Annotated in this window: 202 protein-coding genes and 3 tRNA genes (2 of these 205 running past the window's edge); 92 read left to right on the top strand and 113 right to left on the bottom strand. The window is 68.2% G+C overall.

All coding sequences use genetic code 11. From position 1 onward, the window contains the following. From ACIPQB_RS06125 to ACIPQB_RS06090, 8 genes are all read left to right on the top strand, one after another. On the top strand, positions 1 to 487 hold the end of the coding sequence (locus tag ACIPQB_RS06125; protein ID WP_446484328.1) for an ABC transporter substrate-binding protein. It extends 503 nt beyond the left edge of the window; 487 of the gene's 990 nt are visible here — the last part of the coding sequence; its start codon lies beyond the left edge, outside the window; its stop codon occupies positions 485 to 487. A gap of 285 nt (positions 488 to 772) precedes the next feature. Beyond that, positions 773 to 2,947, top strand: coding sequence for a TonB-dependent receptor (locus ACIPQB_RS06120; protein WP_446484327.1), 2,175 nt, complete (start codon positions 773 to 775; stop codon positions 2,945 to 2,947). A 4-nt stretch (positions 2,948 to 2,951) separates the two neighbouring features. Then, positions 2,952 to 3,566 (top strand): cysteine dioxygenase, encoded by a 615-nt coding sequence (locus ACIPQB_RS06115; protein ID WP_446484326.1) that lies wholly within the window; start codon positions 2,952 to 2,954, stop codon positions 3,564 to 3,566. Next, a complete protein-coding gene (locus ACIPQB_RS06110; protein ID WP_446484325.1) occupies positions 3,563 to 5,140 on the top strand; it encodes a rhodanese-like domain-containing protein in 1,578 nt (525 codons plus the stop codon). The genes ACIPQB_RS06115 and ACIPQB_RS06110 overlap by 4 nt, the downstream gene beginning before the upstream one ends. A gap of 8 nt (positions 5,141 to 5,148) precedes the next feature. Then, on the top strand, positions 5,149 to 5,790 hold the full coding sequence (locus ACIPQB_RS06105) for a glutathione S-transferase family protein (protein WP_446484324.1): 642 nt from the start codon (positions 5,149 to 5,151) through the stop codon (positions 5,788 to 5,790). A 94-nt stretch (positions 5,791 to 5,884) separates the two neighbouring features. Beyond that, positions 5,885 to 6,979 carry an LLM class flavin-dependent oxidoreductase gene (locus ACIPQB_RS06100; RefSeq protein WP_446484323.1) on the top strand — a complete coding sequence of 365 codons (1,095 nt, stop codon included), beginning with the start codon at positions 5,885 to 5,887 and terminating at the stop codon, positions 6,977 to 6,979. A 5-nt stretch (positions 6,980 to 6,984) separates the two neighbouring features. After that, entirely contained in the window at positions 6,985 to 7,599 is a 615-nt protein-coding gene (locus ACIPQB_RS06095) for a flavin reductase family protein (protein WP_446484322.1), read from the top strand. Positions 7,600 to 7,708: 109 nt separating this feature from the next. Beyond that, complete coding sequence (locus ACIPQB_RS06090) at positions 7,709 to 8,347, top strand: hypothetical protein (RefSeq protein WP_446484321.1); 639 nt, start codon at positions 7,709 to 7,711, stop codon at positions 8,345 to 8,347. Between the two features lie 7 nt (positions 8,348 to 8,354). Here the strand turns inward: ACIPQB_RS06090 and ACIPQB_RS06085 are convergent, their stop codons facing one another. Beyond that, complete coding sequence (locus ACIPQB_RS06085) at positions 8,355 to 8,759, bottom strand: rhodanese-like domain-containing protein (protein WP_446484320.1); 405 nt, start codon at positions 8,757 to 8,759, stop codon at positions 8,355 to 8,357. Between the two features lie 87 nt (positions 8,760 to 8,846). On the opposite strand from ACIPQB_RS06085, the gene ftrA reads away from it, so the two are divergent. After that, the gene (ftrA, locus tag ACIPQB_RS06080) at positions 8,847 to 9,836 is read left to right on the top strand and encodes a transcriptional regulator FtrA (RefSeq protein WP_446484319.1); all 990 of its coding nucleotides are present in this window, start codon (positions 8,847 to 8,849) and stop codon (positions 9,834 to 9,836) included. Positions 9,837 to 9,884: 48 nt separating this feature from the next. Then, positions 9,885 to 10,508, top strand: a complete 624-nt coding sequence (locus tag ACIPQB_RS06075; RefSeq protein ID WP_446484318.1) for a TetR/AcrR family transcriptional regulator — start codon at positions 9,885 to 9,887, stop codon at positions 10,506 to 10,508. Here ACIPQB_RS06075 and ACIPQB_RS06070 read toward each other — a convergent pair. Beyond that, complete coding sequence (locus ACIPQB_RS06070; protein ID WP_446484317.1) at positions 10,505 to 10,945, bottom strand: Lrp/AsnC family transcriptional regulator; 441 nt, start codon at positions 10,943 to 10,945, stop codon at positions 10,505 to 10,507. The genes ACIPQB_RS06075 and ACIPQB_RS06070 overlap by 4 nt on opposite strands. A gap of 125 nt (positions 10,946 to 11,070) precedes the next feature. Between ACIPQB_RS06070 and ACIPQB_RS06065 the strand changes: the two genes are divergently transcribed. Then, positions 11,071 to 11,973, top strand: coding sequence for a DMT family transporter (locus ACIPQB_RS06065; protein WP_446484316.1), 903 nt, complete (start codon positions 11,071 to 11,073; stop codon positions 11,971 to 11,973). On the opposite strand, the gene ACIPQB_RS06060 is transcribed toward ACIPQB_RS06065, so the two are convergent. Next, positions 11,964 to 12,371 (bottom strand): hypothetical protein, encoded by a 408-nt coding sequence (locus ACIPQB_RS06060; protein WP_446484315.1) that lies wholly within the window; start codon positions 12,369 to 12,371, stop codon positions 11,964 to 11,966. The two genes, ACIPQB_RS06065 and ACIPQB_RS06060, sit on opposite strands and share 10 nt — an antisense overlap. Positions 12,372 to 12,581: 210 nt before the next feature. Here ACIPQB_RS06060 and ACIPQB_RS06055 point away from each other — a divergent pair, with 210 nt between their 5' ends. Beyond that, the gene (locus ACIPQB_RS06055) at positions 12,582 to 14,042 is read left to right on the top strand and encodes a PAS domain S-box protein (RefSeq protein ID WP_446484314.1); all 1,461 of its coding nucleotides are present in this window, start codon (positions 12,582 to 12,584) and stop codon (positions 14,040 to 14,042) included. Positions 14,043 to 14,230: 188 nt separating this feature from the next. On the opposite strand, the gene ACIPQB_RS06050 is transcribed toward ACIPQB_RS06055, so the two are convergent. From ACIPQB_RS06050 to ACIPQB_RS06005, 10 genes are all read right to left on the bottom strand, one after another. Continuing rightward, on the bottom strand, positions 14,231 to 16,306 hold the full coding sequence (locus tag ACIPQB_RS06050; RefSeq protein ID WP_446484313.1) for an alpha-L-fucosidase: 2,076 nt from the start codon (positions 16,304 to 16,306) through the stop codon (positions 14,231 to 14,233). A gap of 34 nt (positions 16,307 to 16,340) precedes the next feature. Further along, a complete protein-coding gene (locus ACIPQB_RS06045) occupies positions 16,341 to 18,677 on the bottom strand; it encodes a GH92 family glycosyl hydrolase (RefSeq protein ID WP_446484312.1) in 2,337 nt (778 codons plus the stop codon). Next, on the bottom strand, positions 18,674 to 20,134 hold the full coding sequence (locus ACIPQB_RS06040) for a glycoside hydrolase family 125 protein (RefSeq protein ID WP_446484311.1): 1,461 nt from the start codon (positions 20,132 to 20,134) through the stop codon (positions 18,674 to 18,676). The genes ACIPQB_RS06045 and ACIPQB_RS06040 overlap by 4 nt, the downstream gene beginning before the upstream one ends. Further along, positions 20,131 to 22,740, bottom strand: coding sequence for a glycoside hydrolase family 3 C-terminal domain-containing protein (locus tag ACIPQB_RS06035; protein WP_446484310.1), 2,610 nt, complete (start codon positions 22,738 to 22,740; stop codon positions 20,131 to 20,133). The genes ACIPQB_RS06040 and ACIPQB_RS06035 overlap by 4 nt, the downstream gene beginning before the upstream one ends. A gap of 178 nt (positions 22,741 to 22,918) precedes the next feature. Continuing rightward, on the bottom strand, positions 22,919 to 25,558 hold the full coding sequence (locus ACIPQB_RS06030) for a beta-mannosidase (protein ID WP_446484309.1): 2,640 nt from the start codon (positions 25,556 to 25,558) through the stop codon (positions 22,919 to 22,921). Positions 25,559 to 25,572: 14 nt separating this feature from the next. Beyond that, positions 25,573 to 27,891, bottom strand: coding sequence for a beta-N-acetylhexosaminidase (locus ACIPQB_RS06025; protein ID WP_446484308.1), 2,319 nt, complete (start codon positions 27,889 to 27,891; stop codon positions 25,573 to 25,575). A 10-nt stretch (positions 27,892 to 27,901) separates the two neighbouring features. Further along, a complete protein-coding gene (locus tag ACIPQB_RS06020) occupies positions 27,902 to 28,984 on the bottom strand; it encodes a glycosyl hydrolase family 18 protein (RefSeq protein WP_446484307.1) in 1,083 nt (360 codons plus the stop codon). A 23-nt stretch (positions 28,985 to 29,007) separates the two neighbouring features. Further along, positions 29,008 to 30,660 carry an alpha-L-fucosidase gene (locus ACIPQB_RS06015; protein ID WP_446484306.1) on the bottom strand — a complete coding sequence of 551 codons (1,653 nt, stop codon included), beginning with the start codon at positions 30,658 to 30,660 and terminating at the stop codon, positions 29,008 to 29,010. Next, a complete protein-coding gene (locus ACIPQB_RS06010; protein ID WP_446484305.1) occupies positions 30,660 to 32,774 on the bottom strand; it encodes a glycoside hydrolase family 2 protein in 2,115 nt (704 codons plus the stop codon). Before ACIPQB_RS06010 ends, ACIPQB_RS06015 begins: the two co-directional genes overlap by 1 nt. A gap of 204 nt (positions 32,775 to 32,978) precedes the next feature. Then, entirely contained in the window at positions 32,979 to 35,648 is a 2,670-nt protein-coding gene (locus ACIPQB_RS06005; RefSeq protein ID WP_446484304.1) for a TonB-dependent receptor, read from the bottom strand. Positions 35,649 to 36,239: 591 nt separating this feature from the next. On the opposite strand from ACIPQB_RS06005, the gene ACIPQB_RS06000 reads away from it, so the two are divergent. Beyond that, positions 36,240 to 36,980 carry a GntR family transcriptional regulator gene (locus tag ACIPQB_RS06000; RefSeq protein WP_446484303.1) on the top strand — a complete coding sequence of 247 codons (741 nt, stop codon included), beginning with the start codon at positions 36,240 to 36,242 and terminating at the stop codon, positions 36,978 to 36,980. 165 nt (positions 36,981 to 37,145) lie between these two features. On the opposite strand, the gene ACIPQB_RS05995 is transcribed toward ACIPQB_RS06000, so the two are convergent. After that, a complete protein-coding gene (locus tag ACIPQB_RS05995; protein WP_446484302.1) occupies positions 37,146 to 40,154 on the bottom strand; it encodes a glycosyl hydrolase family 28-related protein in 3,009 nt (1,002 codons plus the stop codon). A gap of 259 nt (positions 40,155 to 40,413) precedes the next feature. Here ACIPQB_RS05995 and ACIPQB_RS05990 point away from each other — a divergent pair, with 259 nt between their 5' ends. Continuing rightward, on the top strand, positions 40,414 to 42,444 hold the full coding sequence (locus ACIPQB_RS05990; protein ID WP_446484301.1) for an MGH1-like glycoside hydrolase domain-containing protein: 2,031 nt from the start codon (positions 40,414 to 40,416) through the stop codon (positions 42,442 to 42,444). Between the two features lie 290 nt (positions 42,445 to 42,734). On the opposite strand, the gene ACIPQB_RS05985 is transcribed toward ACIPQB_RS05990, so the two are convergent. Continuing rightward, positions 42,735 to 44,300, bottom strand: a complete 1,566-nt coding sequence (locus ACIPQB_RS05985; protein WP_446484300.1) for an alpha-N-arabinofuranosidase — start codon at positions 44,298 to 44,300, stop codon at positions 42,735 to 42,737. Positions 44,301 to 44,350: 50 nt separating this feature from the next. Beyond that, a complete protein-coding gene (locus ACIPQB_RS05980; RefSeq protein ID WP_446484299.1) occupies positions 44,351 to 46,153 on the bottom strand; it encodes an IlvD/Edd family dehydratase in 1,803 nt (600 codons plus the stop codon). 848 nt (positions 46,154 to 47,001) lie between these two features. Here ACIPQB_RS05980 and ACIPQB_RS05975 point away from each other — a divergent pair. Further along, entirely contained in the window at positions 47,002 to 47,343 is a 342-nt protein-coding gene (locus tag ACIPQB_RS05975; RefSeq protein ID WP_446484298.1) for a hypothetical protein, read from the top strand. Between the two features lie 263 nt (positions 47,344 to 47,606). Here the strand turns inward: ACIPQB_RS05975 and ACIPQB_RS05970 are convergent, their stop codons facing one another. Both ACIPQB_RS05970 and ACIPQB_RS05965 read right to left on the bottom strand, forming a co-directional pair. Beyond that, a complete protein-coding gene (locus ACIPQB_RS05970) occupies positions 47,607 to 49,034 on the bottom strand; it encodes a family 43 glycosylhydrolase (protein ID WP_446484297.1) in 1,428 nt (475 codons plus the stop codon). A gap of 14 nt (positions 49,035 to 49,048) precedes the next feature. Next, the gene (locus ACIPQB_RS05965; protein WP_446484732.1) at positions 49,049 to 49,735 is read right to left on the bottom strand and encodes a FadR/GntR family transcriptional regulator; all 687 of its coding nucleotides are present in this window, start codon (positions 49,733 to 49,735) and stop codon (positions 49,049 to 49,051) included. 384 nt (positions 49,736 to 50,119) lie between these two features. On the opposite strand from ACIPQB_RS05965, the gene araD1 reads away from it, so the two are divergent. From araD1 to ACIPQB_RS05945, 4 genes are all read left to right on the top strand, one after another. Next, positions 50,120 to 51,115, top strand: a complete 996-nt coding sequence (gene araD1 / locus ACIPQB_RS05960) for an AraD1 family protein (RefSeq protein ID WP_446484296.1) — start codon at positions 50,120 to 50,122, stop codon at positions 51,113 to 51,115. Next, positions 51,112 to 52,053, top strand: coding sequence for a Gfo/Idh/MocA family protein (locus ACIPQB_RS05955; RefSeq protein ID WP_446484295.1), 942 nt, complete (start codon positions 51,112 to 51,114; stop codon positions 52,051 to 52,053). Before araD1 ends, ACIPQB_RS05955 begins: the two co-directional genes overlap by 4 nt. A 12-nt stretch (positions 52,054 to 52,065) precedes the next feature. Continuing rightward, positions 52,066 to 53,592, top strand: a complete 1,527-nt coding sequence (locus ACIPQB_RS05950) for an aldehyde dehydrogenase (NADP(+)) (protein ID WP_446484294.1) — start codon at positions 52,066 to 52,068, stop codon at positions 53,590 to 53,592. A gap of 246 nt (positions 53,593 to 53,838) precedes the next feature. Next, entirely contained in the window at positions 53,839 to 54,504 is a 666-nt protein-coding gene (locus ACIPQB_RS05945) for a hypothetical protein (protein WP_446484293.1), read from the top strand. Positions 54,505 to 54,824: 320 nt separating this feature from the next. On the opposite strand, the gene ACIPQB_RS05940 is transcribed toward ACIPQB_RS05945, so the two are convergent. The 6 genes from ACIPQB_RS05940 to tssK are packed head-to-tail and all read right to left on the bottom strand — an operon-like array spanning position 54,825 to position 64,427. Then, complete coding sequence (locus ACIPQB_RS05940) at positions 54,825 to 56,840, bottom strand: protein kinase domain-containing protein (protein ID WP_446484292.1); 2,016 nt, start codon at positions 56,838 to 56,840, stop codon at positions 54,825 to 54,827. Positions 56,841 to 56,856: 16 nt separating this feature from the next. Further along, on the bottom strand, positions 56,857 to 57,627 hold the full coding sequence (locus ACIPQB_RS05935; RefSeq protein ID WP_446484291.1) for a PP2C family protein-serine/threonine phosphatase: 771 nt from the start codon (positions 57,625 to 57,627) through the stop codon (positions 56,857 to 56,859). Continuing rightward, positions 57,602 to 58,198: a type VI secretion system-associated protein TagF gene (gene tagF / locus ACIPQB_RS05930; protein ID WP_446484290.1), complete on the bottom strand. Its 597-nt coding sequence runs from the start codon at positions 58,196 to 58,198 to the stop codon at positions 57,602 to 57,604. The genes ACIPQB_RS05935 and tagF overlap by 26 nt, the downstream gene beginning before the upstream one ends. 2 nt (positions 58,199 to 58,200) lie before the next feature. Continuing rightward, positions 58,201 to 61,671 (bottom strand): type VI secretion system membrane subunit TssM, encoded by a 3,471-nt coding sequence (gene tssM / locus ACIPQB_RS05925; RefSeq protein ID WP_446484289.1) that lies wholly within the window; start codon positions 61,669 to 61,671, stop codon positions 58,201 to 58,203. A gap of 3 nt (positions 61,672 to 61,674) precedes the next feature. Beyond that, positions 61,675 to 63,072, bottom strand: a complete 1,398-nt coding sequence (icmH, locus tag ACIPQB_RS05920; RefSeq protein ID WP_446484288.1) for a type IVB secretion system protein IcmH/DotU — start codon at positions 63,070 to 63,072, stop codon at positions 61,675 to 61,677. Beyond that, positions 63,069 to 64,427 carry a type VI secretion system baseplate subunit TssK gene (tssK, locus tag ACIPQB_RS05915; RefSeq protein ID WP_446484287.1) on the bottom strand — a complete coding sequence of 453 codons (1,359 nt, stop codon included), beginning with the start codon at positions 64,425 to 64,427 and terminating at the stop codon, positions 63,069 to 63,071. The genes icmH and tssK overlap by 4 nt, the downstream gene beginning before the upstream one ends. Before the next feature lie 88 nt (positions 64,428 to 64,515). Here tssK and ACIPQB_RS05910 point away from each other — a divergent pair, with 88 nt between their 5' ends. Then, positions 64,516 to 65,976: a peptidoglycan DD-metalloendopeptidase family protein gene (locus ACIPQB_RS05910; protein ID WP_446484286.1), complete on the top strand. Its 1,461-nt coding sequence runs from the start codon at positions 64,516 to 64,518 to the stop codon at positions 65,974 to 65,976. 128 nt (positions 65,977 to 66,104) lie between these two features. On the opposite strand, the gene ACIPQB_RS05905 is transcribed toward ACIPQB_RS05910, so the two are convergent. Continuing rightward, entirely contained in the window at positions 66,105 to 66,962 is an 858-nt protein-coding gene (locus ACIPQB_RS05905; RefSeq protein WP_446484285.1) for a CPBP family intramembrane glutamic endopeptidase, read from the bottom strand. Between the two features lie 228 nt (positions 66,963 to 67,190). Between ACIPQB_RS05905 and ACIPQB_RS05900 the strand changes: the two genes are divergently transcribed. After that, a complete protein-coding gene (locus tag ACIPQB_RS05900; RefSeq protein ID WP_446484284.1) occupies positions 67,191 to 67,454 on the top strand; it encodes a hypothetical protein in 264 nt (87 codons plus the stop codon). A 350-nt stretch (positions 67,455 to 67,804) separates the two neighbouring features. Here ACIPQB_RS05900 and ACIPQB_RS05895 read toward each other — a convergent pair whose 3' ends face one another. The 3 genes from ACIPQB_RS05895 to ACIPQB_RS05885 all read right to left on the bottom strand — a co-directional run bounded on the left by ACIPQB_RS05895 (position 67,805) and on the right by ACIPQB_RS05885 (position 71,116). Next, on the bottom strand, positions 67,805 to 68,773 hold the full coding sequence (locus ACIPQB_RS05895; protein WP_446484283.1) for an alpha/beta hydrolase: 969 nt from the start codon (positions 68,771 to 68,773) through the stop codon (positions 67,805 to 67,807). 246 nt (positions 68,774 to 69,019) lie between these two features. Further along, positions 69,020 to 69,826, bottom strand: coding sequence for a TrmH family RNA methyltransferase (locus ACIPQB_RS05890; RefSeq protein ID WP_446484282.1), 807 nt, complete (start codon positions 69,824 to 69,826; stop codon positions 69,020 to 69,022). A gap of 18 nt (positions 69,827 to 69,844) precedes the next feature. Beyond that, entirely contained in the window at positions 69,845 to 71,116 is a 1,272-nt protein-coding gene (locus ACIPQB_RS05885) for an MFS transporter (protein ID WP_446484281.1), read from the bottom strand. A gap of 188 nt (positions 71,117 to 71,304) precedes the next feature. On the opposite strand from ACIPQB_RS05885, the gene ACIPQB_RS05880 reads away from it, so the two are divergent. After that, positions 71,305 to 72,354 carry a LacI family DNA-binding transcriptional regulator gene (locus ACIPQB_RS05880; RefSeq protein WP_446484280.1) on the top strand — a complete coding sequence of 350 codons (1,050 nt, stop codon included), beginning with the start codon at positions 71,305 to 71,307 and terminating at the stop codon, positions 72,352 to 72,354. Positions 72,355 to 72,553: 199 nt separating this feature from the next. On the opposite strand, the gene ACIPQB_RS05875 is transcribed toward ACIPQB_RS05880, so the two are convergent. Continuing rightward, positions 72,554 to 74,083 (bottom strand): glucan biosynthesis protein G, encoded by a 1,530-nt coding sequence (locus tag ACIPQB_RS05875; protein ID WP_446484279.1) that lies wholly within the window; start codon positions 74,081 to 74,083, stop codon positions 72,554 to 72,556. Between the two features lie 336 nt (positions 74,084 to 74,419). Here ACIPQB_RS05875 and ACIPQB_RS05870 point away from each other — a divergent pair, with 336 nt between their 5' ends. From ACIPQB_RS05870 to ACIPQB_RS05855, 4 genes are read left to right on the top strand one after another with little or no spacing between them, the layout of a single operon-like run. Beyond that, entirely contained in the window at positions 74,420 to 75,535 is a 1,116-nt protein-coding gene (locus ACIPQB_RS05870; protein ID WP_446484278.1) for an ABC transporter permease, read from the top strand. Then, positions 75,532 to 76,389: an ABC transporter ATP-binding protein gene (locus ACIPQB_RS05865; protein WP_446484277.1), complete on the top strand. Its 858-nt coding sequence runs from the start codon at positions 75,532 to 75,534 to the stop codon at positions 76,387 to 76,389. Before ACIPQB_RS05870 ends, ACIPQB_RS05865 begins: the two co-directional genes overlap by 4 nt. Further along, positions 76,389 to 77,327, top strand: a complete 939-nt coding sequence (locus ACIPQB_RS05860; protein WP_446484276.1) for an MlaD family protein — start codon at positions 76,389 to 76,391, stop codon at positions 77,325 to 77,327. The genes ACIPQB_RS05865 and ACIPQB_RS05860 overlap by 1 nt, the downstream gene beginning before the upstream one ends. After that, positions 77,324 to 77,995 carry an ABC-type transport auxiliary lipoprotein family protein gene (locus ACIPQB_RS05855; RefSeq protein WP_446484275.1) on the top strand — a complete coding sequence of 224 codons (672 nt, stop codon included), beginning with the start codon at positions 77,324 to 77,326 and terminating at the stop codon, positions 77,993 to 77,995. The genes ACIPQB_RS05860 and ACIPQB_RS05855 overlap by 4 nt, the downstream gene beginning before the upstream one ends. A 12-nt stretch (positions 77,996 to 78,007) precedes the next feature. On the opposite strand, the gene ACIPQB_RS05850 is transcribed toward ACIPQB_RS05855, so the two are convergent. Next, positions 78,008 to 78,904, bottom strand: a complete 897-nt coding sequence (locus ACIPQB_RS05850) for a LysR family transcriptional regulator (protein ID WP_446484274.1) — start codon at positions 78,902 to 78,904, stop codon at positions 78,008 to 78,010. 256 nt (positions 78,905 to 79,160) lie between these two features. Between ACIPQB_RS05850 and ACIPQB_RS05845 the strand changes: the two genes are divergently transcribed. Then, positions 79,161 to 79,895 carry an SDR family NAD(P)-dependent oxidoreductase gene (locus ACIPQB_RS05845; RefSeq protein WP_446484731.1) on the top strand — a complete coding sequence of 245 codons (735 nt, stop codon included), beginning with the start codon at positions 79,161 to 79,163 and terminating at the stop codon, positions 79,893 to 79,895. Between the two features lie 85 nt (positions 79,896 to 79,980). Beyond that, positions 79,981 to 80,577 (top strand): NADPH-dependent F420 reductase, encoded by a 597-nt coding sequence (locus ACIPQB_RS05840; RefSeq protein ID WP_446484273.1) that lies wholly within the window; start codon positions 79,981 to 79,983, stop codon positions 80,575 to 80,577. A gap of 26 nt (positions 80,578 to 80,603) precedes the next feature. Here the strand turns inward: ACIPQB_RS05840 and spbR are convergent, their stop codons facing one another. Continuing rightward, the gene (gene spbR, locus ACIPQB_RS05835) at positions 80,604 to 81,737 is read right to left on the bottom strand and encodes a pole-localized protein SpbR (RefSeq protein WP_446484272.1); all 1,134 of its coding nucleotides are present in this window, start codon (positions 81,735 to 81,737) and stop codon (positions 80,604 to 80,606) included. 159 nt (positions 81,738 to 81,896) lie between these two features. Here spbR and ACIPQB_RS05830 point away from each other — a divergent pair, with 159 nt between their 5' ends. Next, positions 81,897 to 83,699, top strand: coding sequence for an ATP-binding protein (locus ACIPQB_RS05830; protein WP_446484271.1), 1,803 nt, complete (start codon positions 81,897 to 81,899; stop codon positions 83,697 to 83,699). Between the two features lie 166 nt (positions 83,700 to 83,865). Here ACIPQB_RS05830 and ACIPQB_RS05825 read toward each other — a convergent pair whose 3' ends face one another. Together ACIPQB_RS05825 and ACIPQB_RS05820 are read right to left on the bottom strand one after the other, a co-directional pair. Continuing rightward, positions 83,866 to 84,417 (bottom strand): hypothetical protein, encoded by a 552-nt coding sequence (locus tag ACIPQB_RS05825; RefSeq protein WP_446484270.1) that lies wholly within the window; start codon positions 84,415 to 84,417, stop codon positions 83,866 to 83,868. Between the two features lie 288 nt (positions 84,418 to 84,705). Continuing rightward, entirely contained in the window at positions 84,706 to 85,578 is an 873-nt protein-coding gene (locus ACIPQB_RS05820; protein WP_446484269.1) for a transglycosylase SLT domain-containing protein, read from the bottom strand. 352 nt (positions 85,579 to 85,930) lie between these two features. On the opposite strand from ACIPQB_RS05820, the gene ACIPQB_RS05815 reads away from it, so the two are divergent. Beyond that, positions 85,931 to 86,650 carry a TonB family protein gene (locus ACIPQB_RS05815; RefSeq protein WP_446484268.1) on the top strand — a complete coding sequence of 240 codons (720 nt, stop codon included), beginning with the start codon at positions 85,931 to 85,933 and terminating at the stop codon, positions 86,648 to 86,650. 45 nt (positions 86,651 to 86,695) lie between these two features. On the opposite strand, the gene ACIPQB_RS05810 is transcribed toward ACIPQB_RS05815, so the two are convergent. Then, complete coding sequence (locus ACIPQB_RS05810; RefSeq protein WP_446484267.1) at positions 86,696 to 87,859, bottom strand: acyl-CoA dehydrogenase family protein; 1,164 nt, start codon at positions 87,857 to 87,859, stop codon at positions 86,696 to 86,698. Positions 87,860 to 87,889: 30 nt separating this feature from the next. Next, positions 87,890 to 88,885 (bottom strand): FAD-dependent oxidoreductase, encoded by a 996-nt coding sequence (locus ACIPQB_RS05805; RefSeq protein ID WP_446484266.1) that lies wholly within the window; start codon positions 88,883 to 88,885, stop codon positions 87,890 to 87,892. Between the two features lie 177 nt (positions 88,886 to 89,062). Here ACIPQB_RS05805 and ACIPQB_RS05800 point away from each other — a divergent pair, with 177 nt between their 5' ends. Both ACIPQB_RS05800 and ACIPQB_RS05795 read left to right on the top strand, forming a co-directional pair. Continuing rightward, entirely contained in the window at positions 89,063 to 89,482 is a 420-nt protein-coding gene (locus ACIPQB_RS05800; RefSeq protein WP_446484265.1) for a helix-turn-helix domain-containing protein, read from the top strand. Positions 89,483 to 89,605: 123 nt separating this feature from the next. After that, the gene (locus ACIPQB_RS05795; protein ID WP_446484264.1) at positions 89,606 to 89,740 is read left to right on the top strand and encodes a hypothetical protein; all 135 of its coding nucleotides are present in this window, start codon (positions 89,606 to 89,608) and stop codon (positions 89,738 to 89,740) included. A 52-nt stretch (positions 89,741 to 89,792) separates the two neighbouring features. Here the strand turns inward: ACIPQB_RS05795 and ACIPQB_RS05790 are convergent. The 4 genes from ACIPQB_RS05790 to ACIPQB_RS05775 form a co-directional block, all read right to left on the bottom strand. Further along, a tRNA-His gene (locus ACIPQB_RS05790) sits at positions 89,793 to 89,869 on the bottom strand. A 129-nt stretch (positions 89,870 to 89,998) separates the two neighbouring features. After that, positions 89,999 to 90,736 carry an energy transducer TonB gene (locus ACIPQB_RS05785; RefSeq protein ID WP_446484263.1) on the bottom strand — a complete coding sequence of 246 codons (738 nt, stop codon included), beginning with the start codon at positions 90,734 to 90,736 and terminating at the stop codon, positions 89,999 to 90,001. Positions 90,737 to 90,745: 9 nt separating this feature from the next. Further along, positions 90,746 to 91,180 carry a biopolymer transporter ExbD gene (locus ACIPQB_RS05780; RefSeq protein ID WP_446484262.1) on the bottom strand — a complete coding sequence of 145 codons (435 nt, stop codon included), beginning with the start codon at positions 91,178 to 91,180 and terminating at the stop codon, positions 90,746 to 90,748. 5 nt (positions 91,181 to 91,185) lie between these two features. Then, positions 91,186 to 92,085: a MotA/TolQ/ExbB proton channel family protein gene (locus tag ACIPQB_RS05775; protein ID WP_446484261.1), complete on the bottom strand. Its 900-nt coding sequence runs from the start codon at positions 92,083 to 92,085 to the stop codon at positions 91,186 to 91,188. A gap of 1,008 nt (positions 92,086 to 93,093) precedes the next feature. Between ACIPQB_RS05775 and ACIPQB_RS05770 the strand changes: the two genes are divergently transcribed. Beyond that, a complete protein-coding gene (locus ACIPQB_RS05770) occupies positions 93,094 to 93,876 on the top strand; it encodes a COG4705 family protein (protein WP_446484260.1) in 783 nt (260 codons plus the stop codon). Positions 93,877 to 93,884: 8 nt separating this feature from the next. Here the strand turns inward: ACIPQB_RS05770 and ACIPQB_RS05765 are convergent. From ACIPQB_RS05765 to ACIPQB_RS05710, 12 genes are all read right to left on the bottom strand, one after another. Next, positions 93,885 to 93,960 (bottom strand) — tRNA-Phe (locus tag ACIPQB_RS05765). Between the two features lie 109 nt (positions 93,961 to 94,069). Further along, positions 94,070 to 94,258, bottom strand: a complete 189-nt coding sequence (gene yacG / locus ACIPQB_RS05760; RefSeq protein ID WP_446484259.1) for a DNA gyrase inhibitor YacG — start codon at positions 94,256 to 94,258, stop codon at positions 94,070 to 94,072. Next, complete coding sequence (locus tag ACIPQB_RS05755) at positions 94,255 to 95,295, bottom strand: ribonuclease E/G (protein ID WP_446484258.1); 1,041 nt, start codon at positions 95,293 to 95,295, stop codon at positions 94,255 to 94,257. Before ACIPQB_RS05755 ends, yacG begins: the two co-directional genes overlap by 4 nt. Next, a complete protein-coding gene (locus ACIPQB_RS05750) occupies positions 95,292 to 95,879 on the bottom strand; it encodes a Maf family protein (protein ID WP_446484257.1) in 588 nt (195 codons plus the stop codon). Before ACIPQB_RS05750 ends, ACIPQB_RS05755 begins: the two co-directional genes overlap by 4 nt. Positions 95,880 to 95,888: 9 nt before the next feature. After that, positions 95,889 to 96,107, bottom strand: coding sequence for a translation initiation factor IF-1 (gene infA, locus ACIPQB_RS05745; protein WP_008261544.1), 219 nt, complete (start codon positions 96,105 to 96,107; stop codon positions 95,889 to 95,891). 96 nt (positions 96,108 to 96,203) lie between these two features. After that, positions 96,204 to 96,659, bottom strand: coding sequence for an arsenate-mycothiol transferase ArsC (locus ACIPQB_RS05740; protein ID WP_446484256.1), 456 nt, complete (start codon positions 96,657 to 96,659; stop codon positions 96,204 to 96,206). 3 nt (positions 96,660 to 96,662) lie between these two features. Beyond that, positions 96,663 to 97,139, bottom strand: coding sequence for a UPF0262 family protein (locus ACIPQB_RS05735; protein ID WP_446484255.1), 477 nt, complete (start codon positions 97,137 to 97,139; stop codon positions 96,663 to 96,665). A gap of 18 nt (positions 97,140 to 97,157) precedes the next feature. Further along, the gene (gene hisD / locus ACIPQB_RS05730) at positions 97,158 to 98,459 is read right to left on the bottom strand and encodes a histidinol dehydrogenase (RefSeq protein ID WP_446484254.1); all 1,302 of its coding nucleotides are present in this window, start codon (positions 98,457 to 98,459) and stop codon (positions 97,158 to 97,160) included. Between the two features lie 137 nt (positions 98,460 to 98,596). Further along, positions 98,597 to 100,084: an NCS1 family nucleobase:cation symporter-1 gene (locus ACIPQB_RS05725; protein WP_446484253.1), complete on the bottom strand. Its 1,488-nt coding sequence runs from the start codon at positions 100,082 to 100,084 to the stop codon at positions 98,597 to 98,599. Positions 100,085 to 100,432: 348 nt separating this feature from the next. Then, positions 100,433 to 100,867 (bottom strand): DUF2948 family protein, encoded by a 435-nt coding sequence (locus ACIPQB_RS05720; protein WP_446484252.1) that lies wholly within the window; start codon positions 100,865 to 100,867, stop codon positions 100,433 to 100,435. 3 nt (positions 100,868 to 100,870) lie between these two features. Then, complete coding sequence (murA, locus tag ACIPQB_RS05715; protein ID WP_446484251.1) at positions 100,871 to 102,166, bottom strand: UDP-N-acetylglucosamine 1-carboxyvinyltransferase; 1,296 nt, start codon at positions 102,164 to 102,166, stop codon at positions 100,871 to 100,873. Positions 102,167 to 102,282: 116 nt separating this feature from the next. Further along, positions 102,283 to 102,450 carry a hypothetical protein gene (locus tag ACIPQB_RS05710; RefSeq protein ID WP_446484250.1) on the bottom strand — a complete coding sequence of 56 codons (168 nt, stop codon included), beginning with the start codon at positions 102,448 to 102,450 and terminating at the stop codon, positions 102,283 to 102,285. 90 nt (positions 102,451 to 102,540) lie between these two features. Here ACIPQB_RS05710 and ACIPQB_RS05705 point away from each other — a divergent pair. Both ACIPQB_RS05705 and ACIPQB_RS05700 read left to right on the top strand, forming a co-directional pair. Then, positions 102,541 to 102,615: transfer RNA gene (locus ACIPQB_RS05705), tRNA-Thr, on the top strand. 542 nt (positions 102,616 to 103,157) lie between these two features. Then, positions 103,158 to 103,628, top strand: coding sequence for a helix-turn-helix domain-containing protein (locus tag ACIPQB_RS05700; RefSeq protein WP_446484249.1), 471 nt, complete (start codon positions 103,158 to 103,160; stop codon positions 103,626 to 103,628). 114 nt (positions 103,629 to 103,742) lie between these two features. Here ACIPQB_RS05700 and ACIPQB_RS05695 read toward each other — a convergent pair whose 3' ends face one another. The 12 genes from ACIPQB_RS05695 to ACIPQB_RS05640 form a co-directional block, all read right to left on the bottom strand. Continuing rightward, the gene (locus ACIPQB_RS05695) at positions 103,743 to 103,967 is read right to left on the bottom strand and encodes a DUF2274 domain-containing protein (protein ID WP_446484248.1); all 225 of its coding nucleotides are present in this window, start codon (positions 103,965 to 103,967) and stop codon (positions 103,743 to 103,745) included. Then, a complete protein-coding gene (locus ACIPQB_RS05690; RefSeq protein WP_446484247.1) occupies positions 103,964 to 105,106 on the bottom strand; it encodes a TrbI/VirB10 family protein in 1,143 nt (380 codons plus the stop codon). Before ACIPQB_RS05690 ends, ACIPQB_RS05695 begins: the two co-directional genes overlap by 4 nt. After that, a complete protein-coding gene (gene trbG, locus ACIPQB_RS05685) occupies positions 105,103 to 105,900 on the bottom strand; it encodes a P-type conjugative transfer protein TrbG (protein ID WP_446484246.1) in 798 nt (265 codons plus the stop codon). Before trbG ends, ACIPQB_RS05690 begins: the two co-directional genes overlap by 4 nt. Beyond that, the gene (gene trbF, locus ACIPQB_RS05680) at positions 105,897 to 106,583 is read right to left on the bottom strand and encodes a conjugal transfer protein TrbF (protein ID WP_446484245.1); all 687 of its coding nucleotides are present in this window, start codon (positions 106,581 to 106,583) and stop codon (positions 105,897 to 105,899) included. The genes trbG and trbF overlap by 4 nt, the downstream gene beginning before the upstream one ends. After that, entirely contained in the window at positions 106,583 to 107,827 is a 1,245-nt protein-coding gene (gene trbL, locus ACIPQB_RS05675) for a P-type conjugative transfer protein TrbL (protein WP_446484244.1), read from the bottom strand. The genes trbF and trbL overlap by 1 nt, the downstream gene beginning before the upstream one ends. After that, the gene (gene trbK-alt / locus ACIPQB_RS05670; protein WP_446484243.1) at positions 107,824 to 108,045 is read right to left on the bottom strand and encodes a putative entry exclusion protein TrbK-alt; all 222 of its coding nucleotides are present in this window, start codon (positions 108,043 to 108,045) and stop codon (positions 107,824 to 107,826) included. Before trbK-alt ends, trbL begins: the two co-directional genes overlap by 4 nt. Continuing rightward, the gene (trbJ, locus tag ACIPQB_RS05665; protein ID WP_446484242.1) at positions 108,042 to 108,776 is read right to left on the bottom strand and encodes a P-type conjugative transfer protein TrbJ; all 735 of its coding nucleotides are present in this window, start codon (positions 108,774 to 108,776) and stop codon (positions 108,042 to 108,044) included. The genes trbK-alt and trbJ overlap by 4 nt, the downstream gene beginning before the upstream one ends. Further along, positions 108,773 to 111,211: a conjugal transfer protein TrbE gene (trbE, locus tag ACIPQB_RS05660; RefSeq protein WP_446484241.1), complete on the bottom strand. Its 2,439-nt coding sequence runs from the start codon at positions 111,209 to 111,211 to the stop codon at positions 108,773 to 108,775. Before trbE ends, trbJ begins: the two co-directional genes overlap by 4 nt. Before the next feature lie 3 nt (positions 111,212 to 111,214). Further along, entirely contained in the window at positions 111,215 to 111,481 is a 267-nt protein-coding gene (locus ACIPQB_RS05655; RefSeq protein WP_446484240.1) for a VirB3 family type IV secretion system protein, read from the bottom strand. Continuing rightward, complete coding sequence (locus tag ACIPQB_RS05650) at positions 111,481 to 111,852, bottom strand: TrbC/VirB2 family protein (protein WP_446484239.1); 372 nt, start codon at positions 111,850 to 111,852, stop codon at positions 111,481 to 111,483. The genes ACIPQB_RS05655 and ACIPQB_RS05650 overlap by 1 nt, the downstream gene beginning before the upstream one ends. Continuing rightward, positions 111,852 to 112,784 carry a P-type conjugative transfer ATPase TrbB gene (trbB, locus tag ACIPQB_RS05645; RefSeq protein ID WP_446484730.1) on the bottom strand — a complete coding sequence of 311 codons (933 nt, stop codon included), beginning with the start codon at positions 112,782 to 112,784 and terminating at the stop codon, positions 111,852 to 111,854. The genes ACIPQB_RS05650 and trbB overlap by 1 nt, the downstream gene beginning before the upstream one ends. A gap of 442 nt (positions 112,785 to 113,226) precedes the next feature. Beyond that, the gene (locus tag ACIPQB_RS05640; protein WP_446484238.1) at positions 113,227 to 114,006 is read right to left on the bottom strand and encodes a TetR/AcrR family transcriptional regulator; all 780 of its coding nucleotides are present in this window, start codon (positions 114,004 to 114,006) and stop codon (positions 113,227 to 113,229) included. A gap of 155 nt (positions 114,007 to 114,161) precedes the next feature. On the opposite strand from ACIPQB_RS05640, the gene ACIPQB_RS05635 reads away from it, so the two are divergent. Together ACIPQB_RS05635 and ACIPQB_RS05630 are read left to right on the top strand one after the other, a co-directional pair. Then, positions 114,162 to 115,712 (top strand): hypothetical protein, encoded by a 1,551-nt coding sequence (locus tag ACIPQB_RS05635; RefSeq protein WP_446484237.1) that lies wholly within the window; start codon positions 114,162 to 114,164, stop codon positions 115,710 to 115,712. Next, positions 115,703 to 116,911 carry an alginate lyase family protein gene (locus ACIPQB_RS05630; protein ID WP_446484236.1) on the top strand — a complete coding sequence of 403 codons (1,209 nt, stop codon included), beginning with the start codon at positions 115,703 to 115,705 and terminating at the stop codon, positions 116,909 to 116,911. The genes ACIPQB_RS05635 and ACIPQB_RS05630 overlap by 10 nt, the downstream gene beginning before the upstream one ends. Before the next feature lie 164 nt (positions 116,912 to 117,075). On the opposite strand, the gene ACIPQB_RS05625 is transcribed toward ACIPQB_RS05630, so the two are convergent. The 3 genes from ACIPQB_RS05625 to ACIPQB_RS05615 are packed head-to-tail and all read right to left on the bottom strand — an operon-like array spanning position 117,076 to position 121,515. Beyond that, the gene (locus tag ACIPQB_RS05625; RefSeq protein ID WP_446484235.1) at positions 117,076 to 118,584 is read right to left on the bottom strand and encodes a GH39 family glycosyl hydrolase; all 1,509 of its coding nucleotides are present in this window, start codon (positions 118,582 to 118,584) and stop codon (positions 117,076 to 117,078) included. Between the two features lie 38 nt (positions 118,585 to 118,622). Further along, a complete protein-coding gene (locus ACIPQB_RS05620; protein ID WP_446484234.1) occupies positions 118,623 to 118,949 on the bottom strand; it encodes a hypothetical protein in 327 nt (108 codons plus the stop codon). Between the two features lie 55 nt (positions 118,950 to 119,004). Further along, positions 119,005 to 121,515 (bottom strand): TonB-dependent receptor, encoded by a 2,511-nt coding sequence (locus tag ACIPQB_RS05615; RefSeq protein WP_446484233.1) that lies wholly within the window; start codon positions 121,513 to 121,515, stop codon positions 119,005 to 119,007. 336 nt (positions 121,516 to 121,851) lie between these two features. On the opposite strand from ACIPQB_RS05615, the gene ACIPQB_RS05610 reads away from it, so the two are divergent. Further along, entirely contained in the window at positions 121,852 to 123,159 is a 1,308-nt protein-coding gene (locus ACIPQB_RS05610; RefSeq protein WP_446484232.1) for a glycoside hydrolase family 1 protein, read from the top strand. Between the two features lie 237 nt (positions 123,160 to 123,396). On the opposite strand, the gene ACIPQB_RS05605 is transcribed toward ACIPQB_RS05610, so the two are convergent. Continuing rightward, a complete protein-coding gene (locus ACIPQB_RS05605) occupies positions 123,397 to 123,768 on the bottom strand; it encodes a hypothetical protein (protein ID WP_446484231.1) in 372 nt (123 codons plus the stop codon). A 6-nt stretch (positions 123,769 to 123,774) separates the two neighbouring features. Here ACIPQB_RS05605 and ACIPQB_RS05600 point away from each other — a divergent pair, with 6 nt between their 5' ends. Continuing rightward, positions 123,775 to 124,089, top strand: coding sequence for a hypothetical protein (locus ACIPQB_RS05600; RefSeq protein WP_446484230.1), 315 nt, complete (start codon positions 123,775 to 123,777; stop codon positions 124,087 to 124,089). A 158-nt stretch (positions 124,090 to 124,247) separates the two neighbouring features. Here the strand turns inward: ACIPQB_RS05600 and ACIPQB_RS05595 are convergent, their stop codons facing one another. Together ACIPQB_RS05595 and ACIPQB_RS05590 are read right to left on the bottom strand one after the other, a co-directional pair. Then, a complete protein-coding gene (locus tag ACIPQB_RS05595) occupies positions 124,248 to 124,448 on the bottom strand; it encodes a hypothetical protein (protein WP_446484229.1) in 201 nt (66 codons plus the stop codon). 176 nt (positions 124,449 to 124,624) lie between these two features. After that, positions 124,625 to 125,164, bottom strand: coding sequence for a hypothetical protein (locus ACIPQB_RS05590; protein ID WP_446484228.1), 540 nt, complete (start codon positions 125,162 to 125,164; stop codon positions 124,625 to 124,627). An 888-nt stretch (positions 125,165 to 126,052) separates the two neighbouring features. Here ACIPQB_RS05590 and ACIPQB_RS05585 point away from each other — a divergent pair. The 6 genes from ACIPQB_RS05585 to ACIPQB_RS05560 all read left to right on the top strand — a co-directional run bounded on the left by ACIPQB_RS05585 (position 126,053) and on the right by ACIPQB_RS05560 (position 130,894). Continuing rightward, the gene (locus ACIPQB_RS05585; RefSeq protein WP_446484227.1) at positions 126,053 to 126,289 is read left to right on the top strand and encodes a hypothetical protein; all 237 of its coding nucleotides are present in this window, start codon (positions 126,053 to 126,055) and stop codon (positions 126,287 to 126,289) included. A 485-nt stretch (positions 126,290 to 126,774) separates the two neighbouring features. Further along, positions 126,775 to 126,966 (top strand): hypothetical protein, encoded by a 192-nt coding sequence (locus ACIPQB_RS05580; protein ID WP_446484226.1) that lies wholly within the window; start codon positions 126,775 to 126,777, stop codon positions 126,964 to 126,966. 141 nt (positions 126,967 to 127,107) lie between these two features. Further along, positions 127,108 to 127,392: a DUF7662 domain-containing protein gene (locus ACIPQB_RS05575; protein ID WP_446484225.1), complete on the top strand. Its 285-nt coding sequence runs from the start codon at positions 127,108 to 127,110 to the stop codon at positions 127,390 to 127,392. A gap of 281 nt (positions 127,393 to 127,673) precedes the next feature. Further along, complete coding sequence (locus ACIPQB_RS05570; RefSeq protein ID WP_446484224.1) at positions 127,674 to 127,886, top strand: hypothetical protein; 213 nt, start codon at positions 127,674 to 127,676, stop codon at positions 127,884 to 127,886. A gap of 756 nt (positions 127,887 to 128,642) precedes the next feature. Then, a complete protein-coding gene (locus tag ACIPQB_RS05565) occupies positions 128,643 to 129,035 on the top strand; it encodes a helix-turn-helix domain-containing protein (protein ID WP_446484223.1) in 393 nt (130 codons plus the stop codon). 191 nt (positions 129,036 to 129,226) lie between these two features. Then, complete coding sequence (locus ACIPQB_RS05560; RefSeq protein WP_446484222.1) at positions 129,227 to 130,894, top strand: MHYT domain-containing protein; 1,668 nt, start codon at positions 129,227 to 129,229, stop codon at positions 130,892 to 130,894. Between the two features lie 193 nt (positions 130,895 to 131,087). Here the strand turns inward: ACIPQB_RS05560 and ACIPQB_RS05555 are convergent, their stop codons facing one another. Beyond that, a complete protein-coding gene (locus ACIPQB_RS05555; protein ID WP_446484221.1) occupies positions 131,088 to 131,288 on the bottom strand; it encodes a hypothetical protein in 201 nt (66 codons plus the stop codon). A 218-nt stretch (positions 131,289 to 131,506) separates the two neighbouring features. Here ACIPQB_RS05555 and ACIPQB_RS05550 point away from each other — a divergent pair, with 218 nt between their 5' ends. Further along, positions 131,507 to 131,875 (top strand): response regulator, encoded by a 369-nt coding sequence (locus ACIPQB_RS05550; RefSeq protein WP_446484220.1) that lies wholly within the window; start codon positions 131,507 to 131,509, stop codon positions 131,873 to 131,875. Here ACIPQB_RS05550 and ACIPQB_RS05545 read toward each other — a convergent pair. Next, positions 131,872 to 133,863, bottom strand: a complete 1,992-nt coding sequence (locus ACIPQB_RS05545) for an ATP-binding protein (RefSeq protein ID WP_446484219.1) — start codon at positions 133,861 to 133,863, stop codon at positions 131,872 to 131,874. The genes ACIPQB_RS05550 and ACIPQB_RS05545 overlap by 4 nt on opposite strands. 206 nt (positions 133,864 to 134,069) lie before the next feature. Between ACIPQB_RS05545 and ACIPQB_RS05540 the strand changes: the two genes are divergently transcribed. Beyond that, a complete protein-coding gene (locus ACIPQB_RS05540; RefSeq protein WP_446484218.1) occupies positions 134,070 to 134,750 on the top strand; it encodes a TorF family putative porin in 681 nt (226 codons plus the stop codon). 342 nt (positions 134,751 to 135,092) lie between these two features. On the opposite strand, the gene ACIPQB_RS05535 is transcribed toward ACIPQB_RS05540, so the two are convergent. Further along, complete coding sequence (locus tag ACIPQB_RS05535; protein ID WP_446484217.1) at positions 135,093 to 135,284, bottom strand: hypothetical protein; 192 nt, start codon at positions 135,282 to 135,284, stop codon at positions 135,093 to 135,095. A 71-nt stretch (positions 135,285 to 135,355) separates the two neighbouring features. Here ACIPQB_RS05535 and ACIPQB_RS05530 point away from each other — a divergent pair, with 71 nt between their 5' ends. From ACIPQB_RS05530 to ACIPQB_RS05515, 4 genes are all read left to right on the top strand, one after another. Beyond that, entirely contained in the window at positions 135,356 to 135,529 is a 174-nt protein-coding gene (locus tag ACIPQB_RS05530) for a hypothetical protein (protein ID WP_446484216.1), read from the top strand. 32 nt (positions 135,530 to 135,561) lie between these two features. After that, complete coding sequence (locus tag ACIPQB_RS05525) at positions 135,562 to 137,376, top strand: ATP-binding protein (protein WP_446484215.1); 1,815 nt, start codon at positions 135,562 to 135,564, stop codon at positions 137,374 to 137,376. A gap of 235 nt (positions 137,377 to 137,611) precedes the next feature. Beyond that, positions 137,612 to 137,917 carry a metalloregulator ArsR/SmtB family transcription factor gene (locus ACIPQB_RS05520; RefSeq protein WP_446484214.1) on the top strand — a complete coding sequence of 102 codons (306 nt, stop codon included), beginning with the start codon at positions 137,612 to 137,614 and terminating at the stop codon, positions 137,915 to 137,917. Further along, positions 137,901 to 138,566, top strand: a complete 666-nt coding sequence (locus tag ACIPQB_RS05515) for an SdpI family protein (protein ID WP_446484213.1) — start codon at positions 137,901 to 137,903, stop codon at positions 138,564 to 138,566. The genes ACIPQB_RS05520 and ACIPQB_RS05515 overlap by 17 nt, the downstream gene beginning before the upstream one ends. A gap of 555 nt (positions 138,567 to 139,121) precedes the next feature. Here ACIPQB_RS05515 and ACIPQB_RS05510 read toward each other — a convergent pair. Together ACIPQB_RS05510 and ACIPQB_RS05505 are read right to left on the bottom strand one after the other, a co-directional pair. Then, positions 139,122 to 139,472, bottom strand: a complete 351-nt coding sequence (locus ACIPQB_RS05510; RefSeq protein WP_446484212.1) for a cupin domain-containing protein — start codon at positions 139,470 to 139,472, stop codon at positions 139,122 to 139,124. 237 nt (positions 139,473 to 139,709) lie between these two features. Continuing rightward, the gene (locus tag ACIPQB_RS05505) at positions 139,710 to 140,195 is read right to left on the bottom strand and encodes an RES domain-containing protein (RefSeq protein ID WP_446484211.1); all 486 of its coding nucleotides are present in this window, start codon (positions 140,193 to 140,195) and stop codon (positions 139,710 to 139,712) included. A 377-nt stretch (positions 140,196 to 140,572) separates the two neighbouring features. On the opposite strand from ACIPQB_RS05505, the gene ACIPQB_RS05500 reads away from it, so the two are divergent. From ACIPQB_RS05500 to ACIPQB_RS05485, 4 genes are all read left to right on the top strand, one after another. Then, on the top strand, positions 140,573 to 141,916 hold the full coding sequence (locus ACIPQB_RS05500; protein ID WP_446484210.1) for an LLM class flavin-dependent oxidoreductase: 1,344 nt from the start codon (positions 140,573 to 140,575) through the stop codon (positions 141,914 to 141,916). Positions 141,917 to 142,103: 187 nt separating this feature from the next. Then, positions 142,104 to 143,348, top strand: a complete 1,245-nt coding sequence (locus ACIPQB_RS05495; RefSeq protein WP_446484209.1) for a dipeptidase — start codon at positions 142,104 to 142,106, stop codon at positions 143,346 to 143,348. Then, a complete protein-coding gene (locus tag ACIPQB_RS05490; RefSeq protein ID WP_446484208.1) occupies positions 143,345 to 145,792 on the top strand; it encodes a TonB-dependent receptor plug domain-containing protein in 2,448 nt (815 codons plus the stop codon). Before ACIPQB_RS05495 ends, ACIPQB_RS05490 begins: the two co-directional genes overlap by 4 nt. 130 nt (positions 145,793 to 145,922) lie before the next feature. Further along, on the top strand, positions 145,923 to 146,681 hold the full coding sequence (locus ACIPQB_RS05485; protein WP_446484207.1) for an SDR family NAD(P)-dependent oxidoreductase: 759 nt from the start codon (positions 145,923 to 145,925) through the stop codon (positions 146,679 to 146,681). Positions 146,682 to 146,865: 184 nt separating this feature from the next. Here ACIPQB_RS05485 and ACIPQB_RS05480 read toward each other — a convergent pair whose 3' ends face one another. The 4 genes from ACIPQB_RS05480 to ACIPQB_RS05465 form a co-directional block, all read right to left on the bottom strand. After that, positions 146,866 to 149,436 (bottom strand): TIR domain-containing protein, encoded by a 2,571-nt coding sequence (locus tag ACIPQB_RS05480; protein WP_446484206.1) that lies wholly within the window; start codon positions 149,434 to 149,436, stop codon positions 146,866 to 146,868. A gap of 120 nt (positions 149,437 to 149,556) precedes the next feature. Next, positions 149,557 to 150,180 (bottom strand): HNH endonuclease, encoded by a 624-nt coding sequence (locus tag ACIPQB_RS05475; RefSeq protein WP_446484205.1) that lies wholly within the window; start codon positions 150,178 to 150,180, stop codon positions 149,557 to 149,559. Continuing rightward, positions 150,170 to 151,624 carry an AAA family ATPase gene (locus tag ACIPQB_RS05470; RefSeq protein ID WP_446484204.1) on the bottom strand — a complete coding sequence of 485 codons (1,455 nt, stop codon included), beginning with the start codon at positions 151,622 to 151,624 and terminating at the stop codon, positions 150,170 to 150,172. The genes ACIPQB_RS05475 and ACIPQB_RS05470 overlap by 11 nt, the downstream gene beginning before the upstream one ends. 125 nt (positions 151,625 to 151,749) lie before the next feature. Then, entirely contained in the window at positions 151,750 to 152,322 is a 573-nt protein-coding gene (locus ACIPQB_RS05465; protein WP_446484203.1) for a hypothetical protein, read from the bottom strand. 298 nt (positions 152,323 to 152,620) lie between these two features. Here ACIPQB_RS05465 and ACIPQB_RS05460 point away from each other — a divergent pair, with 298 nt between their 5' ends. The 4 genes from ACIPQB_RS05460 to ACIPQB_RS05445 are packed head-to-tail and all read left to right on the top strand — an operon-like array spanning position 152,621 to position 157,149. Further along, on the top strand, positions 152,621 to 153,784 hold the full coding sequence (locus ACIPQB_RS05460; RefSeq protein ID WP_446484202.1) for a DNA cytosine methyltransferase: 1,164 nt from the start codon (positions 152,621 to 152,623) through the stop codon (positions 153,782 to 153,784). Continuing rightward, positions 153,732 to 154,625, top strand: coding sequence for a hypothetical protein (locus ACIPQB_RS05455; RefSeq protein ID WP_446484201.1), 894 nt, complete (start codon positions 153,732 to 153,734; stop codon positions 154,623 to 154,625). Before ACIPQB_RS05460 ends, ACIPQB_RS05455 begins: the two co-directional genes overlap by 53 nt. After that, positions 154,618 to 155,355: a GIY-YIG nuclease family protein gene (locus ACIPQB_RS05450; protein ID WP_446484200.1), complete on the top strand. Its 738-nt coding sequence runs from the start codon at positions 154,618 to 154,620 to the stop codon at positions 155,353 to 155,355. The genes ACIPQB_RS05455 and ACIPQB_RS05450 overlap by 8 nt, the downstream gene beginning before the upstream one ends. Before the next feature lie 39 nt (positions 155,356 to 155,394). After that, positions 155,395 to 157,149, top strand: coding sequence for a hypothetical protein (locus ACIPQB_RS05445; protein ID WP_446484199.1), 1,755 nt, complete (start codon positions 155,395 to 155,397; stop codon positions 157,147 to 157,149). A 297-nt stretch (positions 157,150 to 157,446) separates the two neighbouring features. Here the strand turns inward: ACIPQB_RS05445 and ACIPQB_RS05440 are convergent, their stop codons facing one another. The 3 genes from ACIPQB_RS05440 to ACIPQB_RS05430 are packed head-to-tail and all read right to left on the bottom strand — an operon-like array spanning position 157,447 to position 161,092. Continuing rightward, complete coding sequence (locus ACIPQB_RS05440) at positions 157,447 to 157,860, bottom strand: ribbon-helix-helix protein, CopG family (RefSeq protein ID WP_446484198.1); 414 nt, start codon at positions 157,858 to 157,860, stop codon at positions 157,447 to 157,449. Further along, positions 157,857 to 159,824 carry a conjugal transfer protein TraG gene (locus ACIPQB_RS05435; protein ID WP_446484197.1) on the bottom strand — a complete coding sequence of 656 codons (1,968 nt, stop codon included), beginning with the start codon at positions 159,822 to 159,824 and terminating at the stop codon, positions 157,857 to 157,859. Before ACIPQB_RS05435 ends, ACIPQB_RS05440 begins: the two co-directional genes overlap by 4 nt. An 11-nt stretch (positions 159,825 to 159,835) precedes the next feature. Beyond that, positions 159,836 to 161,092 carry a DUF3363 domain-containing protein gene (locus ACIPQB_RS05430; protein ID WP_446484196.1) on the bottom strand — a complete coding sequence of 419 codons (1,257 nt, stop codon included), beginning with the start codon at positions 161,090 to 161,092 and terminating at the stop codon, positions 159,836 to 159,838. A gap of 69 nt (positions 161,093 to 161,161) precedes the next feature. Here ACIPQB_RS05430 and ACIPQB_RS05425 point away from each other — a divergent pair, with 69 nt between their 5' ends. After that, positions 161,162 to 161,602, top strand: a complete 441-nt coding sequence (locus tag ACIPQB_RS05425) for a hypothetical protein (protein WP_446484195.1) — start codon at positions 161,162 to 161,164, stop codon at positions 161,600 to 161,602. 196 nt (positions 161,603 to 161,798) lie between these two features. On the opposite strand, the gene ACIPQB_RS05420 is transcribed toward ACIPQB_RS05425, so the two are convergent. The 6 genes from ACIPQB_RS05420 to ACIPQB_RS05395 all read right to left on the bottom strand — a co-directional run bounded on the left by ACIPQB_RS05420 (position 161,799) and on the right by ACIPQB_RS05395 (position 165,267). Continuing rightward, positions 161,799 to 162,491 (bottom strand): lytic transglycosylase domain-containing protein, encoded by a 693-nt coding sequence (locus ACIPQB_RS05420; protein ID WP_446484194.1) that lies wholly within the window; start codon positions 162,489 to 162,491, stop codon positions 161,799 to 161,801. 128 nt (positions 162,492 to 162,619) lie between these two features. Continuing rightward, a complete protein-coding gene (locus tag ACIPQB_RS05415) occupies positions 162,620 to 163,105 on the bottom strand; it encodes a S26 family signal peptidase (protein WP_446484729.1) in 486 nt (161 codons plus the stop codon). 29 nt (positions 163,106 to 163,134) lie between these two features. After that, entirely contained in the window at positions 163,135 to 163,614 is a 480-nt protein-coding gene (locus ACIPQB_RS05410; RefSeq protein WP_446484193.1) for a DUF2840 domain-containing protein, read from the bottom strand. After that, positions 163,607 to 163,894: a helix-turn-helix transcriptional regulator gene (locus tag ACIPQB_RS05405; RefSeq protein ID WP_446484192.1), complete on the bottom strand. Its 288-nt coding sequence runs from the start codon at positions 163,892 to 163,894 to the stop codon at positions 163,607 to 163,609. Before ACIPQB_RS05405 ends, ACIPQB_RS05410 begins: the two co-directional genes overlap by 8 nt. 120 nt (positions 163,895 to 164,014) lie before the next feature. Then, positions 164,015 to 164,761 carry a DNA -binding domain-containing protein gene (locus ACIPQB_RS05400; RefSeq protein WP_446484191.1) on the bottom strand — a complete coding sequence of 249 codons (747 nt, stop codon included), beginning with the start codon at positions 164,759 to 164,761 and terminating at the stop codon, positions 164,015 to 164,017. 167 nt (positions 164,762 to 164,928) lie between these two features. Then, complete coding sequence (locus ACIPQB_RS05395; protein ID WP_446484190.1) at positions 164,929 to 165,267, bottom strand: helix-turn-helix domain-containing protein; 339 nt, start codon at positions 165,265 to 165,267, stop codon at positions 164,929 to 164,931. A 153-nt stretch (positions 165,268 to 165,420) separates the two neighbouring features. On the opposite strand from ACIPQB_RS05395, the gene ACIPQB_RS05390 reads away from it, so the two are divergent. The 4 genes from ACIPQB_RS05390 (at position 165,421) to ACIPQB_RS05375 (ending at position 172,563) form a co-directional block, all read left to right on the top strand. Next, on the top strand, positions 165,421 to 165,924 hold the full coding sequence (locus tag ACIPQB_RS05390) for an RNA polymerase sigma factor (RefSeq protein ID WP_446484189.1): 504 nt from the start codon (positions 165,421 to 165,423) through the stop codon (positions 165,922 to 165,924). 13 nt (positions 165,925 to 165,937) lie between these two features. Next, positions 165,938 to 166,939: a FecR family protein gene (locus ACIPQB_RS05385; RefSeq protein WP_446484188.1), complete on the top strand. Its 1,002-nt coding sequence runs from the start codon at positions 165,938 to 165,940 to the stop codon at positions 166,937 to 166,939. Between the two features lie 124 nt (positions 166,940 to 167,063). Next, positions 167,064 to 170,090 carry a TonB-dependent receptor gene (locus tag ACIPQB_RS05380; protein ID WP_446484187.1) on the top strand — a complete coding sequence of 1,009 codons (3,027 nt, stop codon included), beginning with the start codon at positions 167,064 to 167,066 and terminating at the stop codon, positions 170,088 to 170,090. A 37-nt stretch (positions 170,091 to 170,127) separates the two neighbouring features. After that, complete coding sequence (locus ACIPQB_RS05375) at positions 170,128 to 172,563, top strand: prolyl oligopeptidase family serine peptidase (RefSeq protein ID WP_446484186.1); 2,436 nt, start codon at positions 170,128 to 170,130, stop codon at positions 172,561 to 172,563. Here the strand turns inward: ACIPQB_RS05375 and ACIPQB_RS05370 are convergent. The 5 genes from ACIPQB_RS05370 to ACIPQB_RS05350 form a co-directional block, all read right to left on the bottom strand. Then, the gene (locus ACIPQB_RS05370) at positions 172,511 to 174,400 is read right to left on the bottom strand and encodes an asparagine synthase-related protein (protein WP_446484185.1); all 1,890 of its coding nucleotides are present in this window, start codon (positions 174,398 to 174,400) and stop codon (positions 172,511 to 172,513) included. The two genes, ACIPQB_RS05375 and ACIPQB_RS05370, sit on opposite strands and share 53 nt — an antisense overlap. A gap of 2 nt (positions 174,401 to 174,402) precedes the next feature. After that, positions 174,403 to 175,044, bottom strand: coding sequence for a lasso peptide biosynthesis B2 protein (locus ACIPQB_RS05365; protein WP_446484184.1), 642 nt, complete (start codon positions 175,042 to 175,044; stop codon positions 174,403 to 174,405). A gap of 55 nt (positions 175,045 to 175,099) precedes the next feature. Continuing rightward, positions 175,100 to 175,222 carry a hypothetical protein gene (locus ACIPQB_RS05360; RefSeq protein WP_446484183.1) on the bottom strand — a complete coding sequence of 41 codons (123 nt, stop codon included), beginning with the start codon at positions 175,220 to 175,222 and terminating at the stop codon, positions 175,100 to 175,102. A gap of 102 nt (positions 175,223 to 175,324) precedes the next feature. Further along, positions 175,325 to 175,450, bottom strand: coding sequence for a hypothetical protein (locus ACIPQB_RS05355; protein ID WP_446484182.1), 126 nt, complete (start codon positions 175,448 to 175,450; stop codon positions 175,325 to 175,327). Between the two features lie 97 nt (positions 175,451 to 175,547). Further along, entirely contained in the window at positions 175,548 to 176,123 is a 576-nt protein-coding gene (locus ACIPQB_RS05350; RefSeq protein ID WP_446484181.1) for a GntR family transcriptional regulator, read from the bottom strand. Positions 176,124 to 176,459: 336 nt separating this feature from the next. Between ACIPQB_RS05350 and ACIPQB_RS05345 the strand changes: the two genes are divergently transcribed. Then, the gene (locus tag ACIPQB_RS05345; RefSeq protein ID WP_446484180.1) at positions 176,460 to 176,996 is read left to right on the top strand and encodes a helix-turn-helix domain-containing protein; all 537 of its coding nucleotides are present in this window, start codon (positions 176,460 to 176,462) and stop codon (positions 176,994 to 176,996) included. Positions 176,997 to 177,026: 30 nt separating this feature from the next. Here ACIPQB_RS05345 and ACIPQB_RS05340 read toward each other — a convergent pair whose 3' ends face one another. Continuing rightward, positions 177,027 to 177,371 carry a DUF736 domain-containing protein gene (locus ACIPQB_RS05340; RefSeq protein ID WP_446484179.1) on the bottom strand — a complete coding sequence of 115 codons (345 nt, stop codon included), beginning with the start codon at positions 177,369 to 177,371 and terminating at the stop codon, positions 177,027 to 177,029. A gap of 372 nt (positions 177,372 to 177,743) precedes the next feature. Between ACIPQB_RS05340 and ACIPQB_RS05335 the strand changes: the two genes are divergently transcribed. Next, entirely contained in the window at positions 177,744 to 178,118 is a 375-nt protein-coding gene (locus ACIPQB_RS05335; protein WP_446484178.1) for a hypothetical protein, read from the top strand. Between the two features lie 64 nt (positions 178,119 to 178,182). Here ACIPQB_RS05335 and ACIPQB_RS05330 read toward each other — a convergent pair whose 3' ends face one another. From ACIPQB_RS05330 to ACIPQB_RS05315, 4 genes are all read right to left on the bottom strand, one after another. After that, positions 178,183 to 179,508: a type II toxin-antitoxin system HipA family toxin gene (locus ACIPQB_RS05330; RefSeq protein WP_446484177.1), complete on the bottom strand. Its 1,326-nt coding sequence runs from the start codon at positions 179,506 to 179,508 to the stop codon at positions 178,183 to 178,185. Then, positions 179,508 to 179,759, bottom strand: a complete 252-nt coding sequence (locus ACIPQB_RS05325; RefSeq protein ID WP_446484176.1) for a helix-turn-helix domain-containing protein — start codon at positions 179,757 to 179,759, stop codon at positions 179,508 to 179,510. The genes ACIPQB_RS05330 and ACIPQB_RS05325 overlap by 1 nt, the downstream gene beginning before the upstream one ends. Positions 179,760 to 180,035: 276 nt before the next feature. Further along, positions 180,036 to 180,362: a DUF736 domain-containing protein gene (locus ACIPQB_RS05320; RefSeq protein ID WP_446484175.1), complete on the bottom strand. Its 327-nt coding sequence runs from the start codon at positions 180,360 to 180,362 to the stop codon at positions 180,036 to 180,038. Positions 180,363 to 181,139: 777 nt separating this feature from the next. Further along, a complete protein-coding gene (locus ACIPQB_RS05315) occupies positions 181,140 to 181,466 on the bottom strand; it encodes a DUF736 family protein (RefSeq protein ID WP_446484174.1) in 327 nt (108 codons plus the stop codon). Between the two features lie 312 nt (positions 181,467 to 181,778). On the opposite strand from ACIPQB_RS05315, the gene ACIPQB_RS05310 reads away from it, so the two are divergent. Further along, positions 181,779 to 182,060 carry a hypothetical protein gene (locus ACIPQB_RS05310; protein ID WP_446484173.1) on the top strand — a complete coding sequence of 94 codons (282 nt, stop codon included), beginning with the start codon at positions 181,779 to 181,781 and terminating at the stop codon, positions 182,058 to 182,060. A gap of 130 nt (positions 182,061 to 182,190) precedes the next feature. Here the strand turns inward: ACIPQB_RS05310 and ACIPQB_RS05305 are convergent, their stop codons facing one another. The 3 genes from ACIPQB_RS05305 to ACIPQB_RS05295 all read right to left on the bottom strand — a co-directional run bounded on the left by ACIPQB_RS05305 (position 182,191) and on the right by ACIPQB_RS05295 (position 185,602). Beyond that, a complete protein-coding gene (locus ACIPQB_RS05305) occupies positions 182,191 to 184,035 on the bottom strand; it encodes a ParB/RepB/Spo0J family partition protein (protein WP_446484172.1) in 1,845 nt (614 codons plus the stop codon). 143 nt (positions 184,036 to 184,178) lie between these two features. Further along, positions 184,179 to 184,568 carry a DUF2958 domain-containing protein gene (locus tag ACIPQB_RS05300; RefSeq protein WP_446484171.1) on the bottom strand — a complete coding sequence of 130 codons (390 nt, stop codon included), beginning with the start codon at positions 184,566 to 184,568 and terminating at the stop codon, positions 184,179 to 184,181. Continuing rightward, positions 184,565 to 185,602, bottom strand: a complete 1,038-nt coding sequence (locus ACIPQB_RS05295; RefSeq protein WP_446484170.1) for an ArdC family protein — start codon at positions 185,600 to 185,602, stop codon at positions 184,565 to 184,567. The genes ACIPQB_RS05300 and ACIPQB_RS05295 overlap by 4 nt, the downstream gene beginning before the upstream one ends. A gap of 546 nt (positions 185,603 to 186,148) precedes the next feature. Here ACIPQB_RS05295 and ACIPQB_RS05290 point away from each other — a divergent pair. The 3 genes from ACIPQB_RS05290 (at position 186,149) to ACIPQB_RS05280 (ending at position 187,683) form a co-directional block, all read left to right on the top strand. Beyond that, entirely contained in the window at positions 186,149 to 186,574 is a 426-nt protein-coding gene (locus ACIPQB_RS05290) for a thermonuclease family protein (RefSeq protein ID WP_446484169.1), read from the top strand. 99 nt (positions 186,575 to 186,673) lie between these two features. Next, entirely contained in the window at positions 186,674 to 187,333 is a 660-nt protein-coding gene (locus ACIPQB_RS05285; RefSeq protein ID WP_446484168.1) for a hypothetical protein, read from the top strand. Between the two features lie 227 nt (positions 187,334 to 187,560). After that, complete coding sequence (locus tag ACIPQB_RS05280) at positions 187,561 to 187,683, top strand: hypothetical protein (protein WP_446484167.1); 123 nt, start codon at positions 187,561 to 187,563, stop codon at positions 187,681 to 187,683. A gap of 97 nt (positions 187,684 to 187,780) precedes the next feature. Here the strand turns inward: ACIPQB_RS05280 and ACIPQB_RS05275 are convergent, their stop codons facing one another. From ACIPQB_RS05275 to ACIPQB_RS05245, 7 genes are all read right to left on the bottom strand, one after another. Next, positions 187,781 to 188,311: an antirestriction protein ArdA gene (locus ACIPQB_RS05275; protein WP_446484166.1), complete on the bottom strand. Its 531-nt coding sequence runs from the start codon at positions 188,309 to 188,311 to the stop codon at positions 187,781 to 187,783. A 469-nt stretch (positions 188,312 to 188,780) separates the two neighbouring features. Further along, positions 188,781 to 189,077, bottom strand: a complete 297-nt coding sequence (locus tag ACIPQB_RS05270; protein WP_446484165.1) for a hypothetical protein — start codon at positions 189,075 to 189,077, stop codon at positions 188,781 to 188,783. Between the two features lie 373 nt (positions 189,078 to 189,450). Beyond that, positions 189,451 to 191,769, bottom strand: coding sequence for an FdhF/YdeP family oxidoreductase (locus tag ACIPQB_RS05265; RefSeq protein ID WP_446484164.1), 2,319 nt, complete (start codon positions 191,767 to 191,769; stop codon positions 189,451 to 189,453). Next, complete coding sequence (gene fdhD / locus ACIPQB_RS05260; protein ID WP_446484163.1) at positions 191,766 to 192,575, bottom strand: formate dehydrogenase accessory sulfurtransferase FdhD; 810 nt, start codon at positions 192,573 to 192,575, stop codon at positions 191,766 to 191,768. Before fdhD ends, ACIPQB_RS05265 begins: the two co-directional genes overlap by 4 nt. A gap of 300 nt (positions 192,576 to 192,875) precedes the next feature. Beyond that, a complete protein-coding gene (locus ACIPQB_RS05255; protein ID WP_446484162.1) occupies positions 192,876 to 193,172 on the bottom strand; it encodes a hypothetical protein in 297 nt (98 codons plus the stop codon). Positions 193,173 to 193,506: 334 nt separating this feature from the next. After that, on the bottom strand, positions 193,507 to 193,653 hold the full coding sequence (locus tag ACIPQB_RS05250; RefSeq protein WP_446484161.1) for a hypothetical protein: 147 nt from the start codon (positions 193,651 to 193,653) through the stop codon (positions 193,507 to 193,509). A gap of 190 nt (positions 193,654 to 193,843) precedes the next feature. Then, positions 193,844 to 194,455 (bottom strand): TetR/AcrR family transcriptional regulator, encoded by a 612-nt coding sequence (locus ACIPQB_RS05245; protein WP_446484160.1) that lies wholly within the window; start codon positions 194,453 to 194,455, stop codon positions 193,844 to 193,846. Between the two features lie 66 nt (positions 194,456 to 194,521). On the opposite strand from ACIPQB_RS05245, the gene ACIPQB_RS05240 reads away from it, so the two are divergent. The 5 genes from ACIPQB_RS05240 (at position 194,522) to ACIPQB_RS05220 (ending at position 199,573) form a co-directional block, all read left to right on the top strand. Further along, complete coding sequence (locus ACIPQB_RS05240; RefSeq protein ID WP_446484159.1) at positions 194,522 to 195,310, top strand: SDR family NAD(P)-dependent oxidoreductase; 789 nt, start codon at positions 194,522 to 194,524, stop codon at positions 195,308 to 195,310. Between the two features lie 63 nt (positions 195,311 to 195,373). Next, positions 195,374 to 196,465, top strand: a complete 1,092-nt coding sequence (locus ACIPQB_RS05235; protein ID WP_446484158.1) for an alkene reductase — start codon at positions 195,374 to 195,376, stop codon at positions 196,463 to 196,465. 105 nt (positions 196,466 to 196,570) lie between these two features. Further along, entirely contained in the window at positions 196,571 to 197,572 is a 1,002-nt protein-coding gene (locus ACIPQB_RS05230; protein ID WP_446484157.1) for an NADP-dependent oxidoreductase, read from the top strand. Between the two features lie 23 nt (positions 197,573 to 197,595). After that, on the top strand, positions 197,596 to 198,462 hold the full coding sequence (locus ACIPQB_RS05225; RefSeq protein ID WP_446484156.1) for an alpha/beta fold hydrolase: 867 nt from the start codon (positions 197,596 to 197,598) through the stop codon (positions 198,460 to 198,462). Positions 198,463 to 198,853: 391 nt separating this feature from the next. Further along, positions 198,854 to 199,573, top strand: a complete 720-nt coding sequence (locus ACIPQB_RS05220; RefSeq protein WP_446484155.1) for a TetR/AcrR family transcriptional regulator — start codon at positions 198,854 to 198,856, stop codon at positions 199,571 to 199,573. Positions 199,574 to 199,654: 81 nt separating this feature from the next. Here ACIPQB_RS05220 and ACIPQB_RS05215 read toward each other — a convergent pair whose 3' ends face one another. Together ACIPQB_RS05215 and ACIPQB_RS05210 are read right to left on the bottom strand one after the other, a co-directional pair. After that, positions 199,655 to 202,147 carry a glycoside hydrolase family 2 TIM barrel-domain containing protein gene (locus ACIPQB_RS05215; RefSeq protein ID WP_446484154.1) on the bottom strand — a complete coding sequence of 831 codons (2,493 nt, stop codon included), beginning with the start codon at positions 202,145 to 202,147 and terminating at the stop codon, positions 199,655 to 199,657. A gap of 10 nt (positions 202,148 to 202,157) precedes the next feature. Beyond that, entirely contained in the window at positions 202,158 to 202,478 is a 321-nt protein-coding gene (locus ACIPQB_RS05210; protein WP_446484153.1) for a hypothetical protein, read from the bottom strand. Between the two features lie 400 nt (positions 202,479 to 202,878). Between ACIPQB_RS05210 and manD the strand changes: the two genes are divergently transcribed. Further along, a complete protein-coding gene (gene manD / locus ACIPQB_RS05205) occupies positions 202,879 to 204,090 on the top strand; it encodes a D-mannonate dehydratase ManD (RefSeq protein WP_446484152.1) in 1,212 nt (403 codons plus the stop codon). 154 nt (positions 204,091 to 204,244) lie between these two features. After that, the gene (locus tag ACIPQB_RS05200) at positions 204,245 to 204,946 is read left to right on the top strand and encodes a TetR/AcrR family transcriptional regulator (RefSeq protein WP_446484151.1); all 702 of its coding nucleotides are present in this window, start codon (positions 204,245 to 204,247) and stop codon (positions 204,944 to 204,946) included. A 193-nt stretch (positions 204,947 to 205,139) separates the two neighbouring features. Here the strand turns inward: ACIPQB_RS05200 and ACIPQB_RS05195 are convergent, their stop codons facing one another. Next, entirely contained in the window at positions 205,140 to 207,527 is a 2,388-nt protein-coding gene (locus ACIPQB_RS05195; RefSeq protein ID WP_446484150.1) for a TonB-dependent receptor, read from the bottom strand. A 745-nt stretch (positions 207,528 to 208,272) separates the two neighbouring features. On the opposite strand from ACIPQB_RS05195, the gene ACIPQB_RS05190 reads away from it, so the two are divergent. The 6 genes from ACIPQB_RS05190 to ACIPQB_RS05165 all read left to right on the top strand — a co-directional run bounded on the left by ACIPQB_RS05190 (position 208,273) and on the right by ACIPQB_RS05165 (position 216,236). Beyond that, positions 208,273 to 208,596, top strand: coding sequence for a hypothetical protein (locus ACIPQB_RS05190; RefSeq protein WP_446484149.1), 324 nt, complete (start codon positions 208,273 to 208,275; stop codon positions 208,594 to 208,596). Between the two features lie 59 nt (positions 208,597 to 208,655). Further along, positions 208,656 to 209,111, top strand: coding sequence for a PaaI family thioesterase (locus ACIPQB_RS05185; protein ID WP_446484148.1), 456 nt, complete (start codon positions 208,656 to 208,658; stop codon positions 209,109 to 209,111). Positions 209,112 to 209,454: 343 nt separating this feature from the next. Then, on the top strand, positions 209,455 to 211,329 hold the full coding sequence (locus tag ACIPQB_RS05180; protein WP_446484147.1) for a tannase/feruloyl esterase family alpha/beta hydrolase: 1,875 nt from the start codon (positions 209,455 to 209,457) through the stop codon (positions 211,327 to 211,329). 88 nt (positions 211,330 to 211,417) lie between these two features. Continuing rightward, positions 211,418 to 213,085 (top strand): AMP-binding protein, encoded by a 1,668-nt coding sequence (locus ACIPQB_RS05175; protein WP_446484146.1) that lies wholly within the window; start codon positions 211,418 to 211,420, stop codon positions 213,083 to 213,085. A 231-nt stretch (positions 213,086 to 213,316) separates the two neighbouring features. Then, on the top strand, positions 213,317 to 215,524 hold the full coding sequence (locus ACIPQB_RS05170; RefSeq protein ID WP_446484145.1) for a beta-glucosidase: 2,208 nt from the start codon (positions 213,317 to 213,319) through the stop codon (positions 215,522 to 215,524). A 49-nt stretch (positions 215,525 to 215,573) separates the two neighbouring features. Beyond that, positions 215,574 to 216,236 carry a glutathione S-transferase family protein gene (locus ACIPQB_RS05165; protein ID WP_446484144.1) on the top strand — a complete coding sequence of 221 codons (663 nt, stop codon included), beginning with the start codon at positions 215,574 to 215,576 and terminating at the stop codon, positions 216,234 to 216,236. A 157-nt stretch (positions 216,237 to 216,393) separates the two neighbouring features. Here the strand turns inward: ACIPQB_RS05165 and ACIPQB_RS05160 are convergent, their stop codons facing one another. The 3 genes from ACIPQB_RS05160 to ACIPQB_RS05150 all read right to left on the bottom strand — a co-directional run bounded on the left by ACIPQB_RS05160 (position 216,394) and on the right by ACIPQB_RS05150 (position 220,104). Then, positions 216,394 to 218,019: an MFS transporter gene (locus ACIPQB_RS05160; RefSeq protein WP_446484143.1), complete on the bottom strand. Its 1,626-nt coding sequence runs from the start codon at positions 218,017 to 218,019 to the stop codon at positions 216,394 to 216,396. A gap of 29 nt (positions 218,020 to 218,048) precedes the next feature. Further along, positions 218,049 to 218,813: an SDR family NAD(P)-dependent oxidoreductase gene (locus ACIPQB_RS05155; protein WP_446484142.1), complete on the bottom strand. Its 765-nt coding sequence runs from the start codon at positions 218,811 to 218,813 to the stop codon at positions 218,049 to 218,051. Positions 218,814 to 219,192: 379 nt separating this feature from the next. Next, positions 219,193 to 220,104 carry a LysR family transcriptional regulator gene (locus ACIPQB_RS05150; RefSeq protein ID WP_446484141.1) on the bottom strand — a complete coding sequence of 304 codons (912 nt, stop codon included), beginning with the start codon at positions 220,102 to 220,104 and terminating at the stop codon, positions 219,193 to 219,195. Positions 220,105 to 220,213: 109 nt separating this feature from the next. Here ACIPQB_RS05150 and ACIPQB_RS05145 point away from each other — a divergent pair, with 109 nt between their 5' ends. From ACIPQB_RS05145 to ACIPQB_RS05105, 9 genes are all read left to right on the top strand, one after another. Further along, positions 220,214 to 221,323, top strand: coding sequence for an S-(hydroxymethyl)glutathione dehydrogenase/class III alcohol dehydrogenase (locus ACIPQB_RS05145; protein WP_446484140.1), 1,110 nt, complete (start codon positions 220,214 to 220,216; stop codon positions 221,321 to 221,323). Between the two features lie 50 nt (positions 221,324 to 221,373). After that, on the top strand, positions 221,374 to 221,748 hold the full coding sequence (locus ACIPQB_RS05140) for a VOC family protein (protein ID WP_446484139.1): 375 nt from the start codon (positions 221,374 to 221,376) through the stop codon (positions 221,746 to 221,748). A gap of 7 nt (positions 221,749 to 221,755) precedes the next feature. Then, positions 221,756 to 222,601: an S-formylglutathione hydrolase gene (gene fghA, locus ACIPQB_RS05135; RefSeq protein ID WP_446484138.1), complete on the top strand. Its 846-nt coding sequence runs from the start codon at positions 221,756 to 221,758 to the stop codon at positions 222,599 to 222,601. A 278-nt stretch (positions 222,602 to 222,879) separates the two neighbouring features. Continuing rightward, a complete protein-coding gene (locus ACIPQB_RS05130; RefSeq protein ID WP_446484137.1) occupies positions 222,880 to 223,920 on the top strand; it encodes an amidohydrolase family protein in 1,041 nt (346 codons plus the stop codon). A 16-nt stretch (positions 223,921 to 223,936) separates the two neighbouring features. Continuing rightward, positions 223,937 to 224,914, top strand: a complete 978-nt coding sequence (locus ACIPQB_RS05125; RefSeq protein WP_446484136.1) for a DODA-type extradiol aromatic ring-opening family dioxygenase — start codon at positions 223,937 to 223,939, stop codon at positions 224,912 to 224,914. A gap of 15 nt (positions 224,915 to 224,929) precedes the next feature. Continuing rightward, the gene (locus tag ACIPQB_RS05120) at positions 224,930 to 225,604 is read left to right on the top strand and encodes an RraA family protein (RefSeq protein WP_446484135.1); all 675 of its coding nucleotides are present in this window, start codon (positions 224,930 to 224,932) and stop codon (positions 225,602 to 225,604) included. After that, complete coding sequence (locus ACIPQB_RS05115) at positions 225,601 to 226,254, top strand: RraA family protein (protein WP_446484134.1); 654 nt, start codon at positions 225,601 to 225,603, stop codon at positions 226,252 to 226,254. The genes ACIPQB_RS05120 and ACIPQB_RS05115 overlap by 4 nt, the downstream gene beginning before the upstream one ends. Further along, entirely contained in the window at positions 226,251 to 226,913 is a 663-nt protein-coding gene (locus tag ACIPQB_RS05110) for a 4-carboxy-4-hydroxy-2-oxoadipate aldolase/oxaloacetate decarboxylase (protein ID WP_446484133.1), read from the top strand. Before ACIPQB_RS05115 ends, ACIPQB_RS05110 begins: the two co-directional genes overlap by 4 nt. 3 nt (positions 226,914 to 226,916) lie before the next feature. Then, a protein-coding gene (locus ACIPQB_RS05105; RefSeq protein WP_446484132.1) for a flavin reductase family protein crosses the window boundary here: on the top strand, positions 226,917 to 227,419 show its 5' portion. Its footprint extends 40 nt past the window's final position; only the first 503 of its 543 coding nucleotides appear in the window; it begins with the start codon at positions 226,917 to 226,919; the stop codon falls past the right edge of the window.

Raw genomic sequence — 227,419 nt, 5'->3', positions numbered from 1 at the left:
GGTCGCCCTGTCGCCGCAGGACGGGCTGGCGGCCTTCTCCAGCGGCGCGGTCGACGCCTGGATCATCTACGGCGTCATCGTCCAGCAGGCCCGCCAGGCCGGGGCGCGGGTGCTGCGCACCGCCAAGGGCATCCTGTCGGGCAATTATCTGATCGCCGCCGCCAAGCCGGCCCTCGACGACCCGCTCAAGCGCCAGGCCCTGGGCGACTATCTGGGCCGCTACGCCAAAATCGCCGACTGGGTCAACGCCGACGGCGCGCGCTGGGCCCAGGTCCGCAGCGCCGCCACCGGCGTGCCGGCGGCCCTGTACCTGCGCGAATTCCAGGAGCGCAGCGGCCCGACCCGGCTGATCAAGGTCAGTGACGCGGCCATCGCTTCGCAGCAGGGCGTCGCCGACGCCTTCGCGGCCGCCGGCCTGCTGCCCGGCAAGGTCGACGTGCGGCCGCTGTGGGACGATCGCCTGAACAGCGCCCTTCGCGATGCCTAGGGTCCATTCCTCGCCGGGGAGGTGGATCCAGCCACCGCCGCCCTCCTGGCGAAGGCCGGGATCCAGATTCATCCTGAGCATCGCGTGGGTTTCACCTGGACCCCGGCCTTCGCCGGGGAGACGGAAGAAAGAACCGAACCTCGAAGAGAAACCTCAGTTTAAGAATATTCATAACTCATATTCACATCATCGATATGAGATGAACTGCAAGTCTACTGATTTTATATGGATTGAGACGCCGCAGATATTCGACCCTTATCCTCGATAACAAGAACGGGGATAATGATGTCGCGTCGCTCTACTTTTATCTACTGGATTTCCGGAACCTCCGCCTTGGCCCTGGCCGGCGTCGCCCAGGCGGCGCCGGCCGAGGTCGACGCCGCCAGCGCCCCCGCCGTCGAGCAGGTGGTGGTCACCGCCGAGCGTCGCGCCACCGACCTGCAGAAAACCGCCATCGCCATCTCGGCCTTCAGCCAGCAGCTGCTCGCCGACCGCAAGATCGACAGCATCCGCGACCTGTCGGGCCAGATCCCCAATTTCAGCATCAGCCGCGTCACCATCAGCCACACCACCCAGACCTACGCCCTGCGCGGCGTGGGCGAGGCCGATCCGATCCAGGAGCCGGTGTTGGCCGTCTATGTCGACGACGTCTACATCCCGCGCCAGATCGGCTCGATGGTCGAGTTCAACGACCTGGAGCGGGTCGAGGTGCTGCGCGGGCCGCAGGGCACCCTCTACGGCCGCAACTCCAGCGCCGGCGCCCTGCGGATCATCACCCGCGACCCCGGCGAGGCCTTCCGGGCCAAGGCCGAGGTCGGCCTGGGCAACTATGGCGCGGTCGACGTGCGCGGCCTGGTCGAGGGCCCGCTGGTCGCCGGCAAGCTGGCCGGCAGCCTGTCCTACATCCACCACGAGCGCGACGGCGTCACCTTCGACCCGACCCTGAACCACGACGTCAACCGCATCGACCTGGACGCCTGGCGCGCCAAGCTGCGCTGGACACCGACCGATCGGCTGGACGTGCTGCTGACGCTCAACGCCCTGAGGGACCGCAGCGACACCCGCAGCTATGTGCCGGTCCGGCAGCCGAACGGCGAGCACCGCACCGACCGCTCCTATTCCGAGGTCGAACCGGTGCAGGACCTGGACCAGATCAGCGGCGCCGTGCGCGTGCAGTACGCCCTGAACGACAACCTGAAACTGAAGTCGGTCACCTCCTATGGCGGCTTTAACCTCAATCCCGTCGCCTATGACAACGACGGCGAGGCGGCGCTGATCCAGAAGAACCTGATCCACTACAACGACCAGTACGTGACCCAGGAAGTCCAGCTGAACGGCGACTACGGCAAGCTGACCTTCACCAGCGGCGCCTTCTATCTGCACGAGCGGTTCTTCGTGCAGCGCGACGGCTACAGCCGCCGCAACGCCCTGCCCACCGACCCGGTCGCGGCGCCCGGAAACTACGGCTTCGCCCGGGCCCACAACATCACCAACACCGACGCCTACGCCCTGTTCGGCGAGGCGACCTATGCGCTCAGCGACCGGCTCAGCCTCACCGGCGGCCTGCGCTGGACCAACGAGAAGAAGGACTTCACCTTCGACAACAAGGTGCTGAACCTGCAAGGCCAGGTGGTCGGCCAATCGATCGCCGGCCAGGCCGACAAGATCTTCTCGTCGATCACCCCCAAGCTGTCGGCCCAGTTCCAGTGGACGCCCGACGTCCTGCAGTATGTGACATGGTCCAGGGGCTTCAAGTCCGGCGGCTTCGACAACCGCGCCACCCGGCTGGACCTGGCCACCCGGCCGTTCGCGCCCGAGAACGTCGACACCTACGAGACCGGCCTGAAGACCGAGCTGTTCGACCGCCGCGCCCGGGTCAATCTCGCGGTGTTCTACAACGACTACAAGGACCTGCAGGTCAGCTACATCGACCCGGCCTATCCGGGCAATTCGGTGCGCGCCAACGCCGGCAAGGCCCACACCTACGGGGTCGAGCTGGAGAGCGACCTGCGGGCCACCGAGCATCTGTCGCTGCAGGCTTCGGCCGGCTACCTGTTCGCGGTCTACGACAAGTACCGGAACGCCGGCGGGATCGGCGTCGACGCCGACGGCCACCGGCTGCTGAACTCGCCGCGCTGGAGCCTGTCGGGCGGCCTGACCTACGACGTGCCGGTGTCGGTTCCGGGTTCGATCCGCATCGGCCTGAACGCCCAGTACCAGACCAAGACCTATTTCAACGCCCTGCAGCGGCCGCAGGACGAGGCCCCGGCCCAGACCTTCGTCAACGGCACGGTGACCTGGCTGACCCCGGACCCGCGCTGGAGCGTGGTGCTGTCGGGCCGCAACCTGCTCGACTCCGACAAGCCGGTCAGCGCCACCTACACCCCGTCGACCGGCGTCTACTACCAGAACTTCCCGGACCCGCGGACGGTCCTGGTCACCCTCAAATACGCGCTGTGATCCGATGACCCAGCCCCGCCCCAACCTGTCCAGGCTGGCCGATTTCGTCGGCGCCCTCGGGACGCTGATCGATCAGGGCCCCGACGAAGGCCTGATCCTCGCCGAGGGCGGGCGGCTGCTGGCGGGGCTGGTCGCCGAGGACGACTGGCTGCCCGACGCCTACGCCCGCCCCGACCCGGCTCGCTACCAGCAGTATCTGCTGCATTGCGACGGCCGCGAGCGGTTCAGCGTGGTCAGCTTCGTCTGGGGCCCCGGCCAGGCGACGCCGGTTCACGACCACACGGTCTGGGGCCTGGTCGGCGTGCTGCACGGGGCCGAGCTGTCGCAACGGTTCGCGCGGCGCGGCGACGCCTTCGCCGCCGTCGGGCCGGTCCACCGGCTGGAGCGCGGCGAGGTCGAGGCGGTCTCGCCCACGGTCGGCGACGTGCACCAGGTGACCAACGCCTTCGACGACCGCGTCTCGATCAGCATCCACGTCTACGGCGCCAACATCGGCGCCGTGCGGCGCTCGACCTACGACGCCGCCGGCCGGCCGAAACCGTTCGTCTCCGGCTACGCCAACACCACCCTGCCCAACCTTTGGGACCGCTCGAAGGTCCTCACCGAGGTCGCCCCATGACCCTGCTCACCGTCACCCCGCGCGAGATCCGCCAGGACTGGATCGCCCGCCGCGAGATCGCCCTGCTCGACCTGCGCGAGGAGGACCCGTTCGCCCGCGCCCACCCGCTGTTCGCCTCGCAGCTGCCGCTCAGCCGGCTGGAGCTGGAGATCCTCGACCGGGTCCCGCGCCGGGACACCAAGATCGTGCTCTATGACGACGGCGAGGGCCTGGTCTCGCCGGCCGGCCGACGCCTGGCGGCCCTGGGCTACAGCCAGGTCCGGGCGCTGGAGGGCGGCCTGCAGGGCTGGCGAAACGCCGGCTACGAGCTGTTCCAGGACGTCAATTCCTACAGCAAGGCGTTCGGCGAGCTGGTCGAGGCCCGCCGCCACACCCCGTCCCTGCCCGCCCCCGACGTCCAGAAGCTGATCGACGCCAAGGCCGACCACGTGATCCTCGACAGCCGCCGGTTCGAGGAATACGCCACCATGAGCATTCCAGGCGGGATCAGCACCCCGGGCGCGGAGCTGGTGCTGCGGGCCCGCGAGATCGCCCCCGACCCGGCCACCACCATCATCGTCAACTGCGCCGGCCGCACCCGCAGCCTGATCGGCGCCCAGTCGCTGATCAACGCCGGCCTGCCCAACCCGGTCTACGCCCTGCGCAACGGCGCCATCGGCTGGACCCTCGCTCAGCAGCGCCTGGAGCACGGCCAGAGCCGCCGCTTCCCCGCGGTCTCCGACCAGACCCTGGCCGAAGCCCGGGCCAAGGCCCGCGACGTCGCCTACCGCGCCGGCGTCCGCCGGATCGACGCCGAGGGCCTGGCCGACCTGGCCGCCGACCGCAAGCGCACCCTCTACCGCTTCGACGTCCGCACGCCCGAGGAATACGCCGCCGGCCACCCGCCCGGCTTCCGTTCGGCCCCCGGCGGCCAGCTGGTGCAGGAGACCGATGTCTTCGCCCCGGTGCGCGGCGGCCGCATCGTCCTGGCCGACGACCTGGGGCCTCGCGCCGACATGAGCGCCTCGTGGCTGGCCCAGCTGGGCTGGGACGTCTACGTCCTCGACGGCGGCTTCGACGGCGAGCTGGAGACCGGACCCTGGCGGGCGACCCTGCCGCCGATCCCGACCGTCGAGACCATCACCCCTGACGACCTGGCCGTGGCGCTGGGCGACGCAGCGGTGGTGGTGCTGGACCTCGCGCCCAGCCCCGTCCACCGCAAGGGCCATGTCCCCGGCGCCTGGTTCGCGATCCGCGCCCGCCTGGCCGAGGCCTTCGAGCGCATTCCCGAGGGCCTGCCGATCGTCCTGACCTCGCCCGACGGTCGGCTGGCGCGGCTGGCGGCGGCCGAGGTCGAGGAGATCTCCGACCGCCCGGTGCGGGTGCTGGACGGCGGCACCGATGCCTGGGCGGCCACCGGCCGCCGGCTGGACGCCGGCCTGGTGCGCGCCGCCTCCGACCCGGAGGACGTCTACAAGCGCCCCTACGAGGGAACCGACCACGCGGCCGAGGCCATGCAGGCCTATCTCGACTGGGAATACGGTCTGGTCGACCAGCTGGCCCGCGACGGCTCCCACGGTTTCTTCGTCATCTGAGGCCGGCCATGACCCTCAAGCTCTATTTCGCGCCGGGCGCCTCGTCCCTGGCCCCGCTGATCGCCCTGGAAGAGATCGGCGTCGCCTATCAGAGCCACCGCCTGGACCTGGCGGCCGGCGACCAGCACAGCCCCGACTATCTGCGGGTCAATCCGCGCGGCCGGGTGCCGACCCTGGCGGTCGACGGCGAGCCGGTCACCGAGGTGCTGGCCGTCCTGACCTATCTGGCCCACGCCTATCCGCACAGCGAGCTGCTGCCCCTGGCCGACCCGCTGAAGCTGGCCCACGCCTATGAGGTGATGAGCTGGTTCGCCAGCACCGTGCATGTGGCCTTCTCGCAGATCGCGCGGCCCGAGCGCTTCGCCGACGACGACGGGGTCAAGGCCGCCCTGGCCACCCCGGGCGAGGCGCGGTTCGCCCGCACCCTGGCCGACATCGAGCGCCTGGCGCGCAACCCCGGCCCCTGGCTGATGGGCGAAAGCTTCAGCGCCGTCGACGCCTACGCCCTGGTGATCTGGCGCTGGGCCGAGCGGCGCAAGATCGACACCGCCGCCTACCCCGCCTGGGGCGCCAAGGCCGCCCGCGCCCTGGCCCGCCCCGCGGTCCGCCGCGCCCTGCTCAAGGAGGCCGCCGCCCAGGTTCCGGCCTGATGAGCCGTCCTGATCAAGCCCTTGAGAAAGCCTCGCTTTTCCCGCCTTCGCCCGCCCCTAGACTTCCCGCCCATACCAAGATCGGAGCCTCCCCATGCCCGTCGAATTCATCGGCTATATCGGCACCCAGCACCAGTCCGAGATCCATCCGGCCAGCGGCCCGGTCATCGACCGCGACTATGTCGACCGCGTCGCCAGCGCCCATGAGGAGGGCGGCTTCGACCGCGCCCTGGTCGCCTTCGGCTCGACCTCGCCGGAAAGCCAGCTGGTGGTGGCCCACGCCGCCTCGGTGACCCAGCGCCTGGGCTTCATGATCGCCCACCGTCCCGGCTTCACCGCCCCGACCGTCGCCGCCCGCCAGCTGGCCACTCTGGACCAGTTCACCGGCGGCCGGGTGGCCGTCCACATCATCACCGGCGGCTCCGACGACGAACTGGCCAAGGACGGCGATCACCTGACCAAGGACGAGCGCTACGCCCGCACCAGCGAATATCTCGACATCGTCCGCCAGGAATGGACCAGCGACCGGCCGTTCGACTACGAGGGCCAGTACTACCGGGTCAAGCAGGCCTTCGGCGGGGTCAAGCCGCTGCAGAAGCCGCACATCCCGGTCTATTTCGGCGGCTCCTCCGACGCCGCCATTCCGGTCGCCGGCAAGCACGCCGACATCTTCGCCCTGTGGGGCGAAACCCAGGCCCAGGTCGCCGAGACCATCGCCCGCGTCCGCCACGCCGCCGCCAAGCACGGCCGCCAAGTGCGGTTCTCGCTGTCGCTGCGCCCGGTGATCGCCGCCACCGAGGAAGCCGCCTGGGCCAAGGCCGACGACATCGTCGCCCAGGCCAAGGCCCTGCGCGAGAAGGCCGGCCTGCCGACCAGCGGCCACACGCCGCCCAACGCGGGCTCGCAACGCCTGCTCGACGCGGCCAACCAGGGCGCGCGCCTGGACAAGCGCCTGTGGACCGGGGTCGCCGCCGTCACCGGCGCCCAGGGCAATTCCACCGGCCTGGTCGGCACGCCCGAACAGGTGGCCGAGGGCCTGCTCGACTATTACGACCTGGGGGTCTCGACCTTCCTGATCCGCGGCTTCGACCCGCTCGACGACGCCGTCGCCTACGGCCGCGACCTGATCCCCCTGGTCCGCGAGCTGGTCGCCCAGCGTGACGCCAGGCCGGCGGCGGCCGCGGGCTGACGGCCATGGCGCTCGACATCGATCCGCGCTGGCTGGGCGACGCCGCCTGGCCGGTCGCCGCGCCGTTCGGCGACGCCTCGTCCGGCGCGGAGCCGCCCTACGCCGTCCACGCCGCGCCCGCCGCGCCGCTTGTGGCGTCGGGAAGCTTCAAGGAGGCGCTGGCGCAGCTGGCCAGCGGCGTGGCGATCGTCTCCTGCTGGGACGGGACGACGCCGCGCGGCCTGCTGGTCAGCTCGATCACCGGCCTGTCGGTCGATCCGCCGCGCTTCCTGTTCTGCGTCCGCAAGGAGGCCTCCAGCCACGACGCCCTGCGCCGCGCGGCCCATTGCGGGGTGGCGGTGCTGGCCGAGGACGACCAAGGCGAGGCGCTGCGGTTCTCGGCGCCCGGCCTCAGCCACGAACGCTTCGATCCCGGTCGCTGGCGGCTGGCGGCCGACGCCCCGCCGGCCTACCAGGGCGGGCTCTCGACCGCCCGTTGCGCGATCAGCCAGGTGATCGACGCCGGCACCCATTCGGTGTTCATCGTCACGGCGACCGCCCTCCGGCTCGCGCCCGGACCGCCCCTGATCGCCCACGCCAGGGCGTTCCAGGGCCTGGGCCGTCCCGCTGCCGACTCGTGAGCCAATGGCGCGGCCGCGGCCCCTCGGCTCAGTCCCAGGCTGTGCTTGCGGACGTTGCAATCACGACGGCCCTGGGGCAAGCTGCCGGCTTGGCTGAGGGGGACGCGCAATGCAGGTCAATCGCAAGGCCTTCGAGGGCGACAACTACATCAAGCCCAGCGGCGAACTCAGCAAGGCAGAATATGTCAGCTGGGTCGGCAATCCGTTCCTGACCAAGCGAACCCGGCAATATATCCGCGACGTCTATGCCGGCCGGGACTCGTTCAACAACGGCAAGAACAACTTCGCCCTGCGCGTGCCGATCACCCGCAAGCGCACCTCGAACAAGTTCTATCGCAAGATGGACCAGGCCGAGCACAACAAGATCGCCGCCGACGGCGTGCTGGGCGCGGCGCTGAAGTACAACAACACCTTGCACTACCGGGTCTGGATGTCGACCTCCCTGCCCATGGTCCGGCAGTTCTACAACGCCAATGCGCCGGGCGGGAACGTCATCGTCGAAATGACCTTCGACGCCGACCTGATCCAGGCCCTGGCCCTGTCCTGCAAGCCGCACCAGAACCCCGGCGTGCAGAGCGATCCGACCGTGATCGCCGTCCACCGCGAGGACTTCGCCCATTACGGCGTGGTTGACGACGCCGAGCTGATCGAGGTCCGCGACAACCTGTTCGACTATAATCTGGGCGTCTGCCTGGAGAAGCGGAAGGCGGTCGAGGACCGGCTGACGGCCTGGCGGGTGGTGGTCTGAGGACCGGCTAGGCCAGGCGGTCCGACGCCTCCAGCGCGAAGCCCTCGTCGAGCCAGCCGGTGACGCCGCCGGCCATGATCTTCACCGGCCGTCCCAGCCGGGCCAGACGCACGGCGGCGCGGGCCGCGCCGTTGCAGTGCGGGCCGGCGCAATAGGTCACGAACAGGGTGTCGGGGGCGTAGGCCGCCAGCTTGCCGGCGATGATCTTGCCATGCGGCAGGCTGACCGCGCCGGGCACGTGCCCCTGGTCGAACAGCGCGTGGCTGCGGGCGTCGATCAGCACGAAGTCCGGGTCGCCGGCCGCCAGGGTGGCCTGGACGTCCGAGCAGTCGGTCTCGAACCGGAACTCGTCCTCGAAATGGGCGAGCGCCTGGTCGGCGGGGGCGGCGGGAACGGCGGTGACATTGGACATGGCGGGCTCCAGAAGTCTGACGGCCTGGGGAATGCGCCCGGCGCGGCGTTGCCGCCAGTGGCGGATTTGCCTATCATCGTCAGGATCATGCCAAAGCCCTTTTCACCGCCTTCGCCAAAGGTCGCCGTGCTGGTCTATGACGGCCTGTGCACCTTCGAATACGGCATCGCCGTCGAGGTGTTCGGCCTGCCGCGGCCGGAGCTCGGGCCCGGCTGGTACCGGCTGGCGACCTGCGCGGTCGAGCCCGGGCCGATGCGGGCCTGCGGCGGCCTGCGGGTCGAGGCCGACCACGGACTGGAGGGCCTGGACGACGCCGGCCTGGTCATCGTCCCCGGCTGGAAAGGCCCCGACGTCCTCCCGCCGGCGCCGCTGGTCGAGGCGCTGCGGCGGGCCCACGCCCGCGGCGCGCGGCTGATGTCGATCTGTTCGGGCGTCTTCGTGCTGGCCGCCGCCGGGCTGCTGGCCGGCCGGCGGGCCACCACCCACTGGCGCTACGCCGAGCGGCTGACGGCCGCCTATCCCGACATCGTCTTCGATCCCGACGTGCTCTATGTCGACGAGGGCCAGGTGCTGACCTCGGCCGGCAGCGCCGCGGGCCTGGACCTGGCCCTGCACCTGGTCCGCCGCGACCATGGGCCGAAGATCGCCAACCATGTCGCCCGCCGGCTGGTCCTGCCGGCCCACCGCAACGGCGGCCAGCGGCAATATGTCGAACGGCCGGTGGCGTCCGAGCGCTCGCGGCTGTCGGAGCTGCTGGACGCCATGCGCGGCCGGCTCGACCATCCCTGGACGATCGGCGAGCTGGCCCGGCGGGCGGCGATGAGCGAGCGGACCTTCAACCGCCGCTTCATCGAGGCGACCGGATCGGCCCCCGGGGCCTGGCTGGCGTCGGTCCGGATCGACCGGGCCCGCGAGTTGCTGGAAGCGGGCGACCTGTCGATCGAGGATGTCGCCCGGCGCAGCGGGTTCGGCAGCCCGGCCACCCTGCGCCACCATTTCCGCCGCCAGCTGGGCGTCAGCCCGACCGACTATCGCGACCGGTTCGGCCTCCAGGCCCGCGCGGCCGGACTGGCCTAGCGCATCTGGAGGCCTATACAGGGCGTACAGCAGACCGCGCGAGGCCCGATGGCGACCCGTCCCTATGTCAGCGCCGTCCGCAGCGCCGCCGCCGACGCCAAGCGCGAGCATGTGGTCGCCACCGCCGTGGAGCTCCTGCGCCGCGAACCGATCGCGGCCTTTTCGCTGGAGACCGTGGCCCGCGCGGCGGGGGTGACCCGGCTGACCCTCTATAACCAGTTCGGCTCGCGCCGCGGGCTGCTGGAGGCGGCTTTCGACCATATCGCCGCGCGGGGCCAGCTGGGGCGCATCCCGGCCGCCCTGGCCGATCCGTCGCCGCGCCAGGGCTTGCAGGCCCTGGTCGGGATCTTCTGCGACTTCTGGGGTGGCGACCTGGCGGTGCAGGGCCTGCATGACGCCATGACCACCGATCCGGAGTTCGCCCAGGCCCTGGGGGCGCGCAACGATCGCCGCCGCCGGACCCTGGCCGCCCTGGTCGAGCGTCTCGCGCCCGGCGACGCGTGGAGCGCCCGGCGGGCCGAAACCGTCGACCTGCTGTTCGCCCTGACCAGCTATCCGATGTTCCGCCTGCTGCGCGACGGCCCCTCGGCGACCGACCCCCGCCGTTTGGTCCAGCAGGCCTGCGACGACGCCCTGGACCGGCTCGAGCGCGAGGCGGCGGGGTCTTCCTAAAGCGGCGGCAGCCGGCGTGCGACCGGGGTGGACTTGATGATGGCGGTGCTGGTCTCGGCCTTGTCGGTGATCCGGTCGAGGATCTGGTCGAGATGCTCGATCGAGCGCAGGCACAGGCGGGCGATGAAGCAGTCGTCGCCGGTGACTTTGTCGCACTCGATGAACTCCGGAATCTCCTCGATCAGCGCCCGCACCACGTGCAGCCGGCCCGGCAGCGGCTTGATCCGCACGATGGCCTGCAGGCTGTAGCCGAGCAGGCGGGGGTCGACCTCGACGGTGAAGGCGCGGATCACGCCGCGCTCCTCCAGCCGCCGCAGCCGCTCGGCGACGCTGGGCGAGGACAGCGACACCTGCTGGGCCAGGGCCTTGAGCGAAAGCCGAGCGTCGCGGGCCAGGGCTTCGATGATCTTATGATCTACGGCGTCGAGGGCTTCCATGGATACATCCCTATCGCGTTCCGCCTAATATATGAAGGCAAATTGGCCGACACGCCTCATCCTATCCATATCATCCAGGCGCCCGGCCGCTATGATCTTCGCCAAGGTTTCGGCAGGAGACGAGCATGACGACGCAGACCCGGGGCGCGATGGAGATGGTGCTCGCCATGACGGTGTCGGGCACCATCGGCTGGTTCGTGGTGATCTCGGGCCAGCCGGTGCTGGACGTGGTGTTCTGGCGCTGCCTGTTTGGCGCGATCACCCTTCTGGCGGTCTGCGGCGCCCGGGGCATGCTGCGGCGCGACGCCCTGACGGGGCGCCAGCTCGGCCTGGCCGCCCTGGGCGGGGCGGCGGTGGTGCTCAACTGGCTGCTGCTGTTCGGGGCCTATTCGCGGGCGACGATCTCGATCGCCACCACCGTCTACAACACCCAGCCGTTCATCCTGGTCGCCCTGGGCGCGGCGTTCCTGGGCGAGCGCCCGGCCGCCAGCAAGCTGGGTTGGCTGGCCATCGCCTTTGTCGGCGTGTTGCTGCTGGTCCAGGCCAGGCCCGGCGGCGCGCCGTCGCCCGGCTATCTGCTCGGGATCGCCATGGCCCTGGGCGCGGCGTTCTTCTACGCCCTGGCCGCCTTCGTCGCCAAGCGGCTGACCGGCGTGCCGCCGATCCTGCTGGTGCTGGTCCAGGTCTGGGTCGGCCTGCTGATGCTGGCCCCGTTCGCCCACCTGCCGCCGCCGCGCTTCGCCAGCGGCGCGACCTGGCCGGCCTTGATCACCCTGGGCGTCGTCCACACCGGCCTGGTGTTCGTGCTGCTCTATGGCGCGATCCAGAAGCTGCCGACGGCCGTGGCCGGAGCCCTGTCGTTCACCTATCCGCTGGTCGCCATCCTGGTCGACATCGTCGCCTTCGGCCACCGGCCCCAGGCCCTGCAGATCCTGGGCGGCGGCGCCGTCCTGCTGGCGGCGGCCGGGACCACCCTGGGCTGGCCGCTGGTCTGGCGGCGGTCTGCGCCGGCTGCGGATCAGGCGTAACGCGCCGTCACCATGCCGATCGCCGTCAGGGCCAGCAGGATCGCCGCCAGCCGGTGGCCCAGGGCCAGCCGCGCGCGGGCCGGGTTGTCGTCGGCTGGGTTCTTCCCCAGCGCCGCCAGCGCCCGTCCGACGATCACCGCCTGCAGGCCCGCGGCCAGCAGGGCGCAGAGCGCCGCGACTTCCAGCACCCGCTCGGCGGGGCCGCCGGCTCCCTCGTGATGCAGGCCGAACCACAGATAGGCGCCCGACAGCACGGCCAGGGCGGCGGCCCCCATCTGCGGCCGGAACAGCGGTCCGGCCAGGCCTCCGCCGGTCCGCGCCAGGGTGAAGGTGGTTCCCGCCCAAAAGATCGCGGCGAGCACATGAATCGACAGGGCCAGGATGATCGCCCACGGCATCGGACAGCTCCCTGATGGCGGCCTCCAGCGGCCGCGGCAATTTGAATATACTGTCTGTTTATCTAAATTCAACAGCGGACCTTCGCCGACGATCGCGGCCGCGAAGGCGCACCTAAATTTCTTCGGATCTGAACCGGCTTTGCTGTTGAGGCGTTAAGATTCAGACCTAGATTGTCGGCTGACCGACATCGCTTTCGGGGCAGCGCTTTCATGGACGACACGGCTGATCGGGCGGCGTTGGACGTGTCTCAGGGCGTGTCTCGACTGGAAAATCCCTTCCGCGCCCTCCGTGACGTCCTGTCCCGCAGCGGACCCAGCGACCGCCAGGTGTTGGACGCCCTGGCCGCCGCCGTCTATGTCACCGACGCCGCGGGCCGGATCACCTATTACAACGAGGCGGCCGCGGCCCTGTGGGGGCATCGGCCGACCCTGGGCCACGACCAGTGGTGCGGGTCGTGGAAGCTGTTCTGGCCCGACGGCCGCCCCCTGCCCCACGACCAGTGCCCGATGGCGATGACCCTGAAGGAAGGCCGGCCGATCCGCGGCGTGGAGGCGATCGCCGAACGCCCGGACGGGACCCGCGCGCCCTTCATTCCCTATCCGACGCCCCTCTACGACTCGGCTGGACGCCTGACCGGGGCCGTCAACATGCTGATCGACATCAGCGACCGTCGCGACACCGAACGCGCCGCCCAGCAGCTCAGCGCCATTGTCGAGTCGGCCGAGGACGCCATCCTGGCCAAGGACCTCAATGGCGTCATCACCAGCTGGAACGCCGGGGCCCAGCGCCTGTTCGGCTACACGGCCGACGAGACCATCGGCAAGCCGGTCACCCTGCTCATTCCCCCCGACCGGCTCGATGAGGAACCAAAGATCCTTGGCCGCATCCGGGCCGGCGAGCGCATGGAGCACTTCGACACCGTGCGCCGTCGCAAGGACGGCAGCCTGGTCGATATCGAGCTGACCATCTCGCCGATCCGCGACCGCATGGGCCGCATCGTCGGCGCCTCCAAGATCGCCCGCGACATCACCGAGCGGCGCCAGGCCCAGGCCCAGCAGCGCCTGCTGCTGCGGGAGATGGACCACCGGGTCAAGAACCTGTTCACCATCGCCAGCAGCGTGGTCGCGCTCAGCGCCCGCTCGGCCAAGAGCGTCGCCGATCTGGGCGCGGCGGTGCAGGAGCGCCTGTCGGCCATGGCCCGCGCCCACGCCCTGACCCTGCCGGCGCTGCTCGACGGCGAGCCGTCGATCGACCGCTCGACGACCCTGCACGCCCTGATCGGCGCCATCGCCGCGCCCTATGACGACGACCGTTCGCAAGGCGCGCGGATCACCGTCTCAGGGGCGGACGCGCCGATCACCGGCCAGGCCATCACCAGCTTCGCCCTGCTGCTGCACGAGTTCGCGACCAACGCCGCCAAATATGGCGCGCTCTCGACCCCCGACGGAAGGGTCGAAATCGCGTGCGCCAAGGACGGCGAGCTGTTCAGCCTGGTCTGGACCGAGCACGGCGGCCCGCTCCTCCATGATCAGACGATCAACGAAGGCTTCGGCAGCCAGCTGGCCCGCCTGACCGTCACCGGCCAACTGGCCGGCCAGTTCTCCCGCCACTGGCGGCCGGAAGGCCTGGTCATCCAGATGTCGGTGCGGCGGGAACGTCTCGCCGGCTAGGAATGCGTTTGCTGGCCGAGTTGATCCATATCCAAAATCCGCTCATCCCGGCGAATGCCGGGACCCAGATGGAATGGCTTTGAGGCCGACGCCAAGAGCGCTGAGCCCTTCCAATCATCCTCACCGCTATAGGATCTGGGTCCCGGCATTCGCCGGGATGAGCGGGAATAGGAGCGCGATCCTGCCCCTCACCGCGCGCCGGTGATCACCCCCAGCTCGGCGAAGGCGACGAAGGCCTCGCCGCCGGCGGCGCGGGTGATCTCCAGCTTCAGATAGCGGCCGTCGCGCGGTTCGAAGCGCACCCGCTGGGGGGCCAGGCTGGCGGCGATGTTGGCGAACTCGCCCTCGCCGGCCGGCGTCCAGGCGCCGTCGTCGCCGCGGGTGGCGACCCGATAGCCGGCCGGCGCGCCCGCCCCCTGCGGCCGGTCCCAGGCCGGCAGCAGTGTGAAGCCGGACAGCCGCCGCACCCGGCCCAGATCGAGCACCACGACGGAGGGGCTCGGCGCCCGCCAGACCGAGCCGCGGTCGTCGTCGATCAGCGCCTCCGCGCCCGGGGCGCTGGCCTCAGCGATCCGCCAGTCGGACTTGCGCACGTCGAACGCGACCTGGGCCGGCCCGCTGGCCACGCCGCTGGCCGGCTCGATGGCCATGGCCCGCACCACCCCGCCCTCGGGCAGCGGGAACGGCGCGGTGAACCGCGTCGAGCCGCGGTTCGGCGCCGTTCCGTCGAGCGTGTAGCGCAGCTCCAGCCCCGGGGCGTCGCCGATGATCGACACCAGCCCCTGCAGGTCGCGCTTGATGGCCGGCGGATCGACCAGCACCGGCTGGCGGAACAGGCTGATCTCGCTGATCGCCGGACCGGCCGGGGCGTCCAGCACCCGCAGCCGCAGCTTGCGGGTCGTCACCGGCGCGGCCAGCCGCACCAGGCGCTGGGAGCCGATGCCCTGGTGCTCGGCGATCTGGCGCCAGCCGCCGTCCCAGACGTCGAGGGCGAAGCGGCCGACCCGCAGGCCCAGCGGCAGGTGCTCGCGCAGGCGCACCACGTCGAAGGTCCGCGCCGCCGGCAGGGTCAGCACCAGCTCCGGCGCGGCGACGCCGTCGTCGCAGGCCCAGTAGGTGTCGCGGACGCCGTCCAGCACCTGGGCGGCGGCATGGCCGGGCCGGGCGTTGCTGGCCTGCGCGTGAGCGCCGGCCGCCAGGTCCTTGGCGAACAGCGCCTGGCGGGCCGCGCCCCAGGCGGCCAGGGCCGCGACGTCGGGGTCGGCGATGCGGCCGCGACGGTCCGGCGGCAGGTTGAGCAGCAGGTTGGTCCCCCGCCCGACCGACTCGAAATAGATCTTCTGCAGCCGGCCCGGCGACTTGACGTCGCCGTCCTCATAGGCGTGCCAGAACCAGCCGGGGCGGATCGAGACGTCGACCTCGGCCGGCCACCAGACCGAACCGCCGCGCACGCCGCTCTGGCCCTTGGCCTCGGTATAGGGCCCCTCGTCCATCGTCGCCCAGCAGGGGTCGCCGGCATAGCCCTCCTCGGTGCCCACCCAGCGCAGGTCCGCGCCCTTGGGGTCGAAGGTCACCGCCATCGGCTGCAGCTCGTGGACGTAGGCGACGATCGACGGCCAGTTGTAGTAGTTGGGGCCGATCTTGCGCACCTCGCGGGCCCCGCCGTAATAGCCGTCGCCGCCATTGGCCCCGTCGAACCACACCTCGAACAACGGGCCGTACTGGGTCAGCAGTTCGCGCAGCTGGTTGCGGTAATAGGTGACGTATTCCGGCCGTCCGTAATCGGCGTGGTTGCGGTCCCAGGGCGACAGGTAGAGGCCGAACTTCAGGCCGCCGCGGGCGCAGGCCTGGGCCATCTCGGCGACGATGTCGCCCTTGCCGTCCTTGTACGGACTGTTCTTGATGCTGTGCTCGGTGAACCGGCTGGGCCACAGGCAGAAGCCGTCGTGGTGCTTGGCGGTCAGGATCAGGGCCTTGAGCCCGCCGGCCTTGGCGGCGGCGACGATCTGGTCGGCGCTGAAGTCGGTGGGATTGAACAGGGCCGGCGACTCGTCGCCATAGCCCCACTCGCGGTCGGTGAAGGTGTTGATCGAGAAGTGCACGAAGCCGTAGGTCTCCAGCCGGTGCCAGGCCAGCTGCCGGGCCGAGGGCGTGGCCCCGAAGGGCGCCGGACCGGCGGCGGCGGCCAGGCTCACCCCCGGCAGGGCGGAGGCGGCGGCGCCGGCGAGGATCAGGCGGCGGGACGGCGACAGGTCGGGACGCATGGGACGGCTCCGGTCAGGGATGGTCAATGGAGGCTCACGCGAACAGCGGCGCCGAGGGCGGCCGGGCCTGGCGGGCCGTGCCAAAGGCCAGGTTGGGCTTGTCGCCCATCTGGAACACCAGCCGTCCGCCCTTGGCCAGTTCGGCATGGGCGATCCAGCTCTGGTCGTGGGGCTTGCCGTTCCAGGTGACCGACTGGATGTAGAACCGGTCCGGCCCGACGCCACGGGCCTCGATCACCAGCTCGCGCCCGCCGCCGACCGCCACCCGGGCCTTGGGAAACAGCGGCGAGCCGAACACATAGGCCCCGCCGACCGGATCGACCGCATAGAGACCCAGCGCGCTGATCACGTACCAGGCGCTCATCTGGCCGCAGTCCTCGTTGCCGGACAGGCCGTCGGGTTTGGCCTGGTACTGGCCCTTGAGCAGCATCCGCACCTGGGCCTGGGTCTTATGGTGGGCGCCGCAATAGGCGTAGAGATAGGCCACGTGGTGGCAGGGCTCGTTGCCGTGGGCGTACTGGCCGACCAGGCCGGCGATGTCGGGCGGCGAGCCGGGCGGCATCTCCGAACTGGCGGTGAACAGCCCGTCGAGCTTGGCCTCGAACGGCTTGTCGCCGCCGAACAGCGCCATGTAGCCGTAGAGGTCGTGCTGGGTCAGGAAGGTGGCCTGCCAGGCGTTGGCCTCGGTGAAGTCGCGCCACTTGTCCATGTGGCTGATGGCGCGCGGCTCGAACGGCGTCACCCAGGACCCGTCGGCGTTGCGCGGCCGCATGAAGGTGGTCGAGGCGTCGAACTGATGGCGATAGTTGCGCGACCGCTCCAGCAGGGCGCGGGCGTCGTCCTTGGCCCCCGCCGCCCAGGCCAGGTGGGCCATGGCCCAGTCGTCATAGGCGTATTCCAGGGTGCGGCTGGCGCCTTCCTCGACCTGGTCGACCGGGATGAAGCCCAGCCGCTTGTACCAGTCCAGGCCCAGCACGTCGTCGTCGAAGGCCCGCTTGCGGAACGCCTTCCAGGTCCGCACCCAGTCGATGCCGGCCACGCCCTTGGCGTGGGCCTCGGCCAGCACCACCGCCGAATGCCAGCCGTTCATGGTGCCGGTCTCGATCCCCTGCAGCGGCCAGACCGACGGGCCGCGCGGGCTCTGCTCGGCCATCGGCACGAGCCCCGCCACCACGTCGGCGGCCCGCTCCGGCTGGGCCAGGGTCAGCAGCGGATGCAGGGCGCGATAGGTGTCCCACAGCGAATAGGTGCTGTAGTTGCGCCGGCCTTCGGCGACCGTATGGACCTGCTGGTCCATGCCGCGATAGCGGCCGTCGACGTCGCTGAACAGGGTCGGCGCCAGGAAGCTGTGATAGAGGCCGGTATAGAAGATCGTCGCATCGGTGTCGGACGCGCCGTCGATGCGGATCGACGACAGCGCCTTCTCCCAGGCCGCCCGGGCCTGGCCGTGCACGGCGTCGAAGTCCCAGCCGGGGACCTCGGCCCGCAGATTGGCCAGGGCGCCGTCGATGTCGACCGCCGACAGCCCGACCTTGACCACCAGCGGCGCGGCGCCGGCGTCGTCATAGTGCAGGGCGCATTTGAGATGCTCGCCCCGGGCCTCCCGCGCGCCCGCGGCCAGCGGCTGGTCGTCGCCGTAGAGCTGGGCGGTCGTGAACGGCCGCGACACCTGCAGGGCGAAGTGGATCACCCGTCCCGGCGCCCACTGGAACACCTGGCGCGAGCCGACCAGGGTGTCGTCGCCGACCAGGCGCAGGACGGCGTTCTTGACCCGCGTCGCCGGGGCCTTTTCCCACCAATCCTTCTGGCCGTGCTGCAGGTCGATCAGCAGGTGGCCGGCCTCGCCCTTGGGAAAACTGTAGCGGTGCACCCCGACCCGGTCGGTCGCCGTCAGCTCGGCGTCGATGCGGGTGTCGGTCAGGCGGACGCGGTAGTAGCCGGGCGAGGCCGTCTCGGTCGCCCGGTCGTAGCGGGAGCGGTAGCCGTCGTCCGGATGGCCCGGCTCGCCCGGGGTCAGCAGCACCGGGCCGGTGGCTGGCGTGACCAGCACGTCCAGCAGGTCGGCGCAGCCGGTGCCGCTGAGATGGGTGTGCGAGAAGCCCATGATCGAGCCGTCCTGCTGGTGATAGCCCGAGCAGGAGTCCCAGCCGTTGTTGCTGGTGTCGGGGCTGAGCTGGACCATGCCGAACGGCGTCGTCGCGCCGGGATAGGTGTGGCCGTGGCCGCCCGTGCCGATGAACGGGTCGACGTGGTCGCACAACGACCGGCGCGGCTTGGCGCCCGCCGGACCGGCGGCGGCTAGGCCGGCCAGGCCGGCGCCGACCAGCAGGCGGCGGCGGTCGATGGGCAGGACGTCGGTACGCTTACTCATGCCTTGGCTCCAAGGGGTCTGGCCAGCAGGGCCGGCCGGCGGGCGGCGATCTCGACGATCAGCTCGCCAAACAGGGTGTTGGCCCAGGCGAACCAGTCGCGGGTGAACCTGGCCGGGTCGTCCTTGTGGAAGGCCTCGTGGATGAAGCCCTTGCCGGCGTGGGTGGCTTTCAGGGTCCGCAGGCAGGCCAGCACCCGGCCGTCGTCGCCGTCGGCCAGGGCGTTGAGCGCCCGCATGATGATCGACATCGGCCAGATCATGTCGAGGCCGGCGTGCGGCCCGCCGATCCCCTCGGCCGCCGAGCCCTGGAAGAAGTACGGATTGCGCCCGCTCCAGGCCAGCTCGACCGTACGGCGGAACACCGGGTCGTCGTGCGGCACGCAGCCCAGATAGGCCAGGCTGCACAGGCCCGGGGCGTTGGCGTCGTCCATGAACAGCGCATTGCCGAAGCCGTCGACCTCGTAGGCCCAGACCGGCTCGTCGTCGAGGTCGCGGGTCTGGCCGTAGGCCTTCAGGGCCGTGGTCAGCTCGTCGGCGAAGGCGGCGCAGTCGGCGGCGAAGGCCGGGTCAGCCATCACTTCGGTGGCCAGTTCCGACAGCTGCCGCAGGCTGGCGGCGGCGAACAGGTTGGACGGCACCAGGAACGGATAGACGCAGGCGTCGTCGGAGGGGCGGAACATCGAGTGGATCAGGCCGACCTTGCGGGTCGGGGCGCCGCGGCCGTCCAGCATCAGGGTCTCGGTCGCCGCGGTGGCCGGGCGCTCGAATCTGTAGGGCCCGGGGCCGGTCTTGCGCTGCTGCTCGCGGAAGGTCCGCACCACCAGGGCCATGGCCGCCCGCCACTCGGCGTCGAACGGGACCGGGTCGCGGGTCGCCCGCCAGTAGCCGTGGGCCAGGCGGATCGGATAGCAGAGGCTGTCGACCTCCCACTTGCGCTCGCCGACGCCGGGCCGCATCTCGGTGACGTCCTCCTGCGACCACTTCAGGTTCGTGCGCGCCTTGGGGTCGCGCATATAGGCGTTGGCGTAGGGGTCGATCAGGATGCAGCGAGCCTGGCGGCCGATCACGCCGCGGAACAGGGCCTGCAGGTCCGGGGCCTGCGCGGCCAGCGGCAGGTAGGGCCAGACCTGGGCCGAGGAGTCCCGCAGCCACATGCAGTCGATGTCGCCGGTGATCACGAAGGCGTCGCGCTTGCCGTCGACCTCGCCCAGCGTGACCGTGGTGTCGAGGGTGTTGGGAAAGCAGTTCTCGAACAGCCAAGCCAGCTCGGGATCGGCGATCTGGGCCTTGACCCGGGTGATCAGGGCCTCGACCGACGGGCTGCTGAAGCGGCGCTCGGCCGCCGGGGGACGGCGCGAGACGAAGGGCGCGGCCTTGGCCGCGGCGACGGCGGGCGCGGCCAGGGCGGCCGCGGCGCCGGCCAGCAGGGCCTGGCGGCGAGACAGGGATCGGCTCATCGCGGCAACTCCTGGGTTCCTTCGATGGTGAAGCTGGCTTCGCGCCCCGGCGCCTGGCCCGGCTGGCCGCCGCCGACGAACAGGGTGTAGCGGCCAGGGACCACGGCCCGGACGCCTGCGCGGTCGACCTGCGACAGGTCGCGCGGCGTCAGGGTGAAGCGGACCTTGCGGCGCTCGCCCGGCTGCAGCGCCACCCGGTCGAAGCCGACCAGGGCGCGCAGCAGGACGCGCTCGCCCGCGCCGCGCGAGACCGGACCCGCCGGCCTGGGCGGGACCAGATAGGCCTGCACCACCTCGTCGCCGGCCCGGTCGCCGACATTGCCGACCTCGGCCTCGACGACCAGGTCCTGGCCGGCCTTCAGCGTCGCCGCCGACAGGCCGGGCGCGCCGTAGTCGAAGCGCGTGTAGCTGAGGCCGTAGCCGAACGGATAGACCGGCTGGCCTTCGAAATAGCGGTAGGTGCGGCCCTTCATGGCGTAGTCGACCAGCGGCGGCAGGTCCTTGGCCGAGCGGTAGAAGGTCACCGGCAGCCGGCCGGCGGGGTTGTTGCGTCCCGCCAGGGTCTCGGCGAGGGCCACGCCGCCCGACTGGCCCGGATACCAGGCCGCCAGGATGGCGTCGGCATGGGTCTTGGCCCAGTCCAGCTCGACCGCGCCGCCGGCGGTCAGCACCACCACCAGCGGCTTGCCGGTGGCGGCCAGGGCCTCCAGCAGGCGGCGCTGCGGGGCCGGCAGGGCGATGTCGGTGCGGTCGCCGCCGTCGAAGCCCGGCACGGCGATCGACAGCGCCTCGCCCTCGACCTCCGGCGACAGCCCGACCACGGCCACGACCACGTCGGCCTGGCGAGCGGCCTTGACGGCCTCGGCGATCTGCGGCGCGGCCGGGGCCCGCCATTGCAGGCGCACGCCCTGGTCCTGCCCGGTGTGCGACAGCTCCAGGCGGATGCGGCGCGGCCGGGTGTCGGCGAAGGTCAGCGCCGCCTCGACCGCCTTGCCCGAGCCGTCGTCATCGACCACCAGTTTGCCGTCGACCCACAGCCGCACCGGGTCGTGGCCCTTACAGTCGAAGCAGCGGGCGACGCCGACGACCAGGGCGTACTGACCGGGGCCGGGCGGGACCAGCACGCCGGTCCAGCGCACGCCGTAGCGGGCCGGATCGAGCCCGGGCACGGGCGCGGCGCGGTCCCAGTCGAAATTGATCACCCGGTCGGTGCGGGTCAGCCGCGGCGCGCCGCTTAAGGCCGGGTCGTCGAAATAGGCCCCGGTCAGGCCCTGGGCCGCGCCGGCGCCGGTCCCGGTGCGCAGGGCGGTCTCCGGCACGGCGATCGGCACCCCCTCGGCGACGGCCGAGCCCTGGGCGTAGCCGACCTTGGCCGCGCTCCACTGGGCCCGCAGGCCCTGCAGCGGCGTGACCGGGTCGAGGGCGGTCCCGTGGTAGTTGGCCTCCAGCACCTCAAGCGCGTCGGCGTCGGGCCCGATCACCGCGATCCTGGCGGTCGGGGCCAGCGGCAGGCGATTGCCCGCGTTCTTCAGCAGCACGATCGACTTGCGCGCCGCCTCCAGGGCCAGGGCCTTGTGGGCGGGCGAATTGACGTCGCCGGCGCCGAGGCCGGCATAGGGATCGGTCGCCGGGTCGGGGGCCAGCAGCGCGCCCAAGGCGGCGCGGGCCTCGAACAATCGCACCAGCGAACGGTCGAGCACGCTTTCCTCGACCTCACCGCGGGCCACGGCGACCGGCAGCTTGGCGTAGGCGTCGCCGCAGTTGAGATCGTCGCCGGCCTTCAGCGCCGCGGCCGAGGAAGCGGCGTTGTCGACGCGGAAGTAGTGGAACTGGGTCATGTCGTCGACGGCGTCGCAGTCGGAGACCACGAAGCCCTTGAACCCCCAGTCGCGGCGCAGGGTCTGGTCCAGCAGCAGCGGCGAGGCGCAGGCCGGGAAGCCGTGGATGGCGTTGTAGGCGCACATCACCGAGCGCGCCCCGCCCTCGACCACCGCCTGGCGGAAGGCCGGCAGGTAGGTGGCTTCCAGGTCCTGCGGCGAGACGTCGACGTCGAAACCGTGGCGGCCGGCCTCGGGTCCGGAATGGACCGCAAAGTGCTTGGGCGTGGCGATGGCGCGGGGATGGGCCGGATCGGGACCCTGGATCCCGCGCACGAAGGCCGCACCCAGGGCGCCGGTCAGGTGCGGGTCCTCGCCATAGGTCTCCTGGCCGCGGCCCCAGCGCGGATCGCGATAGATGTTGATGTTCGGCGACCAGATGGTCAGCCCCTCATAGCGGCCCGGGTCGCGGGCCCCGACGGCGTTGAACTTGGCGCGGGCCTCGACCGACACCGCCTCGCCGACCTGGCCCATCAGGGCCTTGTCCCAGGCGGCGGCCAGGCCGATGGCCTGCGGGAACACCGTAGCGGGACCGTTGCGGGCCAGGCCGTGCAGGCCCTCGCTCCACCACTCGTAGCCGCGGATCCCCAGGCGCGGGATCGGCGGCGCGGCGCTCTGCAGCTGGGCGGCCTTCTCCTCCAGGGTCAGGCGCGAGACCAGCGCCGCCGGGAGCTCGGGCCCGACGGGCTCGGCGGCGTGAGCAGCGGTGGCCAGGGCCAGGACCGCCACTAGTGCATTCGCCGTCCCAATTGCCCCCCACTTCCGCTCATCCCGGCGAATGCCGGGACCCAGGTGAAACCCACGAGCCGCTCTGGATGAATCTGGGTCCCGGCATTCGCCGGGATGAGCGGAGATTTGAGTTCGCGCCAACTCGGCCAGCGATCGCGATCGAACCATCCCCCGGCTCCTAGGGCGTCATCGGCGTGGTGGCGCCGTACAGCGTGCGCAGGGTCAGGGCTCGCTTCAGCTGGTCGAGCGAAGCCTTGGACGTCGCCTTGAGGGTGACGCTGTCGCCGGGCGGCAGGTCGAAGGCGTTGTCCGACAGCCTCACGTCGAGGTCGCCGAAGTCCAGCCAGACGGCCCGCGCCAGCTTGGCGGCCTTGATCGTCACCGCATAGCCGTCGCCGGTCTTCGACCAGGCTGCGGTCAGACCGGGATTCGGCAGGGCCATGGCCTTGGCCGGAACCTGGGTGACCACGCCGCGCGAGATCACCTGGCCGCCTTCGATCAGCTCGACCACCGCCAGGGTCCGGGCCGGGTCGGCGCCCTTGAACAGCTCGGCGTCGCTCAGCCTGGCCACCGGGGTCGCCGCCAGCGGCGCGAGCACCGCGTCGGCCGTGCTGTCGGACAACAGCTTGCCGTCGACGTCCATCACCCGCACCCGCCAGCGGACCGGGGCGGCGGTCGTGCGGTCCGACAGCAGAGTGATCGTCGTCGCGCCCTGGTCATGCACGGCCGCGACCGCCACTGGCGCGTAGAAGCGGCGGGCGTGATAGTGCAGCGCCTTCCAGCGGTTGTAATAGTCGAGGCTGGACCACGAGGCCCCCGGCCAGACGTCGTTGAGCTGCCAGTACATCGAACCCATAGTCTGGGGCCGGGACGAGCGGTGGTGCAGCGCCGCCAGCTCGATGCCCTCGGCCTGCATCACCTGGCTCAGATAGACGAAGTCCGCGAAGCTCTTGGGCTCGCCGTAGTTGCGGCGGATGTAGAACAGGATCCGGCTGTTGCCCTCGCCCTTGGCGTACTTCTGGTGGGCCCGCATCACGGCGGAATCGACCGACAGGTCCTGCGGCTTGGCGAAGGCCTTCAGGGTCCGCATTTCCGGCAGCGATTGCAGGCCGTATTCCGACATGAAGCGCGGGGTGACGTGGAGATATTCCTCGACCGGCAGCGACCCGCCCCAGACGCTCCAGTAGTGGCGGTCGCCGTCAGTCAGCTGGTCGGCCGGACCGTCATAGTCGGTGCTCGGCGACCCCGCCCAGTACGGGGTGTCGGGGTCGTTCTCGGCCACCGCGCCGCGCAGCACCTGGCCGAACAGCGTGGTCATACCGATGACGATCCGTTCGCGCTCGTCGGCCGAGATCGCGGTCTTGAAGGCGACGCGGTCGCTCCAGTTTTCCCAGCCGGTCTGGACCTCGTTGTTGCCGCTCCACAGCACGATGCTGGGATGGTCGCCCAGGCGCTTGACCTGCTCGACGGCCTCGACCCGGGTGTTCTCGCGGAACGCCACGTCATAGGGCGGGATGGCGCCGCCGAACATGAAGTCCTGCCAGATCATCAGGCCCATCTCGTCGGCCATGGCGTAGAAGGCGTCGCTCTGATAGTGGCCGCCGCCCCACATCCGCAGCATGTTCATGTTGGCGTCGCGGGCCGATTGCAGGATCGCCTTCATCTGCGCGTCGGTGACCCGCGGCGAGAAGCTGTCGAAGGGGATCAGGTTGGCCCCCTTGGCGAACACCGGCACGCCGTTGATCACGAAGGCCATGCTCTTGCCCCAGGCGTCGGCCTCGCGGCGCACCTCGACGGTGCGCAGGCCGCTGCGGCGCTCGGCCGTGGCCAGGGTCTGGCCGTCGAGGCTGACCGCGGCGCTGAAGCGATAGAGGTTCTGGGCGCCGTAGCCGGCCGGCCACCACAGCTTGGGCGCGGCGATCGGCACGGCGACCGGGATGCGGTTCAAGCCGGGGGCGAGGGTCACGGTCTGGCTGACCGTCGGCAGGGCCTGGCCGTCCGGCGTGGTCGGGGTGACGCTCAGCACCACGCTGCAGGTCGCGTCGGCCTCGATCTCGAACTCGGCCGACAGCCGGGCGTTGTCGGCGCTCAGCTGGTCCTGGCGGATGCGGAAGCCGTCGAGCCGGGCCTCGTCCCAGGCCTCCAGCCGCACCTCGCGCCAGATCCCCTCGGTGACATAGCGCGGACCCCAGTCCCAGCCGTAGTGATAGGGCGACTTGCGGACATAGGTCGAGGTGTGCTTGGCCGGCGGCTCGTCGCCGAAGGCGGAGTCATAGGCCCCCGGCAGCACATAGGGCCGCTTGAGGATGTCGGGCTGCAGTTTCTTGATCGGCGACTTGAAGTCGATGGTGATCAGGTTGGCGCCCGGCTTCAGCACCGCCTTGACCGGCACGCGCCAGCGGCGGTGCTGGTTGTCGGCCGACAGCAGCTTCGTGCCATTGACCGAGACCTCGGCGAAGGTGTCCAGGCCCTCGAACACCAGGTCGACATGGTCGCGGGCCAGCAGGGCGGCGTCGGCGTCCAGCGTGCGCTGGTACTGCCAGTCGGCCAGGCCGATCCATTGCAGTTGGGCCTCGTTGGCGCCGGCGAACGGGTCGGGGATGCGGCCCGCCGCCAGCAGGTCGGTCTGCACCGTGCCCGGCACGGTGGCCGGTCGCCATGGCAGCTCGGCCGCATGGGTCTTGGCCGCCGCGTCGGCGGGGTCGAGCCGGAAGCTCCAGCCCTGGTCGAGGCCGCGGGTCTCCACCGGACCGGCGACGGCGGCGGTCGCCGAAACCGCCAGGGCGGCGAGGGCGAACAGGACGGAACGGACGGGCATGGCGATCACGTCTCTCATGGGGTCGGCGAGCGGGGCGTCAGGGCCAGGGCCTCGACCGTGTAGAACGGCCCCGACAGCGGCGCTGTGAACAACAGGCAGAGGTCGGAGTCGCCGGTCCCCGGCGGCAGGCTGGCCTGGAACTTCAGGCGGTTGTCGGCCGTGGCCGGGTTGGGCAGGGCGAAGGTCGCGGCCACCGGCCCTTCGCAGCCGCCGGTGCGGACGATCAGCTCGCCGTACTGGGTGGCGTTGTAGTGCCAGCGGACCTTGTCGGTGTCGCCGGCCAGGCCGTAGTGGCGCGCCAGGCGCGCGACCTTGACCTCGAAGCCGCCGGCTTGGTCCAGCGGCGCGGCCGGATAGATCGCGCAGGCGTCGAACAGGTTGATGTTGAAGGCCGGCGCGTCGGCCGTGGCCTCGGAGGTCAGCGGCGCGCGCAGGCCCAGCTCGCCCTGGGGACAGGCGGTCAGTTCGGCGTTGCCGCGGGTCAGCAGGGCCGTGCGGCCCAGGTCGAAGGCGCGCGGCGCGGCTGTCGGCCGGCCGTCGGCGGTGAAGGCGGCGGCGCGGACCGTGGCGCCGACCGGAACCTTCAGCGGCTGGGCGTAGAGCGGCGACCGCGCGGTCGGGGTCTTGCCGTCGAGCGTGTAGCGGATCTGGCCGAAGCCGGCCTGGGTGGACAGGGCGAGGCTGGCCTGGCCCGAGCGCAGGGCCGCGCCGCGGCCGCCGTCGAGGGCGAAATTGACCGCGAAGGCCCCGTCGGCGGCTTCGATCCCCTGGCGGGCGTAGCGCAGGCGCTGGGGATCGAGCCGGGCCAGGAACCCCGTCCAGTCGCGCTTGTCCTTCGGCGACCAGGTGATCTCCGACACCGCGTCCAGGCGCGGGAAGATGGCGTGGCGCAGCTGGGCCGGGGTGACCAGAAGTTCGGTCCAGGCGTTGGCCTGGGCGCCCAGCACATGGCCGGCCTTGTCGGCGGCGATGCCCTTGGGCATCGGCTCGTAAGCGTAGACGTCCTTCAGGGTCATGATCGACATCCGGCCGGGCGGCTCGTCGGCGCGGGTGCTCTGCAGGCTGTCCAGATAGAGGGTCGGGGCCGGCGACAGCACCACGTCATGGCCCTGGTTGGCGGCGTCGATCGCCCCCTGCTCGCCCCGCCACGACATCACCGACGCCGAGGCCGGCAGGCCGCCCTCGAGGATCTCGTCCCAGCCGATCAGCCGGCGGCCGTGGGCGGCCAGGTAGGTGCCCAGATGGTCGATGAACCAGCTCTGCATCTCGTGCTCGTTCTTCAGCCCGAGTTCGCGCATCTTGGCCTGGATGGCCGGCGAGCGCTGCCACTGGTCCTTGATCGCCTCGTCGCCGCCGACATGGATGTAGGTCGAGGGGAACAGGGCCATCACCTCGTCCAGCACCCCTTCGATGAAGGTCAGGCTGGGCTGGTCGACGTCGAACAGATAGGGATTGACCCCCCAGTCGACCGAGACCGGCGGCCGGTCGCCGAACACCCCGACCTCCGGATAGGCGGCGACGGCGGCCTGGGCGTGGCCGGGCATGTCGATCTCCGGCACGACGGTCACCGAACGCTCGCGGGCGTAGGCGACCAGGTCGCGGATCTGGTCCTGGGTGTAGAAGCCGCCGTAGCGCTGGCCGGACGACGGCTCGCCGGCCGTCGGCGGCGTACGCCAGGCCCCGATCTCGGTCAGCTTCGGATAGCGCTTGATCTCCAGCCGCCAGCCCTGGTCGTCGGTCAGGTGCAGGTGCAGCACGTTCATCTTGTGCGCGGCCATGGCGTCGATCAGCGGCTTCAGCGAGTCGGCCGGCTGGAAGTGGCGGGCCACGTCGACCATGATCCCCCGCCAGGCGAAGCGCGGCTGGTCGCGGATGACGAGGGCCGGAACCTTGACCGGCCGGCCGAACGCCGCGTCGGGGCTGAGCAGCTGGGCCAGGGTCATGGCCCCGTAGAGCAGGCCGGCGTCGTCCTTGGCGGCGATGCGCGCGCCCTTCGGCGTCACGGTCAGCACATAGCCCTCGGCCGCCGTCACCGACGGGTCGCGGACCAGGACGATCGCCCCCGCCCCGCCGGCCTGCGCGACGAGGTCCAGGCCCCGGGTCTGCTTGACCTGGCCAGCCAGCAGCCGGGCCGCCGACAGGGCCGCGGCGTCGTCGGCCGGCGTGGCGATCACCGCCCCCGAGCGCACCACCAGCGCGCCCTTGCCGGGGGCCAGCTCGGCCGGGACCGGGATGATCGGCGCCGGCGCGGCGGCCAGGGCGGCCCCGGCGCTGAGGGCCAGGGACAGGACCGCCAGGCTGGCGGCCGCGAGACGGCGGGCGGGTCGCGACATGGATCGATCCTCAGCGCTTGACGACGGGCAGTTCGTTCCAGATCGCCGGATCCTCGGAACCCAGGACCCAGGCGCTGAAACCGTTCAGGCGGTACTGTTTGACCACGTCATAGCGGACCTTGAAGCTGCGGGCGTCGGGCATCGACACCCACTCGTTCATCTGGTCGCGATAGAGCACGTACCAGCTTTCCTTCTGGACATCGTCCCATTGCACCTTGACGCCGTATTCGCGGGCCATCGGCATGGACTCGTCGGCGTCGAAATAGACGCCGGTGATGTTGACGGCCTCGGTCCCGTCGGGCTTGACCGGGCTGTCGGCGAACCAGCGATAGCCGTAGAGGGCGATGCCCAGCGACAGCTTCTGGGGCGGGATGACCTTCAGCGCATAGTCGAGGTTCTCCATCACCCAGGGCATGCCGCCGACCGGGCCCGGCGGGGTCCAGCGGGTGTGCTGGTCATAGGTCATCAGGCTGACCTCGTCGGCGATCTTGCCCAGGGCCTCGATGTCATAGGCGCCGCGCCAGTATTCCCACATCCACTTGGAATAGGCGCCCTTGCCCGGATGGCCGGGAGCGTTGGGCACCACGGCCACGCCCATGGTGAAGCCGTTGGCGTGCAGGGCGTCGGCGGTCTGCTTGGCCATCAGGGTGAAGGCGTCGCGGTCCAGATAGCTGATGTTCTCGAAGTCGAAGTGGAAGCCGACATAGCCGTTGGCCTTGGCCTCGCGGACCAGGGCCTCGTTCATCGCCTTCTTGGCCGCCTCGTCGTGCACCAGCTGGTGCAGGCCGGCCCGCTCGCTCAGCGAGATGATGGGCATCACCGGCAGCCGCGCGGCCTTGGCCTTGGCCAGCACGCCGGGATTGGCCGCGCCGGTGACCAGGCCGTCCTTGGTCACCCCGTACCAGGTGGGGACCAGCAGGCCGATCTTGTCGATGTTCTGCTCGAAGGAGCGCGTCGATTTGGGCGTCTCCATCATGTAGAACAGCGCCACCGGCTGGGCGGGCGCGGCGGCCTTGCTCTGGGCGTGGGCGCCGCCGGCGAGGGCCAGCCCCAGGCTGAGCGCGAGCAGGGTTCGAGTCATGGTGCGGCGCATGGTGGCCCCCTTTGTTCAGCTAACTAGGCGAGGTCGATACGATAGACGTAGGCGGGATGGCCGGCCGGCTGGCCGCCGACCGCCAGGCGCAGCCCTTCGGGCGTCTGGGTGAAGGCCACGGGACGGCCGGTGCTCAGGGCGGTGACGCCGCGGACCGCGTCGGTCGGCTTGATCGCGGCGATCACCGCCTCGGGACCGTCCGGTTCGCTCAGCTGCAGGGCGTAGAGCCGGCCGTCGCGGGTGGTGAAGCGGAAGTCCCGGGCGGTGTAGGGCTTGGTCTTGGTTTCCTGGAACGAGCCGTCGGCGATCTCGGTCGGGCCCTCGCCGAACACCCGCCAGGCCCGCGAGCCGTAGATCGCCTCGCCGTTGCGCTCCAGCCACTGGCCCATGGCCAGCAGGGTGTCGCGGGCGGCCGGCGGGATGCTTCCATCGGCGTGCGGGCCGACATTGAGCAGCAGGTTGCCGTTCTTGGAGACCACGTCGATCAGCAGGTGGATCAGCTGGACGGGGCTCTTGTAGGTGTCGTTCTCGATGAAGCCCCAGGCCTTGTCGCTGATCGAGGTGCAGGTCTGCCACGAGGTCGGCTGGATGTCCGGCGCCTGGCCGCGCTCGATGTCGAGCACCCCCGCCCCGATCGGCATCGCGCCGAGCTTGTAGTTGACCACCGCCTGGCGGCCCTGGGCGGCCTTGCTGTTGTAGTACTGGGCCAGCATGGCCGGCAGGGCGGCGCGGAACTCGGCCTTGCCGATCCACCAGTCGAAATAGATCAGCTCGGGATCATAGAGCTCGACCAGTTCGGCGGTGCGCGCCAGCCAGTCGTCGACCCAGGCCGGATAGACGGCGGTGAAATCGCCGAACAGGTCGGAGTCGTCCTTGCCCATCAGCCGCAGCTGGGCCGGGCCGTAGAGCTCCAGATAGCGCGGATCATTGACGTCGGAGGCGATCTTGCGGCCTTCGTCGAAGAACCAGTTATGCTCGGCCCGGTGGCTGGAGAGGCCGAAATGCAGCCCCTCGGCCCGGGAGGCCTTGGCGAAAGCGCCGATCAGGTCGCGCTTGGGACCGGTCTTGACCGCCGTCCAGTCCGACAGGCGGCTGTCGTACATCGCATAGCCGTCATGGTGCTCGGCCACCGGCACCACATAGCGGGCCCCGGCCTGCTTGAAGAGCCGGGCCCAGGCGGCCGGATCATAGGCCTTGGCGGTGAACTGCGGGATGAAGTCCTTGTAGCCGAAGCGGTCCTGCGGCCCGTAGGTGGCGACGTGGTGCTCGTATTCCTTCGAGCCCTGCTGGTACATCAGCCGCGAGTACCACTCGCCGCCGAACGCCGGCACCGAATAGACCCCCCAATGGATGAAGATCCCGAACTTGGCGTCCTGGTACCAGAGCGGCGGCTGGTAGGTCTGCAGCGACGGCCAGTCGGGGCGGAACGGGCCGGTGGTCGCCATGGTCCGGGCCCGCTTGAGCACCGCGGCGCGCGGGGCGTCGAACTTGGCGGCCGCCTTGCGCCAGGCCTGGTCGATCGCCTCCGGGCTGAGGGTCTTGGCGGTCGGGGCGGTGGGCGAGACCGGCTCGGCGGCCAGGACCGGGGTCGTCGTCGCCGCCGCGCCGACCGCCGCGGCGCCGAGGAAGGCGCGGCGGTCCAGGCCCTTGGAATGGGAGTCTTTGCTGTTGGCCATCAACGCACCGCCGGGCTGGAGGGAAGCTGCGCCGGATCGGGCGGGAACGGCGCCGAACCGAGCTTGAAGGGTCGATAGTCCGCCGTCTGGCCGCCGGCCCGAACGCCGGTGGAGGTCAGCACGTCCAGGGTCAGATGGACAAGGCCGTCGACCGGCTTGTCCCAGGCGCCCGTGACGGTGGTCGGCGCGGCGAGGTCGAGGTCGGCCGGCGCGCCCTGGCCGACCACCGCGCCGTTCTGGTCCAGGGCCGTCCAGCGGACCTTCAGGCCGGTCAGCGGATAGGACGGCAGGGCCCCGGCCGGGCGCGGCGCGAGCTTGGCGGTGAAGCCCTTCAGCCCCCCCTCGCCCACCGTCCAGGCCACCGCCGCGTCGAGGGCGCGGTTGCGCTGCTCCCAGGCCGCATAGGACGGCTTGCGCTGGCGGTATTCGTCGACCACCCCGTGGTCGACATAGCCGTCGACCGACCCGGCATAGAGGTTCCGGTTGGAGTGGTAGTCCTGGTAGGTCCAGAAGATCGCGCCGCCGACGAAGGGGCGCTTCTCGAACGCCGCCATCTGGCCCAGCAGGTTGTCGATCCGGGCCGCGTCGGCGGCCTTGGGATCGGCCGAGAACGGGCCTGGCCAGCCGAACTCCGAGATCACCAGCATCTTGTCGGGATAGGCCTTGGCGAAGAAGTCGAGCCACGGCTCGACCGAGTCCGCCCCGCCGCTCCAGGTGCCGAAATAGGCGTTGGCCATCACGAAGTCGGCCTCGCGCAGGGCCTGGGCCGGCTTCCACGGCGCGATCGAGACGTCGGAATCGGCGAAGGTCACGAAGCGGCCGGGATCGATGGCGTTGATGTGGGCCTTCATGGCCCGGAAGAACGCCAGGCCGCCGGGCTTGGAGGCGTCGCTCTCGTTCATCACGCTCCAGGCCAGCACGCTGGGATGGTTGCCGGCCTCGGCGATCATCTCACCCATCATCTGTTTGGCCAGGGGCAGCAGCCGCGGATCGGCCAACTGGGCCTCGGTCATCTGCCAGATCGGGATCTCGGGGATCAGCAGGATGCCGTCGCGGTCGGCGGCGTCGAGCACGGCCTGCGGCTGGGGATAGTGCACCGGCCGGGTCAGGGTGACGTGCAGCGCCGCCAGGTCGTTCCAGTCCTGGCGGATGGTGCCGGCGCTCTCGGCCTGGCCCTCCCAGGGCGAGTCCTGGTGGCGGGTCATGCCGGTCAGTCGCACGGCCTGGCCGTTGACGTAGAGCCGGCGGTCGCGGATCTCGATCCTGCGGAAGCCGACGGTGTCGGCGCGCTGGTCCAGCAGCCGGCCGTCCTCGCCGCGCAGTTCGACCGACAGCCGGTAGAGCCTGGCCGCGCCGACGTTCCACAGCTGCGGCCGGGCGACCTCCAGGCTCAGGGCCGGCGCCGCCGCGCCGCCCGCCGCCACCCGCAGCGCCTGCTCGGCCCGGGCCACGACGCGGCCGTCGGGATCTTCGAGACTGGCCGCCAGGCGGTAGTCATGGGCCCGGGCGTCGACGTTCTCGACCTGCACCCGGGTCAGGGCCGTGGCGCGGTCGGCCGCCAGCGTCTGGGTGATGGTCTGCCGGCGGATCAGGCCCTGGTCGGCGGCGCTCAGCCAGACGTCGCGCAGGATCCCGCCGTTGCGCCACCAGTCGTACCAGACATTGCCCGAGGCCTGCAGCCGCATGGCGTAGCCGGGGATGGTCGCAAAGCCCGGCCGGTTGTCGATGGCCACGGCGATGCGATTCTCGCCCGGGCGCAGCAGCTTGCCGACGTCCAGGTGATAGGCCGTGAAGCCGCCCTCGTGGCCGCCGGCCTCGACGCCGTTCACGAACACCCGGCTCTTGTAGAAGGTGGCGCCGAAGTTCAGCTCGACGTGCTGGCCCGCTAGGTCGGCGGGCAGGACCACGGTCTTGAAATACCAGCCGACGCCGTCGAAGGCCTGGTCCTGGCCAAGGTTCCAGGTGTGGGGCACGGTGACGGCGCGCGCCCCGTCCGGCGTCCGCCCAGCCCAGCCCTGGGCGAGGCCCTGGCCCTGCGGGTCGGTGCGAAACCGCCAGTCGCCGTCCAGATCGATCCGCACGGCGGCGGCCGCCGCCTGGGCGAAGAAGGCCATGAACAAAATCAGCAGGCGGGAAAGCAGGCCTGTCCTCGTCACGCGCTCACCACCCTCCCAGGCCGCTTCGAGCGGGTCGCCCGGCCAGACCCAGCCTAGACGCGCCCGCAATCATCTTCATCCGCTCGTCCGCTCCCCGGAAGAAAAAGAGGGCGGCCATCGCCTTGCAGTGCGACGGCCGCCCAGGGGGAGGAAGGGGAAGAACTACATCTTGTAGCTGAAGCTCAGGGCCAGCACGCGACCGTTCTTGTAGAAGGCGGTCGGCGCAGCCTTGTCGCCGCTGTACGAATAGTAGGTCTCGTCCAGCAGGTTCTGGGCGTTCAGGGTCAGGGCCATGCGGTCGGTGAACTGATAGGACGCCGACAGGTCGAGCTGGTTGTAGCCGTCCGTGCTGTCCTTGGAATTCAGGCGGCCGATGCCGGTGAAGTAGGACGAACGGTAGTTGTAGCTCAGGCGCGCCTGGAACGGACCCCGCTCGTAGTACGGGATGATGTTGACCGTGTACTTCGACAGGAACGGCATGTTGTAGTCTTTGACCTCGGCCTCGGCGTAGGAGACGTTGGTCTGAATGCCGAAGCCCCAGGCGATGTCGCTCTGGTAGGAGATCAGCAGGCCGGTGACCTTGGCGTCCTGCGCGTTGACGGGCGAGCTGACGCTGTAGGTCTCGTTCTGCTGCGTGTTCGGATTGAACAGGCTCATGTCCGTCGTCTTGGAGACGATGTACGAGCTGATGTCGCGGTGGAAGACTTCCGCCGAGACCAGAGCGCCTGGCCGGAAGTACCACTCGCCCGAGAGCTCGAGATTGAGCGCCTCGTAGGGCTTCAGGTTCGGATTGCCGCCGCTGGCCGTGTGGAAGGTGTCGCTGCGGGAGAACGAGCCGGCCAATTCTCCATAGCGAGGACGGGCGATCACCTTGGCGATGGCCCCACGAACGACGACGTCCGGGGTCACCGAATAGGCGACGTTGAACGACGGCAGGAACTTGTTGTAGTCCGTCGAAGTGGTCGCTGGGTTGAAGGTGTTGCCGTCGTCGGTGCTCAGCCAGTAGTGGGAGTCATCCTTGGTGCTGACGAAGCGGCCGCCGATGTTGCCGCGCCAACCGTTCTGCTCGAAATTGCCCTGCACATAGGCGTTGGCGATCTTCTCGTCGACCTTGAAGCTGGCGCCGTAGTCGGTCGAAAAGAACGAATACTTCCGCGCCATGATCAGGCGGATGACTTCCGCCTTGGGAATGGTGGTGAACTGGGTGGCGTTGCCGCTGGCGCCCAGGCCGTCGAACAGGTTCGAAGGCGTCTTGGCCGTTTCGATATCGGCCAGGCTGAAGGGCGTGTCCGAATAGTCGGAGGTGCCCGACGAGGTTTCCTGGTTGGTGTGGTCGGCGTATTTCAGGCCGAACAGGATCTTGGTGAACGGACCCCATTCCACGTCACGCTTGAAGTCGATCTGGCCGTAGGCTTCCTCGTCCGAGGTCACGCCCTTGTAGACGCCGCCCAGCTGGAAGCCGGTGAAGGTCTGGCCGTTGCGGGTGACCGTGCCGTTCTTGCGGCTGGCGAAGGTGCCGGGGACGCTTGGATCGGCGGTGTAGTTCACCATCGTGTTCTTGCCGTCGAACTCGTAGGTGAAGCCGGCGCTGGTCATCGCCGAGAACAGGTATTCGGGGTCCTTGCCGCCGGTCGCCTTGGTGTAGCCGACGTCGGTGTGGATATCCCACGCGCCCGGCTTCCAGTTCATGGCCAGGTTCAGGCTGTCGTTCTTGATGGTGGTCTTGCGGAAGTTGGTGTCGAGCTGGGCGGTGTCGCCGTTCGACTTGGGACCGAAGACGCCCTTGGTCATCAGGCCGTTGTTGACCGTGGCCGCCTGCAGGGTGGTGGGCGTCCAGACGGCGACCGAATATTCCGCCTGGCTGTAGTTGTCGTACTTGCCGTCGATGTGCAGGCCGGTGGCCAGGAACTCCAGATCGTCGGTCGGCTTGTATTGCAGCGCGCCCGACAGGCCGACCCGCTCGCGGGTCTGCTCGAAATAGTCGAAGTTGATGCAGCACGGCAGGCGCGAAGCCCGCAAGGTGGCCAGGCTGGCGTTGGTCGGGGCCGCGCCGTTGATGGTCGGGCCGCCGGTGACATTGCCGTTGGCGTCATAGGTGAAGGCGCTGTCGAAGCTGTCGCCGCCGCTGTAGCCGAAATATTCGATGCCGGCCCGGGCCAGGTGCTGCTTGTCGTAGGTGGCGCCCAGCAGGACGCCGAAGGTGTCGGTGCTGTCCTTCCAGCTGTAGAGCCCCGAGGCGCGGGCGTTGCCCTTCTCGGAGCGGTCGTTATAGGCGTAGCCGGCCGAGGCCGAGAGGGTGTTGGCGTCCAGGTCCAGCGGCTTGCGCGTATGGACGATGACGGTGCCGCCCAGGCTGCCTTCGTCGATCCGGGCTTCCGGCGACTTGAAGACCTCGGCGCGGGCGACGATCTCGGGGGCCAGCAGCGAATAGTTGAAGCTGCGGCTCGACCGGTCGGATGGGTTGCCGCCCCAGTCGGCCGAGGCGATGCTGTGGCCGTCGATCAGCACGCGGTTCAGGGCCGGGTCGGTGCCGTGGATGGCGACCCGCTCGCCTTCGCCGAACTGGTGGTCGACGCTGACGCCGGGCACGTGAGCCAGGGCTTCGGCGACGTTGCGGTCAGGGAACTTGCCGACGCCGTCGGCGGTGATCACGTCGATGACCGCGTTGGCCTCGCGCTTGACCTGGATGGACTTCTTGAGGCTTTCGCGCAGGCCGGTGACGACGACCTCGTCGACCGTCGTGGCGCCGCTGGCGGCCTGGGCCATCGCTGCGCTGGTCACCGACATCCCCGCCAGCGCCGTGGTCAGCAGAATATATGATCTGAGGCTCATGTTCCGAGTCTCTCCCCTTTGGGCGCCGTAGCCCTCCCTCGCCAGACCGTCAGCGCGACGGCCGCTCAGAGCGTCCCAAGGCCAGGCCCATACCACCTAGGACCATTGAGATACCTGATACGACCAAGAGCCTAGGATTGGGCTTGCCGTGTCGTCAATTAGTAAATCAAATTCCATTTATATTTCACGCGAAGCTGTGCGAAATTGTTACATAGGGCGGCGGCGGCGGCCGACCGAAAGGTGCAGGGATTTTGGGGAGGTAATTATAAAATTCAATGAAAACAGTGATCTATATCGATCTCAATGGCGACCGTCGGCTGGCCACGGCGCCGCTCTTTTCACCAGCTGCGTGCCCAGCGTGGCAATTAAATAAATTTGATGATAGTTCTGGCGCGACCGCGGGTTGTCCTTTGGGTGGTCGCATCCCCTACAGCCTGGTCATGTTTCTTGAGGGCGTCATGAGTCATCGGCCGATCCCCGAACGTCTCGCGGAGCGATCCGCGACCGGTCGGCGCGCCTCGCCCTCCCCTCGCCCTTCGTCCCTGAGCAGCGCCGTCGCGCCCTTCCCCGGAGCCTTTAGGTAAACCGCCCATGTCCTTTTCCGACGTCGTCGGCCGGCTCGAATCCAGCGATTCCATGCCGCTCTACATGCAGCTCCAGCGGGTTCTGCGGAACGCCATCAATCGCCGGGTCCTGACCCAGGACGTGGCGATCCCGCCCGAGCGCGACCTGGCCGAGGAATATGCGGTGTCGCGGATCACCGTGCGCAAGGCGCTCAGCGGCCTGGTCGACGAGGGCCTGCTGAGCCGCCGCCGCGGTGCGGGCACCTTCGTCACCGGCAGGGTCGAGAAGAGCTTCTCCAAGCTGTCGTCGTTCTCCGAGGACATGCTGTCGCGCGGCCGCCGCCCGCACAGCGTCTGGATCAACCGCTCGATCGGCGCGGTCACCCCCGAGGAGTCGCTGTCCCTGGGCCTGTCGCCGGGCGCGGCGGTCTATCGCTTCCACCGCATCCGCTACGCCGACGACGCGCCGATGGCCCTGGAATATTCCACCATCCCGGCCTACTGCCTGCCGTCGCTGAACGCCGTCGAGGACTCGCTCTACGACGCCCTCGACCGGGCCGGCTATCGCCCGGTGCGGGCCCTGCAGCGCCTGCGGGCGGTCAGCTTTTCCGACGACCAGGCCGAAACCCTGGGCGTCTTCCCGCGCGACGCCGGCCTGCTGATCGAGCGGCGCGGCTTCCTGATCGACGGCCGCGCGGCCGAGTTCACCCAGTCCTATTATCGCGGCGACGCCTATGACGTGGTCGCCGAGCTCAACAGCGCCAGCTAGGGCGCCGGGCTAGCGGGATGAGATCGCCCTTCACCCGTCTCCCCGGCGAAGGCCGGGGCCCAGATCATAGGGCTGTGTCTTTCGGATAAGCGTGCGGCGCCACGGCTGAATCTGGACCCCGGCCTTCGCCGGGGAGACGGCTTAGGGTCGGGCCTTGTCCTGCCCCTAGAGCCCCGCCGCATAGAGACTGTGGTGGCTCAGGATGAACAGGGTGCGGCGGTCGGGACCGCCGAAGATCAGCTGTATCGGCCGCTCGGGAACCTGGATCTGGCCCAGTTCGCGGCCGTCGCGGTCGTAGACGAACACCTGGCCGTTGGCGACATAGACTCGGCCGTCCGGCCCCTGGACGACGCTCTCGCCGCCGCGGTTGGCGAAGGGCTTCAGATCGGTGACCGCCCCGCCCGGGCCGACCAGGCCGCTATAGGTGCGGTCCTCCGAGCCGTTGCTGAGGAACACCCGCGCCCCGACCTTGGCGGTGACCAGGCCATAGGCGTCCAGGGTGTCGGAGAACCGCCAGCCCAGGTGGTTGGGCGGTCCCTGCTGGACCACCCGGAAGGCCGGCAGCACCAGCGAGCCGTCCGGCGAGACATATTGCCGGGCCTTGGGCCTGGCCATGTCGCGGGCGAACATCTCGGCCAGGGTCGTGAAGCGGTAGGTGTCGCGATCGATCTGGTCGCGGAACTCGCCATTGTTCCACAGATTGCCCGGCAGGGCGGTCAGCGCCCCGGCATGGTCGGCGACCGGGGTGGGCCGGATCACCTGGACCTGGCCGTCCGGCGCGCCGGGCTTGAAGGCGTAGACCGTCGCCTCTGGACCGTCGGAGGACAGCACCAGCAGGTCGCCTGAACCCTCGAACACCAGGTTGACGGGGTCCAGCACATGATCGCGCTCGGTGACCAGGCCGCGGTCCTTCGACCAGCTCCAGATCCGCTGCCTGGCCCGCTCGACGAAATAGAGCTTGCCGGCCGCGTCGACCGCGGCGCCGGAGATCGAATGGAAGCCGTCCTCCAGCCTTTCCACCTTGGCCAGGCTTGGGGTCGCCGGGGCGGTGGGGGTCATCGGCACGTCGAGCGCGGCGAACTCGCGCTCGCGGACCTCCAGCTTGTGGGTGACATCCTGGATCGCGGTCTCGAACGGGAACTTGCTGGCCCGCAGATAGGTCCCGCAGCCGCCGGCGTCGCAGAAGGCGAAGCCGCTCTCGGCGTTGACGTGGACATTGCGGAAGCGGATGTCGCCGCTGTCGTAGAGCCTCACCGCCGCCGGGGCCGGCTTGACCGAGCGGGTGACGCGATAGGCGTGGTAGTTGGCGAACAGCAGATTGCGCGAATTGCGGATCTCCAGCGACACCGCGTCCTGGCCGTCCAGCCCCGCCTCCTGCTCGGTCTGCGGGGCCAGGAACTCCCAGTTCTCGACCCCGTCGAGCACGATCTCGGCCCGCACATGGTGCTCGGCCGACAGCTCGTAGACATGGCCGGGAGTCCTGGTGTTCGACACATAGAACCCCGCCTGGGCGTAGGTGTTGGGGCTCCACAGGTTGGTGAAGGTCCCGCCGCCGCCGTCGGTGACCCAGATGCTGGGATACTGGCCGTCCCAGCGCTTGCGCGGGTCGGGGTCGGCGGTGTGGGTGGCGTTGTAGGAATCGAAGCGGGAGCCGTCGGCCAGGGTCGTACCGTGGCCGCCTTGGATCTTGACGTCGTCGACCAGGGAGTCCGCGCCGGCCTTCCACAGCAGGGCCGTGGCTCGCGGATTGATGCCGCCGGTGAACAGGCCCAGGCCGGAGACCATGGCGTCGCCGCCCCGGGCGCTCTCGATCAGGGCCTTGGGCCCGCCGCCGCCGGCATAGGCCGGCAGGCCGTCGGGCAGCACGATCTGGGTCAGGCTGGGATGCAGGCCGATCAGCACCGTGTCGGGCTTCAGCCTCAGGGTGTCGCTGACCACATAGCGGCCCATCGGGAAGTACAGCACGCGGTGGCCGTCGATCGCGGCCTGCAGCGCGGCGGTGTCGTCGGTGAGGTTGTCGCCCTTGGCGCCCAGGGCCTGGACATTGGTCCATTCGGCCACCGGCGGCAGGGGGCGGACGGCGCGGGCCGCCGGCTTGGGCCAGGCGGCCAGCGGCGCGGCCTCGAAGCTGGTGGTGAACTTGCCGGTCGCCCCGAGGCCCGGCAGGGCCAGGCCGTAGCTGAACGCCTTGACCTGGTAGCGGCGCCCCGTCCCGGCCACGGCCTTGCCGCTGTCGCGGAAGCGGGCGAAGGTCGGCACGTTGTCGGCCAGGGCGTTGTCGAAGCCGACCTGGGTGTAGGCGTTGTCCTCGTTGCTGACGATCACCGCGGCCTTCGAGACGTTCTCGAAACGGACGTCCTTGCCCCACAGCCAGTCGCCATAGCCCTCGTCGATCTCGATCCCGACCGGCACGTTGCGGATGCGGGTGTTGACCAGGGTCAGTCCGGCCTCGTGCTCGCGGATCGCCGCGTCGCGCTGACCCTCGAAGCTGGAGTCGATCAGGGTGAAGGGCCAGGCCGGCGAGGTCTTCTCCGCCAGAATCCCGTAGCGGCCGCCGAAGAACCGCAGGTCCTCGGCCTCGTTGCCGACCTGGTAGACCCCGGCCAGGCCCGAGCCGATGTGGAAGTCGATGTGGCGCAGATAGGCGTGCTGCGCGGCGTGGAAGCGCACCGCCGTGGCGGCCGGATTGCCGTCCCCGATCTCGAAATCGACATTGCCGAGGGCCGGGTAGAAGGTGCCGGAATTGGCGTCGGCGACCTTGTCGTCGGCGGGAACGAGGTCGGGCAGCGGGACCGGGACCGGCTTGTCGGAACCCGGGCCGGTTCCGGGGAACACCACCATGCTGGCCACGCCCTTCTGGAAGCCGGGGGTGCGATCGGCCAGCACCAGGACCGGGCGCGTGGGCCCGACCCCGATCAGCCGCACGCCGGGCCAGACCAGCAGGGTGCGGGTCAGGGTGTAGCGGCCCGAGGGCAGGAACACGACGCCCCCGCCCCCCTTGGCCGCCGCCGCGTCGAGCGCGGCCTGGATGGCGGCGCCGTCCCCGGCCTTGCCGGGCTTAGCGGCGACCGTGACCGCCCGCGCGTCGACCGGCGCGGAGAGATAGACGGACCCGGCCCAGGCCGGGACCGGCGCGACGCACAGCAGGGCCGCCGCAACTGATTTCCATCCCACGTCGTCGCACCCGATTCTGGCTGTTCGGGAACGCCGGGCCCGCCGGGCTTCCGCCGATCCTGCGATGTGAATAGTCGCCTTCGCGGCGGGCGACGACTACGACCATGGTCGTAACCGCCGAACGCCCTGTCACGCCAGCCCGCGTGGGCGGCGGGGCGCCGCCGGCGGCAAGATTTGCTGGCGACCGTCCGCGGGTCTGGCTAAGTACTCAGACAAATGCCTGGAGGGGAAACGCATGGCGCAAAGGTCTGGAGCGGGCTTGCGGATCGCCGCGGCGGTCTGGGGGACGGCGTGGCTGAGCCTGGCGCCGGCGCTGGCCGCGGCGGCTCCCCCGAATGGCGCCGCGCCGATCGACGCCCATGCCGTCGCCGTCGCCCGATTCGGCCACGACGCCCCCTGGTACGAGGGCAATGTCCCGCTGTTCGAGTCGTCGGACCCCAAGCTGGACGAGATCTACTACTACCGCTGGCGGGTGTTCCGCGCCCACCAGCGCGACCTGGGTCCGCGCGGCTACATCACCACCGAGTTCCTCGACGACGTCGGCTGGCAGCGCGAGCCCTATGCCAGCCTCAACGACGCCTCGGCCTTCCACATCCAGGAGGGCCGCTGGCTGCACGACCGGCGCTATGCCGGCGACTATATCGACTTCCTGCACAGCCAGGGCGGCAACGACCGCCACTTCAGCGAATCGATCGCCGACGCCACCTGGGCCCGGTTCCTGGTCGACGGCGACCAGGCGGCCGCGACCCGGCACCTGGCGGTGATGAAGCACATCTACGCCCTGTGGGACGACCATTATGACTTCGACAAGAAGCTGTACTGGGTCGAGCCGCTGGCCGACGCCACCGAATACACCATCAGCTCGATCGACGCCTCGGGCGGCAAGGACGGCTTCTCCGGCGGCCAGGCCTTCCGGCCCTCGATCAACAGCTACATGTACGCCAACGCCCGGGCGATCAGCCGGCTGGCGGCCCTGACCGGCGACAAGGCCACGGCCGCCGACTACGCCGCCAGGGCCGCCGACCTGAAGGCCCAGGTGCAGAAGAGCCTGTGGAGCCAGGACTTCGCCCACTTCATCGACCGCTACAAGGTCAACAACGAGCATGTGAAGTACTGGGACCCGATCCGCGGCCGCGAGCTGGTCGGCTACCTGCCCTGGACCTTCGGCCTGCCGGACGACACCCCGGCCTATGCGGCGGCCTGGAAGCACGCGATCGATCCGAACGAACTGGCGGGCCCCGCCGGCCTGCGCACGGTCGAGCCGTCCTACGAATATTACATGCGCCAGTACCGCTACATCAAGGAAACCGGCGAGCGCGAGTGCCAGTGGAACGGGCCGGTCTGGCCGTTCCAGACCACCCAGGCCCTGACCGGCCTGGCCAACCTGCTCAACGATTATCATCAGTCGGTGATCACCCGCGCCGACTACGCGCGGATGCTGGCCCAGTACACGGCGCTGCACTTCAAGGACGGCAAGCCCGACCTGGAGGAGGACTATGACCCGGCCACCGGCAAGGCCATCGTCGGCCTGGCCCGCAGCCACCACTACAATCACTCCGGCTATGTCGACCTGGTGATCAGCGGCCTGGTCGGCCTGCGGCCGCGGGCCGACGACGTGCTGGAGGTCAATCCCCTCGCCCCCAGCGACCCGGCCGACCCGCATTTCCTGCGCTATTTCGCCCTGCAGGACGCGCCCTATCACGGCCACCGGATCAGCATCGTCTTCGACGCCGACGGCCGCCGCTATGGCCGCAAGGGGCTGGTGGTGTCGGTGGACGGCAAGGTGGTCGCCAGCGCCCCGACCCTGGCCAGGCTCACGGTCCCGCTGGCCCGCAAGCCGGCCGCGCCGATCGCCCGGCCGATCGACCTGGCGGTCAACCTGGTGCGCTCGGACTATCCCAAGGGTTCGGCCTCGGCCGGCGAGGATCCCAGGACCGTGCACCAGGCCCTGGACGGGCGGGTGTGGTTCTTCCCGGAGATGGCCAACGGCTGGTCGCCGGGCGCCGGCCAGGCCCAGCCGTGGTTCGCGGTCGATTTCGGCAAGCCGGTGTCGGTGCGCGCGGCCGAACTCAGCTTCTTCGCCGACGGCAAGGCCCTGGCGGCCCCCAAGGCCTATCGACTGGAGGCCTGGATCGGTGGGAAGTGGGTGGAAACCGCCAAGGTCGCTACGCCCCTCGACAATGGCGTCGACCGCACGACCTGGAAACCGCTGACGACCTCGAAACTGCGGGCGGTCTTCGACCTGGCCCCCGGCCAGGACATGCGGCTGGTCGAGATGAAGGTGTTCTGAGCCTCACCTTTCAACCGTCATCCCGGGCCTTGTGCCCGGGACCCATGGTTCAGCTGACGGCGAAGCAAAATGGCGCGCCTGCGCGCCAAACCCCTGCCCTTGCGGCGGACAAATGGGTCCCGGGCACAAGGCCCGGGATGACGGTGTGAAGGAAAAGCGGGGGAGCGCCAAGCTCCCCCGCCCGCGCCCTAGAGCCGGCCGCACGATGTAAGAATCGCGCGCCCGGCTCTAGGTTTTTACATTCGCATCGTTTCTGCGGAAAACCGGTGTCCACTTTTCCGCACGATGCTTTAGTTCAGATCCAGCACCACCACCGACTTGCTCGGCAGAGTGGCGGTCAGGACGTCGCCCTTGATCGAGGCCGTCGTGAAGGCCGCCGGCTTGACGGCGTTGGGGGCGTCGAAGGTGTTGTGGGCGGCCATGGTCGAGGCCGTCAGCACTCGGCCCTTGACCGCCTTGCCGGCCGCGCCCGTGAGCTTGACCGTCACCGTCGCCGACTTGTTCGGATCCACATTGACCAGCGCCAGGTGGACCACGCCCGCGGTGTCCCGGGCCGCCGAGGCGCTGACCGCCGGGACGCTGGACTTGCCCAGGGTATAGTTCGGGCTGTTGACCTCCAGCGGCAGCGAGGTCGCGCCCTGGAACGGCTTGTAGAGGTCGTAGACCCAGTAGGTCGGGGTCAGGACCATCTTTTCCTTGTCGGTCAGGATCATCGCCTGCAGCACGTTGACCATCTGGGCGATGGCGGTCAGCCGCACCCGGTCGGCGTGCCGGTGGAAGATGTTGAGGTTCAGGCCGGCCACCACCGCGTCGCGCATGGTGTTCTGCTGGTAGAGGAAGCCGGGGTTGGTGCCCGGCTCGACGTCGTGCCAGATGCCCCATTCATCGACATAGAGCCCGACCTTCTTTTCGGGATCGTACTTGTCCATGATGGCGCTGTGCTTGCTGACCAGCTCTTCCATGCGCTCGGTCTTGACCATGGTGTCGGCCCACAGCTGCTCGTTGAACTCCGTGGCCGAGCCCTTGTTCTTCCAGTCGCCGGTGGGGATGGTGTAGTAGTGCAGGCTCAGCGCGTTCATGTTCCGGGCCGCGCCGGCCATCAGGGTCTCGGTCCAGGCGTAGTCGTCGGCGTTGGGGCCGCTGGCCACCTTCACGGTGTTGGTCCCGCCCGGCACCCGCACGAACTCGGCGAAGTTGCGATAGAGATTGGTGTAGTGGGCCGCGGTCATCTGGCCGCCGCAGCCCCAGTTCTCGTTGCCGACCCCGAAGAAGTCGAGCTTCCAGGGCTTGTCGCGGCCGTTGGCGCGACGCATGTTGGCGATCGTCGACTTGGTCGGCGAGACCATGTACTCGACCCACTCGGCCATTTCCTGCGGCGTGCCGCTGCCGACATTGCCGGCGACATAGGTCTTGGCGCCGATCAGCTCGGCGAAGTCCATGAACTCGTTGGTGCCGAAGCTGTTGGGCTCCTCGACGCCGCCCCACATCACATTGACCTTGGTCGGGCGCTTGTCGCGCGGGCCGATCCCCTCGCGCCAGTGGTAGTCGTCGGCGAAGCAGCCGCCCGGCCAGCGCACGACCGGCACGTGGATCTGCTTCAGGGCCGCGACCACGTCGTTGCGATAGCCCTTGGTGTTGGGGATCTTGCTGTCCTCGCCGACCCAGACGCCCTCATAGATGCCCCGGCCCAGGTGCTCGGCGAACTGGCCGTAGACCTCCGGCTGGATCACGGCGCCGGGCTGGTCGGCGCGCAGGGTGGCGGTGACGGCGGTCTGGGCGACGGCGGCCCCGGCCGTGGCCAGGGCGGCGACGGCGAGGCCTGCGACGAGCGCGTGCTTCAGCGTGGTGAGCTTCACGATATTCTCCCTAGGTCGCCGTTCTCGGCGTTTGTCTTCGGTGGATTGGATCAGTGGTTGTCGCGCGGCAGGCCCTTGGTCTGGGCGATGCGCTGGTACTTGACGGCCGGCTCCAGGGCCGCCCCGGTCTCCATCTGGCCGACGATGGCCCGCTGGATCTCCTGCCAGGGCGTCTGGCTTTCCGGATAGGCGAAGCCGCCGGCCGCTTCGAGCGCGGCCCGACGGGCGACGATCTCCTTGGGGTCGATCAGCACGTCGACCCGCGACTTGCGCAGGTCGACCCGCACCCGGTCGCCGCTCTTCAGCAGGGCCAGGCCGCCGCCGGCCGCCGCTTCGGGCGAGGCGTTGAGGATCGAAGGCGAGCCGGAGGTGCCCGATTGGCGCCCGTCGCCGATGCACGGCAGCTGGTGGATCCCCTGCTTGATCAGGTAGTCGGGGGCCCGCATGTTGACCACCTCGGCCGCGCCGGGATAGCCGACCGGCCCCGCCCCGCGCATGAACAGCACGCTGCGCTCGGTGATGCCCACCGCCGGATCGTCGATCCGGTGGTGATAGTCCTCGGGCCCGTCGAACACCACCGCCTCGCCTTCGAAGGCGTCGGGGTCGGCGGGGTCGGACAGGTAGCGGTCGCGGAACTCCTTGGTGATCACGCTGGTCTTCATGATCGCCGAATTGAACAGGTTGCCGCGCATGACCACGAAGCCGGCGCGCTCGACCAGCGGCTTGTCGAACGGGCGGATCACCGCCTCGTCCTCGATCAGCGCGCCGCGATACTGCTCGCCGATGGTCTGGCCCGACACCGCCCGGGCGCCCTCGTGGATCAGGCCCTGGCCGATCAGCTGGCCGAACACCGCCGGCACGCCGCCGGCCCGGTAATAGTCCTCGCCCAGATATTCGCCGGCCGGCTGCAGGTTGACCAGCAGCGGCACCTCTTCGCCATGGGTCTGCCAATCGTCGACGCTCAGTTCGACGCCGATGTGGCGGGCCAGGGCGTTGAGGTGAATCGGGGCGTTGGTCGAGCCGCCGATCGCCGAATTGACGACGATGGCGTTGAGGAAGGCCTCGCGGCTGAGGATGTCGGACGGCTTGAGGTCCTCGCGCACCATCTCGACGATGCGCAGGCCGGTCTCGTAGGCGTTCTGCTGCCGGTCTCTATAGGGGGCGGGAATGGCGGCCGAGCCGGGCAGCGACATGCCCAGGGCCTCGGTCAGCGAGTTCATGGTCGTGGCCGTGCCCATGGTGTTGCAGTAGCCGGTCGACGGGGCCGAGCTGGCCACCAGCTTGATGAAGCCGGCATGGTCGATCTCGCCGGCCGCCAGCAGCTCGCGGGCCTTCCAGACGATGGTGCCCGAGCCGGTGCGCTGGCCCTTGTGCCAGCCGTTCAGCATCGGGCCGACCGACAGGGCGATGGCCGGGATGTTGACCGTGGCCGCGGCCATCAGGCAGGCGGGGGTGGTCTTGTCGCAGCCGATGGTCAGGACGACGCCGTCGATCGGATAGCCGTACAGGGTCTCGACCAGGCCCAGATAGGCCAGGTTGCGATCCAGGCCCGCGGTGGGCCGCTTGCCGGTCTCCTGGATCGGGTGGACCGGGAATTCCAGGGCGATGCCGCCGGCGGTGCGGATGCCTTCGCGCACCCGCTCGGCCAGCACCAGGTGGTGGCGGTTGCAGGGCGACAGGTCGCTGCCGGTCTGGGCGATGCCGATGATCGGCTTGCCCGACTGCAGCTCTTCCAGCGACAAGCCGAAGTTCAGGTAGCGCTCGAGATACAGCGCCGTCATGTCGACATTGTCGGGGTTGTCGAACCAGGCGCGCGAACGCAGGGCGCGGGGCGGAACGGCGGCAGAGCTCATGACGGTCCTTGATAGGGCGGCCCTTGATCGAAGAGGGGGCCTTGGGTCGGCGACAACGGCGGAGGCTGGCGGGAGGCCTGGAAGCTCGTTCCGCGGTCCCGCGAAACCTGCGACGCCCCGTTCGCTTCGCCCTTGTTCATTTGTCTGACTATACCGCTGACGCCGCGCCGTCAATCTGGCGGCGGCTCGGCTCGACAACGGTTGTGAGCCGCGCTTTCCAATTGAAGAAACTGACGATTCGCCGCCGCTAGTTGTCGGATGATAGCGCCGGCCAAGAGCGCCCTGGGCTCGAAAGATCCGGCCGCGGCGGGGCCATTCCGCCCGATTCGTCGCCCTGCCCCCCCGTGGCGGGGTCCGGTCGCCTGGGCCGCTAGGCTCACCGGGAACCCGGCGCCGGACACGCCCCGGGCCGTGGCCGCGTCCTCTTGCCGCACGGCGGCGCCGTCGACGTGAAAGTTATCCACAGGCCTTCTCCCTTCCCCCTGGAGGGGGGAAGGGCCGGGGATGGGGGTGGAAGCGGTTCAGGATGGACGTTGGCGCAGAAGCTTCCGCGACGGCTTCGGACGCGGAAGTTATCCACAGGGCTTCCTCTTTCACCGTCTCCCCGGCGAAGGCCGGGGCCCAGATCGAACCCAGAGCGCCGGTCGTGCGGCCACCGTCCGCGGGCGCGTCATCCCCAAACGCTCAGGCTGAATCTGGACCCCGGCCTTCGCCGGGGAGACGGGAAAAGTGGAGGAGGCCGCGCTCTATCCCCGCTGTTCGCGAAACAGACTTGCGTAAAATCAACCCCTTACAGGAAAACGCAGGTTTCCGATCCCCACCCTCCAGGACGGCCGCACACTAGCGGCATGACCCAACCTTCCTTCCCCGCCTGGTGCGAAACCCAGCAAACCAAGCTCATGGCCGCCCTCGATGCGGTCTGGGCGATCCTGGAGACCAGCGACGATCCCGCTGAGATCCGTAAAGCCCGCGACAAGGCCAAGGCCTGCGGCGAGCTGGCCGCCGTGGTCCGCAAGGTCGCGACCATGACCGGTCCGGGCCGCAGCAAGCCAGCTGTTGAAGCGCCGGAGCCGGCCCTTGCGGTCCCGGCGATGGCCCCCGCCGCGGCCGTGGCCCAGGTCTCGGCCCAGGTCGAGCACGCCGTCCGGGCGCTGGAGAAGCTCAAGGGCCGGCGACGGGGGCGGTTTTAGAGCATTGGTCGGCTGAGTTGGCCTGGAAATCTCCGCTCATCCCGGCGAAATGCCCATAGGCGGCAAGTTACGATGTTCCTCATCCTGAGGCGCCCGCGCAGCGGGCCTCGAAGGACGCAGGGCCGGCCCGCTTCGTGCGTCCTTCGAGGCTCGCCAGTGGCGAGCACCTCAGGATGAGGAAGATCAAGCCAGGCCCAAGGCCCAACTTATCGCCTACGGACCTTCGTCGGGATGAGCCGCGGTGTGATTGCGAATGCGGACCCTCAGCTCACCTCAAACGTCGCCCCGGCCCGCCCCGCGGTGTCCTCGGCCGGGCCGACCACCACGGCGCCGTCGCGGTGGCGCAGATAGCCGCGGCCCGGCTCGACGGCGGCGAACGACACTCCGTGGCCGGCCAGGCCGCGCACCCGGCGAAAGCCGCTCCGGGCCGGATCGTCGGCCGCGGCGGCCAGCACCACCGCCCCGTCGGGCGACGCGGCCAGCACTCGGCCGGGGCGCAGGATCGGCTCCAGCGACACCAGGCCGGCCGGCCCGAGCTTCTGGCGAAACTGGGTGGTCGCCAGGGGCCCCTCGCCGACCGCCAGTCGGTCCCCATCGAGGCGCAGATAGGCGCCGGGCCGATCCAGCGGCGCCAGGCGGTCGGGGATCTCGCCAGCCCCGACCGGCACGCCGAAGTCGGGCGTTCCGTCGGGATGGTAATAGAGCCGCTGCACCCGGGTGTGGCGGTTGGGGTCGAACAGCGGATCGCCCTGGATGGTCTTGTAGTCGCGGCCGTGGAAGACCAGCAGGTCGCGGCCCCGCTCGTCGACGGTGAAGGAATTGTGGCCCGGCCCATAGACGCCGGTCTCGTCCGACGACACCAGCACGGGGTTCGGCGACTTGCGCCAGGCGCCCGGCGACATCAGGTCGGCGTCGGCGTCGGCGGTCAGCAGGCCCAGGCAGTAGCGGGCGTCGGTGGCGCTGGCCGAATAGGCCAGGAACAGCCGGCCATTGCGGGCCAGCACGGCCGGCGCCTCGTTGACCTTGAAGCCCTCGGTCTCCCACGCCAGGGTCGGCACGCTGAGGCGGACCGGCGGGCGGGCCAGGGTCAGCGGCGTGGCCAGCGGCCCCAGATAGAGGTTGCTGTTGGTGTCGATCCCCGGCTCGTGCTGCGCCCAGCACAGGTAGCGGACGCCGCGATGGCTGAAGACGGTGGAGTCGAGCGTGAAGCTGTCCCACGGCGTCTGCAGCTGGCCCAGCACCGCCCAGCGGCCGGTCAGGGCGTCGCGGTCCTGGCAGCGCAGCACATAGGTGCGGATATGGAACGGCTCGCCCGCGTCGCCGGCCGCGAAATACATGTGCCAGCGGCCGTCGATCCAGTGCAGCTCCGGGGCCCAGATGTAGCCGCCCAGCTGGCCCTGGCTGGGCCGTCGCCAGATCACCGCCTCCTGCGCCGTCGCCAGGCCGGCCAGGGTCGGCGCGCGGCGCAGGACCAGCCGGTCATATTCTGGGACCGAGGCGGTCATGTAGTAGTCGCCGTCGTCGTGGCGGAACACCTGGGCGTCGGCCCTCTGCCGCACCAGCGGGTTGCGCACGGCTTCGCCGGGGCCTTCGGCCGAGCTCGCGAACGGCGCGGACGCGCAGCCGCCCAGCACGGTCGCGCCGGCCCCGGCCATCACGGCGCGCCGCGACGGCGGAACATCGAAACTCATGGCGGTCTCCGAACTCAGTCCTTCGGGTCGATCGCCGCCCGGGTGTCTTCCAGGGCCAGGCCGACCAGCTTCTCCATCGCCTGGCGCGCCTGGTCGGGACGGCTGGCGGCGATGGCGTCGAACACCTTCCAGTGGTCGGGCATCGGGTCGCGGGGCAGCTCGCGCTTGCGCTGCTTGAAGATCGTCGTCCAGCGCACGGCCGCGCCGATGCTGCTGGAGAGGGTGAACAGCGGCGCGTTGCCGGTGGCCTCCAGCACGGTGTCGTGGAAGTCGCGGTCGGCGGCCTGGCCGGCCTCGGTGGCCAGGGTCTGGCTCTCCATCTGGATCAGCGCCTTGCGCATGCGCTCCAGCTGGCCGTCGTCGCGGCGCTCGGCGGCCAGGGCGGCGGCGGCCGGCTCGACGATCATCCGCAGTTCGTACAGGCCCTTGAGGAACTCCTCGCTGGGCTCGGACTCGAAGAACCAGGCCAGCACCTCGGGATCGAGCAGGCTCCAGCGGTTGCGCTCGGTGACCCGGGTGCCGGTCTTGGGGCGGCTCTCGACCAGGCCCTTGGCGGCCAGGATGCGGATCGCCTCGCGATAGGCGCTGCGCGAGACCTGCAGCTGCTCGCTGGAATCGATCTCGTTGTTGAGGATGTCGCCGGGCGCATACTGGCCCGAGACGATGGCCACGCCGAGGGTGCGGGCGATCGAGCCGTGGATCCGGCTGGGATAGAGGCCCTCTCGCCCCCGGTCGCCTTCGTGGCCCCTGTCGTTCTTCTTCCGCACCTGCGCTCGGTCTCCGGCCCAGCCGGCGGCCGAGGCCCGCCAGTCTTGACGTGCGACGACACTAGCGAGACAGCTTGTCCGACGACAAGGGATTTCGAAATCCATGGTGAAGGTTGGATCCGCTTTCGCCGTCGCCTCGAAAAGTACGACGATTGTGGTAGAGGTCGCCCCGGGCCTGTCCCAGGGCCGATTCCCCGCCGTCGCGAGCGCCCTGCGGCGGCTTGGGCGAGGCCTGACGGGACGATCCGGGTTTGACAGCGCCCCCTAGATCGCTATTTGTCCGACTAAATAGCCAAGGGTTTGGAGACGGTGACGGCCATGGTGCTGCGGTTCGTGCAACTGAAGGAACAGGGCGGGACGCGAATCCTCGCGGCGGTCAATGACGCGGGCCTGGCCCGGCGGGTCGAGGGGGTCGACACCCTGCACGCCCTGGCCCAGGCCGCCGTGGCGGCCGGCGCCACCCTGGCCGAGACCGCCCAGGCGCGTCCGCTTGGCGCCGAGATCGACCTCGCCGCGGCCCTGGCCGAGGGCCGGGTCCTGGCCCCCATCGACCATCCCGATCCGGCCCACCTGGTGCTGACCGGCACCGGCCTGACCCACCTCGGCTCGGCCGAGGGTCGGGACAAGATGCACAAGGCCGCCCAGTCTGGGGAACAGCTGACCGACTCGATGCGGATGTTCCTGATGGGCGTCGAGGGCGGCAAGCCCGCAGCCGGCGCGGTCGGGGCCCAGCCGGAATGGTTCTACAAGGGCGATGGCTCGCACGTGGTCGGTCCCGGCGCGCCCCTGACCTCGCCGGCCTTCGCCCAGGACGGCGGCGAGGAGCCCGAGATCGCCGGCGTCTACCTGATCGGACCGGACGGCACGCCGCATCGCCTCGGCTTCTGCCTGGCCAACGAGTTCTCCGACCACGTGATCGAGCGCGGCAACTATCTGTGGCTGGCCCACTCCAAGCTGCGCCAGGCGGCCCTGGGCCCGGAACTGCTGACCGGCGAGCTGCCGGCCGACGTGCGCGGCGCCAGCCGCATCCTGCGCGGCGGTCAGGTGGTGTGGGAAAAGCCGTTCCTGTCGGGCGAGGCCAACATGTCCCACACCATCGCCAATCTCGAGCACCACCACTTCAAGTACGACCTGTTCCGGCGGCCGGGCGACCTGCACGTCCATTTCTTCGGCACCGCCACCCTGTCGTTCTCCGAAGGCTTCCAGACCCAGCTGGGCGACGAGTTCGAGATCGGCGCCGCGCCGTTCCTCTATCCGGTCCGCAATCCCCTGGCCCAGGCTGAGGCCAAGCCGGTGACGGTGCGCAGCCTGTGAGCAAGATCCGCCTCGCCCCCATTCGCTTGGCCCTCGTCGGCCTGGGCAAGATCGCCCGCGACCAGCACCTGCCCGCCATCGCCGCCGACGACCGCTTCGAACTGGTCGCCATCGTCAGCCGCAACGCCGACCTCGAGGGCGTCGCCCACTTCACGACCCTGGCCGAGCTGCTGGCCAGCGACGTGGCGGTCGACGCGGTGTCGCTGTGCACCCCGCCGCAGCCGCGCCACGCCATGGCCCACCTGGCCCTGGCGGCCGGCAAGCACGTGATGCTGGAAAAGCCGCCCGGCGCGACGCTCAGCGAGGTCGAGGACCTGCGCCTGACCGCCGCCGCCCGCGGCCTGACCCTGCAGACCACCTGGCACTCGCGCTACGCGCCCGGCGTCGCCCCCGCCCGCGAATGGCTGGCCGACAAGGCCGTCCAGGCCGTCCGCATCAATTGGCGCGAGGACGTCCGCGTCTGGCATCCGGGCCAGGACTGGATCTGGGAGGCCGGCGGCCTGGGCGTCTTCGACCCGGGCATCAACGCCCTGTCGATCGCCACCGCCATCCTGCCGCGGCCGTTCTTCCTGACCGGCGCGGTGCTGCACGTGCCCGAGAACCGCCAGTCGCCGATCCAGGCCGAGCTCGACTTCGTCGACGCGGCCGGGGCGCCGATCCGGGCCGAGTTCGACTTCCTGCAGACCGGTCCCCAGAGCTGGGACATCGAGGTCGACACCGCCGAGGGCCGGCTGAAGCTGTCGCACGGCGGCGCCAAGCTTTGGGTCGACGGCGCCTTGACCCTCGAGGCCCCGGACGCTGAATATCCCGGCCTCTACGACGCCTTCGCCCGCCTGGTCGCCGACCGCGCCAGCGACGTCGACGTCAGTCCCCTGCGCCATGTCGCCGACGCCTTCCTGCTGGGCCGGCGCGTGGTCGCCCCAGCCTTCGTGGAATAAGCGAGACCTCCGATGTCCAACGCCGCCCTGCGGGCCCTCAACCCCGCCACCAACGAACAGTTCGGCCCCAGCTTTCCCGAACCCGATGCGGCGACGATCGAGGCCGCCTGCGCCGCCGCCGCGGCCGCCTTCGACGTCTATCGCGAGACCGACCTGGAGACCCGCGCGGCCTTCCTGGAATCGATCGCCGCCGAGATCGAGGCTCTGGGCGACGAGCTGATCCAGACCGCCATGGCCGAGACCGGCCTGCCCCAGGCCCGGATCACCGGCGAGCGCGGCCGCACCTGCGGCCAGCTGCGGCTGTTCGCCCAGGTCGTGCGGCGCGGCGACTGGATCGGCGCCCGGATCGACCCGGCCATGCCCGAGCGCACGCCCCTGCCGCGCGCCGACCTGCGCCAGCGCTTCATTCCGGTCGGACCGGTGGCGGTGTTCGGGGCCAGCAACTTCCCCCTGGCCTTCTCGACCGGCGGCGGCGACACCGCCTCGGCCCTGGCGGCCGGCTGCCCGGTGATCGTCAAGGGCCACTCGGCCCATCCCAACACCGGCGCGATGATCGGCGGCGCGATCAGCCGGGCGGTCAAGGCCGCCGGCCTGCCCGCCGGGGTGTTCGCCATGCTGATCGGTCAGCAGCGCACCCTGGGCGCGGGCCTGGTCGCCGATCCGCGCATCAAGGCCGTGGGCTTCACCGGCTCGCGGGCCGGGGGCGTGGCCTTCATGCAGATCGCCGCCGCCCGTCCCGAGCCGATCCCGGTCTTCGCCGAGATGAGCAGCGTCAATCCGGTGGTCCTGGGCCCCGTCGCCCTGGCCGCCCGGGCCGAGGCCCTGGGCGCCGCCTTCGTCGGCTCGCTGACCATGGGCGCGGGCCAGTTCTGCACCAATCCCGGCCTGATCCTGGCCCTGGACGGCCCGGACCTCGACCGCTTCGAGGCCGCCGCCGCCGCCGCCCTGTCCGCCGCCCCGCCGCAGGTCATGCTGACGCCGGGCATCTTCAGCGCCTACCAGCAGGGCGTGAGCCAGCTGATCGACCGCGACGGCGTCCGGCTGCTGGCCCGCGGCCAGGTCGGCGACGGCGTCAACCAGGCGGTCGGCGCCCTGTTCTCGGTCGACGCCGAGACCTTCCAGCGCGACGCCGTGCTCGGCCACGAGATCTTCGGCTCGTCGTCGCTGATCGTCCGGGTCAAGGACGTCGCCCAGCTCAAGGCCGTGCTGGAGGGGCTGGAAGGCCAGCTGACGGCCACCGTGCACATGGACCCCGCCGACGCCGAACTGGTTCGCGGCCTGCTGCCGATCCTGGAGCGCAAGGCCGGCCGGATCCTGGCCAACGGCTGGCCGACCGGGGTCGAGGTCTGCAACGCCATGGTCCACGGCGGCCCCTTCCCCGCCACCTCCGATCCCCGCAGCACCTCGGTCGGCACCCGCGCCATCGAGCGCTTCCTGCGCCCGGTCTGCTACCAGGACATCCCCGACGCCCTGCTGCCGCCGGCCCTGCAGGCCGACAACCCGCTGGGCGTGCGGCGAGCGGTGGACGGGGTTCTGTAGAGTCCCATCATCCCGGGCCTTGTGCCCGGAACCCATGGTTCAGCCGACGGCTGCGCTGCCTTAGTGCGCCTGCGCGCCGCAACCACGTCTCCCTAGATCTTCGCCGCCCGCGCAAGCTTTGCTGAATGCTGGCCAAGGCCTCGTTGTGGTCTATGGTCAGGCCTCACATTGGAGTGTGGTGCTGGAGTGGTTCGCGGCCCACTGAGGCGGTCGGACAGGCGGTTAGCTGGGCTCGATGGGGGAGCGATGGACAAGGCATTACAAAGCCTGGGCTACTTCTTCGCTTGGCTGGACCCCAAAGACGGATGGCTGCCATGGTTCGAGCACAACCAGGGGATGTTGTCGGTCATGGCACTGGCTCTGACGGCGTCGGCTCTCTGGTGGGAATTTCGACAGGCCCGGCGGGCTGAACGCGATGCGGCCAAGGCAAGGTCCGAGACCGAGACCAAGGACAGGCAAGCTCTGCTGACTTCCCGGAAGAAGGAGCGCGAGGACCGGGTCGCCAGGGAGCGCGACGAAATCACCGGCTATTGTTTCACAGTCAAACAGACCTTCGAGGCGCTCCAGCGCGCTGCTCGAGTCGAGCTTGCGGCGCTGGCGGTCGTCCAGCCTGGCGGACACGTAACCAGCGCTGCGTTCATCGCTGAGGGTTGGCGCGTAAAGCGCGCTGTGGAGGCCCTGATGCTGCGCCCGCCTTCAGACAAGGACGCGATCCTGGCCACCTGCGAGGGCCTGGATATCTTCGCGAACTGGTCGAACCTCGAAGTGCTTTTTGAACCCGACAACATGATCACGGCGATCAGGTCGAACATGGATAAGCTGGCTGTGGCGCAGGCAAAACTAGACGAAGCGCACCAGTCGGCCGTGAACTGGGCGAACGAGCAAATCATCCGGATCTATGAAGAGGACTGACTGGCTGCGCCCTGCCCAATGCGCGGCACTATTCTGGCCAGATCATCATCTCGGCCTCGTTGTGGCGAAAAAGCTCGCCACCTAGAGCATATTGATTTTAGATCGAAGCGCTCTCCCTTCTTCCGTCTTCCCGGCGAAGGCCGGGACCCAGATTCATCCTGAGCGGCTCGTGGGTTTCACCTGGGCCCCGGCCTTCGCCGGGGAGACGGGGATTTGAGAAGCGCGATTCAGCTTGAAGCAAACGTGCTCTGTACTCGCGGAATACGGTGACGGCGAGCTAATTGGCACCGATCGGGCCGGCCGAACCCAAAGCGCCGCCTTCACCCCGGCGTGTCGTTGACCACCCGGTACCAGACCATCTCGGTCTTCCAGCCGTTCGCCCGGGCCATGTCGCCGAAGCGTTGCAGCCAGGCGGCGTCGACCAGCTTGCCTTCGTTGGTCGTCTGGGCGTCCGGCAGGGCCAGGTCGAAGGGCTTGCGGCCGGTGACCAGCAGCTGGCCGACCAGGCCGGTGCGGTTGTTGCACACCGTCGAGCGGTACTGGTCCGCCCCCGTCGGCGTCATGAAGGCCGGGAAGTCCTTGGCGAAGGCCTCGGTGGCGGCGCGGTCCTTGAACAGCTGCTGCAGCTGCCCGGTGCCCTCCATCCCCACCAGGGTGAAGTCGGAACCGGCCGGGACCTTGATATTGACCACGGCCTTGGCGTTGGGCGAGCCGGGACAGGGGTCGTTGACGTCCTGCATTTCCCAGTTGGCCTGCTCGGAGACGAAGTCGCGCCCGAGTTCCGAGGTCGGGCGGCGCAGGGCTCGGAAGGTGTCGAGCGGCGCGCAGGTCTGCGGCCCGACCGGGAAGACGTTGCTGGCGTCGACCAGGTCGATCCGCTGGCCGGTGGCCTCGGCGGCCTTGGTCAGGGCCTGCTGGGCCTGGCTGGGCTGGCCGGCGACGCCCGACAGCCGCAGGCTGACCCCGGAGGGACCGTCCGAGACCTGGTCGACGTCGATCCAGGTGCAGGCGACGCCGGGGAGCGCCGCCTCGACGGCGCGGCGCACCTGCTCGGAGCCGCGCTGGCTGGCGTCGGCGACGACCGGCGGCGGGGCCTCGGGGGTCTTGTGGGAGGTCATCAGGATCACCCCGACGACGATGGCGACCAGCACGGCGGCGGCGCCCGCCCCACCCAGGATCAGGCCCAGCGGCGGCCCCTTGCCCGCCGGCTTTGACGCAGGCTTGGCCGATCGGCCGGCCGGCGGCGGCGAACGGGTCGAGGACGGCTGGGCCGCGCCGGAACCCGCGCCCGGCGACTGGCCGTCGAGGGCTTCGAGCACCTCGGCCATCGAGCGGTAGCGATCGGCGGGATTGGGCGCCAGCATCTTGGCCAGCACCGGCCGCAGGCGGTCGGGGATGGCCGCCAGGTCGGGTCCGGAGCGGCGCTTGTCGATGGCGTCGACCAGGGTCGCGCCCATGTCGATGGTCTTGCCGGCGGCGACCGACAGGATCACCAGGGCCAGGCTGTAGACGTCGGTCCACGGCCCGACCTCGCGGTCGTAGTCGCCGAACTGCTCGGGCGCGACGAAGCCCAGCTTGCCGGCGAAGCCGTCGCCGACGATGGTCTTGTTGCTGGGGTCGAGGTCCTTGGCGATGCCGAAGTCGATGATCTTGGCCTGGCTGAGCCGGCCTTCCGGCAGCAGCACGTTGTCGGGCGACATGTCGCGGTGGATCGCGCCCAGCTCGTGGGCGGCGGCCAGGCCGGCGGCCAGCCGGCGGGTCAGCTGCTCCAGCTCCTCGGCGGTCGGAATGATCTGGCCGATCACCTCGGCCAGCTGCGCGCCGTCGATATATTCGGTGACGATGTAGAAGGCGTGCAGCGACGGCTCCTGGGCCAGCACCCGGTACTGCACCAGGGCCGGGTGGGACAGCCGCGTCAGGGTCCGGGCCTCGCGGCGGAACATCGCCTGGACATTGGGATCGTCGGCCAGGTGGCTGAGCATCACCTTGATGGCCACCCGCTCGTCGGTGTGGGTGTTGACGCCTTCATAGACCTCGCCCATGCCGCCGCGGGCGATGAACCGGCGCACCTCGTAGATGTTGTTGAGCAGCGAGCCGACGGCGATGCGGCCGGCGGCGCGGGGCGGCGGCGGCGGGGTCCAGGCCGGCGGCTCCGGCGCGCCCGGCGGCGGCTGAGGCGGCGGCTGAGGCGTGGGAGCCGCGGTCGTGGCCCAGCTGTCGGCCGGATCGGCCGGCGGCGGCGCGACAGGTTCCGGCGCGCCCGCGGCCGGACCGCTGGCGGGAATGAACACCGTCCGCTCTTCTCCCGGAGCGTCTTCGTCGTGGCTGTCGCCCATGCCCGCTGTTAACCCCTCAGACCGGCGCGCTCGTAAACGCCTGACCCAGCACCAGCTGGGTCATCTCCTCGCACGCGACGGCCACCACCGTGACATTGTCGGGAGCCCCGCGTGATAACACCAGTTCGACCAATCGCCGACAGGCCGCGTCGACCGGCGACTGCGACAGGCGCTCGGCGATCTCCGGATCGCTGACCACCCCGGTCAGGCCGTCGCTGCACAGCAGGAACACGTCGCGCGGCCGTACCTGGTCGCTGACCGCGTCCAGGGTGACCTCGGCCTGCACGCCCACGGCCCGGGCCAGGATGTGGCCCATCGGATGGCGGACGGCCTCCTCCGGGCTCAGCAGGCCGCGATCGACCATCTCCTGCACCTGGGTGTGGTCGACGGTCAGCCGGTGCAGGGCGCCGTCACGCATCAGATAGGCGCGGCTGTCGCCGGCCCAGGCGCAGGCGAAACGGTCGCCGGCCAGGCGCAGGATGGCGACCGTCGAGCCCATCTGCACCCCCGCCTCCTGGGCGGTGTTGAAGATCGTGGCGTTGGCGGCCTGGACGGCGGCGCCGATCGCCGCGACATCGCTGGCGATGTCGGCCCCGTCCAGCTCCAGGGCAGCGAGAGCGGCGACCACGGTCTGCGACGCCCACTGGCCGTTCTGGTGCCCGCCCATGCCGTCGGCGACGGACCAGACGCCGGCCGCCTCCCGCTCCAGCAGCGAGTCCTCGTTGACCTTGCGCACGCCGCCCGTATGGGTGGCCGAGGCGCTACGAATCCGAAAGCGGGGGGTCATCGGCTCTCCAGACGGCTGTATCGGACCAGCTCAGGATCAGAAGGTCGGCGGGCGGCTCGGCCCCGCGGCGCGCCAGGGCCACGGCCCCGCTCATGTCGAGCGTCCACCAGGCGCCGTCGTCGGCCAGCGGCGCGGCTGCGGCGTCCTCGGTTTCGGCCAGGTCGCCCAGCCGCGCCATGACCTCGTCGGCGGTCAGGCCCTGGCCGATCGCGTCATAGGCCAGGGCTTCCATGGCCTGGCCGCAGGCGCCGGCCAGGCGGTGGGCCTCCTCCACCGGCAGGCCGTCCCAGCCGAGGGCCAGCACGAACCGGCGGCCGGCCGAGTCGACGGAGGGGGCCAAGACTCCCGCCCGCCAGTCCGGCCCCAGGGGACCGGGACCGCAGACGAACCGCCAGGGCGGCGCCTGGCCATGGGCCTCCGCGAAGTCCGCGCCCAGGCGGCTCTGGGCGGTGTCGAGCAGGCGCGAGGCGGCAACGTCCCAGGCGTCCCGCCCGGCCCCGTCCAGGCCCCGCGACACGAAGTCACCGTGGGCCGGAAGCTTGCCGAACAGGAAGGGCGCGCTCACCGCCATGGCTAGAGCCGCGGCGGGCAGCGGAACGACCACAGGCCGCCGCGGCTGAACGGGTTCTTGTCGGAGGGCAGCACCACCCGGAAGGTGACGTAGGAGGCCCCGTCGCCGAAGGTGGCGCGCAGGGCGGTGGGGCCGGCGTTCTCCTTGCGCGCCGCGTCCATCAGCCGGAACAGCGCCCAGGGCCCCTCGAAGCTGAAGGTCTTGACCGCCTGGGTCCCGCTGAACAGGGTCACATGGGCCTCGGGCAGGGCCGAGGGCGACCACTGCACGGCGCGCTGGCCGGCCTGGCCGGGCTCGAAGCGGTAGGTCTGGCCGCCGGCCGCCAGTTCGGCGCTGGTCACCGCGCCGCCGAAGCCGGCGCTTTCGACCTTCACCGCCAGGCCGGAGATCAGCAGGTCGCGCAGGTCCTGGGCCTTCTGGAACTCGCCGGCGCTGGTCGGGTCGAAGCCGGCCGCGACCGGGTCGTCGGCCCGCCAGCGCCAGATCGGGCCGGAGGTGTCGAGGAACGACATCAGCCGCGTCGAGATGAAGCTGTCCATCTGGCCATTCATGCCGAACACCCGCAGCAGGTCGCCGACCGGCGCGTCATTGGCCGAGGCGGTGACGAACGGATAGCGCTGCTCGGAGGCGCTGCGGCAGGCGGGGCTGATGTTGTCGGCATAGACCGTGCCGACCGCCCCGGCCGCCGACGAGATCTGCGCCTGGTCGCCGGCCTTGGACGACTGGCCGGCGAACGGCTGGACCAGGGCCGGGGCGGTCGCCGAGACCGCCGCCAGCTCGCTCATCGCCTTGGCCAGCTCGGCCTGGGCCGCGTCCCCGCCGCCCATCTGGGTGGCGCGGTCGGCCGTGCCCTTGGCCGTGACCGCCGCCCTCAGCTTGGCCACGAAGTCGTCGACCGGAGCCGGGGCCTTGCCGTCGCCGACGAAGGCCTGCAGCGGCTTGAAGGCGTCGGTGATGGTCTGGGCCGCGTTGACGCCGGTCTCCGGCTGCGGGGCCAGTCCGGCCGCGCCGGCCGGCAGGTTGACCTTCTTCATCGCCGCGGCCTGCAGCCCGCCGGTCTTGGCCTTGGCGAAGGTGGTGTTGCGCACCACCTCCTGCAGGATCAGCTTGAACGGCGGCGGCGAGCCGGTGGCCGCGCCGAAGGCGGCCGCGTCGCTGAAATAGTCGGCCGGCCGCAGCGCCCCCACCACCTGCTCCCAGGCGTGGATGTAGTCGCGGGCGTAGAGGGCGGCGACGCCGGGGCGCACCTGGGCCATCTGGGCGCTGATCGACTGGGTCGACTGGTCCTCGCCCAGCACCCACAGATCGGCCTCCAGGGCCTTCTGCACGTCGGCCATGCCGTCGCGATAGGCCTTGTCGAAGCCCTCGCGGGTGTAGAAGTACGGCACGGTTAGCGAACGGACCGCCTCGCCGTCGGCGAAGGCGCGGGCGTCGCCGGCGCTCAGCACCGTGCGCGCCGTCCAGTCGGCCTGGCCGGAGGCGGCGGCCTGCTGCTTGAGCACGGCGTAGGCGCGATCGGCCATCGACAGGGTCTGGACCTGCGAGCGGGCCGCGGTGATCACCGCCCCGTCCAGCGGCGCGCGGCGCTCCGGCCACACCTGGCCCAGCTGCGGATCGGCCAGCAAGGCGTCCAGGTGGCCCGACAGCTCCTTGCGCAGGTCCTCGCGGTCGGCGCCGGGGAAGAGCTGGGTTTCCCAGTCGTTCTCGACATAGGCCTTGACCGCCTTGCGATCGAGCTTGGGGGCCTGGCCGCCGAGCATCAGATAGCTCTTCAGCGGCTCATAGAGGGTCAGGGCGTCGCTGCTGTTGTCGCGCAGCACCCGCTCCAGCCGCAGCAGGATGCGCGGCAGCATCACCCTTTGCAGCGCCTCCAGATAGGCCTGTTCCGCCGCCCGGCTTTCGCCGCGCTGGTAGAGGCCGAAGCCCATCGACAGCGGCGCGCCGCCCTTCTGGCGGTCGCCATAGCCGCGCGGCAGGTCGCGCAGGCCGCGCAGCACGGCCAGGGCCGATTCCAGGTCCGGGTCGCTCTCGCGGGTCTCGACCAGGTCGATCCCGGCGGTGCGCATGGCCTGGGCGCTGTCGGTGGCGCTGGCCAGCAGCTGGGTCTGCAGGCGGCGATTGGCCGAGAAGCTGACCGCCCAGGCGACCAGCAGCAGCAGCGAGATCACCCCGATCGTCGCGAAGCCGGCCATCATCATCATGCGGCGACGACGCGTGGCGGCCGGCGAGCTCTGCACCAGCCCAGCCTCGGCGAACACCACGTCGTCGAGCAGCTTGTTGATGAAATAGGCGCGACCGCCCTGCCCCGGCGCCCCGGGCCGCGGCTGGGCCGGCGCGTCATAGACGTCGGCCATGCCCGACAGCAGGCGGTCCAGCGGCGCGCCTTCCTGCACGCCGCTGGTGAAGTAGAAGCCCCGCAGCGGCGCGGCGGCGTCGCGGCCCTCGACCGGGAAGGCCCCGTCGAGGAACCGCAGCACCCGCGAGCGCAGCGCCGCCACCTGGCTGGGGAAGCCGACGATCAGGCCGCGGCGGCGCACGTCCAGCTCGTCCTGCAGGCGGCGCGACATCCGGTCGGCGACGGCCTGGGCCACGACGTCGAATTCGCGCGCGACCAAGCTCGGATCGGCCGGCTCGCCCGGCGTCCACGGCAGGGTCGCGCCCAGCACGGCCCGGCGGCCCTCGGCGTCGAGATCGTCGTAGAACTCGCTGAAGCCGGCGATCAGGTCGGCCTTGGTGAAGATCACATAGACCGGGGTCGACTGCTCCAGTCCGGCCTGCAGCTCGTGCAGGCGGCGGCGCACGGCGATGGCGTGGGCGTCGATGCGGGCGACATCGCCGCCGACGATCTCGTCCAGGCCGATGGCCACGAACACGCCGTTGATCGGCTGCAGCGGCCGGTTCTTGCGCAGCAGGGCCAGGAAGGCGTTCCAGGCCCCCTGGTCGCGGGCGCTGTCGGAGTCCTGGGTGGTGTAGCGGCCGGCGGTGTCGACCAGCACGGCCTTGTCGGCGAACCAGAAGTCGAGGTTGCGCGTGCCGCCGACCCCCTTCATCGCCGTGTTGGAGAACGGAAAGCGCAGGCCCGAATTGACCAGGGCCGTGGTCTTGCCGGCCCCCGGCGGGCCGATGATCACGTACCAGGGCCGCTCGTAGAGATAGTCGCGATTGGCGCCGCCGGCCGATTTCAGCCCCGCCAGCGCCTCGCGCATCCGGGTCGCCAGCACGCCGGCCTCGGCGTCGGCGGGGTCGGGCTTGATCAGTTCCTCGGCCAGGCGCTGAGAGGCCTTGCGGGCCGACAGCAGCCGCCACAGCGTCAGGCCGCTCCAGATCGCCGCGACGACCAGGACGACGATCAGCCGCATCCACCACGGCCGCAGGAAGCCCACGAACAGGGGCAGCAGCACCGCGAGCACCAGGACGGCCAGGACGGCCGCGCAGATGGAAAGGAACCACCAGCCGCCGAAGAACTTCTTCACGCCTTAACCCCCACGCTGGACGACGATTTCGACGCGACGATTGCTGGCCTTGCCCGCGGCCGAGGTGTTCGGCGCGATCGCCTGGTCATCGCCATAGCCGATGGCCGTGACCCGGCCCGGATCGCTGAGCCGTCCGCGGACGATCGCCGCCACGGCGTCGGCCCGGGCCTGGCTGAGGGCGATGTTGTCGGGGAAGGCGATGGTGCTGACGCGGTCGCTGTCGGTATAGCCCTCGATCCGCACCGGCCCCGGTTCGCCCTCCACCGCCTGGGCGATGCGGTCCATCAGCGGGCGCTGGCCGGGCTCCAGCTGGTCGGAGCCCGAGCGGAACAGCTGGCCCACCGTGGTGCGCACGCGGGCGGTGGACGCATCCTCGACCACCGTCACCAGGCCCTGCGAGATTTCCGGCGCCAGGAAGGTGCGCAGGCGCTGGGCCTGGAGGCCGGCCGGGGGGGCCGGCGGCGCGGGGGCGGTGCGCGAGAGCCGCAGGGGCTGGTCGGGATTGATCGCCTTCAGCGCCGCCAGGGTCGGGGCGCCGGTCTGGGCGAGGATCACCCGCAGGACGATGTAGATCACCACCAGCAGGGTCGCCGCGATCGCCGCGGCCAGGGCCATCGGGGCCCAGAAGCTGACCTTGGCCAGCGGCGTCGGCTCGCCCCGCCAGTGCGGCGCCAGTTCGCTGCGCGCAGCCTGCGGGGGATGCGGCAGGGCCAGGAAGACCCTCTGCATCATCTGCTGGTGGGCGTGGCGGCCGTCGGCCATCACCCGGTAGCGGCCCTCGAACCCGGCCGCCATGCAGGCGTGATAGAGCTCCAGCACGGCGGAGAACTCGGCCGGGCGGGCGATCATCTCTTCCAGCAAGCGCCAGAACCGGTCGCCGCCGACGTTCTCGCCGAAATAGCGCACCATCATGCTGCGGCGCGCCCATTCGGCCGCGTCGTTCTCGTGGCCCGGCAGGTTGAGGGCGACGTCGTCGGCCACCGAGCACAGGGCGTACTTGCCGCGCTGGACGTGATCCTCCGAGGCCTTGCCGCGCAGGCCCTGCTCGAAACCGTCGATGGCGGCGACGACGCGGCCATGCAGGTCGGGCAGGCTCAACCGCACCCGTCCGGCCCGGATCGACGACAGCAGGGCCAGCAGCGGCCCCGCCTGCGTCATCATCGGATTGCGGGCGGCGACCGGCGGCTGGCCGGCCGGCGGCACGTCGTCCTGGCTCAGCCTGGCGCCCGGACGGGCCGGCGCCAGCGGGGCGGGCGCGGGCGCGGCGGCAAAGCCCGCCGGTGGGAGCGGGGCCGGGGCGGCCGGCGGCGCGGCCGGATCGGGCCCGCGGTTGCTGCTTTGCAGCGGCGACGGGCGGAAGACCGTGCGGTTCGGCCCCTGCGGCCCTTCGGCGTCACTCATCGAGCGGCCCTTTTCACCCACCAGAGTTCAAGCTTCAGTTCCGGCCAGTCGCCGGCGACGTGCAGCCCCATGGCCGGCGCATTGGCGAAGTCGCGCCAGTCGGGAGCCGAACGGTCGAGTTCGAAATAGACATAGCCGGGCAGCACGCGGATCTGCGGCGGCGGGCTGGGCGTGGGGCTGATGCCGACGCCGGCCGCCAGGGACGAGCTGACGATCTGGCGCATCTTGGTCACCGAGCCGATCTTGACCACCCCGGCGAAGCGGGCCCGCAGCTCTTCCAGCGGCACCTTGGCGCTGACCGCCAGGTAGAAGTTGGCGGTCTGGAACAGGGCGTGGTTGGTGATGGTGGCCGTGTAGGCGCCGGGGCCGGCTTGGTCCAGGCGCATCTGCTCGGCCGAGCGGTCGAACATCGCCGACAGCTCCTGCTGCAGCAGTTCGTAGACCGGTTCGAAGGTCTCCTGCAGGTTCTCGTGGTCGTAGGGCGCGAAGGCCGGCGGTCGGCGGTAGTCGGGCCGGGTCAGGGTCGCCAGCTCGCCGGCCATCGACACGAACACCTCGTACAGGCGCTCGGGATGCACCCCGGGCAGCGACCGCAGGTGGACCAGCACCGGGGTCCACTTGTTGAGCGCCTGCAGCAGCAGGAAGCTGGCGAAGGTCTCGGCCCCGCCGTCGGTGGACTCCACCGCCCGCTGGGCCAGTTCGTTCACCCGCTGCTCGGCCCGGCCGATGATGTCGTTGAGGAAGCCGGCCAGGCGGCCCCCGGCCCGGATGTCGGTGACCGGCGGGATATAGCGCTCGTCGAGCATCACCGCGCCGTTCAGCACCTCGCGCACCCGGGCCACGCCCAGGCACAGCCGGCCGTCGGTCTGCTCGCGGCTGACGCCCAGGCGGATGTTCGGCCGCGCCACCTCGATCGACTCGGCGATCCGCTCGGACGCGAAGGCGTCATAGACCTCGACCTCGTCGACGATCTGGCGGGCCACGGCCAGGACCGAGGCCCGCGCCTCGTCGCTCTGGGCGAATTCGACCGCCCCGACCTGCCGCACCGGCAGGGTCAGGTAGATGACGGCGTCGCGGGTGTCGGGCGGCACGTCCAGCGGCTCCGGCGGGGCCTGGTCGGCGGGCACGGCGAAGATCGAACCGTCGGAAAATGCGCCCGAACAGGCCTCCAGCCCGAACTTGCCCAGGGAGAACAGCGAGGCGTTGATCTCGAGCGCCGAACACCCCCAGCCGTACGGCCGAAGCGCCGCGGTCCTGGCCCGAACCAGGGCCTCCAGATACCGATCCTGCTGCTGGAAGTGCTGCGGGCGAAGAAACAGCCCTTCGCGCCAAGCCACGCGGCTCTCGCCCGCCATTCACTCTCTCCCCCAAGCCGCGACTTGACAATATAAGGTTTAGCGAACGTCGTCATCCAGCAAAAGGCGATCATCGGGGGAACGATCGGTGGACAACGAGACGGGCGACAAGAACCTCGCCGAGGGCCCGGACCCGCAGCCGTCCCTCGATCCCCGCAGCTGGGTCAAGCCGCCGGCGGACAAGGCTCCTGCGCCGCAAACCCCGCCTCCGCCAGGGCCGGCCGGGCCCGAGCAGACCAGCTTCGACATCCGCTCCTGGGGCGCGCGCCCGGCCGCGCCGGCCGCCGAACCGGTCGCCAAGGCGGGGCCCGACCGGCGGGCGCTGATCCTGGGATCCGGCGCAGCGCTGGCGGTCTGCGCCGGGGCGGGCGCAGTGTTCCTGCTCGGCAGAAAGAAGAAGCCCGCGCCCCAGGCCGCGGCGGGTCCGGTCCCGGCCTCGGCACAGGACGCCAGCGCGGCGACGGCGGAACGGCGGGTGCTGCGCCTGGCCTCCGGCGGCGACCTCGAAGGCGCCCTCGCCGCCCAGGGCGTCGCGGCCGACCAGGCGGCGGCGGCCAGCGCGGCGGCCAAGCCCTCGCTGCGCCCCGGCGACAGCGAGCTGCGGCTGGAGATCAAGCTGGGCCGCACGGGCGCCGGCCTGGTCCTGATCGGCTTCCAGCTGCAAAGGCCCGACGGCTCCGGCGTCGCGGTGGCGGGCGCCGACGGCCGCTTCACCGCCCAGGCGCTCACCGCCGACACCCATCCGGTGATCCGCGTAGCCCGCGGCCAGATGGACAACGAGAACTTCTACTCCTCGGCGGTCGCCGCCGGCGTCAATGACAGCCTGATCCCGGAATTCGCCCAGGCCTTCGCCTTCGACTTCGACTTCCAGCGCGAGATCAAGCCCGGCGACGTGTTCGAGACCGCCTATGAGGAGCAGGTCAACGGCCAGGGCCAGGCGGTCGGCTCCAAGCGCCTGCTCTATGCGGCGCTGTCGACTCCGGCCAAGTCCAGCGCCCTCTACCGCTTCACCCCGCCCGGCGGGGTCGAGGAGGACTGGTACGACGGGGCCGGGCGCAGCAACAAGCGCGGCCTGATGCGCACCCCGGTCGAGGGCGCGCGGATCTCGTCGGGCTTCGGCATGCGCAACCACCCGATCCTCGGCTTCCAGAAGCTGCACAAGGGCACCGACTTCGCCGCGCCGACCGGCACGCCGATCTACGCCTCGGGCGACGGGGTGGTGACCTGGGCGGCGATGAAGGGGCCCAACGGCAACCTGGTGATCCTGCAGCACGACAACGGCTGGCAGACCTACTACCTGCACATGAACGCCTTCGCCCCCGGCATCGCCCCGCAGGTGCGGGTGCGCCAGGGCCAGGAGATCGGCCAGGTCGGCACCACCGGGCGCTCCACCGGTCCTCACCTGCACTACGAGCTGCACATCAACGGCGAGGCCGTCGACGCCATGGCCGTGCAGATGGACGAGGGCCGCCGGCTGGAAGGCCCGGCGCTGGAGGCCTTCAAGGCCGAGCGGGACCGCATCGACGCCCTGCGCCGGGCGAGCGTCTAGGGCGCGTTTGCTTCATGTTGAATCGCACGTCTCAAAATCCGTCTCCCCGGCGAAGGCCGGGGAGACGGAGTGAAGGGGAAACGACGCGCGAACTCAAGAGCCGCCGGTCTAGGGCTTTTGCTTTCGCCTCACGACCGCGGCAAGCCAGCCGCCGCCTTTCCGCGCGACGTCGTGGACCGCAGCGCCGCGCAGAGCACGATCGCGGCGACCAGCACCGCCGTGGCGGTGATCGAGCCGTTCAGCTCGTCGGGGCCTCCCCCCAGCCAGGGCGGGCCGCCGAGGTCGAGGTCCCAGACCGAGCCCAGGGGGTCGAGGCCGGGATTGGGCGTCAGGCCCAGGCCCGACATCTCGGCGGCGTTCCAGGCCCAGTGGGCCGCGACCGGCGCCCAGAGGCCGCCGGTGCGCAGCGCCAGCACGCCGAACAGCACGCCCGCCAGGAAGACGTTGAGGAAGGCCAGCGGACCAGGGACCACGACCACGGCGTGAGCGACGGCGAACAGGACCGAGGCCAGGGCCAGGCCGATCCACGGCCCGCAGCGCGCCGCCAGCAGCGGCTGCAGCCAGCCGCGGAAGAACAGCTCCTCGCCGAACACCTGGAACAGGGTCAGCAGGCAGGCGGCCACCAGGCCCAGCGGGCCCAGCGGCGTCGCCCCCGGGTGGTTGGCGCTCAGACCGCCGGCCAGCCCGGCCGTGACGGCGGCCAGGCCGAAGGCGACGAGGCCGGTCCAGAAGCCGAGGTTCGTCGCCGCCAGACGCGGCATCCGCTCGACCGAGGCCGGCCGGCCCTCCCAGGCCCCGGCCAGCACGGCGCACAGGATCAGCGGCGACATGATGGCGGCGAACTGGACCAGGCGCTCGCCCAGGGGATTGGACATCGCCGGCAGCAGGCCCAGCACCCGCGGCGCGCCGAACATCGCCGCCGCCACCGCGACGGCCGCCAGCAGCAGGCCGAGAACCAGCGAAGTCGGCCGACGCGCGGCGTCCACCGACCGAACCCAAGGGTTTTCAAAAGTAATTGGAAACAAGGCGCCCCCCGACCTTTGGCCGCGAGGATAGGACAACTGCGTCAGGTCCGCCATCTGGAAACCGGACGTTTCATTTCGCGCAGGCCCGCCAATGCTTCATCGAACCGTTGGTTTATGAAGTTTAACTGTCTTTGTTTTCATTTTCTTGTTCGACGAGGTGCAGTGTCTCCGCGCAAAGGAGAAACCGTCATGCGACGCAACCGTTTTGCCTCAGTACTTGCAGTTCTTGCACTGGTCCCGGCGGCGTCTTCTCTGACGGCCTGCCAAACCGCCGCGCCTGCACCTGCGCTGTCCTTGGCCAAGCCCGCCAAGATCGCGACTGCAGCCCCGACGACCCGCGACAGCGCGGACGACTCGGCCGGCGCCGTGATCTATATCGCCCGCGACGCCGCCTATGCCCGGGTCGAGCGGCCGGAAAAGATCGCCGCGGCGTGGTCGAACAGCGCGCAGTAGCCGCTTCCCGGACCGACCGGTCCGAGCGTACTGATTTTAGATCGACGCGCCCTCCCTTCCTCCGTCTTCCCGGCGAAGGCCGGGACCCAGATTCATCCTGGGCGGCTCGTGGGCTTCACCTGGGCCCCGGCCTTCGCCGGGGAGACGGGGTTTTGAGAAGCGCGATTCAGCACGAAGCAAACGTTCGCTAGGCGCTGTGAATGGCTAGGCGTTTAGCGCGGAGGGGCCGCCCTCGTCCTTCGACAGGCTCAGGATGAGGGCTACTTGTAGGGCGGTTCAGTAGAATTCCTCATCCTGAGCCTGTCGAAGGACGAAGAATTCGGCCCAAGATCGTCAACTGTCCGCGGCGCCTAGACCCCGTGCTTGCGCGCAAAGGCCTCGACCAGGGTCGGCCAGGCGGCGGTCGTCAGTCCGGCGATCGACCGCAGGCCAAAGCCGTGGCCGCCCAGTTCGAAGACGTGCATCTCGGCCGGGATCGCCTTGGCTCTCAGGGCCGTGAACATCATCAGCGTGTTGGCCACCGGCACCGCGCCGTCGTCGGCGGCGTGGACCAGGATGGTCGGCGGCGCGCGGTCGGGCACGCCCTGGTCGGGCGAGTAGCGGACGATCTGCTCGGCGCTCGGGGTCGGGCCCAGCAGTTGCCTGCGCGAGCCGGCGTGGACCGGGCCGTCGACCATCGAGATCACCGGATAGATCAGGGCCGAGACGTCCGGCCGGGCCGACAGGTCGTCGGCGGCGTCGACCCGGGCGTAGACCGGGGCCTCGAAGCGGGTGGTCAGGCTGGCGGCCAGGTGACCGCCGGCCGAAAAGCCGATGATCGCGATGCGGCCGGCCCCGAAGCCCATGGCCCCGGCCTGGGCGCGGACCAGGCGCATGGCGCGCTGGGCGTCCTGCAGCGGCGCGTCGGGCCCCGCCGCCCAGCCGTCGCGGGGCAGGCGGTAGGTCAGCACGAAACAGGCGTAGCCGCGGTCGGCCAGCCAGCGGGCGGTCTCGAAGCCTTCCTTGTCGACCACCACCCGCTCATAGCCGCCGCCGGGCATCAGGATCACCGCCGCGCCGTTCGGCTGGGCCGGCCGGAACACCGTCAGGACGGGCCGGCGGGTGTGGATCACGGCGCGGTCGCGCAGGCCCCGAGGGTCCTTGCGCTCGATGATCGTCTCGACGACGGTGACGCCGCTCGCGCCGGGCGGATCGCCGGGCCACAGGGGCAGGACCTCGGTCGGGTCGGCCAGCGGCGCCTGGGCCCGCGCGTCGGCGGCCACGGCCGCGGCCAGCAGGCCGCCGGTCAGGCTGGCCAGGGTTCCCCGACGGTTCAACATGCGACCTCCCAAAGCGATGCGGGGCGGACGGTATGGCGGGTCTCGGGCCGCCGCAAGCTACCGGTGTCACATCCGCGCCGTGATCCCCCCCGTCATCCTCGGACTTGTTCCGAGGACCCCGGCTTCGGCTGTGAAGGAGGACGATCCGTGGGGTGGTGAGGTCGCGGTCAAGCCCCACCGGCAGCGCGGCGGATCAAGGGGTCCTCGGAACAAGTCCGAGGATGACGGGTGTAAAACTGGACCAGGTTACGAACCCGCGAACCGCAGGTGGTGCAGCACCACGCCGCTGGTGGTGGCGACGTTCAGCGAGTCGAAGCCGCCGGCCATGGGGATGCCGATCGTCCGGGTCCGGCTCATCACCGCCGGCGACAGGCCCGGCCCCTCGGCCCCCAGCAGCACCGCCGCCCGGGCCGGCGGCCGCAGCCGGGCCAGGATCTCGTCGGCCGCCGGGCTGAGGGCCAGGGGCTGGAAGCCGTGCCGCTCCAGCAGGGCGACGACGTCCTCGCCCGGGGCCAGCCAGGCGGTCGGCACGCCCAGGGTCGCGCCGATCGAAACGCGGATGGCCTTGCGGTAGAAGGGGTCGCAGCAGTCGGCGTCGAGGATCACCCCGTCGACCCCGAAGGCCGCGGCGTTGCGGAAGACGCCGCCCAGATTGTCGTGGTTGGCCACGCCCATCAGCACCAGCACCACGGCCCGCGCCCCGGTCGCGGCCAGCAGGGCCTCGGCGCTGGGCGGCGTCGGCTTGCGCCCGACCGCCAGCACTCCGCGATGCAGGTGGAAGCCGGTGATGGCGTCCAGCACCGCCTGGCCGACGACATGGACCGGGACCCCGTCGGGCAGCGCGTCCAGCACCGGCGCCAGCTTGCCGGCCCGCTTGCCGTCGATCAGCAGCGACAGCAGCCGCTCGGGCGCGTCGCGGACCAGGGCCCGCAGCACGGTCTCGCCCTCGGCCATGAACAGCCCCTGTCGGCCGACCAGGTCGCGCTCCTTGACGTCGCGATAGGCGGCGACTCGGGGGTCGTCGGGGTCGTCGATGGGGATCAGCTCGGCCACGGCGGTTCGAAATCCAGTCTACCGCACGCCCCGTATCGGAAGGATCGCCAGGGCGCCAGCCGCCGCCAGGCCGGCGGCGACCAGGAACAGGGCGTGGTAGTTGACGTGGGCCGGTCCCAGGAACCACAGGGCCAGCATCGGCGCCAGGGCCTGGGGCAGGGTATTGGCCAGGTTGATCACCCCCAGGTCCTTGCCGGCGTCGTTCTGCGACGGCAGCACCTGGCTGACCAGGGCGATGTCGACGGCGTAGTAGCAGCCCGACCCGCAGCCGAAGATCACGAAGCCGGTCACCACCACCGGCCAGCCCGGGACCAGCGAGAAGGCCAGCATCGCCGCCGCCAGGATCAGGGCGGCGCCGGCCGCGAACAGCTTGCGGCGGCGCAGGCGGTCCGACAGCATGCCGCCGATCATCGCGCAGGCGACATTGGCGCCGGTGGCCACGGCGGTCAGCAGGGCCAGGCCCTGTTCGGCCCGGCGGCCCGGGAACAGCTGTTCGTAGCCCAGCGCGTCCTGCAGGTAGTAGAGCATGTAGCTCTGGGTCAGGGTGATGGCGACCAGCACCATGAACCGGCTGATCCAGGCCAGGCCGAAGTCGGGATGGGCCAGGGGATTGATCCATAGCCCGGCCACGAAGGCGCCCAGGCTGAGCGGCGGCCGCTGGCCGGCCCGCAGCGGCGGATCGTTGAGGCGGAAGGCGAACGGGGCCATGGCCGCCAGCAGCACCACCGCGATGGTCAGGTAGCGCGACCACTCGCTGACCAGCAACCCGCCGACCAGCACCGCCCCGGCCATAGCCCCGATCGGGTGGCCCAGGCTGAGGAAGGCCGCCACCCTGCCCTTCTGGCGGTCGGGCACCTGGTCGGGCAGCACCGCCAGCAGGGCCGCGAACATCATGTTGAAGGCCAGCTGGAAGCAGATCACGCCCAGCAGCAGCCCGACCAGGCTGTCGGCCGCCATGATCATCCCATAGGAGCCGACCGAACCCAGGGCCCCGACGACGATCCACGGGCGCCGGCGGCCGAATCGCGAGGTGGTGCGGTCGCTGATCGCCCCGGCCAGCAGGTTGGCGACGCTGGCGATCAGCGCGCCATAGATCGCCACCTGGCTCAGCAGCACCGCCTTGCCGACCGGGTCGATGGCGGCGGCCTTCAGCGGCAGCAGCACCTGGATCAGCGGCATGAAACTGACGAAGGCCCCGATCTGGGCCAGGGTGAAGGCGGCGATGAAGCCCGACTTCACCGGCAGGGTCGGCTTGGCCGTCTGGATCGCCTCGAGCCCCACCGCCGTCATCACGCCCCTCGACCTCGCGCGGTCTGCGCCGCGATTTGGTCGGACACTGGCCCCGCCGGTCGGCCGACACAAGCCGGGGATTTAGGCGCCGTTCGGGTTTTTTGGCCAGGAGCGTCGCCTTATGCCCCGCAGTTGCTCTAGGCTGGCGGCATGGAGATGAGTCCCAGCAACCCAGACCTGGCGGGCCCATGGCGTCGGTGACGATCTATGACGTGGCGGCGCGCGCCCAGGTGTCGATCAAGACCGTCTCCCGCGTGATGAACAACGAGCCCAATGTGCGGCCGGCCATGCGCGAGCGGGTGCTCGACGCGGCCGGGGCGCTGGGCTACGCCCCCAATCTGTCGGCCCGCAGCCTGGCCGGGTCGCGCTCGTTCGTGATCGCGGTGTTCGTCGACGCCCCCCTGACCATCGACCACTGGCGCAGCGAGCGCGGCTCCGACTACCTGTCGCGCATCCAGCTGGGGGCGACGCTGGAATGTCGCGGGGCCGGCTATCACCTGCTGGTCGAGCTGATCGACCATGACGGCCCGGAAGTGCGGCGGGAGGTCGCCGCCCTGCTGGGGGCGCTGAAGCCCGACGGGGTGATCCTCACCCCGCCCAGTTGCGACAACGCCGTGGTGCTGGAGCTGCTCGACAAGGCCGGCACGCCCTATGTGCGGCTGGGCCCGGAGAAGCCCGAGGGCCTGGGCGCCCGGGTGCACATGGACGACGTCGCCGCCGCCCGCGAGATGACCGAGCACCTGGCCGACCTCGGCCACCGGCGGATCGGCTTCATCACCGGCGACAAGCGCCTGGGCGCCAGCCAGGCCCGGCGCGAGGGCTATGTCGCCGCCATGCAGGCCCGCGGTCTGCCGGTGTCGCCGGACTGGATCCGCGAGGGCGACTTCAACTTCGAGTCCGGCCACGAGGGCGGCAAGGCCCTGCTGGCCCTGGCCGACCGGCCGACGGCGATCTTCGCCAGCTCCGACGAAATGGCCGTGGGGGCGCTGACGGCGGTGGCCGAGGCCGGTCTGACCGCGCCCGCCGACATCTCGGTGGCCGGCTTCGACGACAGCCCTGTCGCCCGGCTCAGCCGACCGCAATTGACCACCATCCGCCAGCCCCTGGTCGAGATGTCGACCCTGGCCACCCGCATGCTGATCAAGGGCGTGGCCCGCAACGGCGGAGCCCAGCCGCGGGACGAACTGCTGCCCTTCACCCTGATCCAGCGCGCCTCGACCGCGGCGCCGAGGGGTTAGGCTTCGGGACACTGGTCACGGGACACTAAACCATCTTTCATCCGTCTCCCCGGCGAAGGCCGGGGTCCAGATTCAGCCGTCGTATTGGACGCTTATCCGAAACACACAGCCCTATGATCTGGGCCCCGGCCTTCGCCGGGGAGACGGGATAGGGTGGACGTCTCTATCGAGCCATTCCGCCTCGACAAGGCTCCACCCCTCACGCGCTCCAGAGATAACGCCAGGTCTCGGAGATCGGCGCGCCGCCGCGCAGCAGGCGCAGGGACAGGTTGACGCTCGTCCCGACAGGCTTCAGGCCGAACGCCGCGCGGGCCGCGGCCGCGCCGGGATAGGGCGACAGGTCGCGCCAGGCGATCTCGCCGCCGTCGGCCTGGACGTCCAGTTCCACCCCGTCCAGCCCCTCGGCCAGGGCTCCGCCCTCGAAATCGACCGTGAACAGCCGCAGGGCCGCCCGGGCGTCGGCCCCGGTCCGGGTGCGGAACACCCGGGCGCCCGGGCTGGCGAAGCGTTCCTGGCCCCAGTGCAGGCGATAGCGCAGGTCGACCCGCGTCCCGGCCGCCCACGGCGCCTCGGGGCGCCAGAACAGGGCGATGTTGTCGTCGGTCTCCTTGGTGGTCGCCAGCTCGGCCAGCACCACCGCGCCCTTGCCCCACGAGTCCAAGGGTTCGACCCACAAGCTGGGTCGCAGGTCGTAGCGGGCCTGCAGGTCGCCATAGTCCTCCAGCCCCCGCGCCCGCTGGACCAGGCCGAAGCCGCGCGGGTTGTCGTCGGGGAAGCTGCTGAGCCGGTGGGCCTTGGGGTTCTGCAGCGGCCGCCACAGGTGCTCGCCGGCCCCCGTCCAGATCGCCAGGCCGTCGGAATCGTGAACGGCGGTGCGGAAGTCGTCGACCGGCGAGGCGTCGCCGACATTGAACAGGTACATGCTGCTCATCGCCGCGACGCCGCCCTTGGCCATCGCCACCCGCGGGAAGACGGCGGCCGTCACGTCGAACACCACGTCCTCGCCCGGCCGGATGGTGAAGCTGTAGGCCCCCGCGCAGCTGGGGCTGTTCATCAGGGCGTGGACCACCACCGCCGCGCCGTCGGCGGGGCGCTCCAGCCAGAAGGCGGTGAAGTCGGGGAACTCCTCGTTCGGCTCGCCCGCCCCGATCGCCAGGCCGCGCGCCGACAGGCCGTAGCGCTGGCCGCGGCCCAGCGAGCGGAAATAGCTGGCGCCCTGGAAGACGGCGACCTCGTCCAGCTTGTCCGGCGCATTGAGCGGCCACAGCAGGCGGAAGCCGGAAAAGCCGCCCCAGGCCTTGGCCACGTCGGCGTGCTCGCCGGGGATGTCGAACATCGCCGGATCGAAGGCGATCGGCCGGGCCAGGCCGTCGGCGACCTCGAACAGCGGCAGCGGCCGCGGATAGAGATAGGCCGGCGGGAAGAACTCGGCCCGGAAGGTCAGCGGCGGATTGTTCCACAGCGCGTATTGCGACCGAAAGCGGATGCGGAAATAGTCGTCATAGGTCAGGCCGGTCATGGCCGGCAGCGGCGGCGGCGGGCTGTAGGGCGCGGCGGCCAGGGCCTGGGCCCGGGCCTGCAGGATCTGGACGGAGAAGGGTTCGCCCACGGCCGCCCCCTGAGGAGTCGCGGCAGTCTGCGCGGCCGCCAGCCGGGGCGCCAGGGCCAGGAGCGCCGACAGCGAAAATCCGCCGAGCGCCCTCCGCCGGTTCACGGAACTGGTTAACATTCACGCCTTCTAGAACAACCGCCCGCCCAGGCGCTAGACAACGCAGCTTTGGCGACATTGGTTCGCGGTTTTCGCCTCGCCCGCGGTCATCGCCGCCCTCAAGGGCGTCAAATCCGCGGAAAGCCGCGATGATTCCGCGACAGAATCAGGGTCCGGTCGCGGCGTCGTTCAAGCGCCGAACGCCCGCGGCGGAACCAGGCGGCTCGCCGGGACTTGAAGCTGTGCTGGTGTCGCCGCGCGCCGCCGACTATGTCTGGCGCGGGGGGCCGCGCCTTGATGCGTCGGGGCATGGCCTTTCGCGAGGCGGGACGTCGGGAAGAGGACCTGCAGGCTTTCATGGGCGCTCCGGCTGACTTCACCTTCGAGACCGTCGACGGCCAGCGCGCCGTCGTGCTCACGGGGGACTGGACCGCCCGCGGCATGGTCGACGCCGGCGAGCGGCTGATCGCGGCCCTGGACGGCTCCGACGTCGTCGACCTGGACCTGAGCAACCTCACCCGCTGCGACACCGCCGGGGCCTACGCCATCCTCCGGGCCGCCAACGGCCGGGCGGCCGACGGCCACATCCGCGCCCGGCCCCAGACCCAGCGCCTGCTGCAGCTGGTCGGCGACGCCATCAAGGTCGAGCCCGACATCGCCCCGCCGGTCGGCGCCTTTCGGGCCATGCTGGAGCGCATCGGGCGCGGCGTCATCGGCCTGTTCGACGACGGCTACGGCACCCTGGCCTTCCTGGGCCACCTGCTGGTCGCCATCGGCCGCTGCATCGTTAAGCCCAGCCGGATCCGCTGGGCCCCGGTCGTGTCGCTGTCGGAGCGGGCGGGCCTGGACGCCATCCCGATCGTCGCCACCACCACCTTCTTCATCGGCGCGGTGGTGGCCCTGCTGGGCGCCAACCTGCTGACCCAGTTCGGGGCCCAGGTCTTCGCCGTCGAGCTGATCGGCGTTTCGGTGCTGCGCGAGTTCAACATCCTGATCACCGCCATCCTGCTGGCCGGCCGCTCGGCCTCCAGCTTCGCGGCCGAGATCGGCTCGATGAAGATGAACCAGGAGATCGACGCCATGCAGGTGATGGGGGTCGACCCCTACGAGGCCCTGGTGCTGCCGCGCTTCGCCGCCATGCTGATCACCATCCCGCTGCTGACCTTCGTGGCCACCCTGGCGGGCCTGGCCGGCGGCCTGCTGGTCACCTGGATCGTGCTGGACCTGTCGCCGTCCTTCTTCCTGCAGCGGATGGTCGACTCGGTGGGGGTGCAGCACTTCTGGATCGGCCTGTCCAAGGCCCCGGTGATGGCCATGGTCATCGCCGCCATCGGCTGCCGCCAGGGCATGGAGGTCGGCAACGACGTGGAGTCCCTGGGCCGCCGGGTCACCGCCGCCGTGGTCCACGCCATCTTCGCGATCATCGCCATCGATGCGGTCTTCGCCCTGATCTATATGGAGCTGAACCTGTGAGCGCGGCCCAGACGCCCGCCGTCGAGGAGGACGCGCCCTCGACCGCCGAGGCCCCGCCGATCCGGGTCACGGGCCTGGTCTCGCGGTTCGGCGACAATGTCATCCATGACGGCCTCGACCTCAGCGTCAACCGCGGCGAGATCTTCGGCGTGGTCGGCGGCTCGGGCGCGGGCAAGTCGGTGCTGCTCAACACCATCATCGGCCTGAAGGTCCCCGACGGCGGGTCGGTCAAGCTGTTCGGCCAGGACATGGCCGACGCCTCGCGCCATCGCTGGAACATCATCGAGCGCCGCTGGGGCGTGCTGTTCCAACAGGGCGCCCTGTTCTCCAACCTGACGGTGCGCGAGAACGTCGCCGCGCCGCTGCACGAGCACACCCGCCTGCCCCGACAGGAGATCGACCACTTGGCCGACCTGAAGATCGCCCTGGTCGGCCTGCCCGCCTCGGCCGGCAATCTCAAGCCGGCCGAGCTGTCGGGCGGCATGCGCAAGCGCGCCGGCCTGGCCCGGGCCTTGGCCATGGACCCCGAGCTGCTGTTCCTCGACGAGCCGACCGCGGGGCTCGATCCGATCAGCGCCGGGGCCTTCGACGAACTGATCAAGGACCTCTCCGACAGCCTGGACCTGACGGTGTTCATGATCACCCACGACCTGGACACCCTCTACGCCATCACCGACCGCATCGCCGTGATCGCCGACAAGAAGGTCGTCGCCGACGGATCGGTGGACGAACTGGAAAAGTCCGATCATCCCTGGATCAAAGAATACTTCCTGGGACCACGCGGTCGCGCGGCCGCCGGCAAGTCGACGCCACCCCAGTCGACATCCCCCAAGTCGACCTCGAGGACGAGCTGATGGAAAGAAACGCCAACTACGCCCTGGTCGGCGCGGCCACCCTGGTGCTGTTCATGGGGCTGGTGATCTTCGCGGTCTGGCTGGCCAAGCTCAGCTTCAGCCAGGAATACGACATCTACGACGTGCTGTTCGTCGGCCCGGTGCGCGGCCTGTCGGACGGCGGCGAGGTGCATTTCAACGGCATCAAGGTCGGCGAGGTCACCAAGATCGCCCTGGACAAGCGCGACCCCAACCGGGTGATCGCCCGGGTCCGGGTCACCTCGGACGTGCCGATCAAGACCGACAGCTACGCCACCCTCGAGCCCCAGGGCATCACCGGCGTCAACTACATCCAGATCACCGCCGGCGACCCGGCCAAGCCGCTGCTGAAGACCACCGTCAAGGACGGCGAGGCGCCGGTGATCCGCAGCCAGCGCAGCGCCCTGTCCGACCTGCTGGAGGGCGGCGGCACCGTGCTGACCCGCACCATCGAGGCCCTGGACCGCATCAACCGGGTGCTGTCGGACGACAACGTCAAGACCTTCAGCGCTTCGCTCAACGACCTCCAGGCGGTCACGGGCGAGCTGCGCGAGCGCAAGGCGATCATCGCCGACGCCCAGGCCGCCCTGCAGAGCCTGGAGGCGACCTCGACCAAGATCGGCGAGCTGTCGGACTCCTCCAAGGGCCTGGTCGACGGCGACGCCAAGCGCACCCTGAAGAACCTCGGCGACGCCGCCGACGAACTGCGGTCCACCGCCAAGGAGGTGCACGGCATGGTCGGCAAGCTGGACGGCCCGACCAGCGATTTCGCCACCACCAGCCTGCCGCAGCTGTCGGCGGCCGTCGTCACCCTGCAGTCGGCCGCCGAGTCCCTGGACCGGCTGGTCGGCGAAGTCGAACAGAACCCGCGCGGCCTGGTGTCCAAGGCGCCGGCCAAGGAAGTGGAGGTCAAGCCGTGAGCATTCCCCCCGTGCGCGCCTTGGGCCCCGCCCTGCGGTCGCTGGGCCGCGCCGTCCCCGCCCTCGCCCTGTGCCTGGCCCTGGGCGGCTGCATCAGCCTGTTCCCCAAGGCCGAGCCGTCGGGCCTGTACCGGTTCGGCCACGATCCGCTCGGCGGCGCCGCCCCGGCCCCGGCCGCCGCCCGGACCTTCGGGGTGCTCAAGACCCCGACCGTCTTCACCCGCGCCGCGGCCGCCGACCGGATCCTGACCGTCACCAACGGCGAGGCCGCCTATATCGCCGGGGCCCGCTGGGTGTCGCCGGCCTCGGTGCTGTTCGACGAGGCGGTGTCGCGGGCCTTCGAGTCCGACGCCAGCCGCGCCCGCCTGGTCACCCGCGGCGAGACGGCCAGGGCCGCCCTGGCCCTGCGCCTGGAGGTCCGCTCGTTCGAGGCCGACTATGTCGACGGGCCCAAGGCCGCGCCGGAGGTGCTGGTCGAGATCCGCGCCGTCGCCACCCGCGCCGCCGACCGCACCCTGGTCGGCGACCAGGTGTTCGTGGCCAAGGTCAAGGCGACCGACAACCGGGTCGGGGCCATCGTCCAGGCCTATGACCAGGCCAACAGCCAGGCCCTGGCCCAGATCGTCGCCTGGGTCAGCGCCGCGGGGGCGAGCTTGCCGCAGAGCTGACGGCGGGGCGCATCAGTCGCCCGATAGGGACAGCCCCGCGAGCAGCGGCGCGTAGGCGGCGAGCCTGGCGGAGATGAACTCCGTGAAAAGCCGCACGCGCTTGGTCTTGCGGGTCTCGCCCTGGGTGAGCAGCCATAGCGTTCCGTACAGGTGCAGGTCGACGCCCGGCGCCCTGGCCAGCAGCGGGTCGGCGTCGCCGACGAAGCACGGCAGCGTCGTGATCCCCAGCCCTTGCCGTACGGCGGCGATCTGCGCGCCGGCGTCCGTGACCCTGAACGGAACCCCCGCGGCGGCGACCTCGCCCGCGCTGGCCCAGTCCGGAACGCCATGGGCGCTGATGACGATCCACCGCGGGGGATCGGGCGCGCCCGCCTGCCGCGCGGCCAGTCGATCGCGGGAGATGTAGACGCCGCCGAACACCTCCGGTCCCTTCAGGCCGTGAAGATTGAGCGGCAGGGTCTTGCGCTCATAGACGACGCGGATCGCCACGTCGGCCTCGCGGTTGGTCAGGTTCGCCAGCTCGCCGGATGAGATGATGTCCATCTCGATATCCGGATGCAGGCGCGCGAAATCGGCGAAGTCCGACATCAGCAGGTGGGTCGCCAGGGGCGGCGCCAGGGTCACCCGCAGACGCCCGCGCACGCTCTGGTCGCGCCCGAAGACGCGGGTCTCCAGCTGGTGCGACGAGGCCTCCATCTGGTTGGCGAGCTCGAGCACCTCCTCACCCGCGGTCGTCAGGCGGTAGCCCGACGGCAGCTTTTCGAACATCTGCGCCCCGAGGCGTTGCTCGAGCTGGGCGATGCGCCGGAGCACCGTCGCGTGGTTGACGCCCAGGCGCTCGGCGGCGGCCCGCACCGAGCCCGCCCGCGCGACGGCGAGGAAATAGCGAACGTCATCCCAGTCGATCATGGTGCATTCCCGCGCCGCGCCGTGCGCCGTCCGAAGTCCGTATCCAGCACGTCGAACGGCCGTACGGCGGCCGCCATGGCCCATGTCGACGAGCGTGGCCCGATCTTGCATGGCGGACGCCGATCGTCGAGCCGGATCGTTTTCGCACCACCGATGTGCGCGCTTCCGCACTCAACCCCTGACCCAGGCCGACCCATCTGGAGCGTCTCGGGATCTGCCCGAACAGCCAAACACAGAACCCCGAAGGAGAGACATCATGGGAAAGCTTGAAGGCAAGGTCGCCGTCGTCACCGGCGGATCGAGCGGCATGGCGCTGGCGAGCGCCAAACGGTTCGTCGAGGAAGGCGCCTATGTCTTCATCACGGGCCGCAGACAGGAGACGCTGGACGCGGCCGTCAAGCTGATCGGCCGGAACGTCACCGGCGTGCATGGCGACGCCTCCAACCTCGCCGACCTCGACCGCCTGTTCGACACCGTCAAGCGGGAGAAGGGCAGGATCGACGTCCTCTACGCCAGCGCCGGCGTCGGCGAAGCCGCCCTGCTGGGCGAGATCACCGAGCAGCATTTCGATACGGCCTTCAACCTGAATGCGCGCGGCACGCTGTTTACGGTCCAGAAGGCGCTGCCGCTGTTCAACGACGGCGGATCGATCTTCATGACCGGGTCGGTGGCTTCGATCAAAGGCTTTCCCGGCTACAGCGTCTATGCGGCCAGCAAGGCGGCGCTGCACGCATTCGCCCGCGGGTGGCTCAACGAGCTCAAGGGCCGGAACATCCGGGTCAACGTGCTGCACCCGGGGCCGATCGCCACGCCGATGCAGGACGAGGTTCTCACCGAAGAAGCAAAGCAGATGTTCGAATCCCTGATTCCCCGGGGAAAGATGGGTCGTCCCGAGGAAATCGCCGCGGTCGCGCTGTTTCTGGCCTCGGACGATTCGAGCTTCGTGAACGGGATGGCGCTGTCCGTCGACGGCGGCTTCTCGGCCATCTGAACGGACCGCCGGACCGGGAACCGGCGCGCGCGCCGGCGCCGTCGAAGGCCGGGACATCAAGATCGACACGGATCGGAAAACCATCATGACTTATGCAATCATCGGCTTCGGCAAGATCGGCCAGGTCCTCGCCAAGGCGTTCGCCCGCAAGGGCGTCGAAGTCTTCGTCGCCACCACGCGCGACCCGGAAAGCTTCGCCGCCGATGCGGCCGCGATCGGACCCACGGTCCTTCCCAGGACACTGGCGGAAGCGGTCAAGGCGGACACCGTCTTCCTGGCGGTCCGTTTCGAGGCGCACCCCAAGGTCGCCAAGGCGCTGCCCAGCTGGAAGGGCAAGACCATCGTCGACGCGACGAACCTGTTTCCGGTCCCCGAGGGGCTGGAGGTTCCGTCCTCCGCCGTCGTCGCCAAGGCGTTCACCGGCGCCAAGCTCGTCAAGGGGTTCAATCACTTGCTCGCGGCCACCCTGGCGGCCGATCCGGTCGTCGAGGGCGGCCACCGGGTCGTCTTCCTGTCGAGCGACGACGAGGATGCGATCGGGCCCGTGGCGGCCCTGGCCAGACAGCTCGGGTTCGCGCCCGTCGAACTGGGCAAACTCGACGCGGGCGGCGCCCTGGTCCACGCCCACGGCCGCACCTGGGGCCCGCTGATCTTCCAGGACCTGTTCAAGAAACAGCCGTAGCGGAGCCGACGGCCGGAGGCCGAAACTCAGCCCACCGCGGCCTGGACCTGATCCGCCAGGCGGTCGACGCGGTCGAGCAGGTAGTCGGCGTCCTCGCGCGACACCGTGGTCGACGAGGTCAGGAAGCGCTGGATCATGTGCGCCTGGAAGCGTTCGCGATCGCCCGGACCGCCGTCATATTCCAGGTCGTGGAAGGCGTCGACGCCCGCCCGCAGGGCGGCAAACAACCGCGGCGGCAGGCCGGCCCGCTCGCAGATCGCCTTCAGGCCCAGGGGGCCGGCGTCGTGGATCATCAGCCAGGTGCGGTGATGCGGCACGCCCGCCAGCTCGGCCACCCCCCACTCGAAGAAGGTCATGTGGCCATGGGCCAAGGCCCGTAGCAGCAGGGACGGCGTCAGGCGCTCGACGCTGTTGAGATGGGCCACGAAGCCCTTGGCGTCGGCGGTGCGGCCGGCCTGGTCGACGAGATCGAGGGTCGCGCGCTCCTTGGCGCCGACGATCAGGTCCAGCACCCGTTCGGCCGACAGGGCGTGGTGGGTCAGGATATGGTCGCGAAGCTGGTCGCCGACCATGTCGATCAGGCGCTCGGTCACCGACAGCGGCAGCACCGAGCGGTAGGCGACGGCGGCCAGCACCTGTTCGGACTTGGCGAAGCGATCCAGGGCCTTCTGCAGGGCCAGGTCGGTCAGCCGGGCGTTGTCGTTGGCGCAGACGGCGGCGACCACCTCCTCGTCGCCCTGCTCGACCAGCAGCGCGCCGATCCGGCTGGACAGCTTGGGGCGCTTGGCCACGGCCAATTGCCGCACCGGCCCGCCCAGGCGGATGATCTCGGCCAGGTCGTGGTCGCTGAACACCGGCGAGAAGCTGATGACCGGCAGGGCCACGCTCTCGACGTCGCGAGCCAGGCGGTTGGCGACGTCGGACGGCAGGGTCGGCGAATTGCGCAGGGTCACCGCCATGGCCCGGCGGACCAGTTCGGCGGCGTCGGCGGCCATCACCCGCAGGATGTCGGCGGCCAGGGCCCGCTGGGCCTCGTCCATCTCGGCCCGGTCGATGGTCCGGCACAGCTTGTGGGCGGCCAGGGCGCGCTCGTCGGGCGTGGCGCCCTTCACCAGCATGCGGATGTCGTGGTCGGTCAGAGCGGCGCGGGTGGTGGCCATGGGGTCTCCCCTATCCTCGGGGGATAGCTGAATCGGATCATCGCTCGTTAGGCTTAACGATTGTTTGCCCGCATTCGCCTGTGGATTAACGATAAGCCGTAACCGGCCGCAAACCGCGATCTCCTACGGTCCTGGCTCACCAGCCGGGGAATCAGACTGTTGTTCGTCGAGCGCCGATCCGAAGACCTCGCCGCCCCCGGCGCCGACACGCGGCTGGCGCTGGACGCCCAGACGGCGCTGCTGCCCTACGCCCTGGCGGTGTTCGCGGTCAGCCTGCCGATCTATGTCTGGGCCGGTTCGTTCGCCGCCAACGCCGGCTGGCTGTCGGCCAGCTTCGCGGTGTTCGCGATCAACTGGGGCGCTTTCTACGGCGTCGCCGGCTGGCTGCGGACGCCGCAGGCCGAGGACATTCCACGCCGCGCGCGGGTGCACCTGCTGTCGGGCCTGCTCTGGGCCTCGGCCGTGGCCCAGATGGCCGCCTTCGCCGAAGGGGCCGGGCCGGCGCGCGAGACCCTGCTGCTGCTGGCGGCCGGGGCGGCGGTGATCTGCATCTTCTTTTCGGCCCCCTATCTGCTGGCCCTGCTGATCACCGCCCCGGTGGCGGCCGCCGCGCCGCTGGTGTTGCTGTTCTCGCGCCCCGACAGTCATCGGTCCGGGACCCTGGCCTGGGGAGCGATCGCCCTCGCCATGGCCCTGTCGCTGGTGCTGAACCGCATGCTGCGCCGCCAGCACGCCCTGGCCCTGGCCCACGAGGCCCTGCTGGAGGAGCGGCTGCGGGTGGTGGAGGCCGCCGAGCGGACGGCGCGCTCGAAGTCCGACATCGTCGCCACCCTGAGCCACGAGATCCGCAACGGCCTGACCGGGGTGACCCACGTCCTGGCCGCCGCCGCCGGCAAGGGCGGCCGGGCGGCCCCGTCGCGCGAGCAGCTCAACGCCGCCCTCGACGCCGCCCAGGACCTGGTCGCCGTGCTCAACGCCACCTTGGACTCCGAGACCGCCGAGTCGGGTCGGCTGGCGGTCGACAGCGTCGCCTTCGAGCCGGTGCGGCTGATCCGCGACCTGGTCCTGCTCGACCGGCCCCACGCCGTCGCCAAGGGCCTGGAGCTGTCGGTCCATGTCGAGGCCGACCTGGAGCATCGGCAGGCCGGCGCCGCGATCGGCGATCCCCTGCGCACCCGCCAGATCATCGCCAACATCGTCGGCAACGCCGTCAAATATACGGTGCGCGGCCGCATCGAGGTGCGGGTCGAGCGGCGCGGCGACCAGATCGCCATCGAGGTGGCCGACACCGGTCCGGGCCTGTCGATCGACGAGATGGAGCAGGCCTTCGAGGCCTTCCGCCGGATCGAGCGCACCGGGGCCGGGGTCAATGGCGCCGGCCTGGGCCTGTCGCTGTCGCGCCAGCTGGCCCGGCTGATGGGCGGCGCCCTGGAGGCCCGCAGCGCCGTCGGCGTCGGCAGCTGCTTCACCCTGACCCTGCCCTATGACGAGCACGCCGCCTGCGCCGTCGACCTGGTCGGCGACACACCCCAGGTCACCGAGCCGGCCGGCGCCCCGCCGCGCAACCTGCGGATCCTGATCGCCGAGGACGACGCCCTCAACGCCGCCATGCTGCGGGCCATTCTCGAGCAGCTCGGCCACCAGGTGGTCCACGCCCAGAACGGCCGCCGGGCCCTGGACCTGGCCCGGACCTGCGACTTCGACCTGGTGATGCTGGACGGCCGCATGCCGATCCTCGACGGCCCCCAGACCGCCGCGGCCCTGCGCGCCCTGGACGGCGGCAACCGCGACGTGGCGATCATCGCGGTGATCGGCGGCGACGCCGACGAGGCCCGCGACTGCCTGGACGCCGGGGCCGACACCGTTCTGCGCAAGCCGGTCAGCGTCGCCGCCGTGGCCCGCGCCGTGGCCGACGCGGCGACCCTGGACCGCCGGGGCCTCGGCCAGGCGGCGGTGGCCTAAGGGATTTTAGATCGGCACGCTCTCCCCAACCACCGTCTTCCCGGCGAAGGCCGGGACCCAGATCCATCCTGAGCGGCTCGTGGGCTTCACCTGGGCCCCGGCCTTCGCCGGGGAGACGGGGATTTCAGATGCGTGTTCGACTTGAAGAAACGTGCTCTGGACCAGTCTACTGGACCTTGAACGTCACCTTGTAGTGTCCGTCGCCGCCGCTCTCCTTGAACTCAAGCAGCGTGGTCTTGCCGGGGGCGACGACGAGCCGCCTGGGCAAACCAATGCGATCATCGGGATCTTTCGGGGCCCTGATCGTGGCGCTGGCAGCGCCCAGGAAGGCGTTGACGACGCCTGCCGCCGCGGCCGCTCTCTGCGGTTCCTGACCCGTGCCCAGGCCGGCGACGGTCTGGCTGACCATCATCGCCTTCCAGGCGACATCGGTCATGGTCTTCCATAGCCCCAAGGCTTCCGCGTCGATGTCGCGGCCGCTGTCCTGATCGACGAGCATGACGACATAGACAGCGTCCGAACGGAACTGCGCGATGGGGATGTCCTGCTTTCGGACTTCGGCGGCGTCGAAGTCATCCCAGAAATTTCCCGGTCCCTGAACGCCGACATTGCTGGCGAAGGGCGCGGTCGTATTACCGCGGAACGTCATCAAATAAATATCGTCGGCTGAATCCGACGAGTCCACGCAACGCATTTCATCAACCAAGACTGCGGCCATGGTGTCTTTCCTCCGTCTTCATCCAGGCGCGTGTCGCCCATTGTTTTTACGCGCACTGTCATGAGGCGAAACGACATCGGCCGCGCCGCTCGCACACTGGTAGAAGGGAGGCGATGGAAATGCAACCAACTATATAGATCGCTTTAAAACTCTCCCAAAGAGAGCGTTCATGCTGAACGGATCGTGAGCTGGCGCTGCGCCCTTGGACCGTCGGGGCCTCAGCCAGATGGCGGCCTATTTTTGAAGCTTGGCCGGGATGAGCGGAAGTGTGGTTTGGCGGCGAACGCCTTAGCGCCCCGCCTTGTCGCTGGCGTCCGACAGCACCCGCAGCATTTCCGACGAGAACATCGAACTGGTCATCCGCTGGGCCGACGAGCCGCCGGCGTTCGAGGCCAGGCCGAAGCCGCCGCTGTCGACGCCCTGCGAGCCGCGCAGGATCAGCTCGACCAGGGCCTGCTGCTGCTGGATGCGCTCCAGCCGCCGGCCGGAGGCGTATTGCACGAAGCCCTGGTCGGCGTCGGGTGCAACGCGCGCGGCGTCGGGGACAGCGGCCTCCTCCGCCCCGCCGGTCCGGGTCAGGTTGGCGTAGACCTCGCCGACCGTGGCGGCGCGGCCGTCGCGGTAGAAGATCGACCGGTTGGCGGCCGCCGCGTCGGGGAACATCGCCGCGGCGCTGGCCCCGGGGGCGGCGTTGGCCGCCTCGATCAGCCGGGCCGAGCCCTGGGGTCCGAGGAAGTGGGCGGCGTACAGCTCGCCGGCCGTGGGCGAGCGCCCGACCCGGCCGCGCAGGTAGGAGGCGTGGTCGGAGGCCAGCTCGCCGGCCATCAGCGAGGCGGCGTGCGGGTCGAGCTTCAGGCCCAGCACGGCCTTGCGGGCCTCGTCGCCGGCCACCCGGTACTTGCCGTCCGGCCCCTGCTGGATCAGGTCGGCGTAGCGGGCGTAGCCGTACTTGGCGCCATGCTTCTTGAGGGTCGACAGCCAGGTCTGGTCGACGAACTGGAACAGGCCCGAGGCCGAGGAGGTGCGGGCCTGGGCGTTGGGGTTGTAGCCGCTCTCGCGCTTGGCCGCGCCCATCAGGAACGTGAAGTCCACCCCCGTCGCGCTGGAGGCGCGCTGGATCGCCGACTCGACGACGCTGCGAATGGAGGTGACGTTCGCCATGCGCTCCTGTCTGGACCCGCGTGGTTAATACGCGATTAACCATGACCGGGCGCGGGGCCGCGAGGCCTGCGTCAGGGTGTCTCGGCAGGTTCACGCGTCGTTTTGAGCGCTGCTCTCCCATCGCCGTCTTCCCGGCGAAGGCCGGGATCCAGATTCATCCGGAGCGCTCGTGGGCTTCACCTGGGCTCCGGCCTTCGCCGGGGAGACGGAGTTTGGGCGACCTCCCGAGAGCGAAAGCCATGCTCGCGCTTACGGTCGTAAAAATTCTACGGTCGTAATATTTACATCAGTAAATTTCCATGCTTGGCTATCGTCGTCGGCTCGTCAGAGGCCGGCGCCCAAGGAGGTCGCCATGGTCGCCCAACACGCTGTGATCGGTTCCTACATCCCCGGCCTGGACGCGCCGCGCGGCAAGCCGTCCAAGGCGCTGGTGGCGGCGCTGGTCGTCGTCTCCGCCGCCCACGCGGGGCTGTTCGCCTATCTGGCCTACCAGAAGTTCGTCGTGCCGCCGGCGATCGACGATGGCCCGCCGGTGACCAGGATCGAGAAATGGATCCCGATCGAACAGCCCAAGCCGCAGCCGGACAGGCCCAAGCCGGTCCAGTCCAATCCCATCCAGCCGCACGCGCCGGCCGAGCCGCCGCCCCTGGCCAGCACCGAGAAGCTGGTCGTGCCCATGCCGCCGGCGAGCGACGTCAAGGGTTCGGGTCCGCCGGTGTTCACCGCCGATCCGCCGGTGATCGCCGATCCGCCGGCCCAGCCCCTGCCCCGGGTCGTCACCCGCCCCAACTGGCTGAAAAGGCCGGGGGCCTCGGAGTTCAGCCGCTTCTATCCCGAAAGCGCCATGCGCCGGAGCGTCGGCGGCCTGGCCGTCCTGAACTGCACGGTGGCGGCCAACGGCTCGATCCAGACCTGCACCGTCGTCGACGAGACCCCGGCCGAGGAGGGCTTCGGCAAGGCCGCCCTGAAGCTGTCGCGGTTCTTCAGGATGAGCCCGCAGATGGAGAACGGCCAGGCCGTCGACGGCGCCAGCGTCCGCATCCCGATCCGCTTCGACGCCGCCGAGGGCTAGCGATCGGAGGGGGGGCGGGGCGGGGCCGGGGGCCTCCCCGCCTCCTCAATAGCTCTTCGGCAGACCCAGCACCCGCTCGGCGATGTAGTTGAGGATCATCTCGCGGCTGACCGGGGCGATGCGGGCGATCATGGCTTCGCGGAAATAGCGCTCGACGTCATATTCCCGGGCGTAGCCCATGCCGCCATGGGCCAGGACCGAGGCCTCGCAGGCGGAGAAGCCGGCCTCGGCCCCCAGGTACTTGGCGGCGTTGGCCTCGGCCCCGCAGTCCTGGCCGGCGTCGTAGAGCGCCGCGGCTTTGAAGGCCATCAGATTGGCCGCCTCCAGCTCGGCCCAGGACCGGGCCAGCGGATGCTGCACGCCCTGGTTCTGGCCGATCGGCCGGCCGAACACCACCCGCTCCTTGGCGTAGGCCGCCGCCTTGGCCAGGGCCGCCCGCCCCAGGCCGATAGCCTCGGCCGCGAACAGCACCCGCTCGGGATTGAGACCGTGCAGCAGGTAGGAAAAGCCCCTGCCCTCCTCCCCCACCAGATCCTCGGCCGGCACGTGCAGGTCCTCGATGAACAGCAGATTGCACTCGACCGCCTTGCGGCCCATTTTCGGGATCGGCTTGGCCTCGATGCGGTCGCTGTCGGTATAGAACAGCGACAGGCCCTGGGTGGGCTTGGCGCACTGGTCCTTGGGCGTGGTGCGGGCGATGATCAGGATCTTGTTGGCCCGCTGGGCCCCGGTCGTCCAGATCTTGCGGCCGTTGAGCACATAGCCGTCGGCGGTGCGCTCGGCCCTCGTCTCCAGGCTGGCGGTGTCGAGGCCGGAATTGGGCTCGGTGACCGCAAAGCACATCTTGTCCTGGCCGCTGATCAGCCGCGGCAGGTGCCGCTGGCGCTGGTCGTCGCTGCCGAACTTCACGATCGGCATCGGGCCGAAGATGTTCAGGTGGATGGCCGAGGCCCCGGTGAAGCCGGCCCCGGACTGGGCCACCGCCTGCATCATCACCGCCGCCTCGGTCAGGCCCAGGCCGGCCCCGCCGACGCTCTCGGGCATGGCCACGCCCAGCCAGCCGCCGGCGGCGATGGCGGCGACGAAGTCCTCGGGAAAGACGCCGGTCTCGTCGGTGCGGCGCCAGTAGTCGTCGTCGAACTCGGCGCACAGCCGGGCGACGCCGTCATGAATGGCTTGCTGCTCCTCGGTCAACCAGAACCCGGCCATCCGCCCCCGCCCCGCTGTTGTCGCTGTCGTTCAGGCCTTCTCGAACCGCCGAGCGTCGAAGCGCGCGGCGTCGGGACCCGGGTCCTGCCCCGTCAGATACGCCGCGACCAGATCGGCGACAAGCGGGGCCAGCAGCCAGCCGTTGCGCCGCGCCCCGACCGCCAGCATCACCCCGGGCGCGGCGCTCCAGCCGACCAACGGCAGGCCGTCGGGGGTGGCGGCCCGCACCCCGACCTCGGTGGCCAGGACCGCCTGGGCCAGTTCGGGGCGCAGGCGGAGCGCGGCCTGGCGCAGGGCCTCGGTCGCGGCCGGATCGACCTGCAGGTCGTCGCGGCCGGTCTCCATGGTCGCGCCGATCGCCGGGCGGGGGCCGGGGCACAGATAGACCCCCTCGCCGCGCAGGACCGGTCCGGCGGCCGGGCCGCGGTCGGCGCGCAGGATCTGGCCCTTGATCGGGGTCAGGACGGCCAGCTCCGGCGCCAGGCCGAGGTCGCGCGCCGCGCCGGTGGCCAGCACCACGGTCGGGAAGGCCTCAAGGTCGTCCGGCGTGAAGGCTCGGGCCTCGATCTGTGCGCCCAGGGCCAGGGCGGCGTCGCGCAAGGTCGCCAGGGCGGGGCGGGCCTCGATCCGCCAATCTTCGCGGCTGAGGAGAGCCTTGCCGCCCTCCAGGCGCTCCACGGGCGCGCCCAGGGCCGTGAACCGGGCGGCGATGGTCGCCAGCCATGCCGCCTCGCCCTCGACCCTCAGGCCGTCGCGCAGGATCGGCAGGGCCAGGCCCTCGGCGAAGGCCGGCCAGAGGTCGCGGGCCCGGCGCAGCAGGTCCAGGTGGGCGCCCGATATGGGATCGAAAACGGCCTCGGCCGCCGGGGCCAGCATGCCCGCCGCCACGCCCGAGGCGTTGTCGGCCCAGGGGCGCGGCTCGAACAGCGTCACCGCCAATCCGGCGCGCGCCAGGCTCAGCGCCGCCGCCGATCCGATCGCGCCGCCGCCGGCCACCGCCACGCGCGCGCCCTGCCTCGTCTTCATCAGCGGCAGACACTCTGGCCGAGGCAAAAGGTCAACCCCGCCGCGCGAATATCAGGCAAAAGATGAGATATGTCAGAGGCGTGACTAAGCAGGCCACCTGGGTCTATTCTGCACCGATCAAGCTGGGCCGCGCGGCCGCGTCGATCGAGACGCCGGCCGCTATAGGACGTTAGGCAGATGACCGAAAAATCTATGGCCGACATGGCTCACCCGGTCGATCTCTATGTCGGGGCGCGCCTGCGGATTCGCCGCAAGGTGCTGGGATTGAGCCAGACTCAACTGGCCGACGCCCTGGGCATCACCTTCCAGCAGGTGCAGAAATACGAGCGCGGCGCCAACCGGATCAGCGCCTCCAAGCTGTACGAGGCTGCGCGGCTGCTGCAGTCGCCGGTGTCCTACTTCTTCGAGGGGCTGGACGAAACCGCCCAGGGCGGCGACGACGGCCTGGCCCACCGAATGACCCAGTTCGTGGCCACGCCCGAGGGCCTGGAGCTGGCCGGCCTGTTCCCGCGCCTGGGCGACCGGCGGCTGCGCCGCCGCGTGGTCGACCTGGTCCGGGCCATGGTCGACGACGAACCGGTCGCCGCGGTTCGCTGAGGCGCGCGGCGGCCAGCGGCGCCGTGCCGCAGGCCGCCGCCCTATCGAAAAGCCGCGCTTCGGCGCAGTCTCCTGGACAGGGAGCAGCGCGGCAACGTCCGCGCGTCAGTTCAGGAGCGTGGCGTGAAAACGGCTTCAGGCATGGTGTTGGGCAGGGTTCGCTACTGGTGGCAGACCCGCCCCATGGCCGGCCTGACCGTCGGCTGGATCGCGATCGCCCTGGTCGCCTGGCGCGTCTGGGCCGTCCTCGTCGGCTAGGCCCCAATGAAAATGGCCCGGCTTGCGGGCCGGGCCATTTCAGCGCTTGCGATGGTACCACCTCTCGGGCTCGAACCGAGGACCTCTAGATCCACAATCTAGCGCTCTAACCAACTGAGCTAAGGCGGCGTATCGCGAGGCCGTGTGTTTAGTCGGAGGCGAGGACCGGATCAAGCACCGAAACGCCCCTGTCATACGAAAACGCCCCGGAGCGATGAAGCTCCGGGGCGCCCGTTTCCTGGCCTGTCGCGAAGGTCCCTAGCGGGGGACGTTCATGACCACCGGCACCGTGACCTGGCCGCCTTCCACCGGAGCGCCGTCAAGCGTCTTCGGCTTCATGCGGAACAGCTTCGACATCTGCAGAGCCGCCTTGCCGAACTCGTAGTCAGGCGGGGTTTCCGAGACGACCGAGCAGTTCTCCAACGTACCCTTGGCAGTGACGGTACATTGGATCGTCGCACGGCCGGAGACTTCCATCCGCGACGCCCTCTCCGGGAAGTACCGGGCCAGATCGTCGCCGCTCGGCTTGCGCAGCCAATCGGGTCGGGTCACGACCGAAGCACGGACCGGCGGGTTCGTGGGAACCGGCGGCACGTTCGAGATCACCGGCGGCGCCGTTTGCTCGACCCGTTCCTTGACAGGCGGGATCGGCAGCGGCGGCGGCGGAGTCACGTCCGGCGGCGGCGCGATCGGCGGCCTCGGCTGCACCACCGCCGGCGGCGGGGGCGGAGCGTTGGTCGGCGGCGGCGGCGGGGGCGGAGGAGGCGGCGGCGGCGGCGGGGGCGGCGGAGGCAGCTCCACGTCCACGGCGTCGTCGTGATACTCCTTCATCACCGCTTCGAACTTCTGCTTCGCCAAGTAAGCGAACAAAGCAGCGTGGAAGCCGACGACGACGATCAGCGCGATCCCGAAAGCGCCGAGCCCCTTCTTGCGGCGCGGACCATCCGAAGTGAGCGGGTCGTAGTGGCGATGCTCAGGCGCTTGTTGTTCAGCCATGCATCACCCCTAGCTGTTCTGATCCTTGCCGATTAGAGCCACGCTATAGAAGCCATTGTCCTGGAGAGTGTTCATCACCTCCATGAAATTGCCGTAGCGCGTCTTTTCGTCGGCGCGGATGAAGATGCGCTCCTTGGTAGGGTCGCGTCTGCCGATGTCCTTCGTCAGGTCTTCACCCAGCGTGTCGATCGTGGTGCGATCGTCGCCAATGTAGACCTCGCCCGATTTCTTAATCGAGATGTAGACCGGTTTCGGCGGATTGGGCGATGCCTTCGCGACCGCCGGCGGCAAGTTCACTTCGATCGACACGGAGGCGAGCGGCGCCGCCACCATGAAGATGATCAGGAGCACCAGCATGACGTCCACGAAGGGCGTGACGTTGATGTCGCTGTTCTGTTCGACGTTGAACCTGTCGCCCCCACCGCCTGAGAGTTTGGCGGCCATCGGTCTTAGGCTCCTTTGTCGAGCTGACGCGAAATGGCGTTCATCAGTTCAGCGACGAAACCTTCCGAGCGGGTGCCGTAACCCGAGATGCGGGTCTGGAAGTAGTTGTAGAAGATAACCGCCGGGATAGCGGCGAACAGACCGATACCGGTGGCCAGCAGCGCCTCGGCGATGCCGGGGGCGACGACGGCCAGGTTGGTCGTGTTGGTGTTCGCGATGCCGATGAACGAGGTCATGATCCCGTAAACCGTACCGAACAGACCGATGAACGGACCGGCCGAACCGACCGAGGCCAGGAACACCATGCCGCCCGACAGGCGCTTGACCAGCGAGGCTTGCACCGCGTTGATCGCGTAGGTGGCGCGAGCCAGGGTGGAGTCGCGATGCTCGCCGCCGACGGCCAGACCGGCCTGACGCGACAGTTCGACTTCCTGGGCGGCCGCGGCGGCCATGTCGGCCATCGGGTTGCCTTCGAACTCTTCCGACGACCCGATGCGGGCGATGTCGGCGATCGAACGGGCGCCGCGGAAGGCTTCCAGGAACTTGTCCGATTGCTTGTTCAGGGCGCCGAACTCGAAGATCTTGGTGATCAGCAGGACCCACGAGAAGATCGAGGCCAGGATCAGGCCGATCATCACGACCTTAACGACCGCGCCGGCGGCGAGGAACATGCCGACCGGGGTCAGGCCATGCGACTTCATCTTTTCAGTCGCGGCCTCGCCGGCGTTGGTCGAGGGCGCGTCAGCGGCGGGAGCCGGAGTCGGAGCAGCGGCGGCCGGAGCGGCGGCCTCGGTGGTGGCCGGCGCAGGAGCCGCAGCGTCCTGGGCGAAGGCCGGGGCGCTCACCATCAGCGCCATGGCGCCGACGAGAGCGATGAGGGGGGTCTTCCGTTTAATGTCGAGCATCTGTCGCCAGTTCCTGATTGGTCTAGCACGTTTGGACCGAGGGTCGTCGCGCGAGAGCGTCTCCACCCTAACTTGAATAGCCCGCGCGGTGGCCGATCGCTCGGACGCCTCGCGAACCCGCTTCGCTGCGCTCGACCCGTTACGCCCCCCTTGCCGGGCTCATGCCCCTCAGAAGGATCGTTTCGAAGCGCGAGTGATCACCGCCCCCTGCGAGGCACTGACCTTACCGCAATGTTAGAATTGCGGCAGGGGTCCTTTGGCAACCCCTTTTCGCACCGTCAAGGGGTGAGGGGGGGCATAAATTTTCCATCCCTTCCGCGCACCACCTATCGTTGCCGCGGCGCACAAAAGGGAAATCAGGATTTGAGGACGGTTTTTCCCTGCCAAAGAGAATGGCCGCGCTGCACTGCAACATGGCCACAAAACAATGATCTCGCGGACCGGACCAGGACGGGCGCCGGGACAAAGCACAATCCTTCGTAGAGCAGGTTGATCGCCGCCCCGCGCTTTCGGCCTAACTGTCCCTTTGAGCGGGCGGCGCGCAAACGGGAGAGGTTTTTCCGCCCTGGCCCGCGGAAGCGCTGTTCTTGGGCCTGATATGTCCCGGCCGCGATCGGAATCGCCCTCTTCTGCCTAGTGCATCCGGTTCGACTTCCCCGCGCCCGGACCGCGACGCGCCCATCGGGGCGGCGCTCTATGGCGGAGCTGTATCGGGCGCCGCCCGGCCCCTTGTCGCGGCGAATTTCCGCTCCCAGAGCATGACCGCCGGGCCTGCCGGAGCCGCCCCAAGGCGGCGCTGTTGGAAACACCAAGCGGAGCCGGTAAAATTTCACACCTGCACAAAGCGGCGGACGCCGGTGATGAAAGTGACGGCAGCCGCTTGCGGTCAGAGATGGAAGCGACAGCGGAAAAATGCCGCCTCGCCTGCGTCCCGGTCCCGGGCCCCAGGGATTCTTGACGCCCGCCGTCCGGCATCCCAAAAGCGCGGATCGCCGGAGCGCCTCGAACATGACCGCCACGCCTCGTCATGACGCTTCCCGGTCGGCCAACAAGGTGGCGACGGTCACCCTGGCCTTCTGGGTCATGAAGATCTGCGCCACCACCGTGGGCGAGACCGGCGGCGACCTGCTGTCGATGACGCTGAACGTCGGCTACGCCGCCAGCTCGCTGATTCTGATCGGCCTGTTCGTCGTCACCTTGCTTGCGCAGTTGAAGGCCGACCGCTTCCATCCGGCGCTCTACTGGGCGGTGATCCTGTCGACCAGCACGGCGGGGACCACCCTGTCCGACTACATGGACCGGACCCTGGGTCTTGGCTATGCGACGGGGGCCGCGCTGCTGGTCAGCCTGCTGATCGCCGTCCTGGCCGCCTGGCGGCTGACCCTGGGCTCGCTCAAGGTCGACCATATCGGCGAGCCCCGGGCCGAGGCCTTCTACTGGGGCGCCATCCTGGTCTCCAACACCCTGGGCACGGCGCTGGGCGACTATCTGGCCGACAGCTCGGGACTTGGCTATCTGGCGGCCAACCTGCTGATCTCGGCCGCCATTCTGCTGACGGTCATCGGATACCGCTTCACCAGGATCTCGCGCACCGCGCTGTTCTGGGCCGCCTTCGTCCTGACCCGGCCGTTCGGCGCCACCATGGGCGACCTGCTGACCAAGCCCCACGTCAAGGGCGGGCTCGCCCTCGGAACGGTCGGCTCGACCCTGGTCCTGCTGGTGGTGCTGGGCGCGTTGGTCGCGCTTTCGACCTGGCGAGGCCGGCGGGACCTTGAGGCGACCTGGTCCTGAAAGGAAAGTGGTGCCTGGGGCCGGAATCGAACCAGCGACACGCGGATTTTCAATCCGCTGCTCTACCAACTGAGCTACCCAGGCCCTAGGCCTAGAGGGCGGCGAAAGCCGCCCCGGCGCCCGCCCGACGGCGGGGAGCCGCGTCTATAGGTGAGCCGAAAAACGAAGTCCAGCCCCCTTCAGCATTGGCGGCTCAATCGCGGTCGAAGTCTGTGGACGGCGGGTTTTCCTCGTCCTCGTCGGCGCCGGGCACGACATAGCGGTCCGAGAGCCAGCGGTTGAGGTCGACGTCGGCGCAGCGCTTGGAGCAGAACGGCCGGGCTTCGGGAATGGCGGGCTTGCCGCAGATCGGGCATTTGCCGGCGGCGGGAGCGATGCTCATGACGCGGAGACCTCCAGGCGGTCGTTGGGCCAGTCGGCGACGACTTCGAGCGTGAAGCGGCGGCCGATGCGTTCGGCCAGGGCGGCGTCCAGGGCCTCGAAGGCCTGCGCCACCGCCGGTCCGCAGCGGCCGGCCAAGCGGCCGCCCGGATCGGCCCGGCCTTCCCGTTCGAACGCCCGGACCAGGCGCAGGGCTCCCGTCCGGGCCGACAGCCCGCCCGATTCGTCGAGCAGCCGGTCGAGAATCGGCCGGGCCCGGCGCGGCACGGTCATTTCCAGCGCCCCGAACCGGCTGATCGCCCCCAGAGCGACGCCGGGATTGTCGATGGCGAAGGCGTTGCGGGCCGCCGTGGTCATGGCCTGGCCGTCATGGCCGCGGCCGACCAGGTCGAAGACCACCAGCCCGCCCAGACCCTTCAGCCGCAGCACCCGGGCCGCGACGTTGAAGGCGGCCAGATTGGCGGCGCGGGCGGCCTTCTTGGAATCGCCGTCGCGATTGCCCAGGTCGACGTCGACGGCCACCAGGGCCCGGGTCGCCTCGATCGCGATGTCGCCGCCGCCCGGCAGGGCGAACACGGTCATCAGCGCCTCGGCCTCGGCCGCCTCGACCGCCTCCAGGGCGGCCAGGCCCTGGGTCGGCGAGCCGGACTTGACCCACAGGCGCAGCAGCTCCTCGATGCTCGGGGCGGCCTCCAGGATCCGAGGCTCGCCGTCGGTCTCGGCCACGAAGCGGGCCACCGCCAGCTTGTCGCGGCGCGAGGGGGTGCGGATCTCGATCTCGACCAGCTGGCCCTCGACCAGCTTGGGCATGTCGGGGCGCAGCGGCAGCAGCACGTCGGCCCCGCCCGGCAGGGCGACGAAGGCCGAGGCGAAGGCCCGCTCGATCTTGCGGACCCGGGCCACGCCGCGCACGCCCTCGGCGTCGAGCGGATCGTCGCCCTCCCAGTGGGCGACCAGGCGCTCGGGGCGGCCGTCGAGGGTGACGACCCCGACGGTCTCGCCGATGCCCTTGTAGAGGTAGGCGCGGCGCTCGCTCATGACGGCTTCCAGCCCAGGCCCTGCAGCAGGTTCAGGGTCTCGTAGAGCGGCAGGCCGACCACGGACGTATAGGAGCCATGCAGGTCGATGATGAAGCCGCCGGCCACGCCCTGGACGCCATAGCCCCCGGCCTTGCCGCGCCATTCGCCGCCGGCCAGGTAGTCGGCCTGCTCCTGGGCCAAGAGGTGCTTGAACTGCACGCGGGTCTCGACCAGCCGCGAGGCCTCGCGGCCGTCCGGGGCGATCACGGCGACGCCGGTCAGGACCTTGTGGTTGCGGCCCGACAGCAGCTTCAGGCAGGCGGCCGCCTGCTCCGGCGTCTCGGCCTTGGGCAGGATGCGGCGGCCGACCGCGACGACGGTGTCGGCGGCCAGGACCAGGGCGTCGGGCGAGCGCGGCGCCACCGCCCTGGCCTTCTCGACGGCCAGGCGCAGGGCATGGCGCCGCGGGGTTTCGTCCCGCAGCGGCGTCTCGTCGATGTCGGCGGGATCGACCCGGTCCGGGGCGACGCCGACCTGCGCCAGCAGGTCCAGGCGCCGGGGGCTCGCGCTGGCCAGGACCAGCGGCGTCCGCTGGACGACCATTCGCCAGCCCTACTTGAAGCGGTAGGTGATGCGGCCCTTGGTCAGGTCGTAGGGCGTCATTTCCACGAGCACCTTGTCGCCGGCCAGCACGCGGATGCGGTTCTTGCGCATCTTGCCGGCGGTGTGGGCGATGATCTCGTGATCGTTCTCCAGCGTCACGCGAAAGGTCGCGTTGGGCAGCAGTTCGCTGACCGTACCGGGAAACTCGAGCAGTTCTTCCTTAGCCATCAGGCCTCTCAAAACGGGTGACGCCACGGCGACAAAGCCCCGCGACGGTTGAGTCGGGGAGCGCGTCGCGGCTGCGAGGCGCGGTGTATAGCGCATTCACCCCCCGAACGTCGATGGCGCGCCGAAACGTTGTCGAATCGCCGCAGCCAGGGCGTCGCGGACCTCGCGATAGGCGGCCAGCATGGCCTCGCGCGAGCCATAGGCCAGGGTCGGGTCGTGGGTCGGCCAGTATTCGATGTCGGTGGCCCGGTCGCGGGCCAGCTCGACCGCCCGGTGCTGGGCCTCGGGGGTCAGGGAGACGACCACGTCGAAGCTGTCGTCCTCCAGCTCGGCGAAGCTCTTGGGCTGGTGGCCGCTGACGTCCAGGCCCATCTCGTCCATGACCACGGCCACGAACGGGTCGACGCCCTCGTCGGCCGGGTCGGGCTTGAGCCCGCACGAATCGACGAAGGCCCGGGCCCCGTAGAAATGACGGAACAGCGCCTCGGCCATCGGCGAGCGCACGCGGTTGTAGTTGCAGGCGAACAGCACCGCGTCCGGAAGCCCGCCCACCGCTCAGCCCCGCCAGTGCAGCGCGCAGATCAGGGTGAACAGCCGCCGGGCGGTGTCGAGGTCGGTCTTGACCTTGCCCTCCAGCCGCTCGCGCAGCAGCGACGAGCCCTCGTTGTGCAGGCCGCGCCGGCCCATGTCCAAGGCCTCGATCTGCTGCGGCGTCGAATTGCGGATCGCCGAATAGTAGCTGTCGCAGATCATGAAATAGTCCTTGATCACCCCGCGGAAGGGCGACAGGGACAGCAGGTGCCGGCGCTCGTAATCGGCCCCGGCGATGTCGAAGGCCAGGCGGTTCTCGACCAGCGACAGCTTCAGGTCATAGGGCCCCTGCCCCGCCTCGGCCGGCTCGAAATAGTTGCCGTCCAGCAGGTCGAAGATCGCCACCTGCCGCTCCTGCTCCTGGTCGCGCGAGACGGCCGCCAGGCTGTCCTCGTCGATGAGGATGGATTTCAGGAACTGGCTGGCCTTGGCGTCGGACATCGCAGGGAGACTGGCCTCTCAGGGCTTGGAGGACAACGGGTCGGCGGGCAGGCGAATCGACGCCGACAGGGCGTGGGCCGGCAGGCCCTCGGCCCGGGCCAGGGCGGCGGTGTGCGGCCCCAGGATCGCGAAGGCGGCCGCGTCGCACTGGACGATCGAGGTGCGCTTGAGGAAGTCGTAGATCGACAGGCCCGACTGGAAGCGAGCCGCGCGGCTGGTCGGCAGCACGTGGTTGGAGCCGGCCACATAGTCGCCGATCGCCTCGGGGGTCAGCCGGCCCAGGAAGATCGCCCCGGCGTGGCGCACCCGGTCGGCCAGGCGCTCGGGATCGTCGACCGCGAACTCGACGTGCTCGGGGGCCAGCAGGTCGACCAGCCGCGGGCTGTCATCCAGGTGGCACAGGATGATCGCCCCGTGATCGCGCCACGATTCGGCGGCGTCGGCCCCGGTGGCCAGGGTCTTCAGCAGGGCGTCGACGGCGTCCGACACCGCCTGGGCGAAGTCCTCGTCGTCGGTGATCAGGATCGCCTGGGCGGCCGGGTCGTGCTCGGCCTGGCTGAGCAGGTCGGCGGCGATCCAGTCGGGATCGTTGTTGGCGTCGGCGACCACGACGATCTCGGACGGCCCGGCCAGGGCGTCGATGCCGACCACGCCGTAGAGCCGGCGCTTGGCGGCGGTGACATAGGCGTTGCCGGGGCCGACGATCTTGTCGACCGGCAGGATGGGACCGGCCCCATAGGCCAGGGCGGCGACGGCCTGGGCCCCGCCGATCCGCCAGATCTCGGTGACCCCGGCCGCCTGGGCGGCGGCCAGCACCGCCGGCTCCAGCTTGCCCGGCGGGGTGACCATGGCGATGCGGTCGACCCCGGCCACCTGGGCCGGCACGGCGTTCATCAGCACGGTCGAGGGATAGGCCGCGCGGCCGCCGGGCACATAGACGCCGACGGCCTCCAGCGGCGTCCAGCGCCAGCCCAGCCGCACGCCGGCCTCGTCGGTCCAGGCCTGGTCGGCCGGGCGCTGGCGCTCGTGGAAGGCGCGGATGCGGGCGGCGGCGAAGGCGATGGCCGCGCGCACCTCGTCCGAGGCCTGGGCCGCGCCGGCCGCGATCTCCTCGGCGGTGACCCGGATGGTCTGTTCGGTCAGTTCGACGCCGTCGAAGCGCTGGGTGAAGCTCAGCACCGCCTTCAGCCCGTCGGCCTGGACGGCGTCCAGCACGTTGCGGGCGGCCGCATCGACATTCTCGGGCGCGCCCCGGCGCTCGTCGAGGAAGGCCTTGAAGGCGGCGGCGAAGGCGGGATCGGCGGAATTGAAGCGGCGCATTTGGCCTAGATGCGGGTTTTTGGGTGGGATGCAAGTTTTGATGCGCCGCTGGGCGCCTTCCCTCCTGTCCCGGGGAGGGCGGCCCTGGCGGAGCCGGGGTCGGGTGGGGCCTGCTGAACCCGCCGACGGACCCGAACTCAGGGCTCGAACGCCGCTACCGGACGTCCGCTCCCCCGGCGCTCGCCAACCCGCATCGCCGCCCAGTAGGCGCCCGCCGCCAGTCCCGCCCCGGCGAACCAGGCGTAGTCGTACAGCCCCGTCCACGGCGCCCCCAGCCCCGCCGCCGCCGGCAGGCCGGCCGTCTTCAGGAAGCCGGGCAGGCTGGGCGCGACGCCGATGGCGAAGGCCGCCACCGCGGCCGGGTTCCAGCCCTTGGCGTAGGTGTAGCGGCCGGTCCGGTCGTAGAGGGCGTCGACATCCAGCTGCGTCCCGCGCAGCAGCCAGTAGTCGGCGATCAGGATGCCGGCCACCGGCCCCAGCAGGGCGCCGTAGCCGGTCAGCCAGACGAAGATGTAGCCCTGCGTGCTCTCCAGCAGCTTCCACGGCATGATCAGCGCGCCCAGGGCGGCGGTGATGTAGCCGCCGGTGCGATAGCTGATCCGGCTGGGCCACAGGGTCGAAAAGTCGTAGGCCGGCCCGACCAGGTTGGCGGCGATGTTGCAGGAGACGGTGTCGAGGCTGATGATCAGCAGGCCGACCAGCACGCCGAGGCCGCCGATGTTTCCGGCCAGGGCCACCGGATCCCAGATCGCCTTGCCGAAGATTAGCACCGTCGCCGAGGTGGTGATCACGCTCAGGGTCGCCATCAGGGCCATCGGGCCCGGCAGGCCGGCGACCTGGCCGACGATCTGGTCCTTCTGGCTGCGGGCGAAGCGGGTGAAGTCGGGGATGTTCAGGGCCAGGGTGCCCCAGTAGCCGCTCATGGCGGTGACGATCGGCCCGAAGTCCCGCCAGAACCGGCCGGCCTTGGCGCCGCCGGGGTCGTAGGCGCTGGGGGCGTGCAGGATCGGCCCCAGGCCGCCGGCCTTGCTCAGCGCCCACCAGACCAGCAGGCCGCAGACCACGACCTTGACCGGCGCGGTCCAGGTCTCGAGCTTGCGCACCGCCTCCAGGCCCTTGGTGACGAACAGCAGCTGCATCGCCCAGAAGGCGGCGAAGGCCAGCAGCTGGCCGACGCCGATGCCCAGCCCCGGGACCATCGGCCCGACCAGGCTCCTGCCGGCCATCACCCCCAGCAGGGTCAGCAGGGCCCCGCCGCCGATCCAGGTCTGGATGCCGTACCAGCCGCAGGCGACCACCGCCCGGGCCAGGGCCGGCAGCCGGGCTCCGCGCCAGCCGAACGCGGCCCGGGCCAGCACCGCATAGGGCACGCCCCAGCGCGCCCCGGCGTGGCCGATCAGCAGCATCGGGGCCAGGACGACCAGGTTGCCCAGCAGCACGGCCCCCACCGCCTGTCCGGCCGACAGCCCCTGGTCGATCAGCCCGCCGGCCAGCATGTAGCCCGGCACGGCGATGACCATGCCCAGCCACAGGGCCGCGAAGTGCCAGGCCCGCCAGGTCCGCTGGGCCGGGGTGGTCGGCGCCAGGTCCGGATTCCACAGCCCGTTGTCGCTCGTCTGGTTCAAGGCCGCCCCCACAATCGTATCGAGGGCCGAACTTGGGCCAGGCCGCCGGGGGCGTCACGCGCTAAGTGGCCGCTTGGGGTCTGGACGATCCGATCGGCCCTGCCCAGGTCACCGACTGCGACGCGACCGGACAATCGACGGCAGCCTTGAGCTCATACCCGCGACCCACGATTTCGGCCGTTCTCACCGCACGCCGTCATCCCGGGCCTTGTGCCCGGGACCCATGGTTCAACCCGCAAGCGAAATGCAATGGCGCGCCTGCGCCCCTTGCGGCGGACGGATGGGTCCCGGGCACGAGGCCCGGGATGACGGTGTACAAAGGGGGCGAGCGGCTCGGAGCCCTTGCTATCAATCCGCGTGGCCCGGCTTGCGCGGGGTCGACCAGGGCTCGGAGACGTCGACCAGGATCACGTCCAGGCAGTCGACGCTGACCCGCAGGTCGCCGCCGCCGGCGAAGGTCAACAGGATCGTCCCGCCGGGGGCCTCGCCCGGCTCGAAGGCCACCGCCAGCAGCTCGACCACGGCCGACTTGGCCTCGCGGCGCAGCTTGCGGGCCCGGACGCCGGCGACGTCGCCCAGCTGCAGGGCCGAGCGCACCCGCTCTCCCTTGCGGCCGCCCGACTCCCAGCGGAAGCGGTTGCAGGCCAGGGTCAGGGTGCGGGCCTGGGCGTCCCAGCGGATGTCGCCGATCTTGGCGACCGCGTCCTGCAGGGCGGCGGAGATCACCGCCAGGTCCTCCGGCTCCTGGGCCAGCAGGCGAAGGGGCGTGGCGACGTCGGCCATGGATCAGTCCTCGCTCAAAGCGTCGCCGTCACCCTTGATGCGACGCACCTGGGCCCCGCAGGCGCCCAGCTTTTCTTCCAACCGTTCGAAGCCGCGGTCCAGGTGGTAGATGCGGCTGACCGTGGTTTCGCCGCGGGCGACCAGGCCGGCGATCACCAGGCTGACCGAGGCCCGCAGGTCGGTGGCCATCACCTCGGCCCCCTCCAGCCGCTCGACGCCGCGCACCCGCGCCTCGCCGCCCGACGCCGAGATGTCGGCCCCCAGCCGCCGCAGCTCCGGAGCGTGCATGAAGCGGTTCTCGAAGATGGTCTCGCGGATGTGGCTCTCGCCCTTGGCCGTGGTCATCAGGGCCATGAACTGGGCCTGCAGGTCGGTGGCGAAGCCGGGATAGGGCTGGGTCTCGACGCTGACGGCGTTGAGGCGCGACCCGTCGCGCTTGATGATCACCCCGTCCTCGGTGCGGACCACGCCGGCCCCGGCCTCCTCCAGCTTGACCAGCAGGCTGTCGATCAGGTCCGGACGGGCCTTGGTCAGGCGGACCTCGCCGCCGGCCATGGCCGCGGCCACGGCGTAGGTGCCCATCTCGATGCGGTCGGGGATCACCGCGTGGGTGGCGCCGTGCAGCTTGGCGACGCCGGTGATGGTGATGGTCGGGGTTCCCGCCCCCTCGACCTTGGCGCCCATGGCGTTGAGGCAGAGCTGCAGGTCCAGCAGCTCGGGCTCGCAGGCGGCGTTGCGGATCGTCGTCACCCCGTCGGCCAGCACGGCGGCCAGCATGGCGTGCTCGGTGGCGCCCACCGACACGAACGGGAAGGCGATCTCCGCCCCCTTCAGGCCGCGCGGGGCCTGGGCGTAGACATAGCCCTCGTGCAGGTCGATCTTGGCCCCCAGGGCCTCCAGGGCCTGCAGGTGCAGGTCGACCGGCCGGGCCCCGATCGTGCAGCCGCCGGGCAGGCTGACCTTGGCCTGGCCGGTGCGGGCGACCAGCGGGCCCAGCACGTTGAACGAGGCCCGCATCTGCCGCACCAGCTCATAGGGCGCGATGCCGCTGGTGATCTCCGGCGCGTGCAGCAGCGTCTCCGAGCCGTCCGGCCCCTCGCGCTCGTCGACCTGGACGCCCAGGCGGGCCAGCAGCTTGCCCAGGAACTTGGTGTCGGCCAGGCGCGGCATGTTGGTCAGGCGCAGCGGCTGGTCGGTCAGCAGGCTGGCCGCCATCAGCTTGATGGCCGAGTTCTTGGCGCCGCTCACCGGGATGGTCCCGTTCAGCTGCGCGCCGCCGGTGATGACGATACGATCCAATGAAAGTCCCTCGTGGCGCGGCCGAGGGAAACGCCGCGCGGTCGCATGTGAAGGGGCGGTTCTACTGGTTGCAAGAGCCCGCGCAAGGGCCTGCACCGATTCCTCAAGGCTCCTCCTCAGCTGGAGGGGGTCTCGTCGTCCGACGCGGACGATTCCGGCTTGGCCGCGCTCTTGTCGGCGGCGGGAGGCGCGGCCTTCCTGCGGCGGAGATTGGTCCGCAGCGCCTGGGCCAGCCGCGCTTCGCGCTCGGCTTTTTCGTTATGGGGCTTGGGGTTCCGGCTCATCTTTCCACAGGTGAAAGCCATGCGACGATCGGTCAAGACGATTTTGGCTTTGCCAACCGCGTTTGGTTCGCTATACGCCCCCTCCTCTTCGCCGCCGTAGCTCAGTGGTAGAGCGCATCCTTGGTAAGGCTGAGGTCGGCAGTTCAATCCTGCCCGGCGGCACCATCGGGACCCAAAGCAATTCAAGGCTTTGGGTCCCGACCAGTTCACAGACATCATCATCGAAGAGGCTCCGGTAAGCACGGGGTAAGCGCGGGTTCGTTTGGCGACGCCCTTAACGCTGGGCTGCGGCCTCCAGCGTCGCTCAGTCACCGAGGCAAGATTTTGCGTTTTTGGGTCTGGCTGCGTGACCAGGACCTGGTCAGTCTCGTCTTCCACAGGTCCGCAACGAAGAACGCGGCGACGCTTCGGATTTGGGGGCCGTTGGACATGGCTGTTCGTTTTTGATCGCGTGCGCCCAGCGTCAAATCGGACAGATCCGGCGCCGCTAGAAAGCCCGTCTCGACCGATCCCAAATCTCCCGTCTCGTCGGCGAGACGCCTAGGGCCGCATCAGACGACGATATCCTGGCGCACGTGGCGACGCCGATGCGAAATCGCCTTTTCTGTGGTCCCGGCAACCGCCCCCGGGGGGAGCGAGTCCAGAATCGTGGCTGTTTCAAGTGAACTTCGCCCGCCCGTGTGAGCGTTAAAAAAATCGCGCGCGCCGTGCCCGAAGCCGCCTTCTGGTTCGTCTACCAGGGATCAGCCGCTTGGAGCGCACAGACCTTGCCCCATCCCTCACCCGATCCCGTCGATCTGCATGTTGGCGCGCGCGTGCGCCTTCGGCGCAAAATGGTTGGCGTCAGCCAGAGCCAACTGGGTCAGGCGCTTGGCCTGACCTTCCAGCAGTTGCAGAAGTACGAGCGCGGAACCAACCGGATCAGCGCCTCCAAGCTGCATGCCCTGGCACACCACCTGAAGACGCCGATCGCCTGGTTTTTCGAGGGGCTGCCAGACCCCGCCCAACCCGCAGCGGAAGACGACCGACGCGCGTCCGACCAGCAGGCCTTCCTCGCCATTCGCGAGGGTGTGGCCCTGGCGGCGGTCTTCCCTCGCCTGCCCGTGCGCCAGCGTCGAAAGCTGCTGGGTCTGATGCAGAGCCTGACAGAACCTGACGGTCTGACGAACGCCGTCTGATCCGTTGATGCCTTCGACCGCCGGGCTGAACTCGGCGTCTTCGCCACCTTCGAGATGCACCTCCTGAACGGCGCGAAAGAGTCCGATGTCTCGACCATCCCCCTTGAGCGACTGCTAGACCGCCGATCGCTTTCGGCCGCGTACGAAGCCTCGATCGGAGGCCATGAACCGCGCTAACATCGGGGCGATCAGCTTGAACGGTTCGGCCGGCTTGGCGCCGGTTTCGGCCGCCAGGGCCTTGGCGTAGTCGACCAGATCGCGATGCACCGCCGCGGGCAGATCCACCGTGACCTTTACTGGCGCATCGTCCTCCAGCGGCCCAAGCTTGAGCTTGCTCATGGGATCGTCTCCTCCTCGTAGGGCTCCAGCACCAGATCGCGGGACAGCAGGACCCTGAGCGGCGCGCCGGGCCGGATGGTCAGGGTCGGCGTCAACGAAAGGCCGCGTCCCACCGCCTGCTGGCCGATATCGCTGACCGACTGGCTGGCGCCTCGGCGGATCGCCCGCTCCAGGTCGCTTCCATCGCTCGATTGTCCGGCCTGGGCCCCGATCGCCAACACCGTGCTCAAGGCCGCGGCGGCCAGCACCGCCTTGCCGTGCCGGTCCACGCTGTCCTGCAGTCCCGCCATGCCTTGCGCGTCCGCGGCCGGCAGCTTGTCCAGAACGATCGAACGCCCCGAGGGCAGGATCAGGCGGGTCCAGGCCACCGACAGCCGGCTCTGGCCGGCATGGGTGGTGGTCTCATATTCCCCGATCAGTCGCGCGCCCGCCGGGATCAACCGGTGATGGCCGCCCAGGCTGTCATAGACGTCCTGGCTGACCTGGGCGAGCGCCAGACCAGCGACGTCGGACCTCAGGCCTGTGACCAAGGCGGCGGGGATGATCGATCCGGCCTGCAGGACGTAGGGCGAGACCGGAGCCTGCAAGCGCTCGGGACTGGTAATGCGCTCGTCGGGGCCGGGGGGGCGCGATCGGCTCGCCACGACCGCTTGCCCATTCGAGCGGCCCGGTTCGTCCGGCGTGAACAGGCCGCTGACGCGCGCAGCCTGCCCAGCCTCGATCCGAGGATTGGGCCGGGCTGGGACCGGCCCTGACGCTGACGAGGCCGTCTCCGGCGCCGGAAGGGAAACCTCCGCCGACGGCGCGGCGGCTCGCGCCCGCTCGGCGCTGAGGATCGGCCGTCCAAGGTCTCCGGGCAGCGGCGGCCCCAGGATCGGCGCCGGACCACGATGCAGATAGTCCCTGGGCAAACCTGAGATCTGTTCGGGCGGCGGCGCAGCGGGCTGGAAGGCGGGTTGGGACGCAGCGCGGTCACGCTCGCGCAGCGACCAGGCCAGGGCCGCGCAAACGCCGATCGCCACCACCCCGCCAGTCAGGATCAGCGCCTTGCGCGAGACGCGGGCCACGGGCCTGGAAACGCCGCGCAGGCGCAGGTCCTTGGCGATGGCCTTCTGCTCTTGCTCGATCGTCTCAGTCACTGGCCAATCTCCCGATCGCTCGACTGTCGGTCGATCCGAACGCGGCGCTCCCAGCGCTTGAGCCCGAACCGCAACTGGGCGTGGTCGAACAGGCGATCGACGACCAGCCGGCGGCCGACCACGCGGTAGTTGACCAGTTCGGAGGTCCTCCCGTCCGGTCCGGCGATGAACAACGGCGGCAGGTCGCTGAGAGCGACTGTCGGCCCGAACTCGACATAGGTCCGCGCCCCGTCGTCGAAGACGCGCGCGGGCCGCCAGGGCGCCGCCCCCTTCAGCCGATAGCCGAAGTTCAGGCGCGCCGGATCGGGGGCTGGGGGCGCGACGACGATCACCGGCGCCGTCGCAGGCGAAGCAACAGTGGGCGTCGACGGCATGGCCGGCGCCGGATAGCGCCAGGCGACCTGGGACAGGAAGGCGCGGCGGGAGGCCCGAAGTTGCAGATGGTAGGTGCGGCGGCTGGTGTTGATGATCAGGTTGGTCGACAGGTCGCCTTGGACCGGCTTGACCAGGATGTGGACACGGCGGCCCGCGCCCTCTCCGCTGGTGGTGTCGCCGATCACCCAGCGCACGGTGTCGCCGGCCGCGATCGGATGGGCTTCCACCAGGGTTTCGCCGGGCTCCAGCACAATATCGGTGATCCGCCCCGGCGCGGCCACCACGTCATAGAGGCCACGCTCGGTGAACTGGAACTCCGTGAAGGCCACGCCCTGGGGCGCCTCGGCGACGGCCGCCGCCAGAGCCGGCTGCGCCGCGCCGAGGACAGCCACCAGCGCAATCGACATCAACCGGATCATGCGCCGTACTCCCGAGACCACGACACGGCCCGCACGAAGATCCCGAACGGGTTCTTGACGAAGGCGTCGGGCGAGGTCGGGGCGGCGATGACCAGGGTCAGGATGGCGCTCCAGCGCTGGGTCGAGACCAATTGCCCGTCGACATAGCGCCGCTCGATCCAGGCCAGGCGAAAGCTGTCGGGCGAAGCGCGCACGACGTTGCTGATATCGACTGAGACCTGCGCCTTGCCGATCTCCCCGAAGGGATCAGCGCCCCTGGCATAGTCCGACAGCGCCGCCGCACCGCTGGCGTCGGTGAAGTCGTAGGCCCGCCGCCAGTTTTGCCCCAGCACCACCGCGTCGGCCGGCACGGCGCGGGTGTTTTCGATGAAGCGCGACAGCGTCCAGGCGATCACCGGATCGGGCGGCCGGTATCCACGCTGGGCCGGACCGACTGCCAGGGTCTGGCCCAGGCGATCGACCTCCACCACCCACGGCGTGACCGAACCGCGGGCGGCCTGCCAGATCATGCCGCCCGACTGGACGATGTTGCTGGCCAGCAGGCCCAGGGCGATCAGCCGCCAGTTGGCGGCCTGGACGCGGGCGCTTCCGATGCGCTCGTCCCAGGCCTGGCCGGCCCGCTGGTAGGGGGTTTCGGGGACGGGGGTCGCGCCCAGGCGCGAGGCTCCCCTGAACGAGTTCATCAGCTTTGCTCCGAGAGTGAGGGACTGGCGCCGCCGCTATGGTCGTCGCCGCTGGCCAGGCCGTGGGCGGCCAGGCTCGCGCCATGGGCCAGGGCCTGCTGTTGCTTGAGCTCGCGCGCCCAGGACGGCGCCTCGGCGGGCTCGGCCGATCCGTCCGATGGCGTCCCCGAACCGGGTTCGCCGCCGCCCGAACCGGTCGCCGGCTTGGTCTGCGCGCCGCCCGAAACTGCTCCGCCGCCCGACGCGGGGCCAGAGGGGCCGCCGCCGCTCGGTCCGTCAGGCATCGGCGCGCCAGGGCCAGGCCGCGGGCCGCCCGCGCCGCCCGCGCCCGCGGCGGCCGACGCCAAGCTCGCGCCGCCGCCGGCGGCCATCTGCACAGCGCTGGCGCCGACCATGGCCATGCCCGCCACCGTGAGACCGGTTCCGACCGCCGCGCCCACGCCCAGCTGCGGCGCGCCCGACACCAGGCCCGAGGCGATGCTGGGTCCAAAGATCGACAGGCCCAGCAAGGTCAGAGCGGCCAAGGCGATCGCCAGGACCTCTTCGAAGGTCGGCTGGCCTGAGGCCGCGCTGGTGAACTCCGAAAACAGGCTCGAACCGATCCCGACGATCACCGCCAGGACCATGACCTTGACGCCCGAGGCGATGACATTGCCCAGCACGCGCTCGGCCAGGAAGGCGGTGCGGCCAAACAGGGCGAAGGGGACGAGGACGAAGCCGGCCAAGGTGGTCAGCTTGAACTCGATCAGCACCACGAAGATCTGCACCGCGATCACGAAGAAGGCGACAATCACCAGCAGGGCGACAGCCAGCAGGATGACGATCTGGACGATGTTCTCGAAGAAACCGGGAAAGCCGCTCAACTGCTTGGCCGCCTCAAGCATCGGCTTGCATGACGACACGCCCAACGCCGCCACCTTGCCCGGACGCAGGAAGTCCTCAGTAGACATTCCCGCTCCGGACGCCTTCAGGCCCAGACCCGAGAAGCTCTTCAGGACGATCAGGCTGAGGGCGTGGAAATTGCCGATCAGGAAGGCGAAGAACCCGACATAGAGGGTCTTCTTGACCAGGCGCGCGGTCACATCGTCCTGGGCCCAAGCCCAGAACAGCGCCGCCAGGGTCATGTCGATGGCCACCAGGGTCGTGGAGAGATAGCCGACCTCGCCGCCCAGCAAGCCAAAGCCGCTGTCGATATGCTGGGTGTAGACGTCCAGCATCCGGTCGATAACACCGGTGTCGCTCATGACGCCGGCTGCCCGAAGAACCGGTCCCACGCGGCCGCCCAGGCGGCCCGACAAGCCAGATCATCCTGGCTCGCCGTTCGGCACCGCGCCAGTTCGGCGTCGACCAAAGCAGGCGGCGCTGGTTTTGCCGGAGCTGGGGCCTGGGACGCCCTGCCCGCCAAGACAGCGGCCCCAAGCAGCATTAAAAGTGCGATCCCCCAGACGAGGGAACGGTTCATGGCTGAGGCGAGGCCCCCATGAACTTGGCGAAACGAGCCTTGGCGTCGGCTCGCGCCGCGGCGCGATCGGCGGCTTCCAGTGCTTGCGCGCGGCCGTTGGCGACGATCACCGCCGTCAGGGCCGACAATTGCTGCGCCTGCAAAGCCAGAAGCTGATTGCCGGCCTGAGCAGCTTGGAGCGCCCCGTCGGCGCCCTGACTGGCCGACACCAGGCTCTGCATCTCGCCCCGGCTCGTCTCCAGGCCCTGGACGACGCCGGCCTGCACCGTCAGCGCGTCCTCCAAACTCGCTACCGAGGTCGTCCAGCGTACTTCAGCGCGGGAGGTCAGCTCTGCGTCACTGGCCGCCAAGTCCGCCAGTCCATAGCGCCGATGAAAGGCGTCCTGGATGTCCTGAACGTTGTAGGCCAGGGCGCGAGCCTGACCGAGCAGCGCTTGCGTGGCGACAACCTGCTCCTGCAGCGCCGACAACGACGAGTACGGCAAACTGGCGAGATTGCGCGCCTGGCCGATCAGCATCTGGGCCTGGTTCTGCAGGCCGGCGATCTGATTGTTGATCTGCTGCAGGGCCCGGGCCGCCTGCAGGACGTTCTGGGCGTAGTTGCTGGGGTCATAGACCGCGACCTGCGCCATGGCCGGTGGCGCCAGGGCGGCCGCTGCGGCGATCGCGGCCGCACAGCCCAGCAGCGCCGTCATCTGGCGACGGGTGGAGCGAGATCGAGACAGGTTCATTGGGAGGCCTCCGGAAGGGCGATGGACGTCAGGAGATCGGCGGCCCAGGGCAGCCGACGATGGCGCAACCAGGCGGCGGCGAAGCCCTCCGGCCCGTGGCCTTGGAGAACCGCGGCGATATCGGCCTGATCGGACTTGGAGGAGGTCGCGCAGAACGCCAGGGCGATCGGCCCCAGACCCAGATCAATGAGGCGCTCGCCAGCCCGCGATTGGACATAGTAGTCGCGCTTGGGCGAGGCTCGGCTGAGGATCTCGACCTGGCGGGCGCTGAGCCCAAAACGGCCATAGATCGCCGCGCTCTGCGGTTCCAGGGCCCGCGGGTTGGGCAGGAAGATTCGCGTCGGGCAGCTTTCGACGATCACCGGGGCGATCGGGCTGGTGTCAATGTCGCTCAGGGACTGGGTGGCGAAGACGACCGACGCATTCTTCTTGCGCAGGGTCTTGAGCCATTCGCGCAGCTGGGCGCCGAAGGCTGGATCATCGAGCGCCAGCCAGCCCTCGTCGATCAGGATCAGGGTCGGCCGACCATCGAGCCCCTGGGCGATGCGGTGGAAGAGATAGGCCAGCACCGCCGGCGCGGCCGGCGTGCCCAAGAGCCCTTCGGTCTCGAAGGTCTGGACCGCGCCGCCGGCCAGGACCTCATGCTCGGCGTCGAGCAGTCGCCCCCAGGGTCCGGCCAGGGTGTAGGGCGCCAGCGCGCTCTTGAGGTCCAGGGTCGGCAGCAGAGCGGTCAGGCCCGTCAGGGTGCGCTCCTCGATGGGGGCCGAGGCCAGACTCGCCAGGGCCGACCAGACATGGTCCCGGACCATCGGCGTCAGGACGACGCCTTCGGCGACCAGCAGCGCGCCAATCCAGTCGGCCGCCCAGACCCGCTGCGCCGGATCATCAAGTCGGGCCAGAGGCTGCAAGGCGACGGCCGGACGCTCTGCGTCCAGCAGAACCCCGCCCAGATCATGGAAGGCTCCGCCCATGGCCAGGGTCGCAGCCCGGATCGAGCCGCCAAAATCAAAGGCGACGATCCGCGCGCCCTCATAGCGGCGAAACTGCAGGGCCAGCAGCGCCAAAAGGACGCTCTTGCCGGCGCCCGTCGGGCCCACCACCAGCGCGTGGCCGACATCGCCAACATGCAGCGACAGACGAAACGGCGTCGAGCCTTCGGTCCTGGCCATCAGCAGCGGCGGCCCGCCCAGATGCGAATTGGCTTGCGGCCCCGCCCACACCGCCGATAGCGGGGCGATGTGGGCCAGGTTGAGGGTCGACAGCGGCGGCTGGCGGACATTGGCGTAGGTCTGGCCCGGCAAGGTCCCCAGCCAGGCTTCGACCGCGTTTATTCGCTCCTTGATGATCGAAAAATCGCGACCGGTGATGACCTTCTCGGCCAGGCCCAGCTTGGCGTCGGCGCGGTCTGGATCGACATCCCAGACCACCAGGCTGGCGGTGACAAAGGCGTAGGCGACCGCATCGCCGCCCAGGTCCTGCAAGGCCTGGTCGGCCTCGCCGGCCTTGTTGGCCGCGTCGTTGTCGACCAGGGCCGAGGGCTGCTGGGTCAGGGCCTCTTGCAAGAGGACGCCGATCGACTTGCGCTTGGCGAACCACTGGCGCCGGATCTTGCCGATCAGGCGATTGGCCTCGACCTTGTCCAGACACAGGGCGCGGGTCGACCACCGATAGGAAAAGGCCAGGCGATTGAGCTCGTCCAGCAGACCCGGCAGGGTATGGCTGGGGAAACCGACGATGGTCAGGGTCCTCAGGTGAGCCTCGCCCAACCTTGGCTCCAGGCCGCCGTCCAATGGCTGGGTGGCCAGCAGGGCGTCCAACTGCATCGGGGTTTCGGGAACACGAACGCCCTGGCGGCTGGTGGTCACCGCCCCGTGCAGGAAGCCCAGGGTCTGCGTATCGTCCAGCCAGTCGGCCTGGCGGGTCAGGCCTTGGACCAGGGCCAGCAGGCGGTTGGAGCGATCGATGAAATCGGCCAGTTGGGCGCGCCAATCGACCCCGTCCAGTCCGCGGCCTTCGACGAACAGGCCCTCCAGGCGCCCAGTCCGTTCGGCCGGCGGCAGGAAGACCAGGGTCAGGAAATAGCGGCTCTCGAAGTGGGCCCCCTCTTCCAGGAAGGCCTGGCGCCGCTCGATGTCGACCAGGGCCGAGACCGGATCGGGAAAGACGCTGCCCGGATAGGCCATGGCCGGGTCGCGGCGGGCCTCGATGAAGATCGCCCAGCCCGAGCCCAGCCGGCGCAGGGCGTTGTTCAGCCGCGCGGCGACGGCGGCGACCTCGGCGTCGCCCACCGAGTCCAGGTCAGGCCCCCGGAAACTGGCGGTGCGCTGGAACGCTCCGTCCTTGTTGAGCACCACGCCGGGGGCGACCAGGGCCGCCCAAGGCAGGTAATCGCAAAGCAACTTGGGGCGGCGGGCATATTCGCGAAGGTCCAGCATCGCTCAGACCTCCAGTCGTGCTGGGATCCGCACGTGGCGGCGGCCGACCTCGAAGACCAGCGGGTCATGGCGCGCGGCCCAGACGGCCAGGCCATGGCCGACAATCCAGACCAGGAGGCCGACCAGCCACAGGCGCAGACCCAGACCCAGGGCCGCGGCCAGGGTGCCGTTGACCAGGGCGATCGCGCGGGGCGCGCCGGCCAGTAGCATCGGTTGCGTCAGAGCCCGATGGACAGGCGCGGCGAAGCCATGGTCGCGATCGCCCGACATCAGATCAGCGCTCCGCCGCCGAACGAGAAGAACGACAGGAAGAAGCTGGAGGCGGCAAACGCGATCGACAGGCCAAAGACGATCTGGATCATCTTGCGCGAGCCGCCGGAGGTGTCGCCAAAGGCCAGGGTCAGGCCGGTGACGATGATGATGATCACCGCGATGATCTTGGCGACCGGCCCCTCGATCGACTCCAGTATCCGCTGCAGCGGCTCTTCCCACGGCATGGACGAGCCGGCGGCCTGAGCCGACCGACTGGTCAACAGCGCGGCGAGCGTCAGCGGCGCCAGCCGGGCGATGTGGCCCAAGGGATCGAGCGTCGATCCGGACATCAGGCGCGCACGCAGGGAACGCGAGGATTGGACAGGCATCAGGCAATCTCCTCTTCTGGGGGGCAGGCGGGGCTGAGCTGGTAGGCGCCGTCGGAGCCAAGGCCCCACAGGCGAACGAGATCGACCAGGCGGCGCTGAGCGCCGCGGCCGGCGATGACGGCGACAAGGTCGATGGTTTGCGCGATCAGGGCGCGTGGCACGGTGACCACCGCCTCCTGGATCAATTGTTCCAGGCGCAGCAGCGCGCCCACCGCCGAGCCGGCGTGCAGGGTGGCCACCCCGCCCGGATGGCCGGTGCCCCAGGCCTTGATCAGGTCGAGCGCCTCGGCGCCGCGGACCTCGCCGATGATGATCCGATCGGGGCGAAGGCGCAGGGACGAGCGGACCAGATCGGCCAGGCTCGCCACGCCGTCCCGGGTGCGCAGGGCCACCAGATTGCGGGCCGGGCACTGCAGCTCGCGTACGTCCTCGATCAGGACGACGCGTTCGTCCAGCGCCGCGACCTGCGCCAACAGGGCGTTGACCAGAGTTGTCTTGCCGCTGGAGGTTGGCCCAGCGACCAGGATGTTGCGGCGCTCAAGCACGGCATCGGCAAGCGCCTTGGCCTCCCGCGCGCTCATCACCCCCTGCTCGACATAGGCGCCGAGCGGAAAGACCATGCTGGCCGGCTTGCGCAGCGAGAAGGTCGGACCCGAGACCAAAGGCGGCAGCAGACCCTCGAAACGCTCGCCGCCGCCCGGTAATTCGGCGGCCAGGCGCGGCCGGCCCGTATGGACCTCGACCCCGACATGATGGGCGGCCAGGCGGATGATCCGCTCGCCGTCGGCCGCGCTCAGCGACAGGCCAGCGGACCTCAGCCCGACATCGAACCGGTCGATCCACACCGCGCCGTCGGGATTGAGCATGACCTCGGCGACGCCGGGATCTTCCATCTGGGCCAGCAGCAGAGGACCCAAGGCCGTGCGCAGCATGCGGTGGCTGCGCGACATCTCCAGATCGGACTTGGAAGGCTCCACGGCGCATCCCCTTTGCTCACGGGGACGAGTAAGAAGACCGCGTTCACGGCGGTCTCAACAGCCAAATCGGCCAAGAAAGCAGCGGCTACGAAAGAGAACCGAATGGCAGCATCGATACGCTAATTGGACGAGCGGCCGCTGCTGGTCGTGGTGCTGAAACCCGACGCCGAGGCCAGCAAGGCCGACCTGGTGACGCACCTGGACGGCAAGATCGCTCGTGATGGATGCCCGACGACGCGGTCGTCACTCAGGACGTCTCGCTGGGAGCGACGGGCAAGATCGACAACCGCGCGCTAAGGCAGCGCCTGGCCGGGCTACCGACTGCCGGGCGCCGTTTGACACCCTCGCCCGCCTGCCGGTTCGGGCGGCGCGAAGGGAAGCACCTCCAGGCTGAGCTTCACTTTGCATCGGGCCCATCCTTCACGCTCCAGGCGCATCGCCCGTGCATCAGAATATCGACGGCCTTGTCGGCGCAGGAGGCGATCGCCGCCTCATCGCCAGGCGCAGGCGGCGGGAAGGCCGTGAGCATGGCCATGAGCACCGCGGCCAGCTGCCTCGGCTCCTTGACGACGAAATGCTCCTTGGCGCTGAACTCGACGATGTCGGCCTCGATCACCGCCAGCATTCGCCCGAACCGGATCGCCTCCATTTCCTCGGCGACGGCCGGCGCGGAGCCCCAGCATCCCCGGATCAGATCGGCGAAAGCCCGGATCTCCGGGTCGGAACTCCATCGCAACATCGAGCGCGCATAGTGGCGCAGGCGCTGGTCCAGCGTGTCGCCGTGCGAGACGATCCGCTGCCGCGAGATCACCGACCAGGTCGCGATGCGCTCGTGCATGACGGCGCGCATCAGCGCCTCCTTGTCGGCGTGGCGCTGGTAGAGGGTGACCTTGGACACGCCCGCATGTTCGGCGATCGCATCCATCGTCGTGCCGTTGAAGCCGCTGGCCAGGAAACAGAGGCGCGCCGACTCCAGCACGCGCTGGTCGATGGCCTGGGCCTGCTGGCGGGAAGGCCGGCCGCGGCCCTGGCGCGGCGCCTTGGCCTCTGCGGGCGAACCACCCGGGTCGCGCCCCGTCGCGCTCATCGTCGTCTCCCCTGCCGGCGCCAGACTCACTTCCTCATGTCTATGCCGGCGCATCGCAAGTCCCAATACCAAAATGTACTTGTAGTACATTTTATTGACAACGGGCCCGAGACGATCACAATTAGGGCTGGCGGCGACCTGGCGGCAAAAGAGCCGGCGGGCGCCGCGCAAACGGGAGGTTTCAGATCGTGGCGAGATTTCGGATGCGCGCCGGCGGCTCGCGGCCTGGGACAATGCAGGCGACGTTGGCGCGGCGCGCTGCGGCCTTCGCGATCTCCTGCCTGGCGAGCGCGACGGGCCCGGTCGCCACGGCGCAGGACGTCCCCCTCGCGCCGCGAAGCTTTCCGCGGGTCGGGCAGGTCGACCCGCGCTTCCAGGCCTATAATCTGGACCTGATCGCCATCACCGGCATGCCGCCGCCCAAGCCTGCGTCCGCCGCCCCGTCGGACGAGCAGTCGCACGCCGACGCGCAGGTCCAGACGGTGATGAGCGGGGTCAAGCTGGAAAAGCCGCTGGACCTGTCGAACCCTCGCCTGCGCAAGTTGGCGGCCGCCCTGGGACCGGCCTATCTGCGCACCAGCGGCACCTCGGCCAATTCCGTCTACTTCCAGAACGACGACAGGTCGGCGCCGGAGCAGCCACCGGCGGGCTACGGCTCGGTGCTGACCCGCGCTCAATGGAAGGGCGTGATCGACTTCGCACGCGCGGTCGACGCCAAGCTGCTGATGTCCTTCACGGTCAATACCGCGGTGCGCGACCCGTCCGGGCGCTGGACCCCGCTGCAGGCCCAGCCGCTGGTGGACTACACCCATGCGATCGGCGGGGAGATCTACGCCGCCGAGCTGTTCAACGAGCCCAACCTGCCCAACTATGGCGGCGCGCCGAAGGGCTATGACGGCGCGTGGTTCGCGCGCGATCAGGTCGCCTTTCGGGCCTTTGCGACCAAATCCCTTCCGAACATGAAGATCGTCGGGCCAGGCGACGTGGTCATGAACAACATGCCGCTGCCGGGCAATCTGACGGGGGCTTCGTTGATGACGGGCGAGCCGACGCCGCGCTTCGACATCATCTCCTACCACTTCTACCCGGCGGTTGCGCCGCGCTGCGCGCCCGCCAGTTCGCCGGTCGGAACCAGCCCCGACAAGGCCCTGACCGAAGAATGGCTCGGCCGGACCGACCCGTCCCTGCTCGATCACAAGGCGCTGCGGGACCGCTATGCGCCCGGCGCGCCGATCTGGAACACCGAGACGGCCGGCGCGGCGTGCAGCGGCGCGCCCTGGAGCGCGACCTTCATCGACTCCTTCCGCTATGTCGATCAGCTGGGCCGCCTGGCGAAGCTGGGCGCCAGCGCGGTCTTCCACCAGACGCTGGTCGGCGGCAATTACGGCCTGCTCGATCCGGAAACCTTCGCGCCCCGCCCCAACTACTGGGCGGCGTTGCTGTGGCGCCGGACGGTGGGAACGACGGTGCTCGACGCCGGTCCTTTGCGGCCCGACTTGCACCTCTACGCGCACTGCCAGGCGCGGGTGAAGGGTGGCGTGACCGTCATTGCGATCAATACCGGCACCGAGCCGCAAGTCCTCGACCTTGGCGGCAAGGCCCGACTCTATGCGCTGACGGCGACCGAGCTGCAGAGCGCGACGGCATCGCTCAATGGCCGTCCCCTGGCGCTGGGCCACAAGGACGCCCTCCCCGGCTTGACGCCGCAGTCGATCACCGGCGGCAAGGTCACCCTGGCGGCGACGAGCATCAACTTCATCGCGCTGCCGGACGCCAGGAACCCGGCATGCCGATGACCCCGGCGCGGACAGGAAAACGCGCCTTCGCGCCTGGCCTCAGCGGCCTGCTGATCCTGGCCGCGGCGGCCTCGATCTTGCCGCTGAACACGACCTTGGCGGCGCCCTTGGCCGCTGCGCACGCAGCCAAGGGCGTCGACTATGCGATCCTTGGTCCCCGCTTCGCCCGCAGCAGGGCCGCCCACCAGGACGGCGCGGCGATCGTCGCCCGCGCCCGCACCTTCCTGAACCGCCCGCCGGCCCCGCGACAGGTCCGCATCGAAGGCGTGAGTTCCGGCCAGGCGCGCGCGCCGGGCGTCGCCGGCCCCGCCACGGCCGACCCAAGCGACATCGCCGCCTCATGGACGAGCCTGCAGGACATGGACGTCATGCTCGACCTGGCCCTGGCCTGGCGGCTGACCGGCGAAAAAGCGTTCCTCAGCCAGAGCGAACGCTATATCGACGCCTGGGTCTCGACCTACCAGATCACCTTCAACCCCATTGATGAGGGGAGGTTCGAGGGCCTGATCCTGGCCTACGACCTGACCGAAGCCGACCTGGCCCCCGCGACGCGCGTCAGGGTCGACGCCTTCCTGCGTCGGTTGGCGACGGGCTACACCGTGGCGATGGAAACCGGCGACGTTCCCATCAAACCGACCCTGACCAACAACTGGCAGAGCCATCGGATCAAGCTGGCGACGCTGGCGGCCTTCCAGATCGGCGATGCGGCGCTGATCGATCGGGCTCACGCCCTGTTCGACCAGCATCTGGAAGCCAATCTGCGCGACGATGGATCGACGCTGGATTTCGCGCAGCGCGACGCGCTGCACTACGTGACCTTCAGTCTCAATTCCCAGCTGATCGCGGCGCTGGCGGCTCAAAGCCATGGCCAGGACTGGTATCGGGATCGCAGCGCGACGGGCAAGACCCTGCCCAGCACGCTGGCTTGGCTCAGCCCCTACGCCAAGGGCGAGAAAATCCACGTCGAATTCCTGAAATCGGTCGTGCCCTACGACCGTCAACGCGCCGCAGCCGGCGGCGCGATGTTCCAGAACAAGCCCTGGAATCCGGCCACTTCGGCCAGAACCTATCTACTTGCGTCGCGGCTCGATCCGCGCTGGACGGATTTGAGCCGAAGCCTCTCCGACCAGGCTGGACGATCCACCGAAGAGATCGAGTCCGGAGAACGCCTCGATTGGCTGAGCCTGCTGGCCCGGTGACAGGTCGGCCTCGGCGCTGTGGACAGTTGGGCCGAATTCCTCATCCTTCGACAGGCTCAGGATGAGGAATTCTACTGAATCGCCCGACCAGTAGCCCTCATCCTGAGTCTGTCGAAGGACGAGGGCGGCGCCGGCCACGCTGAACGCCTAACAGTCCACAGCGCCTAGCCCAGTTCGATCAGCGCCACCCCCTCCGGCGGCAGGTCCAGGCTGAGGCGCGAGCGGTCATCCAATCGCATCGCCTGCGGCGGCGGGATCTCGGCGCTGCGCCTCAGCGTCTCCAGGTCAGCCGGCTTGATGTATTGGGGCGATCCGAGCCTGCGCCAGGCCGGCAGCGGCGAGCCGCGCTCCTGATCGACATAGCTGACGCGCACCCGCCGCCCCGGTCGTGCGCCGGCGAACTCGACCTCGAGGCGTTTAGGCTCGCCCACGACGGTGCGTTCGTAGTTCTGCCAGGGCAGGCCGTTCGACTGCTTGACGTCCGCCAGGTTCCAGACCAGCACGGCGAGGCCCCCGTTCGCGCGCCTGGAGGCCAGGGCCGGCCCCGAGGCCTGCAAGCGCGCCGCCCCGAGGCGGTGAAGCAGCTTGTAGGTGTTGAACGAAGGCCGCGCGATCCCTTGGACGATCATGCCCCATGAGGTGTCGTTCTCCCTCAGCAGAGAGTCGGATACTCCCAGCTCCTCGTAGGTGGAGCTGAGCACCCACTGGGACATGACCTGGCAATGGGGAAGGCAGGCCGCCACGATATGGGCGATCATGGCCGGGCTGTCGGAGGACCATTCGGTCAGCCACAGCGGCCGGCCGGCGAAGGGCGAGCCGTCGATCTGCTGGCGGGCGCGGCGAACCGCTTCTGGAATTATGTCGGCGACCTGCAGGGTGGAGCCCGGACCAAAGATCTTGGTCGGGTCGCCGCCCGCGTACATGTGGGTGCTGATGAAATCGACCGGCGCGTTGTTCTGCGCGCACCAGCCGGTGAATTCCGGCAGCCAGTGGGATCCTGAAGTCGCCGGGCCGCCGACCTGCAGGTCCTTGTCGATCGATTTGAGCGTGACGGCGGTGGCCTTGTAGAGCTCGAAATACTGCTGCTGGGTTCCGGCCCAGAACGGGGCGAGATCCGGCTCGTTCCAGACCTCGAACGGCCAGGTCTTCACCGTCGCCAGCCCGTAGCGATCGACCAGATGGACGGCGAAGGTCCTGATGAAATCGGACCAGGCTTCGAGCGAGGTCGGCGGCGTGACATTGGCCTTGTAGAAGCCGAAGGTCCTGTCGCCGGACGCTAGGCTCCTGGGCATGAAGCTGATCTCGACGAAGGGACTGACGCCTCGGGCGACCAGCCCGTCATAGACCTGGTCGACGTTCTGGAAGTTGGGGGCCACCTTGTTGCGGTTCAGGATCGTCGGGGCGTAGACGCCCAGCTCATCATTCAGCACGCCATGGAACCGGACCCGCTTGACGCCGGCCTCCTGCGCCCAGCGCTCCAGGTCCTTGCGCCAGCTTTCCCGCAGGGTGATGGCGGCCCGGTCGGAGCCCACGCATTCCTCCCAGATGTGCGGAAGCTGGCCGACCGCTTCCCGCGTCTCGACGCGAACCGATACGGGCGTCGCCGCATCGACGCTGGAGGCCGCCAGCGCGGCGGCCCCCGTGGAGAGGAAAGTCCGCCGGTCGACTGTCACTGTCGTGCTCCTTGCTCGCGACCACCAGGGGAGACGGCCTATTTCTTGGCCGGCAGCTTGGCCAGGTCGGCGTCGATCTTGGCGAGCACCTCGTCGGTCAGGTCGGGCGAATACTGCTGGACCTGCTTGAGCGTCATGCTCCGCGCCTGGTCGATCCCCGGATTGGCGACCACGTTGGGAATGTGCTTGGCCAGGACGGCCTTGGCGGCCGGATCGTCGAGCAGCGCGCCGATCTCGGTGTTTTCGGTCGTGTAGGCCGCGGGCGCGGCGGCGGCCGGCGCTTGCTGGGCGTTGGCGGCGGCGGGGCTCACGGCCGCGGCGGCCATGGCGAGCGCGAGGGCGGCGAAGGTCGAAACAAAACGCATCTTAGGACTCCTGATGGCTGACGAAGGCTTGTGAACTGAGGTGGGTCTTCGGCGCTCAGCGCGAGCCGAGCGCCACGCGCAGGCTGACGCCGAACTCGCGCTCCGGCGTGACGGTGACGGGCACGTATTCCGACATGAAGGTCGAGGACGACGAGCCGATGACCTGGCCGCTGCCGCTGAACCGCAGGGTCGTCAGCGCGTTGCTGAGCGGCGCGCCGCTGGTGGAGATCACCTTGCGCTTGTCCAGGACGTTCTTGGCGAACAGGGTGATCTCCCAGCGCCCATCGGACGCGCGCACGCCGCCATAGAGATTGAGCAGCCCCAGCGCCGAGACGTTGTCGTAATCGTTGTTCGGATCCGCCGCATTCTTGCCCGACAGCACGTAGAGGCCGCGAACGAAGCCCGACAGTTCGCTGGTGAGATCGAAGCCGTATTCGGACTGGACGGTGGCGTTGAACTTGGGCGAGGTCGATGCGCGGCTGTTGAAGCCGGAGCATTGCGCCAGGTTGTTGGCGCCGACGGCGGCCTGGAGCTGGGTCAGGGTCGGCGCGCCCGGGTTCGCGTCCGGCTTGCCGTCGCCGTTCAGGTCGTTGCAGGCCACGACGCCGTCCTTGATCTGGCCGTCGGCGTAGCTGGCGTTGACCACCAGGCTCCAGCGCGGGCGGATCTGGAAGGATCCCGTCGCCTCGATCCCCTTCACCCGCACCGGAACCGCGGCGAGGAAGTTGAAGCTGGAGACTCCCGGCGTGGGCGCGCCGCCGACGCTCGAAGAGTTCACGAAATAGACCGGCTGGCCGCGATAGGCGTAGTTGTCGAAATCCTGGAGATAGGCGCTGAGGTTGAAGACCCCGCGGCCCTCAAGGAACGAGGTCCTGGCGCCGGCTTCGTAGGAGGTCGATTTTTCCGCCGGCAGGTCGAGAAAGCTGGTCTCCCGGGCCGACCGGTTGAGCGAGAAGTCGCCGACGGCGTGCGGACCGGCGCGCCAGGAGGAGCCGACGGTGGCGTAGGCCATGACCGCGTCGTTGAAGCGGTACTTGGCCGAGGCGGAATAGATCGTCGCGTGGAGCTTGTCGGTGATGTCGGGGGTCGGCCGCCGGTTGCTGACCAGGATCGACGAAAAGCCGGAATAGTCGATGTAGCGCAGGCCGCCGGACAGTTCGAGCGCCTCGCCGATGTGGGCGGTCAGGTTGCCGAACACCGACTTTTCAGTCGATTCCCCGCCGCGAACGATCGGCGTCAGGTTCACCGAAACGAGTCGGGTCGGAGACGCCAGGAGCGGCGTTTCCGAGGTCAGGCGCGTCGGCGTTTCATTGTGGTCGTAGAGCGCGCCGACCACGTAGTCGAACATGCCGGCCAGGCGCTCCTGGGAGGCCAGCCGGACCTCGTGCGACTCGCGCTTGATGACGCCGTGCGTGCATTGGTAGAAATTGTTGTTGGTCGGGCTCAGCCCGTCGCGGGCCGACTGCTCGGTGCAGACCGCTTCGTTGTTGGCCGGATCGGCGAAGGTTCGGGCCACGGTCGGAAAGCGCGGCGGCGCAAAGTAGTCGCCGGTGTCCTGTGTCCCGAGCGAGTTGTAGTCCTGCTTGTTGTAGGAGCCGACATAGCTCAGCGTCTGGCCCGCCAGGTCGATGTCGATATTGGCGACGAGGGCTTTCTGCCGCTGAAAGTTATATGATCCCTGGTCGTCGATCGACAGCCGGTCGAACGGCCGGATGATCGGGGTGGTCGCCGCCGCGCCCGTCACCAGTGAGAGCGATTGGACCTGGCTGTAGGCCTGGCTCCTGGACTTGAGGTCCTGGTACATGAGCCGCGCAGTCGCCCAATCGGTCGGCGCGAAGAGCACGGTCGCGCGCACCGCTTGGGTGCGCCGCATCGGATCGGGATTGCGGTCCGGGTCGGCCGCCTGTTTGAGGCTGTGGACGCGGGTTCCGTCGTTGTCGTCATAGACGCCGGCGATGCGGAGGCCCAACTTGTCGCGGATGATCGGAATATTGACGGCGCCGTCGATCTTGCGCGCATCCAGGTCGGTGGCGGTGGCGTTCAGCACCGCGCCCACCCTGTAGAGATCCGGACGCTTGGTGCTGAACACCATCGAGCCCGAGGGCGAGGCGCGGCCGCGCAGCGTGCCCTGCGGCCCGCGCTGAAGTTCGAACTGGCCGACGTCGAACATCGACTGAAACAGGAAATTCGACGAGATCGGCGCGTCATTGAGATAGAATTCGATGCTGGGATTGTTGCCGCTGGCCGCCGGGTCGAAGGCGACGCCGCGCACCGTCGCGGCGCTGTTGAAGCTCGACTGCTGGATCAGCGTCAGCCCGGGAATGATCGACTGCAGGTCGGTGAAGCTGCGCAGGTTGAGCTTCTCGATTTCCGCGGTGGTCACGACATTGACCGTTTGCGGCACGTCCTGAAGCGACTCCTCGCGACGCCGGGCCGTGACCACCACCTCTTCGATCTGGGCCAGGGGCTCGGCCTGAGCATCCTTGCCGGCTTTTTCGACATTCTGCGCAAACGCCGGCGCGGAGATGGAAAGCACGCTGGCCCCCGCCAGCATGGAAAGCATCATATTTTTCACGGTTCCACCCTCCCAATATTTGTTCTTATTTTTCTGATCTCAAATAACGCCGTCTCGATACTGATGACCGCACCGCACCTCAATCATCGGTGCGCCCGCTCTTCCACCTGTGCTGTGCGGGAACGCCCGTCGGCGGAGACACGCGAAGTGGCCTGGCCAATTATTTGTACTGGAAGTATATTTATGTGACAACGTCTCCCTTCAGGCTAAAATATCTGGGCGGACACATATCGCCCCGGCGTTGGGCGTCGCTGGCGAACACCGTCACGCTAGCGGCCGTGCGGACGAACACCCCGGAAGGGACAATCGGGTGGGAGGAACAACGGGGTGAATCGCAGGCAGATCATGGGAGCCGCGGCCCTCGCCGCGACCGGCCTTGGCGCGCGGGCGCAGGCCCGCCCGAGCGCCCAACGCCTGCCGCGCGGCTTCCTCTGGGGAGCCGCCACGGCGGGTCACCAGGTCGAGGGCAACAACGTCAATTCCGACGTCTGGCTGGTCGAAAACATCAAGCCGACCACCTTCCCGATCCGATCCGGCGACGCCTGCAACAGCTATCACCTCTATGAGGAGGACATCCGGCTTCTGAAGTCGTTCGGCCTGGACACCTATCGCTTCTCGATCGAATGGGCGCGGATCGAGCCCTCGCCAGGCCAGTTCTCCAACGCCGAGCTCGATCACTACAGGCGGATGATCGAGACCTGCCATCGCCACGGCGTGCGCGCCGCCGTGACGTTCAACCATTTCACTTGCCCGCTATGGTTCTCCGTGCGCGGAGGCTGGGGAGAACCCGACTCTCCCGACCTGTTCGCGCGGTACTGCGACACCGCCGCCCGCCATCTGGCCGACGGCCTGCACATGGCCTTCACGCTCAACGAGCCGCAGGTCAATCGGGTGCTCCGCTGGATCCCCGTCCTGGCGACCCCCGCGCGCGCCAAGTGGAAGGAGGCGGTGAAGGCCGCCGCCAGGCGCGCCACCGCCTCCGACAGGTTCATGAGCTTCCATCTGGGCGACGACGAACTGATGCAGCCCAACCTGATCGCCGCGCACAAGGCCGGCTATCAGGCGATCAAGGCCGTGCGAGCCGAGCTTCCCGTCGGCGTCACCCTGGCGATCAACGACTACCAGGCGGCGGGGCCGGAAAGCCGTGTCGACGAGGTCCGCACCTATGTGGACCAGGCCTGGCTGGAGGCCGTCAAGGCGACGGGCGACTTCGTGGGCGTCCAGAACTACGGACGCACCCTGATCGACGCCACGGGCGATGCGGGAACGCCGAAGGGCGCCGAGCGCAACAGCCTGAACCAGGAATACTATCCGGCGGGGCTCGGAAACGCCGTGCGCTATGTCTACGCGGCGACCGGCAAGCCGATCCTGGTCAGCGAGAACGGGATTTCCACCAATAACGACGACCAGAGAATTCGCTATATCGACGACGCCCTGGTCGGCCTCAGATCGGCGATGGCCGACGGCGTTCCGGTCCTCGGCTACATCCAGTGGTCCCTGCTCGACAATTTCGAATGGTCGATCGGATATATGGCGAAGTTCGGACTGGTCGCGGTGGATCGCAAGACCTTCGTGCGGACCCCCAAACCCAGCGCCTGGCATCTGGGAAAGATCGCCCGCAGCCTGCGGAGTTGATGAGCCATGAAGAGTTCGCCCGACCTTTCGTCGCGGACGCCGACGAGGAAAATCCAGCATTCCTATTGGGGTGGCCGAGCGCCTTCGCCCAGGCCGCCATGCCCGCGTTGCTGGGGTGATAGGGCGGTTGTCCGAGCGCCGCCGGGACGAAGGCCAACGAAACCTTCAGAGCCGATCTCACGATCCGGGTCAACGAGTTCGCCGAGGGCGTTTGCCTGGCGACCAACCGGACGCCAATCAACACACGGGCCGAACTGGATCTCTATCTGGACATTCTGCGAGGTGTCCAGCGCCGCTGGCGATGAACTGGTGCGGGCCGCCGCCGACCTGAGCCGCTGACGCTTCCCTGCCCCAGCCAGGCTTGAAGGTCTTCAGGCCGGGGGCTCTGGCGACTTCAATGCCGGGGGCCTGGCCCGCCACTTCAATCCGTTTCAAGGGCGTGGCGCCGATCGCCAGCGCCTTTTCGATCACGAGATCGCCACCGGCCTGCGCCAAGTCAGCCTTCAGGGCGGCGACGTCGCCACACCACAGCGTCTCCGCATCGCGGTCGCGCGCTAGGCTTGCCGCCGTCTGGGCCGAACGTCGCCGGCTTTGCCCGACACCGATCATCCTGGCTTGATCGCTATTCTCGAACGCCGGCAGACAACGGACGAAGACTACATTCTGCTACTCAGCGCCGACGTCGGTCAGTTCCGCTCGGCTGAGACTATCCTGGCCGAGGCCGCCGATATCGCTGCGCTTGCCGGCGCGCCCGACTTCGATCCCGACCAGGCGCGCGCTTGGCTTGAGGAGTCGCGGCGGGCGATCTATGCCGAGATCGAGCATCGACTCGAAGGGTTTCGGAACGCACCCCTGTGGCGCGCCGGACGCAAGCGGGTCCGCCCGCAAAGCCGGCGCTGGCTAGGCCGGGCCAAAGGCCCCGCCGCGTAGCGGGGCGGAGGAAGCAAGCCGCCTTGCGGGCGTCGGCGCCGCCGGCCAGGGACCAGCCTCCGGCGCGCCGCAGGGGCGCGCGCTGCGCGCACGCCCCGTCGAAATCCTCGCGATCCGCCCTTGGCCAGATCGATCGCCAGTTCGTCCTGGACCGTTCGCTAGACCGGCTTGGCGCCCGGCGTGCCGCACTTGGCGAACTTGCCCTTGGCGTCCTTGCATTTGGTCGACTTGGCCGGAGCGCTGGTGGCCGGGCACTTGATGAACTTGCCCTTGGCGTCGCGACACTGTGCGGCGAACGATGGGCTGGAAACGGCCAGGGTCAGCAAGGCAGCGGCGGCCAGGGCAAGGGTGCGGCGCATCGATCAATCTCCAGTCGGCAAATCCGACAGCCAAGCTGACGCAGGTTCGGCGCCGCTTTCAAGGCGCCACTCGCTGCATCCGCGTATTTTCGGATCAAGGCTCGTCAGCGTCGGACTTGCCCCGAACGGCTATCCCGTTTTGAGGGCGTGAAACTCAGCGACCGCAAATAGGCCGATTATGGCTGATACCGCTGCTGACGAATGACGGCTTCATCACTGGCCAGGGCGTGCAGAAACCTAAAGCGCCCTTCCGATCCCTTCTTGTGCCTGTCCAGATCCGCCGCTTGGGCGGGGGTCAGGGTGAACCGGACATAGCCCTTCTGCGCCAGACAGGTTTCCACGTTCTGTTCGAGGAAGTTCTGCAAGGCCTTTACCTTCGGTTCCGGCCGGCTCTTGGCGCTGTTCAGCGCATAGTCGCGAGCCAGTTTCTGGGCCGGATCCTCCAGGGTCGCGGACGGCGGCAAGGATCTTCCGATATCTATGTCGGCATCCTGTCGGTTCAGCCCCAACATCACCGCATCGAACTCGCTCCGCCCCTTCATCGATGTGGTCGCGCCCCGCTTTCCGCACTCGATCGAGTCCCTCCGGTAGTCGTCGAACGACACCTCGGGTTTACCCCAGGACAGGACCGGCGCCTTTTGCGATTTGGCGATGCTCGGGAGGCCAAACGCTGTGATGGATATCGCGATCGCTAAGCCGATGGCCCCGTTTCTCATGACTACACACTTCATGCAAAGCTGGCCAAAGCAGGCGAGTGATCCGGCTTGATGACGGCCTGTCGCTCGCCCGCCCACATCAAGACGCCTATCCGTAGCGGTTGGCGCAATCGGCCCATGCGCGTTGATATTGAGACTGGGCGTCTTGCTGGCACGAATAGCCAAGCCCTCTTTGATCGCAGAGGGCGATGGCATGATGGAGGTCGGCTTGAGCCGAGGCCTGGCAAGCCGCCAAGCCCGCCGGATCGGACGCTCTGACCGGCGACGACAGAGCCGCGGACACGGCCAAGGCAAGCACCAGCACCTTAGTACTTGATCATGTCTCTCTCCCTGACCCAGGCCTGTCGTTGATCGGCGAATTCTGGGACTTATACGATAAATCGATACAACGTGCAGATGCAACCCGCAAGATCCTCCGTGTGAGGTGCACTCCTCTGATCGGCGGGATATCAGGCGTCCGATCCATCCAGGTTCCGCACGCAAAGCCCAACATCACCTGTCTGGTGCATCGACTTGGAAAATTCGCGGGGACTGCTAGATTCTTCCCCCGTCCACTGGGTTCGTGGTGACGGAGCAAGTTTTCGCGCGTCGGATCGAGATCGAAAACGCCGTCTTCAACAATGTTTGGAGCGAATTATCCCACCGCTTGTCTTCACCCCTGCCCTGCCGATTTGAAGGTAGGGCCGTCGGCCAAGCGCCAACGAACGACTCAGAACAGATGATCAAAGCGTCAGCTCCGGCACCCAGCCGCTCGGCGCTGACTGACCAGCCATACTAGCGCCGGATGTCCCGCGGGGGAGCTTTCTCAACACCCCCCTGCCGGATAGGCCGAAAATGGTTGTTGTCGGGAATGGGCTCCCCCAGGATTTGCCTGGAGAGGAGCTTGGCATGGCGAACAACTGGCCAGACGGCGGCGAGAAGCCCTTGGGTCCGATCGAAGCGAGGATCTTGCCCTGGGCGGCGTGGCTGGTGAGCACGGTGTTCGCCTCTTGGGCAGCGCTTGGCGTAATTGGCCTGTTGCCGGGTGACCCGCCCCGTTCGATCGTGGCCGGTGTGGTCCTGATCATCGGTGGTATGGCGGCCTGGGCTCTGCGGCCCTGGAACATTGATGGTCCCAAGCGCTAGGCCAGGAGGGCGGGTGGAAAGTCCCTGACCACGTTCAATGTGCCGGCGGGAGAAGGGGCCAGCATATCGGCCTGTGGCCGAGAAAGATCCAGCCAGTCCCGCCCCTGATCGGCCGAAAGCCCTTGCGAACGCCGGGTCGAGCGTGGCGGCCTTGCGCCGATCGTTGTCGCTAAGTTCGGGCATGAGGCGGCGGCTCCACCTGCCGGACGGCGCGCCAGTACGGCCATGGTGCCCCTCGACCAGTTCCATCTCGAACCAAGCGCCCTCGCCCTCGAATTTGGGGACATGCTCGACGGCCACGAAGTACCAGAAGCAGACTCTCGGACCCGGCCGGAAACGCGACATTCGATCCCCTAGGTCACTCGATCTCAGCCGCACGCGATCAAGCTTGACCGAAGGCTGAGGGTAGCTCCGGGGTGATCGCGGCTACCGCTATTATGGCACGCAACGGTTGTGTAAGGTGGGGTGGCGCGAGGAGACGGATCATGGCGATCATGCAGGTGACGCGAATGGACGGTCAGTCACTCACCGCCAATGTTAGCTTTTGGGGTATGGCGGGCGATAAGGTGTGGGTCGAGGTTACGTCCGGCAGCGGCGTCGTCGAGCGCGTACCCGTGGCCGAAACGATCGATGAGATCGAGTGCATGTTTCTCGGACTCACCAAGGACGGCGGGTAGCGCCGTAGGCGTGGAGTCTAAGCGCCAGCTCCGTTAGTTTCTGCTGGAAGACAAGGCAGTCCTAAAGCGGCAGCTTCGCTGGAAGAACGGCTTGCACCGCAACTTCCAATCGATTTCCGACGAAGCTGACTTGGAGAGCGATTGGACGAGTCCGGATCATTCCATCATCTTGCTACGATGGCCAAATACGACCCTTTGTGCGGACATCTGCGCCGTCAGCGGCACGCCGAGTTCGAGCTGACCTTCGCCGAGATCGAACTCATCCTCGGCGCTATGCTCCCCAAGAGCGCGGGCCGGCCGCAATGGTGGGCGAACGTGACCGACGCTGGCGCAGCCCATGTCCAACGGAAAGCCTGGATCGACGCCGGCTATGACGCCTTTCTTCTCGTCGGCAAGGAGCGCGTGCGCTTCAGACGATCGGGTTAGGGCCGGCCGTCGGCGGCTGCGGCACGGCAGCGCGGCGGTCAGATTATCAGTGTCGCGGACTTGGCGCGCCGCTGGTCGACGCCAATGGGCGATGCAGAGGCGCCTTTAACGGCCCAGGAGAGAGTCCATGCTCTCCACCTGTGGTCGCAAGCCGTTGTTACGCGAACATCGCTCTCTATAGTGGCGGCGACGACAGCCGCTTACCGTCGAGATTAGCTTCAGTTTATCGCAGCCTGATGAGGTGGGCCGTCCCCGAATAGCTGCGGCGCCGAGGAGACGCCATGACATTTCGCGCTGTCGTCTATGACCCGCCGCTGCCGACCTTTCCGTTCTTGGCCGTGGCCTTCATGCCGGACGGTGAAATCCTGAGCTGGGCGTTCGAGACGGCTGAAGCGGCAGAAAACGATCTGCGAGCCGTGGCGGCTAGGCTCGAGATTGGGGACATCGAAGCGGAAGCTCCGCCTCTTCGCTTGGTCCCAAGCGCCAAGAACTGAGCGCGCCCGGCGCGCCGTCCGGTGAGCTTCGGAGCCCTGACTGAAGATCAGCTGACTTGGCGGAGCGTCTTAAGTTCGTCGACCTTGGTGTTTTGCCTGGCCGCCTTCGACTCCGCGGCCCTGGAGATCCTATTGGCTGTCTTGCAGGCGCTCCGGCCCGCGCCGCAGGTTCCCACGTAGCCACAGCGGCGGCGCCGATACAGCAGGCGAACGCCGCGCCGGTCCGACGCCAAGCCTTGGGTGCGGCCGACGCACAGGATCCACGGCGCCTCAAGGCCTGGGCCGACACGCACCGGCTTCCTGGGCGGCGATCATCGACGCCACGCGGTCCCAGCTGGAATCTATTAGAAGACAGAGCGCCCTGACCTGGCCTTGCCTCACGCCGAAGGCCGCGCCAGGCGTAGGCATGCCAGGACTAGGCGGCTCGCCGCGCCGACGCTCCCTGCCGGCCGGTTCGCTAATAAGTTGATCACCTCAGGCTTGAGGCGCCTGCGCTGCAAGGTCGCAGGGGCCTTGATGTCGCGACCGGTCCTGCAAAGCCGGCGCCGGCTCGACGGCGTTCTTAGAACGGGGACGAACATGCGGCCGCGGCCAGAAGCGCGGCGCAACGCCGGCTCGCCTCTTCGGTCGGCTGGCTCCCAGGACTCCCGCATGCGGCGATCTGTCTTGCAACCTGGTCCTGGAATTGTGCTTAAGCTCGGGGGCGGCCGCTGACATGTGAGCCGTTGGTCGACGTCACTTCGAGGAGCCGGTGCCGTGAGTTCAGCGCGCATTTCCGAACCGCATCGCGTCGATCGCCATGTCGGCGCTCTGATCCGCGCCAAACGAAAAGCCATGGGGGTCTCGCAATCTGAGCTGGCCGACGCCCTCGGCCTGACCTTTCAGCAGGTTCAAAAATACGAGCGGGGGACCAATCGCATCAGTTCCTCCAAGCTCTACGAGATCGCCCAAAAGCTCGACACTCCGCTGTCGTCGTTCTTCGAGGGGCTGGATCATCCGGCGGACGGCGAGAGCGCCGCGGGCGAACTGATCGACTTCCTGGGCGAGAGCGGCTCGCACGATTTGGTCACCGCCTTCAAGGCCCTGAAGCCACAATTGCGCAAGCGTCTCGTCTCCCTGGCGAGGGCCATGGCCGAAGGCGACGAATAGGCGAGATAGTGAGTACGCATCCGCTCGACGCGATGACGAGCGGCAAATGCCGCCGACCTAGCATCAGCCGATACGGCGACGAACGTGAATCAGGCTTGCCTTGACCTTCGCCCTGTCGCCCTCTGTGCGTTGAAAAACGCATAGCCCCGGGCTCGGCCATTCCGCACCACCATCATCATAACTGGATGTTTGTGGCTCTATCCCTGGCCGTGGCGGTCCTGGGGTCATGGACCGCGCTTGATCTGGCCAGCCGCGTCCAGGCCCACATCGGCCGTGCGCGGCTGGTTTGGATCAGCACCGCGGCGATCGCCATGGGCCTGTCGATCTGGTCGATGCACTTCATCGCCATGCTGGGCTTCGACCCCGGATCGCCGGTGGCCTATGCGCCCGGCCTGACGGTCCTGTCGCTGGCCCTGGCGATCGGCTCTACCTGGGGCGCATTCCTGGCGGCGACCCGACCCGGAGCGAGGCTGGCGGGCGTCCTCGTCGCCGGCGCGGTCATGGGCCTTGGCATTTGCGCCATGCACTATGTGGGCATGGCCGCGCTTCGAACCGCCGTGGCGCTCGACTACCGGCCCAGCCTCGTTGCCCTATCGCTGGCGATCGCCATCGTCGCGTCCTCGGTCGGCCTCATGGTCGCGCGTCGTCCGCGGGCGGCGGCGTCTCGCCTGCTGGCGGCGGGCCTGCTGGGCGTGGCGATCGCGGGCATGCACTACACGGCCATGGCCGCCCTTGACCTGACGCCGATCGCGGGCGCATCGGTCGTGGCGCCGCTGGGCGTTCCGCCGTTCCTGCTCGGCGTCGGCGTCGCGGCGGGCACGCTGCTGATCTTGTTTCTGGCGACCATGGCCTCCCTCTACGACCAGCGGGGCAACATCCTGCAGGCCCTGGACGCGGGCGGGGTCGGCTACTGGGAATATGACCTTCGCAGCCAGGCGCTCCAGGCCTCAAGCCAGGTCAAGACGCTGTTCGGCTTGCGCGGTGATGATGATTTCACCTTGAACGACTGGCTGGGAAACCTCTCGCCGGAGGACCGCACCCGCCGAGACCGGGCCGTCGAAAGCGCCCAGCGAACCGGCGCTGACTACGACGTGGAGTATCGCCTCGCCGGGCAAGATCGCTGGATCAATGTGCGCGGCCAGGTGATTTACGATCAGCGCGGTCGCCCGGCTCGGATGATCGGGGTGGTTCTGGACGTTACCGATCGCCACCAGGCTTTCGTGGCGGTCACCGCCAGCGAACAGCGCCATCGCCTGCTGACCAACGAACTCAATCACCGGGTCAAGAACACGCTTGCCAGCATCCAGTCGATCGCGCGGGCCACGGCGCGGCGCGCCACGTCGGTCGGAGAGTTCCGGGAGACCTTCGAGGATCGCTTGTTGGCCTTGTCGGCGACCCACAACATCTTGACCCAGGCCAGTTGGGAAGCGGCCGAGATCGGCGACCTCTTGGCCCAGGAAACCGCGCCTTATCCGGGCGAGCAGGTCAGCGTCGCCGGCCCTTCGATCCGGCTCGCCCCGCGTCAGGCTTTGGCCCTGGGCATGGTCTTTCATGAGCTGACGACGAACGCCGCCAAGTACGGCGCGCTTTCAACTGCCGCCGGTCGCCTGAACGTGCGATGGGCGATCCTCGACGTCGGCGGCGGAACGCCGCTGCTGACCCTCGAATGGCGCGAGACCGGCGGTCCGGTTGTCTCCCCGCCGGCGCAGACGGGTTTTGGCTCGCGCCTTGTGAAGACCAGCGTCGCGCAGGACATGGCAGGCACGGTGGCGTTTGAATTCAACCCGGCAGGCCTTGTGTGCCGGATCGAAGCGCCGCTGCAGTCGATTCCCGAGCGCGAAACCATGTTGGGTTTTTAGCGGACGCACGCCGCCGATCTGGGGGCTCTTCTTCGTTTGCAGACGCTCAGTCGACCAAACGCCGTTCCGAAGCGCCGCTCCTGGAGATCGCGTCCAAGTCCGCCGGCGTCGCTGCGCCAAAGCACCCGAGCAGATCGGTGATGGGTTTGCGTTGATCTCCAGCCGTCTCAGACCATCCGGGCAGGCTCGTCGGTCACCGATTGGAGTTCTCGCCCGTACGATCGATCGTCTCCAACACCTCGTCCTCGCGCCACACTTCGACGGCCGCCGCACTGACGTGCTCGCGCAACAACCCGAAGGCATGTTGGCGATAGCCGCCGCCGGGCAAGTCCTGGATGTCGATCGTGCCGGCGACTTGATTCCGACCTAAACAAACGAACGTGTAGACAGCCATCCCACCTCTCGACGGACACGAGCCTACCAGCCCCGTGGCGTAGGCGTAACTCCCGCGCCACGCGTGCAGGCGCCTAAGTCCTGCGGACCGGCCGCGTGATCGCAAAAGCACATCCCACCCGCCTCAATCTCCACCGTCGGAACCAGACACGCGATCAGCCGCTAGGGATGCGACGACGAAGGATTCCGCGAAGGAATGATCAGGTGCAGGGCGGGGCGGTGCTGGTCGTCGAGGACGATGTCTTCACGCGGTTCGCCGTCGGCGACCACCTGCGCGATTGCGGCTATGAGGTTCTGGAAGCCGAGACCGGGCAGGAGGCGATCGACCTCCTGACCAACGGCGCCGCCGTCGACGTCGTCTTCACCGATATGCGTATGCCGGGCAAGGTCGACGGCTTTGGTGTCGTTCGCTGGCTTCGCGAACACCGGCCCGAGCTCCCGGTGCTGGTCGCTTCAGGTCACATCTTGGCGCTCGAACTGGCCGCCCAGCTTTGCGACGTGCGATCAACCTTCGCCAAGCCCTATGACGAAATGCATGTCGCCATGGCGGTGGCCGAAGTGCTCGACGGCCGGACTGCCACCGCCTAGACGGCTTCGTCCTGCGCGCCGACAAGCGACTGAAAGACCGCTCGCAGCAGAATCTCGGCCCGGTAGGGCTTGGCGACGTGAAGATCGCCGCCGGCGGCAAGGCAGGCCTGGGCTTCGGCCTGGCTGGTATTAGCGGTCAGGCAGATGATCGGCGTCCGCACGCCGCCGTGCTGTTCAGCCCGCCGGATCTGGGCCGTCGCTTCCAGGCCGTCCATGACCGGCATCTGGATGTCCATCAGGATCAGGTCGAAGGTCCCCGCCCGCGCGGCCTCCACCGCCGCCTGGCCATTGTCGACGATCGTCAGGTCCGCGCCGATCGGCTCCAGGATCATCGCCACCACTTTCTGGTTGGTGGGATGGTCCTCGGCCAGCAGGATCCGCGGCGCTCGCTCAGGTTCGGTGACCTGGAAAGCGGGCCCGGCGACAGCGCCCGGGCACGCTTCGCCCGAGGGCGTCAACGGCACGAAGACCGCGAAGGCGGAGCCCCGGCCAATCCTGGACCGCACCGAGATCCGGCCGCCCATCAGCTCGACGAGCGACTGGCAGATCGCCAGGCCAAGGCCGGTCCCACCATGCCGACGGGTCGTGGAGGCGTCCGCCTGTTCGAAGGGTTGAAACAGCCGCTGCGCGTCCTGCTCGTCGAAACCCGCACCGGTGTCGCAAACCACGAACCGCACGCCGTCCTTCGCCGATCGGGCGCTGAGGCGCACCTGGCCCCGCGCCGTGAACTTCACCGCATTGCTCAGCAGGTTCGACAGCACCTGGGTCAGGCGCATCTGATCGCCGAGATAGACGGCGGCCGCCGCGGGACTGACCCGCCAGCTCAAGGCGATGTCCTTGGCCGCGGCCGCCGCGGCGTGCAGCTCGGCGACGTCGCGAACCAGGTCGCGCAAGGCGAAGGGCTCGGCCTCCAAGCGCATGTGGCCAGCCTCGATCTTGGCGGTGTCGAGCACGTCATTGACGAGGCGCTCCAGAACGCGGGCCGAGGACACGATCAACTCGGCCATCTCGCGGCTCTGGTCAGTCGCCTGGCGGTCGCGCAGCACCTCGCCGACGGCGATGACGCCGTTCAGCGGCGTGCGCAGTTCATGGCTCATATTGGCCAGGAACCGGGCCTTGGCGGCGGCGGCTTCTTCAGCGCTGGCCAGAGCCTCGTCGCGCGCCGCCTCATTGCGGTCGAGCTGGCCGAGCAGGCTGAGGATACGCCAATAGCCGAACACGCACACGGCTGTCAGCATGCCGCCGATCAGCAATAGCAGAGGCGCGGCGTTGGCAAGGACGGTCCAACCAGGCTTGGCGGGCGACCAAGTGATCGCCGCCAGCGGCCGGCCATCAGGCCCGTTCAGCACGACGCGCGGCCCTGCCCCGCTTCGCGCCGGGACGAGGCGTGGGTCGGAAATCAGCAGGTCACGCCCAAGCTCGTCCACCACGCCGGCGAGCTTTCGGCCGGAGACCACGACCGGATCGAAGCGTCCCGGCGTGATGTACGCGACATCATCGGGGACGATGGTGGAGGCTGAAACGGCATAGAGAACGCCCCCGGCCTCGACGACGGCTTGGCGGGTCGCGAGCGCTTCCAAGCCGAGTGGCGGCTTGGCGTGCGCCGTCTTGATCGCCGCGCCGCGCGTGCGGACGTCCGCGACCAAGGGCGCGACCGCCTCGGCGAAGGCGCGCTCGCTCTCGAGCGGCGCCCGCTCGCTGCTGCGCGACGCATAGGCCAGGACGCCGTCGGCGCCATAGGCCAGCGTGACGTCATGCTTCATGTAGTCGGCGTAGTAATCACCGAAATTGATCTGGGTCCAGGCCCAGTCCTTGTTGGCCATGGCCACACAGGCGGCGTTCCAGGCGCTCGCCGAGATCACATTCTCGCGCAGGAGCTCCAAGGTGTGTTCAACGCGGCGCGTCACCAGGCCGGTCTCGGTGTCCTGATGGGCTGCGTCGATAGCACGCACCGCATAGGCCGCCAGGGCCCCAACGCCCGTCAGCACGACAAGCGCCGCCAGAAAACCCGCGGCGACGATTCTCCTCAGTTGCGCGCGATTATGGACTGAACTTGGTCCCATAGTACCCCCGAGGCCAATCGAGCACGGAGTGTCTAACAAGGCTATAAGACCTCAAGATCGATCGACATTGGCGACCGTCCCAACGTTACTTTAAGAAGCGCCCCCTAAGGTCCGGTCGGGGGACCTTCTGCATGACGCTTAAGCTATTTGCCACTACCACGGCCGTTCTTTTGGCCGCGATTAGCGCCGACCTGGCGCACGCCGCGTCCCTCACCGCCGAAGGCGGCGTCGTGGCTGTGTCCGACTATCGGTTCCGGGGCCTGTCGCTGTCCGATCGAAAGCCCGCCCTGCAGGCTGACCTGACCGTGAGCCACAAGAGCGGCGCCTATGCGTCGGTCTTCGCCTCGACGATCATTGAATATGGCCAGGATGCTGGCGGCAAGGGCGCGACCGTCGAGCTGGACTACGCGGCGGGCTGGGCGTTCACCGGGGCGGGCCTGGATTTCGACGTCGCCGCCTCGGCCTATACCTATCCCGGCGGCGTGGGCGTCGACTATGTCGAGCTGCCGGTGCAAGGCTCCAAGACCCTCGGCCCCTGGACCGGCTCGGTCGGGTTCGCCTACGCCCCTGAGCAGCACGCGCTGAACCGAGACAATCGCTATCAGTGGACGGGTCTCGATTACAACGGAGCCGCCCTGCCCGTGGCCCTGTCGGCCCGGATCGGACGAGAGGATGGCGCCTTCGCCAACCAAAAGACCGACTGGTCGCTTTCGGCGAGCCGGACGTGGGGTCATCTGCAGGCCTCGGCGTCCTATGTCGACAGCGATCAAGGCGGCGGCGGCCTGGTGCTGTCGCTGGCGGCTCGATTCTAAGCGAGGGCCAGAGCGGTCCCAGTAAGTCGAAGCGGCGCCAGCCACAGACTGCGACAGCTCCGCGAAGGCGACATTCGCGCAGGTCTCGAACGGCCGAGATCGACGCGCCTGAAAGCCAGAGTGTCAGGGCGGTCCGACCTCATCGGCTATAGACCGCCGGGCGCCTCCGCCGGTTGGGCCGACTTGGGAGGCCCCAATTGCTTTCTGAGCTCGCGACTTCGGTGCACCGCGCGCCTCACACGTTCCAATAGCGCCTGCCAGCGAGCCTCGTCGCCGACGAACCTCAGCGGGGAGGAGGGCTGTTGATCATCGCTGACCATGTCATGGCTCCCCAGGAAGATCCTAGGCGCGACGCCAATTGGCTTGGCGGACCAGTTGCACCAGAAGCGAGCGCGCCAACTCGGCTGGCTCTCGACCGTCCACATAGGCGTAGGTCGAACCATAGGGGCTGTCGACGATCAGCCTGTCATAGTCGGACAACTTCCAGGTCGCCCTGTACTTGTGACCGTCGATCTCATGTTCGAAGCTTCGCATACGCCGTCTCCATCAGATAAAGCGGCGATCTCATCGATACGCTCCAGGTTGCGTCGTTTGTTAAAGCCGCGTTGAGCGAGCGCGCGCGGCGCGAAGGCTGGCGGGGCAAACTCGTCGATCTGCTCAAGGACTCCTCCATCGGGATCGGGCAGGCTGAGCTTGACGATCTCGCCGGATGGGAAGCGCTGTTTTTGGGGGAATGGCTGCGGCGCCATGCCGCAACCGGCGGAGCGATCCGCCAATAACGCGTAAAGGGTCGCCCGCCCAAGCTGGCGGCATGCAAACCGGAGCACACAGGTCCTATTCGCAGCAGGCGTTCGAGAAATATTACGCGCGCACCTACTCCGGTCACGTCGTCATGCGGATCGGCAGCATCGCCGTCGTTGCGGTGTTGCTGCTCTTTCTGAAGGTGATCGGCGCCGGGATCGCCTTGGGCTGGATCGCCGCCTTCGCGCTCTCGGAGATCTTCGCCATGGCCTGGTGGCGCACAGTCGTCCCGCGCCTTCCTGAAGCGGGGCCCGAGCAGATCCTCGCCTTTCGAAACCAGTTGATCGCGATCACGTCTCTGCTCTCGGCGACCGGCGCGGGCCCGGTTCTTCTGGCGCAGCCGACGAGCAGCGCCGGGGTCGCCGCCATGATGATCGTCAGCGCCGGCGTCCTGATGACCATCGCCGCCCAGCACACCCTGACGCGCGGGATGTTCTTCTGGACGGCGCCGGTCCCGGCCGCGGCGCTGCTGTACAGCATCAGCCGGCTGCAATCGGGATTCGAGGCCTGGGTCCTTGTGGCGCTGGGCCTATGCTTTCTGGTCAATGCTCGGGGACTGCAGGTCGCCAACGCCGATTCTTACGCCGAGGTCATCAGCGGGCAACACAGCGCTGAACAGGCCAACCAAGCCAAGAGCGCCTTCCTCGCGACGGTCTCCCATGAAATCCGCACCCCGCTCAACGGCGTTTTGGGCATGGCTCAGGCGATGGCCCGTGAACCGATGTCGGTCGATCAGGCCGACCGTCTCAAGGTGCTGCAGCAGTCTGGCGCGACGCTGCTGATCCTGCTCAACGATCTACTGGACATGGCCAAGATCGAGGCGGGCAAGATCCAGCTCGAACCTCTGGACTTCGATCCGGAGACCCTCGCGCGGGACGCCTGTCGCGCCTTCGCTGGCATTGCGGAGGAGAAGGGGCTTGGCCTTCACTTCGAAAAACAAGGCCAGGCCGCTCTCTATCATGGCGACCCCACCCGGGTCCGGCAGATCCTCTACAATTTGATCGGCAACGCGGTGAAATTCACGGATCGCGGCCAAGTCATGATCCGCCTCGCCTGCGGGGCGGAGGGTCTGGAACTGGTTGTCGAGGATACCGGTATCGGTTTTTCCGAGCAGGCCAGGACCAGCCTGTTCGAGAAGTTCGGCCAAGCCGACGCCACGACAACCCGGCGCTTCGGGGGTTCGGGCCTTGGCCTGCCGATCTCGCGGGAGCTGGCCAACCTGATGGGCGGCGACATCGCTGTCGAAAGCCGGATCGGGAAAGGATCCACCTTCCGGGTCATCCTCCCCTTGCCGCCGGCAACCAACTCCGTCGGCGTGATGGAGCCGCCGATCACGTCGACCACGGAAGAACTAGCCGCGATCGCCAACGAGCCGCTCAGCATTCTGGTGGCCGAGGACAATCCGACCAACCAGCTGGTGCTGCGCAGTCTTCTGGGTTGCGCCGCCTTCACCGTCGAAGTGGTCGAGGACGGCCGGCTGGCGGTCGAGGCCTGGCGCAAGGGCGCGTTTGACCTGATCTTGATGGACATCAACATGCCGATCATGGACGGCGTCAGCGCCGCGCGGGCGATCAGGGCGCAGGAGCAGGCCGATGGACGCGCCCGCACGCCCATCATCGCCCTGACGGCCAACGCCATGGACCATCAGAAACACGACTACCTGACGGCAGGTCTCGACGCTCATGTCAGCAAACCCATCGAGGTGACCGCCCTGTTCTCGGCCATCACCGATGTTCTGGCGGCGGTGACCGGCGATCCGCCCGAAACCGTCGGAGCGTTCCTGGTCTCCAGCTCCGAGCCAGATCTGGTCGACGCGTCGCTTTAGCTAGCCGTGCCAACGTCCGCTTGCCACCCTCCCCCCCGCCTTCCTGGTGGTCCGCTCCAGCGGCGAGGTCGCGCCCAGTTGCCGACGTTGGCTTGCCTCCGGATTCCGGACCTTCGGCCGGAGGCATAAATGCCGGGTCCGCCCCTGAGCAGACTCGCCCTGTTGTCTCTCGGCCTCCGCCATAGGCCAAGGTTTTGACTTGAAATTAGCGAAACCCCTAATTAGGGATATTCCTATGAACGAAACTTTCAAGGCATTGGCCCATCCGGCCCGCAGACAGATCATCGCAATGCTTCGCGATGGGCCGATGCTGTCGGGCGAGATCGCGGCCGCGTTCGACATGAGCTGGCCAACCGTGACGGGCCACCTGACATCGTTGAAGGACGCTGGTCTCGTGCAAGCCGAGCGCGAAGGCACATCGATCCGATATCGCCTGCGGATTTCCGCGATCGAGGAAGCGGTCGCCGTGCTCTTGAATCTTGTGGATTCAACCTCGAAAACGGAAGCGATTGGGGAACTTGACCATGGCCGATCAAACTAAGCGGGTCGAAGCGGCGTGCTGGGGTCTTACGCTGGGTCAGTTCGGCCTGGCGTTCGCCATCAATCGGTTAGGACCTGAGCATCCCCTGCCGATGCACTTCGATCTGCAGGGGCAGGTGGACCGTTGGGGTGACAAGTCTGAACTCGTAGGCATCGTGCTGACGGTGGCGATTATATCGGGCCTGACCTCGATCCTTCGACCGATCTGGGCGCGAAACGGAGAGTCTTCCGTGAGATGGGGGCTTCTTCTTTGCCAATTGGCCCTCGCTTGGATCATGTCCCTCATAGCGCTCCTAGCTGCGTGCCTGACCTGGGGCTGGGTCGATGAACCGGGACCCAAGCTCGCGATGGCTGTGATCAGCAGCGCCATCGCGCTCATCGGCGCGGCGCTAGGCAAAGTCAGCCCGAACGCCATGGTCGGGGTGCGGACGCCTTGGACGTATTCCAGCAGGCTCGCTTGGGACAAGTCCAACCGCCTCGCTGGTCGCCTCTTTTTCTGGGGCGGGCTTGTCGGCTTGATCGCTATCCCATTCGCGCCCCAGCCGAATGGATTCCGCGCGATGATCCTTTGCGTGTTGGCTATTGCCGGACTTACGGTCTTCGAAAGCTGGCGAGTGTGGCGGAACGACCCCCAGCGCCAGCCTTTGTGAGCGAAGGACCGCCATTCACCCTTCACAGACCTCGGTGCGTCTAGATTGGGGCTTGTGGAAAACAATCAGCGCCTCCGGAAGCCACCATGAGCGCCTGCCCATCATCAGACCTCGGTTCGGCCGGAGTCTAGTGCGTGCGTCGCGTTCGGCTTCGATTCATAACGGCGTTTCGGAGTCTCAAGTCAGCGCCGTTTGAAACTTGCAATAACATCGCTATTTAGGGGCCAGGTTCGAGAGGTTTTAAGATGCTCAAAGCTTATCTGAAGCTGCAGCGCCTGAACGTCGCTTTGGGGGTCTTCCTGCTCGGCATCGCCGTCGGTTGCGCGGCCATGATGGGTTTCCGGTAGGTCTGACAAACACCCTCCCCTGCCTTCCGGATGGTCTGCTCCAGCGGCTAGGTCGCGCCACTACGAGACGTTGGCGCACCTCCAGAAACCAGACGTAAAGCAGCTTAATCGACCAGCCCCGCCCACTTGCGACGTAAGTTGGTCGCTTAGTAAGGCCGTGCTTCACGCCCCAACGGCCCTGTTCGCGCCAATCGCTCAGCCAAAACCCTCAGGATACAGCCACGCGCCAATGCGGATAGGTGACGTAAGCCGTTACCGCGCCCTCCGCATGCGCAAGGATCGTGACGCTATTGCCCTTAGGCATGTAGACAATGTCACCCGGTCCAGCCGTATGGTCGCCAGCTTCCGAAGTCACCGTCAGCCTCCCCTCTAGGACAATCATCACGTCATCGACGACGATGTCAGCCTCCAGCCTAGAGTCAGGCCCGTAGCGCCCGTACCCCACTGTGATCGGGCCGCCGTGCCGCTCATCGGCCAGGTTGCCGGTGAAGATGTCGCCGTCTTGGCCGGGCGAGCGCTCGAAAGCCGCCTCGGCCATCGTGAACTTGGTTACCTTCATCGGTGGCCTCTGTAACGATGGCGCCGCCCAGGACTCGCCGCCTCGACCACCAAACGCCAAAGCATGTTTTCCGTTCAGATGCGAACCAGTCCTGCGTTGCCGCCCCCCAGGCGTTAATTCTGGGTCACGGAGGCGCAAGATGCGGACCTTGGCGCCGCTCCAGGAACACGACCTTCCGATCGGCGCCATGCTAGCAATGACTGTCCCTGAGCGGACTTCAGTCTATATCGGCAACGGCTATAGCGGGTCCAGCAACGTTGATTGTAGGCCCGCCCAACGCGTTCCAGCGAAACAACACCAAGTGCCATCGATCGGGCGCTGACCGCCTGTGTAGATCATGCCATCCGCGTTGCTGGACCTGACGATATCAGCCGGCCTCCAACTGTCCGCCGGTTGCCCTCTGTGGCGTTGAGGCCGCCACGGAACGGCTGCGTCAATGCCCTGGATAGACAAGTCCTCACAATGATCGGCCTTACGCAAATCAACGATCTTGGCTCGCTCAACATGGAGGGGAACCGCCACGCGGCACGGATCGCCAGGACGGCGATAGGTATCGATCGCCTTGGCTGCCCAATCGGCCCTGGAGGACAGATATAGGGCCGGAAGACCGCCGTGATGAAACCGACCTTCCGGGCTCTTTGCGCCGGTAAGCCCCAGATGTTGGTCTGCTTCGAACAGGATGCGGTAGAAAGTCCCGGAGAGTTCATCCCATCTCGTCGCCACGTCCGCGCGCTCCCAATCCGTCACGGGGAATAGCTTAACGCCGCGCCGTCCGTGCGCCACCCTGCCTCGCCGATCCTCACGCCTGCGTAGCTGGTTGGGCCGCGCCAGGACCAGACCTTGGGTTACCTCCAAAACAGCGACATTCGACCTTTCAGAACCACCACGCTCTGCTGATGTCTTCGTCGATCGAAAGCGATGACGCGCCTACTACGCGGACAAATTTTCTAAACATGTCGAGAGATAAGCGCGCGCGGGACAGCAAAAATGCCAACGTCGGCTATTAGTCCAACAGCGCCAATACTATCCATCAGAAGAGCTCATTATTCCCGCACGGGTGCGGGACGCTAAGCGTCGATGACCTTTTCGAGGACTCGACCATGACGCAGCAACCCAAACGGCAACTGAAGCTCGGCGCGATCCTGGGCGGCGTCGGCATGGATCACACCAGTTGGCGCGACCCCGAACTGCCCGGCGACGCCAGCATCGACATCAACTGGTACATCGACAACGCCCGCCTGGCCGAGGCCGCCAAGTTCGACCTGGTGTTCATCGTCGACAGCCCGTTCATCACCCCCGACACCGCGCCGCACTTCCTCAACCGCCTGGAGCCCCTCACCCTGCTGTCGGCCCTGGCGGTTTCGACCTCGAAGATCGGCCTGGTCGGCACCCTGACCACCTCGTACTGGGAGCCCTACAATGTCGCCCGGCAGTTCGGCTCGCTGGACCACATCAGCAAAGGCCGCGCCGGCTGGAACGTGGTGACCACCGGCCTGGAAGGCGCCTCGAAGAACTACGGCCGCGACGAGCATTTCGAGCACGGCGAACGCTACGAGCGGGCCGGCGAGTTCGTCGAGGTGGTCCAGGGCCTGTGGGACAGCTACGAGGACGACGCCTTCCCGCGCGACAAGGCCGCCGGCGTCTTCCTCGACAAGACCAAGCAGCATGCGCTGAACCACAAGGGCAAGCACTTCTCGGTGGCCGGTCCGCTGGCCCTGTCCCGCTCGCCGCAAGGCCAGCCGGTGATCTTCCAGGCCGGGGTCAGCGGCGCGGGCCGGGACCTGGGCGCCAAGATCGCCGAGGGCGTGTTCGCCGGCGTCGAGACCTTCGAGGAGGCGGTGGAATACTATGCCGACCTCAAGGCCCGCGCCGCCGCCCTGGGCCGAAACCCGGACCACATCAGCGTCCTGCCGGGCCTGGCCCCGATCATCGCCGACACCGACGAGGAGGCCCGCGCCATAGCCGAGGCCCAGGCCGGCGCCCGCGAGATCGACAAGGCGCTGGTCGAGCTGGGTCGGGCGTTCAACTACCACGACTTCCGCAAGTATCCGCTCGACGGCCCGTTCCCGGACGTCAGCGAGCTGAGCCTCAACAGCTACAAGGGCCGGGCCGAGCGGATCGTGGCCGTCGCCCAGGCCGAGGCCCTGACCCTGCGCCAGACGGCCGAACGGTTCGGGCGCTGGCGTTCGGACTTTGTCGGCTCGCCCCAGACCATCGCCGACGAGATCGAGCGCTGGTTCGTCGGCCGCGCGGTGGACGGCTTCATCCTGCGCGTCGACCGGCCCGGCGTCTTCGCCCAGTTCCGAGACAAGGTTCTGCCGCTCCTTCAGACCAAGGGCCTGTTCCGCACCGAATACGAGCACGACACGTTGCGCGGCCACCTGGGCCTGCCGGTTCCCGAGCATCGCTGGGCTAGGTCGCCCGACCAGATCGCGGCGGAATAGGCGCGGACGTCGAGGACGCCTTGCTGCTGGCCCAACGGACCATCGTCGTCAGCGACCGGTAGGCCAGCATCGTCCGCGCGCTAGACGCGCCGCCCACCTCCGCCGTGGCGCCGGCCCAACACTGGTGACCGCGCGTCGCCAGATCCTGGTCTCGCGCGGCCACAACCCCGATCTCTAGGAAACGAAAATGCCCACGCTTCGTCACGCCGCGGCCGCGAGCCTGCTCGGCCTGGTTCTGGCCGGGCCAGCGCTCGCCGCCGGTCAGGCCGCCCGCCCCCTACACGACCGCGTCCTGGTCCTCGACAGTCATGTCGACGTGCCGCTCGATCTGGGCGTTGGCCCGCACGAGATCGCCATCGATGGCGACGGGCAGGTCGACCTGCCCAAGCTGGAGCGCGGCCAGGTCGATGCGGCTGTGCTGGCGGTGTTCGTCCCGCAAGGACCCCGCACGCCCGAAGGCTATGCCAAGGCCAGGGCCGACGCCGACACCAAGCTGGCGGCCATTCGCGCCATTGCCGAACGCCATCCGGACCGCGCGTTGCTGGCGCGTTCGGCCGCCGACGTCGAGGCGGCCGCCAAGGCCGGCAAGCGGGCGATCATCGCCGGCTTCCTCAACGCGTACCCCTTCGGCGAAAGCCTCGAGCCGATCGACGCTTATTACCAGGCCGGCGTGCGCAGCTTCGGCTTCGTCCATGCCGGGAACAACGCCTATGCCGACTCCTCGCGCCCCAGCGGCGAGCCCAAGGTCGAATGGGGCGGGTTGTCGCCGCTGGGCAAGGCCGCGGTGGCCAAGCTCAACGACCTTGGCGTGATCATCGATGTCTCGCAGCTGACGCCCGAAGGCGTTTTCCAGACGCTGAAACTGAGCCGCGCGCCCGTCATCGCCAGCCATTCGGGGGTCCAGGGCGTGGTCGACGCGCCGCGCAACCTCTCAGATAACGAACTCTACGCCATCAAAGCCAATGGCGGCGTCGTCCAGGTCGTCGCCTTCGGCCCCTATCTCGTCAAGCCCGGCCCGGATTTCGCCGCCAGGGTCACGCCGATCCGCGCCCAATTTGGCCTGCCCGCCGCCTATGCCAAGGCCGCCGACGGAACCGAGATCCTGCCGCCCGACAAACGCGCCGACTACAGCCACGCGATCAACGCGCTGCTGCCCAAGGCCACGGTCAAGGACTTAGTCGATTCCGTCGACTACGCGGTTAAGCGCATCGGGATCGACCATGTCGGCCTGTCGTCCGACTTCAACCACGGCGGCGGCGTGGTCGGCTGGGCCAACGAGGGCGAAGCCGCCAACGTCACGGCCGAGCTGGTCCGTCATGGCTACAGCGAGGCCGACATCGGCAAGCTGTGGGGCGGCAACTACCTGCGCGTCTTCAAGGCCGTCGAGACCCAGGCCCAGTACATCAAAAAAACCAACGGGGATAGACGATGAACCACAAGCTTTGGGGCGCCTCGGCGCTCGCCCTTTCGGCCGCGCTCTTGGCGGCCCACGCTCAGGCCGCCGAGACGCCGGCCGACGCGCCCGCCGCCGACGCCACCACCATCGACGCGGTGATCGTCACCGGCACGCGCCAGACCGGCGTGCGGGCCGTCGACAGCGCCGCGCCCGTGCAGGTGGTCGACAGCGGGGCCCTGACCCGGACCGGTCAGTCGGACCTGCGCCTGGCGCTGAGCAACCTGACGCCGTCGTTCACCGCCCAAGCCTTCGGCGGCGACGCGGCCAACCTGACCCTGTCGGCCCGCCTGCGCGGGACCAGCGCCAACCAGACCCTGGTGCTGGTCAACGGCAAGCGCCGCCACACCACCGCCAACTTGGCGGTGCTGGCCGGCGCCTATCAGGGCTCAGCGGCAGCCGATCTCAACTTCATCCCGGTGGCGGCCATCTCCCGTGTCGAGGTGCTGACCGACGGCGCGGCGGCCCAGTACGGCACCGACGCCATAGCCGGGGTGATCAACATCATCCTCAAGAGCGACGACCACGGTGGCGAGCTGTCCGGAACCGGCGGAGCCTACTACGAGCGCGACGGCGAGACCTCCAGCCTGTCGGCCAATATCGGTTTCGCGCCCAGCGCCAACAGCTACGTCAATCTGACCTTTGAAAACCGCTTCCATGACTTCAGCTTCCGGGGCGGGCCAGACGCGCGGATAATCACCAGCGCGGCCGTCGCCGCCAACCCCACCTGGCCGACGATCATCCAGGACTATCCCTATGTGAACCGGATCGCCGGAGACGCCCGCGTCCAGCTGAACGCCGGTTCGTTCTCGGCAGGGCTCAAGCCGAGCGAAAACATCGAGATCTACAGCTTCGGGACCTACGGCCAGAAGAAGGCCACAGCTTACGAGAACTACCGCCTGCCTAACCGCTTGCCGTCGATCTATCCGGCCGGCTTCAGCCCGCGCCTGGAGACTCTGGAGAAGGACTACGCCCTGACCGGCGGGATCAAGGGCCAGGCGCCCGGCGGCTGGAACTTCGACCTGTCGTCCACCTATGGCAAGGACGACCACGAGATCCGGGTGCGCAACTCGGCCAACCTGCAGCTGTTCGCCGACACCGGCGCCACCCCGACCCAGTTCCACGCCGGCGACTTCATCTCCACCCAATGGACCAACAACCTGGATGTCAGCCGCGAGTTAGCGGTTGGCTGGGCCTCGCCGCTGAACGTCGCCTTCGGCCTGGAGCAGCGTAACGAAAGCTACGAGATCAAGGCCGGAGACGCGGCATCGCGCTACAAGTCCGGCTCGCAGTCCTATCCGGGCTTCGCCCTGACTGATGCGGGCAAGCACAAGCGCGATAGCTGGGCGGCCTATGTGGATCTCGCCGCCTCGCCGATCGAGAACCTGCAGCTGGATCTGGCCGCCCGCCACGAGCATTTCAGCGACTTCGGCTCCACCGACATCGTCAAGCTGACCGGCCGCTACGACTTCACGCCCGCCTTCGCCCTGCGCGGCACCGCCAGCACGGGGTTCCGCGCCCCCACCTTGGCCGAGCTAAACTACTCGGCCACCAACGTCTCGCCGACCACCGCCTTCGTGCAGCTGCCGCCCAACTCGGCCGGCGCACGGCTGCTGGGCTTGGACGGGCTTGATCCGGAGAAGTCCAAAAACCTCAGCATCGGGATCGTCGCCAAGCCGATCGAGCGGGTGACGCTGACGATCGACGCCTATCAGATCAAGATCGAAGACCGCATCGTCGGCAGCGGCGCGCTGTACGGCAAGATCGGCGGCGCGGTGGTCAACCCCGCCATCACCAACGCCATCGCCGCCAACGGCAACGTCCTGGATCCCAGTGTCGGCACCACCGGCATCAACCTGTTCACCAACGGCCTGGACACCCGCACCCGCGGGATCGAAGTCCTGGCCTCGACCTGGACCGACCTGGGCGAGCACGGCAAGATCGACTGGACCCTGGGGGCCAATTTCAACCAGACCAAGGTCGCCCGTATCGCCGCGCCGCCGGCCGGCCTGGGCGGTTCGGTGCTGTTCGACCAGACCGCCATCGCCAATCTCGAGCATGCCTCGCCGCGCTACAAGGTGAACCTCACCAGCCTCTATTCCATGGGCCAGTGGACGGTGAACCTGGTCAACACCGTCTACGGCCCGGCCTGGAGCTATTCCAACGTCAACGGGGCCTTCTTCAAGGACGGGATCGGGACCAGCCTGATCACCGACCTGGAGCTGGCCTACAAGATCACCCCGTCGCTTCGAGGGGCCTTGGGCGCCAACAACCTGTTCGACGTCTATCCCGACAAGCTGAACCCCACCGGCGCCGCCGCCTCGATCGCCGCCGGCAATCCGGGCGTGGCGCTCTATCCCAGCTTCTCGCCGTTCGGGATCAACGGCGGCTACTACTACGGCCGGCTGACCTACAGCTTCTAGCCGCGCCTCTCGAACGCGCCGGCTTGGAATTGTTCCCCTTTCCCAAGGCCGGCGCCGAGGCGGTCCCCTGCCAGGGGCCGCCTCGTCACTTTCCCGGCGATCGGCCGATCGCCCAGCCTGGAGACATCCCATGGATCTGCAATTGGACGGCAAGCGCGCCCTGATCACCGGCGCCAGCCGCGGCATCGGCAAGGCGATCGCCGTGGCCCTCGCCCAAGAGGGCGTCGACGTGGTGGTCGCGGCCCGAAACCTGGAGCCCCTGACCGCCACGGCCTTGGAACTGGCCGCCGCCACCGGTCGCCGCATCGTGCCGCTGGTCGTCGACACCGGTGACGACGCCTCGGTCAAGGCCCTGGTCGAGACGGCGATCCATGAGCTGGGCGGCATCGACATCCTGGTCAACAACGCCGCCACGCCCGGTGGGGCCGCACCGGCCGCGACCATCGCCCAGGCCAGCGGCGCAGCGGTGCTCGACGACGTCAACGTCAAGGTCGCCGGCTACCTGCGCACCGCCCAAGCGCTGGCCCCGCATCTCACCACCGCCCGTTGGGGCCGCATCATCAACATCGGCGGCCTGGCGGCCCGCAGCACCGGCCACTACGTCGCCTCGATCCGTAATGTCGCCGTCTCGGCCCTGACCAAGAACCTGGCCGACGAACTGGGTCCGCACGGCGTCACCGCCAACGTCATCCATCCGGGCGGCACGCGCACGGAGAAGACCACGTCCGAGGCCGAGGCCCGGATCGCGGCCTCCAACACCATCGGCCGCATCGTCGACGCTTCGGAGATCGCCTGGCTGGTCGCCGTCCTGGCCTCGCCGCTCAGCGGGGCGATCAACGGCGAGACGATCGCGGCGGGCGGCGGCACGCCCAAGGTCATTGGCTACTGACCCGAACCGTCCGAAAGGACAGGATGCCCAGCCAGAAACGTGATGTTCCGCTGGGCGCCAAAAGCTGCCGTTCGCTTGTCTCCAAGAACTAGACATTCAGCAAGCTGGCGATCGTTCAGCCGGCCGATCCAGGCGACCTGATCCTTCCGATCTCCGCCGCCGCAAAGCAAAGAGATCAACGCGATCAGACGTCGAGAAAATACTCGTCCGCGAGCCGATATTGCGCTCGCAGACGCGCAGCTTCATCTCTGAGGAGCTTAGCCTGGGCCAATGGCGTTGCCACGTCGTTGGCCTGCGTCTCTAGGATGCGGGCGCGCAGCAGATGGTCCTGCACCGTCGATATTTTGACCTCGGCGAGCCGCTTGTGCGCCAGCTCGTACGCCCCTTTCGAAAGAGCGATGTGACTTTCAATGCGAAGAGCCGTATCCGCGCCGCCAGGTCGCCCTTTGAGAAAATCCACATCGCGCCGCGCCGTATCTTCGTCGCCCGCTTGGGCCGCCGCGATGGCACGTAGCCGCCTCAAGGAAAGTTGACCACTACCGCCGCTCTGCAAGGTGCGCGTCAGAAGGCGCTGGGCATCGCCTGCACGTCCGTCGCGTTGCATCCAAATCCGCGCTGTGCGCGCATCAGCCCGACCGCCCTCACGGGGCAGCCCACGAAGCGTTTCGATGGCTCGCTCGGCCGCACGAAAGTCACCCTGTGAGATCAGCATGCCAATCTTCAGATCGAGCAACTGCGGGTCGCCTTCAACACGGCGATCCTCCTCTTTCAGGAGATCCGCCAGCTCCCGCCAACGCCCAAGCCGCTGATAACAAAGCGCGAGGTCAGCGATGACGCGATCCATGTACTTCTTGGCCTTGCGAGCCTCATTCAGGAGAGCGATTGCCTGCTCAAGGTCGCCGCCAGAGTGGCGCACGTAGAAACTTCTCAAATAATAGCGCGAACGGTAGCCCCGAGAATCGATGAATTTAAGAGTTTCGAGCGCATCTTGATCTCCTAGTCGTGTCTGTGCTCGTACGTAGTACGACAAAATCTCCTCGCGCGTGGTTTCGTCCATGCGCATAGTCTTAGCTAGGGCACCCCAACTCACAGCTTGCCTGAATGCCGCTTCGTCTTCATGCCCACGATTGTAGGTGTCGCGAACGACCTCTTGCAGCGTTGATGCGAGGAGCAGGCCCCTAAATTCGGGGGCCAGCGTGCCTCCCTCAAGTGCAGCCATGTAGACAATAGCGTCGAACAATTCAGTTCGCAGTTTCTGATTTTGAACAGCCTCGTCCCAGCGAGACCTCAACTCAGCCGCGAAACTCTTCTGAATTTGACTCGATCCGTACCCGTGTTTCCGCCGGAACAGTCCGCGCATTGGTTCGGATATCGCATAATTCTCACCAAGGTTCATAACCAGACAACCGCGCATGAGATTATCAAGCGTGTCAGCGAAACCTTGATTAGTTGCGCCACCCTGCTTTGCAATGATATCTTTCAGTAAGTTGCCGTTTATTTGCGGAATCCAACTCAGAATCGACAGTATATCTTTTTCAAATTCCGTGAGCGCGTCGTACGTCAGGCTATCAGCTAGAATCTCTTCTTGTAGCTTGTAGAGACCTTGAAGATCATTGTTTACGACCGCTGGGCCTTTTCGAGCTAGAGTGCTAGCCACCGTCTTCGCAATGCCCGGATGGCCGCCGATCGCCTTGATAACCGTATCGTTCGGCAACTGGGCTTCTGCACCAAACTCGCCGGCCGTCGCAATCATGAGAGCACGGATGTCGCGTTCCTGAACCGAGGGGACCGAAACCTGCAGCACATTGGGATGGTCACGGAGTTCATTGTCGTGAATCGTCCGGTTGGAAACAAACGCAAGCTTCACACGACGATCAGTTTCCAGCGCGCGGAAAAGATGGGGCACCCAAGCCTTCAGGGTACCACGATCCTCATAAATGCCGTTGCCGGTCACGAAGGTTATACTTTGTCCAAGCTTGGCGAAGTAGCTGAGGTTTCGAACGACCTCGGCCGCTTGCTGCTCAATGCTCATGTCACTGAAAATCACCAGATCATGAGTGAATTGATCCGGCGTAAAGCCGACATCCAACTCTTGCCTCAGGGCGCGGTATAGATCGGCGAGGTCGGCGAATTGTGCCAACGGGAAGCTCGGGCCGAAATTGATCAGCGGGAGAGTGCTGAACGTTTGGCGGAAATATTCGCGCTCGACAGTCCGACGGCCGATCCCAGCGTTCCCGGCGAACACGAAGACGTTCGGACTTTCGCCGACCTTGTAGACGATATCCTCGTGATCACGGGAAATCGCGTCTAGCAATGCGCCGCGCCCATAAGTCTTACCATGGCGCTGGGAGAAAGGCGGCTCAGAGATCACGCTCCGGATGAATCGAGCGACGTCGCGCGGTGATAGCCCGGCGCTGTCGGCCCAGAATTCTCTCATCCATTCCGGCAGATCGCTCGCCGACACCTCAGGGTCGGTGATGAAAACGAGGATTTTAAAGTTTGGATTCTTGATCTTCGCTAGTCGCGCACGGTCGATCTCGAACCCGACCCAAACTGAGTCGAGAGATTTACGAGAAGCGAACAACACGAAGACTTCGCTGTCCGCGACACGGGCCTCCATGGCGGCGACGAGATTTTCGCCGTTGGAGAAAGTTTTGGGATAAAAATGCGCGATACCGTCGGGAAGAAATTCCTCCACGGACTTTACAAAGTCCGCGTCGACGCCGGACAACGATAGAAATACGTTAGGAAGCATCGGAACGTCCGTAGAATTGATCGCGGACTTATACCGTACTAGGCCGCCATCCGCGATGGTGAAGCTGCCACATGCCTTTGAACGTGCATAGCTGTCGTCGCCCCACCTACGATGACTAAACTAACCACCTTCTTTTGCGTCCTGAATTAGGGCACGCATTGCGAGGACTGACGGTTCCGCCTCTACCGGCGTCTTGGCGAAAAGCACTCGCTCCGCCAATTCGACATATCGCGGATCGGTCGCGAGAAGCGATTCCTGCCCTATCATTTCGTAAAATCGCCAGAGCTTGCACACCCTAAGGGTTTCAGCACCCTTGGCCGTTTTGGGCGCATAGACGACCTGACCAAGTACGAAGTGATCAGCCCAATCGTCAAAGTGGGGGTGGACGATCGTGTAGGCGTCTGAGTTTCGTGGGAATGTCTGCTTTGGCCTAGCCAGGATGTTGGCATCCCGTTTGGCGAGATTGCAATCGATACAGGAGACGGCCAAGTTTTCCGGCTCGAACATGAAGGTGGCGTTGAGTGAACGGGAGATCACGTGCTCGATGTCCCAGGCCCGGCCATGTTGCACCGGGTTGGGCTTTTGGCAGTAACAGCAGCGGAAGGCCTGGCCCTTGAGGTAGAATTGCTTGATCCGCGATCGCAGAGGGTTGTACTCGGCGCAATCCCAGGCCTCGCCTCGCTCGGTCAGAGTTCGAATAAGCCCTAGCTCCTCATTGGTGAACGCGATCGGCTCAATTGCCATCGGGAGCCAACTCCGCTTGGGCGGCCTGAAGATCCTGCACGATCTGCTTGACCTGTTCGCCGCCTTCCATATTCGCGGCCAACCGGACGAGCTCGGCGAGCTGGGCTTTGAACTCATCGCTGTTGATCTGACGCTCGCCCACAAGACGCAACGCGTCGGCGAGCACGTCGCGTAGATAGTAGTTGGTCGGGCCAACCACATCGAACGCGTTCGCCATGACAAAGTCTGGTGAGCGACCTAGCAGGGCTTCGCTCGAAACACTTGTGGCCCGGTCCATGGAATAGATCCACGAGCCTTGGGGGATGTCGGCGACGATGTGAGGACTGTGCGTGCTGAAGATGAAGTGGCACCCTGAGTAGTCGGCGAACGCCTCCCGCATAAGGTGGATATACTTGCTTTGCCATTCCGGGTGGAGGCTGGTTTCAGGCTCGTCGATCAGCACTAGACTCCCGTCTCGAAGATGCGCCGCGATCGACAGAAATACCGTGAGAATTCCGATCTGGCCGGAGCTGGCGTCGCGAAGATCGTGACGCACGCCGTCTGCCCGCCAGACGTCCACGGACGAGAGGCTCAGCGCACCCAGGCGGCGAAGCAATCGGAGCGTTTCGACATCGAAGGACGGCGGGGGGCCGTCGCCGCTGAAGTCCAACTCCAGCTCCAGCTTGGTCTTCGTGCCCCAAGCCTCGATGAACTGGCCAAGCTTCGCGCGAAGCTCTTCTTCCCGGTAGCCGCCGCTCGCCGCGACGGCGCGAATGCGCTGCATCAGGCGTGCGTCAGCGTCGTCGCCTTCGATACCTCGACGCCCTTGCAGAAAATCTTGAACGTCTTGGCCCAGGGACAGCTTGAGCCTGGTGGTGATCCGAGGCTCGTAGCCGAGCATTTCAAATACGCTACGAAGACGCGCTGCGTTCTCCAAGCTTTGTCGCCGACCAAGGCCTTCGACCGCGCGGTAGATCAATGCGGAAATGGATGCGCGGTTGGTTCGGTCGCGCATGCCGACGTAGTGATAGAACGAGGCATCGTCGCGCAGATCGGCGATTTCGCCGCGTGGAAAGCCGTCGCCGTCCCCGGATGGCTCCAGAGGAAACTTGTCCACGGGTGTAAGGGCGACGGCGATCACGCGTGACGGCAATCTAGCGCTTGGGCTGAGACCCGAGCTTAGGTCTCCGTCAACAGTGGAGTCGAGAACCCCCAACCGAGAGGGGCGCCGGCCACGACCAGTTGCGTCGCTTTGGTGGATTCCGGCAAACTCGCTGGCGATGGCGCCGAGAAGCCGGCTCTTGCCCGTCCCGTTGTTGCCGATGATCACCGAATAGAAGCTATCAGCGCCCGCGGAGTCGATAAGATCTGAGAACGTCACCATCGGCGCGTGCGGAACCTGCCGTGACAAACGCTTTGCCGGCGGGGTCCCACCGGCTTTCAGCAGTCGAAAAGTCTTGGCCATCGGTCGGGTTCTGAATCAGCTTCGCAGACCATGTTAGAATGGCAAAGCTTAGACGCGCAACTTTCGGGTGATGATGACTGCCCTCTCGCGCCAAGCCAGCATTCACCTTCGGAGGCCGTCCACGGCTAAGGAACGGCATGACGAGCGAACAGAAGCGTCGCGAACCGGTGCAGATCGTAATCGGTTTCGCCATATAGCCGAACCAGTCCTCCCGCAGTCTGCGCAAGACCCACATTCGCAGCCTCGGCGACCTCCAAAACTTCTACGGCCAGTGCGCGCGGCAGGTAAAATTCGACGACCGGGACCGAACGCAGGTGTCGCCCCCCAAACCCGCCAGCATTGCAGCTGCTAAACGTCAGCGCGCCCAGGGCCGAAAGCGCAAGGACGGCGGAAATGACTCCAACGTCGAGCCCCAAGAAGTCTTCCTCTGGACTGTCGGCCGCGGCAATCTCCGCTGCGTAACGCTCAGCTTCGTCCTCAACGCTCTCGGCTGCCTCAAACCGTGCGAAGAGCACCTCCTCACGATCAATCGCTTGGGCGACAAGATCCCATCCAACCCAACGCAGATCGCTGTAGAGCTGGTTTCCCTCAAGCCCGATCTCTTCGCCAGCCTCAGCGTCTTCGTCGCTGATCTCGGCAAGGCTCTCGATGTCGAGAAGGCGGACAATCGGTTCAGGATAGCGGAACTGACCTGGCATTAGGCTCAAACAATCCGGATTGGACTCCGCCCACCAAACGAGAACAAAAAGGAAACACTCGACGCGGCGCCGTGATGGCGTCACTGTGGCGCCATGCCCAACGATTCGCGAACCAACAATATTCGGGAGCTCGATAGAGCCACCCTGCGCGTACCGAGCAAGACGCTCGCCGCCATCGATAAGGCCCGCGCGGCTCGCCCTGGGGTGGTCTCACGCAACACTTGGTTAACCGAAGCGATTGCAGAAAAGCTTGCTCGCGAGCATGACGCGAGCGCCCCTATGGGAGGGCAGCTTCGACATGCCTAGCTTCTACGAGTTCTTCGCCGGCGGGGGAATGGTCCGAGCCGGCCTGGGCGACGAGTGGACCTGCCTGTTCGCCAACGACTTCGATGCCAAGAAGGGCATGACCTATCAGCGCAACTGGGGCGCCGATGGCGAGCTCCATATTGGCGACGTCAAGCAGGTAAAGACCAAGCAGCTGCGCGGCGAACCTGATCTCGTCTGGGGATCATTCCCGTGCCAAGATCTCTCTCTTGCCGGCGCGGGAGCAGGCCTAAAGGGCGAGCGCTCCGGGACCTTCTATCCCTTTTGGGACGTGGTGAAGGCGTTGATCGCCGAAGGCCGAGGACCCAAAATCGTCGCTCTGGAGAACGTCTGCGGCGCGCTTACCTCACACGAGGGCCGCGACTTCGAGGCAATCTGCAAGACTTTCGCCGACGCCGACTACCGGTACGGCGCCCTGGTCATCAACGCTTCGCTGTTCGTGCCACAATCGCGGCCGCGTCTGTTTGTGATAGGCGTGCGCGCCGACGTTGAGATCGATCCGGCCCTACTCTCCAGCGGCCCCATCGCGCCGTTTCATACCGCAGCGCTGCAACGCGCTTTTGCCGGTGTCCAGGGCAAAGCGCTTGAGAAGATGTTGTGGTGGAACATTCCAACGCCACCGCGCCGTAGCAAGACCTTCGCCGATTTGATCGAGGAAAACCCCACCAGCGTGGTTTGGCACACGCCGGCCGAGACTGAACATCTCCTAAAGATGATGTCTCCGGTGAACCGTGATAAGGTCAATGTTGCCAAGCGCGCTCAGCGGCGGATGGTGGGCGGCGTCTACAAGCGTACGCGCTTAGACGAGAAGGGTCGCAAGGTTCAGCGCGCCGAGGTCCGCTTCGACGAAATCGCCGGCTGCCTACGCACGCCCGCTGGCGGATCGAGCCGCCAAGTCATCGTGGTCGTCGATGGAGACAAAGTTCGTAGCCGCTTGGTGTCGGCGCGCGAGACCGCCCGCCTCATGGGACTCGACGAAAACTATGTCCTGCCGAAAAACTACAACGAGGCTTATCACTTGACCGGCGACGGGGTTGCGGTCGACGTTGTTCGCCACCTTGCCGCGCATATCTTCGAGCCACTCCTTGGCGCTGATCGGCAGAAGGAGTTGCCTCGGCGTGAGCGTCATTCCATGTGAGCAGGATCCGCAACTGCGAAGCCAGATTGAGAACTTCGCAGAAGTTCTCAAGACCCAAGCCCACACGCTTGGCAACCATGGATTGGACGAGGCGGATTTCTACCAGTCGCCAATCTTCCGCGGTGCGGTCGAAAAGCTTCGTGGTGAATACTCCGCCACCATGCGAGGCAAACGCGAGTTCGTTCAGCATGTCCTCAACCACATGGAAGACGGCGGCCATATCGCCAGCTGGGATCGAACCCAAGGTAAGGCCCGCAACGATTATTATGTGCGGCTCAATAGCGGACGCTCGGCGGTCATTGATCTTAAGGGCTGTCTGGACGGCGAGAACACCAACAAGTTCGAGCGGCCCGCTGACGCTGACGAATTCATCACCTGGAGCCTTTGCACCAACCCCGGCGCCGATCCACGCCGAAATGCTTGGTCGGGCATCCACACACGTCTCAGCGCGGAAATGATCGCCCGCAACAAGCGGGTCGATGGTGTGGTGATCTGGGACATGATCTGCGGCACGCTCGGTAGGCCTTGCCCAAAGCTGGCGGAACTGGACGGAAGCGTTCGGCGAACCAACGTCGGGCCGTTCCTCACCCCGCCGCCCTGCATCTACGTTTTTCCCTCCGTCATCCCTTCGCGATCGAACCCAAAGGCGACAGCTCAAAGCCTTGATGAGGTCGAACTCCTTGTCGCTTTCCAAGCCGCCTTCGCCTGCAAGCCCGACGAGGTCAACTATGTCGACTTCGAGATCGATGACCAAGCGTACGAACTCTCACGGCGGACGGTCATTCGTCGTGCCGGCGTTGTGCAACACGCCTCCGACCTTACGGTCATCCAGCGTGTCTGACCCAGGCCCGCTCTTTGGCCGCAACCCCGACGCGGTGAATTTTCCCCCTTTCGAGACCGAGGATCTACGGGATAACCTTACTCGTTTTCTCGACAGTCCTTTTGCGTGGGAAGGCGGCGGGCCTATCCCGGTGGGGAACTTCCGGTGGGGGATCTACGCATTCTTCGACTACGACGGCGAGCCGATCTATGTCGGCCAGACCAATGAACGTCTACGCTCCCGGATCCGTCGTCACCTGACCAACCAGAGGACCGACGCGGTGGCGATGTCCGTGCTGGATCCCTTCGAGGTCTTCGAAATCGAGGTGTGGCCCCTGCCCCACCTGCAGGATGCGTCGCGCTCGGACGGCGATGCGCGGCAACATCTCGACGCCTTGGAACGGCTGATCACCGAGCAGGCGGTCGATAAATCTGAGTTCAAGGCCATTTTGAACGAGAAGGACCCGCCGCCAGGACGTACGGCAGTCAATGCACCACCTTCGTTTCGAGGCAGGATCGTCTCGGAACGAGTTTTTGAGCTACGCTCCCACCCCGATTTCCGCATTGCTCGGCGGGCATTGATTCTTTCACGCCTCGCGCAGGTTATCTCCGAGCGAAAAGTCCAAGGGGGCTTGCGTCGCGTACTCTTGATCCAAGCCAAGCGGCTGCAATGGCTCGCGGCAAGACGATATAACGCGCTGGGCGGCGCCGCCTCCGTTGCGCGCGAAGGCGAAAACGACGACGAAGGTTGATCTACCGGATCTGAAAAGAGAGGCGGAAGGTGAGTTGAGGTGGATCAGCCAACGACACCTGCACCAGAGCTTGCCGATCATTTAGCCGCATTAGGCCAAGCCGAGCTCGCGGACTTGAAGACCTTTCTGGACACCAATTCGAGCTTCGAATGTGGCGGCATCCTGGTTGAGGTCTGCCGTTGCCTTGACCACGCCCACGTCATTCAGTTGATGACACCGCACAAGCATGCGTGGCTCCCGCCCCACGACTTCGACATCATCGTCCGCGGTTGGAACGTCCTTCTGTCGCTGCTGTTGGAACGGATCGGCGGCTACACCGGTGTGCCGATGGCCGAGAGTACGCCCGAATTGCGCCAGGTCGGCATGAGTTTATTGCATGCGGCCGGCCGCTACGTTCTTTTCCATCGAACCGCCGAGATGGTCCGCCATGGCATGGTCACTGGTGTGGCCAACGAAACCGCGATTGAGGTTTGGGCAACCGAACGCGCAACCTCCGACCACTTCCATGACCATCTCGATCAAAGCCGTCTAGCTCAGCTTCAAGCCAAGGCTAACCTCGCTAATCGGCCCGATCCGCGAGGTCCCGAAGGTCGCCACATAGTAGGCCAGATGGCGGCCTTAACGTTTCCCTGGGAAACCTCAAAGGGCCTCATGGTCGGCTACACGACCACGCCAGAAATCGACGACTTCTTCCTCCGCTCGGCCGCCGACTCTACCGTCCTTTGGAGCGGAGAGGCGGGCATCTCGCCCGGTGCACAGCTTGGCGGGTGTAGCGGCGAGGACCTGACGATCGTCGTGCACCTGCTACTCAGCTTCTACATCAAGCACGTGATGTTCGTGGAAGAAGCGATAAAACGCCACCCGGGCGTCAACCAGCACATGAGCCTCACGATCTGGAAGCAGCGGACCGAACTTGTCGACGTGCTTGTCAGTGCCGGCGCAGCGGTTGACGTCGCTGAAGCGGCGCTCGACCTCATTACTGTACGGCCGGCGGACGCCCAGTTCTTCATGAACGAGCACACGCCCGGCGTTCCGTTGGCGATCGAAATCGCCGACGGTTACCTACTTACTCCGATCAGCGGCATCTTTAGAAATCCGCTCCATCACATCCGCATGCTGCGAGAATCCACATCGACTCGGCTGCAAAACGCGTTTCGCGAACCCCGTGAAGATTGGATGGCTGAGGACCTTTATCGGCTCTTCCAAGGGAACCGTTATCAGCGTGTCGAGGGTCAAACGCGTTTGAGCCGAAATGGACAGACGGTGACCGACATCGACGCGGCGATTTTCGACAATGTAACCGAGGAGTTGGTTGTATTTCAGCTTAAGTGGCAAGATTTTAGAACCAGCAGTGTGCGCGCACAGAGAAGCAAAGCAAAGAATTTTACTGAACAAGTCGAGCGCTGGGGGAAGAAGACGACACTGTGGATTGATCAGTTCGGTGTCGCTGCGCTTTGCATGGCGCTGAAGGTCAAGTTGCCAGGCGGCCGGCTTCCGACGCTTATCCGTCTCTGGGCGATCGGGCGGTCTAACGCACGTTTTCAGAGCTATGGCTATACGGTGGGGCCGCAAGTCCTTGTGTTGGCTTGGCCACAGCTTGTACGGCTTCGCCTTGAACTTGGCCTTGGAGCTGACGTATTCGAGGATATCACACGGATCTCCGCCAATGAAGCGACAACCATTACGCCCAGAACGGCGATGCCATATGAAATAACAAATCGCGGAATTCGCGTGCTGTTTAAAGATGTTTGGACGCACGGTGTGGAGGAAGAGGAGGATGGAGAAGAAGGGTGACCCCAGAATATTCCCAAAAGTTCTCAACAATACTTCTGCGACAGTTGATCTATGAACGGCTCACGGGCGGCGCGGCCTTTCGCGAGCTAGTAGCTAGGCGCTCCGCCGGTGCGGCTAATTTGGAGAGCGAGCGACTTGGTCCAAATAGGCCACCGCAGCTGGCGAGATCATCGGCCGCAGTGTGAGGCGTGCAGTGGTCGGATTTTTCTTAGGTCCGAGAATAGCCGTTGCCCAAGCCTGCGCCAGCGGCGCCATGGCCATTGCCCTGAAGCGGACCCTATCAAGGTCAGAGAAGAGTCACGTATGGTCGATTCCGATATCGGCGAGCACCTCGCCCCTCAGTAGACGTCCTTCAGAAATACGCCGCGCCAGCAGGTCGACAAACGCGGCATAGCGCTCCTGCCCCTTCGCGCTGGCCGCCCGATCCTCCACCGCCGACATGGCCGGGGTGACCTTCAGCCAAGTCTTCACGAACAGCCCGATCGCCTCGTTGGAAATCGTGACGTCCCGCTCGAGCCGATCAAGCTGGCGCGACATCCGATCCAGCCGCCGAGACAGCGCCGCCTCCCCCGCCTCGGCGCTATCGGGCGACAGATAGGCTTCGACAGCGGCCCGGACGATCTCCGACTTCTGGCGCCGCGTCCGCCGCGCGCGCTCGTCGAGGACCCGGATCGTGTCGCTGGTCAGGAAGACCTTGGTCGGGATCTTCATGCGTCACCTGAGAGCGGGATGCCATCGTCGCGATCCATGGCCGCCTGACGGGCTGCGCCCGTGAACCGGCGTTGAAGTTCCTGCCTCTGCTGGACCTCATCGCCCTCCTCTTCCGGCTGCCGTTCGAGGTCTTCGTCGAGGGGTTCTGGCGTTGGGTCCTCGTGACCATCGAGTTCGGGCTCGCGCTTGAGCCCGCCGTCGTCGAACGCCGCTGCTCCTTTGCGAACCACCGCGGTGCCCGTGAGGACGCCATCCCAATCGACCGCCACAGATGATCGCGGCACGCCTGCCGGTCGGCCCAGCGCGCATACCCGCCCCGCCAAACGAGGGTCCGCATAATAACGGATCTTCGTCGCCCGGATCGGCGGCGCGCCCGCGACCAGAACGACAGCCTCGTGCGACGGCAGCTGCATCACCTCGCCAGGCGTCAGCAGCGGACGCGCCGTTTCTTGGCGCGAGACCATCAGGTGGCCCAGCCACGGCGCCAGGCGATGGCCCGCATAGTTCGCCATCGACCGCATCTCCGTCGCGGTGCCAAGCGTGTCGCTGATCCGGCGCGCTGTGCGCTCGTCGTTGGTCGCGAACGCGACGCGGACGTGGCAGTTGTCGAGGATCGAGTGATTGGCGCCGTAGGCCCGTTCAATCTGATTCAAACTCTGCGCTATCAAAAATGCCTTGATGCGGTACCCCGCCATGAAGGCCAGCGCCGCTTCGAAGAAATCCAGCCGGCCAAGCGCCGGAAACTCGTCGAGCATCAAGAGCAGCGGTCGTCGGGTCCGCGAGGCCTCAAGACCCTCGGTCAGACGGCGGCCGATCTGGTTGAGCACCAGGCGGATCAGCGGCTTGGTTCGGCTGATGTCGGAGGGCGGCACCACCAGGTAGAGGCTGACAGGTGCGTCCGACTCCACCAGGTCGGCGATGCGCCAGTCGCAACGCGAGGTCACAGCGGCGACGACCGGATCTCTATAGAGCCCCAGAAAGCTCATCGCGGTGGAGAGCACCCCGCTTCGTTCGTTGTCGCTCTTGTTGAGGAGCTCGCGGGCCGCGCTGGCCACCACGGGATGGACGCTGTTTCCGAGGTGACGCGTCGTCATCATGGCGCGCAGCGTGGTCTCGATCGGCCGCGACGGATCGGCCAGGAAATTGGCGACCCCGGCCAAGGTCTTGTCGGCCTCAGCGTAGAGGACATGGAGAATGACCCCGACCAGCAGGCTGTGGGAGGTCTTTTCCCAGTGGCTGCGACGCTCGAGAGCGCCTTCCGGATCGACCAAAATATCGGCGATGTTCTGAACGTCTCGGACCTCGCTGGACCCACGCCTGACCTCCAGCAGAGGATTGTAGGCGCTGCTATCTGCGTCGGTCGGATCGAACCGCAGGACGTGACCAAACTTCGCCCGGGCCCCGGCGGTGAGTTGCCAGTTCTCGCCCTTGATGTCGTGGATAACCGCCGAGCCTGGCCAGACGAGCAGGCTGGGCACCACAAGGCCGACGCCCTTGCCGCTACGGGTGGGGGCAAAGCACAACACATGCTCAGGACCATCGTGCCGCAGATAGTGATCTCCGATCCGGCCCAGCATTACCCCGTCGTCGCCGAGCAGGCCGGCGATCTTGACGTCGTCGAGGTTGGCCCACCGGGCCGAACCGTAGGTCGTCACGTTCTTGGTCTCACGGGCGCGCCAGATCGACATGGCGACGGCCATCACCACGCCAAGCAGCGCGCCTGAGACCGCGATGAACGCGCCGCGCAGAAACACCGTCGGCGCATAGGCGTCGTAGATGAACCACCATACGAAGAAGGCCGGCGGCGGATAGAGCGGCCATCCCCCAAGCCGTAGCCAGGGCGGTCCCAGGCCCGACTGGTAGTCCAGCTGCCAGGCCGTCCACTGGGTCGCGGCCCAGATCCCGCCGAGCGCCATGGCCCCGATCAGCAGGATCTGACCCCAAAGGATTTTCGTACCGTTCATCGCTTGCACCTCTAAAGTCCAAGCCCGCGCCTTTTCCCCAGCGACCAGTCCATGCCGCCGCTCGGCGTCACGGTTCCCCTCACCTCTTGTCCGAACTGGGCGTCGAGCGACCGCGTCCACGGGACCAGCTGGAAACCAAGGCCATCCTCGATCATGGCGAACCGACCTGAGGCCAGATCGATCCGACGGCTGTAGACGCCAGCGACCAGGTCCCCCTTCCCCGCCTCGATGAAGGTGGACCCGGTCTCCGCCAGCATGTTCGCCGCGACCCGCGAGAGCTCTTGCCCCCGCAGCGTCGCGAGAAGGTTGCGCACGGGTGTCAGCCCGCCAGCTTGGCGGTTCGTCAAACCCAGGGCTTCCAGGTGGCCGCGCCGCTGTTCAAGCGCCTCCCGAGCCTCGCGACCGAACCCCGACTGGGCCAGAACGAGCGGTTCGCGCGATACCATCTGTCGGTCCAGCCAGGTGGCCCCCGACGCCTTGATCTGGGCGGTCAGGTCAAGGTCAGAGCGATGCACCAGCTCCAGCCAACTGCCCCCGCCCTCCAAGGCCCGCGATCGAACCTCGACCAGCCCGCCGATCGGCGTGTCGCCGGTCTGGGCCAGATCGTGAAACCTGAAATGATGGGTCCGGCCATCGACCGCATCGACGACGACATAGGCCTGACCTGTCAGCTCATCGTGCAGACCCCGGTCGGCCAGCCTTCCGAACACCGGCCCCTCCAGGTCGCGCCCCTGGATCACCACCGCGTTCAGATCCCGCTGCTGGCCGTGCAGCGCGTCCTGCAGGGTCTTGATGATCTCCCCGCGCTCGGCCAGGCCCCGCAACCGCGGCTCCAGATCGCCGACCAGGCGCCATTGGCCCGGCCCATCCGCTTGCGCCAGGCCCAGACGTTCGAGGTATTCGGCCCGGCCGATCAACCGTGTCTGGCCGGGCGCCTGTCGCGTGCCATCCGGACGCAGATCCAGGCGCCCCGCTTCGTCGGCGACCTCGCGCAACCGCCGATCCAGAGGAGTCCAACGGTCGGCGGTGACCTCCCGATCGAGGCTGGCGGCGATCTCCGCCTCGGTTCGTGGCCCCAGCTCCAACGACACCAGGGCCTGGGCCATCTCCCGAAAGCCGTGCTTGATGAAGTCGGGATTGATGACCAGGTCGCGGCCGTCGTCGGCGACGCCGCGCACCAGGACATGGACGTGCGGATTGTCGGTGTTCCAATGGTCGATCGCCACCCAGTCCAGCCGTGTTCCCAGCTCCCGCTCCGCGCGCGCCATCAATTCGCGGGTCGTGGTCCGCAGGTCGGTCAGCTTGGCCGCGTCCTCCGGCGAGACGATGAAGCGAAAATGGTGGCGGTCGTCTTCTATGCGGTTGGCGAAGGCGTCGTGATCGGCGGGGCCGTCGCGATCGAACATTTCGGCGCGCTCGCCGTCGCGCGTGGCGCCCTGCCGACGAAGATAGCTCAGGTGCATCTTCATCGGCGCGGCGCGGTACCGCGCGCCCTTGTGCTGGACGATGCGGGTCTTGATGATCACCCGTCGCGACGCCAGTCGTCCGCCGCCCAGGCTCCGGCCGCCGCGGCCGAACCGACCGGCCTTTCCCCGCGTCCCAAGGTCCAGCGTTCCCAGGCCCGAACGTTTGGCCGCGCCCAGGACCTCGCCGGCAAATCCGCGGACCCGCCCCGCGGTCCCCGCGCCGCGATCTCGCAGGCGTCCCAGCCGGGGACGAAAGTCGTTTTCCCGTTTCATGAAGAGGCCAGAGACGAAAGGTCCCTGCCAAACACTTGAAATTCCAAGCCAATTGGCGCGCGGCGGAACCCGCCGCGCGGGGTAGGTTCCTGAAATTCCTCAACACCATCAATGACATGGACCCGCAGGGTCCCTGTCCTTTTATCTAGCACTAGGCCTAAGGCTGCCCTGCGCCCACCCATGCCCCCTTCAGCGCGCTTCACAATCTCTACCAAGACCTTCCTGGACACTCTGCTCATGGCCAAAGCGCCTCTCGATGGATCGACCTCACTAGCGCGTCGTCCGTGGCCTCATCCGACCCGCTCTGCCCCACGAACAGGCCTGCCGTTCGAGGGCTTGCGGGATGGCTTTGGAAATCTGCTTCTCTGATCAATGGCGCGAGGCTGCGCACATAGGCTTGGGTCTCCGGCGGCAGAGACTGCGCACCCGTCAGATGTTTCGCATAGCGTTCGGGCCCGGCATTGTAGGCGGCCAGGAAGCCGGGCGCACCGAACCGATCGTACAGGCGTCGCAGGTAGGCCGAGCCCGCCAGAACATTGGCGCGCGCATCGTAGGGATCATCGCCCAGGTGCAATTCGCGCGTCAGTTCACGCCAGGTCGCCGGCATCAGCTGAAGCAGGCCCATGGCCCCTTTGAGCGACACCGCGTCAACGCGGCCACCGCTTTCCTGGCGCATCACCGCATAGATCCACGCCTCGGGCAGGCCAAAGCGCCGCGCCGCTTCCGACACCGCTTGCGTGATCGGCGAAGTCCGCTCCGCTCTCGCCGCGGGGGGGAAATCGGCCTGTCGCGCCGTGGCGGACGGGGCCGAGGTGAGGAGGCTCAAGGCCGCAATCGAAGCGACCGACACGCGCGTCGCGTGGGGGATTTTTCCTGTCGTGCGGCTCGCAACAAACCCGTGGCCGGGCTCGCCGGCGTCAAGGACCAAGCACGAAACGCGCCGGCCTGACGGCCGTCCTTGACCCCGGCTTGGCGCGACCACCGACGCGATCTGGATCGGGACGACGAAAGGACCGGCAAACCGACCAAGCCAGGAAAGGACATGGGACGCGCTCATCACCGGGCGTCCCACGTCCACAGGGGACGAGCGCGGCCGACAAGACCGCGGACTGGAAGGGGGCCAAAGTAGCGGCTGTCGAGACTGTCTGGAGCCCGGCGGTTGACGAGCAGGACCTCGGCGTCCGACAGGCGATGGCAGCCGACGAAGGGCCCAAGCGCCCTGCCCCATCGATCATGGGGCCGCATGCGCGCGATCGGCGCCCCATCAACCGAAAGGACGCCGTCACGCCCGCACACCCGCTGGCCAGGCGCCGCGGCGACCTGCTTCAAGAGCGGCACGTTCGCCGGCAGATAGCGTCGATAGGCCATCCAATGGGCCAAGTCGCGCGGCGGCAGGATGGCCACCCATTCGCCGACAACCGGTCGCCCGGGAGCCAGGACATAGAACCCCACCGGCGCGCTGGCCGTGGTGTTGAACAGAACCCTGGGCGCCAAACGATCGCGATCGCCCAGGCCAAGGAGCAGGCAACTGGCGGCGGCCACACCGGCCAAGGACAGCTTTCTGGCGGTGCTCATGACAGGAATGACCGGCGCAGAAGCCAGGCGCGATGGCGGCGGCGCAAATAGGGGCGTGGTTGCAGGCCAACGCCCACGCGCGCGCCGACATGGCGCCAATAGTCCGGCGCGGCGAGTTCTGGCCGCACGCCGATCCGTTCGACGCCGTCGATCGCCTCGAAGACGGCCTGAACCTTGGTCGAGCCGGCGACATCGAGCAGGATCTCAGCGCCGGGCGACACCTCCGGATAGGTCGTGAACGGCATTCCAGCTCCGACGGCGCGCAGCACGGCGATGCGGGAGTCGACCGTACCGAAGTCCCCGGCCCGCCAGCGGACGAAGGCGAAGACCGCACCCGGCGCGAACATCACCGTGCGCCGCCGCCGATCCTGGACCTGTTCGGCGATCGGCCGTCCAAACCGGATCGAACGCTCGATCCGTTCGTTCAGGAACAGCAGTTCGACGCGGGTAAGGCCGCCGTCTTCCCGCTCAGACATCGCCCTGCCGCCGCAGGTAGGCCGGCGCGAGGGCGGCATGCTGCTTGGCCGGCGGCGTCACCACCGCGCTCTCGTCGCTGGTGGAGCGACGCTCGCCCCGGCGCGACCAGGCCTCCAGGTCGGGCAAGGTGTAGACGATCCGGCCGCCGTTCTTTCGGTAGACGGGGCCTGTACCGTAGCAGCGGTGCTTGGCCAGGGTTCGCTCGGAAATGCGCAGATGTTTGGCCGCCTCGGGCGCCAGCAACAGGCGCTCGGAGGCCGACAGGTCGTTTGGCGACATGCTCTGATCCTCGAAAGCCGCCGGAAAGCTCCCGACATCGGGCGGCGGCCGAGGAAAAGCCTGGCGCCTGATCGGCAGGGTCAGGGATGGCGAAGACAGCCCTGAGCGGACGTCGCCACCCTAGAACCCGGCCTTCAGCAGCTTCAGATAGCCGCCCGCCATCAGGCTGCGGCCCCGGCGCACCAGGCGAATGGTGACGTCGCGCAGCGAAGAGGTCTTGAAACCGGAGGCGTCGATCTCGTCCTCGCCAAACAGGCCAGCGGCGATCTCGCGGTAGCTCTGCGACTCCTGGGCGGCGTCGAGCGCGAACAGGCTGCGGGCCAGGCGCGCTTTTTGCTCAGCGCTCAGGCGGGATCTCGGCGGCTCATCGGTCAACGCCGCGCGCCGCAGCGCGTCGACCGCGCGCACACGAAGATTGAAGTCGGCGTCATAGGCGAGAACGACAACGAGCGGTCCGGCCGGCGTGGCTTCGCCACGCAACTGCACCTGCAGCCCGCTCGGGAAACGAATGTGGAGCCCGTCTTCGCCGACGACCGGTTCCAACATCGTAGGCGGCAGAGCCTTCGGTCGGCCGAACGCGCGGCGCTCCATCGCTACGACAAGACCCGGCGCGACGTCGGCGCGCCATACGACACGGGCTCCGTCGGCCGACAGGTCTGGATCGGCCGGCACGCTGAGGCCCCACCGATGGTCCAGGACATCCATGCCGCGCGCCAGATCCCCGAAGTGCTCGCGGTAGGCTGGATTGCGGCGCAGAAACTCCCAGCACAGGCCCGGCGTCGTGAAGCCAAGAAATGCGCGCCAGCCGCCGCCGCTGCTGTCGCGCGGCGGCCGATCCGAGCCCGTAGTGGCGTGCGGGGCGGCCATGCTGCGATGGCGGCAGAGGAGTTCTTGCAACGCATCAAGAAGTGCGAAGCAGCATACTTTTCCCGCGCATTACGCGGCGAACCGTGGGGTTAGCGGCAACCAATTCAACGCCGATACGCAACACATCGGCCCGACGGGTCAGAACCATTGCGCGATTACGTGCAACGTTATCTTCGCATCTTCAGAGCTACCGCGATCAGCTCCTGCAGGTTCTGGAGATCAATCTCCTTGAGCCCGACAAGTTGTTTGAAGATCGAAGCTAGCGGGTCACTTCGCCCGCCTCTTGCCGCATAGCCACCGCTATTGAATAGCTCCCAGACATCAACGTCCAACGCTTGCGCCAAGCGCACGACGGTATCGAACGTAGGGGCGGTCTCGCCGTTCTCCAGCCGTTGTACCGCATTGGGTTGACGATCGATGCGCTCAGCCAGTTGAGCTTGGCTCAAGCCGGTGCGCTTTCGATGATAACGGACCAACGCACCGAACTGCTCTTCCAGTGTCGACATGCGCCCCTGAAGCCTGACTACGCAACAGTGGGAGATGATCCGCGAGCGCCATCGCGGCGACAGGCCATGAAAAGGTGTCTTTTATTTTCAATGCACCTTTTCAAGGTGGATTCCATGTAGGACTCTGTGGGGCAATCTCTGGTGGATCGTCCAATGGATGGCTTCTTCTCCCCCGCGCCCGTGCGCCCCGACCTCAGCCTCGCCGTCGAGTCGCTGTTTCGGCGCTACGACACCTGGTTTCGCCGGGTGCTGCGCAAGCGTTATGGCGACATGGCCGACGACCTGGCGCAGGAAGCCTATCTGCGCACGGCGATGCACGACGCCGCAGGCGAAGTGCGCCATCCCAAGGCCTTCCTGATGCAGGTGGCCAACAACCTGGCGATCGATCGGCTGCGACGGCAAAGGCGCGAGGAGGATCAACTCATCGACGGCGAAGCGTTCCAGTCGTCCTCGACCGCCGCGTCGCAAGAGTATGAGCTGACCCTCAAGCAGATCGTGCTGGCACTGCCGCCAGAGTTGCGCGATGTTTTCGTGCTGAGCCACATCAACGGCCTGACGCATCGGGAGAGCGCGTTGCAGCTGGGACTCACCGAGCGCACTGTGAAGGACCGGATGCGCCGAGCCTCGATCAGGGTGGCGGCGGCCATGCGGGACTGAGGCGGCGCGCGTCATGATCAAAGACCGTAAGAGTTCCGCACGGATCACGCGCGAGGCGGCGGACTGGTTGGACAGGCTGGGCACGCCCCCGCATGAGACCGAGGAGCTTGAGGCGTTCTCGGCCTGGCGCGCGGACCCTGACAATTGGGCCGAATATGAGCGGCTGGACGACATCAAGCGCGCCATGGCGATGATGCGGGACGATCCTGACCTGCGCCAAGCCGCGGACCAGGCGCTGGCGCGCGGCGCCGCGCGACGCGCGCGCCAAATCGCGCCCCGCAGCCGGTCCCGACTGATGATCGGCGCGCTCGCCGCCGCCGGTCTCGTGGCGGCCGTGGCGGTGGGCCTGACGCTGCGCCTGCCGACCTATTCGACCGGCGTCGGCCAGACCTTCAGCGCGACGCTCGAGGACGGCTCGCGCGTCCAGCTCAACACCGACAGCGCCGTGCGGGTCCGCTACGGGGCCGGCGAGCGGCGCATCGAGCTGCTGCGGGGCCAGGCGCTGTTCGAAGTGGCGCATAACCCGCAGCGGCCGTTCATCGTCACGGCCGGCGCCGCCCAGGTGCGCGCGCTCGGGACGCGTTTCGACGTGCGGCGGCTGGGCTCGGAGGTGCGGGTCGTGCTCGCCCACGGCAGCGTCGAGATCACCGATCACGCGGTGCGCAGCGCGCCCTGGCGCCTCAAGCCGGGCCAGATCCTGGCCCTGGCGCCGGCCACCCCGGCCAGCGCCGCGCCCGCGCCCATCGATGTCTCGACGGCCACCAGCTGGACCTCCGGCAAGGTGACGTTCGAGGACGTCACGCTGGCCGACGCGGTCGCCGAGCTCAACCGCTACAGCCGCGACAAGATCATCCTGGGCGAGCGTGCGCCCGCCGCACGCCGGGTCTCCGGCGTGTTCACCGCCGGCGACAACGCCGATTTCATCGCGGCGGTCTCGTCGCTCTACGGCCTCAAATCCGTCCCGCGCGCGAGCGGCGACATCGAATTGCGGCCGCAAAACCCGGCCGCGTCTTGACGTCATAAATTTTTCACGAGGACGCTGTCCCTCGACGTCGGCCCGGACGTCTCACCCCCGACCACCGACGGCCCAGGCGCGGATCATCTCGATCCTGCCCCGCCGGTGGCGGGGGAAGTGAAAGATGACGCGCGTATCCATGGGACTGTTGAGCGGCGTATCGCTGAGCGTTCTGGCGGTGGCCGGGCTGTCGCCCGCCAGCGCCCGAGCGGCCGAGCCGATGGTGGCCATCACCCTGCCGCCCGGGCCGATGCACCAGTCCCTGGTCAGCCTGGCCAGCCAGGCCGACGTCAAGATCCTGTTCGAAACCGCGCTGGTCGCCAACCTGCAGGCCCCGGCGCTGCAGGGCCGGTTCACAGCCCGCCAGGCGCTTGAGCGCCTGCTGGCCGGCAGCCATGTCGCCATCGACCAGGTGCGGCCCGGCGTGCTGGTGCTGCGGCCGGCCAGGATCGCGGTGAGCACGGGCGGCGCCGAGGGCCTGGCCGCGCCGCCGACCGACCTGCCGGCCCAGGCCTCGCCGCAGCCGGCCGATCCGGTGATGGTCTCGGAGGTCGTCGTGGGCACCCACATCCGCGGCGTCAAGGACGGCGCCTCGCCGGTGGTCGTCCTGGGCCGCGAGGACATCGACCGGGCCGGCTACACCAGCGTCGCCGAGGCGCTCACCGCCCTGCCCCAGGCGTTCGGCGGCACCGACAGCGAAGACAGCGTCGCCACGGGCGCCGATCCCAACGGCACCAACATGACCCGCGGCAGCGGGCTGGACCTGCGCGGGCTTGGGGCCGACGCCACCCTGGTGCTGGTCAACGGTCGGCGCATGGCCGGGGCGGGAACCTATGGCGACTTCGCCGACATCGCCGCCATCCCCTATGCCGCGGTCGGCCGGGTCGAGGTCCTGCTGGACGGCGCCTCGGCCCTCTATGGCGCCGACGCGGTGGGCGGGGTGGTCAATATCCGCCTGCGCACCGACCTTGAGGGCGGCGACACCCGGGCCCTGGCCTCGACCGCGACGCGGGGCGGCTATAGCCGCTACCAGTTTGGCCAGGCCTTGGGCCATGGCTGGGACGGCGGCCATGTGCTGGCGGCTTACGAATACACCCACAACCAGCGGCTCCATGGCCTTGATCGGGACTATGCCGGCAACGCCGACCTGCGCGGCCTGGGCGGCACGGACCGGCGGCGGACCACCTTCAGCCAGCCGGCCAATATCCTGCGCCTGAACGCGGCGGGCGCCTTCGTCGCCGCCTACGCCGTGCCGGCCGGCCAGGACGGAACCCATCTTGCGCCTGGCGACTTCGTGGCCGGAACGTTCAACGCCGAGAACCAGCGCGCGGCCTACGACATCCTGCCGCGTTCCACCCGTCACAGCGCCCTGATCGCCGCCGACCAGCGGCTGGGCGCGGTCGATCTGTCGGCGGACCTGCGCTATTCGCGCCGCGACCTGTCGGCGCGCAACGCCGCGGCCGTGACCAACCTGACGGTGACGCGGGCCAATCCCTACTATGTGTCGCCGACCGGCCAGGCCTCCGAGCGCGTCGCCTATTCGTTCCTCAACGAGCGCGGCGGCACGCTCAACGCCGTCCGCTCCGAGAGCCTCGGCGCCAGTCTGGGCGCGGACATCGCCCTGCCGGCCGGCTGGAACGCCAACCTCTATGGCGCCTTCGCCCAGGAGCTGGGGACCAGCCTGGGGTCTGGCCTGCTCAACGCCACCAAGCTGAGCGAGGCTGCGGGCCTGTCGCCCGACAGCCCGCTGTCGAGCTTCAGCGCAGCCCGCGACGGCTATTTCAATCCGTTCATCGGCGTCGGGTCCAACCGGGCCGCGGTGCTGGACTTCGTGCTGTCGGGCCTGGACGTCTCCAAGACCCGCAGCGAGACCCGCTCGGCCAACCTGGCCTTCGACGGCCCCTTGCTGTCTCTGCCGGGCGGCGCCCTGCGCCTGGCGGTGGGCGGCCAGGTGCGCGACGAGCGCCTGCGCACCAACGGGATCAGCTATCTGAGCGGCTACGCCCCCACGGCCAAGACCCGGCGGGTGTTCGACCGCCAGGTGCGCAGCGTCTATGCCGAACTGAACGCGCCGCTCGTCAGCAGCGACAACGCGCGCCCGCTGGTCGAACGCCTGGAGGTGTCGCTGGCAGGGCGCATCGAGAACTATGACGATGTCGGCTCGACCCGCGATCCCAAGATCGGGGTGATCTGGGCGCCCAGCCGCAGCCTGACCTTCAAGGCCAGCTACGGCACCTCGTTCCGGGCCCCGGCCCTGCCCGAGCTCAATTCGCCGTTCGTCATCGCCCCGACCATCCTGCCCTATAACGGCGGCCAGACGCCGGTCCTGCTGCTGCAGGGCGGCAATCCCGACCTCAAGCCGGAGACGGCGCGGTCCTGGACGGCCGGCCTGACCTACAGCCCCGTCGACCATCCGGGGCTCACGGTCGGGCTGTCGGTCTACCGCACCCTGTTCAAGGGCCGCATCGGCTCGCCGGTGCTCAGTTCCTTGGCCCTGGCCCTGACCTCGCCGGAGTTCGCGCCGTTCCGGACCTTCGTGGCCCCCGCCACCAATCCCAGCGACCGCGCCCAGGTGCTGGCTCTGGTCAATGATCCGCGCGCCCTGGGCACGGGGCTCTATGGCGTCGACACCTATGGGGCGATCGTCGAGGCCCGCAACGTCAACACCGGCAGCCTGGACGTGCGCGGCGTGGATCTGACCGGCGCCTATGCGACCACGCTGCGGGGCGACCCGCTGACCTTGAACGCCTCGCTGTCCTGGCTGACCCGCTATGAACGCAAGGTCACCCCGACGGCCGCGGCGACCCAGCTGGCCGACCAGGCCGGCTACCCGGCCGACCTGCGGGCGCGGGTCTCGGCGACCTGGACCCACGGCCCCGCCTCGGTGACCACGGGCCTCAGCCACGTCGGCGACAGCTACGCCGAGACCGGCCGGCGCGTGGCCCCCTGGAACACGGTGGACCTGCAGCTTCGCCTGCAGCCGCGGTCCCGGGTGCTGGGCGTGGAGGGCCTGGCCTGGACGCTCAATGTCCAGAACCTCTTCGACAGCGCCCCGCCCTTCTACGACAACCCGCTGGCCATCGGCTACGACCCGGCCAACGCCGATCCGCTGGGGCGGATGGTCACCCTGCAGCTGACCAAGGCCTGGTAGCGGCCCGAGCCCTCCATCTCACACAGGAGCTTGAACCATGCGACGCTTCGCGGCGCTGGCGGTCGGCTGCGCGCTGATCTGCCCTTTGGCAGCGTCTCCCACGGCGGCGACCGCCGCCCCCTTCACCGTCGAGCGGCTGCTGGCCCTGGAGCAGCTGGGCGAGGTGCGCCTGGACCCGACCCGGCGCTGGCTGGTGGTCCAGCGCTATGAGCGCTGGGACCGCGCGCCGCGCTATGACCTGGACGTCCATACGCGACTGGGCCTGGGCCGGATCCAGGTCTTCGACCTGGCCGCCGGCGCGCGCGAGCAACGCCTCGACCTGCCGTCTGGTCCTGGCTATGTCAGCCTCGGCGTCTCACCTGGCGGGCGGCGCCTGGCGGTCGGCCGGCTGAGCGGCCATGCCTTCGAGCTGGGGGTGGTGGAGCTGGAGACCGGGCGGGCCCGCTGGCTGGGCGTCAGCCCGCGCCAGCCGATCTGGGGCCCCAGCATCGCCTGGCGCGGCGAGGACGAACTCTTGGCGGCCGCGCGCCCGCCCGACTGGCCAGACTTCCAGTTCGCCGTCGGCTTTCAGGCGCAGGAGCGGCTGGCCCAGCTGTGGGCGGCCAGCGCCCGGGGCGAACTGGCCGCCACGGTGCTGGGCAGCGGCCGGTTTGCCGATCAGACGCCGCGCGCACCGTCGGTCGGCCTGGTCAGGATCGATCTGGCGACCGGCCGTCAGACCCTGCTGGCGGCCGGCGACGTCTCCGACTTCGCCCTGGCGCCGGACGCGCGCACGGTCGCCGCGGTGATCGACGGCGAGCCGCTGCAGCTGACGGGGCCTGAGCCGACCACCAGCGGCTCGGACATGCGGGTCCATCGCCTGCGCCTGGTCGACCTGGCCAGCGGCCGATCGTCGGACCCCTGCCCGGACGCCGACCTGGCGCCGCGTTTCCTGGCCTGGTCGCCCGACAGCCGCGCGCTGCTGGTCTATGCGCGCCAGGGCGACCGGGCGCTCGCCCAAGGCGGCTTCTGGCGGGTCGGGATCGACGGCCAAGCCGGCCCGCTGGACCTTGGCCCCCTGCAACCGGTGCTGGAGGAGACCTTCGACAAGGCCGGGGTGGTACGCGGCGGCTGGCTACGCGGGGCGCCGGTCGTGCTGGCCCGGCCCGCCGACGGCGGACGGGCGGACTATTACCGCCAGGACCAGGGGCGTTGGCGCAATCTGACCGGCCCGCTTGCCGCCGTCCCGACGGTCCTGGGCGCGTCCGACAGCGCCTGGGCGGCAGCGATGGGGGGCCAGGTCTGGCGGCTGGACCCAGGCGGCGCGCGCCCCTGGGGCGTCAGCGCCGACCGGGTGGTGTCCACGGCCCAGCGGCCGCCGGGCTTCCGCGGCGTCTTCAGCTTCGTCCCGGCCCTGGAGGACCTGGCGCTGGTCGGCCGCGGCCCCCGCCCGGCAAGGCCCTGGGCGGGTCCGGTGACGCCCGCCCTGCCCGCGGCGCCGCAAGGCGTGCAGGCCCGCCTGTTGGCGCGCGGCGCGGTGATCGAGGTGCGGACCGACCCGCATGGCGTGACGCGCGTGGAGCTATCTCGGCCCAGCCATGCCCGAAAGGTCCTGGTGAGCGTCAATGCGGCGCTGGCGAGCGTGGATTTCGCGGCGCCGATCGCGGTTCGCCATGCCGGCGTCGACGGCGAGCCCCTGGTCAGCTGGCTCTACCTGCCGCCCCATCCGCCGATCGGCGCAACGGGCGCGCGACCGCCGGTCGTCGTCCTGCCCTATCCCGGCGAGGCCCCGCAAGCCGCGCCCGCCAGCCAGGCCCCCGGCGCCCTGCGCCTGACCGGCAACGCCCAGATCCTGGCGGCGGCGGGCTACGCCGCCCTGGTCCCGGCCATGCCCTATCGGACCGGCAAGGAGCCGATCGAGGGCCTGGCCGACCAGATGCTGGCGGCGGTCGACGCCGCCGACGCCCAGGGCCTGGTCGACGGCCGGCGGGTGGCGATCTGGGGTCACAGCTACGGCGGCTACGCGGCCGTGGCGGCGGCCGCGCAAAGCCCGCGGTTCAAGGCGGTGATCACCGGCGCGCCGACCGTCAACCTGATCAGCGCCTATGGCCGCATCGGCCCGTTCCTCAATGTCGTGCCCGAGGGCGGCCTGCCGATCGCCGCCTCCACCGGCTGGCACGAAAGCGGCCAGGCCCGGATGGGCGTGCCGCCCTGGAAGGACCCGCAGCTCTATCTGCGCAACAGCCCGATCATCCACGCCGACAAGATCGTCGCCCCCGTGCTCATCCTCTATGGCGACAACGACAAGGAGCTGAGCCAGCCCCAATCGCTGTTCTTCGCCCTCTACCGGCAAGACAAGGACGCGGTGTTGGTGACCTATCGCAACGAGGGCCACGTGATCCAATCGCCGGCCAATGTCCGCGACGAGCACCAGCGGATTTTCAAGCTGCTGGACCAGACCATCGGCCCGGCTCAGGCGGCGGGCTCGCCATAGTCGGGATCGGAGCCGGGGTCGGGTCCAGGACCGGGCCAGAGACAGGATCAGAGACCGGGCCAGGGTCAGGATCGGCGAAGCCCTGGTCGATGCGCTCGGACCAGACCCGCGTCCAGGCCTCCAGGGCCAGCAGGATGAAGATCTCCGAAGCCAGGTTGGTCCAGATCAGCTGCTCGGGCGCGAGGATGGCGTCCAGCCGGTCGCGGTCCAGCAGCCCCGCCCCCGCCAGCCGGCCATCAAGCAGGTAGGGCCGCAAGGTCTCCAAACTGGCGGCCAGGCTGCGCGCGAAGAAGGTCGACAGATTGCCCTTGTCGCTGCGCGCCAGGATGGCCGGCGGCAGCCGATCGGCGAAGGCGGCGCGGGCGAACGGCCGATCCCGCGGGCCGATCGCCAGGCGCGCGGTCGGAACGCTCAGGCACAGCTCCACCACCGGCTGGCTGAGCAACGGGTCGATGACGTCCCCGGCCCGATGACGCCGGCTTTCGCGAAAGGCGCTGAGATTGTTGACCAGCCCCAGGATCTGGGCCTGGCGGGCGGGGCGAAGACCGCGCGCCGCCTCCAGCCACGGGTGCTGGAGGATCGGCGCCGCCAGGGCCTGGGGCGACAGGAGCTCGGCCACGCCGGCCCCGACCGTCAGGTCCTGTCGCGCCAGGCCTCGCGCCAGCAGGGACCAGACGGTGGAATGGTTGCGGCGGGCCAGGGTCAGCAGGCCCTCGATCCGGCCCACCCCGCCGGTCCCCAGCCGCAGGAGCTCGCGGGCCAGGGCCGGGGTCGGGCTTTGGTAGAGCACCGCGTCGCCGCCGCGGCCGGTGAACATCGCCGCCAGGTCGTCCCCGGCCAGCCGCGCGGCCAGGTCGGCGTCATGATCGGGGTCGCCGCCGACGAAATTGGGACGCGGTCCGCCGGCCCCGGCCGCCAGCTTGTCCGGCGTCAGGACCAGGGTCTGGCGCTGGACCACCACCAAGGGCGCGCCGGCCGCCGCGGCGACCCGCTGCGCATAGGCGCGCTCATCGGCCTCGGCCTGGGGGAAGCTGTGGTTGAGGCCATAGGCGATCGGCGCGCCGCAACGGGCCAGACTCGTGGCGACGATCGCCGAGTCCAGGCCGCCGGAGATCTCGCAAAAGACGCCCTGGCGGCCATAGGCCCAGGCGGCGATCACCGCATCGACCACGCAGCGCAACGCCTGCGGGTCAGGCGGCGGCCAGGCGCGGCGGTCGGCCCGGGCGGCCAGCTCGGCCGGCGACCACAGCCGCGGCCCGCCGCCCTCGGGGTCGGACAACACCCCCGGCTCGAAACCGACCACGCCGACCAACGGGCACAGGTGGCTGGCCAGGTTCTTCTGGCGCAGAATGGCGGCGATCTTGGTCCAGTCGATGGCCAGGTCCGCGGGCCACAGGGCGCGCAGGTCCGGCAGGCGCGAGCCGACAAAGCGCAAGCCCCCGCGCCGCCAGCCGATCGCCTCCATCACGCCCAACGGATCGCGCAGCACCCTGGCCTGGCCGCCGGGGTCCGACAGGATGGCGACATAGCGGCCATGGGCCTGGGCCACCAGCCGCTCGGCGATGAACTCCGGGTCGGTCCCAAAGCCCGTCAGCTCCAGGTCGCGACCGATCCCCTCGCGCGCGGCCTGGGCGTCGAACACATCGCCGATCAGCGCCCCGGCCACGCCCGGCAGGTGCCGGTAGGCCGGCGGACGGTCTGTCTCCAGATAGACCGAGAAGGCGGCGCGCTCTGCGACCTTGCGCCATTGGCCGGTTTGCAAGAGGCGCGTCTCGGCAGCGACCCGCTCGGCGGGTCCGTCGCCCGGCCGGCTTTCGATCACCAGGTAGTCGCGCATGGTCACACCACCAGGATCGGCGAGAAGCCGCGGGCGTGAGCCAGGCTGTCGTCGAGCACCAGGTCGCCGGCCTGCAGCCAGCAGTGGGCCTGGAACGGCCAGGTGCGCACGCCAAACACCCAGGCGACCGCCGCGCCGCGCGCGGCCAGGAACAATCGCTGCTGCAGGCTGCGCATCAGGCAAAGACCGTCCCTGGGAAGCCAGGGCGCCAGGCGCCCGAACCCGGCGGCCTGGGCCAGGACCTGGTCGGACGGCGGTTCCAGCGCCGCGGCCTGGCCCGGTCCAGCCAGGGCGAGGATCTGGGCCAGCGGCAGGTCCGCGACCGCCCGGGCCGCACGCTGGTTGGCGGCCAGGGCGGTCAGCAGGCCGCCCCGCGCCGGGCGGGCCGACACCGCGTCCAGATCCCGCGCCAGCGGCGGGACGCGGCGGCGAAAAACCTTCGGGTCGGCGGCGACCAGGACCCCGGCCGCCAGCAGGTCGCGGGTGGCGGCCGGGTGGCTGGCGCTCACCCCGCCGCCCTCCTCCAGCGCCAGGTGGCGGGCCGCCTGGACCAGGCAGAAATAGGCGTCGGCGGCGACGTCGAGGAAGACGATCTCGTCCTCGATGGCCACGGCGTGGATGTGGGGGGCGAGCCAAAGCCGCATGGACGAGTCTTTCGGGGCAGGCAAGTCGCCGGCGGCGTGCGCCGCCGGCGAGCGCTCAGGGGTTCCAGCGATCGGTGGGGTCCTGCGGCTCCAGATCACCAAACGGCATGGCCGCCTGGGTCAGGACCTTGGCCGATCCCAAACGGATCAACCGCGGCGCAAGGGTGGTAAGGCTCATGGCGGGTCTCCTGGTTTGGAGGGTTTGAGGGTCTTGAGGATCAAGGCGGGGTCGAACGCGACGCCGGCGCGCCGGCGCGTCGGCGTCGCGCCGCGAGCGCCTTCAGCCGGCGGGCGTGTAGCGGTCGCTGGGATCGACCGATTCCTGCAGGCCGCTGATCTGCGAAGCCTGGGTCAGGCGCTTGGCCGAGCCGAAGCGGATCAGCGTCAGGGTGGTGGTGCGGTTCATGATGACCTCCTGTGGTCGTTGACAGCCGCAAATTGCGGCCCATCAAGGAGGCGACCCCAGGGTCGTATATTCAAATCTATATTCGCGCCGATCCGGCTCAGGCCAGACCCAGGGCCCGGGCCAGGATATCGCCCGCCCGCCGCGCGCGGCGGCGAAAATAGCGGCGGGCCTGGGCGGCCAGGACCGCCGGCCCGGCCCCGCGGGCGGCGGCGGCGTTGAACGCCGTCCGATCCTGGTCGCCCAACACCAGCCGCTCGGCCTGGCCGAACGGCGCCAGTTGGGCCCGCGCCCGGTCCAGGGCCGCGGCGACGGCGCGGTTGGCGCCCGACGCCAGGGCCTGGTCGAAGGCGTCCAGGTCCGACCGGGCCCCCGCCGAAGCCAGGGCCGGCGACGCGCCCGCCACCGCCGCCCCGGCCAGGATCTCGGCCAGGCCATAGAGGTCGGCCAGGCTCTCGCGCCCGTGGGTGACGCCCGCATAGCCGGCCAGGGTATGGACGATCAGCCCCTCGCCGGCCAGGCGGGCCAGGACCTCGCGCACCGGCGTCTGGCTGACCCCGAACTCGGCGGCCAGCCCATTGACCGCCAGCGGCGCGCCCTGCAGGGGGCCGCTCCTGGCCAGGCGCTCGCGCAAGGTCTGCAAGGTGCGGTCGAAAGGGTCGCGGTCTCGGCCCACGTCAGGTCTCCCCCGATGAAGCCAGGACTGTCCCGCGCGCGGACGCAGGCCGTCGATGGCGCGGCGGAATCGCGGCGCAGGCGCTGGTCAATGGCTGTGGATAACCGATCCGACCGGCAACCAATCACTCCGCGCCCCCCGGATCGTTGCCGGTCAAATCCCCGATCGTTGCGGCTTAGCGCGCAGGCGCCGGGCAGTTTGCGCCCGAACGCCGTCATCAGAGGCTTCGCGGGCGCGATCTGTCCGGCTCCGCAGACCGGGTCTTCCAAAACCGTTTGCGAGGGCGAGCGGGCGCTGGCCTATTGTACCTGCAGTTGTTTCGGTTCGGAGCGTCGCATGGCCGCCTCACCCAAAGCGCCCTTGGCGCGCCAGGCCAGACTGCTCTCCCAGATCGTCAAGATGATCCGCAAGGAACGCAACATGACCGCCGCGCAGATCGCCGCCGGCATGGGCGTGGCCTTGCGGACCTACCAGGATTTCGAAGCGGGGCGGCGCGCCTTCGATTTCGACAAGGTGCGATTGTTCGCCAAGGCCACGCGGTCGGACGCGGTGGCCATCCTGCTGGCCATTCATTTTGGCTGGCCGGAATTGCCCGTGCTGCTGATGGACAACAAGATGGCCACGGCGTTCTTCATCGTGATGCGCGACCTCTACACCGACGTTGGGCCGCGCCTGTCGCGGGTGCCTGCGGCCCTGCTGGTCTCGGGCTTTCGGTTCATCCGCGACGAGGTTCTCAAGCTCTTCGCCCGGCAGGACGCCAACAGCGAGGACTATATGGAGCGGGCCATCATCGAGAGCTATGAGGCGCCGCCCGACCCGCCCGACCCGGCCGACGCGGAGAATCCTGACGACGGCGGCAGGACCCGTGGCTAGTCCGCGTCCTGCCGCTCGCATGGGCCGCGCCTAGTCCGGCGCCGGGGCGGGGGGCTTTTCGGGGGGATCACTCTTGCGGATCCAGGTCAGCGGCAGGACGCCGTTTTCGGCCGCCATCAGCCGGACATTGATCGGCTCGGGCCAGGAGGGATCATCCAGCTTGATGTTGAGCAGGGCGCCGCTGGCGTCGCCGGCCCGCCAGGCGCCCCCGACCTCGCTCTCCCCGTCGCCGTCGCCGACCAGGACGATGTAGTCAGGCCCCTTGGCCGAGACGCGGGCCGCGGGCGCCAGCCGCAACAGCGCGCTCAGACCCAGGGTCGCAATGCGCCCGGTGAACCCGTCGCCCTCGCGGCGGAAATGACCGATGACCGACATGATGCAAGCTCCGGCCCGCCGCGTGGGTGGGAAGCGCCAGAACGGCGGTCCGGGCGAGGGCGGGGGGAACCGTCGCGCCGGACCGCCGCGGCCGACCTCGCCGGGGGGAGCGGCGATGGGCGGCCTGGCTTTGCGCGGACTGCGACGAAGACGCCTGGCGGGCGATGGGGGCGTCTGTCCGGATCGCGCCAAAGGGTTGTGCGGCAAGGATTTTGACCGCTCAACCCACCCGGAAAGCCGATCGACGGGAAACACCCTGCGGCAAACAACCGGCGCCCGCCCCTGCCCTCGCCCGCGAACGGATTCGACTCGGGTGTGGAAAGCGTTCTATTTTTGTTCTTGGTTGAGGATCAAGGGCGCGGGAGGCGGGTGATGGCGGACGACAGCGTGGTGATCGACGGGGTCCGGTTCATGAGCCTCTACCACCATGACGGCCGGTTCGTGCGCGGCGGCGGCCTGTTCGCCTTCGCCCGCCGCGATCCGGACGGCGGGCGGACGCTGTTTTGCCTGGAGTTGGCGCAGGACATCAGCCGCCAGGCCGATTGCGGCCATAGGGCCTGGACCTATGCGGTGTCGCAGGGGATGAACGAGCTGCTGGTGCATCTGGCCGGCTCCCAGCAGGCGCCAGGCGAGCTGGAACCGGGCGCGAGCTACCCGCCCCTGCGCTACGCCCTGTTCGACGACGGCGACGAGGGGCTTGGCGACCCACTCCCCGCCGGCGCTTTCTCCTCACCTGGGGCCGCCTGACCTGAGGGCGCCTGACCTGAGGGCGCCTGACCTGGGGGCCGCCCCGGCCCTGCCGATCATCGCTTCACGTCTCGAAGGCCGAGGCCAGCCGCGGCAGGCGCTGGTCGATCGCGGCCTTGATGCTGGCATGGATCTCTTCGTGGAATCCGGCCGGCATCAGGGCCAGGGCCCGCTGCGGCGCGGTGGCCGCCAGGGCCGCCACCTCGTCGATCACCGCCTTGAGCAGCGCGCCGCGCAGCCCTGCTTCTCGCGCGGTCTGGGCGAAGTGGCGGCCGTGGATGTCGAGGATCTTGTAGTGGCGGCGCGCGCCGGCCGACATGGCCAGGGTGTATTTGTTGTGCGGAATGGCCTTGGCGTCGAAGGCCGGCTGGGCGCTGAGGACGTCGTACAAGGGCGTCAGCTTGAACCGCCCGCCCGGGCGCAGGAACAGGCTGAAGTTCTTGGCGTGGCCGTCGGTGGCGCCGATCAGCCAAAAGACGATCTGGCTCTTGAGGAAGGCGGCCTGGTCGGCCTGGGGCTCGTCGGAGGCCTTGAGCAGGTCCAGGATGTCGAGCGCGCCCGGACCGCCCTGGTTCTGGTACTTGCGGCTGGGCGGCGCGGACAGGGCCTGGCAAAGGTCCTCCTGCGGCAGGCGCAGCAGCCGTCCATCCTCGCGCCAATGGCGGTCGAAGCGCTCGACCACCAGCACCGTTCGCGCCCCGAACTGCTCGATGCGGGTGTTGGCCACCGGCAAGCCAAAGCCCTCGATAAGCTTGAGGCAATAGTGCTCGTTCTGGACGCTGTTGGAGAGATCGACCATCCCGAACGGGGTGGGGATCTGGCCCAGCTGGGGTTTGAGGATGTGGGTGGTGGGGGTAGCGCCGGTCGGACGCTTCCAGCGGCCGTCATGCCACAGCAAGGCGGTCTTTTCCTGGGCTCCGGCCACGGAGATCCGAAATTCCTGCTCAAGATCCAGGCCCAGGGGCGCGCGGGCCAGATTGGCCAGGATGGTCTCGATCTGTGCGTCGCTGAGCGGCTCACCGGCGACGGGGGCGGCGGCGTCCAGCTCCAGGCCCTCGGGCAGGAACTGCAAAGCCCCCACGCAGTCGCGGCCGATCTGCTCGAGCAGGCTGTAGGCGTCGGTCCCGGCCGCGCCGGTGCGCTCGGCGACGATGCGACGCACCGCCAGATCGTCGGGCAGCAGGTTGTCGAACACGGTCGAGACGCGCTCGCCGCGATAGGGCGCGGGCCGCAAGGGCAAGGACAGCGACACCGGAAAGGTGTGCTCCCAATCAAGCCAGGCCTCGTCGTATTGGAAGAAGACCGCCCCGCTGGCCTCCTTCTCCAGCCGGCCCAGCCGTCGGTTGTTCAGCAGCACCTGCAGCGGGGCGTGGGTCTTGCGGCGCGCCATCAGAAGATGTCCGCGACCTCGGTGGCCGCCGCCTTGGAGCGCGGCTGCAGGCTCAGCTCCAGGTCCAGCGCGGCCAAGAGGTCGAAGATCAAGGAGAGCTTGGCGCCGGGATGACCGCGCTCGATGATCGAGACCATCTCCTGACGCGCGCCAGCCAGCTGCGCCAGCTGGCCCTGGGTCAGGCCCCGGCGCTGGCGCAGGTTCTGGATGATCGAGCCGATCTGCTTGGGGGAACGTGCGATCAGGGACATGACGGGACCTCCGCCTCGTCTTATGCCCGAAAGCGCATAAAGATGGAATATGCGAATTCTCGCATAGAATGGGCATATGCCCAAAATCGCATACACCCCCCCTATGCGATGATGACGACCACCGGGCGCCCGGCGTCGACCGAGGCCGCAAGGCGGGGCGCAAGCTGTCGCAAGAGGTCTGTTCGGCGCGGGCCGCGGATCGGCGGAACGGGTCCTGGACCTTGATCTCCTTCGCGCCAAAGCCCCCGCGCCTTGCGGCGCGGGGGCGGCGGGACCTTAGTCCTCCGGGTTCCAGATCAGGGCGAAGACATCGTCGTCGTCCTGTCCGGCGGCGCGCCCCAGCTTGAGCTTGAGAGCGCGCGGGCCAAGGTCGGGATGGGCCAGGGTCAGGCCGATATATTCGTTGCCCGAGATCTGGCCGATGTTGAGCCAGCCCCCGCCCAGGTCCACGCCGCCCGACAGCACGCGGTAGTCGGGATGGGCGGGCGAGGCCTTGTCCGGCACGGGCACGATCTCGATGTCGCAACGGACATGGAGGGTGCGCAGATTGCCTTTGAAGGCGCCGGTTTCAGGGCTGCGGGTGACATTGCCGAGAGAAGCCATGGTGGTGGTCCTTGTCTGTGATCCGTCGGGGCCGATCCCCGGCGACAGGCGCCCCGTGATGGGCGGCCGCCCCGCCCCCAACCCGAAGGGCCGCAGCGCCAGCGAAGGACCCGAGCGGCCGGTCTTTTTTGCAGCGCAGCGCCGCGAGGAGCCGTCCCCGCTCCTTCAGGAAAAGGGGCGGCGGGGAAAAAAGCCGGACGCGACGGTTTGTGGGGCGGGGTGGACGCCCATAGGGGTCAAGCCATCGTCCGGGGATCGAGACCTGACGGTTCGCAGACAAGGACCGCCGCCAGGCTTGTCTTGGCAATGTCACCCGCAGCCCTGAGACCTGCGCTTTCAAGGGCTGTCTGCCCGCCCTCCATGTGCGCTGCGGCATCCAGATCGCCCTGTGCCGGGCAAGGCCTGGTCCGTCCATCCCGACTCCCGCGTGCTGTCGAGCGGCGTGGATCTGGATGGGGGCTGGCTCAACATCGGCCAGATCTCGGGCGACGAATAGATCGGCCTGACCCTGGCCATCTCGATCATGTCGCGCGGCCTCAAGCTCAAGCGAGGTCGCGCCGCCGGACAGGACGACGACGATGTCTTCGTCCTGATCTGGAACCCGGAGGACTAAGGTCCCGCCGCCCTCGCGCCGCAAGGCGCGGGGCTTGGCGCGAAGGAGACCAAATTCCAGGACCCGTTCCACCGATCCGCGGCCCGCGCCGAACAGACCGCTTGGCCGGCGGCCTGGTCGGCGGCGCTCTCGCGCCGACGGGCGACCGGCGCCAGCCGATCGCCCTAGTCGGGCGGGACCTCGATCAGGGCGAGGGTGTAGTCCTCGGGACCGGCATCGGCGATCGGCGTCAGCCGAACCACCACGGTCCAGGGCGCCAGGTCGGGGTAGTCGAGCGCCAGATGAACGACCTCGTCCTGGTCTTGCGCCTGGACCGTCGTCCAGCCGCGTCCGATCTCCTGCCCGTCGCAGAAGACCACATAGTCGGGACGGTCCAGGTCGGCGCTGCCCAGGGCGAGCAGGATGTTGATGTCGGGCCACCCCTCGGGGGTGATGAGGTGACCAAAGAAGCCGCCGTAGATATTGTAGGAGAGATAGCCGATCGGGGTCATGGGGTGCTGCCTTGCTGCGCGCCGGGGAGGATTCCCCGGATGGCTGCCCGCATGGGCGGATTTCGAGGCCCGGACCCGCAGGGCCAGAGCAAAGCGGCGGACCCGAGCGGCGGTGTTTTTTGAGCGCGCAGCGCCCGCGAGGAGCCGCCCTCCTGGGAAGGGGCGGCGGGGAAAAAACAGCGTCCGCGACGGTTCCGGGCGGCGGGGTCCGCCCATAGGGTCAGTCTGTCCGGGAGGCCTCCCCGGCGCGCAGCAAGGCAGCGCCCCATGACGTCGAGAGGTTAGGTCGCCTGCAATGTCTACGGCGGCTCCTTGGGCCGCCTCGTCACCCCCCAGGGGTGGCCTGACATCAACATCCTGTCCGTCCTGGGCAGCGCTGAGCTGGATCGGCCCGACCCTGTGGCCTTCTGCGAGGGGCGGCAGATCGGACGCGGCTGGACGACGGTCCAGGCGCAAGACCAGGACGAGGTCGTTCATCTGGCGCTCGACTACCCCGACCTGGCGCCCTGGACCGTGGTGGTTCGGCTGACGCCGATCGCCGACGCCGGTCCCGAGGACGACAGCTTCGCCCTGATCGAGGTCCCGCCCGACTAGGGCGATCGGCTCTAAGCGCGGGCGCGGAGCGGGACAACGCCCCCGTCCGCAAGCCCGGCGCCGGCCCGCCGCGCAAAAAAGACCCCCGCGCAGGACGGGGGCCGCAAGGTTGGTGACTTCGATGCCGACTCTATTGGGCGGCGACGGCCTCGGCGCCGCAGGTCGGTTCAGGCTCGGCCGGGACCGCGCCCGGTGTGGACGGCCCCTCCACCGGCGGGCGCACCCGACGCAGCAGAGGCGCGACGACCTTGGACCGCGCCGCCGTGGCGAACGGGCGACGGGTGTAGGCCTGGGCCGGGAAGGTCAGCCACCTGGGCGTCCAGCGCTCGACCTTGGGCCGGTCGTTGGTTCCGGCCAGGAGGTCGCGCAGGATGGTCTTTTGGGTCCGGACCTTCTCGCTGACATTGCCGTCCGCCACCCTCCTGCCGCCCACCTCCTTGAGCATGGCGTTGATGGTCTCGCGGTCCTTGATGCCGTCGAAGAACGCCTCGTCGGGGCTCCAGAACTCGCCCATGTCGACCTGCAGATAGGTTCCAGCCGCCTCGACCTCGGCCCCGCCGGCCGCCAGGGTCTCGCCCAGGACCACCGCCGCCACGGCCAGGACCTGGGCGTCGGTGAGGCAAAGCAGGCGCGCGAACACCGCCGCCGCCCCGCCTGTGTAATCCCGTTCGACCAGCGCGCCCCCGGCCACCAGACCCAGCAGGCCGATGGCTTCTGACTGTCTGGCCGCGAAGATCGTCTCGCCGGGGCTGACCGCGAGGCTGTCGGCGGCGGCTTGCGATCCGGCGCCCAGAGGGTCGGCCTCCAGACGCCAATAGCGCGACCCGGCCACCGCGTGGGCGACCAGCAGTCGCAAGGCGACGTCGAGATGGTCGGTCAGGACGGCGCGAACGGCGGCCCGGCGGTGCAGGTCGATATAGGCCTGCTGGGCGGCGGTGACCTCCGAACGCTCGGCCTTACCCCCAAGGTCGGGCTCGGACTTGCCGTCCGCGCCGACCACAGCCTTGCGCGCGGCGGCTTCGGCGCGCCGGGCTTCCTTGGCGGTCAGCCAGCCTTCGTTGATCGTCACCTCGCCCCGGCGGCTGACACCGATGATCACCTTGCCGCCCTTGGCCTTGGGGGTCTTGACGTAGTGATAGCTGTAGAAGGTCTGGCCGACCTCCAGCACCTCGACCTCAGCCCAGCCCTCGGCGCGCAGGGCCTGCGCCTTGGCGGCCACGGCGCTGTTCTGGTGGGTCCAGAACAGGGCCGCGTCGGTGAAGTAGGCCTCTTCCCCGAACAGGTCGGCGATGATGGCGCCGGGATAGTCGTCCAGGGCGAAGATCGCCAGACGGGTCGGGATCGCTTCGCCGCCGAACAGCCAGGCCTTCAGCTGAGCGCCGCGCGGCTCGCGCTGGGCCGGGTCGTCGTAGAGCTTGAGCCAGTCCTTTTGCTGGCCCTTGCTGGCCAAGGTCAGCTGGCGGACCGTGGCCACGTCGATCTCTTCGCGGCGATAGAGCTTGCGGATACGCGGCAAGAGATTGCCCAACGCCAAAATGCGATGGATGACCGCCTCGGTCTTGCCGAAGGTGGCGGCCAGTTGCTCGGGCGTGCGGCCCTGGCGGATCAGGCGCACGAAGGTCTCCCAGCAGGCCACCTCGCCGGGCGGCAGGCGGCCCATGTTCTCGATCAGGGAGATTTCCAGGGCGGCGGCGTCGTCGCCGGGCTCCAGGATGCCGATCGGCACGGGATCGATCTCGATCCCCTCGGCCCCGGCGGCCAGGGCGGCGACCCAGCGGCGACGTCCGGCCACGACCTCGAAATGCTCGGGCACGACGGCGCCGTCCTGCAACGTCTCTCGAACCAGCAGGGTTTCCAGCACGCCGTGCTTTCGCACCGAGCCGATGATGTCGCAGATGTCGGGCTCGGGTTCGTCATAGTGCATGTTCAGGCGCGAAAGGGTCATCTTGCGCGGATCGGCGTGGGAGAGTCTCATGGGGGTTGCTCCTGGTCTCCAGGGGTGAACCGGTCCCGTCCCGCTTGCTGCCTGGGCTTGGGACGGGACCGGGATGCGCCGGGATTGGCGCGGGTCGTCCGGCGCCGGGCCTTGAGCCCGGCGCACGGAAGGGCGAAAAAGACTCAGGTTGGGCCGTCCTTGGCCTGGATGCGCATCAGGCGCACGCGACCTTCGGCGGCGGAGATCGAACCCAGCCGCTGGGCCAGCCGCGCCCATATCGACAGAGGCACGTGACCGACGAAGTGACGGTCCCGCTCGATTCGAAGGCCGTGCGGCAGGGCGATGGCCTCGATCTCGTCCAGGCTCACAGAACCAAGCTCGGGAAAGCCCATGTCCAGGTCGCAGAGCCCAAACAGGGTGTCGCCATCGGGCATGATCTCGGTGATCAGCCAGCGGCCGGGCCCCACGGGGTTGAAGAGCTTCAGCGGCGGGACCGGATCGCCTTCCACCTCGGCCGCGCCGTTGGCGATCAACTGGCTCATGATCGGATCGGGGATCAGGGGCGGGCTCATGCGGCGACCTCCGCCGCCGCGTCCAGGCGTTCGATCTGGATCCGCCCAAAGGTCGCCGCATCGGCTTGGACCACGCAAGTCGATCCTGAAACGACCCCAGAGGCGCTCCCGGAGGCGAGCGCCACGCTCGCCGCCTGATCCGGTCCGAAGGCCAGCAGGTAGTCGGCCGCCTTGCTGGCCTTGGAGGCGGCGCGGAAGATGGCGCGGTTGTCCTCGCGCAGGATTTCCAGCCAGGCGCCCAGATAGTCGGCGTGACGCACCGTGGGGACCACCCCCAGGGCGGCGCAGGTAAAGGCGGCCGACAGCTCGGCGACCAGTTCCTCAAACCCGTAGGGCTTGGAGCCGAAGCGGCCGGTCTGGTCGCGGTTCAGCCGGGAAGAATGGCCCGTCCAGTGCGACAGCTCGTGCAGGGCGGTGCGATAATAGTCGATCTGGTGGCGGAAGGCCGGTTGCGGCGGCACGCGGACATAGTCCAGGGCCGGGGCGTAATAGGCCTTGTCGCCGCCGATCCGAAAATCGGCGCGGGTCGCGGCGATCAAGGCCTCGACGTGCGGAACGATCTGGCGCTCGGGCAAGGGGACGGGCGCCGCCGCCAGAGCCTCCAGCCCCTCGCACTGCTCGACATTGAAGACCGTGAAGCGCTTGAGGAAAGGCACGGCGCCGGGCGCGTCGCCGTCGCGGGCCGCCCTTTCCTGCTCGGCCTTGGGCGTGAACTTGTCGGCGAAGACCACGCTCGTGCCGCGCTCGCCCCGCCGCACCTGCCCGCCCGCCTTCTGGGCTTGGCGGAAGGTCAGCCAGTCCTGCGCGCCATAGCCGTGCTCGATGACCGCCCCCCACAAAAGCAGGATGTTGACGCCCGAATAGGTCCGCCCGGTGGTGGCGTTGCGCGGAAGACCCGGCCCGGTTCCCCCGACCCGCCCCCAGGGCTTGACCCAGGGCGCATGCCCGGCCGCCAGCTCGGCGATGATCCGGCCGGTGACCTCGTCATAGAGGCTGACCCGCGCGCGCTCCGGGTCGGGCCCAGCCCCGACCACTACAACGGAGGCCGGGGCAGCGCCCCCCGGCCGAGCCGCCGGCGCAGCGGCGGGGGTCCTTGACCCAAGCTTGACCGCTGACCTGCGGCCTGAACGGGAAGAGCGCATGAGGTGGCCTCCATCCCCGCCCCAAAACCCCGCGTCCTTTCGCCGGAAAGGGGGGTGGGCGGCGATGAGCGACCGGAGAGGCCCGCCATGGACGGAGGCACCCGAAGGGCCGAAACGCAGTGGAGGACCGGCCGCAGGCCGGTTGCCGCCGTCCATGGCGGGCCTAGAAGGGCGCGTCGCCCACCCCCCTTTTTGGAGAAAGGATTTTTCAAAAGAGTCATCGCGCGCAGCGCGATGGCCTTATGCGGGCCAAAGGCCCGCCTCTGCGCCAGAGAGATCATGACCCGCACGGGGCGACGCCTTCGAGGCTTGGCGGCTTCCCGACATAAGCGGAATCGCGCAGCGGCCGCCGCGCCGAAAGGCTGACTTGATGACGGCGATGCTCGCGGGCTCGATCGATACGCCGCCGGCGCGAGGGCGACAGGCCGCGTCCAAGTCTTGACTCGCCAAGACCTGGCCGCCTACCGCGGCGCGATGAGCCTTGCCCTGATCTCCGCCCTCATCATCGCCTGCACGGCGCCCAACGTGCATGACGGCGACACCCTGCGCTGTGGTTCCGAGCGCGTGCGCCTGTTTGGCGTGGATGCGCCCGAGGTGCGGCGCGGGGCCCAGCCGGCCGAGCCCTTCGCTTACCAAGCGCGTGACGAACTCATCCGGCTGACGCGGGGGCGGGTCGGATGCCGCTTCGTCGCCCGCGATCGCTATCGCCGCTTTGTCGGGCGCTGCTGGTCCGACACCAGCCCCGACGTCAACGCCGCCCTGATCCGCTCCGGCTTGACCACGGAATATCGCCGCTACAGCAAGGGGGCCTACGCCAAGGCCGAGGACGAGGCGCGCCGCGCCGGCCGGGGACAATGGAAATAGCCGACCCTCGCGCCCTGTAGGATCGGGCTGGCCCCAGGCTGCGGGCTTGGCGCGCGCCGCCGGGCGGGCGATGATGGCGAAAGGCCTGGATCCGACCGCATGCCCGACGAGCCCCAATTGACCGAAGAGGCCTTGCGCGCCGGCCTGGCCCTGGCCCTTGCCGAGACGGCCGTGCGCAATTCCCAACTGGAGGAGCTGCACGCGGGGGTGTTCCCAGGCAGCGCCGCCGGCGACTATGGCGACGTTGCGGTCGTCACGCCGTTTGGCCAGATCGCCTGGGCCGACGTCTCGCGCATCTCCCAGGAGGAGATGAAGGGCCTGATGATGCAGATCGTCGATCGGCTCTACACGATGCTGCTGCATCCAGAGCCGTTCCTGCGATTGCAGGCCGCGGCCGGATGGAAGGCGCCGGCGCTCGATCCGCAGTTGATGGACCAGGTCCAACGCCATGCGGCCCGAGCCCAGGGCGTGGACGAAGCCAAGATCTGGGAAACCTGGCCGATCGACCGCTCCAAGGACCGCCCGCCCCTTCGCCTGGAACACCGCGCGTCCGCTTTCGCCGCCTCCCCGCCCCAGGCCCCGCCCCCGCTTGCGCCCGACGTCACGCCCGATGGCCTGCGCGCCCTGGCCCAGGAACCGCTCGCCGACCCAACTTGGATCGCCAAGGCCCGCCTGGCCCTGGCGGCGGCGGCGGACGAATGGCAGAGGGCTCAGTGGGAGGTGCTCGATGCGGGCACCTGCATTCCCGACGACGATTGATCGCCCAGCCGGGCGGAGCCTGTGAAGCGAACGCGGCCGATCCCAAAGGATCGGCCGCGCGGGCGCGGCTGGAAAGGCGCGCAGGATCGCCTGTCGCCTGGCGCGCCCAAGCTCTGGAGCAAGCCGTGCGATGTTGGAATCGCCCGGCCTGCTCTGGATTTTGCTGCCGCATCGCTTTTGCAGAAAACCGGCGTCCACTTTTCCGCGCGATGCTCTAGATTGCCGTCATGCCCCCTCGCCATCGACCGACCGCGCGTCTGCTCACCCCCGCCGGGTGGGCCGGACTGCTGACCCTGGCCGTGCTCGCGGCCAGCCTCGCCCTGGCGCTGGTCCTGGGGCGTCCAGGCTAGAGCAGGCCGCGCGATGTCGGAATCGCCCGGCTTGCTCTAGTTTTTGCTGTCGCATCGCTTTTGCGGAAAACCGGCGGCCACTTTTCCGCGCGATGCTCTAGCGTGCCCCAAACACGTGGATTTCATCGCGGGCGGTCTGGATGGTGAAGATGTCTCCGCTCATCTCCGCATCGCGGGCCATCGCTTCATAGTCGATGTAGTATTGCAGGACCTGCGGAACGGCGACGGTCTCCTCGGTAAGCTCCTGGCAGTAGTCGAACAGCCGTTCGAAGACGCCATGGTACTGCTCGTCCAAGGCGCGCTCGGCCGCCCCGACGTCCCCGTCGAGGTGATTGAGCACAAGGCCGCCCAGCTTGCCCCGTTCGCGCAGGAACACGGCGATCTCAACCACGCGATCGATGCTGGCGTATTCGGCGATCTCCACGGCCCCGAAATCCTCCTCATCGTGAATGGCGTATTCCTCCGCCCCCGCCACGGGCGAGGCCGCGAGCATGGCGCTGATCGCCTCGCGCACGGCGTCGGCGTCATCATCGACATCGATCCAGGCGCCATGCAGCTCACCCTGATTATAGGCCGCCAGGCAGGCGACATAGATGCGAGGGTTCAGCGGGTCCTTGTCTCGTTCCATCTTTCAAGCCTTCAAACAGGGGTTCAGCATGAACCCTTGCCCGTCGGCGAGACCGGAGGTGCAAACGGAGGGGCGGCTTCGCGGGGACCCGGCTGCAGGGCGTCGACTGGCCTTCTGGCCGATCTGTCGCGTCCCGCCCGAAGCTGGGCGGAAGCCGATCCGAAGTGCGCCAGGGGCGGAGCCCCAAGCCACGCGGCCAAGGGCCGCCCTTTCGCAAAATGAAGCCTGCACAGGAGCCCCGCGCATGCGCGGGGCGGGAGGCGGCGTCGAGCGGCCGGCGGCAGGCCAAGGCCTGCCCGCAGGCGTCGCGCCCGAGGGAGCGGCGAAAGCCGCGGGACCGAGCGTGACCGCCGGCCGGTCTCCCTATGCCGAAGGCGCGAGAGGCCCGCCGGAAGGCGGGCCGGAGCATCTTCTCCGGATCAACGACGCCGTCCCTACAAGCCGCTCGCTGGCCCGTGATCTCCTGCGGCTACTCGCCGGCCGCGGCGGCCTTGGCCTCGAGGGGCTCGAAGGCGCCGGGCGCATAGGCCAAGGCTTCCCTGCGGCTAAGGACCTTGTCCTCGAACTTGCTGCTGATGAACACCCGGATGGCGCGGTAGCGAATGCCCCGGATGATGTTGGTGGTCACGTGGCCAAGCTTGAATCCCGGCCGACACCAGGTGTCCGATGACAGCAAGATCAGTCCGGGCCCATCGTCTTCATTCCCCAACGCGCCCGCCTGTTCGGCGAGCAATTTCAGGTCATGGTCGATCTCATCAACGGTCATGGCGGCGACCTATCGCGATTCATGATCGCGCTCGGCGCCCGTTCGGGCTTACCCACAGCGATAAGCGCGCGCCTGGAGGATCTCGGCTCGAAACGCCACTCACTAGCTTGTTGGCTTGCAGGACCGCGCGCCTTTCGGCGGGTATTGAGCGGCTGAGTCCCTGATCCGAAGTGAGCACGCGCAAGAGTAAGTCACCCAATGCGCCAGGCCGGCGTGCACGCGCCGGCAAGTCGGTATTCGGAATCCGCAGCTCGTCTGGACGAGCCGCCGCGTATCGCGGCGTCCAGGTGCTGATCAGCAGCCAGCGCGAGGACAAGGCCCTGAACCGGGCCGAAGACGGCGGCGCGGGCCAGCCGTACACAGAGCTGGAGCCCTAGATCGCCGCTCGAGGGGGTCCCGCAGCGCTCGCGGCAAGGCGGACTGGTGCGGACTTATAGGCCGGCGTGCCGCTGCGCGCATCGCGGTCCTCCAGCCTGACCAGGCTGTTGGTCTCGGGGTAATAGGCGGCCACGCACCCGCGCGGCAGATCCATGGCCACGGCCACGAAGCCCCGCACGGCGCGTTCGCCCTCTTGCTGGCTGTCGAAGGCCGCGCTCAAGTCGACGACGTCGCCGGCCTGGAGCCCCCTGGCCGCCAAGTCCAGGGGATTGACGAACACCACGTCGCGCCGGCCAAACACGCCGCGATAGCGGTCGTTGAGACCGTAGATGGTGGTGTTGTACTGGTCGTGACTGCGCAGCGTCGTCAGCAACAACACGTCGGGCTGGCCAGCGCGCGGGTCGGCGCTGTGCACCAAGGGCAGGAAGTGGGCCTTGCCGCTGGCGGTTTTCCAGACCCGTTGGGCATGCGCCAACGGCAAACGGAAGCCGCCCGGGACGCGGATTTTGTCGTTATAGCCGCTGAACAGTTCGGGCAGGACCGCTTCGATCAAGGTTCGGATGCGATCATAGTCGGCCACCAGCGCTTCCCACGCCACTGGGTCCTCCGCGCCGAAGACGGCGCGCGCCAGCCCCGCAACGATCGCGGGTTCGGAGCGCAGCATGTCGGAGGCGGGCGCATTGAGGCCGCGGGAGGCGTGCACCATCGACATGGAGTCCTCGACCGTCACGGCTTGGCGGCCGCCGGCCTGAACATCGATTTCGGTGCGTCCCAGACACGGCAGCAGAAGGCTCGCGCGCCCGACAACCAGGTGGGTGCGGTTCAGCTTGGTCGCGACATGAACGCCGAGGGTCAACTTGCGCATGGCCGCGCATGTCCGGACAGGATCAGGCGCGGCGATCGCGAAATTGCCGCCAAGGCCGAGGAACACCTTGGCGCGCCCCTGCTCCATGGCTTCGATCGCCTCGACCACGGTATGGCCGTGATGACGCGGGCACGACATGTCGAAGACGCGGTCCATGGCCGCCAGGAACGGCTCGGAGGGCTTTTCCCAGAGGCCGACGGTGCGGTCGCCCTGGACGTTGGAGTGACCGCGCAGCGGACAGATGCCGGCTCCCTGGCGCCCGATGTTGCCGCGCAGCAGCAACAGATTGGCCAGTTGATGGATCGCCGACGAGGCGTTCCGATGCTGCGTCAGGCCCATGCCGTAACAGAGGATCGTGGCGTGCGCCTGACTGTAGATCCTGGCGATCTCCTCGATGCGCGCCTGCGACAGCCCGCAACGCGACTCGATCGAGGGCCAGTCCAAGGCCGCCAGATGGTCGCTCAGCTCCGGCAAGCCCAGGGTGTGGGCGGCGATGAAGTCATGGTCGAGAATCGCCGCGGCGCCGGCCTGGCGGGCTTGCCCGTCCCATTGGATCAGGCACTTCATCACGCCTTCGATCAGCGCCGCGTCGCCGCCGATCGAAACCTGATAGTAGGCCGACGCGATCGCCGTGGCGCCCAGGGTGGCCATCTCCCTGGGATCTTGCGGCGAGGCGAAGCGCTCCAGCGCGCGCTCCTTGATCGGGTTGAACACCAGGATGGTCGCGCCCCGGCGCGCGGCTTCCCGCAAGGTCGCCATCATCCGCGGGTGGTTGGTGCCTGGATTGTGGCCAAAGCAGAGGATCAGGTCGGCGTGATCGAAGTCCTCCAGGGTCACCGACCCCTTGCCAAGACCGATCGAGTCCGGGAGCGCCACGCTGGTGGGCTCATGGCACATGTTGGAGCAATCGGGGAAATTGTTGGTGCCGAGCTTTCGGCCCAGCAGCTGATAGAGAAACGCCGCCTCGTTGGACGCCCGGCCGGAGGCGTAGAACTCGGCCTGGTCTGGATCGTCCAGATCCCGCAGAACCGCGCCGGCCTGGGCGAAGGCCTGCTCCCAACTGATCTCCAGATAACGGTCGCTGCCCGGGTCATAGGCCAGTGGATGGGTCAGGCGGCCCACGTCCTCCAGGGCATGGTCGCTCCAGGTCAACAACTCCGTGACTGTATGGTCCGCGAAGAACGCGGGCGTGGCGCGCTTGCTGGTGGCCTCCCAGGCGACGGCCTTGGCGCCGTTCTCACAGAACTCGAACGAAGCGGTGTGTTTGGGATCGGGCCAGGCGCATCCGGGACAATCGAAGCCGTCTGGCTTGTTGGCGTGCAGCAAGCTTCGCCCGCCCTCGAGCAGGGTCTTCTGATCGGCCAGGGCTTGCCCTACCGCCTTGAGCGCGCCCCACCCGCCCGCCGGGCCATGATAGGGCCGAACCCCTGGGATGGCGCCATCGCTCATGCTCGGCCCTCAAGAGGGAGTGACGCTCGACCGAAGCGCTCGGCGCCGCTGAAGACGGTGTGTCCATCGGCCCGGGCCAGAGCGACCAGGGTGACGCCCGCCTCCTGGGCCTTCTGGATCGCCAGATCGGTCGGCGCCGAGATCGCGACGATCATCGGACAGTCGAGCCGCGCCACCTTCTCGACCATTTCAAAGGAGCATCGGCTGGTGACCAGGACGAAGCCGTCGCGCGTCGCCACGCCCGCGCGCGCCAGTGCGCCCCCCAGCTTGTCGAGCGCGTTGTGGCGTCCGACATCCTCGCGAACCAGGACGATCCGGCCATCCGCCGAGGCGAAGGCCGCAGCGTGCGTGGCGCGGGTCAGGCTGCCCAGAGGCTGGAGCCCCTCCAGGGCGATCAAGGCGCGCTGGAGGGCTTCATGGGTGAAGATTTGCCCTTCAGAAACCTTGGGAAGCGGACGCACGGCGTCGGCCAGGCGCTGGACCCCGCAGAGGCCGCAGCTGGAGCGTCCTTCCAGACTGCGCGGCCGCGGACGCCCTCGCGTCGCGCCCTCGACCAGGCGAATATCGACCACGAGACCGCCAGGCTGAACACGGATCTCGACGCCGGCGATGGCCTCGAGCCGGGCCACGCCCTCGGTGAGAGTGAACCCGAGCGCCAGGTCCTCCACGTCCCCGGGCGAAGCCATCAGGACGGTGTGGGGCCGGCCATCGAAGGACAGGGCGATCGGCGTTTCTCGCGGCGTGATCCGATCGACACCGGCCGGCTCGCCGGCCGCGCGCCAGACTTGCCCCAATCGCTTGCGCACCAGTTCCGATCCTGGAAGATCGAAATCCCAACCGTGACGGTGCTCGCCCGTTAGCGCATCAGACATAGTCCCCCTTTCGGGCCGATTAGTTGGCAAATCAACAAAAGTCAGTGCCACGGGCGCGCGGTCACGTCCATACCCTTTGGGAGCGCCTTAGCCGGCTGAGCCTCATTGGAGGCGATCGACGGCTAGGCCCGCCGCGCCAACGGTGGCGATCCTGCGCAGATGGCGATCCGCGAGAGTTCGGCCAAGTATCTATGGCGAACGCGATCTGCGAAGCTTCCAGACGCCGGACGGACGCTAGGCATAGTCGGCGACCGGCCCGCCGGCCTGGGTCCAGGCGGCCTTCAGGACCGGCGCCAGGCGATCTGCGTCCAAGGCCGCAAGCCGCACCCGGGTCACGCCGCGCCTACCGCGCCCGCCCGGTTCGGGCGAGAGGCCCTCGCACAAGCCCAGGAACCGCGTCTGATCGGCTGGCGCGAGCTTGATCACCGCCCAGCCGGCCTCCGGCCATCCCAAGGTGGCGAAGACCTTGTCCTTGATACGAAACTCCTGCGAGCCGAGGACAGGCCGCTCCTGGGTGCGGGGAAGGCTCAAGGCAAGGGCGCGGAAGGCTTCAGGCGTCATAGTCGTCAAAGGAGCACGAATGAGCGTCACGACCGCCATTGAAGGCACGAGTCGGTGCGTCTCGAAACCGCCGAACGCCTGTCTTTCCTCCCCCGGAGCCCACCACGATCTTATAGGCGCTTGTCCGACGCCGACGCCGACGCCTTAGACAACCGGGGCAAAGGAGCTTCCCATGCACCGCAAACTGTCCGCGCTTTGCTGTATCGGCGGCGCCCCGCCCACCGCGACGCAAAGACCGAGGCGCCGAATGGACTGCTCGACCTGCGCCGTGGCCATGTACGGCTTCAGCGTTCGACGAAAGCTCTTATTCAATTGCAGCCTGACTTAATCCAGGAGGCGATGACGCCGTCCACCAGAAATCGTAGCCAATCATGTAGACGACAGGGGAATACTCGCCGTAGCGACCTGAAAGGGTGAACAACTCCACCAGCCGTCCCCAGAACGTCATCATTAGCGCCCTCCCCGCTGATCTGAGCCAGTTCATGGCGAGGGTATCGCGTCACGCCCAGGCGGACCAGCTAATAGTTGCCATGCCAACCATATCCCAAGCCCGGCCGTCCACGCGCCGCACTAGGAAGCGAGCCGGGCAGATCCGACGCCGCGATCGCATCAAGCAACACTGTCACGGCCCAAGCCACATACTAGCGCGCGGACGATTGGCTGAGGCCAGCGTCAATCCAGGAACGCGTCTGCTCCAGGACTTCATCGGAAAGCGCAGGATCGTCGATCGCCCGGGCGAGGATCACCGCCCCCACCATCGCCGCCCAGCTTCCGACCGCCGCACGGCGTCTGTCGGCGGCGTCCAGCTGCGGCAGCGCCTTGTCGATTCGGTCGATCTGCGACCGGAGGCCTTCGGTCATGGCCGAGCGCACGGCGGGCGCCTGGTGGCGGATGGCTGCGACAAGGGCCGCTGTCGGACAACCGCCGGCGGTGTTGTCGCGATGACGGGTTGAAAGATAGTCTTCCACATAGCCGCGAAAATCGCCCCCTCCTCCGCTGCTTGCGGCGAGGGCATGGGCAAGGGTCTGCGCGATCAGATCGTCCTTCGAACTGAAATGACCATAGAAGCCGCCGTGCGTGAGCCCGGCGGCTTTCATCACCTCCGCGACGCTGACGCCTTCGAACCCTTTATCGCGAAACAACCGGCTGGCGACCTCCAGGATCCGGAGACGGTTCTCGGCCATCTTTTCTCGACTGACCTTCATCTCAAAATTCTCCGCCGGCGCTGTTGACATTTTCATGATGGTCATCATATTTGGACGGCAATCATGATATTCGTCATGATTATATAGATCTCGTCAGCAAAAAGAGCAAACGCCATGACCACCCTGCCATCCGTCCTCGTCACCGGCGCCTCCACCGGCATCGGCGCCGCCTATGCCGAGCGGTTCGCCCGCCGAGGCCACGATCTCGTGCTGGTCGCCCGGGACGTGGCGCGCATGGAGGCTCTGAGCGCCCGCCTGCGTCAGGAAACCGGCGTGGCGATCGACATCATCCAGGCCGATCTGACCCAGCTTGCCGATCTCGCCACGGTCGAGGCGCGGCTGCGCGACGACGCCCGGATCGGGATCCTCGTCAACAACGCCGGAACGGCCCTGGGCGGCAGCTTCATCGAACAGAGCATCGACGACGTCACGCGGCTCGTCGCGCTCAACACCACCGCCCTGCTGCGGCTGGCCAGCGCCATCGCCCCGCGCCTGGTGAAGGCCGGCGAAGGTGCGATCGTCAACATCGGCTCGGTGGTCGGCCTGGCGCCGGAGTTCGGCATGACGGTGTACGGCGCGACCAAGGCCTTCGTGCAGTTTCTATCGCAGGGGCTCAGCCTCGAGCTGGGGCCCAAGGGGGTCTACGTCCAGGCTGTCCTTCCCGCCACGACGCGAACGGAAATCTGGGAACACGTCGGGGCCGACGTCAACACGCTCTCCAACGTCATGGAGGTTGGCGACCTGGTCGACGCGGCGCTGGTCGGCTTCGACCGCCGCGAGCCGGTGACCATCCCGCCGCTTCCCGACGCCGGACAGTGGGACGCGCTGCAGGCCGCGCGCCAAGCCATGCTCCCGAACTACGGCAATGCCCAGCCCGCCGAGCGGTACCGCCCGGCCGCCTGAGCCCCAAACCCGCCCTTTTGGCAGACGCCCCCGCCGCGGCGGGGGCAGACAAGGTGACCTCCTATGACCAAGACGCTTTTTGAGCCCTATACGCTGGGCTCGCTGACCCTCTCCAACCGGATCGTCATGGCGCCTCTGACGCGCAACCGCGCCGGTCCGGGCTTCGTTCCAGGCGATCTGGCCGCGGAGTATTACGGCCAGCGCGCATCGGCTGGCCTGCTAATCACCGAGGCCACGCAGGTCTCGCAGCAGGGACAGGGCTACCAGGACACGCCCGGCATCTACGCCCAGGCTCAGGTCGATGGCTGGCGCAAGGTCACCAGCGCCGTGCATGCCAAGGGCGGGCGGATCTTCCTGCAGCTCTGGCATGTCGGGCGCGTCTCACACGTCGACCTGCAGGAGAACGGCGCCGCGCCGGTTGCGCCGTCGGCGATCCGGGCCGAAACCAAGACGTTCGTCAACAATGGCTTCTTCGATGTCTCGGCGCCGCGCGCGCTCGAACTGAAGGAACTGCCCGGCATCGTCGACGACTTCCGCAAGGCGGCTGCGAACGCCATCGCGGCGGGATTTGATGGCGTGGAAGTCCACGGCGCCAACGGCTATCTGCTCGACCAGTTCGCCAAGGACGGCGCCAACGTCCGCACCGACGCCTACGGTGGATCGATCGAAAACCGGGCCCGGTTGATGCTGGAAGTCACCGCCGCGGTGGTCGAGGAGATCGGCGCCGAACGCACCGGCATTCGGATTTCCCCGGTATCGCCCGCCAACGGCGTTTCGAGCAGCGACGCTCAGGGGCAGTTCGATTACATCGTCGATCAACTCGACGCCCTGGGCGTCGTCTACATCCATGTCGTCGAGGGCGCGACCGGCGGCCCGCGTGACGTCGCGCCTTTCGACTTCGGCTCGCTTCGTCGCCGCTTCCGCAACACCTACATCGCCAACAACGGCTACACGCTCGACCTTGCAACGTCGCACCTGGCCGAAGGCAAGGCGGACCTGTTCGCCTTCGGGCGGCCCTTCATCGCCAATCCCGACCTTGTGGAGCGACTGAAAATCGGCGGGCCTTTGGCGCAGATCAATCCGGCCACGATCTATGGCGGAGGCGCGGCGGGCTATACCGACTATCCTGCCCTGGCCGCCACAGTCGACGCTTAGTCCTTTCGGGGCCGCGCCCGGGCGCGGCTCCACCCCTCGCGCCCAGTCTGCAAGGGCCGTGCTCTCGGCGGCCGGCGTCGGCGCGAGACTGGAGAACAGACCACCATGAAGGCCTTCATTCTCGACCAATACAAGAAAGGCGCCGCCCTGCGCCTTGGCGACATGCCCGAGCCCACCTTGGGCGATGACGATGTCCTGATCGAGATCCACGCGGCGGGGATCAATCTTCTGGATTCCAAGATCCGGGATGGCGAGTTCAAGCTCATCCTGCCCTATCGCCTCCCCGTGATCCTCGGGCACGACCTGGCGGGCACCGTCAGCCGGATCGGGTCGAAGGTCCGGCGCTTCAAGCCCGGTGACGAGGTCTATTCCCGGCCGCGCGACGGCCGGATCGGGACGTTCGCGCAGTCCATCGCCGTCAACCAAGCCGACGTGGCGCTGAAACCAAGGAACCTCACCCTGGAGGAAGCCGCGTCCATCCCCCTGGTGGGACTGACCGCCTGGCAGGCGCTGGTCGAGCGGGCCGAGCTGAAGGCGGGTCAGAAGATTCTGATCCATGCCGGATCGGGCGGCGTGGGCGCCTTCGCCATCCAACTGGCCAAGCACCTGGGCGCGACGGTCGCGACGACGACGAGCACGACGAACGTCGAGCTGGTCAGGAGCCTCGGCGCCGATGTCATCGTCGATTACAAGAAGCAGGACTTCGAGAAGGCGCTGTCGGGCTACGACGTGGTCTTGAACAGCCTGGACGGCGACACGCTCGAAAAATCCCTGGACGTACTGAAGCCAGGCGGCAAGCTGATCTCGATCTCCGGTCCCCCGGACCCCGTCTTCGCCAGCCAACAGGGGCTGAACTGGGTCCTCAAGCAGGCGACGCGCCTTCTGAGCTTCGGCATCCGAAGCAAGGCCAAGCGCCGTGGCGTCGGCTATTCGTTCCTGTTGATGCGCGCGGATGGCGGACAACTGAGCCAGATTGGGTCGCTGATCGAAGCCGGGATCATTCGGCCGGTCATCGACCGCAGCTTCCCCTTCGCAGCGACCAACGAGGCCATGGCGTTCGTCGAAGCCGGACGCTCCAGGGGCAAGGTCGTCGTCAAGATCCGTTAGACCAGAAGAAGAAGAAGAAGAATATGACCCCGTCCCATTCCCAAAAAGCCGCCCCCGCAACCGCGTGGAAACATGCGCCGACCCAAAGCATCGAGGTCGCGGGCGCGACCTTCGTCTACCGGCGCCTGGGACCCGAGGCCGGCGTTCCGGTCGTGCTGCTGAACCATTGGGGCGCGGTGCTGGACAACTTCGATCCGCGTATCGTCGACGGCCTCGCTGCAATCGGCCCCGTCATCGCTCTCAGCTATCGGGGCGTCGGCGCCTCAAGCGGCAAGGCGCCGCTCACCGTGGCGGAAATGGCCGATGACGCGATCGCCGTCATCGGCGCGCTGGGCCTCAAGCAGGTCGATCTGCTCGGCTTCTCGCTTGGCGGATTCGTGGCGCAGGACATCGTGCGCAAGGCGCCCCACCTTGTCCGCAAGATCATCCTGACAGGCACGGGCCCGGCCGGCGGCGAGGGTATCAAAAGGGTCGGAGCTGTGTCCTGGCCGCTTATCCTCAAGGGCATGGCGACCTTCCGGGACCCGAAATTCTACCTCTTCTTCACCTCCACCGCCAATGGCCGGCGCGCGGCGACAGCCTTCCTGGAACGGTTGAAGGAGCGCCAGGCCGATCGCGACAAGCCGGTCACGGTGGCGGCGTTCCTGAGACAGCTCAAGGCGATCAAGGCGTGGGGCGAGCAGACGCGGCAGGACTTGGGCGCAATCCATAATCCTGTTCTGGTCGCCAATGGCGATCAGGACAAAATGGTGCCCAGCAGCAACTCGATCGACCTGGCCCGCCGCCTGCCCAATGCCGAACTCGTCCTCTATGAGGACGCCGGACATGGGGGCATCTTTCAGTATCACGAGGCCTTTGTGGAGAAGGCCCGGGAGTTCCTCGCCCGCTGACGCCGGCGAAACCCGGCGGCCGCAACGGCTGGATAGGCAGGTCGCCGGCTGGTCCGCGCCGACCGCGTCCGGCCCCTGGGCGTCGCCGGAGCGGCGGACCGCGCCGCCTCCCTGGCGCGAAGGGTTAGCGCCTGCCACGGCATGCCCCGAGTCAGGCCAATGCGGCGGCAGCGAGGAAGCTCCGCTTGCGGACCATCATCCGATCGAGACCCGATGGATCGACGTTGGCATGTTTCCCCCTGGTGACGATATATTACACGGTACCGAGCGATTTTTTCGAGTCGATGCGCCGAGGCGTCCTGCCACCGACGCACGGAAACGCGCTTGGTCGATAACCGCTGGACCGCCGAGGCACGGTGCGGTCTCCGCGCCGAAGATATTGGAGTTCGCCTTGCCCAAACGGCCCACCGCCCTCGCCGACAGTTCGGACAAGAAAGCCAGGGCTGCGGTCACGCCCGCGCCCGAAGTCGCGGCCGACGACGGCGCGATGTTGCGCCGCGGCGGTCGCCCGACGCTGGAGCAAGCACGGGAGATCGAACAGGCCATCTTGGCCGCGGCGCGCGACCAGTTCCTCACCCTGGGCGTCGAGGCCGCCGCCCTCGAGGTCATCGCCGCCAATGCAAAGGTGTCCAAAAGCACGATCTACTCGCGCTACGGCACCAAGGAAGCCTTGTTGCGGGCGGTGGTGGAAGACCGGATCAAGGCGTGGGGCGTGGCCGGCGCCGCCCGGCGCGGCCCGATGCCCGACGATTTCAAGGATCGGCTTCGCTATCTGGCGCGGTCGGTGGTGGAAGACCTCGGTTCGGAAGAACTGCGCGCCTTCCAGCGGGTGATCTCCACCAGCACTGCAGCCGGCGGCGAGATCGCGCGCACGCTCCATGAGGTTGGCCACAAGCTGGCGATCAACGCCTTTTCAGAGGAAATCAGGCTTGGGACACGCGATCACCTGGTTCCCCCACGCAGCCCGACGCGCGTCGCCGAAATGCTGATGGCCTCGCTCGCAGGCTGGTACGACGCCCACAGTCGGGTGCGAGATATTCCCGCGGAAGAAGCCCACACCTACGCAGACCACGTCGTCGACGTCCTGTTTGCGGGACGCTCGGCCTGGTGATTGGCTCATACGCCGCCAGGCCTGGTCCTCGGCGCTCAATCATGCCTGGGGTGCATCGGACGGACCGCCGGGCGGGCGGCCCTAGGTCAGCCGAAGGGCGAGCTTCGCCGTCGGCAGACCATCGGCCCGGGCGGTCAGCGTGACCGAGCCGGCGCGGCCGCGGCCGCGCAGAACCGCCAGGGCGCGCGCATTGAACGTCAAGGCCGACGGCGACTGGTAACCGCCCCTGGCCTGCGGGTCACCGCCGCCAAAGCCGATCAGGTCGGCGGGCCCGGTCACCGACAGCCGCACCGCACGGGCCAGTTCCGGGATCGCGCGTCCCTCGGCGTCGACGATTTCCACCTTGACGAAGCTGACCTCGCCACGTCCGGCCTGGCCGCCGTCCTCGGCGCGCAGACGGATCATCTTCGGCGCGCCGACTGTGGCCAGACGCTTGCGGGCGAGCTCGCGACCCTGGCGATAGCACACCGCCTCCAGGACCCCCGGCGCATAGGGTGTTGTGAACGCCACTTGCCACTGATCTTCGTCGCCAACGGCCTTGGTTTCGACGAGCCGCCCATTGAGGCGCAAGTCGACCCGGTCACCTCGGGTATAGACCCGGATCGTCATGGGCGCGCCGTCGGCCCCGGGCCATGTCCAGCTCTGCAGCTCGTCCGACCAGCCCCACAGCCGGAGCACCTCGTCCTTGCCTTCGGGTAGCGGGCGCTGAACGGCCATTTCCAGTTCGCTGACGCCCCAGACCACGTCCCGGGCGTGCGAGGGCGCCTTCTGGTCGCCGATCAGGTCGATGTCGCCACAATTGTTGGAAATCCACGGCCAAGCCAGGTTCGGCGCCATGCGGAACTTGGCGTCCTTGGCCAGCAGGGCCGAACCGCCGATGCCGACCTCGCCCAGGTGATCCATGGCCGTCCACACGAAGTCGCCGATCAGCCAGGGCGAGCGATTGGTGAGCGCCCAGGTCTCGAAGACGTCCTTGGGGTAGCTCTCGGTGCCGTAAAGAACCCGATCCGGATAGGCTTGGTGATCGGCCTCGTAGTCGCGGAGCTTGTAGTTGTAACCGACCACATCGAGGAAGACGGTGCTGGTCTGGTCGGGCGCGACGGGTTTGCCTCGCCGCGCGGTCGCCGCCGACGGCGTCACGGGGCGTCCCAGGAATTCGTGCAGGCCGGCGGTCACCGGACGGGTCGGGTCGAGCTCGTGAACGGCGTTGGCCAGGCGCCACTGGATCTCCACGCCCTGAGGCGTGTTGCGATCGGGGATCTCGTTGCCAATGCTCCACATCACGATGCTGGGGTGGTTGCGCGCGCTTCGCACGATGGCGTCCAGGTCCGACCGCCAAAGGGCGTCGAACTGGACCGCATAGTCCTGGGCCTTCTTGCCGCGGCGCCAGACGTCGAAAGTCTCGCAGACCACCAGCATCCCATGTCGGTCGCACGCTTCCAGGAAGGCTGGGGAGAACAGATTGTGCGAGGGGCGCACGGCGTTGTAGCCGCGCGCCTTGAGAAGGCGCACCTTGCGATCCTCGGCCCGGTCGAAGGCCGCCGCGCCCAGCACCCCGTGGTCGTGATGGATGCAGCCTCCGCGCAGCTTGTAGGGCGCGCCGTTGATCAGCATGCCGTCCTGGGTGTCGAAGCTGATCACCCGCACGCCAAATCGGGTGACGTCGCGATCGAGCACGACGTCGCCGCGCCGAAGTTCGGTCTCCAGCGTGTAGAGCACGGGCGTATCGGGCGACCAAGCCCTGGGCGCCTTCAACGTCAGGGCGTGGCGCAAATCCGCCGAGGCTACGGCGTGGGCCTGGGCCTGGGCCGCCACTCGGCCTTGAGGGTCCCTCACCCGCCAGTTCACCGAACATCCGGCGTCGATCGCCTCAAGGCGAACGCCAAGGTCCAGTTCAGCCGTCGCCGAGGTCAGCCGGCGCGTGGAGACGCTCACACCCCAACGGGCGATCCGGGCCTGCTCAGGCAGAACGTCGAGCCAGACGTGTCGATAGATTCCCGAGCCTGAATACCAGCGACTGTTGAGGCCCAGGTTGCGCACGCGCACGGCCAGCACGTTCTCGCCGTCCGCCGACAGATACGGGGTCAGATCGAGGGCGAACGGGGTGTAGCCGTTGAAATGGGCGCCCACAGGCTCGCCGTTGAGCCAAACCTGACTGTCCATATAGACGCCGTCAAACGTCAGCTCGACCCGGCCGGTGGTGGGCCTGGCCAGGCGAAAGTGCTTGCGATACCACCCCTCGCCGCCGACGGTGAAGCCCGTGGAGGTTCCCCCCTCGGCCTTGGGATCGAACGGCCCGATCGCGCCCCTGGCCTCACCAGCGCGCGCGGGAAGGTCCTCAATGCTCCAGTCGTGCGGCAGATCAAGCGCGCGCCAGTCTCGATCATCAAGCCGCGGCGCTTCTTGGCCTTCGCCCACGCCGCGGCGGAACAGCCATCCACCGTCGAAAGGCTGGCGCCGCCCCTCGGCCGAGGTTTGAACCTGGGCGGCCAAGGCTCGCGGCGCGGCCAGTAGCGCCGTGGCGACGCACGAGGTGAGCAGCATCTGCCGCCGATCGATCCGCACTCCAGTCATGGCCATCCCCTCACAGGCTCTTGGGCAGTTGGGCCAGTTCGGCGTCGATGGCGGCGTAGGTGGTCGGGGTGAGGGGCAGGTAGAGCGCAAAGCTGCTGAGGGTCATGTTGCCAAGGTGGGGCTTGGCTTGCTGCGCGGCCACGACCAGCCTGACGCTCGGAACATGCTTGAGGACGATGGCCCAGGCCTGGGGAACGCGCATCAACTCCTCGATGGAGAAGGATTCCACGCTCAGGATCGCGGGCGCGCCGACCGGCTGTTCGAAGGCGGGAGCGGAAACATAGGTCGGGGCGTCCAAGGTCTTCCTCCCAGGCGTCTTCAGTCGCGCCATGCAAGGCTTCGCCAGCTCGGCGCCGTGATCGACCACGCGCCAGGGCCCGCAACGCCCCTTGGTCAGGGTTGATCCGGCCCGGAAACCCGGCGCCCTTACCCATAACCATACGACATCGTTCTTTTATGGAAGTCGCGCACCGTGGGTCTTATGTCAAGAGTTTAGAGAGATTCTCGCGCCACCTGCTCCCGCACCCAGCCCCTTCAGGGCGAGAAGGCGCTATTTAACCGATCGATAGCGTACATTTATTGACAGCCCAAGCTAACCGCTGATATCTGACCAGGGACCACGCCGTTGTAATCGGGCTGCACAGGGCGCTCCGCCCGAAGTCCAACCTCGGTCGTCTTCTGTTGAAATCACGGCGCCGATTGCTGGCGCCCTTGTCGCTCGGAGTTTGCTGGTGCTGAAGATCATCGACGCCAAGGTCATCGTCACCTGCCCTGGCCGCAACTTCGTCACCCTGAAGATCACCACCTCGGACGGGGTCACCGGGATCGGCGACGCCACGCTCAACGGGCGCGAACTGGCTGTGGTCAGCTATCTGCGCGACCACATGATCCCCTGCCTGATCGGCCGGGACGCCCATCGGATCGAGGACATCTGGCAGTTCTTCTATCGCGGCTCATACTGGCGCGGCGGCCCGGTGGCCATGAGCGCCCTGGCGGCCGTCGACATGGCGCTGTGGGACATCAAGGGCAAGGTGGCCGGCCTGCCGGTCTACCAACTGCTGGGCGGCGCCTGCCGCGAGGGCGTCACGGTCTATGGCCATGCCAACGGCGAAACCATCGAGGACACCATCGCCGAGGCGGTGAAGTACAAGGGCCTCGGCTACAAGGCCATCCGCCTGCAGACCGGCGTGCCAGGCCTGGCCAGCACCTACGGCGTCTCGGGCGACAAGATGTTCTACGAGCCGGCCGACGCCGACCTGCCCACCGAAAACGTCTGGTCGACGGCCAAGTATCTCAGCCACGCGCCCAAGCTGTTCGAGAAGGCGCGCGAGGTGCTGGGCTGGGACGTGCACCTGTTGCACGACGTCCATCACCGCCTGACGCCGATCCAGGCCGCTCGCCTGGGCAAGGACCTGGAGCCCTACCGCCTGTTCTGGCTGGAGGACGCCGTGCCCGCCGAGAACCAGGCCGGCTTTCGCCTGATACGCCAGCACACTACCACCCCCCTGGCGGTCGGCGAGATCTTCAGCCACGTCTGGGACGCCAACATTCTGATCCAGGAACAGCTGATCGATTATCTGCGGGCGACGGTGCTGCACGCCGGCGGCATCACCAACCTGAAGAAGATCGCCGCCTTCGCCGACCTGCACCACGTCAAGACCGGCTGTCACGGCGCCACGGACCTGTCGCCGGTGACCATGGCCGCGGCCCTGCATTTCGACATGTCGATCCCCAACTTCGGCCTGCAGGAATATATGCGCCACACCCCCGAGACCGACGCGGTCTTCCCGCACGGCTACACCTTCAAGGACGGCATGCTGCATCCGGGCGAGCGGCCAGGCCTGGGCGTCGAGATCGACGAGGTCCTGGCGCAGCAATATCCCTACAAGCGCGCCTACCTGCCGGTGAACCGGCTGGAAGACGGGACCATGTTCAACTGGTGAGGCTTCGCGCGCCGTAGAACAACGGCGCGCTATCGGTCAATTTCATCCCTCCCCAGCAAACCTGGACTGTGTGGGACCTGGCAGGAGCCATCAGCAAGTCGCTCAAGGTTCGCCGATGAAATCGTCGGGACTGTTTCGCCGATGGAGCAAACGAGTGCGCGACAAATCCACCTTAGGCCGATCGCCGCCGCCTGTTCCGGCGCAGGAGGAGCTGGCCAAGGCCGCCAAACCCGCCAGGCCGCGGATTGGACGCCCAACCGTCGCCCGCAGCGAGGTCATCCAACAAGCCCTTCTCGACGCGGCGCGGGAGCTGTTCCTGACCGTGGGCTTCGACGCCACGCCCATGGAGACCGTCGCCGCGGAAGCGGGTGTTTCGAAAAGCACCCTCTACGCACGCTATCCGACCAAGGAAGCCCTCATGAAGGCCGTGGTCGACGACAGGATCTCGATTTGGGCAAGCCAGGCGGGTTTGGTCGTCAGTCCCATGCCGCAGGATTTCAAGGATCGCCTCCGTCATATCGCCCGCGTGATCCTGACTTCGATCACGTCGGAGGAGATTCAGGATTTCAATCGCATCCTTCTCAACAACGTCGACAGCGCCAAGGACCTGGCGCGGGCGCTGTTCGAGGCGGGCCACCAGCTTGCCGTCGCGCGCCTGGCCGTCGAGATCCAGGCAGGAACACACGACTTTCCCGCGCCGCCGCGCAGCGCTCTCCGCGTCGCGGAGATGATGATGGCCATGCTTACCGGCTGGCACGAATCCCACCGCCATATGCGCCGCGTTACGCCGCAGGAGGCGGCGATCTACGCCGACCACGTCGTCGATGTGCTGTTCGCCGCCCGCACGGCCTGGTGACGTCGTATCCCAAGTCGCCGGACGTCCCACTGTTGATGGAGCCGGCTGCAATCATGCCTTGCCCGCCAGCCGTCCAGCGTGCGGCGCCGTTCCGGCTAAATGGCGTAGCCCTCCGCGCGCAAGCCGCTCTGGAGATGATCCAGAGCGGCTTGCTTGTCGCCTCGGCCCGATCGACGGCGCAGGCTGACGGGGCTTAGCGGGAACCGAACGCGTAGCGCAGGCTGATCCCGACCTCGCGCGGCGCGGTGTAGCGAGTGCTGACATAGGTGCTGTTGAATTGCGCCGCCGCCGTGGTGCGGAAGGTCGGCGGCCGCAGGGCCTGATAGGTGGTCGCCAGCACCGACGGGCCGTTGTTGAGCGCCTGTCCGGTATTGGTCACGTTCTTGGCGAAGAACGACAGCTCCCAGGCGCCCCGGTCGTCGCGCAGACCGGCGTAGAGATTGACCATGCCGTAGGCGTCGACGGCGTCGTTCAGATTGAACACGTCCTGCTGGTTCTTCGGATAGTAGGTCAGCAGACCGCGGACGAAGGCGTTCATGCCATCGCGCACCGGCAGGGAGTATTCCGGCACGACCGTGAAGCTCCAGTTGGGCGAGGTCGAGAGCCTGCCGCTGAGCTTGCACTCGGCCACCGCCTCCCCACCGGTCGAAGCCTGGAGTTCGGCCAAGGTCGGGGTGGTCGAGACCGCATCGACCTGACCGTTGTGGTCGAGATCCTGGCAAGCAACGGTGCTGTTCTTGATCTTGCCCTTGGCGTAGCTGAACCCGCCGCTGATGCTCAAACGGTGAGACGCCTGGATGGCATAGTCGATGTCCACGCCATTGATTTCGGCGTCAACGTTGGACGCGAAATTGAACAGGCCCACATTCTGGCCCGCGTTCGTCTGTTGAACGTAGGGGGTCAGGCTGCCACGATAGATGAAACCGTCGAACTTCTGGTGGAAGGCGGCGACGTTCAGGCGCAGACGGCGATCAAACAGCTCGGTCTTGACGCCTCCTTCGTAGGACTGCGACTTCTCCGGCTTCAGGTCCATGTACTTCTGAAGGCGCGGGCTCAGCGGCTGGAAGATGCCGACCAGGAACGGCCCTGCCCGCCATGAGCTGCCCGTGTTGGCGTAGACGGTGATGTCGTCGGTCAACCGATGGGAGATCGAGAGGTTATAGACGGTCGGGCTGTAGGAGCGGTTGGTCTTCAGGCTCGAGAGGCCGTTGATCTGCAGATCGCTGCTCGACTCGTAGTCGATGCGCCGCAGGCCGCCGGCCAATTCGGTCTTATCGCCCAGGTGGGCGGTGATGTTGCCGAAGACCGAGGTTTCCTTGGCCGCGCCGAGCGAGACGATCGGGGTCTCGGCCACCGTGACAAGACTGCCGAACAATGTGACCGGCGTGCGCGCAACGAGCGCGGACCTCCCGTCGTTGTCGGTGTGGAACACCCCGACGGTATAGTCGATCATGCCCCAGAGCTTGTCCTGGTTGGACAGGCGCAGTTCATGCACCTCGGCCGAGGCCGGCGCGTCCAGCGTTTGGTAGTATTCCAGGTTGGCGAAGAAGTTGGCCTGGTCGCTCGGCGTTTGGGTGTCGATCTTGGTCTCGTTGTAGGAACCCACATAGTTGAGCACCTGGCCGCCGAACTTCAGGCTGGCCTGGCCGATGACCATGTCCTGCTTGACCCGCGAGCGGCGCGCGCCATCGGTGATGCCAAGACGGTCGCTGGCCCGGATCAGGCGCGGGCTCGCCGCGGCCGCGGGGTTGATCAACGAATAGGACTGCACCTGGTCGAAGGACTGAAGCTTGCGGTCGATCCGCTGGTAGACAATGCTGGCGTTGAAGGTGTCCGACGGCTCGAACCTCAGGCTCGCACGTCCGCTTTTGGTGCGCGAATACGGGTTGAGGCTGCTGTTGATGCTGTGAACCTGGTCGTAGTCGTTGTCGTCATAGAGACCCGCGATCCGCAGCGACAACTGGTCACGAACGATCGGAATATTGACCGCGCCGTTGATGTTGCGGCTGCGCTGGTCGGAGTCGGAGGCGCTGACATAACCGCCAAACGACTCCATGTCCGGCTTGCGGGTCGTCACCGTTATCGAGCCCGAGGGCGAGGCGCGGCCACGCAAGGTGCCCTGAGGGCCGCGTAGGACTTCGATCTGACCGATGTCGTAGGTCGACTGGAACAGGAAGAGAGACGAAGCCAGGGTGTCGTTCAGGTAGAACTCGACGGTCGGGTTGGCTCCGGTTTCCGCCTGGAAAGGCGCGCCGCGGATAGCCGCCACCGTCGTATAGCCGGTGTTGGCCGTGCTCAGGGTCAGACCCGGCACCACCGAGGCGACATCCTCGAATTTTTGGATGTTGAGCTTTTCCAGATCCGCGCCGGTGACGGCGTTGACGGTCTGGGGAACGTCTTGCAGCGATTCCGACCTGCGCCGAGCGGTCACGACCACTTCCTCGATGACCAGGCCGTCGCTGGCTTGGGCCTGAGGGCTCGACGGCTTGGCTTGGTCCTGGGCTTGCTGCGCCTGCGCCGCCGAGGCGATCACCATCAGGCTCGCACCAGCCACCCACGTGAGCGTTCGCGTCTTTTTCATTCTATCCTCCCCTTGGCCTTGTCGCCGGTTCTGGGCCAGCGCGGCGCATTCGAACTTTGGTCTGGCCGCCCCGCCGTGATCGGCGGTGATTGGCGGTTTTGGAAATCTGCCCTTTGGACGCGCGCCTCAGGCGCACACCGGGACGCAGGCCTCATGGCGACTTGCTCGGCCCTTAGGGGGAGCGCGCCTCCTTGTTTCCGCTCCCTCGCCGTCCGCTGCGGTGCGATGCTTCGCATCCAAGAACCATACGGTAACGTATAGTTATGGGCGCTTTTGGCGAACTGTCAAGACGCTTCGGACCAACCATGCGACACTCGGCAAGAGCCTTGGGCCAATGCCACGCCGCCAACCGCCAACCGAAGGCGAGCTTTGCGTCCCGTGGAGCCAGAGCGCCAAGATCAGGCCGACAGATTAAGAAGGCCGGCGCGGCAGGCGCGACAAACAAGCGCACCGCGCCCTCTCGGCAAAGGATCAGCCTAACGGGCGATGCGAACGCCGACCCCGCAAGAGGAACGCTCGCCATCCCGATGTCGCCGGGACCGGGCGCTGGACTCTCGCTCCGGCGGCCGCCGTTCGCCATGACGACGCACGGCCAGCATAACCACTCGATACCGTCTGGTAATTTGACAGACGCCGTCCAGACCGATAGTGCGAACGCGTTCGCGGTTCACGACGGGCGGAGGAAACATGAGAGGCGTCTTGCTTCGGCAAGCATGTCTGGCTTCAGTTCGACCCGGCGGGTCGCATGGCCAAGGCCTGGCTCAACGGGACCGATCTTGGCCAGCACGAGGGCGGACGACGATACGTCGATCGCGCCTGTCCGGTGACCGACGTTCGCGTCTACAGCAACGCCGCCTCGACCGAACTCTTCGCCAACAGCCAGGGCTTCGGCGCGCGGCCAGATTGTCCGGACAAGATACGCGTCTGGCCGGCCATGCGGCTTCGAGCCGGCGACAACACCGTCAGCGCCCAGGGCGTCTTGAGCGCGCGGACTTTCCCCGTGGTCTTGACGGGCGGCGACGGGCTACGGTGGCCTTCAAGCCCAAGGCTGGCCAGGCCATTGTCTTGACGATCGAAATAACGCGCTAGCCGCCGCGCCTGCGGGCTCTGGCTGAACAGGACATCGCGATGAACATCACCAAGGACCGGCCGGATCTCGATGGCTTTGGCCAGCTTGAGGCCATGCTGAAGGGAAAGATTCAGGCGCCCATCGGGGAGACCTTGGACTTTCACCTGGTCGAGTTGGAGCGCGGCCGTGTGGTGTTCGAAGGCCATCCGACCCGGGCCGCCTACAACCCAATCGGGACGGTGCATGGGGGTTACGTCGCCACCCTGCTCGACAGCGCCTGCGGCTGCGCCGTCCATTCGCGTCTGGCCCCTGGCCAGGGTTACACGACGCTCGAACTGAAGGTCGCCTATCATCGGGCCCTGACCGACGCGAGCGGGCCGGTGCGGGCCGAAGGAACAATCGTGAACCTGGGCCGGCGCGTGGCCTTCTCCGAGGCCAAGCTCGTCGACGCCGAAGGACGACTGTGCGCGACGGCGACGTCCACGCTGCTCCTCCTTCAACTTCCTGGCGGCTGACCCGCCCGCCAATCGTCCGGCCGCCCGAGTGTCGGCTGCGACCAGCCAGGCATGCGCCAGCGGCGAGCCGCGGATCAGGGCGACGCAAGACTGAAAACCGCCCCTGCCGCCACACTTCCAGTCGATCCTGTGCGCGCAGGTTCGCGCCGCGTCGTCGCCCCGCCGGCCTGGCCACGGATTGGCGTCGCTCCGCTTCAGAGCGGCTTGATAAACTATACGCTACCGTGTAATAAATTCTCGGACAGAATGGGTGGTCGGCGCCCTCGCGTCGCGCCGGGCCGGTCGGTCCGGCCTGCGCAAGGACAGCCGCTCAACACCATCCCCAACGGGAAGAGGAAACCAAATGGACAAGGGCCCCCAGAATTCGCGACCTGCGCGCGCCCTGCCGTGGCGGCCGGGCGCCGCGATCGTAGCGGGTGTGGCGGTCGCCACCGCCTCGGTCCTGGCCTTTTCGGCCTCAAGCCAGACGCCGCAGCCCGATGCGCAGGCCGTGGCGCTTCAGAGCGTCTGCCAGCCCCAGTCCGCCCAGGCGATCGCTTCGGGGATCGAAGGGGGCGTGACCGTGCAGCAGTTGACGATCGACCCCAAACACTCTGGCGGCGTACGGTTTGTCCCGGCCAAGGGCAATTTGCCGGCCTATTGCCAGATCAGCGGCGCCTTCGTCACCAACGCCAAGACGGGGAAAACGGCCCAGTTCTTGGCGACGTTGCCGGCCAATTGGAACGGCAAGTATCTGCAGATCGGCTGCAGCGGGCACTGCGGAAACTTCGCCGTAAGCAACGCGGCAGGCTCGGTGATCACGATTTCCACCCAGGGCTGGCCGGGGCAGATCATCGCTAAGGGCTATGCGTCCTTCGCCACAGACGAGGGCCATATCGGCATGGACGGCGGCGCATGGGCCGTCAAGGGACCTGGCCAGGTCGATGAAGACGCCATTACCGACTACCTTTACCGCGCCCAGAAGGTGCTGGCGCACATGGGCAAGGCCTTCACCACCGCCTTTTACGCCAAGGCCAATGGCGCGCCGCGCGAGATCCAGCGCGCCTATTTCAGCGGCTGCTCGGGCGGCGGCCGCGACGCCTTCGTCGCCGCGGCCCATTTTCCAGAAGAGTTCGACGGCATCATCGCCGGATCGGCCTATACGCTCGCGCCGACCGCCATGCACGTGGGCGGGACCTTGCTGGCGTCGCTACGGAGCCCAGACGCAGCGATCCCCGCCGAATTGCTGTCCAAGGTCGATCCGATCGTCAAGGATCGCTGCGACAAGCTTGACGGTGTGCAGGACGGCCTAATCCAGAATCCGGCGGCCTGTGATTTCCGACCCGAGCGAGACCTGCCACGGTGCGTCGACGACAAGCCGGGCGCCCAGTGCTTCACCAAGGCGCAGATTGAAACCCTGAGCGTGGGGCTCTCGGCCGTGACCGACGAGAAGGGACGGGTCGTCCAGCCGGGCCTTTCGGTCAGCGAGTTGACGCCAAGCGTCGCCTCGACAGGTGCTCCGAAGGATCCGATGGCCGCCGACCCTTGGCCTGACACCGGCGCCGAGATCTCCATGTGGTCCCTGAGCAACGCGGTTCTGAAGGTCTTCGTCCACAAGAACGATCCGGCCTTCTCGACCCGCCAGCTGTTCTCCTACAAGCGCGGCGGCCCCGGCCAAGTCGCCGCTTTTCATGGTGTCGTCCCGGGCGCCGAGGCCGATAGGGCGATGACGACCCTGGCCGCGGGGATGGGTCAGGCGCCCGACAGCGCCGACAAGCTGATCAAGCTCGATCGCAAGTTCCTGATCTGGCACAATCTCAGCGACGAGAAGCTGACCTTCTATGCCTCGGCGAACTATTATGGCCGCCAGGCCAAGCGCCACGGCGGCTACGCCAAACTGCAAGACAACATCCGCCTGTTCGCGATCCCCGGGTCGGGCCATTGCAGCATGTCTGGCGTTGGTCCCAACAATTTCGACGCGCTCACCGCGATGGAAGACTGGGTCGAGAAGGGCCAGGCGCCCGACGCCCTCCCCGCCAAGCTCTACAGCATGCGCTCGCCGATCGTCGATCCGAACAAGACGCCCTTGCGGACCATGCCCCTGTGCAAGTTCCCGGAAATGGCGCGCTACAGCGGCAAGGGCGACGTCAAGGACGGCGGCAACTGGACCTGTCCGGCGGGCGATCGCTCCATGCTCAAGGTGGCCTATTCGGGCCGACAAGCCGGCGCGACATACTAGGGCTGAGCGCGCGGACGTGGCCCTGCCGCCCACGCCCGCGCCGCGGTTTTGCACTTCTTCCCGCTCTTACGATCTAGGGAATTTCCCCATGTCCAAAGCCGCTCATGACCCGACCGACCTGCGTATCGCTCAATGGATGGCGCGCTACGGCGGATCCGAAGCCGGCGCGGCCAGACTGCTCTGCGACGACAAGGACCCGGCCGCCCTGGCCTACAGAGTGATCGCGGCGGACCTCACCTGGCACGATCTCACCTATGGCGAGCTGCGCGAGGAGTCCGAGCGTTTGGCCGCCAGTTTTCAGAAACTTGGCCTCCTCCCCGGCGACCGGATCGCCACCCTGATGGGCAAGAGCCGGGCCTATCTGGTGACCTTGATGGCCATCTGGCGGCTGGGCGCGGTGCACGTGCCATTGTTCACCGCCTTCGCCCCGGCCGCCATTGCGTCGCGCCTGCTGGGAAGCAAGGCCAAGATCGTGGTCTGTGACGTCGCCCAACGCCCGAAGCTGCTGCCCGGCGACGACATTCCGGCCACACCGCCCTGGCGCGTGATCGTCGCCGGACCGGGCGAGACCCAGGATCCCTCCCTGCAGGACCTGATCGACGCCTCGCCGCCGGGCTTTCCGGCGTTCGCGGGCGGCGGCGACTGGCCGATGATCCATATCTATACGTCCGGCACGACCGGCGCGCCCAAGGGCGTCGTCGTGCCCACTCGAGCCTTGGCCGCCTTCCACGCCTACGCCGTCTTCGGCCTGGACCTGCGCGACGGGGACGTCTTCTGGTGCGCGGCCGATCCCGGCTGGGCCTATGGCCTCTATTTCGGGGTGATCGTCAGTTTCTTGACCGGGGCCCGCAGCCTGCTGTTCGAGGGCGGCTTTTCGCCAGACAGCACCGTGGCGATCCTGGCCGACCAGGGCGTCACCAATTTCGCGGCCGCCCCGACGGTCTATCGCGCGCTACGTGTCGCCGACCTGTCGCCGGCCAGGCCGTTCAAGCTTCGCGTGGCCTCCAGCGCCGGCGAGCCCTTGACGCCCGAAATCAACGCCTGGGCCGAGGGCGCGCTCGGCGCCCTGGTCCATGACCACTACGGGCAAACCGAAGCGGGCATGCTGATCAACAATCATAATCATCCTGACATGCGCCGACCCATTCGGACCGGTTCGATGGGCCAGGCCTTGCCCGGTTGGCGGGCCTTGGTTCTGGACGAAACCGGCGACGAACCGGTGGGCCCCGACGTCGTCGGGCGGGTGGCGATCGACCTGGCTCACAGTCCCCTGGCCTGGTTCGAGGGTTATGACGGCGCTCCAGGCAAGACCGCCGAGAAGTTCGCCGGCGACGGTCGCTGGTACCTGACCGGCGACACGGGCTGGGTCGACGAGGACGGCTATTTCCACTTCTCGGCCCGCGACGACGACGTGATCATCATGGCCGGCTATCGGATCGGTCCCTTCGAGGTGGAATCGGCGATGCTGAGCCACCCAGCGGTGACCGAGGCGGCGGTGATCGCCGTGCCCGACGCCGTGCGCGGCGAGGTGATCGAGGCCTATGTGGTGGCCGCTCCCGGCGTCGCGCCCGGGCCCGAGTTGGAACGGCAGATCCAACAATGGGTCAAGACGCGTTACGCCGCCCATGCCTATCCGCGCGCGGTGCACTTTGTCGACGCCCTGCCCAAGACGCCCAGCGGCAAGATCCAGCGCTTCGTGCTGAAGCAGAGGCGGCTGGAGGCCCTGCGCGCCGGCGCGGCCCAGTTCACGGCGTGACCATCACCGGAACCGTAGCACCATCAACCCTGGAGACCGCGACGCCGCCACGGTCGACCCGCCGCGTCGGGCACAGGCAGGCGCGGCTTGGGAAGGAATCCGTCATGTTCATAGAGCCCCCGCTCCGCCCCAAGCCCAAGTCCAACTGAAAGGGCCCAGCGCCCGAACGGGCTCCGGCGGCCGGCTGCGGCCGCGCTCGGCGCCCTCTACCGAACGGATCCGGAGAAATCGATGCCAGCACCCCGACCCATCGCCATTTTGATCGCCAGTTGGGTGATCGCGGTCGGCGCGTCCGCCCAGGCCCAAGTCCAGCCGGTCTCCGATCCGGACACCAGGGCGCGCCAGACCCTTGAAGCGATGACGCCGCAAGAGCGGCTGGCGCTGCTGCGCGGGTTCATCCCGGGCCTGACGCCGCCGGACAAGCTGCCGGCCGGAACCCCCAACAGCGCCGGCTTCGTTCCCGGCCTGGCCCGCCTGGGCTTGCCGACGCTGACCGAGACCGACGCCAGCCTGGGCGTTTCGAACATGGGCGGGGTGATGCGGCCAAACGACGGCGCCACCGCCCTGCCCTCGGCCGCGGCCATGGCTTCCAGCTGGTCGCCGGAACTGGTCGAGCGCGGCGGGGCGATGATCGGCGCAGAAGCGCGCGCCAAGGGCTTCAACGTCCTGCTGGCCGGCGGCGTCAACCTTGTGCGCGAACCGCGAAACGGACGCAATTTCGAGTATTTCTCCGAGGACCCGCTGCTGTCGGGCGTCCTGGGCGGCCACGCGATCGGCGGGGTGCAGTCCAACCATATCGTCTCGACCGTCAAGCATTTCGCCCTGAACGCCCAGGAGACGGGTCGCACCGAGCTCGACGCCCACATGGATGAGGCCTCCCTTCGCGAGACCGACCTCCTGGCCTTCCAACTGGCCATCGAGATCGGCCAACCAGGCTCGGTGATGTGCGCTTACAACAAGGTCAACACGGTCTACGCCTGCGAAAACAGCTTCCTGCTCAACGACGTCCTGCGGCGCGACTGGAAGTACAAGGGCTATGTGATGTCGGACTGGGGCGCGGTGCACAGCCCCTCCATTCGTCAGGGCCTGGACCAGGAATCGGGGACCAAGCCCAAGGACAAGCCGTATTTCGGCGCCCTGCTGAGCCAGGACCTGGCCGCTGGCCGCGTTCAGGCCGCCGATGTCGACCGCGCGGCGCTGCGCATCCTGCGCAGTCTGTACGCCCTGGGCGTCGTCGATCATCCCGTGGCCCAGCGCGCCCCCATCGACGAGGCCGCCCACGCCCAAGTCGCCCAGGACATCGCCGAAGCGGGGCTGGTGCTGCTCAAGAACGACGGCGACCTTCTGCCGATCAAGCCGGCGACCCGGCGCGTGCTGGTCATCGGCGCTCACGCTGATGTCGGCGTCCTGGGGGGCGGCGGCTCCTCCCAGGTGCTGCCGATGGGCGGCCCGGCCCTGACCTTGGACCTGCCTGGCGAGCCGATCTGGCATCGCAAGATGTATGCGCCCTCCTCGCCCTTGGCCGAGTTGCGCGCCCGCCTGCCCAACGCCACGGTGTCCTACGACGATGGAACCGATCCGATCCGGGCCGCCGCGGCGGCGATCGACTACGACCTGGTGATCGTTTTCGTCGAGCAGTTCACCGCCGAGGGCAAGGACGTGGCCGATCTGAGCCTGCCTGGCGGCCAAGACCAGCTCGTGGCCAAGGTCGCCGCCGCCAACCGCAATACGGTCGTGGTCCTGGAAAGCGGCGGTCCGGTTCTGATGCCCTGGCTCGACAAGGCGCCGGCCGTCGTGGCGGCCTGGTATTCGGGCCAACGCGGCGGTCGCGCCATCGCCCGGGTCCTGACCGGCGAAGTCAATCCCGCCGGCCGCCTGCCGGTGACCTTCCCCGCGTCGCTGGACCAACTGCCCAACCCAGCCCTGCCGGGAGCAGACAAGTATTCGATCGAGACCGGCAAGAGCCTCTATGACGTGGACCCGACCGGCAGGGGCTTCATCGTCACCTATCCCGAAGGCGCGGATGTCGGTCACCGGTGGTACGACCGCCGCGGCCTCAAGCCCCTGTTCGCGTTCGGCCATGGCCTGAGCTACACGCGGTTTTCGTATGGCAATTTGGCGCTCACGGGGGGAGACGCGCTTAGCGCCAGCTTCGACGTTTCCAACGCCGGCGCGCGGGCCGGCGTCGAGATCGCACAGCTCTATGTTCGGATCGACGGCGTGCGGCGCCTGGCCGGATGGAGCCGTGTCGATCTGGAGCCCGGCCAGACGCGGCGCGTGACCATCCAGGCCGAACCACGGATCCTGGCGCGCTATGACACCCGCAAGGCGGGTTGGCGACTGAAGGGCGGCCGCTATGTCGTCGAGGTCAGCGCCGCCATAGACGCACCCAGACTATCCGGCGAGGCCAGACTCAAAGCCCGCCGGCTCAAGCCCTAGCTGGGCGCTGGACGAGACCCGTGTCGCAACTGCGTAGACGAGAACGACGATGATTGTGATCTACCACTGCATGAGCGCCCGGTCGTTCCGGCCGCTCTGGATGCTTGAGGAGCTCGGGCTTGCCTATGAGCTGATCATGTTGCCGTTTCCGCCACGCGTGCTGGAGCCCGGCTACCTGGAGCTCAACCCCCTGGGCACAATTCCATTGCTGATCGATGGCCAGACCCGGATGACCGAGTCTGCGGCCATGTGCCAGTACCTCTGCGCGGTTCATGGGCCTACGCCCCTCCAGGTCGAACCTGGCGAAGCCGCCTTTGGCGCCTACCTCAATTTCCTGCACTTTGGCGAAGCCACGCTCACCTTTCCGCAGACCTTGGTGGTGCGCTATTCGCGGCTTGAACCTGAAGAGCGCAGAATCCCCAGCGTCGCCGAAGACTATGTCCGATGGTTCCTGTCCAGGCTTCGCACGTTGGAACCACTGCTTGCGCACCAAGACTATCTCTGCGCAGGCCGCTTCACCGCCGCCGATGTCTCGGTTGGCTATGCGCTGTTTCTGGCCCAGCAGTTGGGCTTGGAGCCGCGCTTCAAGCCGGCCGTGCTGAGCTATTGGCGGCGGCTTCAGGAACGAGACGCCTTTGCGCGGGCCCTGACGGCTCAGAGCAGGGCGGCCCGCGAACAGGGCGTGCCCCTGAGCCTTGCCACCGACGGCTGATCCTGCCGCGGCTCCGCCGGCCAAGCATGATCCTGGAGCTTCCCAAACTGGTCCGGACAGTCCGCTGGCCGCCAGTTTCGTCCCTCGCCAGATGCGCGCTGAACGTAGGAAGTCTTCGGCCGCGCCGGATCGTCCTGCCCGGGTCCACCGGGACCTCCTAGCCCTCAGCCGCCGCCGTAAGCGCGGAACGACCGCTCAAGGCGTCGCCGGCGCCCGCGGGCAGGCGTCGAAACAGCGGGATGGACAGCAACGACAGGCCGCCCACGACGAAGAAGCTGATTGATATGTCCCGAGCCGTGAACGCCGCGCCATGACGCAGCGCCAGCAGGCTTTGCAAGGTCAGCGCCGCCAACGCTACGCCCAGGCTCTGGGCAAGTTCCTGCGTCATGCTGGCCAGGGCGCTCGCGCTGCCCAGCGCCCGGTCGGGCACATCGGCATAACAAAGCGACGCCAGGGCGGTGAACTGCAACGAGCGGAAAAAGCCGCCGAGCAACAGTAGAACGAAGATCAGGGCATGCGGAGTCGAGGCCCGGAACAGGCCGATGTCTGCAAGCAGGATGCCGGTCAGGGCGGCGTTGACGATCAACACGCGCCGAAAGCCGTGGCGCCGCAGCAGCGATGTAGCTGATCCCTTCATCAGCAGGGACCCCATCGCGCCGGCGAACGAAATGGCGCCCGACCTCAAGGGCGATAGCCCAAAACCGACCTGCAAAAGCAGCACGAGCAGCAGCGGCGAGGCGCCCATGGCCACACGCCACACCCCGCCGCCGAAGATGGCGACGTTCATGGGGAGCAGGCGCAGCAATGAAAGATCCAGGATCGGCGCAGGCGCCGACCGGGCGTGCTTCACATAGGCTAGCAGCGACGCGCCGCCGAGCGCCGCCAATCCGACGATCACGCCCGGAGGCCAGCTGGAATGACCCACCTCCCCCAAGGCGATCACGAGAGCGGCGACGCCGCCCCCGGCCAGAGCCAAGCCCCGAAGATCCAGCGGCCCGGCCGGCTCGCGGGGCAGGTCCGGAATAATCAGGATGGCGGCGATCAGACCCGTCAGACCCACCGGTGCGCTGAGGAAGAAGATCCAGCGCCACGAGGCGGCCTCGACAATCGCCCCGCCGATCAACGGCCCCAGGATCGGTCCCAGCACCGCTGGCACGGTCAGGATGGACATGGCCTTGACGACCTGATCGCGGGGTGTGGCGCGCAGGATCACGACCCGGCCCACGGGCGTCATCAGGGCGCCCGCGACGCCCTGCAGCACTCGCGCGGCCAACAGTTGCGGCAAGCTGGTCGACAGGCCGCACAGCGCCGAAGCCAGCGCGAAAAGGGCCATCGCCAAACAGAAGACATTGCGCGCACCGAAGCGATTGGCCATCCAGCCGCTGATCGGGATGCAGACGGCGACGCTGAGCATGTAGGCGCTGATCGCCAGATTGAGCCGTACTGGGCTCTCGCCCAGAGCCCGAGCCATGGTCGGCAAGGCCGTGGCGATCGCCGTGCCTTCCAGGCCCTGCATCAACAGCCCGCAGCCGATCACCAGCGGGATCAGGACGGCGGGCGCGGCAGGTCGCTCGAAAGGAGGGCGCAAAGGACGGTCGATCTTGGAACGGCGCTCGCCCCTGGCGACGCGCAGCGTCGTGGAGGGGCGCTGATAACTTCTGCGGCCGGCATCTAAGGACCACCGCCCCCGATAACAAGCGATTATCGCCAGCGGGCATGATGAACCAATCCAATGGACGCGCCGGCGGCAAGACCAGAAGATACGCGAGTTCTCCCGCTTCAAGGGCGCTGGCTCGCGGCGGCCGGCGAGGCCTAGAATGTCTCGGACCAAGGGCGAAGATCCAGTTCCAGAGTCCAGGCGCTGCGATGCTGGTGGTGAAGGATCCAATAGGCTTGCGCGATGGCGTCGATGTTGAGCAGGCCATCCGGGCCGCGCTCGTCCTTCAACTGCGGCCGGCGCGACAGCAGCCGCTCGCCCTCGATGCCGCCGTCGATGATCACGTGGCCGACATGGACGCGTTGCGGCCCAAACTCGCGAGCGATGCTCTGGCTGGTCGCGCGCAGGGCCGCCTTGGCCGCGGCGAACGGCGCGAAATTGGCCTTGCCGCGCAGGCTGCCGCTAGCCCCGGTGAAGATCAGGCTGCCGCCGCCGCGCGCGACCAGCACCGGGAGCGCCGCCTGCGCCAGGTGAAAGCCGCCAAGAGCATGCTCGCGCCAATGGCTCTCATAGTGTTCGGCTGAAACTTCCAGGAAAGGCGCGGGCCGATTGCTGCCGGCATTGTGGACGGCGACGGCCAAGGGGGCCAGCGCCTGGGCCGCCGCCACGAACCGTTGGGCGTCGCTGGCGTTGGCCCCATCCCCGACCACGCTGGCGACCGTGATCCCTTCAGCCTGAAGTTGGGCCCGGGTCTCTTCGAGCTTTGGCGCGTTGCGACCGGCGATGACGACAGGGAAGCCACCTTGGCCGAACCGGCGGGCGATGGCGGCGCCCAGCCCCTGGGCCGCGCCGACCCCGACCACGAGCAGACTGCCCTGGACCGGCGTGGCGACGGGCGTGGTGGTGTCGATCTGCGTCATGGCCAGACTCCCCGCAGACCAAGCGCCTGCAAGAGCGATATGGGGCGTCAACGACCAATAACCAATATCAATGGATATAGTTTATCGGCCGCATCACGGAGCTAAGCGTCGACTTACAATTGCACACCGACCGATCAAAGATATTTATAAGCCTTATGTGTGAAATCAACATGCCGTGAAACAACAGGACTCTTCACAATAACTCACCGACGATCCCAAAAAAGGCCCCTGAAGACCGTTCCCGCCGCTTGCACTCGCGTCGCCATAGGAGGGCATCTTCTATTTCGACGCACTTTGCGCCCCAAGATCCCGAGCCTCCGCCTCGCAAAGTCAGTCCGCGCCAACGTTCAGTTTGATTCTCCTCGCCGTCGCCCTTCTCTCAAGCGCTGCCGAGGCGAAGCCCTGTTTGGGTCCTGAGGCGGTTTTCATTGAGCACCAGGCTCAGTTGCTCAATGACGGTGCGAACCTTGGCCGAAAGATGCCTCCGGTTCGGGTAGACCGCCCAGACACCCTCGTCGGCAGGTCGATGCTCGGCGAGGAGCTCGACCAGATCGCCGCGGGCGATGTGGGGCTCGACGTAGAAATCCGGCAGCCTGCAGACGCCCAGCCCATCCAAGGCCGCTTCGAGCACCGCCTGGCCGCTATTGCAGCGAAAGCGCCCTTGGGGGCGGTGGATATGGACGCGATCATCGCGGTCGAAGGTCCAGGTGTCGCTCGTCCCCCGCAGACACACGTGCCGACCAAGATCATCGAGGTTGGTCGGCGTTCCATGGCGGGCGAGATAGGCCGGCGAAGCGCACAGCAAGCGCGTGCGGGAGGTGAGCCGCGTCGCGACCAACCGTGAATCCCGCAACGTGCCGGACCGAACAGCCAGATCCACGCCTTTCTCCACAAGGTCGAGCATCTCGTCCGTGAGCATCAGGTCGACGCTGAGTTTCGGGTAGCTCACCATCAGACGGTTGAGCAGCGGCACGATGAAGCGCTCGCCGTAGGCCACCGAGCAGGTGATCCGCAACTGCCCCTGGAGTTGATCGCCCTCCGCCAGCAACTCGGCGAACGCCTCGTCGCGCTCCTCCACCAGACGTCGGCAGCGCAGGATAAGGCGCTCGCCGGCGTCCGTGAGACTGACGTGCCGGGTCGTTCGGTAGAGCAGCCGTTGACCAAGCCGCTCCTCAAGCGCGGCGATTTCACGGCTGATCTGGGACGTGGAACAGCCCAGCTGCTTCGCCGCGCGGGTGAAGTTACGGGTCTGCACCACCGCGGTGAATTCGTCGATGCCAGCCCAAGACATAAGACCGCCCCCAAGATTATCCCTGCAAGGCAACAATGTTTTGCATAGGATCCCAATTGTCGCAAACCGAGCGGAGTCTATGGTCCGGTCGAATTATCCAGGAGCCGCCATGAAGACCCGCGCCGCCGTCGCCTTCGCCGCCAAGCAGCCGCTGGAGATCGTCGAGGTCGACCTGGAGGGCCCCAAGGCCGGCGAGGTGCTGGTCGAGATCAAGGCCACCGGGGTCTGCCACACCGACGCCTATACGTTGGACGGCCTGGACAGCGAGGGCCTGTTCCCGTCGATCCTGGGCCACGAGGGCGCCGGCGTGGTGGTCGAGGTCGGGGCCGGCGTCACCAGCGTGGCGGTCGGCGACCACGTGATCCCGCTCTACACGCCCGAATGCCGCCAGTGCAAAAGCTGCCTGTCGGGCAAGACCAACCTCTGCACGGCGATCCGCGCCACCCAGGGCAAGGGCCTGATGCCCGACGGCACCAGCCGCTTTTCCTACAAGGGCCGGGCCATCCACCACTATATGGGCTGCTCGACCTTCTCGAACTACACGGTGCTGCCCGAGATCGCGGTGGCCAGGATCCGCAAGGACGCGCCGTTCAAGACCGCCTGCTACTGCGGCTGCGGCGTCACCACCGGCGTGGGCGCGGTGGTCAACACTGCCAAGGTCGAGCCGGGCGCCAACGCCGTGGTCTTCGGCCTGGGCGGCATCGGCCTCAACGTCATTCAGGGCCTGAAGCTGGTCGGCGCCAACATGATCGTCGGGGTCGACCTCAATCCCGACCGCGAGGCCTGGGGCCGCCGGTTCGGCATGACCCACTTCGTCAATCCCAAGACCATCGACGACGATCTCGTCGCCCACCTGGTGGCCCTGACCGACGGCGGGGCCGATTACACCTTCGACGCCACCGGCAACACCACGGTGATGCGCCAGGCGCTGGAGGCCTGTCATCGCGGCTGGGGCGAGAGCATCATCATCGGCGTGGCCGAGGCGGGCAAGGAGATCGCCACCCGGCCGTTCCAGCTGGTCACCGGCCGGGTCTGGCGCGGCACGGCCTTCGGCGGGGCCCGCGGCCGCACCGACACCCCCAAGATCGTCGACTGGTACATGGACGGCAAGATCCAGATCGACCCGATGATCACCCACGTCCTGCCGCTGGAAGACATCAACAAGGCCTTCGACCTGATGCATGCCGGCGAGAGCATCCGCACGGTGGTGACGTTCTGAAACCCATAAAACTGGAGAGCTAAAAAATGTCAGTTATTTCGGGAGACGGTGTGTTTTCGCACACCTGCTTGGGCGCCAACGACCTGTCGGTGTCGACGAAATTCTATGACGCGGCCCTGGCGCCCCTGGGCGTGAAGAACCTGGGGCCCATGGGCGACAACATCATGCTGTACGGCAAGGAAAAGCCCGCGCTTCTCGTGCTGTATCCGGGAGATGGCCAGGCCCCGTCGAGCAACGGCGTCACCCTCGGCTTCGCCGCGGCCAGCCATGCCGACGTCGACGCCTTCCACGCGGCGGGCCTGGCCGCTGGCGGCACGGACGCGGGCGCGCCCGGTCCGCGCGGGCACCTGCCCGACGCCTATGCCGCCTATCTGCGCGATCCGGCCGGCAACAAGGTCTGCGCCTACAACTTCGACCCGGCCTGAGTGCAAGATGGCCCTTGAGACCGTTTCGACGAGCCCCGCCTTCGGCGGTGTCCAGGGCGTCTACCGTCATGCCTCGGCGGCGACGGGGACGGAGATGACTTTCTCCGTCTTCGTCCCGCCGCAGGCGCAGCTAAGGCCCTGCCCTGTCGTGACCTACCTCTCGGGGCTCACCTGCACGCACGCCAACGTCACCGAAAAGGGCGAATTCCGCCGGACGGCCGCGGAGCTCGGGCTCATCGTTGTCTGTCCAGACACCAGCCCCCGGGGCGCCCACGTCGCCGACGACGAGGCCTATGATCTCGGTCAGGGCGCCGGCTTCTACGTGGACGCGGTTCAGCCGCCCTGGTCGCCCTATTTTTGCATGGAAAGCTATATCGCAGAGCTCTCCGTCGTGATCGGCGAACACTTCCCTGCCGACTCCGGTCGGCAGGGGCTTTTTGGTCATTCCATGGGCGGCCATGGCGCGCTGACCCTGGCGCTGCGGCGGCCGGGGCGGTGGCGCTCCATTTCGGCCTTCGCTCCAATCTGCGCGCCCAGCCAGGTCCCCTGGGGCCGCAAGGCCTTCAACGCCTATCTCGGCGACGACGAGGACGTCTGGCGCGAGCACGACGCTGTGGCGCTCATCCAGGCCGGCCAGCGGCTGCCGGACCTGCTGGTCGACATTGGCCTGGCCGATCCGTTTCTCGAACGGGAACTGCAGCCCGCCCTGCTCGCGGCCGCCTGCGACGCCACAGGCCAACCGCTCGTCCTGCGTCAGCATCCAGGCTACGACCACTCCTACTATTTCATCTCGACGTTCATGAGCGACCATTTGCGCTGGCACGCCGAGCAACTCGGATCGGGCACGCCCTAATCAGCGCGCGCCGCGCTCTTCCCGGCGGACGTCCGAGCGCGCCGAACGGCGATCGAGAGCCCCGTCGCCTCGCGCCACTGTTTGCCACATTGCGCGGTTCTCCACCCATTCTTCGGCGTCGTTCCCGGCCGGTTTCCCCGCGCGCTCGGGCCTTGGCCGCATGACGCCGCGCCCCAGGACGCCCCTTTCGAGGGCCCGCCCAAGACCTGGCATTTAGTTGACATGCCAACCTGATCGCTATACGACTTTGCATTCCGATACTTTATAAGGAATCGAGAGTGACGAAGGACGCGTCGTCTGGAAAAGACTTCCAGATCATCGATTGCCATGGACATGTGAGTGCGCCTGACGCCCTGTGGGTGTACAAGTCGCTGCTCCTGTCTCACCGGGGTGAGCACGGCCGAAAGTTTCCCGAAGTCAGCGATGAGGAGATCCTCCATTTCGCGAACAAGAAGGAAATGGCCCCCTGCGGCCACCTCGACATGCTCGATCGCGCCGGAACCTGGCTCCAGCTCCTTTCCCCTCGCCCTTTCCAGCAGATGCACTCGGAAAAGCCCGGCAAGCTGGTGCATTGGTTCTGCGAGGAAACCAACAACATCATCGCGCGCACCGTTAAACTGCTGCCCGATCGCTTCCTCGGCGTCGCGGGCCTTCCCCAGGTCGCCGGCGCCCCGATCGAGGGGGTGCTGCCCGAACTCGAGCGCGCCATCAAGACACTCGACTTCAAAGGCTGCCTGCTCAATCCCGACCCCTACGAGAATAGCGGCGAACAAGCCCCGCCGATGGGCGATCGCTACTGGTATCCGCTCTACGAGAAGCTTTGCGATCTCAACGTACCGGCGCATATCCATTCCGCCAGTTCACGCTCCGAGAAAAACCCCTACACGCTGAATTTTCTTCTGGACGAGACGTCGGCTGTCTACGGCCTCACGCACAGTGACGTCTTCACCGATTTCCCCGAACTCAAGATCATCGTGAGCCATGGCGGCGGCGCCATTCCCTATCATGCCGGACGTTTCCACGCGTCAGCGCTGCGTCGGGGAAAGAACTTCTACGACATGCTTCGAAATCTCTATTTCGATACGGTCCTCTACAATGAAGAGTCGCTGCGCCTGCTGATCAAGATCGCCGGCGTCGATCGTTGCCTTTTCGGGGCGGAATGCCCGGGCGTCGGCTCCGCGGTCGATCCGCAGACGGGCCAGACGCTCGACAACATCGCGCCTCACATCAAGGGCTTCGACTGGCTGAGCGATGCGGAGAAGGAGATGATCTTCTCGGGCAACGCCAAGAAGGTCTTCAACCTGGAAGGGGTGGTCTGAGGTGGCGGAGATCGTATTGGGCATCGGCACCAGCCACGGACCGATGCTGGTCACGGACCCGTCGGTCTGGGCCGCAGGGCTCCCGTTCGACAAGAGCCACAGGCACGCCTGGCGCGGGAACACCTGGAGCTACGACGAACTTGTCCAGGCCCGCAGGGATGAAGGCCTGGCCGAGAAGATCACCAGGCCGGCGATGGAGGCGCACGCCGCCCGTTGCCACGCTGGCATCAAGGAACTCGCCGACGTCTTCGCCGCCGCGCGAGTCGATGTGGCCGTGATCGTCGGCAACGATCAGATGGAGATTTTCGACGAACGCCTGATCCCCGCCTTCGCGGTCTTCCATGGCGACACCATCACCAATTACGAGTTCACGCCTGAGCGCATGGCGAAGCTTCCGCCGGTCATCAGTCTGGCGGCGCCAGGTTACATCCCCAGCGGCGGCGCCGAATATGCCGGACAGCCCGATCTGGCGCTGTCGATCATCGGCCAGGCCATGGCGGACCAATTCGACGTGGCCGCGATGAAGCGCCTGCCCAAGCCGGAGACGCCCCACGCGTTCGGCTTCGTCTACCGCCAGATCATGCGCGACAACCCGGTTCCCAGCGTGCCGGTGCTGGTCAACACCTTCTACGCGCCCAACCAGCCGAGCATCAAACGCTGCTACGACTTTGGAAAATCGGTGCTGCGCGGCATCCGCAATTGGGAGAGCGACGCGCGGGTGGCGGTGATCGCTTCGGGCGGACTCACTCATTTCGCCATCGACGAAGAGGTCGACCAGATCTTCTTCGACGCCCTTCGCGATCGCGACATTTCTCGAGTCGCCGAACTGGGCGAGGCCGTTTTCCAGGACGGAACCTCCGAGCTGAAGAACTGGGTGCCGGTCGCGGCGGTCATGGCCGAGCTGGGCCTGGATCCGACGATCGTCGACTACGTCCCCTACTATCGCAGCGAAGCCGGAACCGGCAACGCGATGGGCTTCGTTTACTGGCGCTAAGGTCAGAGCAAAATCATGACAAACAATGACATCGACTACCTGGCGCGATTGCGCCGGCTGGACTGCTGCGCGGTTTCCGACGCGCTTGATCGGCTCAAGCTCACCGGCGCCGTCACCGGACTCCCGCAGCAATCGGGCAAGGGCCGGATCGCCGGACGGGCGGTGACCGTGCGTCTCGGCGCCGGCGAGCCGCCGCCCGGACCGCCGCGACACCTGGGCACCACGGCCGTCGAGGCGGCGGACGCCAACAGCGTCATCGTCGTCGAACAGCGCACCGGCCTGGAGGCCGGATGCTGGGGCGGCCTGCTGACGCTCGGAGCCAAGGTTCGTGGCGTCGCCGGCGTCGTCGCCGACGGGCCGGTGCGCGACATCGACGAGGCGCGCGGCTACGAGTTCCCGATCTTCACCAACAAGACCACCAGCTTCACCGCGCGTGGCCGCGTCGTCGAGAAGGCGACAAACCAGCCGGTGTCGATCGGCGATGTCACGGTGAGGCCGGGCGACTACGTGGTGGCCGACAACAGCGCCGTCATCTTCATCTCCCCCGACGACATCGCCCGCGTGGTCGAGGCCGCCGAGGAGATCGTCGGGCGCGAGGCGGCCATGGCCAAGGCGATCCTGAGCGGGACACCGATCAGCGAAGTGATGGGCGGCGCCTACGAACACATGCTGACCGGAGACCTGACATGAGCGATGAAGCTGTCGACCGCGCCGGACGACTGGATACCGCAACGATCAGCGACGCGCTCGATCGGCTGGGCATCGTCGGGCAGTGCTATGAGATCAAGGGACGGGATCCTTCGTTCCGGATGGCCGGCCGCGCCTACACGATGCGCTGCGGTCCCGCCGCCAGCCCGCCAGGCACGGTGGGCGACTATATCGATGACGTTCCCGCCGGGCATGTCGTGGTGATCGACAACGGAGGCCGGACGGACGCCACAATCTGGGGCGACATCCTGACTGAGATCGCTCATCGCAAACAGCTGGCCGGCACCGTGATCGACGGCATCAGCCGCGATGTCGCTCTTTGTCGTGAGCTGGGCTATCCGGTTTTCGCCAAGGACCATTGGATGCGCACGGGCAAGGATCGCGTGCAGGTCGAAGAGATGGGTTGCGTGGTCAACATCGGCGGCGCGCGGGTCCAGCCCGGGGACATCCTGCGCGGCGATCCCGACGGCGTCGTGGTCATTCCGAAGCAACACGAGGACAAGGTCCTCGCGGTCGCCGAGGAGATCCACCAGGCCGAAGCCCAGATCCGCGCCGCCGTGCGCGGCGGCGCGCGGCTCGATGAGGCGCGGCGCCAGTTCAAGTACCATCAGCTGCAGACGCGTGACCAATGAGCATTGATCCCAAATCGCGTATCCGCACGGACGGATACGACCGCGTCGCCGCCGATCTCGTCGGCCGCGCCGCCTCGCTCTCAAGCGCGACCGTGCATGAAGCCGGCGGCAAGATCGGCGTCATGCCTTCGGCCATCAAGCCGGTGCACCCGCACTTTCGGATCTGCGGCCCCGCGGTCACGGTGCACTCGCCGGGCGGCGATAATCTCTGGCTGCACTACGCGATCTACGCGGCGCGGCCGGGCGACGTCCTGGTCGTCCATTGCTCGGGCGTCTATGACCACGGCTATTGGGGCGAGGTCATGTCGACCGCCGCCCAGGCTCGCCAGCTGGGGGGCCTGGTCATCGACGGCTGCGTGCGCGACTTCACGCTGTTGGAGGAGGTCGGGTTCCCCGTCTTCGCCCGCGGACAGTGCATTCGCGGAACGGGAAAGGACAAGGGCGCGATCGGTTGGGTGAATGCGCCGATCCTGGTCGACGGCCTCACCGTCCACGCGGGCGATCTGGTGATCGGCGACAATGACGGCGTGGTGGTCGTCCCGCAGGTCCGCGCGGAGGCGGTGATCGCCGCATCCGAGCAGCGAGACGCCGACGAACTGACGATCTGCGAGCGCCTGAAGGCGGACGAGACCACGCTCGACATCTACAAGTTCGGCTAGCCCATGGCCGCAGAAGCATCCGACTTTCGCGAAGGCATGCGACGCCTGGCCTCCAGCGTCACCATCCTGACCGCGCAGCCGCCCGGGGGCGAGCGCGCGGGCATGACCGCCACGGCCGTCTGCTCGGTTACGGCGGACCCGCCCACCCTGCTCTGTTGCATCAATCGCAACAGCGCCAGCCGGTCCACCTTCCTCAAGGCGGCCAGCTTTGCGGTGAACGTGTTGGCGTCCACCGAGCGCGAATTGGCCGACCGGTTCGCAAGGCCGATGGACCCCGCGCTACGTTTCGAGGCCGGCGCATGGACCACGCTGCACAGCGGCGCGCCGATCCTGGAAACGGCCGCGGCCGCCTTCGATTGCAGCCTTGCCAAGAGCATCGACGTGGGCGGCCACACGATCTTCTTTGGAGAAGTTCAGGCGGTGCGCGTACGCGGCTCCAGCATCATGCCGTTGCTCTACGCCCATGGCGGATACGGCCGATTTGCCGGCCGCGATCCCGGGCCGCT

This window comes from Caulobacter sp. LARHSG274, from assembly GCF_052871235.1.
Note: the sequence above shows the minus strand (reverse complement) of the source record. Positions and strands in the feature narration are given on the sequence as shown.

Coding starts and splice junctions, on each gene's coding strand:
- ACIPQB_RS05860 (WP_446484276.1), top strand. CDS start 76,389: ATGGAAAGAAACGCCAACTACGCCCTGGTCGGCGCGGCCACCCTGGTG.
- ACIPQB_RS05245 (WP_446484160.1), bottom strand. CDS start 194,455: ATGATGACCATCATGAAAATGTCAACAGCGCCGGCGGAGAATTTTGAG.
- ACIPQB_RS05770 (WP_446484260.1), top strand. CDS start 93,094: ATGACCGCCACGCCTCGTCATGACGCTTCCCGGTCGGCCAACAAGGTG.
- ACIPQB_RS05400 (WP_446484191.1), bottom strand. CDS start 164,761: ATGGCCGCCCCGCACGCCACTACGGGCTCGGATCGGCCGCCGCGCGAC.
- ACIPQB_RS05630 (WP_446484236.1), top strand. CDS start 115,703: ATGCCGATGACCCCGGCGCGGACAGGAAAACGCGCCTTCGCGCCTGGC.
- ACIPQB_RS06095 (WP_446484322.1), top strand. CDS start 6,985: ATGGCGCTCGACATCGATCCGCGCTGGCTGGGCGACGCCGCCTGGCCG.
- ACIPQB_RS05945 (WP_446484293.1), top strand. CDS start 53,839: ATGGACAAGGCATTACAAAGCCTGGGCTACTTCTTCGCTTGGCTGGAC.
- trbE (WP_446484241.1), bottom strand. CDS start 111,211: ATGCTGGACCTTCGCGAATATGCCCGCCGCCCCAAGTTGCTTTGCGAT.
- ACIPQB_RS05800 (WP_446484265.1), top strand. CDS start 89,063: ATGACCGAAAAATCTATGGCCGACATGGCTCACCCGGTCGATCTCTAT.
- ACIPQB_RS05320 (WP_446484175.1), bottom strand. CDS start 180,362: ATGGCTTCTCTCGGCAATGTCACCCGCAGCCCTGAAACCGGCGCCTTC.
- ACIPQB_RS05275 (WP_446484166.1), bottom strand. CDS start 188,311: ATGGAACGAGACAAGGACCCGCTGAACCCTCGCATCTATGTCGCCTGC.
- ACIPQB_RS05655 (WP_446484240.1), bottom strand. CDS start 111,481: ATGTCGGGCGATCGCGACCATGGCTTCGCCGCGCCTGTCCATCGGGCT.
- hisD (WP_446484254.1), bottom strand. CDS start 98,459: ATGCGCCGCTTCAATTCCGCCGATCCCGCCTTCGCCGCCGCCTTCAAG.
- ACIPQB_RS06040 (WP_446484311.1), bottom strand. CDS start 20,134: ATGAGCCGATCCCTGTCTCGCCGCCAGGCCCTGCTGGCCGGCGCCGCG.
- tssK (WP_446484287.1), bottom strand. CDS start 64,427: ATGGCGGGCGAGAGCCGCGTGGCTTGGCGCGAAGGGCTGTTTCTTCGC.
- ACIPQB_RS06010 (WP_446484305.1), bottom strand. CDS start 32,774: ATGGCCTTCTTCGCCCAGGCGGCGGCCGCCGCCGTGCGGATCGATCTG.
- ACIPQB_RS05815 (WP_446484268.1), top strand. CDS start 85,931: ATGGTCGCCCAACACGCTGTGATCGGTTCCTACATCCCCGGCCTGGAC.
- ACIPQB_RS06015 (WP_446484306.1), bottom strand. CDS start 30,660: ATGGCCAACAGCAAAGACTCCCATTCCAAGGGCCTGGACCGCCGCGCC.
- ACIPQB_RS05935 (WP_446484291.1), bottom strand. CDS start 57,627: ATGACCCCCCGCTTTCGGATTCGTAGCGCCTCGGCCACCCATACGGGC.
- ACIPQB_RS05480 (WP_446484206.1), bottom strand. CDS start 149,436: ATGCTTCCTAACGTATTTCTATCGTTGTCCGGCGTCGACGCGGACTTT.
- trbB (WP_446484730.1), bottom strand. CDS start 112,784: ATGCTGCGCACGGCCTTGGGTCCTCTGCTGCTGGCCCAGATGGAAGAT.
- ACIPQB_RS05405 (WP_446484192.1), bottom strand. CDS start 163,894: ATGTCGCCAAACGACCTGTCGGCCTCCGAGCGCCTGTTGCTGGCGCCC.
- ACIPQB_RS05155 (WP_446484142.1), bottom strand. CDS start 218,813: ATGACGCAGATCGACACCACCACGCCCGTCGCCACGCCGGTCCAGGGC.
- ACIPQB_RS05515 (WP_446484213.1), top strand. CDS start 137,901: ATGGCCGATCAAACTAAGCGGGTCGAAGCGGCGTGCTGGGGTCTTACG.
- araD1 (WP_446484296.1), top strand. CDS start 50,120: ATGGTGCTGCGGTTCGTGCAACTGAAGGAACAGGGCGGGACGCGAATC.
- ACIPQB_RS05465 (WP_446484203.1), bottom strand. CDS start 152,322: ATGCCAGGTCAGTTCCGCTATCCTGAACCGATTGTCCGCCTTCTCGAC.
- ACIPQB_RS05495 (WP_446484209.1), top strand. CDS start 142,104: ATGCCCACGCTTCGTCACGCCGCGGCCGCGAGCCTGCTCGGCCTGGTT.
- ACIPQB_RS05595 (WP_446484229.1), bottom strand. CDS start 124,448: ATGCGCCGCACCCTTGCCCTGGCCGCCGCTGCCTTGCTGACCCTGGCC.
- ACIPQB_RS05240 (WP_446484159.1), top strand. CDS start 194,522: ATGACCACCCTGCCATCCGTCCTCGTCACCGGCGCCTCCACCGGCATC.
- ACIPQB_RS05285 (WP_446484168.1), top strand. CDS start 186,674: ATGCCCGACGAGCCCCAATTGACCGAAGAGGCCTTGCGCGCCGGCCTG.
- ACIPQB_RS05475 (WP_446484205.1), bottom strand. CDS start 150,180: ATGGCAATTGAGCCGATCGCGTTCACCAATGAGGAGCTAGGGCTTATT.
- ACIPQB_RS05210 (WP_446484153.1), bottom strand. CDS start 202,478: ATGGCGCGACTGAAGACGCCTGGGAGGAAGACCTTGGACGCCCCGACC.
- ACIPQB_RS05440 (WP_446484198.1), bottom strand. CDS start 157,860: ATGAAGATCCCGACCAAGGTCTTCCTGACCAGCGACACGATCCGGGTC.
- ACIPQB_RS06060 (WP_446484315.1), bottom strand. CDS start 12,371: ATGCCGTGGGCGATCATCCTGGCCCTGTCGATTCATGTGCTCGCCGCG.
- ACIPQB_RS05750 (WP_446484257.1), bottom strand. CDS start 95,879: ATGGTCGTCCAGCGGACGCCGCTGGTCCTGGCCAGCGCGAGCCCCCGG.
- ACIPQB_RS05555 (WP_446484221.1), bottom strand. CDS start 131,288: ATGGCTGTCTACACGTTCGTTTGTTTAGGTCGGAATCAAGTCGCCGGC.
- ACIPQB_RS05895 (WP_446484283.1), bottom strand. CDS start 68,773: ATGTTGAACCGTCGGGGAACCCTGGCCAGCCTGACCGGCGGCCTGCTG.
- ACIPQB_RS06070 (WP_446484317.1), bottom strand. CDS start 10,945: ATGGAAGCCCTCGACGCCGTAGATCATAAGATCATCGAAGCCCTGGCC.
- ACIPQB_RS05520 (WP_446484214.1), top strand. CDS start 137,612: ATGAACGAAACTTTCAAGGCATTGGCCCATCCGGCCCGCAGACAGATC.
- ACIPQB_RS05620 (WP_446484234.1), bottom strand. CDS start 118,949: ATGCGTTTTGTTTCGACCTTCGCCGCCCTCGCGCTCGCCATGGCCGCC.
- ACIPQB_RS05605 (WP_446484231.1), bottom strand. CDS start 123,768: ATGATCGGTGTCGGGCAAAGCCGGCGACGTTCGGCCCAGACGGCGGCA.
- ACIPQB_RS06055 (WP_446484314.1), top strand. CDS start 12,582: ATGGACGACACGGCTGATCGGGCGGCGTTGGACGTGTCTCAGGGCGTG.
- ACIPQB_RS05810 (WP_446484267.1), bottom strand. CDS start 87,859: ATGGCCGGGTTCTGGTTGACCGAGGAGCAGCAAGCCATTCATGACGGC.
- ACIPQB_RS05510 (WP_446484212.1), bottom strand. CDS start 139,472: ATGAAGGTAACCAAGTTCACGATGGCCGAGGCGGCTTTCGAGCGCTCG.
- tagF (WP_446484290.1), bottom strand. CDS start 58,198: ATGGCGGTGAGCGCGCCCTTCCTGTTCGGCAAGCTTCCGGCCCACGGT.
- ACIPQB_RS05335 (WP_446484178.1), top strand. CDS start 177,744: ATGGCGGACGACAGCGTGGTGATCGACGGGGTCCGGTTCATGAGCCTC.
- ACIPQB_RS05360 (WP_446484183.1), bottom strand. CDS start 175,222: ATGAGCCTTACCACCCTTGCGCCGCGGTTGATCCGTTTGGGATCGGCC.
- ACIPQB_RS05165 (WP_446484144.1), top strand. CDS start 215,574: ATGATTGTGATCTACCACTGCATGAGCGCCCGGTCGTTCCGGCCGCTC.
- ACIPQB_RS05195 (WP_446484150.1), bottom strand. CDS start 207,527: ATGAAAAAGACGCGAACGCTCACGTGGGTGGCTGGTGCGAGCCTGATG.
- ACIPQB_RS05270 (WP_446484165.1), bottom strand. CDS start 189,077: ATGACCGTTGATGAGATCGACCATGACCTGAAATTGCTCGCCGAACAG.
- ACIPQB_RS05345 (WP_446484180.1), top strand. CDS start 176,460: ATGGCCGCCTCACCCAAAGCGCCCTTGGCGCGCCAGGCCAGACTGCTC.
- ACIPQB_RS05425 (WP_446484195.1), top strand. CDS start 161,162: ATGGTGGCGGTCGTCTTCTATGCGGTTGGCGAAGGCGTCGTGATCGGC.
- ACIPQB_RS06115 (WP_446484326.1), top strand. CDS start 2,952: ATGACCCAGCCCCGCCCCAACCTGTCCAGGCTGGCCGATTTCGTCGGC.
- ACIPQB_RS05280 (WP_446484167.1), top strand. CDS start 187,561: ATGCCCCCTCGCCATCGACCGACCGCGCGTCTGCTCACCCCCGCCGGG.
- ACIPQB_RS05340 (WP_446484179.1), bottom strand. CDS start 177,371: ATGTCGGTCATCGGTCATTTCCGCCGCGAGGGCGACGGGTTCACCGGG.
- ACIPQB_RS05115 (WP_446484134.1), top strand. CDS start 225,601: ATGAGCGATGAAGCTGTCGACCGCGCCGGACGACTGGATACCGCAACG.
- ACIPQB_RS05775 (WP_446484261.1), bottom strand. CDS start 92,085: ATGCTCGACATTAAACGGAAGACCCCCCTCATCGCTCTCGTCGGCGCC.
- ACIPQB_RS05385 (WP_446484188.1), top strand. CDS start 165,938: ATGATCAAAGACCGTAAGAGTTCCGCACGGATCACGCGCGAGGCGGCG.
- ACIPQB_RS05435 (WP_446484197.1), bottom strand. CDS start 159,824: ATGAACGGTACGAAAATCCTTTGGGGTCAGATCCTGCTGATCGGGGCC.
- ACIPQB_RS05615 (WP_446484233.1), bottom strand. CDS start 121,515: ATGATGCTTTCCATGCTGGCGGGGGCCAGCGTGCTTTCCATCTCCGCG.
- ACIPQB_RS06045 (WP_446484312.1), bottom strand. CDS start 18,677: ATGAGTAAGCGTACCGACGTCCTGCCCATCGACCGCCGCCGCCTGCTG.
- ACIPQB_RS06085 (WP_446484320.1), bottom strand. CDS start 8,759: ATGTCCAATGTCACCGCCGTTCCCGCCGCCCCCGCCGACCAGGCGCTC.
- ACIPQB_RS05880 (WP_446484280.1), top strand. CDS start 71,305: ATGGCGTCGGTGACGATCTATGACGTGGCGGCGCGCGCCCAGGTGTCG.
- ACIPQB_RS05225 (WP_446484156.1), top strand. CDS start 197,596: ATGACCCCGTCCCATTCCCAAAAAGCCGCCCCCGCAACCGCGTGGAAA.
- ACIPQB_RS05375 (WP_446484186.1), top strand. CDS start 170,128: ATGCGACGCTTCGCGGCGCTGGCGGTCGGCTGCGCGCTGATCTGCCCT.
- ACIPQB_RS05585 (WP_446484227.1), top strand. CDS start 126,053: ATGGCGAACAACTGGCCAGACGGCGGCGAGAAGCCCTTGGGTCCGATC.
- ACIPQB_RS05950 (WP_446484294.1), top strand. CDS start 52,066: ATGTCCAACGCCGCCCTGCGGGCCCTCAACCCCGCCACCAACGAACAG.
- ACIPQB_RS06075 (WP_446484318.1), top strand. CDS start 9,885: ATGGCGACCCGTCCCTATGTCAGCGCCGTCCGCAGCGCCGCCGCCGAC.
- ACIPQB_RS05720 (WP_446484252.1), bottom strand. CDS start 100,867: ATGGCCGACGTCGCCACGCCCCTTCGCCTGCTGGCCCAGGAGCCGGAG.
- ACIPQB_RS05755 (WP_446484258.1), bottom strand. CDS start 95,295: ATGAGCGAGCGCCGCGCCTACCTCTACAAGGGCATCGGCGAGACCGTC.
- ACIPQB_RS05355 (WP_446484182.1), bottom strand. CDS start 175,450: ATGAACCGCACCACCACCCTGACGCTGATCCGCTTCGGCTCGGCCAAG.
- ACIPQB_RS06110 (WP_446484325.1), top strand. CDS start 3,563: ATGACCCTGCTCACCGTCACCCCGCGCGAGATCCGCCAGGACTGGATC.
- ACIPQB_RS06120 (WP_446484327.1), top strand. CDS start 773: ATGTCGCGTCGCTCTACTTTTATCTACTGGATTTCCGGAACCTCCGCC.
- ACIPQB_RS06105 (WP_446484324.1), top strand. CDS start 5,149: ATGACCCTCAAGCTCTATTTCGCGCCGGGCGCCTCGTCCCTGGCCCCG.
- ACIPQB_RS05735 (WP_446484255.1), bottom strand. CDS start 97,139: ATGTCCGACGCCAAGGCCAGCCAGTTCCTGAAATCCATCCTCATCGAC.
- ACIPQB_RS05490 (WP_446484208.1), top strand. CDS start 143,345: ATGAACCACAAGCTTTGGGGCGCCTCGGCGCTCGCCCTTTCGGCCGCG.
- ACIPQB_RS06020 (WP_446484307.1), bottom strand. CDS start 28,984: ATGCGCCGCACCATGACTCGAACCCTGCTCGCGCTCAGCCTGGGGCTG.
- ACIPQB_RS05180 (WP_446484147.1), top strand. CDS start 209,455: ATGGACAAGGGCCCCCAGAATTCGCGACCTGCGCGCGCCCTGCCGTGG.
- ACIPQB_RS05470 (WP_446484204.1), bottom strand. CDS start 151,624: ATGGCCAAGACTTTTCGACTGCTGAAAGCCGGTGGGACCCCGCCGGCA.
- ACIPQB_RS05710 (WP_446484250.1), bottom strand. CDS start 102,450: ATGAGCCGGAACCCCAAGCCCCATAACGAAAAAGCCGAGCGCGAAGCG.
- ACIPQB_RS06005 (WP_446484304.1), bottom strand. CDS start 35,648: ATGAGCCTCAGATCATATATTCTGCTGACCACGGCGCTGGCGGGGATG.
- ACIPQB_RS05230 (WP_446484157.1), top strand. CDS start 196,571: ATGAAGGCCTTCATTCTCGACCAATACAAGAAAGGCGCCGCCCTGCGC.
- trbG (WP_446484246.1), bottom strand. CDS start 105,900: ATGATCCGGTTGATGTCGATTGCGCTGGTGGCTGTCCTCGGCGCGGCG.
- ACIPQB_RS05315 (WP_446484174.1), bottom strand. CDS start 181,466: ATGACCCCGATCGGCTATCTCTCCTACAATATCTACGGCGGCTTCTTT.
- ACIPQB_RS05975 (WP_446484298.1), top strand. CDS start 47,002: ATGACCCAACCTTCCTTCCCCGCCTGGTGCGAAACCCAGCAAACCAAG.
- ACIPQB_RS05570 (WP_446484224.1), top strand. CDS start 127,674: ATGACATTTCGCGCTGTCGTCTATGACCCGCCGCTGCCGACCTTTCCG.
- ACIPQB_RS06025 (WP_446484308.1), bottom strand. CDS start 27,891: ATGTCGCGACCCGCCCGCCGTCTCGCGGCCGCCAGCCTGGCGGTCCTG.
- ACIPQB_RS05820 (WP_446484269.1), bottom strand. CDS start 85,578: ATGGCGAACGTCACCTCCATTCGCAGCGTCGTCGAGTCGGCGATCCAG.
- ACIPQB_RS05970 (WP_446484297.1), bottom strand. CDS start 49,034: ATGAGTTTCGATGTTCCGCCGTCGCGGCGCGCCGTGATGGCCGGGGCC.
- ACIPQB_RS05120 (WP_446484135.1), top strand. CDS start 224,930: ATGACAAACAATGACATCGACTACCTGGCGCGATTGCGCCGGCTGGAC.
- ACIPQB_RS05430 (WP_446484196.1), bottom strand. CDS start 161,092: ATGGCGCGCGCGGAGCGGGAGCTGGGAACACGGCTGGACTGGGTGGCG.
- ACIPQB_RS05175 (WP_446484146.1), top strand. CDS start 211,418: ATGTCCAAAGCCGCTCATGACCCGACCGACCTGCGTATCGCTCAATGG.
- ACIPQB_RS05365 (WP_446484184.1), bottom strand. CDS start 175,044: ATGCGGCTTTGGCTCGCCCCCCACATCCACGCCGTGGCCATCGAGGAC.
- ACIPQB_RS05485 (WP_446484207.1), top strand. CDS start 145,923: ATGGATCTGCAATTGGACGGCAAGCGCGCCCTGATCACCGGCGCCAGC.
- ACIPQB_RS05840 (WP_446484273.1), top strand. CDS start 79,981: ATGACTTATGCAATCATCGGCTTCGGCAAGATCGGCCAGGTCCTCGCC.
- ACIPQB_RS05805 (WP_446484266.1), bottom strand. CDS start 88,885: ATGAAGACGAGGCAGGGCGCGCGCGTGGCGGTGGCCGGCGGCGGCGCG.
- ftrA (WP_446484319.1), top strand. CDS start 8,847: ATGCCAAAGCCCTTTTCACCGCCTTCGCCAAAGGTCGCCGTGCTGGTC.
- ACIPQB_RS05145 (WP_446484140.1), top strand. CDS start 220,214: ATGAAGACCCGCGCCGCCGTCGCCTTCGCCGCCAAGCAGCCGCTGGAG.
- ACIPQB_RS05250 (WP_446484161.1), bottom strand. CDS start 193,653: ATGATGACGTTCTGGGGACGGCTGGTGGAGTTGTTCACCCTTTCAGGT.
- infA (WP_008261544.1), bottom strand. CDS start 96,107: ATGGCTAAGGAAGAACTGCTCGAGTTTCCCGGTACGGTCAGCGAACTG.
- ACIPQB_RS06000 (WP_446484303.1), top strand. CDS start 36,240: ATGTCCTTTTCCGACGTCGTCGGCCGGCTCGAATCCAGCGATTCCATG.
- ACIPQB_RS05150 (WP_446484141.1), bottom strand. CDS start 220,104: ATGTCTTGGGCTGGCATCGACGAATTCACCGCGGTGGTGCAGACCCGT.
- ACIPQB_RS05330 (WP_446484177.1), bottom strand. CDS start 179,508: ATGGCGCGCCGCAAGACCCACGCCCCGCTGCAGGTGCTGCTGAACAAC.
- ACIPQB_RS05845 (WP_446484731.1), top strand. CDS start 79,161: ATGGGAAAGCTTGAAGGCAAGGTCGCCGTCGTCACCGGCGGATCGAGC.
- ACIPQB_RS05885 (WP_446484281.1), bottom strand. CDS start 71,116: ATGACGGCGGTGGGGCTCGAGGCGATCCAGACGGCCAAGCCGACCCTG.
- ACIPQB_RS06090 (WP_446484321.1), top strand. CDS start 7,709: ATGCAGGTCAATCGCAAGGCCTTCGAGGGCGACAACTACATCAAGCCC.
- yacG (WP_446484259.1), bottom strand. CDS start 94,258: ATGAGCATCGCTCCCGCCGCCGGCAAATGCCCGATCTGCGGCAAGCCC.
- ACIPQB_RS05850 (WP_446484274.1), bottom strand. CDS start 78,904: ATGATCGACTGGGATGACGTTCGCTATTTCCTCGCCGTCGCGCGGGCG.
- ACIPQB_RS05370 (WP_446484185.1), bottom strand. CDS start 174,400: ATGCGCGACTACCTGGTGATCGAAAGCCGGCCGGGCGACGGACCCGCC.
- ACIPQB_RS05460 (WP_446484202.1), top strand. CDS start 152,621: ATGCCTAGCTTCTACGAGTTCTTCGCCGGCGGGGGAATGGTCCGAGCC.
- ACIPQB_RS05590 (WP_446484228.1), bottom strand. CDS start 125,164: ATGAGAAACGGGGCCATCGGCTTAGCGATCGCGATATCCATCACAGCG.
- ACIPQB_RS05525 (WP_446484215.1), top strand. CDS start 135,562: ATGCAAACCGGAGCACACAGGTCCTATTCGCAGCAGGCGTTCGAGAAA.
- ACIPQB_RS05185 (WP_446484148.1), top strand. CDS start 208,656: ATGAACATCACCAAGGACCGGCCGGATCTCGATGGCTTTGGCCAGCTT.
- ACIPQB_RS05695 (WP_446484248.1), bottom strand. CDS start 103,967: ATGAGCAAGCTCAAGCTTGGGCCGCTGGAGGACGATGCGCCAGTAAAG.
- ACIPQB_RS05305 (WP_446484172.1), bottom strand. CDS start 184,035: ATGAGACTCTCCCACGCCGATCCGCGCAAGATGACCCTTTCGCGCCTG.
- ACIPQB_RS05190 (WP_446484149.1), top strand. CDS start 208,273: ATGGCCAAGGCCTGGCTCAACGGGACCGATCTTGGCCAGCACGAGGGC.
- ACIPQB_RS05825 (WP_446484270.1), bottom strand. CDS start 84,417: ATGGCCGCAGTCTTGGTTGATGAAATGCGTTGCGTGGACTCGTCGGAT.
- ACIPQB_RS05325 (WP_446484176.1), bottom strand. CDS start 179,759: ATGTCCCTGATCGCACGTTCCCCCAAGCAGATCGGCTCGATCATCCAG.
- ACIPQB_RS05110 (WP_446484133.1), top strand. CDS start 226,251: ATGAGCATTGATCCCAAATCGCGTATCCGCACGGACGGATACGACCGC.
- ACIPQB_RS05300 (WP_446484171.1), bottom strand. CDS start 184,568: ATGAGCCCGCCCCTGATCCCCGATCCGATCATGAGCCAGTTGATCGCC.
- ACIPQB_RS05780 (WP_446484262.1), bottom strand. CDS start 91,180: ATGGCCGCCAAACTCTCAGGCGGTGGGGGCGACAGGTTCAACGTCGAA.
- ACIPQB_RS05235 (WP_446484158.1), top strand. CDS start 195,374: ATGACCAAGACGCTTTTTGAGCCCTATACGCTGGGCTCGCTGACCCTC.
- ACIPQB_RS05265 (WP_446484164.1), bottom strand. CDS start 191,769: ATGAGCGATGGCGCCATCCCAGGGGTTCGGCCCTATCATGGCCCGGCG.
- ACIPQB_RS06050 (WP_446484313.1), bottom strand. CDS start 16,306: ATGCGTCCCGACCTGTCGCCGTCCCGCCGCCTGATCCTCGCCGGCGCC.
- ACIPQB_RS05870 (WP_446484278.1), top strand. CDS start 74,420: ATGGGCGCTCCGGCTGACTTCACCTTCGAGACCGTCGACGGCCAGCGC.
- ACIPQB_RS05390 (WP_446484189.1), top strand. CDS start 165,421: ATGGATGGCTTCTTCTCCCCCGCGCCCGTGCGCCCCGACCTCAGCCTC.
- ACIPQB_RS05410 (WP_446484193.1), bottom strand. CDS start 163,614: ATGTCTGAGCGGGAAGACGGCGGCCTTACCCGCGTCGAACTGCTGTTC.
- ACIPQB_RS05875 (WP_446484279.1), bottom strand. CDS start 74,083: ATGTTAACCAGTTCCGTGAACCGGCGGAGGGCGCTCGGCGGATTTTCG.
- ACIPQB_RS05650 (WP_446484239.1), bottom strand. CDS start 111,852: ATGCCTGTCCAATCCTCGCGTTCCCTGCGTGCGCGCCTGATGTCCGGA.
- trbL (WP_446484244.1), bottom strand. CDS start 107,827: ATGAGCGACACCGGTGTTATCGACCGGATGCTGGACGTCTACACCCAG.
- spbR (WP_446484272.1), bottom strand. CDS start 81,737: ATGGCCACCACCCGCGCCGCTCTGACCGACCACGACATCCGCATGCTG.
- ACIPQB_RS06030 (WP_446484309.1), bottom strand. CDS start 25,558: ATGCCCGTCCGTTCCGTCCTGTTCGCCCTCGCCGCCCTGGCGGTTTCG.
- fghA (WP_446484138.1), top strand. CDS start 221,756: ATGGCCCTTGAGACCGTTTCGACGAGCCCCGCCTTCGGCGGTGTCCAG.
- trbK-alt (WP_446484243.1), bottom strand. CDS start 108,045: ATGAACCGTTCCCTCGTCTGGGGGATCGCACTTTTAATGCTGCTTGGG.
- ACIPQB_RS05535 (WP_446484217.1), bottom strand. CDS start 135,284: ATGCGAAGCTTCGAACATGAGATCGACGGTCACAAGTACAGGGCGACC.
- trbJ (WP_446484242.1), bottom strand. CDS start 108,776: ATGAACCTGTCTCGATCTCGCTCCACCCGTCGCCAGATGACGGCGCTG.
- trbF (WP_446484245.1), bottom strand. CDS start 106,583: ATGAACTCGTTCAGGGGAGCCTCGCGCCTGGGCGCGACCCCCGTCCCC.
- ACIPQB_RS05540 (WP_446484218.1), top strand. CDS start 134,070: ATGACGCTTAAGCTATTTGCCACTACCACGGCCGTTCTTTTGGCCGCG.
- ACIPQB_RS05380 (WP_446484187.1), top strand. CDS start 167,064: ATGACGCGCGTATCCATGGGACTGTTGAGCGGCGTATCGCTGAGCGTT.
- ACIPQB_RS05395 (WP_446484190.1), bottom strand. CDS start 165,267: ATGTCGACACTGGAAGAGCAGTTCGGTGCGTTGGTCCGTTATCATCGA.
- ACIPQB_RS05170 (WP_446484145.1), top strand. CDS start 213,317: ATGCCAGCACCCCGACCCATCGCCATTTTGATCGCCAGTTGGGTGATC.
- ACIPQB_RS05640 (WP_446484238.1), bottom strand. CDS start 114,006: ATGTACTACAAGTACATTTTGGTATTGGGACTTGCGATGCGCCGGCAT.
- ACIPQB_RS05900 (WP_446484284.1), top strand. CDS start 67,191: ATGCGACGCAACCGTTTTGCCTCAGTACTTGCAGTTCTTGCACTGGTC.
- ACIPQB_RS05785 (WP_446484263.1), bottom strand. CDS start 90,736: ATGGCTGAACAACAAGCGCCTGAGCATCGCCACTACGACCCGCTCACT.
- icmH (WP_446484288.1), bottom strand. CDS start 63,072: ATGAGTGACGCCGAAGGGCCGCAGGGGCCGAACCGCACGGTCTTCCGC.
- ACIPQB_RS05580 (WP_446484226.1), top strand. CDS start 126,775: ATGGCGATCATGCAGGTGACGCGAATGGACGGTCAGTCACTCACCGCC.
- ACIPQB_RS05500 (WP_446484210.1), top strand. CDS start 140,573: ATGACGCAGCAACCCAAACGGCAACTGAAGCTCGGCGCGATCCTGGGC.
- ACIPQB_RS05215 (WP_446484154.1), bottom strand. CDS start 202,147: ATGACTGGAGTGCGGATCGATCGGCGGCAGATGCTGCTCACCTCGTGC.
- ACIPQB_RS06065 (WP_446484316.1), top strand. CDS start 11,071: ATGACGACGCAGACCCGGGGCGCGATGGAGATGGTGCTCGCCATGACG.
- ACIPQB_RS05940 (WP_446484292.1), bottom strand. CDS start 56,840: ATGGGCGACAGCCACGACGAAGACGCTCCGGGAGAAGAGCGGACGGTG.
- ACIPQB_RS06100 (WP_446484323.1), top strand. CDS start 5,885: ATGCCCGTCGAATTCATCGGCTATATCGGCACCCAGCACCAGTCCGAG.
- ACIPQB_RS05980 (WP_446484299.1), bottom strand. CDS start 46,153: ATGAGCTCTGCCGCCGTTCCGCCCCGCGCCCTGCGTTCGCGCGCCTGG.